We start from the raw sequence: 229363 nt of genomic DNA, 5'->3' as shown, positions 1-229363 counted from the left end.
ACGGGTCGCTCAGCGCGAACGTCGTGGACAGGTACTGCGTCAGGTTCTCCCGCAGCTCCTCCGCAGCCAGCGTCGGCTTCAAGTCTCAGCGCCTCCGGTGTCATCGGGACCTACGAGGGAGAGCAGTGGCGCCTGCCCGGCAGGCATCCGGCGCCCAGCCCTGTGCACCGTGAAGACCTGCAGCATTGCGCGACTCTACTGGGTTCATACGACTTTATGCCGCCGCAGCCGCTCACCCGTCCAGCCTCGGTCAGGAGCGTGAGGAGGTAGCGGGCGAGGATGGCGTCGCGGTAGGCCACGCGACGTTCAGCGTCTTGATCTATTTCGCGTCCGGTGGGTGAGGGCACGGGCGAGGAGGGAGGCCAGCACCAGGGCACTGGCCGCCGCACCGGCCTGCAGTGCGCGGGTGCGGTGAGAACGGGAATGTTCAGGTGCGGGAGGCACCGGGGCCTGGTCGTACTCCTCGTCGAGGATCTGGTGGAAGAGGCGTGCCCGCTTCGTCTCCGAGGTGCTCAAACGCACCTGCCGGGCTTCGCGCCAGTAGGCGCGCCCAGGGTGGGCGCTGAACATCTCTCGGGAAATGGCGCGCAGGCGCATCTCCGGAAGTGCCTTCGTCTCGAATGACATCTGCCATTCAGAGATGATCATGTTGATGTCTACGAACGATAGATCAGACGGCCGGCGCGGGCAGCGGCGCCACTTCCCGCCGGAAGAAGTCGAGCAAGGGCTCGCCCTTGGCGAAGAGTTCGGTGATCTCGGCCCCGGCCATCCGGATCACCTTGGGTGTACTGATGCGTTTGGCCCCGCAAGGCGTCCAGTCGGCCAGATAGCGGACCTCATAGAGGACGCGGTCGTCGATGATCACCACCTCGGGCAGCCGGCCGCGGGCTTCCAGCGACGCGAGTTCACCCGCCGGGAGGACGCTCAGCTCGAAGCCCTCTTCCGCGAGCATCCGCAGTGCGTGGAGCTCCCATTGGAGGTAGGGGGTCAGGGGATGCTCGACGACGCGAACGCGCCTGATCTTCAAGCCTTGCCGCCTGTTGCGGCGAGCCTCGGCATGGACCGCTTCCCGATCTTGCTCCAGCAGGTCCAGAGCGCGCCGCCATTTCCCGGAGGCGAAGGCGTGCCAGCTGGGATCATCCGGCTCCCGGAAAGTCTGAGAGCGTTCGAGCTTCCAGATCACGCCCTTGAGACCTGCGGTATGACGGGCGAAATCACCGTGGTAGCCGGCGTGGTCGAGCTCGTCACCCGAGATCTCGCGGATCCGGTCAAGCATCTCGGATATCCGGCTTGGCCGCAGCGAGCAGGCGACCCGAGATGATCACGATGCCTTCGTCGGAGCCGACGCTCACGCCCGGCGGAAGCCGATCATGGTACGCACCGGTGGCATCCCGCCCGATCACGGCGATGTCGCCGTTGTCCAGCTCCCAGATCTCCGGGCAGTCCTGGGTCGTGCGGCTGTCTCCCACCTCGGCGGCCGTCTTCCCCAGCCGTCGCAGGAATCTCGCATCGTGATCGGCTTCCCACGGCCTGGACATGGCATCGCTCACTTCCAGTCGTCGACATCATCGGCAATTTTCCCGCAGCCACGGCGAGGCGACAAGACTTGTCCAAAATGTCTATTGGGTGACAGATCGACCCTATGGGGACAAAATGAGCACCTGCCAATTGCGTGAGGGCGCGCGACAACGATCAACACTTTCACTGGTGAGGCGCCTATCGTCTACAACTGACGTCTCTACCGGGTGCGGAACGGCCGGTTTCGCCGAACCGAAACCCGGGTGCGGGTTGTGGCGGGACTGGCGCATGTCGGCGTCGGGGGTCGTGCGCGCGGCGTCCGGCAGGTGCTCGGCTCGATGCCTCCCGACGGAACCGCCGAGGCCCTGCGCGGCGCAGCTACCTTGCTGGGCTCAGCGTCCGAGGGCCTCTTCGACGGTGCGTGCGGCCATGGTTTCTGGGATGTGCCAGTAGGGGCGGGCTGCGTTGAGCTTGGCGGTCAGGGAATCGACGAGCTGGTGCTCCGGGTAGGGGTAGGGGCCGTTGTTCTTGAAGAGCTGGGAGTAGCGGACGGAGTCGACGATCGCCGACTTGATGCGTTCGTGAGCGAGGTAGGCATCAAGGTCCGGCTGCCAGCCGGTGGTGTAGTCGGACGGCATGGCATCGTGCCAGCGGGTGATCAAGGTGTCCTGCTCCCCCGGCAGGTAGCCCATTTTGTGGATGTGGACGGCAAGGTCGTAGACGGGGTCGCCCCAGAGGGCGAGTTCCCAGTCGAGGAACGTGGTCGCGCCCCGGTCGACGATCATGTTGCGGCGGTGGACGTCGGCGTGGACGCAGGTGAAGGGGCGCGGGGTGAGGCCGCGCCACCGGTCGTCCACCGGCGCGAGGGGGGCGGCGGGAATCTCCAGGGCGGTGAAGAGGTCGGCGTACTCGGCGCTGAAGGTGTCGTACACGCGCTGTGTCAGATCGGACAGGCGGCGCGCGAAGGCGGTCGTGTCGGGGCCGGCGGGCCAGGAGGCCGGGACGTCGGGGAGCTGGGGGACGCGGGTGAGCTGCGTGAACAACCGCACGATGTCGTCCAGCACGTGGGGCGGGACGGGGGTGCCGCGCGGCGCCACGTCGTTGAGGAGGTCGCCGGGGATGAACTCGTGGACCTGGAACGGCGGGTCGGCCGAGGCGTGGAGCAGCCGCGGGGCGTCGCGGACGTGGGGGGCGATGGCGGCGAGAACCCGGTCCTCACGCCATGGCCGCAGGTCCATGATGTCGGCGCCGTGGATCGGTATCCGGACGATGACCGTCCCGTCAGGGGTGTCGATCCGGATGTTGTCGTTGTAGTACCCGGCCGCCGGGTCGTGGTGTGCGCGTGCGCGCTCGTAGAGGTCCTGCCAGTTCATCCGTCCTCCAGCATGGCCGTCACGAGCGCCCGTGCCTGGTCGTCCAAGAATGGCAGCAGGCTCGGCGGGCTGATCTGGGCGCGTGCCCGGTCCGTCACGGTCGTGGTGTGCTCGTCGGCGGCATCGAAGGTGTCCAGCAGGTGACCGGCGACCATGAGCAAGGTCGGGTAGACCTCGGCGGCGACGAGTTCGGCGATGGCCCAGCGGGCGGAGGCCACGGCATCGGCGGCACGTCCCGTCCGGGCGTGGAGGAAGGCGCGGAACAGTTCCGCGCGTGCCCGGCCGGACCGGTAGCGCGCCCGCTCCAGGGCTTCGGCGGCCGTCTGGAACGAGGCCGCCGCCGGAACGTGCTGGCCGAGGCGGGTCTGCGCGATGGCGAGGGCGGTGAACGCCTTGCCCATCTCGTGGTGGGCGCCGAGGTCGGTCTGCGCGTCGATGGCGTCGGCGGCGGCGTCGAGAGCGCGTGACGGGTCGGTCCAGGCGAGCAGCTCGGCGCGGTTGGTCTTGATGTCGGCCTGGCCGATGATGGCGCCCGCCCGCGCGTAGAGTTCCGCGGCCGTGTCCAGGGACCGGGCGGACGAGTCGAGGTCGAACCCGAACCGGTAGCCGAGATGCTGGAGGCGGACCACGTCGCCGCGCAGCACGAGGTCCTCGTCCGGGGCATCGGCGAGTATCTGCTGTGTGATGGACAAGGCGTCGCCGAACCGTCCCTGGCACATGTCCAGGTCCGCCATGCAGAAACCCGCCCGCAACCGGACGGGACCGGAGTGGTGGTTCCACACCTGGTGGAAGAGGCGTTGTGCTTCGCCAGTGGCTCCGGCGATGCGGCGGCCGTGCGCGCCCGCCAGGGCGAGGCGTGCGCCAGGCTCACCGTCCAGCGGCCAGTCGATGGACGGGGTCAGCCGCGTGGCGGCCGCCGCGTCCCCGAGGAGAACCGCCGACTCGGCTTCCAGGCAGCGGGCAGTCTGGGCGAGCTCCGGATCGCCGGACCCCGCGTCCAGGTGGTCTCGGAGGTCTTGGGCCACGCCGTCGACGGCCTGCTTGCCCCCGTGCGTCATCGCCCGGTCGGCGTACATCAGGATGTCCGCGCCGTCGAGGATGCCCGCGTGCAGGCCGCAGTACGCGGCCTCGCGGACGGCACGGGCCCGGATGGCGACGCCGTCCTCGGCGGTGTGGTCGCCGTCGGCGCGGGAGTCCCAGACATCCCGGAGGAGTGCGTGGACGTCCCGGACCGTGTCATGGGACAGCCGGTCGTGCAGCGCCGCGCGCATGAGCTGGTGCAGGCGCCGGCCGTGCGCGCCGGCCGGGTACACGAACGAGTAGGCGGTCAGCGACTCCCAGGCCATCCGGTGCCGGGGCAGGTCGAACTCGTCCGCCACCGCCTGGAAGATCTCATAGTCGAAGATCCGGGCGACGCTCAGCAGTTCGAGCGTGCGGATCTCGTCGGGGGCGACATGGGCCAGGAACCGTTGCAGAATCTCCTCGGACGAGACCGCCGCCGCCTGCCGGGCCGTCGTGCGCGTGTCCACGGCCAGGTGAAGGTAGAAGGGGAGACCCTGGCTGGCGGTCGCGATGGCCTGGCGCGCATCGTGGTCGGTGATGCCGCCGTCCGCGAGGAGCTCCAGCCGGGCCACCATGGGAAGACCGTCCACGCGCTGGTGGTGGATCACCTCCGCCCAGCCGGGCTCGTGGGCCGCCCAGGGCAGCGGTTCACGGCTGGCCAGGACGACCACTCCCCCGTCGAGCTGGGCGATCAAGTCGCGGAGCCAGACGTCCTGGGCCAGCGCCCGGCCGGACCGCGCCGCTGCGGGGGCCAGCGCCTCGTAGGCGTCGACGAAGATGACGTAGGGGCGGTCGGAGCCATCGCGCAGATCCTCGGCGAACAGGTACGTGACCGCGTCGGCGAGTTCGGCGTTGCTGAGGTCGTCCAACTGGCTGAGCGTGTCGTCGGACTTGATCCGGTGCCGCTGCCGCATCCCACTCGTGGCCTTGCCGAGCAGACGCAGCAACCCCACGCCGGTGCCGAACACCGGGACGCCGGCCGCGCCGTCGAGGACCTGGGAGAGGGCTTCGCTCTCGTCCACGAACGGGAGTTCCTTGCTGGAGAGCCGCAGATGCGGGTGGAGCCGCTGCCAGAGGACGGCGTAGGCGATGTCGAAGCGGTCGAACCGCACACCCTGGCGACCGAGTTCGACGCGCAGCACCGCCAGGGCGTCTTCCTGCTGCCGCATCGCGGGCACCTGGAGGTCGACCGTCGCGGCCCGGTGCGTCGCGGCGGTGCGCTGCCTGAGTTCCTGTAAGAGCCGGGACTTGCCGATGCCGCCCACCCCGACCACGTTGAACACGCACGGCGAGCCCTGCCGTGTCCGTTGAACCTCGGCGAACGCGGCCAGCACCGACTCCCGGTTCACGAACGGACGGTGCAGGGCCGCGACCCGCCGAAATCGAGGTTCAAGGGGCATGAACGTCTCCCGGGGAGTCCTGGTGGTTCTCTCCGCCCACTGCGTTGAGGACGGCGAACGGTTCCGCCCCGACGATAACGGGGCCCGGCTGCCGCGTCAGACCCCGCCGAACCTCGTGGCGCGGCTACCTGGCGCACGAGGAACGAACCCATGGGGGTTGGCGGGGTGGTGGTGCCGGGTGGTCAGTGGGTGTTACCGGGGTGGTGCACCTATTCGGAGAGTGCAGTATTCCTCAACTGAGGGGGGACTCCCGTTTCCATACGACGACGACGCCGGCTTTGGGGAGAATCCAGTCGTCAACGCTGATGCTGACGACGCGGGTGTGGTCCATGTCGGGGGTGTAGTCGATGGAGGCGGGTTTGGTGGCGCCGAAGTAGTCGAGGGCTCGGATGCGTTGGATGTCCGGGGCGCCGATGCTGATGGAGTAGGTCGCGCCGAAGGTGGGCTTGGGGACTTCGAAGCTGAGCAGGTTGCCGTCCGCGAGGATCTTGGCGGTGAAGGAGTACTGGACCCATATGCGGGCGGTGTCCTCGAAATCTTCGGTGGGGATGTGCCCCACGAATTCGCGTTCGACGTCGCTGCGGACGAATTCCACGGGTCTGCCGCCGAAGGACAGGGCGTTGAGGGTGAAGGCGTCGTTCCAAGTGTCGTCGTCGAACTCTCCGGTGGAGGGCAGCCGCCACACTGCGCCAACGTCTTCGGCGCGCAGGGCTTCGTCGTAGTCGCCGAAGCGCAGCACGCGGAAGGCGAAGCGGGAGCGGCGGACGTTGGTGGTGTAGTAGGCGAATTGGAAGTAGAGGTTGTAGTAGTCGTGCAAGCGGCCGTGGTCGGTAGCGCGTTCCAGTTCCAGGATCTCGGCGCGGACGACGAGGTTGCGCCAGATCTCGTTGGATTCGAACACTCCGGTGCGAAGTTTACGGGCGATGACTTTGCCGAGTTCGGCGTCGCCCGAGCGTAGCCGGGAGGCGTTCTCGATGACGTGGTCGAGTTCGGCGGGCGAGAGCCGCAGATCGTTGATGCGGGTTCCAGCTGCCATGGATTTCACGACGGCGTAGGTGACGTCGTCCTGCTGTTCGTCGAGGATCTGGCGGACGTGTTCGACGAAGCGGTCTTCGGCGATCTGGTTGAGCAGGACCTGGAAGATGGTCAGGGTGATGCCGACCTGGAACACCGCAGCGCCGATGTCGGCGATCCGGAACTTGGCCCACAGGCTTTGGGCACCGTCGTTCACGACCAGCCGTCCGCCCTCGACGGTGACCTGGGCCGTCTCGGAGGGGGCCAGCACGATCAGCAGGAACCCGGCCAGTGTGGCGACCAGGCCGAGTAGCAGGCCGCGGCTGCGGTACAGATCGCCGAGGGTCCCCACCAAGCTGCGGGACGGCCGCCGCCCGCTGGTGGCGCTCATGCGTCTGCGACCATCGGATCTGGCGGCAGGTAACGGATGACCATCACCTCCGCTGCGGTTTCGAGTCGCAGGTACCGGTCGACGTTGGAATAGCCGATGCGGTCACCGTCCTGGACGAACAGCGCCGACTCGGCGCCCAGGCGCTCGAGGACGAGCGCGCCGACTTCGCAGGCCACGCCGGCCTCGGCGCAGATGTCCTTGACGGTGCGTCCTTGCCGGGCGTACAGGGCCAGCAGGCATTCCAGAGGTGTGAACACGTGCGAGGGCAGATAGGCGCTACAGGTGAAGTCCACCAGGCCGGTGGTGTGTTCGTCCCACCCGCCCCGCGCCAGTGGGAGTTCTCGGTGGCGGCCGGCCATGATGGCCTGTTCGGCGTCGTGGATGGCAGCCCGTCCGCTTCTGACCAGGGTGACGAGCCCGTCGATGCCGAACTCGCGGTAGAGGAGTGCGGCTTGACGGGTGTGATCGAGATAGACCGACCAGAGTTTGTCGCGCTGGGCGCCGTGCCGGCCGTGGACGATGATGTTGCGCAGCGTCGCTCGGTTCAGTACGGCGAGGGCGCCGTAGCAGGTGCCGAGGATCTCGGCGATGCCTTCTTCCAGGCCCATCGCGTAGATCTCGGGATCGACCCGGCCCGTCACGGTGTGCACGACCTCGTGGGCGAACAGGGCCTCGGAGTACAGCGGCCGCAGCCGGTCGCGGCGGAAGTAGACGCCGGGCTCGATGCCGAAGTTCTCCTGGTCTTCGCGGTCGGGCGCGAACGCCGACCATGCGAAGCGGTGGAATGGCTCAGGGAAGACGTCCACGATACTCAGGGAGGTGTCCTGCACGGGCAGCCCGGCCGCCTGGAGCCGTCGCTGGATCGCGGGCCCGCGACGGTCCAGACGCGCGGTCACCGTGTCGTCGGCGACGATGTCGGTGTAATCGGCGGCGGTGATACGGCGTAGGTCGGCGGCGACGAGCCGTGCCGCGGCGCCCTGGTCGGTGCCGATCTCGCCGGAGGGATCCATGCGATCGGCGATTGCGCGCAGGTCGGCGGCGAAGGCCTCCGGCGCCGTACTCTGGTCGTACCGCGCTGACAGTTCGTCGTCGGCGGCGACGGCGGCGACGGCGGCGACGAAACGCTCGATGTTGGCGAAGCGGCAGGGCCGCTGGTAGAGACCGCCGTACAACAGGTCAGAGAAGGTCGTCATGCGCTTCGATCCGGCTTCCTGTGCTCCGGTGGGTGTGGACAGGGAAATCAGGGCTCACCCAACGCTTGGGGCGTGCGTCGGCGCGCCCGTACGGCGTTGGGTGAACCGTGCGTTCCCCGTATCAGCCGCCACCGCCGTTACCGTCGATCCACACGGCTCCTCCTCTCCGATACTCAACTGATGGTTGCGGTCAGTCTGCGAACTTCTTCACTGACCTCGGATTTCAATGCCGGGTCCTGGCCCGGATCGGAGTCTGCCGCGACCCGTTCCCAGCACTTCAGGGCATGACTCGACAGCGCCTCGCAGATATCGGCGGCGTGCTCCCTCAACCGGCGGCTGCTCTCGCCCTGCCCGTGGGTCACCGCTTGGAACAGGGCCGCCTGGCAGGCTCGTTCAACGCGGATATAAGGCTTTAGCACCTCCATAAAGGCTCGGCGCAGTAAGGTCACCGCCGGATCGCTGAACTCGTACTCGATCCGATATCCCTCTTCCCTCAACTCCACGCCCTTTCGCTGGAAGTACCTGGTCAGCGGCGCAGCGGGATAGAGCTCCAGTCTGTTCACCAGTTGCCGGTGAGCGGCCACCCGATGCCGGTGCAGGAACGTGAGGTTCTCTCCGATCGCGTCGAGTGACGACAGCGGCTGGAACATGATGAACCCAAGAGAGAAATCGATGTCGAGACTGCGCAGGGACGAGATGGCGCGTGCCGCCTGGGCATTGGTGGTCTTCTTGGCGAACAGTGCCAGATCGGCTTCGTTGGCCGCCTCGATACCGATGAGAACCCTGCGCAATCCAGCTGCACGCAGCGCCTGGAAGAGGGGTTCGTCGAGTTCGTTGATCCGGCACTCGATCGAGAAGTGAATCCCGCCCGGCAGGGTGTGCAGGAGCCGCGCGAGTTCGTAGGCTCGTTCGTTGCCCTGACCGTCGCCGCCAAAGAAGTCGTCATCGACGAAGCTGACCGCGGTGATCTGGTGCTCCCGGATCAGATTGGTGAGTTCTGCCGCTATATTCGCCGCCGACCGGGCCCGCCATTTAGGAAGGCGGTGATACCGGTTTCCGTAGTTCCCCGACTGACAGAAGGTGCAATGCGCCATGCAACCGCGGCTTGTGCTCACGGTGGCGAGCCCGCTCGGGTAGGGCCCGGGCTCTCGATGGGGGAACGGAAGGGCGTCCAGGTCGGTGACCGGCGGTCGGGGCTCTGCGATCACCGTCCCGCCCCGCCTGTGCGCGAGTCCCTTGATGGTGCCGAAGGACTTCCTCTCCCGCAGGGCATGCCAGAGCTCACCTACAGTTTGTTCGCCCTCATAAAGACACACCGAGTCGAGGGCCGGACAGTCCTGCAGAACACGCTGCCAGAGAAACTGCACCCCCTGACCACCGAGGACGATATGAGCCGCAGGAGCAACACTCCGGAGTGAAGCGGTCAACTCCAGCGCCGCAGGTATCTGGCGCGTGAAGAGCACCCCGATACCGATCAATCGTGCGCCCCAAGCCCATTCGTTGACCGGACTTGGCGCCTCGGGCGGGCATTGCTCAACGATCCGGACGTCAGCCCCTTCCACGGCGAGCGCGGCGGCGACCGATCGGAGCCCCAGACTTTCTGCGGAAGTGTACACAGAGGCGTCATAGGCAGGCGAAATGAGGAGCGCGCGATCTTGCATGAGGCTTGAAACCTCTCCTCCATCGCAGCCCTGTCACCAACAGGTAAGCAGTCATCTTACCTGTTCATGCACGCCAGAGCGAGAATTGAGGAAGACCGGGCACAAGCGAATTTCGGTCTGCCCGTTTTTGCCTACTATGCTCGCGTGTGGGCCTTTCTCATACTCCAGCGGTAAGTCGTCAGACGGCCACCGCGTGATCATAGATGTTTGTGAGGGCAACCGAAGGTTGTGCAGCTGTCGGCGCCCTGGACGTCATGCGGGACCTACCGCCTACGCCGGCCAGCCGCCCGACCCGCGCATCATGGAACTGCCCGGCAAGGAACGCATATGGCTTTCGGCCGACTGGTGCGGCCTCGTCCTGCGCGAAGGCATGGCCCTCATCGGCACCCTCCTCGCCCGAGGACGCCAAGACCCCAGGGGGATTTCAAGGTCGCCTGTCTGGGGTGAGCATGCCCTGATGTCCGGATCGACTTTCGTTACGCAGGGTGACATTGAAACGAAGATGACCTTCTGTTCGGGATCATGGGAGTTGTCGAAGCTTCCATCACCCGAACAAGAAGGTCATCGGTGCCAGTCTCGCATGCCCGCTCGGTCCCGTCTCTGGTTACAACCGGCTCACCAGAGACGACGAGAGCCGCAACATCAACAACGCCGTCGTCCTGTTCACCTTACTCACCGTCCCGGCCGGCATCGCCCTGGCGCTCCTCCAAGCGCTCGGCTCCAAGGACCCGTGGCTCTTCGGCACCGTGCTCGCGATATTCGCCGTCCTGACGGGCCTCCTCATGCTCACCCGCCCGGCCCGCCTGGTCCTCCGCAGCATCCGCCACCGCCTGACCACTTGACCCGCACACCCGTCTTTCCACGTTCAACACCCGTCCAACGACGGGACAGCCCCGAGACGAGCCGTCGAAGTCTCCCCTCGGAGCCGGTGCATCTTGCTACGGCCGGTCGAGTGATCCCGCCTTGACCCGCTGAATCAGCCGACTGAACTGGTCACCAGTCACGATCAGCCGCCCACCCTCCGGGTCCTTGGAGTCCCTGACCCCAACTCCCCCGGGCAACGCGGCCAACTCGACACACGCCTCATCGGTCGCGCTTCCGCTGCGGGTGCTCTTGCGCCAGTGGGTCCTCATGAGAAACCTTCCAATGATCTCAACGATCAGGGTCCGGGACGCGTCCTCGCTCGGGGCTCTCGGGGGATACGCGTGGCCGGGTTCGACCTGCTGTCAGGGCAGGTCGTGCGCTCCACGCTTGATGTCGGCAGCCAGCCGGCGGAAGCGCTCGACCTGAAGCGTGATGCGGGGGCCGCTCGGGTCCTTGCTGTCACGCACGCCGACTGCCCGAGGGGAGCGCGCCAGTTCGACACAATCGGAGGTCGCACTGCCGCCGCTGTGGCTCGACTTGCGCCAATTCGTCATCGATGGTTCTCCAGTTCGGCCGCCAGCAGTGCCCGGGACGGGCCGACCGGGGCAGCTATGTCGCTAATACGGTCATACCTTATGGCCACCTCTTCCACATCATGAGGGTCTGTCAGGAAACGCCCCCTCGTCACCGCTTCGGTGTAGGCCAGGTCGCGACCGTCCGCGCTGACGATCTTGAAGGGTCCGTCCAGCCCCGGGTGTGCCCTGTCCTGTCGTTCCACGATCCGGATGCTCACGGACGGATGCTCGCTCAACTCGATGAGGCGAGCGAGTTGTTCGCGCATGAGTTCCGGCGGGCCGATGGGTTGCGCTAGGACCGTCCAATTGAGAATCGCCGTGAGATGCGGAGCGCTGGGCTTGTCGAACACGGCGGCCTGACGGCTGAGCCGCCGGTTCAGGGCGGCCTGCGGGTCCGCTACCGCGTTGCCGGTGAACGTGGCGAGTGCATATTCCGGCGTCTGGAACAGGCCGGGAACGTACAGCGTCTCCCACATGCGAATGCGACTCGCCCGTCCCTCGTACTCCGTGAGCCCGGTGAACCAGTCTCCTTCGTCGCTTGCTCCTGCGAGTGTGACCAGCGACGCGAACATGCCCCGGGTCTGCCACTCCCGATCAATGATCTCCGCGTGCTTTCGAGTGAGCTTGAGCAGGCCGGACTCATATCTGGAAACAGTGGAACGATCGCAGTCCAAAATGTCCGCAAGAGCCTGTCCGCTGAGGCTGTGTGCCTCACGGTATCGGCGCAGGTGCACTGCGATGAAGTGCCAAAGCGAGCGATCCGGGTTCAGTGCGTCGCGCAGAGACATTCATGATCTCTTTCGTTGCGGTTGATTCCGGAACGTAGCGAGCTTAGCTCCATGCAGGCACTCTTGGCATCCGAAGCAACGAACGGTTCAAAGGTCGTAGAGATGTCCTCACTTACCTCCGAAATCCCGACAATCTTCCTAGACCCCGATGATCGCGCGCCGGCGTTGGCGAGAGACTTCGTCGCGGCGCACTTTCGGGAATGGGGCTCCACGGACGACTTCATGGCGCGCTTGGTCGTGTGTGAGCTGGTGACCAACGCGTGGCGGCACGGCGAGGGCCAGATCATCCTTCGTGTCTTCCGCGACGTCCGCGAGGACTTGGCGGTGATCGAGGTATGGGACCAGGGGGACGGACTGCCGGTGGTCGGCCCGGAGGAATTCGAGGCGACCTCGGGGCGCGGCCTGCTGCTGATGTCGCAAGTCGTGCACGACTGGGGAACCCGACCGATCGCGGAAGGCGGGAAGATCGTATGGGCACGGTGCGCCCTGTGAGCGTCCAGGTCGAGCGGCACATCCTGCGGTGGCGGACGTACCGGGGCCGGGCCACGGCGGAAACGTTCCTGAGCCTGCTGGCCGTGGCGCTGGAGCCTCGGGGCTGGCGCCCCATCCGGCTCTATCGCGCGCAGGGGTTCCCGGTGCCCCTGCTGTGGATCTACGCCGGCGGCCCCGACGCTCACGTCGGAAGGAATCATCGTGATGGCCGTTCCGGGCGGCACCTGGGGATACCACGTCGCCGAACGCGGCCGACGCGGCTACCTAGGCCCCTGCGGCGACGCCAAAGCCGCCGCCGAACAGGTCGAAGACCTTCTGAAACACCGCATGTTCCCCGGCACCTGGTAGGCCACACGAGGGACGAACCCATGCGGCGGGCCCAAGGATCGTCCCTCATTGTCGACGGTAACGCGCGGCCCTAGCTGGGGAGTTCGGGCCATCACGTCACCGTCCGCCCCGCCTCTCTGCTTCCCCCCGGGGCAGAGAGGCGGGGCCACTGAGTACACCGCCTGGATGCACCCTGTTGACGGCCAGCGAGGGCGGACCGTCCTCCTGCTGACGCGCGTGGCCCTGCGGACGCCCGTCCAGGCCGCCATCGAGACGCACTGACCACCCGGCAGCAACTGCCCCGTCGCACCGATTCGTTAGGTCCTGGCGAGCCGTCCCGTCACTCTTCGGCACTGACGGCTCGCCACAATCAACTGTGGGCCCCGTGCACTCGGGTTCAGCTTCGTCGGCAACGATCCCGCAGTTCAGCGATGACTGCCTTTTCCTGCGTGTTGAGATCCTCATCGACGGCAGCGACCTGTTCGGCGGCGTAGACAACATCGTCGAGATCACCGGGCTCGGCGTCGACGCGGCGCCATACCTCATCGGGGTCGATGTCGACGACGTTGGCGAGTTGCTCGTCGTCGACCTCATGGTGTTCCCGGGCAAGTCGCGTCAGCCACTGGAACAGCAGGCGCTCGTCCTCAGTGATCTTGCCGTCCGCGTCGATGACGAGCCACGCAACCCATAGCATTAGCCGTGGGTGCTCGGTGCGTCGGATCAGAGTTTCGGCGAGTTCGATCACTCGAGCCTCATTACGGAATACAGACCGAGCGTGGCGCCCCGCGATCATAGTCGTGTAGCGGTTCACAAGAATGGTGAGAGGGATTCCGACGCCAGGAACAGCGAACTTGATGATGTTACGCTGCAAGAGGTGTCGCCCCACAAACGGAAGACTTTTCGCAGCGGCAAGAACCGAACCAGAATAATACTTCTTGAGTACCTGCCGGACCAGGCCGGGTACGAATTTTATCAACCCGCCTCGAGTGGCCTCTCCAGCTTTTATTCCGAATGCTACCCGGATGAGTTTCCACATGTCTTCGGGATCGCTCACGTCGAGGGGTATCCGGTACATCACGGCGATGTCGTGAGCTAGGCGCATTTGCAGTTGGGTGATGTAAGTCAGGTCGACCATAAACGTGATAACACCGGCCGGGACAGTGGCCGGACTGGCGCCGCCCAGGGACCCGATGGTCGCGCTGACCGCCCCGGTGTAGAGGCTGGAACTGATCCCGCCTTCGACCATGGCGTACTTTGCTGCCAGCTGAATCTGCTGCTCGACGATACCGTCCGCAGGCATACCCCTGTACTTCTCCTGGAAGTACTCCCAGGTAGCTTTCTCGGTGTACGATCGCAACCCCTGCGCGCAGAGTTTCGCGAACCAAGCACCCGACTTGATGTCGTCCCCGCTCAGCCCTCTGACAAACTCCTTCAGTTTGGCGCGCTCCTGCTCGACAGCTTCGCGGTGGGCATCGTCATCGCCGGTGTTGGTGATGCCGGAGAGCGCTTTGGCCATAACGGGGTCCTTCCAGATGGTTCAGCGGCCTGCAAGGTCGCCGGATATGGCTGGTCGACGGAAAGAGCGAAGGGATCTCTCGATGCCTTCCCCTATAGATGCACCGGTGGGGCGGCAATAACTTCGGGGCGTGATGTCGCTGATCCATCGCGCGACAGCGCCGATGCGGGCTCGGATACTCACCAGTTCTTCTGCAGCCGGCACCGGCTCAAGACTCAATGCTCACGGCATCGTCCGACGGAATAGGCCCATCCCAGCCAGACGCACGGAGCCGCTCAGCGAACACCGCATGCGCCTGCCGGTACTCGGCTTCCCGATCGGCCTTGTAGAAGGGCGCCTCATATCCGTCTGGTACAGGTGTGTTCTCGGGATCTTCTTGGTACGCCTCGAACTGCACCCAGGTTTGCTTGGTCTGACGCTGGCCAATTGTGCGAGCGTAGCTGGCCAACTTCCAGCCGCCCGCGTCGAACCAAGAAGCCGCCTCGAACTTTTGAAGGACGGGGAAGCGTCCTCGATAAGCAGCAATCAGAGCTTCGGCATCCATGCCCAGCCACACTGCCACCAAGGCATCGATCTCCACTAGCACCGAGCGTCGGGCGCGTTCCGTCCTTAGTGGCGTATCAACGCACCAGTCAGATGACTCATTGTGGAGCGGCTCGAGGCCAGGCCATTCGCAAGCCCAGGTCTCGGACATCCACGCGGGATCGTACAGCTTCGCCCACAACTCAGCGTAGGCGCTAGTGAGGCAGTTCAGACGCAAAGTCCGCAGCAACAGGGCCGAGGCCAAGGGATGCTCGACTTCAGGCGCAGGGATGGCGCGGGCGGCCGTGGAGCCCAGGTTGGTACGGCCAGTTGCTCGGAGGAAGTAGTCGATCGGGACAGCGGAACAGAATCCCACGACCAGTGCTGTAGTTACGTCATCTGCCATTGCAAGACTATGCACGCCGTCTATATGGGCAACACCAGGAGGAACGAGTGCCGCATATAGAGCACGCTCACTATTCTGAGATATCATTTTGCGCCACGCCATCCGCGTGAACTCTGTGTACGGTCGCCGGGGCAGACCGTCACCCATTGCAGCCTGTCGCCCCACGGCGCCGTAATCAATCCACTGGTCCTGAGCCGCTACATACCCTGATTCATTGCCCTTCGCCGGCAAGTATGCAGTGTCAGGGACAGCATCAGCATCCAACTCGACCAGGTCGATTCCATAGGGGTCATTACTGTTCGCATCATGACGCTTGAACACTGGAGTAGAGACCCCAATCTGAGTTCCCTTCAATATCACCTCCTTCCACGAAGAAGGCTGATATGATTGACGGTTATACTCAATAAGATTGGCCTTTTTAGACTCACTCTCGTGGTAGCCGAGGGATATCTGCGGGTTTAGCTGCCCTAGCCGCACAGGATAGTTAGCGAGGGCTGCGATCGCTGCTGCTTCTGCGATCGTTACCGGAAACAGAAGCCGTGCTTGTTCGACCGGAACATCATGATCTCCTAGAAGCCGCCGCCATACAGCGAGCAACTCTTCGTCTACTCTGATGACCCGTGACTTGTGCGGACGCACGTCAAACTCAGCGTTGCGATACCGGACCCCCGGCGTGTCACCAGATCCATCATGATTATGCGAGTTCACGAAGGCGTCAGTTGACACCAGCCAAGAGAGATGATCAAAACATATTTTTTTGGATTTGCCATATACATGCACTCCAAAGTGAGTAGCATGCCCGACCGGCTCAGGAAAGAACCTCTGCCCCGCATTGACAAAGTCACCGTGCATTCGAAGGCGACGATAGGCCGCAGCGCGCAGGGAACTAGATTTGTCGCCAGTAAGATGCGAATCAGAATGCAAAAGCCCACAAACACCATTCAGAGAGGTATGGGTCCACACTTGGCACATGAACGCCCGATACAGGTCGGGTTGCGTCTTAACAAGCAACGGGTAAGTCGCACCAGACCCCAGGAATTCCCCGGCGCCCGCATTGGCAGAAATCTCACCAATTACATAAGACCACACGGTTTTGGCGTCTAGAAGCTTCGCCTTCCTCTCTCGCCATTCCTCTACGGTCGGCTTATCAACGAGCTTGAACCAAGGCTCTACTTCGGCCAGGACAGCTCCCTCCTGCCAAGTTGGCTGAACCCACGGGGGATTGCCTACCTGAAGGTCGAAGCCGCCTTCCTTGAAGACCTGGACGAACTGGAGTTCCCAGTGGAAGAAGCCCTGGTCCTCGATGACCTCCTCCACTACGTCGAGCCAGGGAAAGCGTTGGCTGAGGCGGAGGTCACTATCCATCCCCGTCCAACTCGGAAGTTGGTTCTCGTACTCCTCCAGTTCCGCGAGACCACTGAAGTGGTGGGCAAGGGAGTCTTTCGGGACGTCCGCGCGGCCGAGGACGGCTTCAGCGAAGTCGAGCCAGTCGTCCAGGTTGGCCAGAGGGATAACGCGGCGAACCTCGTCCAGGCTGGGCTTGCGTCCCTTCGTCTTCTTCCACTTGGCACCGCCGCCGGTGGCGACCTTGGCTTCGGTGACGGCGCCTGCGAGGTCAAGTTGCTCGGGCTGCGTACCGAAGAGTGAGTCGGTCACGTAGACCTGGGAGAGCCCAGTGTTCTCAGGCTGGGCCGCAGCGCGGTCCTCATCTTCCGAAATGATGTGGACGGGCTCCAGTATGTCCGTCGTGGTGCCGTAGACGTCGGCGGTGCCGTCCAATAGACCGGCCTTGTCGAGGGGCCAGAACCAGAGAGCGCACCAGGCGTCCATGACCGTCTTCAACCGCCAGTACGGCGTACCGGGTGCGGTGAGGTCCGCGTAGACCTTCTCCTTGGGGATGGCGTGTTCCGGCTGGTCGATCCAGTCGGCGCCCCACACGTCGATCGCGCGGCTGATCTCGCGTTCGGAGATGGTGAGGCGCTGGATGACCAGTTCCCACAGGTACTCGGCACGCTTGGACAACGCCTGGAGGCGCTTGAGCTGGGAGGTCTTGCGGCCCTTGTCGGAGACCTTCGCCCTCATCTTCCTGCGCCAGGCGGCGAGTTGCTTGGCCTGCTCAGGCGCGAGGTTCTTGGCCTCCTTCGCCCCGGCCACGGCGCCCCAGCCTTCGGCAGGCACCAGGAAGTGGTGGACCTTGCCGGACGGGATCTCACCTTCCCGAAACGGGATCTCCTCCGGGGCTTCCTTCAGCCACGTGCCCTTGGTGAGCTGCGCCGCGTCGTACACCTTGCGGCCTGCGCCGATCAACGAGTTGCCGCGCCGCAGGTGCAGGCCGAACCACGGGGCCTGGAGGCCGGGGTGCATGACGTTCAGCCACAGCGACACCTCGGCCAGCTCGATAGCCGTGTCGTTGAGGTCGACACCGTACGAGTTGTGCAGCGCGATGTACGCCTTGGCCCGCTGCAACTCCTCCTCGTACTTCTCCGGGTCGATGTCCTGGCCGAGTTCCTTCTGACGACGCTTCAGGTACTCGGCGGCGACCTGGTTGATGGCCTCGTTGAGGAACGCGCCCGACCCAAGTGCAGGCTCGCAGATCTTCCAGCCGAGGATCTCGCGGGCCGTCGTGGTCGTCCCGTCCTGGTCGAGTCGATGCTTCAACGCGAGCTGGACCGTGACCTGTGTCAGCGACTCGGGCGTGTAGTACGACGCCGACGTCTCGCGGTCGCGGCCGGCGAGGCGATAGACGAACGAACCCTTCTCATACCGGAGGAACTCTTCCTCGCCGTGAAGGTGGTCGTCGTCGCTGCGGCGCACGAAGACGTCCTGCGGGTAGTCGTCGCCCTTGGAGGCGGGGATCATCCACGAGCCGTCCTTCGGATCGCCGTTCTTCGCGACCTCGTACAGGTCCTCGCTCGCGATGAACCCTGTGTACGACATCAGCCCCTCGTACACCGCGCCCAGCTGGTTGATGCCGAGCTGCGCGTACGAGATGAACCCGCCGCGCTCCTTGCGCCGTCCCTTGGTGAGCATGAGGCGGCGCAGCACCCGGTGCAGCGTCTCGTTGCGGAGGCGCGTGTCGATGGCGCGCTCGTCCTCGTCGTCGTCCACGGAGATGGAGCCGATGAGCTTCACCGAGTCCGGCTCGAACAGGTCGGAGCGGAGGGGCTCGAAGCGCAGGCCCTCGCCGTCCGGGCCTTCCTCGGTGCGGGTGGTGCGGGGTCGGTACCCCTTGTTGACCATCCGGAACAGCAGGTCGAGCGACTCGTACAGGTGGAACGAGTTGCGGGCCTGCTCGCCAGTGAGGTCGCGCACCACCAGGTCGCCGAGGCGGGCGAGTCCATACCCCTTCACGTAGTCCTGGTCGTTGGTGGGGAGGATGCCGAGTTCGGGACGGGCCTCCGCGTACAGCAGGAACAGGATCCGGTACAGGTACCGCAGCGACTCGCGGCCGAGCTGGGCGGCCAGCTCGCGCGACTCCATGACGTCCTCGGGGTCGACGCCCTGCTCGCGGATGCGGTTGAGGACCTCGTTGGCGATGAGCTCGACGGATTCCTTGAGCCCGTCCCGCAGCTCCTTCGAGACGCCGACCGCGTGGTTGCGGGAGCTGGTGAGGAGTTCGGCGAGCGGCTCGTCCCCGCCCTCGGCCGGGGGCAGCAGCGAGTCGGCGCCGAAGAGGGCGGCGATGACTTCCAGCTCGGCGTTGTCGTTGCGGCCGAGTGCGACGTCCAGGCTGACGGCGATGTACCGGCCCTCGCCCCAGCTCGCGCGGTCGGCCAGGACCATCACGCCGCCGGCGAGGATCAGCACGTAGCGGGGCGGCTCGTCGGTGGCGAACAGCCAGGCCGCGAGCTTCGCCGCGTCCTCGATCCGCTCGTTGGGGGCGAGCTGCAGCGGGTGGAGCAGGGTGGTGTCCATCGCGGCGTCCACGTCGGTCGCCCAGCCGCATTCGATGGCGATGAGGTGCGCGTCGGCGTAGGCGACCTGGACCGTGTGCTCCTCGTCCGTCCGCCGGACGGTCAGTGCGCGCGGCTCCGCCTCGTACCCGAGGGCGCGCAGGATCGTGCCGTGCAGCTCGCCGAGCTTCTTCCGCCATTCCGGCAGGTCGTCCGGGACGAACTCCTCCGCGCGGAGTTGCTCGTCGAAGTCGGCGAAGTACTTGCGGTCGGCGAAGTACGGCTTGCCGAGGGCGCGCAGCCCGCGGCGCGGGGTGACGCGGCCGTCCTTCTCCTCGTCCGTCCAGCGGGCGTGGAGTCCTCGTTTGACGTCCTTCGGCAGCACCTCGGCGAGGTAGTGCGCCGAGAAGTAGTCGCCGCGGTTGACCAGCGAGTCGGGCCTCACTGCGTGGCCTCCTGGGGGACGAGGACGGCGAGGACCCGCAGCAGCGGCTCCCCGGTGGTCTGCAGGGAATCGAGCAGGCGCTGCTGCCGGTCGACGGTGTCGCCCACGCGCTCCTCCTGCTTCTTGCGCTGGGTGGCGTGGGTGCCGTCGAGGGTGAGTTGCCGCCACGACTCCAGGTGGTCGCGGTAGTCGTTGAGCGGCGCGACGATCTCGGCGTCGTGGCGGGCGCGTTCTTCTTCAAGGTGGCGGCGCGCGGTGGCGACGGCGTCCGGGACGCGGGCGGTGAGCGGGGCGAGGTCGATGGGGCGGCCCGTGTTCGTCATGTCGGGTCCGACGCCGGCGGCCGCCAGGAAGTCGGGCATCTTGCCGGGCAGCACCCGGCCGGACGCGACCGCCATCCACTCCACGACGGTCGGCTGGCCGAAGTGGTTCGAGTACACGCCCTGCACGAGGTACGTCGGCTCGTCCACCTTCGCCACGATGACGGGCGCGGTCTGGCGGCCGAGCTGGACCAGCACCTTGTCCGTCACCCAGTCCACGAGGGGATGCAAGTCGGAAAGGTAGGCGATGTCGGGCCACAGGGTCTTCTTGTCGCGGGCCTCGGCGAGCTTCCGCTTGGCGAGGTCCACGTCGAACGTGACCTTCATGCGCTTCTTGACGTCGTGCGTCCGCAGGTAGTCGGCGGGAAGCGCGGACAGCCGGTGCACGAGGTCCTTCGGCGGGGCGAAGGCGAGTAGGGCGCCGTCGTCCTCCAGGCCGGGCAGCAGGTTCAAAGTGTCGACGGCCTCGCCGACGAACTCGCGCGTGTCCGCGAACAGGCGGGGGACGTCCGCGCGGGCCGGGGCGCCCTCGCTGACCTGGCCCTCGACAGGGCCGAGCAGGTCGCCGAGCAGGTCGTCGATGGGGACGTCCGGGACCGACTCCTCGACGGTCTTGCCGTTGAGGAGGTCCTGGATGAGCCGCCGCTCCTCGGCCTCCGGCCGGTACTCGCCGGTGATGGCCTCGGCGGTGCCGAAGGCGCGGTGCGCGGTCTCCTCCTTCTCCAGCAGCTTCGCCGAGACCGTCCGGTCGTCCTTGGCGCCGTCGACGCGGGAGGTCAGGAGGAGCGCGGAGAACTGGGGCTGGTGCTTCTGCCCATAGCGGTCGATGCGTCCGTTGCGCTGCTCGATCCGGATGAGGCTCCACGGCACGTCGTAGTGGATCAGGTGGTGGCACTGGCGGTGCAGGTTGACGCCCTCGGACGTGACATCGGTCGTGATCAGCAGCCGGACGTCGCTGCCGCTCAGCCCGAACCGCTCGATGATGTCCATCTGCTGCTGGTCGGTCATGCCGCTGCCGAGCATCTTGTCGACGGCCTTGGCGGGCAGCTTCAACCGCTTCGGCAGGACGTCCGCGAGCCAGTTCACCGTCTCGACGCTCTCGGAGAACACCACGACGCGGTTGCCGTCCCGGACGCCGATCTTCTCCAGTTCGGTGACGAGCGCGTCCAGCTTGGACGAGTCCTTGTCGGTGATCTGGTCGGCCAGGTCCTTCAGGGTGGTGAGGGCCCTTATCTCTCGTTCTTCCTTGGCGTTGCGCAGGCGGTTCGCGACCGTGCTCTGCAGCGCGCGGTGCGACGACAGGAACGCCTTCAGCAGCGTGTACGGGAACAGGCGGTTGCGGGAGTCGACGACCAGGCCGCCGGTGCGTTCGTCCCCCGCCAGCCAGACCTGGGTCAGCTCCTCGAAGACCTTCTCCTCCGCATCGCCGGCCCGGCAGGTGATCGGGACGGACGGCCCGCGGTCCGGCCACTTGGCGCCCATCTGGTCCCGGACCTCCGGGCTGATCTTCGTGCGCCTGATGTAGAGGTGGTCGATCTGCTTCGCCTCGTACTGCTCCTCGTCCACGATCGCGGCGGGGTCGAGCATCTGGATCAGCTCGGCGAACGACTTGGCCTTGCCGTTGTGCGGGGTGGCGCTGGCGAGGAGCAGCGCGTCCGTCCGGCGGGCCAGCAGCTTCGCCAGCCGGTTGCGGAGCGTGCTCTCCCCGATCAGGTTGTGCGACTCGTCGATGACGACCGCGTCCCAGTGCATGTGCTCCAGGTGCTGGCCGTACTTGCCCTCGTTCTTCAGCGTGTCGACCGACACGATGATGCGCTTGTAGTGCGTGAACGGGTTGCGTCCGGCGGGAAGCTCCTGCTGGATGCGCTCGATGCCGACCGAGTCGAGGCGGATCAGCGGGATCGCGAACCGCGTCCACAGCTCCCGCTGGAACTGCTCCAGGACCTGCTGCGGGGTGACGACCAGGATCCGCTCGCCGCGCCCGCGCCGGATCAGCTCCGCCAGGATGAGGCCGATCTCCAGGGTCTTGCCGAGGCCCACCACGTCCGCGATGAGCAGCCGGGGCCGGACGCCGCGCAACGCCAGTTCGGCGGGACGTTGCTGGTAGACGAGCGGGTCCAGGAGGAAGCGGTCGGGCAGTGCCAGGCCGCGATCCGTCTGGGGCAGGGGCGTGCGGCGCAGGACCGCTTCGAGGAAGAGGCGGCTCTTGGCGAACCGCGGCGTGCCGTCCTGCTCCAGGACGGTCTCCTCCGGGCGGAGCAGGCTCACCTTCTCCAGGTCGGTGAAGAACACCGCCTCCTCGTCCCGGACGAACTCCGACGCGCCCACCGCCGTGATCTTGTGCCCGTCCGCCACGGGCACGCAGGTGCGGACGATCCACTCCGCGTCCCGAACCTCGATGCGGGCGCCGGGCGGGTAGGAGGTGTCGGTCACTGTGTCTCTCTCAGAAGGGGGCGGTCACGGCGTAGGCGGTGCGGAGGCGGTCGGCGAGGCGCGCCACCACCGAGCCCGGCGGCGCGACCTGCGACAGGTCGACGGGGCGCGGCCGGGGCGGCGGGACGTCCTCGGGGTCGGACTCGCGCTCCACATAGGTTGCCAGCGTCAGCGCCCGGATCGCCGCCGGCAGCACCCCGCCGCACAGCGCCTCCAGCGCCTCCCGCGCCTTCGCCACCGTGGGCCTGGCGTGCGGGTCGTGGGCCAGCATCGCGGCGACCGGGCCGGTGAACGCGTCCGGCAGCCCGGTGATGTCGGGCGGAGCGTCCGCGGAGATGATCTTCGCCATGAGCGCCACGACGGTGTCGCCCTTGTAGGGGTAGTGGCCGGTAAGCGCGTAGAGGAGGGTCGCGCCGAGCGAGTGCACGTCCGCCGCCGCAGTGATCTGCTTGGGCGTGACGGCCTGCTCCGGCGCCATGCACGCCGGCGTGCCGAGCGTCGCCGCGGACGTCGTCAGGTCGGTGGGGCCCTCTGCGAACGCGACGAGGCCCAGGTCGATGACCATCGGGCCGTCGCGTCCGAGGATGACGTTGGCGGGCTTCAGGTCGCGGTGCAGCAGCCCGGCCGCGTGGACGTCGCGCAGCGCGTCCGCCAGCAGGACGCCGAAGGCCGCCGCGTGCTCGACGCTCAGCGGGCCGCGCTCGCTCACGAACTCCTTGAGCGTGAGGCCCCGCACGAACTCCATCGCCAGCCACGGCTGCTCGTCGTCGGCGTCGGACGCGTCGACCAGGGAGGCGATGTGCGCACCCTGGACGGTGCGGAGCGCCTCCGTCTCGCGGGCGAAACGCTCGCGGACCTCGTCCCGGTCGATGAGATCCGCGCGGATCACCTTCACCGCGACCTGCTCGCGGTCGTCGGTGACGCCGTAGTAGACGCGCCCCATGCCGCCGAAGCCGAGCCGCCCGCGCAGCGTGATGCGGCCGCCGATCCGCGTGGGATCAGACCGGTCCAACGCCTCCACGCTCACCCGCCCCGTCATCGCCGCTCGCCGTCCACGTCGGCGTTCGTCCGGGCAGGTTAGCCCGTGAAGCGACGTGATCGGCAGACACCATCAAGATCACTTTAGAACCGGGCACACCCGGCATTGCGCTGTGCGTCGATGTATACAGTAGCTTGTCTGTTGACTCAATACACACGGCCGGAAGTGGACGTCGACGAGCCTGTCGACGGCGACACCGCCCCTGCCAGGTAGACGGCCAAGGAGGCCCACCCGTTGACGCACCGCCCCCGTCCGTCCCGCAGATCCGCTGGGATCGCCTTGACAGCATCGCGAAGCAGCTGCACACGCAGGTGCGGATCAACTCGGCGGACCCTGGCACGGGTACCTTCGTCACCGTGCCCGGCGCGGTTCGGGGACGCTGTGGGTTCCGGTCACCGCGATCGCGAAGTGGGCGAATCGGCTGACGCGATGCTCTAGCACTTCGTTGATGCCGCGCGCTGGGCGGCGTCGTCGGGGATGGGGGCGCGGAGAACACGCTGGCCATCGCGCACCAGATGGCCGCGCACCGTGGTCAGAGGCACCTCCGGACCGGGCACCTGCCTTTCGCGTTGATCGCCGGGAGGTGCCGCGCCGTCGTCGTCAGCGCAGGGCAGGTGCTATCCCCATGGCCAGGCCTGCACCTTCTGCGGCTGCACCGATCCGGGCCGTCCCATAGTTGCCGGGCCTTGCGTGTGGATCTGTGACCAGTGCGTCACCACCGGCATCCTTGCCACCGGTGACCGCGCCCTGCGGCCCCGCTGAGAGGGCCGCCCCCTGCGGAGACCCTGGGCTCAGGCCGCGGGTTTGGTGGCTTGGACGATCGCCGAGTGCATCCCGTCGGCGAGCTGGTGGGTGGGGGTGATGGTGATGTCGGTGAACCCGGCGGCGGTTAGGTGGTCTCGGTATTCGGCGAAGGTGAGGGCTCCGGCGATGCAGGCGACGTGGTTGCCACGGGTCGCGCGGTCGGCGGGGGTCAGGTGGTTCTCGGCGACGACGTCCGTGATGCCGAGCCGTCCGCCGGGCCGCAGGACCCGATGGGTTTCGGCGAACACCGCGGCCTTGTCGGTGGACAGGTTGACCACGCAGTTGGAGATGACCACGTTGACGTGGTCGTCTGGGAGCGGGATCTGTTCCATGTGTCCTTTGAGGAACTCCACGTTGGTGGCGCCGGCTTCGCGCGCGTTGCGCCTGGCGAGGTCGAGCATCTCCTCGGTCATGTCCAGGCCGTAGACCTTGCCGCCTGGGCCGACGCGGCGGGCTGACAACAGGACGTCGATGCCGCCGCCCGATCCCAGGTCCAAGACGGTGTCGCCGGCGTCCAGCGCGGCGACGGCCAAGGGGTTGCCGCAGCCGAGGCTGGCGGTGACCGCGTCGGCGGGCAGATGCGAGCGGTCGTGGTCGGTGTACCTGGCGGCTCCGAAACCGGCCGCGTCCAAGGTGATTGGGGCGGCGCAGCAGTCGCCGTCCTGGGGTGAGGTCGAGCAGCAACCGGTGCCGGTGCGAGCGGTGACCGCTCGGGCGGCTGCGGCGTAGTGGGCTCGAACCTGGTCGCGTACCCGGCTGTTGTCCTTGGTGTCGGAAGCAGCGGCCGTGTTGGTGGTGTCGGGATCGGTCATGGGACGGTCTCCTCACAGGAAGCGGTTCGGGGTCTGGACGGTGCAGGATGGCGGTGCAGCGCCCGCAGCAGCGGCGGCAGGCCGACCGCGGCGGGCAGGAACCAGAAGGTGATCGGCGGCAGCAGCTTCCACAGCGGCAGCCGCGGCCCGTTGTCGACGTAGAACGCGGTCAGCAGGGTGATGTAGGACAGCGCCATCGCGGTGATGTGGTGGCGCAGCCACCCGTGCCATCGCCTCCGGCGGGCCGCGAACCCGATACCGGCGGCGGCGAGCGACAGGCCGCCGAGGACCAGCAGGTAGGCGGTGTGCGGCCGGGCGATGGCGATGCCGGACGCGGTGACTGTGACCACGGCCAGGGCACCCAGGTAGATGTGGCCGCGGCGGGGGTGGCGGCCGGGCCGTTTCGGGACGCGCATCGCGTCGATGCCGCTGAGGACGGCGGTCAGCCCGGCCGCGATGTGCAGGATGATCAGAACGTCCAGCAGCATGGTCATCCCCCTTCGGCCGGCCGGGTGTGCGCGGTGAGGAATCCGGCCAGGAGGTCGGCGACCTGGTCCGGCTGTTCTTCCATGAGCAGGTGGCCGGTGGCGGGCAGGATCACCAGGCGGTCGGGCTTCCGTTGGGTGCCGGGGATGTCGCGGTGCAGCCGCTCGGCCCATTCGGCGGGGAAATGCACGTCCTCGGCGCCCCAGAGGATCAGCGTCGGCGCCTCGAACCGCTGGAGGCCCCCGAGCGCGGCGGCGGTATGGGCCTGGTTGGCGGGATCGAGCTGCGCGGCGAGGAACCGCCGGGTCTTGCCACGCCGGTGGGCGCTGCCGAGGTTGGCGGCGATGTACCCGTCGACCAGCTCATCGGTGAGCGCGGACCGGTCATGCACGGCCTTCCCCGAGGCCAGCGCCCACCGGAACAGCGGCCGCCGCGACCACGCCCACAGCACCACGCGGCCCAGGACCGGCAGCTGGGTGGCGCGGACGAACGGCAACTCCTCCGCAGAGGGCCAGTTGTCGTACGCCTCCGCATCGGCCAGGACCAAGGCGGTGATCCGGCCGGGATGGTCGGCGGCCAGCAGCTGGGCGATCGCGCCACCCTGGTCATGGCCGACCACGGCCACCTCGCCCAAGCCCAGTTCGTCCAGCAATCCCAGCACCGCGTCGGCCTGGGCGGGCAGCCGCCAGTCGGCATCCGGCGGGGACTCGGTGTCCCCCAAGCCGAGCAGATCCGGCGCCACGCACCGGAACCGCGACCCCAGTCCGGCGATGACCCGCCGCCACACGAAGGACGAGAACGGACAACCGTGCAGTAACAGCACCGGCAGCCCGTCTCCTACATCGACATAGGCGATGCGAGCCGCACCGACCTGGACATGCCGTTTGGTCAGGCCGCGTTGATCATGCTCTGTCATCATCGGCCACCGCCGTTTCCTCGGTCAGGCACAACGCCAGGTCCAGTACCGCGGGAATGCACGGATCTGCGATGGAGTAGAAGATCCGGTTGCCGTCCCGGCGGGCGGCCACGATGCCCCGGTCCGTCAGCCGCTGCAGCTGGTTGGAGACCGCCTGCGGCCGCATCCCCACCTGCTCGGCCAACTCCCCCACCGGCACTTCGCCATCGCGGTGCAGCGCATGCAGCAACCGCAGGCGCGTGTCGTTCCCCAGCACCTTGAACAACACCACCAGCTGTGACGCCTGAGGTTGGGTGAGCAGGGGCCGCTCGGCCAGCGGCGGCTTACCCGCCATCTGCGGCGGCGTCAGCGCCGACGCAGATTCTGTGAAGCAGCACTCCAGAGCCTCGTTCTCCATAAGGCCACTATTACACGACCTCGTGGAATTGTGTAGCCACTCTGGGCGGCCGTGGCGGCGCCGATCACCGGGCCGTCGGGTCGCCGCCTGTCGCGCGGGCCCGGGCGTGGGAAGCGCGTTCGAATCCGTTAGGGTCGTGGCTTGGTAAGCCGGGAAGTCTGGTCAGCACTGCTGTCGCCGACCCCGGAAAGACTCAGATGACGAATCTGCTGCTCGCCTTCTCCGCCTTGTTGCTGCTCGCGGTGCTGGTGTCGAACCTGGCGCACCGGACCGTGCTGTCGACGGCGGCACTGTTCCTGGTCGGCGGGTTCCTGCTCGGCGACGGCGTCACCGACCTGGTCTCGCTGCAGCCCGGAGACGCCATCGTGTCCCGGCTGGCGGAACTGGCGCTGTTCGCGGTGCTGTTCACCGACGGCATGCACGCCGGCTGGCAGGACCTCCGCAGCGCCTGGCGGCTGCCCGGACGTGCCCTGGGCTGGGGCCTGCCGCTGACCTTGGGGATCACGGCCCTGTTCGCGCACTACCTCGTAGGGCTCGGCTGGGTGGAGGCGCTGCTGATCGCGGCCGTCCTCACCCCGACCGACCCCGTGTTCGCCGCCGCGCTCGTCGGCAACGAGAAGGTGCCGCCGCGGCTGCGCCACCTGCTGAACGGAACGTCCGAGATCGCGCTGGACGGGGACGTGGAAATGCTCAACTGGCTGGAGTTCGGCCCCAAGTCCGTCCCGCTCCGCCTGTCGGGTTGACCCGCGGAGTGCACGGTGGCGCCGTGACGAGCGGGATGGTTCAGCGCCGGGTTTCATCTGTTTCACGCGCGTCACCAGCACTTTTCATGGCGCTTGCACATCGTTCTGGGCAGTCGCGCGTGTTGCAGGTATATACGTCACATGCACGAATGCGTCATACCTGCATGCCGCCGATGAGTGCCACGCAGCGCCCATTCCGGCGGAGGAGAAGTGGCCGACCATCGAGACGGCCGGTGGATCATCACCGCGTATGACGGGCTCCCACCAGGGCTCGGTCGGAGGCGCCGCCCTGGCATTCATCGACGCCTCATACGGAAAGGACGGGTCATGTCCGATCATCCGCGGGTCGACAGCCGCTGGCGAGCGGTGATCGCCGCCATCGCCGTCGCCTGTCTCGCCGCCGCCGGCCTGGTCCTCGGCGGCCAGGCGAGCGCCGGCACGCTGTCCGGCACCCTCTACCGCGATCCGGACTCGCAGGTCGTCCGATGGGTCGCGGCCAACCCGAACGACGCACGGACGCCGGTCATCCGCGACCGGATCGCCAGCCAGCCGCAGGCGCGCTGGATGGCGGTGTTCAAGCCGGACACCGTGACATCAGAGGTCTCCTCGTTCGTCAACGCGGCGAGCGCGGTGAACCAGACCCCCGTACTCTCGGTGTACGAGATCACCAACCGCGACTGCGGCGGCGCCAGCGCCGGCGGCGCCCCCGACCTCGGCCAGTACCAGCAGTGGATCTCCAGGTTCGCGCAGGGTCTGAGCGGCCGCACGGTCATCGTCATTCTGGAGACCGACTCGCTCGCGCTGCAGACCTGCCTGGACGGCTCCGCGCTCGCGGCGCGCAACCAGGCGCTCACCCAGGCGGTACAGACGATCAAGAGCGCCGACCCGAACGCGAAGGTCTATCTCGACGGCGGCCACTCGGCCTGGAACTCCGCCACCGAGCAGGGCAGCCGGCTGAAGGCCGCCGGTGTCCAGTACGCCGACGGCTTCTTCACCAACGTGTCGAACTACCAGCCGCTGTCGAACGAGGCGGCGTACGGCCGGTCGATCATCTCCTACCTGCAGTCCCAGGGCATATCCGGCAAACACCAGGTCATCGACACCAGCCGCAACGGCGGGGCCGTCGGCGCCCAGGGCGACTGGTGCGGCGACGACAACACCGACCACCGCATCGGCACCTACCCGACCCTCGACACCGGCGACCAGAACATCGACGGCTACCTGTGGGTCAAGCTGCCGGGTGAGGCGGACGGCTGCGCCTACTCGGCCGGAACCTTCGTCCCCGACATCGCCTACAACCTCGCGCGCAACGCGCCCGATCCGCCTGCCTCGTCCAGCCCCACCCCACCCACGACCCCCCCGCCGGGCGACGGCGCCTGCACGGCGACCTACGTGACGGTGAACTCCTGGGGAGGCGGCTTCCAAGGTCAGGTCACCGTCACCGCCGGAACCTCGGCGATCAACGGCTGGAAGCTGGCCCTCTCGCTGCCCAGCGGCGTCTCGATCAACCAGCTCTGGAACGGCACGCTGACCACCAGCGGATCCACCGCCACCGTCACCAACACGTCGTGGAACGGCGCACTCGCCCCCGGCGCGTCCGTCCAGGTCGGCTTCACCGCCACCGGTACGGCCTCATCGCTCAGCCCCACCTGCACCTCATCGTGAACGGCACACTGAGTCTCACGGTGTGACGGCCCAGGCGCCCCGGCCTGGTTAGGCGTCTACCAGACCGGGGCGCTCCGGTCTCATCGACGACCGCCTGTGGGCACCGACAACGGCAGCGGCGCGGCCCGCCCACCGTGCCGCCGGAGGGCTCCGTTAGGGTCGTGGCTTGGTGAGCCGGGAAGTCTGGTCGGCACTGCTGTCGCCGACCCCGGAAAGACTCAGATGACGAATCTGCTGCTCGCCTTCTCCGCCTTGTTGCTGCTCGCGGTGCTGGTGTCGAACCTGGCGCACCGGACCGTGCTGTCGACGGCGGCACTGTTCCTGGTCGGCGGGTTCCTGCTCGGCGACGGCGTCACCGACCTGGTCTCGCTGCAGCCCGGGGACGCCATCGTGTCCCGGCTGGCGGAGCTGGCGCTGTTCGCCGTCCTGTTCACCGACGGCATGCACGCCGGCTGGCAGGACCTCCGCAGCGCCTGGCGGCTGCCCGGACGTGCCCTGGGCTGGGGCCTGCCGCTGACCTTGGGGATCACGGCCCTGTTCGCGCACTACCTCGTAGGGCTCGGCTGGGTGGAGGCGCTGCTGATCGCGGCCGTCCTCACCCCGACCGACCCGGTGTTCGCCGCCGCACTCGTCGGCAACGAGAAGGTGCCGCCGCGGCTGCGCCACCTGCTGAACGTCGAATCCGGGGTCAACGACGGGCTCATCCTGCCGTTCGTGGTGGTGTTCCTGGCCATCGCCCAAGGGGAAGAGAGCCTGCACCTCGGTGAGCTGGCGGGCGAGCTGGCGGGCGGGCTGGCCATCGGGGTGGCGATCCCGTGGGCCGCGATCATGCTGGTGCGGACCCGGTGGTTCGCGATCTCGCCCAAGTACGAGCCGTTGAACGCCGTCGCGATCGGGCTGCTGGTGCTCGCGACCGCGCAGGCCACGCACGGCAACCTGTTCCTGGCCGCGTTCGCCGCCGGCGTCACCGTCGCCACGGTCGGGCACCGCCACCGGGAGGCGTTCGAGGAGTTCGGGGAGCTGGTCGCCGAACTGCTCAAGCTGGCCGCGCTGCTGGTGTTCGGCGCGCTGCTGTCCCCCGCGTTCCTCGGCGACGTCGGCTGGACGGGCTGGGCCTTCGCCGTCCTCGCTCTCGTGGTCGCGCGGCCGGTCGCGATCTGGGTGTCGTTCCTGCGCTCCCGGCTGACCATGCGGGAGCAGGCCGCGGTGATGTGGTTCGGTCCCAAGGGCTTCGCCTCGGTCGTCTACGGCCTGCTGGTGCTGGAATCGGGGATCGCGGCCGGCGACCACATCTTCCACCTCGTGGGTGCCACCATCGCGCTGTCGATCCTCGCGCACTCCTCCACCGACATCCTCGTCGCACGCAGCTTCGACGACGAACGCGAAGTGCCGGCGTGGCACGGCAGGGCCCGGGCACGCATCCAGCGTTCCCGCCGCACAGCACCGGCTGATTCGCCGGCGGACTCCGGCGACGCCGGAGACGGCCCGTCAACGTAGAGCGGGCATTGAGCAGATAGTCTGGAATTCAGGTGTGCCGGGAAGTCTGGTCGGCGGTCCATTCGACGACCCCGCAGACGGGAGTACCGTGCACCCGACCTCGTCCGACCAGTCGCGCCGCAATGATGACCGCGGCCCGACCACGACCCTCGGCGATTTCCTCCGCCAGGAGACGACCGGCGGACGGCTGCTGCTCCTCGCCACAGCAGTGGCTCTGATCTGGGCGAACGCGGCCCCCGGCGGCTACGAGCAGGTCTGGGGCGCGAAGGTCGGATTCGGTCCGGACTGGCTGCACCTGCACTTGACGCTGGCGCACTGGGCGTCGGACGCCCTGCTGGCGATCTTCTTCTTCGTCGCCGGGGTCGAGGTCAAGCGCGAGTTGACGGTCGGGGAGCTGTCCGGGTGGCGGGCGGCCGCGCTGCCGCTGTTCGCGGCGGGCGGCGGAATGATCGTGCCCGCCGCCGTCGCCCTGGCCGTGTCGCGCGGAGCCGCCGCCGAGGGCGGCGCCTGGGCCATCCCGGTCGCCACCGACATCGCGTTCGCGCTCGGCGTCCTGGCCCTCGCGGGCGCCGGCCTGCCCACCGGCGTCCGCGTACTGCTGCTGTCGATGGCCGTCATCGACGACCTGGGCGCCATCGCGCTCATCGCGCTTCTGTTCACCTCCGGCGTCAACCTGGTCTACCTGCTCCTCGCGGTGCTGCTCTGCGCCCTGTACTGGTGGCTGCACCGCCGCCGCATCACCACGCCATGGATCATGGTGCCGCTGGCCGTCGCGGTCTGGGTCTGCGTCCACGGCACCGGCGTCCACGCCACCGTCGCGGGCATCGTCCTCGGCCTGCTCACTCCCGTCGCCCCGATCGGCGGCGAGAAGGAGAGCGCGGGTTCGCGGCTGGAACACCGGCTGCACCCGCTCTCGGCCGGGCTGGTCGTCCCGCTGTTCGCGCTCGCGGCGGCGGGCATCTCGATCGGCGCGTTCGGCGACGCCCTGACCGACCCGCTCGCCCAGGGCGTCTTCTTCGGCCTGCTGGCCGGCAAGTTCCTCGGCGTCTTCGGCGGCACCTGGCTGGTCGTGCGACTGGGCATCGGCACGCTGCCGAACGGGGTCGGCTGGGGGGACGTGGTCCCGGTCGCGATGCTGGGCGCGATCGGCTACACGGTCAGCCTCCTGGTCTCCCAGCTCGCCACCGCCGACACGGCCACCGCCGAGGTCGCCTCCACCGCCGTCCTGGCCGCCTCACTGCTGGCCTCGGTGATCGCGGTCGTCCTGCTGCGCCGCCGCGGCCGCGTCCATCATCCAGGCCGCTGACGGATCTGTCCCGCACGCCCCTCCGCGTTCTCGCCGAGGGCGGACGGACTCACGTTGCATAATGCAATAGTTAGCCTGGCGAATCGGCAAGGGGGCATGGGTGGGCGGCACGTCGGAAGGCGACCCCATACCGGTCGAGACGGGCGCGCGCGGCCTGGTGACCAAGGTCCGCGAGACCCAGTGGGGACTGGCCGTGCTGGCTCTGCTGGTCGGGGGCGGGGCCGGGTTGGGCGCCGTGGTCTTCCGTGAGCTCATCACGCTGTTCACCCACCTGTTCACCGGGCACGCTGACTACTCTGCGGCCGGGCGCGCGGCCAATCCGCATCTGCCGTGGCTCGGGCCGTTCTTCGTGCTGGCGGTGCCGGTGGTCGCGGGGCTGGTGTACGGGCCGCTGGTGCACCGGTTCGCGCCCGAGGCGCGCGGCCACGGCGTCCCGGAGGTGATGCTGGCCGTCTCGCAGCGCGGCGGGCGTATCGGTGCGCAGGTCGCGGTGGTCAAGTCGCTGGCCTCGGCGCTGACCATCGGTTCGGGCGGCTCGGTCGGACGTGAGGGCCCGATCGTGCAGATCGGCGCGGCCCTCGGCTCGACGCTGGGACGTATCGCGCGGGTCGCCGAGAGCCGGCTGCGCATCCTGGTCGCGTGCGGTGCGGCCGGCGGTATCGCCGCGACCTTCAATGCGCCGCTGGCCGGGGTCTTCTTCGCGATGGAGCTGATCCTGCGCGACTTCACCGCCGAGTCGTTCGGTGTGGTGGTGCTGGCCAGCGTGACGGCCAGCGTGATCGGCCGGGCCGTGTTCGGATCGGCGTCGTTCATGTCACCGCCGGACTTCCACGTCTCGCACCCCGTCGAGTACATCCTGTTCGCCGTGCTGGGATTGCTGGGCGCGTTCGCCGGGGTGGGTTTCACTCGCGTCCTGTACGGGGTGGAGGACCTGTGCGACCGCGTCTGGCGCGGGCCCGAGTGGCTGCGCCCGGCCGCCGGCGGGCTGCTGCTGGGCGGGCTGCTGCTGGCCGTGCCGCAGATGTACGGCGTGGGATACCCCGTCCTGCAGAACGCCGTGAACGGCAAGTACGTGATCGGGTTCCTCCTCGTGCTGCTCGTCGCCAAGATGGCCGCCACCAGCCTGACCATCGGCATCGGCGGCTCCGGCGGGGTGTTCGCGCCGAGCCTGTTCATGGGCGCGATGCTCGGCAGCGCGTTCGGCGCGGCGGTCCGCCAGCTCGTCCCCTCGGTCACCACCTCACCGGGCGCGTACGGGCTCGTCGGCATGGGAGCGGTGTTCGCCGGCGCCGCCCGCGCCCCGATCACCGCCGTGGTGATCTTGTTCGAGCTGACCGGCGAGTACTCCATCATCCTGCCGATGATGACCGCGATCGTGGTGGCGGCCCTGGTCAGCCGCCGCCTGTCGGACGCCACCGTCTACAGCCTCAAGCTCCGCCGCCGCGGCATCGACCTGGACGTCTCGCCCGCCGACCCGCGCCTGACCCGCCGTGTCGCCGGCGTGATGGAGCCCGTCCCCGAGCCGCTGCCGAGCACGCTCTCCCTGGCGGACGCATCACGATGGCTCGCCCTCTCCGAGCACGGCGCGCTGCCGGTGCTCGATGACCACGGCACCTACCAGGGCGTCGTCACCGCACGCGCGGCGGCCGAGGCCCTCGCCGACGCCGAGTCGCAGACCGACGCGGCCCATCACCCGCCGACCGCCGGTGCGCTGGCGCAGATGCCCACGCCGCTCACCACCGGCATGCCGCTGGCCGACGCGCTCCACATCCTGACCACCACCGACGGCACCGGCCTGCCGGTCCTGGACGACGAACGCACCCTTCTCACCGGCTGGATCACCCATCAAGCCGTCCTCCGCGCTCTTCACGCCCCTGCCGACGCCACCGCGGACGCCCGGGTGTCAGCGGATCAGAAACAGCTCGCCGTCCCGGGTCAGGGAGTTGCACCGCCAGCCACTGACCCGGACGAGTGCCGGTCAGCGACTTCCGGCTAGTTCGCCCGGCAGGGTGCCGTGCATGTGGGCGCTGTGCTCGTTGAGGCCGACGATCTCGACGGTCTTGCCCCCGGCGTTCGTACCTGGCGGTAAGGCACCGGTAGCGGAGCCGGACGTCGTCGCGCGCGCTCGTGCCAGCAGTCTCCGGTTACGAGAGGGTATATTGCAGGCGGCGCTGTAAAGGGGCCGCTGAGTCTTCTGTCTCAACAGACCAGAACCGCTCCCGGTGGGCATCCTGTGCGCAGACACCGAGCTGCGATGACCCCGGTCGAAACGCGAGGATCCTAACTTCATGGGCGCACTGTTCGAAGAGCTCGACTGGCGTCCGACGCCGATGGGCGCCGTGAGTCTGAGAAGGCGGCGGGACCCCGTTCTCAGCGCCGACGTCTACGAGATCAAGCTCGATGACGATTTCCTGATGTCCAGCCTGTGGACGGCCGGGGAGATCGAACTCGCCCGCCTCGGCCTGGACGCCGCGCCGGGTGAGGCTCTCGACGTGGTCGTCGGAGGGCTCGGGCTCGGCTACACCGCCCACACCGCGTTGGACGATCCCCGCGTGCGCTCACTCGTCGTGGTGGAAGCCCTCGGCGAGGTGATCGGATGGCATCGGGCGCGGCTCGTGCCGCTCGGGGAACGGCTGACGACCGATGAGCGCTGCCGGCTGGAGCAGGGCGACTTCTTCGCGATGGCCTCATCGCAGGACGGGCTGGACCCGCGGCGGCCGGGAGCCCGCTTCCATGCGGTCCTGCTCGACATCGACCATTCGCCGCGCCACGTCCTGAATCCACAGCACGCTTCCTTCTACCTGCCCGGGCCGCTGGGCCGACTGGCCGCGCAGCTGCATCCCGGCGGTGTCTTCGCCCTCTGGTCGAACGATCCGCCCGACGACGGTTTCACCGCCGTGCTCGGTGACGTCTTCGCGGACGTGACGGCTCACGTCGTGGAGTTCCCCAATCCCGTCCAGGGGAGCACGGCGGCCAACACCGTCTACGTCGCACGCACTCCGATCCACGGGCCCGGCAGGTAGGTGCGCAGCAGCGCCTGCTCGGAGCCGGTGACCACGCTCGCGCAGTCCACTTCGCGCCCGGCGCGGGCGTGCTCGGCTTCACCGCCCCCTGCGAGTGCGCGGACTGAGTCGGCGGCCGGTCAACGACGCCGGCACCTGATCCGTCTTGTGCGAGGTCGTGGTGTGGTGGTCGGTGATCCAGCGGGCGGCGAGGAGGCCGGAGCCGGCGGTGAGGACGGCGGCGGCGATGACGGTGGAGTTCAGGCCGAGGGTGTCGCCGAGGATGCCGGCGATCAGCGCGCCGGCGGCGTAGCCGATGTCGCGCCAGAACCGGTAGGTGCCCAGGGCGTTGGCGCGCCAGGTTGGGTGGGCGTGGTCGGAGACGGCGGCGATCAACGCGGGGTAGACCATGGCGGTACCGATGCCGAGCGCGACGGCCGACAGGATCCCCGCGAGCAGCGGCCAGTTCAGGAGGGCGAGGGCGAGGACGAATCCGGCGGCCTGGACGAGCATGCCGGTCACGATGAGGGGTTTGCGGCCGATGCGGTCGGCCAGGTGGCCGGTGGGGATCTGCCCGAGGCCCCACAGGATCGGATAGAGGCCCTTGATCAGGCCGACGGCGGCCAGGCCCAGGCCGTGGTCGGTGAACAGCAGGGGGAAGACGCCCCAGGTGAGGCCGTCGTTGAGGTTGTTGACCAGTCCGGCCTGGCTGGCGCCGCGCAGCGAGCGGTCGCGCCAGGACGTGAGCGCGAACGCCGTGGCCAGCCCGGTCGGCTCCGTGGCCGGCCCGGTCGGCTCCGCGGCCGGCGCGGGTTTGGGGTGCTGAGCGAGTTCGAGGGCGAGGTGTGCGGCGGTGTCACGCACGACCAGCGACAGTCCCAGACCGGCGACCACGAACACCACGCCGATGAGTTCGGGCGCGGGTCTCAGGCCGTGGGCGGTGGCCAGGTAGCCGGTGGCGAGCGCGGTGGCGCCGACGGCGACGTATCCGGCGGCCTCGTTCAGCCCGGTGGCGAGCCCGCGGCGGGCGGGGCCGACCAGGTCGATCTTCATGTTGACCGTCATCGACCAGGTCAGGCCCTGGTTGACGCCGAGCAGCACGTTCGCGGCGATGATCCAGCCCCAGGACGGCGCCCAGGCCAGGACGAACGGCACGGGGATGCCGAGGAGCCAGCCGGCGAGCAGGAGTTGCTTGCGGCGGAACCGGGCCGTCAGCGCACCGGCGGCCAGGTTGGTCAACGCCTTGGTGACGCCGAAGGCGATGATGAAGGAGAACACCACCAGGTCGCTGGTCAGCCCGAAGATCTCGCTGCCGATCAGCGGGACGGTGGTGCGCTCCAGCCCGACCAGGCCGCCGACGGCGATGTTGACGATCACCAGCAGCGTGAACTGCGGCCAGTTCTCGCGCAGCCCCAGCCGCACCGGCCTGCCGGCCTCTGGGGTTCGGGCGGGAGTGCTCACGTCGTGTCCTTTTGAGGCCCGTGGTCCGGGAGGCCGGCGGCGGTCATGGCTCGTCGGCATCGGCGCAGCCCATGGGGTCCTCCAGGGTTCAGGGTCGGACAGAGGCGGCTTGCGGTCACCGCACTCACCATCAACTACACTATTCTATGGATATATGGAGGATGTCATGGCGGAGAGCACCACCGCGCGCTCCAAGGCGCAGTTGTACGAGGCGTTCGCGGTCGGCGGGAAGGCGCTGGCCAGCGGAAAGCGCCTGGAGCTGCTGGATCTGCTGGCTCAGGGCGAGCGGACCGTGGAGGCGCTGGCCACGGCGGCCGGGCTGAATCTGACGACGGCGTCGGCGAACCTGCAGACGCTCAAGCAGGCCGGATTCGTCACCGCACGCCGCGAGGGGGTGCGCATCCACTACCGGCTGGCAGGCGACGACGTCGCGCAGTTGCTGGCACTGCTGCGCAAGGTCACCGACGCCCACCAGCCCGCCGTCCCGGCCGCCCGGGACGCCTATCTGGGCGAGGACGGCGGCCCGGAGATCGGCCGCGAGGAGTTGCGCGCCCGCGCCGGGGACGTGGTGGTGCTGGACGTGCGGCCGGTGACCGAATACCTGGCCGGGCACATACCGGGTGCAGTCAGCATCCCGGTCGGGGAACTGGCCGACCGGATCGACGAACTGCCCGCCGACACCGAGATCGTGGTGTACTGCCGCGGCGAGTACTGCGTGCTGGCCTACGACGCGGTCCGGCTGCTGACCGACCGCGGCCGGCGCGCGATCCGCCTTGACGACGGCATGCTGGAGTGGCGTCTGGCCGAGATGCCCGTCGATGCCGGGGACCTGGCGTGACCGATTCCGCACCGGCCGCGCATCAGGGGCTCGCGGCGGGCCGAGGGGCATTCCGGCGGGTCATCCGGTGGGCCGGACTCCGTTGAACGACAGGTCGAGAAGCAGCGCCAGGTGTTCGGCCGCGTCCGACGCCCGGTCCTCGGCCCAGTCGCGCATGGCGGCCTCGAAGGTGCGGGCGATCTGCGCGGTGATGAGAGTGGGCGGGATGTCGGTCCGTACGGCGCCGGCGGCGGCGCCGCGCTCGATGAGCCGTTCCACCTGCTCCATGACGGGAGGGCGGGCGCCTTCGCCGAGCAGCGCGGCGTGCCGGATCGGGAGTGTGTAGACGAACCTGGCCAGTTGTTCGTCGGCCACCATCCGGCCCGCGGTGGTGGTGAGGAGTTCGCGGACGCGGCGCAGCGCCTCGGCGTCCGTGCCCGGCGGCGTCGGCACGGGCCGGTCCTTGACCAGCCGGGCGAACAGTTCGGCCAGGATCTCCTCGCGTTCGGCGAAGTGCTTGTAGAAGGTGGCGCGCGAGACACCGGCCTCCTTGGCGATGTCCTCGACGCGCACGCCGACGTAGCCGTGCTCGGCGAACAGGCGCAGCGCCGTGTCGAGCAACTGGGAGCGGACGCGCTCGCGTCCGTCCTGGCGGGCCCGGCCGAAGCCGGGTGACCGGACGGTCATCTAGGTCCTCCGGCGGTCGTCGGGTTCGTGCGCGTCGGCACGTCGGCTGACACGAATCTACCGTCACCGCGGCGGACCCCCCGCCGGACGACCGGAACACACGTCTTCAGGAGGTAGCCGCTGCCGCCGGGATCACCGCCCGGGTGGTCGACTCACCCGGGCGCCTGCCGATGCGGGCCATCGGAAGCTCCCTTCCCGCCGGCACCGGCCGACGGGGCCGGCGCCTACGGCCTCTGCTAGTAAAGAGACGTGTCGGCACACCCGGATGTCCCGCACGGACGCAGCGACGTCCGGCGCAACCGCTGGGCACTGCTGGAGGCCGCCGCGGCGGCGCTGGCGCAGAACCATGTTCGTCTAGGAGCACCCATGGACATCACCGAAGACCGGCTCGCCGGCATCCCCGCCAACGACGGCGAGGGCCGGAACTCGGGAAGGCCGGACGGCGTCTTCTGCCACGTCCGGACGGCCGCGTGAGCGGGGGCCCATCCGCCTCTCACGAGGCCGAAGGCGGGGAGAGCGAACCGGAGCGTCCGTCCGAAAGCGAGCCGGACGCGCGGTTCACCTGGGCCAACGAACGGACGTTCCTGGCGTGGAACCGCACGGCGCTCGCCCTGGTCATCGGCGGGCTGGCCGTCGGGCAGCTGCTGCCGCCGTTCCCCGGGCTGCCCTGGGGCCGGCACCTGCTGGCCGTGCCGCTGATCGTCTTCGGCGCCGTCCTGTCCATCGGCGGCCTCGTCGAGTGGGACCGCAACCAGCATGCGCTGCGCCGCGGGGAACCCCTGCCGCGCTCGCCGCTCCCCCGCATCCTCGCGATCACCATCGCCGCGGTCGCGGTGGCGGCCGCGGTGCTCGTCCTGCTGTCGGAGGCCCTCGATTGATCCCCGAGGACGTCGAAGACCTCGATCCCGGCCTGGCCCGGGAACGCACCGAGCTGGCCTGGTTCCGCACCGCCGTCTCCTTCGCGGCCGTCGGCGGCGCCATGCTCAAGACCGCACCCGTGGTCGGCGGGCTCGTCCTGGGCATGAGCGCGCTGGTCTACCTGCTGGGCCGCGTGTCGCGTCCGGCCGGACGCGTGGCCGAGCACGCGCGGCGCCGCGCCCTGCTGCTCATCACCGTCGCCGTGACCGTGGTGTCCGCGGTCGCGCTCGCGACGGTCTTCCTCGCGTCCGGCAGCCTGTTCCCGCTGCCCTGACCGCTTGCCGGGATCCGCGCGGGACGCCAGCGGTCCCGGCAGGTCGTTCGGCGGCGTCAGGCCAGCGTGAGGAACAGTCTCTCCAGCTGGGCCCGGTCGGTCTCGGCCTGCTCCGTCCCCGCGTCGCCCTCACGTGCCGCGCACTGTTCCAGGCCGGTTGCGATGATCTTGAAACCGGCGCGGTCGAGAGCGCGCGAGGCGGCGGCGAGCTGGTTGATCAGGTCGGCGCAGTCGCGGCCCTCCTCGATCATCTTGATGACGCCGCCGATCTGCCCCTGGGCGCGCCGGAGCCGCACGACGACCTCGGCCAGGGATCCCTCGTCCAACTCCATCTTCGCCGTCTCCTTCTCAGGCGCTGCGCCGCTGCTCGGCGGCGCGCCGGCGCACATCGTCCATGTCCACGGCCCGCGCCTCCTCGATCAGCTTCTCCAGGTCCGGCTCGCGCAGCGCGCCGGGCTGGGCGTACAGCACGACCCGGTCACGGATGATCACGAGGGTGGGGATGGAGGAGATCTGGAAGGCACCGGCCAGTTCCTCCTGGGCTTCGGTGTCGACCTTGCCGAACACGATGTCGGCGTGCTTCTCCGAGACCCGCTCGTACACGGGTGCGAAGAAGCGGCAGGGCCCGCACCAGCCGGCCCAGAAGTCGATCAGGATCATGTCGTTGCCGCCGAGGACGTCCTCGAAGTTCTCGCGCGTCAGTTCGGTCGTGGCCATCGCCGCCTCCATTGCGGTTTGGATACCCGTACGGGTATGAGAACAAGCACGCTGCCCCTTTGATTCCTTCATCCTTCATACCCGTAGGGGTATTGTGGAAGCCACCAGGGGGTGTGCATCACCGGCCATCCCGACACGTGCACAGAGCCTGCCCGGGCAGAACCGATCCTGGGGTACCCGCCCCGGGCTGTTGAGAACGAACGAGGGGAGAGTTCGATGAACTACGGCATGACCGTCCGGCTGCACCGGCCGTTCACCGAGACCGTCGAGCAGGTCAGGGCGGCGCTGAAGGAGCAGGGATTCGGCGTGCTCACCGAGATCGACGTGCGCGCCACGCTGGACGAGAAGCTCGGCGAGACGATGGAGGACTACCTGATCCTCGGCGCCTGCAACCCGCCGCTCGCCCACCGGGCGCTGGAGGTCGATCGGCGGATCGGTCTCCTGCTGCCCTGCAACGTCGTCGTCCGGTCCGAGGGTGACGACACCATCGTCGAGGCACTGGACCCGCAGGTCATGGCCACGGTGAGCGAGCAGCCGGGCCTCGCGCCGGTCGCCGACGATGCGGCCGGCAGGCTCACCGCGGCACTGGAATCCCTGCCCCGCTGAGCCCGCCGGTCATCGCCGCACCCGAGCCGGCGGGGCCGCGTGTTCCGCGTCCCCGCCGGTGAGCGGCCTCTGGTCCGGCCGGCCGTGATCCAGGCGGTCGGATCGGTCCGGGACTCAGGCTGCGGACGCGACGACCGGGAGGCCGGCGCGGACGCCGGCGTCGTACTCGTCGTCGATGGCGACCACGCGCCGCCCGGCGGCGGCCAGGAACGAGGCGGCCACGGCGGCGCGGTAGCCGCCCTGGCAGTGGACCCACACTTCGCCGCCGGGGACCTCGTCCACGCGCCGCGGCAGGTCCTGCAGCGGGATGTGCACGGCGCCGCCGATGTGCGACTCGTCCCACTCCAGGGCACGGCGCACGTCCAGCACCACGACCGGCCGGTGGTGCCGGACGGCGGCCAGCTCGTCGAACGACGCCCTCGGGAAGGAGGCCAGGCGCTCCCCGCCCGCCCAGCGCTCCGGGCCGCCGGTGGCCGACGCGGCCGGGCGGTCGATGCCGATGCGGACCAGCTCGCGCTGCGCGGCGGCCACGTCCTCGGGCGTCTCCCCCAGGAGGGTCAGCGGCCTACCCCACGGGACGAGCCAGCCGAGGTAGGTCGCGAAGCTTCCGTCCAGCCCGAAGTTGAGCGTCCCCGCCATGTGCCCGGCCGCGAACGCCGTGCGGGTCCGCAGATCGACGACCCACTCCCCGGCCTCGATGCGGCGGCGCAGCTCGGCGGCGTCCGCGCGACGCGGTTCCGACAGGTCGGCGGCCCCGGGGCCCGCGCTGTTGGCCGGTCCCATCTGGGCGTAGTAGGCCGGCCAGGCGTCCAGCCCGGCCAGCAGGCTCTCCACGTACTCCTCCTCGTCCAGGGTGAGCGCGGGATTGGTGCGCTTCTCCTGCCCGATCGTGGACGCCTCGGCCGCCGACTGGGTGGCCGAGCAGAAGCTGCCGAACCCGTGGGTGGGGAAGACCTCGGCGTCGTCGGGAAGCTCGCGCGCCAGGCGGTTCGCCGAGCCGTACTGGGCGGTCACGAGGTCGTGGGTGTGGGCCGGCCCGAGGAGATCCGGCCGTCCGGTGGATCCGTACAGCAGCGAACCGCCGGTGAACGCCGCGGGCGCCCTTCCCGGAGCCTCCAGGACGTAGGCCAGATGCGTGAAGGTGTGGCCCGGGGTCGCCAGGACGCGCACGCGCATCCACGCGCCGACGTCGACGACGTCGCCGTCGGCCACCGCGTGATGCTCGAAGGCCACCGGATCAGCGGCATTGACGTGGTAGGCGGCCCCGGTCGCCCGGGCCAGCGCGAGCCCGCCGGTCACGTAGTCGTTGTGGATGTGCGTCTCGAAGACATCGAGGATCACCACGTGCCGTTGCTCGGCCAAGGCCAGCACCCGGTCGATGTCGCGCTGCGGGTCGACCACGAAAGCGACCTCGCCGTCGGTGACGAGGTAGCTGCGGTCCCCCAGCGTGGGCGTGTCGATCGCAATGATCTCGATCATTGGACTGCCTCTCTCTCCAGCTCGTCAGGCGGCGTTGTCGCGGAGCCCGTGCACCACCGGACCGCCGGCCCGGATCCACGCGGCGGTGCCGCCGGCCACCGACCGGGCGTCGATGCCGGCCGCCGCCATCCACCGGGCGGCGAGCAGGCTGCGGTTGCCCGACGCGCAGATCACGTACACGCGACGGTGTCCCCTGAACTCGGCCAGCCGCGCACGGACCTCGCCCATCGGCATCAGCAGGGCGCCCGGGACATGGCCGCCCGCGTACTCGTGCCTCTCCCTGACGTCCACCACCACCGCGCCGTCGGCGTGTGCGGCGGCGAACGCCCGGACATCGACCTCACTGCCCATCTCTCTCCTCTCATATACCCCTGGGGGTATCTGACGAACAGCGTATCCGAAGGCCGGGACGATGTGCAAATACCCCAAGGGGTATCCGGTGCGTGCGGAGCGGACTCGGTGGCCGGCCCCCGTCCGGCCGGCCGGTCAGCGGGCGCCTTATACCCTGGCGGGCATGAGGAGGGCGACGTGAAATTCGAGGCGGACTCGCTGGCCGACGTCCTCGCACGCTTGCGGCGTGCGCAGGGGCAGCTCGGCGGCGTCATCCAGATGATCGAGAACGAGCGGGACTGCAAGGACGTGATCACCCAGCTGGCGGCGGTCTCGCGGGCGCTGGACCGGGCCGGATTCAAAATCATCGCAACGGGCCTGGAGAAGTGCGTCCTGGAGGGCACGGACCCCGACCAGGTCCGGCTCGACCGTGCCCAGTTGGAGAAGCTCTTCCTGAGCCTCGCCTAACCCGGCCGCGCCGGCGCTGCGGCCCAGCGGCCTGCGGAGGACCGCAGCCTGCGGCATGTGCGGGGACGGGTTCGCCGCCCGTCCAGCCGGGGGGCGGGCGGCGGTGCGGCCGCTGTTCGCGGTGTTCAGTTCCCCCACGACTGGAAGGCGGACAGGTGCCGCTGCGAGGTGGCGATCAGCCGGTCGTAGACCTGCTTGACGTCCGCCGCCTTGACACCCTGCGCAGACTGCTTCAGCGTGGCGATCTGCGCCTTCTCCTCGGCGGCGCCGGCTTGGAGGGCGGCCCGCTCGTTCGCCGACCCCTGGGCCAGCAGCCGGTCGTACTCGGCCTTGACGTCCGCCGAGGCGAACTGCCCGGCGCTCTTGCCCTCGGTGGGATCGCTGATCCCGTACCGGTCGAGCAGCGTGCGGACCGCGCTCAGGTGGTTGCTCTCGGCCTTGGCGATCTGGTCGAAGACGCGCGCGTCGTACCGGGCGGCGAACGCCGTGTACAGGTCGTGCGTGAGCTTCTCCTCCTCCGCCTGCGCGGCCAGAGCCGTCTTCTGCGCGGCGGTCACGGTACCGCTGGGCGCCGTGAGATTCATGCAGGCCCTGTCACCGGGTCCGCGCTGGAACTGCCCCATGCCGTGGTGGAGGCCCTGTCCCGCCCCGCCGCCGGCTCCCGGCGGGCGCGGCTCGGCGGTCTGGCTCGCCGCGGGCGGTCCGCCGGGTCCGCCCGGTCCGGCCCCGGCCAGGACGGGCGCCGCGACGGCGATCCCGCCCAGCGCCAGCGCGCCGCCGGTGGTGAGCGCGATGGCCGTCTTTCCGATGCGCTTCATGACCGTTCTCCCCTCTTCTTCCCAGTCCCTTTCGCTGTCACCTTCAAGGTGCCCCTGCGCTCTGCAGCCCGGATGTGGAGCATGTGGAGGCCGTATGGAGCTTCGGGAACAGCCTTTGGTCCCTGCCGGGCGGCGGCTGCCGCCGCGTACCCAGGAGGTATGGAAGGAGCACGGCAAAACGGCGGCACGTTGGGCCGGCGGCTGTTCGCCGCTTTCCTCCTGGTGGCGCTGGCCTCGCTCGCCGTCCTGACGGCGGCGGCCCTGATCGGCACCGACCGGGGGCTCGGCGCCGCCCGCCAGTCCGATCGCGAGCGGACGGCCGGACGGGTCGCCGCCGCCGCGGCGGCCTCCTACACGGCGGCGAGCGGCTGGGCCGGCGCCGACCTGCGGGAGGCGCGCGCGATCGCGGCGGGCGCCGGCGCCGACCTGGTCGTCCGGGACGCCGAGGGGGACGTCGTCGCCTCCCCGGCGGACCCGGGGCACGCCGGACGGCCCGGTGGAGGGCCGGGCGACGGCCACGGTCCCGGCATGGGCGCCGGCCAGGGCACGGTGGCCAAGCCCGTTCAGGCCGCCGGGAGGACGGTCGGTTCGGTGCGGCTGGCGTTCGGCTCCCCCGCGGCCTCGTCCGGGCGGGACGTCGCCTGGGCATGGATCCTGCCGGCCGCCGCGGCGGCGGTGGCGGCCGCGGCGGCGACGAGCTGGTACGTGAGCCGCCGGCTCACCCGGCCGCTGGTGCGGCTCGCGGCCGCCGCGCGGGCGCTCGCCGCGGGCGACCGCTCGGCGCGCGCCGGGGTGAGCGCGCCCGGCGAGCTGGGCGAGCTGGTCACGGCCTTCGACGGCATGGCCGAGGAGCTGAACCGGGCCGAACTCGGCCGCCGGCGGCTGGCCGCCGACGTCGCCCACGAGCTGCGCACCCCCCTGGCGGGCCTGCAGGCGGGGCTGGAGGAGCTCCGGGACGGGTTCGCCGAACCGGACCCGGCGCGCCTGGCCGCCCTGCACGACCAGACCCTGCGGCTCGGCCGGATCGTCGGCGACCTCGCCGAGCTGTCCGCGGCGGAGTCGGCCGCCCTGTCACTGCGCCCGGCCGACGTCGACGCCGGCGCCATGGCGCGCGAGGCGGTCACCGCGCACCGCGCCCAGCTGGACGCGGCGGGACTCACCGTCCATACCGACATCGCCGGCGGCGTCGTGGTCCGCGCGGACACCGACCGCCTCCACCAGGCCCTCGGCAACCTGCTGTCCAACGCGGCGCGCTACTGCCGTCCCGGCGACTCGGTGACGGTGCGGGTGCGCGCCCAGCGGGACGAGGCCGTCATCGAGGTGGCCGACACCGGCCCGGGCATCCCCGCCGACGAGCGCGCCCACGTCTTCGAGCGCCTCTGGCGCGGGACGTCCGGGCGCCGGGTCGGCGGCTCGGGCATCGGCCTGGCCGTGGTGCGCGAGCTGGTCACCGCGCACGGCGGCACCGTCACCGCCTCCTCACCGGACGGGGGCGGCGCGACGTTCACCATCCGCCTGCCTCTGCGGCGGTGAGCCGTTCCCCCATGCCACGCCATGCCACGCCGGGCCGGCTACACGTCGCGCGGGAGCGCGAGGCGGTAGCCGACACCCAGCACCGTCTCGACGACGCCGGCTCCGGCCGGGCCGAGCTTGCGGCGCAGGTTCTTCACGTGCGAGTCGATGGTCCGCTCGTAGCCGGCGAACTCGTATCCGCGGACACGGTTGACCAGCTCGTACCGCGAGTACACCCGCCCCGGGACCGCCGCCAGCGCGGTGAGCAGGCTCCACTCGGTCGGGGTGAGGTCGAGCGCCGTCCCGTCCAGGGCGGCCTCGTGCCGCTCCTCGTCCAGCCGCAGCCGCCCGCCACCGTAGCTCGCGGCCCCCGGTGCGGCGGCGCCCCGGGCCGCGCGGTTCAGCACCGCCTGGACCCGCAGCACCACCTCGGTGGGGCTGAACGGCTTGGTCACGTAGTCGTCCGCGCCCGACTCCAGCCCCCGGATGCGGTCCTCGACGGCGCTGCGCGCGGTCAGCACGACCACCGGGACCTCTCCGTCCGCGCGGGCCGCGCGCAGCACGTCCAGGCCGTCGACGTCCGGCAGCCCGAGGTCGAGCACCATCAGCCGGACGGAGCGCTCGGACACCAGCCGTATCGCCTCCGCACCCGACCCGGTCGTCATCACCGCGTAGCCGGCGCGTTCCAGATACCGGCGCAGGAGGTCACGGATCTCCCTCTCGTCCTCCACGACGAGCACGCTGGCGGTCATACACCCTGTCTATCCCCGCCCCGCCGGTTCCCCGAGAGGCGAACGGCCCGCTCCGGACGGGACGTTCGCCCCCAGGCCACGGCAGGACGGCATCGGCTCCGGTGACGTTGGCCCCCTGCCGCACGTGGCTCCACGGCGGACGATGGAGTCATGAAGGATGCGACTGACCGCCCGAAGGGCCTGACACGGACCGAGTGCCTTCGCCTGATGGCCACGGCGAGGATCGGCAGGGTCGTCTTCACCGAGCAGGCACTGCCGGCGGTGATGCCGGTCGCGTTCGTCATCGACGGCGGGGACGTGGTCCTCTGCGCACCGCCCCGCACGAACCTGGCCGCCGCCACCCGCGGTGCGATCGTGGCGTTCGAGGTCGACGACGTGGACGGCGTCCGCCCCGCCGGCTGGGCGGTCACGGTCATCGGACGGGCCCGGATCGACCGGGATCCGGGAGACCGCGTCCGCCGGGCTCTCCAGGCGTGGGCCACCGGGCCCGGCACGGAGTTCATCCGCATCTCGTGCGAGCGCCTCACGGGCCGGCGGGGGCGGAGATGACGGGCTCGCGATCCGCCGATCGGCCGACGCTCTGGATACGGTGCCGCGCAGACCCGGCCGGCGGCGTGAACGCGGGCCCGATTTCGGCCGTGGGACGCGACTCATGCAGTCCCAGCTGCACTTTCCACATCGCCTTGGCCAAGGCGTGGAACTGGTAGAGCAGGCGTCGCAGCACGGGCAGGTCGCCGGCGTCCGCCGTCGCGGCGGCATGGTCGGCGACGACCGCGAGCCGGTTGACACGGCAGGCCAGGAAATGCGCGAGGGCATCGCTGCGGACGCCGCCCGAAAGGGCGTCGAGCAGAATCGACTCGGCGGCGCCCAATTCGTCCATGACCTCGGCGGTGGCCGCTCGCACGTCGATGTCCGTCTCCCAGCCGTCCTTCGCCAGAATCCTGAGCCGGCCCAACGCCGGCAGGCAGCGCCGGTGATGCTCGCGCAGCCGGTCCTCCAGGGCCGCCGCCTCCACCGTGCCAGCACCTGTGCCGGTCATGTCCCCTCCAGGTCCCGTGGCGGCGCGCCCATCGTCGCGCCGCGAGCGTCCGGCCCGTCAAGGCCGTCGCTCACGTCCACCATCGCGACCGGAGACGGCACGCGGGTAGGGAGGGAGGTCCCGGCTCAGGGGACGAAGGGCCCCCAATTCGGAGGCTGAACGGCGGGGCTGAGGTGCCGCCCGAAGGGCTCAGACCTCCGCGGGTGCCGGCACGGCAGGGTCGGGCCCTCTGAGCGGCACCCGCCAGGTGAGCACGGTCCCGCCATCCGAGCGGGGGGCGGTGACGAATGAGCCGAACAGCTTCTCGGCCCGTCCGGCCATGTTGCGCAGGCCGCTGCGGCGGCCCTCCGCGGGTATGCCGACGCCGTTGTCCTCCACCCGCAGGAGCAGTTCGTCGTTGACGTCGATGGCCACGGTGGCCTGGGACGCGTGGGCGTGCCGGGCGACGTTGGACAGGGCCTCGCGGACGACGGCCTGCAGATGCTCGCCGGTGTCGTCGTCGACCGCGGTGTCCAGCAGGCCGTCCAGCCGCACCGACGGGGCGAACCCCAGCTGTTCGGCCGCGGCGTCCACAAGGGCGTGCACCCGGCTGCGCAGCGACTCGGCGTCCACCGGCGCCTGCAACGCGAAGATCGTCGAGCGGATCTGGCGCATGGTGTCGTCCAGGTCGTCCACCGCCCGCTGGATCCGGACCGCCACCTCCCGCTTCTGCGTGATCTTGATGGCCGCCATCAGCGTCATCGCCGTCGCGAACAGCCGCTGGATGACGGTGTCGTGCAGGTCCTTGGCGATCCGGTCACGATCCTCCAGCAGCGCCAGCCGTTCGGTGTCACGGCGCCGGTGGGCGAGCTCCAACGCGACCGCCGCCTGCCCCGCGAACGCCTCCAGCAGCCGCTGCGACCCGTCGGAGAAGACCGGCCCGCCCGGCGCATTGATCACCGACAGCACACCCCGCGCCGACGAACCGAGCCCCAGCGGGACCACCAGCAGCGGCCCGACCGGCACCCGGGACGGCACCAGCGCCTTCCGCACGGCCTCGCTCCCATCGGCCAGCCGCTGCGCGACCCCCTCCCGGAACACCTTCCCGGCCACCGGATGGTCTCGCGGCACGCGCAGCCCCGCGACCCGTTCGGCGCCCTCACCATGCGCGACCTCCACCACGAACTCCGTGCCGCCCTCGTCCAGCAGCGCCACCGTCGCCAGCCCGGCATCGGTGATCTCACGGGCACGCTGGACCATCAGCTCGGTCACCTCGTGCGGGTCGGTACCCGACAGCAGCGCCGTGGAGATCTCCGTGGACGCCTCCAGCCAGCGTTCGCGGCGCCGGGTCTCCTGGTACAGCCGGGCGTTCTCGATCGCCACGCCCGCGGCCGTGGCCAGCGCGGTCACCACCACCTCGTCGTCGTCCTCGAACTCCCCGCCACCGGCCTTCTCGGTCAGGTACAGGTTCCCGAACACCTCGTCCCGCACCCGGATCGGCACCCCCAGGAACGTCCGCATCGGCGGATGGTCCGCCGGGAACCCCACCGAGTCGGGATGCCCGCCCAGGTCCGGAAGCCGGATGCCGCGCGGCTCCCGGATCACCAGGCCCAGGATGCCGTGCCCGTGCGGCCAGTTTCCGATCGCCTCGATCTCGTCGTCGCCCACGCCCACGGTGACGAACTGGACGAGCCGCTCACCCTCCTCCGCGATCACGCCGAGGGCGCCGTACCTGGCGTCGACCAGGGTCGTCGCCGCCTCGGTGATCCGCCGCAGCACCGACTCCAGATCCAGTTCACTGCCGATCGAGACCACGGCCTCCAGCAGAGCGTGCACGCGGTCACGGGTCGCCCGCGCGGCCTCCAGGCGCGTCTGCAGCTCGGTCAGCAGGTCGTCCAGCTGAAGCTGCGGGAGCACGAGTTTGGCCCTGTCTTCGCCGCCGTTGGGCTCATCCGTCATATGCCCCAGTATCCCCATCGACATCCGCGAATGTCAGCTTCGCGACCATGGCACCCGCTCAGGGTTCTTCGATCATGACCTCCTCGACGGGGCGGCGGACCGACCCCAGGTCCGCACCCACGGCCCGGCCGAGCCTCAGCAGCATCTGCGGGTACGAACCACCGCAGAACCGATCACGGATGAACCCGCGCAGTTCCGGCACTTCGAGCGCCTGGGTGTGGAAGACCGCCGACAGGTCGCTCTCCGTGGCCCTCAGCAGCGCGCGCTGGAGCGCCTGCCCCGCACGCAGCCAATCGGCGGGCGCGTCGCTGCCGGAGACCAGCAGCAACGTCACCCCGGCCTGCGCCTCCCCCTCGTCCTGCGTGCTCTGCTTACCCCACCCGTGGCCACGGGCGAAGTCCCGCGCCGGGAAATGCGGCGTGGTCTGCGGGGGCTGCTGCGGGTAGGCGCGTTCCTGGACGCCGTCCGCCCGGGACGTCCGCGGCGGAGGCGCCCAGCGGGCGATCTCCGCGGCGTAGGCAGGCGTGCGCTCCTGGACGTGCTCGGCCGCGTCGGTCAGGGCCGCCAAAGCCCCCTTGACGTGTACGTCCACGGCCTCGATCAGCTGAGCGCCCTCCCCTTCGGCGTCCTGCCGCATGGCCGGCAGGACGCCCGTGGGAAGCGGGCCGGCGCGGAATCCGCCCCGGTGGGTGCGGCGCCGCCGGATCTGCGCGCGCTCGCGCAGGGCCGGCTCATCCGGGCTCTCCCCCGGTTCGAGGTTCACGTCGGCCAGCAAGTGCGGGCGGTCGGGATCGGGAAGCAACCGCACATCCGGGGTGTATCCGAGCGCGCGCAACGAGCTTCTCAGGTTGTAGAGCGCGGCGCCGCAGCCGATCAGCATCTCGCGGCCGTCCGGGTCTGCCACGTCGAGGCGGCGGTCTATGTCCGCGCTCAGGCTGATCCGCGCCCCGCGCACGCCGAACCGCCATGGCTGGGTGTTGTGCACCGAAGGTGCCCACACCGCGTCCTCGACGGCCTCCCGGACATCCGCCGACACCTGTTCGGACGGACCTACCGCATCGCCGTATTGCATGGTCGCTCCCTCCCAGGTCTGCTCTCTCCGGTTCAGTACCCGAAAACCGGGTGACGTGCAGGCGGAGGTCCGCCACGGCCGGGACCCCGCCGAAGGTCCCGGGCCGGGCGGGCCGTCCGGCACTACCCGCCCCGGCCGACCGGTGAGAACGTGGCGGTGCCGGGAATGCCCTGCGGACGGCCTTGGACGACGACACGGGGAGACACCCATGGACCGGTGGACCCTGTCCTATGACGACTACGTTCCCGATGCCGAAGGGCTGCGGGAGGCCTTGTGCACTCTTGGCAACGGCCACTTCGCCACCCGGGGAGCGGCTCCCGAGTCGTCCGCTGACGGCGTCCACTACCCGGGGACCTACGTCGCGGGATGCTACGACCGGCTGCGGGTGGAGATGGACGGGCGGCACGCCGACAACGCCGACCTGGTCAACATGCCGAACTGGCTGCCGCTGACCTTCCGCGCCGCCGGCGGCGAATGGTTCGACCCCGACCGCGCCGGGCGTGAGGGGCGCCTGCTGTCCTACCGCCAGGAGCTCGATCTGCGGCGCGGCGTCCTGACCCGCCTGGTCCGCGTGCGCGACGCGCAGGGACGGACGACGCGGGTGGCCCAGCGCCGGATCGTGTCCATGGACGACCCCCACCTCGCCGCGCTGGAGACCACCATCGTGGCCGAGGACTGGAGCGGCGCGGCCGAAATCGTGTCGGCGGTCGACGGACGCGTCGTCAACGCCGGCGTCGAGCGGTACCGGAACCTGCCGCAGGCGCACCTGGCCCATGGGGAGAGCCCGCGTCCGCGTGATCCGGACATGCTTCTGCTGCGGGCGTCGACGCTCTCCTCGAAGATCGGGATCGCGGTGGCGGCCCGTACCCGGGTGTCGGTCGCGGTCAAGCGCACCCACCGCACCGAGGCCGGCTGGACGGGCCAGAACCTGACCGTGGAGCTCCAGGCGGGCGAGGCGGTCACGATCGAGAAGGTCGCCGCCGTGTTCACCTCGCGCGACCGCGCCATCGAAGAGCACGGCCAGGCGGCCCTGGCGGCCGCCGCCCGGGCCGGCGGCTTCGACCTGCTACTGGAGAGGCACACGCTGGCATGGTCGCGGCTGTGGCGGCGCTGCCAGCTGAGCGTCGACCACGTCGAGGTGCAGCGCGTCCTCAACCTGCACATCTTCCATCTGCTGCAGACCGTGTCGGAGCACAGCGTCGACCTGGACGTCGGCGTCCCCGCCCGCGGCCTGCACGGCGAGGCCTACCGCGGCCACGTCTTCTGGGACGAGCTGTTCATCCTGCCGTTCCTGACCATGCGGTTCCCCGGGATCGCCCGCGCGCTGCTGATGTACCGGTGGCGGCGCCTGCCCGAGGCGCGCGCCGCAGCGGCCGACGTCGGGCACCGCGGCGCGATGTACCCGTGGCAGAGCGCGGCCGACGGACGCGAGGAGACCCAGCGCGTCCACCTCAACCCGCGGTCGGGCCGGTGGCTGCCCGACCACTCGCACCTGCAGCGCCACGTCGGGCTCACCATCGCCCACAACGTCTGGCGCTACTACGAGGCGACCGGGGACGCCGAGTTCCTCGCCGAGCACGGCACCGAGATCATGCTGGAGATCGCCCGGTTCTTCGCCGACCTGGCCGCCTACGACCGCTCCACCGACCGGTACGAGATCCACGGCGTCATGGGCCCCGACGAGTACCACGACGCCCACCCCGGACGGGACGAGCCGGGTCTGGACGACAACGCCTACACCAACGTCCTCACCGTCTGGGTGCTGCGCCGGGCCCTGGACGCCCTCGCCCTGCTGCCCGAGGACCGCCGCGCTGAACTGCGGGAACGGCTCGCCCTGACCCGCGAGGAGATCACCCGCTTCGAGGACGTCGCACAAAAGATGTACGTCCCGTTCCACGACGGCGTGATCAGCCAGTTCGACGGCTACGCCGACCTGGAGGAACTCGACTGGGCCGGCTACCGGGAGCGATACGGCGACATCCGCAGACTGGACCGCATCCTCGAAGCCGAGGACGACTCCACCAACCGCTACAAGGCGTCCAAACAGGCCGATGTCCTGATGCTCTTCTACGTCCTGTCCCCCGGCGAACTCGACGGCATCCTGCGGCAGCTCGGCTACGAGCACGGCCCCGCCCTGGCCGCCAGGACCATCGCCTACTACCTGCCGCGCACCTGCGACGGCTCCACGCTCAGCTCACTGGTCCACGCCTGGATCCTCGCCCACACCGACGGGGACACCGCCTGGGGGATCTTCCTGGACTCACTGTTCAGCGACATCACCGACGCCCAGCGCGGCACCACCCCCGAAGGCGTCCACCTGGGCGCCATGGCGGGCACCGTCGACCTCGTCCAGCGCTGCCACGCCGGGATCACCACCCACGGCGGCACCCTCCACCTGGAGCCGCGCCTGCCCTCCGCGATCGGCGAACTCCGCCTCGGGCTCCGCTACCGGGGCCACTGGGGCATCGACCTGACCTGCCGGCAGGACCTGCTCCGCGTGACACTCCGGCCCAGCGCCGCCTCCCCCATCCACATCTGCTACGCGTCCGAAACCGTCGAAATCCAGCCCGGTGCATCATGGGAGAGCCCGCTCCAGCACGGCAGGACGATCCCGTCCGCCGAGTGACCCGGCAGGCACCGCGGACGGGCTCACGCGGACGGGCTCAGTCGTGGTTGGGGACGACGACCACCGGGCACCGCGCATGGTGCAGCACCGTGTGATTGACCCGGCCCAGCGCCATCCCGGCCAGCGGCGCGCGCCGGCGGCGGGCACCGACGACCACCAGGGCCGCGTCCGCCGACGCCTCCACCAGCGCCTGGGCGGGAGTCCGGTCGGAGACCAGCCGCTCGACCGCGACGTCGGGGTACCGCTCCAGGTATCCGGCCAGGGACTCCGACAGCTCCAGGTTCTCGATCACCCGGCGGCGCGGGGAGAACTCCCCGCCCACCGCGTGCAACGCCACGACCTTCCCACCCCGCACGGCGGCCTCCCGGAACGCCCACTCGATGAAGGCGCGCTCATCGTCCAGCCCCTCGACACCGACCACGACCTTCGCCGGCGCGTCGGACGGGTACGGGGCCGAACGCGACACCACCAGCACCGGGCACCGGGCGTGCGCGGCGGTGTACAGGCCCACCGAGCCGAACAGCAGCCCCTCGAAACCGCCCTGGCCGCGCGATCCCACCGTCACCAGATCGGCGTCCTCGCTCTCCTCCACCAGCGCCCGCCCCGGATCGGCCGGCACCAGCCGCACCTGGACGTCGAGCTCGGGGTGCAGCTTCAACGCGTACTGCCGGGCCTCGCCCAGCAGATCCTCGCGTTCGGCGACCAATCGGCGCAGTGCGTCCGGGGGGATCGTCCCCTCGTCCAGGAGGGCACGCGAACCGTGCACCAGCACCAGCGGCAGCCGGTGGCGGACAGCGCGGTCCGCCGCCCAGTCCAGCGCCCGCCACGCGTGCGCCGAGCCATCGATTCCCACGACGATCGGAGCTGACATCGGTCATCCTTCCGGAGTCATCGTTCACGTTCATCTCCGACGCTAGGGCGGAGCCCTCCCGCTTTCTGCGGCCGAAGGTCCCAGCCTCGGAGGACGACGGTCACCGGCTCCCGTCCGCCGATGCCGGCGGGTCGGGGCGGATCACCGCGACGGGGCAGTGCGCGCGGTGCAGCATCGCGTGGCCGACCGACCCCAGCAGGAGCCCGGTGAAGCCGCCGCGCCCGCGCGAGCCGACCACCAGCAGGTCCGCGTGCACGGACGCCTCGGCCAGGGCGCGCACCGCCCGGCCGCGGACGGCCTCGGGCACGACCTCCACGTCGGGGTACTTGGCGCGCCAGCCGGCGAGCGACTCGGCCAGGACGCGCTTCTCCTCCGCCTCGACGATGTCCCGGTCGTAGACGAGCGGCTGCATGTCGCCGGGGCCGGTGGAGGCCGGATGCGACCAGGCCAGCAGCGCCCGCAGCCGCGCGCCCCGCAGCGAAGCCTCCTCGAAGGCGAACCCGACCGCGGCCTCGTTGGCCCGCGACCCGTCCACGCCGACGACGATCTCGCCGTACGCCGTCCGCCCGTTCGCGCGCACGACCACGGCCGGGCAGGGCGCGTGGGAGGCGGTCTGCATCGCCACCGAGCCCAGGGCCAGGCCGGTCAGCCCGCCCTTTCCGCGCGATCCAGTCACCAGCAGGACCGCGCCGGCGGCCCTCTCGATGAGGGCTCGCGCGGGCTGGCCGCCGGCCTGCTCGCCCGTCACCTCGAGGCCGGGCACGCGGGCGCGGGCGCGGGCCACGCCGGTGTCGACGATCTCCCGGCCGCCGTCCAGGATCCGCTTGCGCATCTCGGCGGCGTCCGGATCGTCCGGGACGTCGAGCAGCCAGGGCGGGACGGCGTGCACGAGGTGCAGCGGCGCGTCCCGGCGGGCGGCCTCGGCGGCGGCCCAGTCCACGGCGAGCAGGCTCGGCTCCGAACCGTCCACCCCGACGATGATCGTGTTCATGCGGTGGCCTTCTCCAGTTCACGGGCGATCCCGGCGGCCCACTCGGCGATCTGGTCGCGGTCGCGGTAGTCGCCGCCGGACTGCTGCGCGATCTTGGCGGCGAGGAGGCCCTTGGCATCGGCGTCCAGGCGTCCGCCGAACGTGGCGTGACCGCGGGCGTCCACCCGCCGGGCGAGCTTCGCGACGCCGCGGACGGGGTCGATCTCCCCCTTCTCGGCGGTGCGGTCCAGCGGGCCGCTGCTGAACAGCCACACCGGCAGGCGCGCCAGCGCGGCGGCGTGCCGCCGGACGAAGTGCCGGGCGTCCCGGTGCCACCGTCCCATGTACAGGGCGCCGCCCACGATGACGGCGTCGTATCCGTCCAGGGCGGTCACCTCCGCGGCCGGGCGCACGTCCGCCTCGGCGCCCATCCGGCGCAGCGTGGTACCCGCCCATCCGGCGATCTCCGCGGTTCCGCCCCGCTCGGAGGCGTACGCCACCAGCACTCGCGTCATGACCGCTCCTTCCCTCCGGACTCGTCCCCGGTTCCGAGTCTCGCCGCGCGGCCGGCGGGCGGGCAGGGGCATGGGTCCGCCGATGCCCGGGACCTTCGGCCCTGCCCGTTCCTCAGATACCCTGGGGGGTAAACGCCAAGGGGGACGCATGGAACTGGACAGGGATTCGCTGGCCGACGTCGTCGTGCGGCTGAAGCGCGCGCAGGGGCAACTCGGCGGCGTGATCCAGATGATCGAGAACGAGCGCGACTGCAAGGACGTGATCACCCAGCTCGCCGCGGTGTCGCGCGCCCTCGACCGGGCCGGATTCAAGATCATCGCCACCGGGCTGGAGCAGTGCCTCGTCCAGGGCGACGACCCGGAGCAGACCGCGGTGGACCGGGCCCAGCTGGAGAAGCTGTTCCTCACCCTGGCCTGAGTCGCCCCCCGCGCGGCTCCCGCCCACGTCATCCGGCCCACGTCATCCCGCGCCCTCACCGGCGCCCTCCGCCGACGGGAGCACGCGGGGAGCGACGGCGGCGGCCAGGGTCGCCGCGGCCGCCGAGACGGTGACGACCGTCCAGGCGCCGGGCCCCAGCGGAGTGCAGCCGAAGAACTGGCTGATCCCGGGCGTCTCGACGATCGCGAAGAGGACGGCGGCCGAGACGGCGCAGGTGGCCAGCAGCAGGGGGCTGTGCCAGCGGGCGATGAGGGTCTGGCCGAGCTGGGCGCCGACCAGCGCGGCGAGCCCCATCGTCGACGCCCGGCGGCGGCCTCCCGGGACGAGCCGGGTGAGCCGGCCGAGGTGCCAGGAGGCCAGCGCGGCGGCCGCGGTCGCGGTGCCGCGCACGGCCAGCACGCGCCCCATGTCCTGGCCGGTGAAGCCGCGGACGGGGGCCGCGCCGAGCGGCGCCGTGGCGTCCGGCCCGTCACCGGCCGGAGTGATCGCCACGGCGAGCGACGGCAGCATGTCGGTCAGCATGTTCACCACCAGGAGCTGGCGCGTGCTCAGCGGGGCGTTCCCGCCGAGCGCCGTTCCGATGACGGTGAAGGCCACCTCGCCCGCGTTGCCGCCGACGAGGATCGCGGCGGCGTCCCGCACGCTGTGCCACAGGGCCCGGCCCTCCCGCAGCGCGTCCAGGATCAGCGCGGTGTCGGGCGCCGTGAGGACGAGGTCGGCCGCATTCCGGGCCGCGCTGGAACTGCGTCCGGCCACCGCGATGCCGACGTCGGCCCGGCGGATGGCGGCGGCGTCGTTGGCGCCGTCGCCGGTCATCGCGACCACCCGTCCCGCCTTGCGCAGGTCCTTCACGATGCGGACCTTGTGGGCCGGCGAGACCCGGGCGAAGACCGCCGCCCGCTGGACGGCCTGAAGCCGTTCGGCGACCGGCATGGCGTCGAGTTCGGCGCCGGTGACGACCCGGGCGGCGCCGGGGATGCCGAGTTCGGCGGCGACGGCCGCGGCGGTGTCCGGGTGGTCACCGGTGATCATGGTGACCCGCACGCCCGCCTCGTGCAGCCGGTGCACCGCCTCCTCGGCGGTGGGGCGCGGCGGGTCGGCGATGCCGACGAAGCCCAGCAGGGTGAGGTCCTCGACGTGGTCGGCGACCTCGCCGCGCGCCCCGGCGACGTCGGGGACGGCGCGCTCCGCGATGGCGAGGACGCGCAGGCCCTGCCCGGCCAGCCGCCGGACCGTCGCGGCGGCGGCGCGGCGCCGGACGGCGGTGAGCGGCGCGTCCCGTCGCCGGCCGCGCTCGGAGCCGCGGACCCGGGCGCACTTGGCCAGCAGGACCTCGGGTGCGCCCTTGACCGCGATGACTCCCCGGTCGCCGTCGTACCCGAGCGAGGCGGAGAAGCCGCGGGTGGCCTCGAAGGGCAGCTCCTCCGCCAGCCGCCAGCGGCCGTCGGGGGGCAGGTTCTCCGCCCGGTCGAGCACGGCCCGGTCGGTGGCGTGCGGGGCCTTCCCGCCGCCGGGCGGCGGGCACGCCCGCGTCGCGACCCGCAGGATGCGCCGGCCGTCGTCGCCGGTGAGCGGCAGCGGACGGGCCGGGCCGGACGCGCGCACCAGCCGGAGCCTGCCCTCGGTGAGCGTGCCGGTCTTGTCGAAGCACAGGGTGTCCACCCGGCCGAGCGCCTCCAGGGCGCCGGTGGAGCGGACGAGCACGCCGAGGCGGGACAGCCGCCGGGCCGCGGCGAGCTGCGAGACGGTGGCGACCAGCGGCAGCCCCTCCGGGACGGCGGCGACGGCGACCGCGACGCCGGACCCGAGCGCGCGGCGCAGCGGCAGGCCGCGCAGCATGCCGAGGACGGTGACGGCCGCCCCGCCGAGCGCGGTCGCGGGAAGGGCCTGGCGGGTGAGCTCCGCCAGCCGCGTCTGCATGCTGGCGGAGGTGTCGGCGGCGCCGGCCAGCGCGGCGGCCCGGCCGGTCTCGGTGGCGTCGGCGGTGGCGACCACGAGGGCGACCGCGTCGCCCGCGACGACCGTGGTGCCCTCGTAGACCATGCAGTGCCGGTCGGCCGGGTCGGCGCCGGGCGACGGCTCGACGCTCTTGTCGACGGGGACGGATTCGCCGGTCAGCGTGGCCTCATCCACCTCCAGCGACTCGGCCCACAGCAGGCGTGCGTCCGCCGGGACGACGTCCTCCGAGCGCAGCAGGATCACGTCGCCGGTGCACAGGCGGTCGGCCGTCACCCGGTCGCTGTCCGCCGTCCGGAGCCGCGCGAAGCTCTTCGGCCCGGCGGACTCCGGCGGAGCGTTCAGGCGGCGGGCATGGATCCGCTGGGTCAGCATCAGCTCCCCGAGGGCGCTCTCGGCCCGCATCCGCTGGGCGGCGCCGATGAGGGCGTTGCCGGTCATGACCCCGGCGACCAGGGCGGCGTCCACGCTGGAGCCGACCACCGCCGAGGCCGCCGCGCCGAGCGCGAGGACGGGCGTCAGCGGGTCGTCGAGCTCCTTGCGGACGGCGGCGGCGAGGCGCAGCACCGCCCCGGCGGGTCCGGGCGCCTTCCGGCGCGGCGGCGCCGCCTCCGCGCCCGCCGCGGCGGGGACGAGCCGCCGGTAGGCCTCCGCCGCGGTGAAGGCGTGCCAGGAGTCCCGCACGACGGACGGCGGCGGCGGGCGGTGGTCCAGCCGCCGGGCGCTCACCGCGTTGGCCAGCATCGCCGACAGCGAGGCCGCGTGCACCGGCGGGACGTCCTGCCAGGACCCGGTGACGCGGCGCAGCGGGCCCCGCCGGACGCGGCGCCGCGGCCGTCCCGCGATCAGCAGCGCGCCGAGCGCCGACGCGCTCAGCGCCAGCTGCGCCGCGCGATCGCTGGCGCGCCGGGCGGGCGGGACCGCCATCAGCAGCCGCCACACCTCGGCCAGCCCCGGCCCGCAGACGAGATCGGCGCGCCAGTCGGCCAGCCCCTGCCCGCGCAGGACGCTGACGCCCACGTCGGCCGCGTCGAGCGCATGGTCCTGCCCGCACGAGACGGTGAGGACGACATGGCCGTCGTTCTGCAGTTCCCGCACCGACTCCGCCATGTCCGCCACGGCCACCGGGGAGTCGTCGCCCCAGGCGAGCAGTTCCCTGGTGCTGGCGTGCTCGGTCAGGACGACCACGTCGGCGGCCTGGTGCGCCGCCGACAGCAGCGCCTCGGCCAGGCGGTCCAGCGAGGAGCCCGCGCGGACCCGGCCGCACCTGTCCCCGCGGTCGTCGAGCAGGTCGAGCGTGACGCCGCCCGGGTCGGCGGGGCCGCCGGACGGTGCGTCCGCCGCCCGTTCGAGCCGCCATCCCGCCGTCCCCCCGCCGGGCCCCGCCGGCCACGGGCCCGGTCCGGCCAGGTCGTCGCGGCCGTACCCGGCCAGCACGGCACCGGCCGCCTGCCACACGTCCGCGTCGTCCAGCGCGTCGCTCATGGAGACCGCGGACAGCAGCCGCAGCTCCCCGTCGCACAGGACCGCGGAGTCGATGACCACCGCGCTGACCCGGTCGAGCCGCCGCAACGCCCCCGGATCCAGCACCACCACGCCGCGGCGCCCCAGATCGTGGCCCAGCACCGCCGCGAAGGCCTCCCGGCCGTGCCGCGCCGCCTTCGGCACGGTCGCCAGCAGCGTCTCGGCGGCGGCCGACGGGTCGCGCGTGCTCAGCAGGACGCCGGCGGATCCGAGCAGGTCGGCCAGCTCCGTGCGGTTCATCGCCCGCTCCACCGGCCCGTCCGGGAGCGGGCACGGCCGCTCGGCCGGGGTACCGCACTCCGCCGGCTGGGACCCCGCCGCCGCCAGCTGCGGCTCGCGGCGCCGCCACGTGTCGCGGCGCGCCCGGATCTCGTAGAGCTGGAAGACGCGGTGCGCGGCGTCGGTGGCCACCGGCGCGATCCCCTGCCCGGCCCCCTGGACGACCGCGTTGGCCACGCCCAGCAGCGCGTCGGCGCGCACCCGGCCCAGCCGCCGTTCCAGCGCCGTCCGCAGCTGCGGGACCGTGTCGGCCAGCGACACTGCCGCGCGCACCGGGCTGGGCACCGGCGGGAGGGCCAGCAGCCGCCCCGCCACGGCTCCCACGGCCCCCGCGCAGTCCGAGACCAGCGCCGTCGCCGCGCCCGTCCACGCCATGTCGTCGTCGGGCCGCCGGGCGTGCGCGGACTCGTCGAAGCCGCCGGCCTCGTGCGCCTGCTCCACGTCCTCGACGACCCCGACCAGCGTGTCCAGATCCACCGCATCCTGCGTGTAGGAGACGAGGACATGGCCGGCGACCGCGTTGACCTCCGCCCAGTCGACACCGTCCAGGCGCCGGAGCGCCTCCGTCAGCGTCCGCGCGTACCGCCGGTGCCGCTGCCCGTCACCCGACAGGCCGCTCGCCTGGATGTGCGCGCGGCCGCCGTGCACCCACACCCTCCGCCCGGGGCCTCCGGCGGCGAGGTTCGCCACCGAACCGACCGTCCGGCGCACGCCGCCGCCCGCCGCCTTCCCGGCGGCGGACACGGTCCGCACTCCCGCCACGGTGGTCCGCGCGCCCATCGCCGCGCCCTGGACGGCCAGCCTCGACGCCGCGTCCGGCACGGCGAGCACCGTCCTGGCCAGGGACATCCCCGGAATCCCCACCGCCCGTTCCTCCCGCCTGCCTACACCGAGAACCGGCCAGGCACGGCGAGTACCCAGGTCAAGGCCCCGCAAACGGCCGGGCGCACCGCACGCCGGCACCGGGGCGGGACGTGCGCCCGGGGTGCGGGGGCCGGTTTGCGGGTGGCGGCGGCGCCGCTGACCGACGCGGGGCTCACGCCGTACCACGCCGTCCGGCGGTCGTGGGCGAAGCTGACGCCGGGCGCGAGCGCCGTCGTGATCGGGACGGGCGGGCTCGGGCATGTGGCGGTGCAGATCCTCAAGGCCACCACCGCGGCGCGGGTCATCGCCGTGGACACGCGGGAGGAGGCCCGCCGGCGCGCGGTCGAGCACGGCGCCGACCTGGCCCTGCCGTCCGGCGACGGGACCGCGGGCGCCGTCCGGGAGGCGACCGGCGGGCGCGGCGCGGACGTCGTGCTCGACTTCGTCGGCGCGGACGCGACCCTCGCCATGGCCGCGGCCTCGGCGCGGATGCTCGGCGACGTGACCATCGTGGGTATCGGGGGCGGCACGCTGCCGGTGTCGTTCTTCTCCGTCCCGTACGAGGTGTCGCTGCAGACGACCTACTGGGGGACGCGCCCGGAACTGGCGGAGGTGCTCGATCTGGCGGCGCGGGGGCTGCTGCGGCCCGACGTCACCGAGTTCCCGCTGGACCGGGCGATGGACGCCTACCGCGAGATGGAGGCCGGGCGGCTCACCGGACGCGCCGTGATCGTGCCCGGCTGACGCGTCAGGGCTGCGGGGCGGGCTCCGGGCGCGCGTCCGCGAGGAGCTGTATCTGGGCGGCCTGCAGCCGGTCGACGACGAGTTCGGTGAACCGGCGGGTCAGCTCGTAGCCGAGCGCGGGGTCGACCGCGCAGAGGGTGCGGATCAGCCGGCCGTCGAACTCGACGGCGCGGACGTCCGTGCACGCGGTCGCGCCGAAGCGCCACTGGTACGGGCGGAACAGCCAGGACCAGCCGAGGGCCGAGCCGGGCCCGAACATGTCGACGACGACCGTGCCGCGCTCGGGGGTGTGGAGGTCGAGGGCCACCGTCCCCTCGCGGATCAGCCAGAAGCGCTCCGCCGGCTCGGACTGGGCGATGATCCGCCGGCCCGCCGGGAACCCGGCGACGCGGGCGGTGGTCGCCAGCCTCGCCAGGTCGGCGCTCCGCATTCCGTGCAGGAACGGCTCGCGCGCCAGGTCGGCTGCGGTAATGGTGTTCACCGGGTTCGCCCCCGATCGTGTGCCGGAACGTTCTTCGCGCATCTTCCATCTCACCGGCAAAGTGATCGCCGACACAGGGCCGAAGGGCCCTTGGCGGCGGGACCTCTGCCGGGACGGACGGGTCCCCCGGCTCTGATATCCGGCCGTCTTCCCGGGGAGGGTGGGGGTAACCGAGCCGAGGACGTGAGGGATCGATGGCCGACGCCGCAGTCAGCGAAACGCACATCGGCGTGGTGTTCTTCGCCGGTGACCGCGCCTACAAGCTGAAGAAGCCGGTGGATCTGGGCTTCCTGGACTTCAGCACCCGGGAGCTGCGCGAGCGCGCCTGCCGGGAGGAGGTCCGGCTCAACCGGCGGTTCGCCCCGGACGTCTACCTCGGGGTCGGCGACGTGCACGGGCCGGACGGCGAGCTCTGCGACCACCTGGTCGTCATGCGGCGGATGCCGGCCGAACGGCGGCTGTCCCGGCTGGTGCAGGACGGCGCGCCGGTCGAGGACGCGCTGCACGACGTCGCCCGGATCCTCGCCGCCTGGCACGCCCGCGCGCCCCGCGGCCCCCGCGTCACCGCCCACGGGACGCGCGACGCCCTGCAGGGCCGCTGGCGCGACAGCTTCGACCAGGTGCGGCCCTTCCACGGCGGCGTGCTCGACGAGGCCGCGGCGGTCGAGACCGAGGAGCTCGTCACCGCGTTCCTCGCCGGCCGCGAGCCGCTGTTCGACGCGCGCATCGCCGACGGGCGCGTCGTCGACGGGCACGGCGACCTGCTGGCCGGGGACGTGTTCTGCCTGGACGACGGCCCGCGCATCCTCGACTGCCTGGAGTTCGACGAGGCGCTGCGCTCGCTGGACGGGCTCGACGACGCGTCCTTCCTGGCCATGGACCTCGAACGCCTCGGCGCCCCGGACCTGGCCGGGCGCTTCCTCGGCTGGTACGCCGGGTTCGCCGCCGACCCGGCGCCGTCCTCGCTGCGCCACCACTACGTCGCGTACCGGGCGTTCGTCCGCGCCAAGGTCGCCTGCCTGCGCCACGAGCAGGGCGGTGCGGACGCCGCCGCCGAGGCGCGCTCCTACGCCGACCTCGCGCTGCGGCACCTGCGCGCGGGGCAGGTCGGGCTGATCCTGGTGGGCGGGCTGCCCGGCACCGGCAAGACGACGCTCGCCGGCGCGCTGGCCGACCGGCTCGGCTGCACGCTGCTCAGCAGCGACCGCGTCCGCAAGGAAATCGCCGGGCTCGCGCCGCTCGACTCGGCCGCCGCGCCCTACGGGACGGGCCTGTACTCCCCCGAGCAGACCCTGCGCACCTACCAGGAGCTGGCGGACCGCGCGGCGACGCTGCTCCAGCACGGCGAAACGGTCGTCCTGGACGCGTCCTGGACGTCGCAGGAGGCGCGGACCCTGCTCGCCGGCGTCGCCCAACGCGTGCACGCGCCCCTGTACTCGCTGCGCTGCGACGCCCCGGAGAGCGTCACCGCCGAGCGGATGCGCGCCCGCCCGCAGGGCCTCTCGGACGCCGACGCGGACATCGCCGCCGCCATGCGGGCGAACGCGGCGCCCTGGCCGGAGGCCGCCGGCATCGACACCGGCGGCGCACCGGAGAAGTCCCTGGAGCAGGCCCTCGCGACCGTCCGCCCGCACGACGCCGGGCGCGTGTGGCCGCGCCGCCCGTTCCTCGCCCCCGGCTAGCCGGATGCCGGGTTCGGGACCTTGGTCCTTCCGGCGGCGGGACGTCCGATGAGTGTGACGCCGCGCGGCTAGCGGGTAACGTCCATCTCGATCAGTGACGAAGCGAAGGACGATGCACCATGAGCGGCGACGCTGCCAAGACGATCCGCGTGTTCCTGCTGGACGACCACGAGGTCGTGCGCCGCGGCGTGGCGGCGCTGCTGTCGGCCGAGGACGACATCGAGATCGTCGGGGAGGCGGGCACCGCCGAGCACGCGCTCGCCCGCATCCCCGCCGCACGCCCCGACGTGGCGGTGCTGGACGTCCGGCTTCCCGACGGCGACGGCGTCAGCGTGTGCCGCGAGATCCGCTCCCAGATGCCCGACCTGGCCTGCCTGATGCTGACCTCCTTCGACGACGAGGACGCCCTGTTCGAAGCCGTCATGGCGGGCGCGGCCGGGTACGTCCTCAAGCAGATCCACGGCTCGGACCTGGTCGGCGCCGTCCGCACCGTCGCCACCGGCCAGTCCCTGCTCGACCCGCGCTCCACCGCCCGGATGCTGCAGCGGCTGCGCGACCGGCAGGAGAAGCAGGACCCCCTCAAGAACCTGACCGAGCAGGAACGCCACATCTTCGACCTCATCGGCGAGGGCCTGACCAACCGGCAGATCGGTGAGCGCCTCTTCCTGGCCGAGAAGACCGTCAAGAACTACATCTCCAACATCTTCGCCAAGCTCGGCATGAGCCGCCGCACCCAGGCCGCCGCCCTCGCCGCCCAGCTCAAGGCCGGCCGCAAGGACTCCCGCCCCTAGCGGGCGGGTAAGCGGATGACGACGGCTCCCGCGCCCTACCGCAGGCCCGCCGAGGACGTGGTCCGCGATCTCGGCGGCGACGCGTCCCTGGGGCTGGCCTCGGCCGAGGCCGCCGCCCGGCTGGAGCGGGACGGGCCGAACGCGCTGCCCGCCGCGCCGGGGCGCGGCCCGCTGCTGCGGTTCCTGCTCCAGTTCAACAGCCCGCTGATCTACGTCCTGCTGGCGGCGGCGCTGATCACGGCGCTGCTCGGCGAGCACGTGGACGCGCTCGTGATCCTCGGCGTGGTGATCGTGAACGCGATCGTGGGGTTCGTCCAGGAGTCGCGGGCGGAGAAGGCGCTGACCGCGCTCGCCGCCATGGCGCGGACGACGGCGGTGGCCGTCCGGGACGGCGTCCGGGTCGGCGTCCCGGCGGCCGACCTGGTGCGCGGCGACCTGGTCGCGCTGGAGGCCGGCGACAAGGTCCCGGCCGACCTGCGGCTGCTGCGCACCGACGAGCTGGCCGTGGACGAGTCGGCGCTGACCGGCGAGTCGGTGCCCGTCGCCAAGGACCCGGCGGCGCTGCCCGAGGTCGCGCTCGCCGACCGCACCGCCATGGCGTTCTCCGGGACGCTCGTGACCGCCGGCGCGGCCACCGGGCTGGTCGTGGCGACCGGCACGGACACCGAGCTCGGCGGCATCGACCGGCTCGTGCACACCACGACGGCCGTGCAGACGCCGCTCACCCGCAAGATCGCCCAGTTCAGCAAGATCGTGACGGTCGCGATCCTGGTGCTCGCCGCGCTCACCTTCGTGATCGGGATCCTGCGCGGCCGGGACGCGACCGAGATGCTGACCGCGGCGGTGGCGCTCGCGGTCGGCGCGATCCCCGAGGGCCTGCCCGCCGTGGTGACGATCACCCTCGCGCTCGGCGTCGCCCGGATGGTGCGGCGCGGCGCGATCGTCCGGCACCTGCCCGCCGTGGAGACGCTCGGCGGTACGACCGTCATCTGCACCGACAAGACCGGCACGCTCACGCAGAACCAGATGACGGTCACCGCGATCACCGCGGGCGGGCGCGACTACACCGTCACCGGCACCGGCTACGCCCCGGACGGCGCGATCGAGCGGGACGGCCGGGCGGTCGATCTCGCGGAGCACCCCGTCCTCCGGGAGACGCTGCTGACCGGGCTGGGCTGCAACGACGCGCGGCTCGCCGAGAAGGACGGCGGCTGGGGGCTCACCGGCGACCCGACCGAGGGCGCCCTGGTGGCCAGCGCCGCGAAGGCCGGGCTCGGCGACGTCCCGGCGCGCACCGCCACGCAGCCGTTCAGCTCCGAGCGCCGCTACATGGCGACCCTCCACGAGGACGGCACCGTCTACGTCAAGGGCCCGGTCGAGCGGATCTTGGAGCTGTGCGACGACGCCGCCGGGCCGGACGGCGCTCCCGTCCCCCTGGATCCGGCGGCCGTCACCGCCCGCGCCGAGGCCTACGGCGCCGACGCCCTGCGCGTGCTGGCCTTCGCCGAGGGGCGCGCCGAGGGCCACGCCGACACGCTGGACGAGCTGCCCCGGCTGACGTTCCTCGGCCTGCAGGCCATGCTGGACCCGCCGCGCCCGGACGCCGCGCAGGCCGTCCGGACCTGCCACGACGCCGGCATCCAGGTCAAGATGATCACCGGTGACCACGCCGCGACGGCCGCCGCCATCGGCACCCGCATCGGGCTGGAGGGCGACGTCATGACCGGCGCGGACCTCACCGGCGACCTCTCCCCCGAGCGCCTGCGCACCACCGCCGTCTTCGCGCGCGTCTCGCCCGAGCAGAAGCTCCGCCTCGTCCAGGCGCTGCAGCGCTCGGGGCACGTCATCGCGATGACCGGCGACGGCGTCAACGACGCGCCCGCGCTCAAGCAGGCCGACATCGGCGTCGCGATGGGCCGCACCGGCACCGACGCCGCCAAGGAGTCGGCCGACATGGTGCTCACCGCCGACGACTTCACCTCCATCGAGCGGGCCGTGGAGGAGGGACGCGGCGTCTTCGACAACCTGGTGAAGTTCATCGTGTGGGCGCTGCCGTCCAACATCGGGCTCGGCCTGGTCCTCGTCGCCGCGATCGTCGCCGGGACGGCGCTGCCGATCCTGCCGCTGCAGGTGCTGTGGCTGAACATGACCGCGGTGCTCGTGCTCGGGCTGCCGTTCGCGGTCGAGCCGAAGGACGAGCACATCATGAGCCGCCCGCCACGCGACCCGGGGCTGCCGCTGCTCACCCGCGCGATGACCACCCGGCTCCTGCTGGTCTCGGGGATCCTGCTCGCCGGCTCCTTCGGCCTGCAGCACTGGGAGCGGGGGCACGGCGCGTCCCCCGAGGTGGCGCAGACGATCGTGGTCAACGTGTTCGCGCTGACGCTGCTGACGTACATGTTCAACTGCCTGTCGCTGGACCGGCCGCTGCTGTGGGGCGGCGTCCGCCGCAACCCGTGGGTCGCGGTCAGCGCCATCGCCCTCGGCGCGCTCCAGATGCTCTACACCTACGCGCCCTTCATGAACGACGTGTTCGGCTCGGCGCCGCTCGACGCGGCCGCCTGGGCGCGGATCGCGGTCATCGCCGTCGCGTCCTACCTCGTGGTCGAGGGGCTGAAGCTCGTCCAGCGGGCCCGCTGAGCCGGACGGGGGCCCAATGGTCCGGCAGCCCGGGACCAAGGTCCCCGGCCGCGGCGGACGCTCCTGCGCAAGGCTCTGATCACGCCGGCCGGTCGCCCCGCGACCCGGGCCGACCGGCCGTTCCCGTGACCCTGGGAGGAGCCGACATGACCCTGGCCGAGCCATACCGGATCAAGAGCGTGGAGCCGCTGCCGGTGCCGACGCGAGCCGAACGTGAGGAGGCGATCGAGCGCGCCGGGCACAACACGTTCCTGCTGCGCTCCGACGACGTCTACATCGACCTGCTCACCGACAGCGGCACGAGCGCGATGAGCGACCGGCAGTGGGCCGCGCTGATGCGCGGCGACGAGGCGTACTCGGGCTCCCGCTCCTTCTACCGGCTGGAGGAGGCGGTCCGCGAGGTGTACGGATTCACGTACACGGTGCCGACGCACCAGGGCCGCGGCGCCGAGCACATCCTCGCCCAGATCGCCATCAAGGACGGGCAGTACGTGCCGGGGAACATGTACTTCACCACCACCCGCGCCCACCAGGAACTCGCCGGCGGCATCTTCACGGACGTGGTCATCGACGAGGCCCACGACCCGACGGCCCAGCACCCCTTCAAGGGGAACGTCGACCTGGGCAAGCTGGCCGCCCTCATCGACCGCGAGGGCGCGGCGAACATCGCGTACGTCAACGTGGCCGTCACGGTGAACATGGCGGGCGGGCAGCCGGTCTCCATAGCGAACCTGCGCGCCGTCCGGGACCTGTGCGCCCGGCACGGGATCCTGCTGTGGAGCGATGCGACCCGCTGCGTCGAGAACGCCTACTTCATCAAGGAGCGCGAGGAGGGCTACGCGGACCGTCCGGTGGCCTCGATCCTGCTGGAGATGATGTCGTACTTCGACGGATGCACGATGTCCGGCAAGAAGGACGCCCTCGTCAACATCGGCGGCTTCCTCGCACTGAACGACGAGTCGCTGCTGCAGCGGGCCCGGGAGCTGGTCGTCCTGTACGAGGGCATGCCCACGTACGGGGGGCTCGCCGGACGCGACATGGAGGCCATGGCCCAGGGCATCTACGAGATGGTCGACGACGCCTACATCGCGCACCGCATCCACCAGGTCCGCTACCTCGGCGAGCGGCTGCGCGTGGCGGGCGTCCCGATCGTCGAGCCGATCGGCGGGCACGCCGTGTTCGTCGACGCGGCCCGCTTCCTCCCGCACCTCGACCAGGAGCAGTTCCCCGCCCAGGCGCTCGCCGCCGCGCTGTACGCCGACAGCGGCGTGCGCTCGATGGAGCGCGGCATCGTCTCGGCGGGCCGCGACCCGAAGACGTCCCGCAACCGCAGGCCGCGCCTGGAACTGGTCAGGCTCACGGTGCCGCGCCGCGTCTACACCGACCGTCACCTGGACGTCGTGGCCGACTCCGTGCAGCGCCTGTACGCGCACCGGGACTCCGTCGGCGGCCTCCGCATGACCTACGAGCCGCCGGCGCTGCGCTTCTTCACGGCCCGCTTCGAACCGCTCAGCCGTCCACCGGCTTGATCTCCGCCTCGACGCGCTCGATGAGCTCGTCGAGGACCTCCGCGGCCTGGGCGGGGTCGAAGTCCTCGCCCAGGCGCTTGCGGACGCCCGCGTCGCTGAGCCGGTGGTGGACGTCGGGCGCCACGTCGTGCCGGGCGAGGCAGCTGCGGGCGCACTCCAGCGCGCATCCGTCGATCGCGATGATCGGGCGTCCGCTGGTCGCCTTGCGGACCAGGCTCCGCACGTCGCCGCCGACGCCCGCGATGCAGGACATCTCGGCGACGCCGCGGCGGTCGAGCTGGATCGCCAGCCAGTTCGTCATCTGGGCGGCGCTGGAGCAGCCCGAGCACGAGTAGACGAGCGGGCGTTCACGGCGGTCGTTCATGAGTTCTCCCCTATGTTCTGGGCAGGGCGGTATGTACTGGGGCAGGGCGGTGGCGAGCGGCGGGCCGGAACCGGACCACTGACCACCAGGTCACTTGGTCACCTTGAGGATGCCGTGGGCGCCGGATTCGCCGTGGCGCATGTCGTGGTCGACGAAGGGGTAGTGGCCGGGTCCGGGGACGACGGTTTCGACGAAGCCGCCCTGGCCGGGGGCCAGGTCCAGGATCTGGGCGCCGCCGGGGTCACCCTTGCGCAGCAGGTAGGCGCCCTCCTTGTAGAGGGTGTCGAACTGGGCACCGACAATATGGAAGGCCGTACTGGACGACGGGCCGGCGTCCACCACCCACACCCGGACCCGGTCACCGGACCGGGCGGTCAAAGGCGCATGGTCATAGCCGGCGGCGGTGCCGTTGAACATCCACGCGTCCGGGCGGCCGTCGCGCATCTTGGCCACCTGCTGCGCGGCGCCGGGCTGCCCCAGGTACAGCTCGCCCTGCACCAGGACGTACTCGCGGTCGACCGAGGGCAGGCCGGGCGGATCGATGACGACCGCGCCGTACATGCCGTTGGCGATGTGCTGCAGCATCGGCATGGTCGAGCAGTGATACAGCCACGCCCCCGCATGCTCGGCCTTGAACCGGTAGGTCAGCCGCTCCCCCGGCCCGATGGTGCGCATCGGCACATCGGGGGCCAGGGTGCTGGCGTGGAAGTCGATGCCATGGCCCATGGCGGTGTCGTTGACCAGGGTGATGACGAAGACATCACCGATCTTGCCGCGCAGCACCGGCGCCGGGACGCTGCCGCCGAACGTCCACATCGTCTGCCGCACCCCCGGCGCCACCTCCAACTCCCGGTCGGTGGCGTGCAACTCCAGCCGGTGCTCCTTCGCACCGGGCGCCGGCTTGAGGGCCGCGTCATACGGCTTCCACCCCGGGGACGGGTGCGCCGCCATGTCGAGCTGCCCGGTCCCCATCGCCTGATGATCCATGGACGGGCCCGCAGACGGGGCTGTGGAGGGGGCGTGCATCGCGTGCGCGCCCGAGGCCGTCTTGATCTGCATGGTCATCCCCGCCGCGCGGTGACCGGGAACGGTGCACCAGCCATCGATCGTCCCCTTCACCGACGGCACCGTCAGCGTCGCCGACTCCCCCGGATCCAGCAACGGCGTCGCCTGCCCCGACGCCAAACGCAGATCATGCTGCATCCCGTCCTTGTTGGTGACGCGCAAAACGACGCGACTACCGGGGGCTGCCTCGATCGTTCCGGGGCTGATGCGCATGTTGACCAGCGTCACGTCCACCACGCGGGTGCCCGCCGCGGCGACCGTCCGCACGGGCGCCTCGGTCTGGACGCTCGTCGCGAAGACCACCGCCAGTGCGGTCAGCACGCCGCCGACGGCGACGCCGGCGACGGGCGGGGACAGCCGCAGGCCCAGCGACCGGACGTAGGCGGTCACGGCGAGCAGCACGAAGGCGGCCAGCGCGATGAGCAGCAGGGCCCAGCCGGTGCGCGTCAGCCACGCGGGGACGGGCAGGGCGAGCAGCGGCACCGCGACGTTGATCATGGCGAGGCGGATCGTCCAGCCCCGTTCCGGCATCGCCGGGAGCAGGAAGGTGAGGGCGCCGAGGAGGGTCTGGCCGACGAACCCGGCGAGGATGAACGGCATCAGCGGCTCGATGCCCTGCGCGACCTCGGCCGGCGGGCGGGTGGCGACGACGGCCAGGTCGGCGGCGAGCGCCACGAGGAACCAGCCGGTCCCGGCGGCGAGCATCCAGGCGGCGGGCGTGCGCGGGCACCGCCCGGACGCGCCCCGCCGGAGGGTCCGGGCGAACGGGACGAGCGCCAGGGCGGCCCCCGCCGTGTAGAGCAGCAGGCCGGCCAGCGCGATCCAGCGCGCGTTCGCGGCGAGGGCGCCCACGGCGATGGCGAGGCCCGGCGCGGCCAGGCGCAGGGACAGCCGGGCGATCGCGGGCGTGTGCTCGCGGACCCGGGTGCGCAGCACCGCGGGCCACAGGGTGAACAAGGTGCCGAGGACGGCCAGGCCGACCCAGCCGAGGAGGTTCGCGTGGATGTGCGCGGCCTCCAGCCGCAGGTGCCACATGGCCGGGGCGCGCCCCGACGCCATCCAGCCGCCGAGCGTGCCGCCGACGATCAGGGCGAGGCCGGAGCAGGCGTACCAGGGCACGACGTGCCCGAACCGGCCCGGCAGCGCCCGCCGCCACCGCACGATCAGCACCGCCACATGGGCGCACACGACGCCGACGACGACCGCGGCACCGGCCGTCGCCAGCTCCGGATGCCCGTTGGTGGCGCCGCGCAGCACGGCGGCGACCCCGGCGTTGAGGGCGGCGAGCCGGACCACCGGCCACCACCCCGCCGGCCACCACCCCACCGGCCGCCGCCGGGCCGGGGCGGGCGGCCGCAGCCGCGCGGTCGCGAAGTGGTCCGTCCAGGTCACGACGGCGTTGGTCACCGCGCCCAGCAGGAACACGTGGATGAGCAGCCACTGCGGGGCGGGCAGGTGGTCGCGGGCGAGCACGGCCAGCCCGGTCAGCACGAGCCAGCCGAGCACGACGGCATTCGCGGCGGCGTGCCAGGACGCCCGCGGACGGTGAGCGGTCACCAGCCCAGGGTTCCGGCCGCGCGCACGCCGCCAGGAGGGCCCAAAGTCCCATCGTTGGTCCTCGCCGCGCGGGACCTTCGGCCCTGTGGCGGCCGCACCGGCGGCCGGGAGCCTGTGGAGGCACAGCGGCAGCACGTGGAGGTGCGCCATGCCCCATCCGTTCGCGACGCACGTCGGAGTCCGGCGCCTGATGACCGCGGCCATCGCGGCACCGTCGGTGCACAACACCCAGCCCTGGTTCTTCCGGCTGGACGAGGACGCGGCGGTCCTGGAACTGCACGCCGACACCGACCGCGGCCTGCCCGTCATCGACCCGCGCGGCCGGGCCCTGCACATCAGCTGCGGCGCCGCGCTGTTCAACCTGCGGCTGGCGATCCGGGTGACCGGGCACCGGCCGCTGATCGAGCCGTTCCCGGACGCCGCGCGGCGGCCGGCGCTGCTCGCGGCCGTCCGGGCCGCGGACGCGCCGATGCCGTCGCCGACCCAGTCGGAGCTGTACGCGACGATCCCGCACCGGCGCACCAACCGCAGGCCGTTCGGCAAGCGGCGGGTGCCGCAGGCCGTCCGGGACGAGCTGACGGCCGCGGCCCGGGAGGAGGGGGCGGTGCTCAGCCTGCCCGGCCCGCAGACCACGGCGTACCTGCTCAGCCTGATCGCCGCGGCGGACGCCAGGCTCGTCGCCGACCCCGCCTACCTCGCCGAGCTGGCCCGCTGGACACCGGACCGCACCCGCGGCGACGGCGTCCCCTGGTACGCGTTCGGGCCGCGGCCGACCGGCCGGGGCCTGCCGCTGCGCGACTTCGGCCCGGCCGGCCCGGCCGGGCAGGCCGGCGGTCGGGAGATCGACGACTTCGCCTCCCGCCCGCAGCTCGGCGTCCTGCTCACCCGGGGCGACGGGCCGCAGGACTGGCTGCGGGCCGGGCAGGCGCTGCAGCGGGTCCTGCTGACCGCCGCGCGGCGCGGCGTGTCGAGCTCACTGCTGTCGCAGCTGCTGGACGCGCACGGGTCCGGGCCGGCCGAGCCGCAGCCGCACGGCCACATCCAGTCGATCATCCGGTTCGGGTACGGGCCGCTCGTACCGGGCACGCCCCGCCGCCCGTTCCCCGAAGTCCTCGAACGCGTCTGACCCACTGCGAAGAAAGGCGAACGATGCCCGCACTCGTCCAAGAGTTCACCGACGTGTTCCGCACGGAGCACCGCGGTGTCCGCGATCTCCTCCTCGACCTGGTGGAGGCGTTCCGGGTCCGCGACACCGAGCGGATCCGCGAGCTCGTCGCGGCCGTCGACACCGCCACCGGGCCGCACTTCCGGTACGAGGAGGAGTCGATGTATCCCGAGCTCGTCGCCATCTTCGGCGACGAGTACGTGGCCAAGCTGCTCGCCGACCACGACGGCGCGATCCGCAACGTCCGGCGGCTCTACGCGCTCGCCGAGCACGACCGGCTGACGCCCCGGCTGGCCGAGCACGGGATCGAGCTGACCCGGCAGATCCTCCCGCACGTCAGCGACTGCGACGGGCTGTCCATCATGGTGGAGACGCTCCCCGAGGAAACGGTCGAGTCCATCCTGGCGACGCGGCGGGACGCGCGGGCCGCCGGCCTGAACCTGCTGGCGTGGGCGGCGACGGCGCGGGGGCGGGATGTCTGAGCCGGATCAGCCCCGCATCGTCCAGGGCGGCATGGGGGCGGGCGTCTCCGGGTGGCGGCTGGCGAGCGCCGTCGCGTGGACGGGGCAGCTCGGCGTCGTCTCCGGGGTCGCGCTGGACGCCCTGCTCGCCCGCGGCCTCCAGGCCGGGGACGAGGGCGGCCACCTGCGCCGCGCGCTCGCGCACCTGCCGCTGCCGGGGGTGGCCGAGCGGATCCTGGAGCGCTACTACATCCCCGGCGGGGTCGAGCCGGGACAGCGGTTCCGGCCGGTGCCGAAGCTCGGGCTGCGGGCGAACAGGACCCGCGACGAGCTGACCGTCGCCGGGAACTTCGCCGAGGTGTGGCTGGCCAAGGAAGGGCACGGCGGCCTCGTCGGGATCAACTACATGGAGAAGATCCAGCTCGCCACCCCGCCCGCCGCCTACGGGGCGATGCTGGCCGGCGTCGACTACGTCCTGATGGGCGCGGGGATCCCCACCGAGATCCCCGCGCTGCTGGACGCGCTGGCCGCCGGGTCCCCCGGCCGCGTGACCGTGACGGTCGCGGGCGCCGACGAGGGCCGCCCGTTCTCGTTCGACCCGGCGTCGCTGTCCGGCGTCACGACGCGGCGGCCGCGGTTCCTGGCGATCGTGTCGTCGTCCGTCCTCGCCATGTACCTGAACCGGTCGCCGGTGACCCGCCCGGACGGGTTCGTGCTGGAGACGGCGGTCGCGGGCGGGCACAGCGCCCCGCCGCGCGGCCGGCTCCGCCTGGACGACGACGGCGAGCCGGTCTACGGGCAGCGCGACCGGATCGACCCGGCGAAGGTCGCCGCGCTCGGCCTGCCGTTCTGGGTGGCGGGCGGCTACGCCCGGCCCGGCACGCTCGCCGCGGCGCGCGCGGACGGCGCCGCCGGCATCCAGGCCGGCAGCGTCTTCGCGCTGTGCCGCGAATCGGGCCTCGAACCCGGCCTCCGCAAGGAGCTCATCGAGCGGGCGCTGGACGGCACGCTCCAGGTGCGCAACGACCCGCGCGCCTCGCCGACCGGGTTCCCGTTCAAGGTCGCCGCGCTGCCGGACACGCTCTCCGAGCCGGACGTCTACGCCCGGCGCCCCCGGCTGTGCGACCTGAGCTACCTGCGGACCCCCTACCTGAAGGAGAACGGAACGGTCGGCTACCGCTGCCCCGCCGAGCCCGTGGACGCCTACGTCCGCAAGGGGGGTTCCGCCGAGGAGACGGAGGATCGCCGCTGCCTGTGCAACGCGCTCGTCGCGAACATCGGCCACGGCCAGCACCGGCCGGACGGCTACGTCGAGCCGCCGCTGCTGACCCTCGGCCAGGACCTCGGCTTCCTGCCCGACCTCGTCCGCGCGACCGGAGGCGACTACTCCGCCGCCGACGCCATCGACTACCTGATGCGCGCATGAGACCCGCCGCAGCCATGAAGCAGATCCGCGTACCCCGCCACGACACCGCCGACCGGCCGTTCATCGTCATCTGGGAGGCGACGCAGGCGTGCCCGCTCGCCTGCCGGCACTGCCGTGCCGAGGCCAGGCCCGACCGGGACCCCGGCGAGCTGAGCACCGCCGAGGCGTTCGGCCTGATGGAGCAGGTCGCGGCGTTCGGCAGCCCGCCCCCCGTGTTCGTCATCACCGGCGGCGACCCGTTCCAGCGCCCCGACCTGCTCGCCCTCGTCCGGCACGGCACCCGGATCGGCCTGCCGGTCGCGGTGTCGCCGTCCGGCACGCCGACGCTCACCGAGACCGGCCTCACCGGTCTGCGGGACGCGGGCGCGCGGGCCGTCTCGCTGAGCCTGGACGGGTCGGACGCGCGGATCCACGACGACTTCCGCGCCACACCCGGCGTCTACGACTGGACGCTCGACGCCTGGCGCGCCGCCCGGGAACTCGGGCTGAAGGTGCAGATCAACACCACGGTCACCGGCCACAACCTGACCGACCTGCCGGAGATCGTGCGGATCGTCCACGAGATGGGCGCGCTCACCTGGAGCGCGTTCCTGCTCGTCCCGACCGGCCGCGGCAAGCTGCTGCCGGGTCTCGACGCGCACCAGGTCGAGGACGTCCTGAACTTCGTGTACGACGCGGGGGCGCACGTCCCCGCCCGGACGACGGAGGCGCACCACTTCCGGCGGATCGTCGTCCAGCGGGAGATCCTGCGGCGGCACGGCGCCGACCACGTCGCCGAGCTCGGCCTGGGCCCGCTCTACGAGGACCTGCGGCAGCGGCTGGCCGAGCTGGACCTGCCGGTGCGGCGTGCCCGGCGCGCGCCCATGGACGTCAGCTCGGCACGCGGGTTCGTGTTCATCTCGCACCGGGGCAGCGTCCACCCCAGCGGCTTCCTGCCGACGCCCGCCGGCAACATCCGCGACGGGCAGCTGCCCGACATCTACCGGACGTCGCCGCTGTTCACCGGCCTGCGCGACCCCGCCAACCTCAGCGGGAAATGCGGCGCCTGCGAGTTCCGGACGATCTGCGGCGGCTCGCGCTCGCGGGCCCTGGCCACGTCCGGCGACCCGTACGCGGCCGAACCCTGGTGTTCCTACGAGCCCGGCTCCTTCCCGTACCAGGACGAACTCGCCGCTTTCGGTGCCGTCGCGAACCTCTGAGGACGGACGCCGCCGACGCCGGGACGAAGGTCCCTACGCCCGCGGCGGGCGCGAAGCGAACCCTGGAAGGGAGACACGAGCCTAAGGAGCTTCGCGATGGCCAGACAGATCATCACCGGCGCCGCCCCGTCCGTACCGGCGCTGGAGCACCGCATCGCGGTCCTGGAACGGCAGGTCGCGGAGCTCACCGAGACGACCCGTGCGCTGGTGGCCGCGGTGGAGCGCGCGTCGCTGAACATCTCCGACGACGCGCCCGGCCTCGTCGCGGTGCCCGCGTCCGCCCGCTGACCCGAATCCCGGAACCCGCCCCGGACATATCCGCCACGAGCTGGGTAGATGACGCCTGAGAAGGCTTTCCGACCCAACGGCTGGACGAGGGACATGTTCGAGATCGAGGACATCCGGGAGTGGCGCGGGCGGACGGTGATCGACGAGGACGGCGGCAAGATCGGTGAGCTGGAGGCCGTCTACGTCGACACCCTGACCGATCAGCCCATCTTCGCCACCGTGAAGACCGGCATGCCGATGCGGCAGCGGCTGGTCTTCGCACCGCTCGGCGGGGCGACGGTCGCGCCGGAGCACCTCCGGGTCGCGTACCCGAAGAAGCAGATCAAGAGCGCGCCCTCGATCGACACGGACGGAGAGCTTCTCGCCGGCGACGAGGGCGCCGTCTTCGCGCACTACGACCTGGCCTACGAGGCCGCACCGGACGAGCGCCGGCTCGCGCGCCGCTGACCACGGCCGTCGTCCAGGAGGATCGTCATGGCCCTGTTCCTGTTCATCCTGCTCATCGCGGTGGCACTCGGCATCGTCGGCGTCGTCGTGAAGGGCCTGTTCTACCTGCTGATCATCGGTGTGGTGCTGTTCCTCATCGATCTTGTGCTGAGCGGCATACGGATGGGCCGCCGCGGCCACTCCCGCCCCGCCCGGTAGGGCGGGCCGCCCGTCAGGCGTCGCGCACGAAGCCGTAGCGGGCCAGCAGCTCGGCGAGCTGCCGGCCGGCGGCGGTCAGCTCCCTCCCCATGCCCCCGCAGGCCGCGCAGGTGTCCTCCTCGGGCTCGGCCGGCCGCGCCGCCATGTGGTCGTCGATGGCGCGGTCCACCGCGGCCACGATGCCGGGTTCGCCGGGCGCGCTCCGCGCACCGCCGGAAGCGGGCCCCGGCGCGACCGCGCGCAGCTCGTGGGCGCGGCGCGCCGCCTGGGCGACCGCGACCAGCTCGGCCGCCCGCCGGTGCCACGCCAGCCACCGCGGGTTCGGCGTCCGGCCGGTTCCGCCGCACGCCGCGCAGTCGTCCTCCAGCGCCGCCAGCAGCCGCGCCCACCGGTCACCGCTGCCGCTCGGGTCGCTCACCATGGACCACCCCTGCAGCTCGTACGCACGCTGACCTCGCCGGGTTCGGGCGCCGGGCGGGGCTTAACGCGGACGCCGCCGGGTAGCCCGTAGCGCGACGGCCGGACGCGCCGGCGAGCCAGTCGACAGATCGGGGGCATAGATGACCACGCCTGAGGAGAACGCGCCGAAGACCGACGACACCGATCAGGTCGTCATGAAGCCGGGCGGCGCCCCGGACCGGGAGGCCCGGGACCGCCCGGACACGCGCACCGAGCTCGGCGCCGAGCTCGAAGACAAGATGGCGGAGAAGGGGCTGTCGCGGGACGACTTCACCGAGTGAGGGGAGAGCCGCCTGCGGCTGCGCAAGGTCATCACCGCGGAGGAGGCCGGGAAGCTGGCCGGGCCCGGCCCGCCCGTGAGGTCACGGTTGTGGTGCGTCGCACAAATGCCTCTTGACATGGCAGTGTGACCGGTAACAGTGTATCCGGGGACACCGGCACCACCCCCGAGGTGAGACGTGAAGCGTAGGAAGTTCGTCAGCCTGGCGCTGGGCTGCGGCCTCGCGTTCGGCATGACCGCGTGCGGCTCGACGGAGAAGACCGCCGACAAGGAGAAGGCCGAGAAGAAGCCGGCGGCGGGCGCGCTCGTCGGCGTCACGATGCCCACCCGCTCGTCCGAGCGCTGGATCCACGACGGCGACAACCTCAAGAAGCAGCTGGAGCAGCTCGGCTACAAGGTCGACCTCCAGTACGCCGAGAACGACATCCCGACCCAGGCCAACCAGATCGACAACCAGATCACCAAGGGCGCCCGGCTCCTGGTGATCGCGTCCATCGACGGCACCGCGCTGACGACCCAGCTGCAGAAGGCCGCCGACAAGGGCGTCCCGGTCATCTCCTACGACCGGCTGATCCGCAACTCCCCGAACGTCGACTACTACGCCACCTTCGACAACTACAAGGTCGGCGTGCAGCAGGCGACGTCCCTGCTCACCGGGCTCGGCCTGAAGAAGGCGGACGGCTCGGAGGGCACGGCGAAGGGCCCGTTCAACATCGAGGTGTTCGCCGGCTCCCCCGACGACAACAACTCGACGTTCTTCTACAACGGCGCGATGGACACCCTGAAGCCGTACCTGGACAAGAAGACCCTCGTCGTCAAGAGCGGCCAGACCGACTTCAAGACGATCGCGACGCTGCGCTGGGAGCCGGAGCGCGCGCAGAAGCGCATGGAAGACCTCCTCACCCGCTCCTACGGCGGCGGGACGAAGATCCAGGGCGTCCTGTCCCCCTACGACGGCCTGTCGATCGGGATCCTGTCGGCGCTGAAGTCCAACGGCTACGGGACGCCCGGCCAGCCGTACCCGGTCGTCACCGGGCAGGACGCCGAGGTCGCGTCGGTCAAGTCGATCATCGCGGGCGAGCAGTACTCGACCATCTACAAGGACACCCGGCAGCTCGCCGCCGTCACGGTGAAGATGGCGGACGCCGTCCTGAAGGGCCAGAAGCCCGAGGTCAACAACACCAAGGACTACGACAACGGCGAGAAGGTCGTCCCGTCCTACCTGCTCAACCCGGTGATCGTGAACAAGGACAACTACAAGAAGGAACTCGTCGACACCGGCTACTACACCGAGGCCCAGCTGAAGTGAAGCCTCGGGCGGGGCGGCCCCCGGGCACCTCCCCCCGGCGGGCCGCCCCGTCCGTCCCCGCAAGGAGCACCATGACCGACGCGATACTGCGGATGCGCGGCATCACCAAGACCTTCCCTGCGGTCAAGGCCCTCCAGGACGTGAACCTGGAGGTGCGGCGGGGCGAGATCCACGCGATCTGCGGCGAGAACGGGGCCGGCAAGTCGACGCTGATGAAAGTGCTGTCCGGCGTCTACCCGCACGGCGACTACAGCGGCGACATCGAGTTCGAGGGCGAGCCGTGCCGGTTCTCCGGCATCCGCGACAGCGAGCAGCGCGGGATCGTCATCATCCACCAGGAGCTGGCGCTCAGCCCCTACCTGTCGATCGCGGAGAACATCTACCTCGGCAACGAACGCCGGGGACGGTTCGGGCTCATCGACTGGAACCGGACGAACGCCGACGCTGCGGCGCTGCTGGAGCGGGTCGGGCTGCGGGAGAACCCGGTGACGCCCGCGATGGACCTCGGCGTCGGCAAGCAGCAGCTCGTGGAGATCGCGAAGGCGCTGTCGAAGCGGGTGCGGCTGCTCATCCTGGACGAGCCGACCGCCGCGCTCAACGACGCCGACTCCGCGCACCTGCTCGACCTGCTGCGCGGGCTCCGCGACGAGGGCATCACCTGCGTGATCATCTCGCACAAGCTGAACGAGATCCGCGCGATCGCCGACTCGACCACGATCCTGCGCGACGGCCGGACGATCGAGACGCTCGACATGGCCGCCGACGTGTCGGAGGACCGCATCATCTCCGGCATGGTCGGCCGCGACCTCGACCACCGGTTCCCCGACCGCGTCCCCGAGATCGGCGACGAGGTGCTGCGGATCGAGGACTGGACCGTCCGCTCCCCCACCCAGCACGGCCGGATCGTCGTGGACCGCGCCGCGCTCAGGCTGCGCCGCGGCGAGATCGTCGGGCTCGCGGGCCTGATGGGCGCGGGCCGGACGGAGCTGGCGATGAGCGTGTTCGGCCGCAGCTACGGCACCGGGATCACCGGCCGGATCTACAAGGACGGCAAGGAGATCACGGTCCGGACGGTCACCGACGCGATCCGGCACGGGCTCGCGTACGCGACCGAGGACCGCAAGACCTACGGGCTGAACCTCATCGAGGACGTCAAGCGCAACGTCTCCGCGGCCGGGCTGCGCGGCCTCGCCACGGCGGGCTGGGTGGACGACAACCGCGAGTACGAGGTCGCCGAGCGGTTCCGCAAGGAGATGAACATCAAGACGCCGAGCGTGCTGACCCCCGCGGGGCAGCTGAGCGGCGGCAACCAGCAGAAGGTCGTCCTGTCGAAGTGGATCTTCACGGACGCGGACGTGCTGATCCTGGACGAGCCGACGCGCGGCATCGACGTCGGCGCCAAGTACGAGATCTACTCGATCATCAACCGGATGGCCGACCAGGGCCGCGCGGTGCTGGTGATCTCGTCCGAGCTGCCGGAGCTGATCGGGATCTGCGACCGCCTGTACGCGATGGCGGAGGGCCGCATCACCGGCGAGGTGAGCCGCGCGGACGCGACGCCGGAGCGCCTCATGCAGTACATGACACAGACCGAGGAGACCAGAGCATGAGCAGCGTCGCGTCGGCCGACCAGGCCGTGACACCGCCGCCGGCGGAGCGGCCGAAGCCGGGCCGGACCCTGCCGGTCAACCTGCGGCAGAGCGGGATCTACATCGCGTTCGGGCTGATCGTGGCGCTGTTCGCGGTGCTCACCGGCGGCCAGTTGCTGTCCCCGCAGAACATCTCCAACATCATCGTCCAGAACTCCTACATCCTGATCCTGTCCATCGGGATGATCCTGATCATCATCGGCGGGCACATCGACCTGTCGGTGGGGTCGGTGGTCGCGGTGACGGGCGCCATCGCGGCCGTGCTGATGGTCGAGCACAGCGTCCCGTGGCCGCTCGCGGTGCTGCTGACGATCCTCGCCGGCGCCGCGATCGGCGCCTGGCAGGGGTACTGGATCGCCTACTTCGAGATCCCGGCGTTCATCGTGACGCTGGCCGGGATGCTGGTGTTCCGGGCGCTGACGCTGACCGTCCTCGGCAACCAGGGCATCGGCCCGTTCCCGGACGAGGTGCGGACGATCGCGAACGGCTTCCTGTCCGGCTACCTCGGCAACATCGGGCTCGGGCCGCTCGGCGGCGCCGACCTGTTCACGCTGCTGGTCGCGCTGGCCCTCGTCGGCGGCTACGTCGGCTTCGGCTGGCGGAACCGGCAGGGACGCATCCGCTACGGGCAGAAGGTCGAACCGCTCACCGTGTTCGTGCTGAGGTACGCCCTCGGCGTCGTGGTCGTCATGTTCATGGCCGTGCAGCTCGCCCGGTTCAAGAACATGCCGTGGGTGCTCGTCCTGCTGGGCGCGCTCGTCCTCGGCTCCACGCTGGTGATGAACCGGGCCGTGTTCGGCCGGCACGTCTACGCGCTCGGCGGCAACCCGCTGGCCGCGCGGCTGTCCGGCATCAAGGTGAAGTCGGTGTCGTTCTGGCTGTTCGTCAACATGGGCGTGCTGTCGGCCATCGCCGGCATCGTGTTCGCCGGGCGGCTCAACCAGGCCGGCCCGACGGCCGGGAACATGTTCGAGCTGGACGCGATCGCGGCGGCGTTCATCGGCGGCGCGGCCGTGCAGGGCGGCGTCGGCAAGGTCGTCGGCGCGATCACCGGCGGCCTCATCATGGGCGTGATCAACAACGGCATGTCGCTGCTCGGCGCGCCGAGCGAGCGGGTCATGCTGATCAAGGGCCTGGTCCTGCTCGCGGCGGTCGCCTTCGACATCTGGGCGAAGCGCCGCGCCGGGACGTCCCGCTGACCGGGCGGCCCGGGGGCGGCGGACCCGGTATGTTCCGAGGTGACATGACCTCCACACCACCCGCCAGACCCGGGCTCCGCGACGTCGCCCGGCTCGCAGGGGTCTCGCACCAGACCGTGTCGCGGGTGTTCAAGAACCATCCGATGGTCAGCCCGAAGACCCGCGACCGGGTGCTGGCGGCCGCCGCGCAGCTGGACTTCCGGCCGAACGCGGCGGCCCGGGCCCTCGCCACCGGCCGGTCCCGGACGCTCGGCGTCGTCAGCTTCGACACCGCCCTGTTCGGCCCCGCGTCGATCATCGCGGCGATCGAGCGGAACGCCCGCGCCGCCGACTTCTTCACCAGCGTCGCGAGCCTGGAGTCGCCGGGGCACGGCGCGGTCGCGGGGGCGGTCGACCGGTTCCGCGACCAGGGCGTGGACGGCATCATCATGATCCCCGGGCACGTCCCGCCGGACGAGGCGCTGCGGCACCTGCCCCGCGACCTGCCGACCGTCCTGCTGGGGCCGGAGGCCGCCGTCCCGACCGTCTCCGCCGACCACTACCTGGCGCCGCGCGAGGCGACCCGGTACCTGCTGGAACTCGGGCACCGGACCGTCCACCACCTGCCGGGCCCGGACGACTGGTCGGAGGCGACGGAGCGGACGCGCGGCTGGCGGGACGCGCTCGTCGAGGCGGGCGCGGACGTCCCCGAGTGCGCGCCCGGCGACTGGAGCGCCCGGTCCGGCTATGAGCGCGGCCGGCTGCTGGCGGCCGACGGCGAGGTGACCGCGGTGTTCGCGGCGAACGACCAGATCGCGCTCGGGCTGCTGTGGGCGATCCACGAGAGCGGCCGCCGCGTGCCGGACGACGTCAGCGTCATCGGGTTCGACGACATCCCGGAGGCTGCGTTCCTCACCCCGCCGCTCAGCACCGTCCGGCAGGACTTCACCGCCCTCGGCCGGCACTGCGTCGAACTGCTGATCGCGCAGCTCACCGGGGCCGGCGCCGAGCCGGGCGAGCCGAAGCTCGTGCCGAGCCAGCTGATCGTCCGGCGCAGCACCGGGCCCGCCTCCTAGCGCAGCGCGCGGAGGCGGTGCATGATCGCGCCGTCCGCGAAGTGGTCGTGCAGGGAGCGGTAGATCCCGTAGAGGTCGTCGTAGGCGTCGGCGCGGGCCCGGTCGGGGACGTAGGCGGACGGCACGCGGCGGCCCATCGCGGCGGCGGCCGAGGTGATGTCGGGATGCGCGCCGGCGGCGACGGCGGCGTGGATCGCCGAGCCGAGGGCCGGGCCCTGGGACGACCCGATCACCGAGAGCGGGCGGCGCAGGACGTCGGCGTAGACCTGCATGAGGAAGGCGTTCTTCAGCAGGCCGCCCGCGACGACGAACTCCTCGACGGGGACGCCGGACGCCTCGAACGTCTCCACGATCATCCGGGTGCCGAACGCGGTCGCCTCGATCAGCGCCCGGTAGACGTCCTCGGGCTTCGTCGCGAGCGTCTGGCCGACGATCAGGCCGGACAGGTCGTGGTCGACGAGGACCGAGCGGTTGCCGTTGTGCCAGTCGAGCGCGACGAGGCCGTGCCGTCCGACCGGCTGCGCCTCCGCGAGCGCGGTGAGGTGCTCGTGGACGGTCCGCCCCTCGGCCGCGGCGACCTGGTTGTAGTAGGCGGGGACGCAGTTGTCGACGAACCAGCCGAAGATGTCGCCGACGCCGGACTGGCCGGCCTCGTAGCCCCACAGGCCGGGCACGATGCCGTCGGCGACGACGCCGCACATGCCGGGGACCTCGGCGAGCGAGTCCGCCGACATGACGTGGCAGGTGGAGGTGCCCATGATCGCGACCATCTGGCCGGGCCGGACGGCGTCCGCGGCCGCCGCGGTGACGTGCGCGTCGACGTTGCCGACCGCGACCGCGATGCCCTCGGGCAGGCCCGTCCATCCGGCGGCCCGCGCGGTCAGCGTCCCGGCGAGGCCGCCGAGCGGCGCGAGGTCATGGCCCAGCTTGGCCGGGAACTCGGCGAAATCGGGGTGGAGTGCGGCGAGGAACTCGCGGGACGGGTACCGGCCGTCCTGGTAGATGCCCTTGTAGCCGGCCGTGCAGACGTTGCGGGATTCGGTGCCGGTGAGCCGCCAGATGATCCAGTCGGCGGCCTCGATCCAGCGCTCGGCCTCGGCGTACAGTCCCGGGTCCTCTTCGAGGAGTTGCAGGCCCTTCGCGAACTCCCACTCCGAGGAGATCTTCCCGCCGTAGCGGCGCAGCCACGGCTCGCCGCGCTCGGCGGCCAGCGCGTTGATCCGGTCGGCCTGCGGCTGCGCCGCGTGGTGCTTCCACAGCTTCGGCCAGGCGTGCGGGCGGTCCGGGTAGCGCTCGCAGAGCGGCGTGCCGTCCGCCGTCGCGGGAAGGATCGTGCAGGCGGTGAAGTCCGTCCCGATGCCGATGACCCGGGACGCCGGGACGCCCGCGACGGCCAGCGCCTTCGGAACGGCGAAGCGCAGCACGTCCACCCAGTCCTGCGGCGACTGGAGTGCCCAGTCGGGGGCGAGGCGGGCCCCGGTGGGCAGCTCCTCGTCGATCACTCCGTGGCCGTACTCGTGGACGCCGTCGCCGAGTTCGGCGCCGTCCCGCACACGGACGACGACCGCCCGCCCCGACAGCGTGCCGAAGTCGATCCCGACGACGTACCGATCGTCCCCGCCCATAGGGCTCCTCTCATAGGCCCTGCTCATGACAGGCCGCGGGCCAGGCGATGGTACGCCTGGTTCCAGCGGATCTCCTTGGTGAACTGCCGCAGCGTGGTTCCGGCGTCGATGGTGAGCAGCTCGACCCCGGCCATCTCGGCGAGGTCGTCCAACTCCTCCGTGCCGAGCGCCGCGGACAGGACGGTGTGGTGCGGCGCCCCGGCGGTCAGCCACGCCTCGGTGGACGTGCGCAGGTCCGGCAGGGGGCGCCACACCGCGCGGGCGACCGGCAGCATCGGCAGCGGCTCCGGCGGCGCGACGACCTCGATCTCGTTCGCGACGAGGCGGAACCGGTCCCCCATGTCAGCGAGGCCGGCCACCACGGCCGGTCCGGGCTCGGCGTCGAACACGAGCCGCACCGGGTCCTCGCGCCCGCCGATGCCGAGCGGGTGGATCTCCAGTGACGGCCGCCCGGACGCGATGGACGGGCAGACCTCCAGCATGTGCGCGCCGAGGATCAGCTCGTTGCCGGGCTCCAGGTGGTAGGTGTAGTCCTCCATGAACGACGTGCCGCCGGGCAGCCCGGCCGCCGCGGCCTTCAGCGTGCGCAGCAGCGTCGCCGTCTTCCAGTCGCCCTCGCCGCCGAACCCGTAGCCGTCCGCCATCAGCCGCTGCACGGCGAGGCCGGGCAGCTGCCGCAGCCCGCCGAGGTCCTCGAAGTTCGTCGTGAACGCCTTGAAGCCGCCCCCGTCGAGGAACGTCCGCAGCCCCAGCTCGATCCGCGCGCCGTAGCGGAGCGACGGGTGCCGTTCGCCGCCCGCGCGCAGTTCCGGGACGACGTCGTAGACGTCCTCGTACTCCTTGACCAGCTCGCTGATGTCGTCGTCCGGGACGGCGTCCACGACGTCCACCAGGTCGTTCACGCCGTAGGTGTTGACGGAGACGCCGAAGCGGAGCTGCGCCTCGACCTTGTCGCCCTCGGTGACGGCGACGTCCCGCATGTTGTCGCCGAACCGGGCCAGCTTCAGCGTGCGCAGCTCGTGGTGCCCGGCCGCCGCCCGCGCCCACCCGGCGATGCGGGAGCCCACCGACGGGTCGGTGACGTGCCCGGCGACGGTCTTGCGGGCGACGCCGATCCGCGACTGGATGTAGCCGAACTCCCGGTCGCCGTGCGCGGCCTGGTTCAGGTTCATGAAGTCCATGTCGATCGAGTGCCAGGGCAGCTCGACGTTCGCCTGCGTGTGCAGGTGCAGGAGCGGCTTGGTCAGCACGTCGAGCCCGGCGATCCACATCTTGGCCGGGGAGAAGGTGTGCATCCACGCGATCACGCCGATGCAGGAGTCGTCGGCGCTCGCGTCGAGGCAGACCCGGCGGATCGCGTCCGCGTCGGTCAGCACCGGCGTCCAGCGCAGCGCGACCGGCAGCGCCTCCCCGAGCCGTGCGGCGATCGCGCCGGACTGGTCGGCGACCTGGCGGAGGGTGTCGGCGCCGTACAGGCCCTGGCTGCCGGTGAGGAACCAGATCTCGCGGTTCGGAAAGCTCATGGTCAGCCCCTCTGCCCGTAAACGTTCTGGTAGCGGTCGTACAACCGGTCGATGTCGCCCGCGTCCATCGGCAGCGGGTCGCCGAGCTGGCGGGACAGGTGGACGGTGCGGGCGACGTCCTCGCACATCACGGCGGCCTTCACCGCGGCGCGCGCGTCGGCGCCGATCGTGAAGACGCCGTGGTTGCGCATGAGGACGGCGGGGCTGCGGTGCCCGTCGAGCGTCTCGACGATGCCGCGGCCGATGTCGTCGCCGCCGATGAGCGCGAACGGGCCGACGGGGATCTCGCCGCCGAACTCGTCCGCCATGGCCGTCAGCACGCAGGGGATCGGCTCGTCGCGCGCCGCCCACGCCGTCGCGTAGGCGGAGTGGGTGTGCACGACGCCCCCGACGTCCGAACGGTGCCGGTACACGTACGCATGGGCGAACACGTCGCTGGACGGCTTGAGCGCCTGGTCGCCGACCGGCTTGCCCTCCAGGTCGCACAGCACCATCGCGTCGGGCCCGAGGTCCGCGTAGGGGACGCCGCTCGGCTTGATCAGGAAGGTGTCGCCGCTCACCCGGGCGGACACGTTCCCGGCCGTCCACACGACCAGCCCGCCCTCGACGAGGAGCTGATGGAGGACGGCGAGTTCCGTGCGGAGCGCGGCGGTCTCCTGGGGTGTCATGTCCGCTCCTTTGTTAGCGCTAACATCAACGGGCTGGCTGAACCGCTCTCCGGTTCCGGACGGGGGGTCAGGTGCGGCGGCACACCCCGGTGCTCTCCCGGACGACGAGCTCGGGCTCCACGACGCGACGGGTGCCGGCCGGCTCGGGAACCGGCCGGGAGGCTCCCTCGATCCGGTCCAGGAGCAGGCGGAACGCGCGCCGCCCCACCTCGCCGAAGTTCTGCCGGACGGTCGTCAGCGGCGGCGGGAAGTAGGCGGCCTCGGGCACGTCGTCGAAGCCGACGACGCTCACGTCGCCGGGCACGTGCCGGCCGGCCTCGCGCAGCGCGCGCAGCAGCCCGAGCGCCATCGCGTCGTTGGCCGCGAACACGGCGCTGACCTCGGGGTCCGCGGCGATCTGCCGGCCGTGCTCGTAGCCGGAGCGGGCGCTCCAGTCGCCCGCCGGCGCGGCCGGGACGTCCCGGCCCGCGGCCTCCAGCGCGGCCCGCCAGCCGTCCGCGCGGCCGCTCGCGTCCACCCAGTCGGCGGGCCCGGAGAGGTGCACGACGGTCTCGTGCCCGAGGCTGAGCAGGTGCCGGACGGCGCGCTCGGCGCCGGCCCGGTGGTCGACCGCCACCGCCGGGAACGGCACGTCGCCGCCCGCGCCGACCGCGACCAGCGGGGTGTCGGACGGCAGCTCCTTCAGCCCGTCGGCGGCCGACTCGTGCGGGGCCACGACCATGATCCCGTCCGCGGACTGGGCGCGCAGCCGCTCCACGCCCTCCCCGATCGAGCGCCGGTTCAGCGAGCTGAGGCTGACGATGCTGACGTTGTAACCGTGCTCGCGGGCGGCCTGCTCGATGCTGAACACGGTGGACGCGGGCCCGTACAGGGTGGTGTCGAAGCTGACCACGCCGAGCACGCCGGACCGCCCGGTGGCGAGCACCCGGGCGGCGGAGTTCGGCCGGTAGTCGAGGGCCTGCACCGCCGCCATCACGCGGGCGCGGGTCTGCGGCCGGACCTTCTCGGGCGTGTTCAGCACGCGCGACACGGTCATCGCCGAGACGCCGGCCATCGCGGCCACGTCCTCCATCACCGCCAGCCGCCGGCCGTCGGGCGCCTCCGGTGATTCGGCGGCCACATCGCCTCCCCGAGCCGAGCCATCGCTACGCCCCGAATGTTTGCGCTAACTCCCCCGAATGTCAACAGGCGGGCGCCCCGCCCCGCCAGGGCGCTCAGGCCGTCTCGCGCCGCCGCGCGGCAAGCGCGAAGACGGCGGCCGGCAGCGCGAAGACCGCGCTCGTCGCCCGGCTGCGCACCGGGCCGCCGCGGACCGGGCCGCCGTGCACCGTCGCGCCGTGACGCCCCGAGCCTCTATCGTGGGGTACCGCCCGCGACCGTACCGCCCGATCACGGTCGGTGCACGACGGTGATGCCGCCAGGGGCGCGGCGGCGCCCCCCGGCAGCGGGCAGTCCGGTAGTGGGCCGTCGAAGGGGACCCCGTGCGAAAGGCCGAGGTGTGAGTCAGCGACGACCGCGGCCGTCCGGCAGCGAGCCGGCCGACGACGGGACGGGCGGCGTCCCGGAGGACGTCACGGTCGCCGTAGAACGCGTGCTGAGCACCACGGCGCTGCTGTGGAGCCGCTCGGAGCAGGGCCTGGAACCCGCCGTCTCGCCGATCCAGTTGCGGGCCGTGGAGGCGATCTCGCGGTTCGGGCGGCTGAACCTCGGCGGGCTGGCCGAGGAGCTCGGCGCCATCCCCTCGTCCACGAGCCGGCTGTGCGACCGGCTGGAGGCCGCCGGGCTGATCGTGCGCGAGCCCGCCCGCGCGGACCGGCGGGAGATCATCGTCCGGCTCACCGACCAGGGCGAGGAGCTGTACGCGCAGCTGGTCCGGCGGCGGCGCGCGGCCGTGCGGGACGTGCTGGCGCAGATGTCGCCCGGGTCCCGGGCCCGGCTGATCGACGCGCTGACGGAGTTCGGCCAGGCGTGCGAGCGGCGCGCGCCCGGCGGCCCGCAGGCGGTCGGCTCCCGCACCGCCTGACCGCGCGTCTACAACTCGACGTCAAGTATTTGCCACAGGGCAAACTCTTTGGCAGTCTTCCCCTGCGGTCCTCCGTCCGCGGCCGCACGGGAACGGGGCACGGCCGCGTCCGGTGTCGGCAGGCAGCGAGGAGATGGGGTCGCGATGAGCACGCAGGGCCGCCCGGCGGGGGCTGGGCAGGGCCGTCCCGCAGCGGGCGAACCGGGGGACGGGCACGGCCGCCCGGCCGGGATCGAGCGGGCGCTGCGGGCCGCCCCCGCGCACGCGGTGCCGGAGGCGCTGGCCGGCGCGCTCCGCCGGGAGTACCCGCGGATCTCCGCCGTCCGCCTGCTGGTGAGCGACTACCACACGCGCGTCCTGCTGCCGGTCGAGCCGGCCGGGACCCCGGCCGGCCCCGAGGCGGAGCCGGCCGCCGAACCGCTCGCCATCCGGCGGAGCACCGCCGGCCGGGCGTTCGTCTCGCGGCGCGTGGCGGTCTCCACGTCCGAGGACGGCGGCGGGCCGCGCGACACGACGACCTATATACCGGTCACCGCGCGGGGCGAGCGGCTCGGCGTCCTCGAAGTGGCCTCGGCGGAGCCCTGGGGCGCCCCGGACGTCCTGGCGGAGATCGGCGAGCTGCTCGGCATCGCCCTGAAGGTCGCCTGGAACTGGACCGACCGGTACGAGCGGGCGAGGCGCCGGCAGCGCCTCACGCTCGCCGCCGAGCTGCAGTGGCAGCTGCTCCCCGGGCACGCGTGCTCGGACCGGGGGTTCAGCCTCGCCGGCCACCTGGAGCCGGCGTACTCGATCGGCGGGGACAACTTCGACTGGTCCGCCGAGCACGACCATCTGGCGCTGACCGTCACCAACGGCGCGGGCAACGGCATCAGCGCGGCCCTGCTGACCTCGCTGACCGTCGGCGCGCTGCGCAACGCGCGCCGCTCCGGCGCCGACCTCGGCGAGCAGGCGAGCCTGGCCAACGACATGGTGCACGCCCGCTACGGCGGCCGGGAGTTCACCGAGACCCTCGTGATGCGGATCGACGTCGCCGACGGGACCGTGCACGTCATCGACGCGGGATCGCCGCGGATCCTGCTGCTGCGCGGCACCGAGGTGACGCGCGTCCCGCTGGAGCAGCAGCTGCCGCTCGGCATGTTCCCCGACACCGAGTACCGCCCCCAGCAGTTCGGCCTCGAACCGGGCGACCGGCTGGTCATTGTCAGCGACGGCGTCTTCGCCGCGACGACCGGGCGCGGCGAGTTCGGCACGCAGGCGCTGGAGCAGGCGACGCGGCGCAGCCGGCTGCAGGACGCGGCGGAGGTGCCGCTGACCGTCATCAACGAGCTGATCGAGTACCACGACGGCGCGAACCTCGCGGACGACGCCGTCGTGGTCTGCCTCGACTGGCACGGCACCGGGGACGAGAGGTAACCTCCCGCTTACATCGCCCCGGAGCCGAGGAGCCCCCATGCCGGAACTGACCGCCGCCGAGACCGTGCGGGCCGCGGACGCCATCGTCCACGACATCGGCTCGAAGTGGATGCTGGACCCGGCGGTCTCCGAACACGGGACGGAACTCGGGTACGGCAACCCGTTCGCGTTCTACTTCGCCGGGCGCGGCGGCGTGCTGGGCGACGTCGACGGCAGCGTGGTATGGGCGGCGCTGGGGTTCTTCGAGCCGGGGGTCGTCCAGGCCATGTGGGACGAGGGCGTCGCGATCGCCGGGGCCCGGGAGGCGGCCCGCCGGTACGCGAAGGCGTTCACGGCCTGGGGCGAGAAGCACCTCCCCGACGACCCGCGCCTGTGCGAGCTGGCCGGGCGGGTCGCGGACGCGGCCGACGGGTCGGGGCTGCCGCTGTTCTGCGGCTGGCGCGCCGAGCCGCTGCCGGAGAGCGGGCCGGGCCGGCTGGTGCAGGTGCTCCAGGTCCTCCGCGAACTGCGCGGCGGGCTGCACCTGGTCGCGACCACGTCCGTCGGCCTGTCGCCGCTGGAGTCGGTCCTGGTCCACGAGGGCGAGGGGAAGGCCCGGTTCTGCGGCTGGCAGGGCGACCTCCCCGACTGCGCGCACCTCAAGCCGCGGCGCGCGGAGGCCGAGGAGATCACCGACCGTCTCTCGGCCAAGGTCTACGAGCGTGCGCTGTCGCCGTCCGAGCGCGCCGAATTCGCGGCGCTGGTGGAGAAGGCGGGATCGGCCGTCCTCTGACCGGCCCGGCCCGGCGGTTTGTCGGCCGCGGACAAGAGCCGCCCGGAGATTGTGCAAATGGACGACTGTCGTCAAAAGAACGACAGGTTCATTGTTGCCCCATCACCGATCACTCCGAGAGGAGTACGCGATGGGGCGACCCACCCTGTCCACCGCGGGGGGACGATCCCCTGCACCCCCCGGTTCGCTTCGCTCGTTCGTGCCCCTGACGGTCCTCGCCGCGTCCGCCCTGGTCATCGGCGCGATCGCCGGGCCGGTGAGCGCGCGCGAGGCCGGCCGGTCCGAGACTCCCGTCCCGTCCGGTTCGCCCGTCACCGACGTCAGCGAGTCGGCGGTGCGGGTCAAGGTGCCGCTGCCGGCCTCCGCCGGCCCGCACCCGGAAGCCTGTGACTGGCTGTCCTACCTGCGGTTCCGGCACAAGGACGGACCGGCGGACCCGGCCCGGGCCGACAAGGTCCTCGTCGCGCAGCCCGGCATCCTGGAGGGCGCGGGCGCGTTCGACAGCGTCGCGCGGAACACGGTGTCGGCGGCGGCGAAGAGCGGGCGGCACATCGAGTTCTGGGCGCTCGACCGGCGGTCCAACTGCCTTGAGGACCGCACCGGGCTCCAGGCGGGGCTCGCGGCGAAGGACGTCCATCTCGCCGTCGACTACTACTACCGGCAGAAAGCGGTGGACGGGCGGACATTCGCCGGTTACCAGTCGAACGACCAGGTGACATGGCTGCAGAACGTCGGCCTCGAACAGACCGTCCGCGACCAGTACGACCTGATGGCCCATGAGCTTCCGGACCAGGCGGCGCGCAAGCAGAAGATGCTGTGCGGCGGCCATTCCCTCGGCGGCGTACTGACCGCGTTCTTCGCCGAATGGGATTTCGACGGGAACCACGCCACCACCGGCGACGCGGGCTACAACCAGTGCTCCGGCTACTTCGCGCTCGACACCCGCATCGCGAAGGGGCTGCCCGGGATGGGCGGCGAGGTCCCGGCGGACTGGGTTCCGCTCATCAAGTTCGGCGCGGGCGCCGTCCAGGCCGGGCTGGAGACAGGGGTCATCCCGCGCGCGCTGTCGGCCCCGGCCGTCGTCAACACCGAGACGATGAACCTGCTGGGCATCGCCGGCCTCGCCGCCAACCTCGACCCGGGCGGCCTCTCCGACCTCGCGGCCTACGTCCCGTCCGGGTTCAACCAGGACATGACGTACCGGCTGCTGTTCTCCAAGGACTACCCGACGTTCCTCAAGGGCTCCCCCACGGTGAAGGACTTCAGGTTCACCAACGCCGCCGCGCTCGGCGGGCTGCTGGACGACAACTCCCAGCCGCTCGCGTTCATGCAGGCCAGCGTCGGTTTCTGGGAGGGCGGCAAGATCGTCGACAAGGAGTTCCCGGCGCCGAGCAACCTGGACGAGCTCGGGCTCGGCGGCCTGTCCCAGCTGCTCGGCAAGGACAAGAAGGCGATCCCGGACGAGCCGGACGGCCCGCTCTACTCGTGGCGCAACTACGACCGCGTCGGCGCGCCCGACGACCCGGTCTACACGTCCAAGGACGGCACCCCGTTCACGTCCGCCGGCAAGGAGGTCACCGACATCGCCGAGCTGGCGCGCAGCCTGTCGGAGCACCCGCTCGACTTCACGGAGCACTACTTCCCCACGAAGATGGTCACCGACATCGCGCTGGCGGGCGCGCCCGGCATCGCGGACGACGCGGTCCACGAGGGCGGCATCGCGGCGAACCCGATCCTCAACCTGGAGGCCGGTGACGGCCTCGGGTCCAGCGACCCGCAGCCCGGCGACGTCATCGCGCCCGGCTACCAGCACATCGACGTGCTGACCGCGTCCGCCGTCCAGAACGACGGCGAGCCGGAGCCGGTCTCCACGAACCTGGCCGCCTTCGCGACGCGCTGACGCGCCTTCCGCCGCCCGTCCGGGAAGCCGCCGACGGCTTTGTTTTGCGGGGCGGGCGGCGGGTAGGTGGACGTCGCGCCAAGGTGACGAGGTGGTGTGACGTGGGCGTTCGTACATGGATCGGGTCATGGCCCGTCTACCGCCAGTTCACCGGCGACGATCCGCTCGGCCGCGGTGCCGCGGCGAAGAGCGCGGGGACCGAGCGGATCAAGGCGCGGGTGAGCACCGCCGACCAGGTCGTGAAGTCGGTCTGCCCGTACTGCGCGGTCGGCTGCGGGCAGGACGTGTACGTCAAGGACGGCAAGGTCACCCAGATCGAGGGCGACCCGGACTCACCGGTCAGCCGGGGGCGGCTGTGCCCGAAGGGCTCGGCCAGCCTCCAGCTGACCACCGGGTCCGCCCGCGAGCAGCGGGTGCTCTACCGGCGGCCCGGCGGCACGGACTGGGAGAGCCTCGACCTCGGCACGGCGATGGACATGATCGCCGACCGGGTGATCGAGGCGCGCCGGGACGGCTGGCAGTGGGAGCAGGACGGCCTGCGGGTGCGGCGCACCCTCGGCCTCGCGAGCCTCGGCGGCGCCACGCTCGACAACGAGGAGAACTACCTGATCAAGAAGCTGTTCACCGCGCTCGGCGCGGTACAGATCGAGAATCAGGCGCGCGTTTGACACTCCTCCACCGTTCCCAGTCTGGGAACCTCGTTCGGCCGCGGCGGCGCGACCACCTTCCAGCAGGACCTGCAGAACTCGGACTGCATCGTCATCCAGGGCTCGAACATGGCCGAGTGCCATCCGGTCGGGTTCCAGTGGGTGATGGAGGCGAAGGCGCGCGGCGCGAAGGTGATCCACGTGGACCCGCGGTTCACCCGGACCAGCGCGCTCGCGGACGCGCACGTCCCGCTCCGCGCGGGCAGTGACATCGCGTTCCTCGGCGGGATCGTCAACTACGTCCTGGAGAACGACAAGTACTTCCGCGACTACGTGGTGGCCTACACCAACGCGCCCGTGATCCTCACGGAGGACTTCCGCGACACCGAGGACCTCGACGGCGTGTTCTCCGGCCTGGACCCGGAGAAGCGCAGCTACGACCACACGACGTGGCAGTACGAAGGCATGGAGGTCCAGTCCGCCGCAGGCCAGCGGGACATGGAGTACAACGACCGCGTCGCGGAGGCGGGACGCGGTGAGGCGCACGGCTCGGGCGGCGCGGCGATCGGCGAGGGCCACCCGGAACGGGACCCGACGCTGGAGAACCCGCGGTGCGTGTTCCAGGTGCTCAAGCGCCACTTCGCGCGGTACACGCCGGAGATGGTGGAGCGGATCTGCGGCGTCCCCCGGGACCAGTTCCTCCAGGTGTGCGAGATGCTCACCGAGAACTCGGGCCGCGACCGGACGTCAGCGTTCGTGTACGCGGTCGGCTGGACGCAGCACACGGTCGGCGTCCAGTACATCCGGACGGCGGCGATCCTGCAGAGCCTGCTCGGCAACATCGGCCGCCCCGGCGGCGGCATCATGGCGCTGCGCGGCCACGCGTCCATCCAGGGGTCGACGGACATCCCGACGCTGTTCAACCTGCTGCCCGGCTACATCCCGATGCCGCACGCCCACACCAACGAGGACCTGGACGCGTTCGTCCAGGGCGAGTCGGCGAAGAAGGGCTTCTGGGGCAACATGCGGGCGTACACCGTGAGCCTGCTGAAGTCGTACTGGGGCGACGCGGCGACCGGGGACAACGACTACTGCTTCGACTACCTGCCGCGGCTGACCGGCTCGCACAGCACGTACGAGACGGCGATGGCGCAGATCGACGGCGTGTGCAAGGGCTACTTCCTGATGGGCGAGAACCCGGCCGTCGGGTCCGCGAACGCCAAGATCCAGCGGCTCGGGATGGCGAACCTGGACTGGCTCGTCGTCCGCGACTTCTCGCTCATCGAGTCGGCGACGTGGTGGAAGGACGGCCCGGAGATCGAGTCGGGCGAGATGCGCACCGAGGACATCGGCACCGAGGTGTTCTTCCTGCCCGCCGCCGCGCACACCGAGAAGGACGGCAGCTTCACCAACACCCAGCGCATGCTGCAGTGGCACCACCGGGCGGTCGAGCCCGCCGGGGACCAGCGCAGCGACCTGTGGTTCATGTTCCACCTGGGCCGGATCATCCGGGAGAAGCTCGCCGGGTCCACCGACGAGATGGACCGCCCGGTCCTCGACCTGACGTGGGACTACCCGACGCACGGCCGGCTGGAGGAGCCGAGCGCGGAGGCGGTGCTCGCCGAGGTCAACGGCTTCGACGCCGACGGGAACCCGCTGTCGTCCTACACGCAGCTGAAGGACGACGGGTCGACCAGGTGCGGCTGCTGGATCTACTGCGGCTGCTACGCGGACGGCGTCAACCAGACCGCCCGCCGCAAGCCCGGCAAGGACCAGCACTGGGTGGCGCCCGAGTGGGGCTGGGCGTGGCCGTCGAACCGGCGCATCATCTACAACCGGGCGTCCGCCGACAAGGACGGCAACCCGTGGAGCGAGCGCAAGGCCTACGTCTGGTGGGACGCCGACGAGGGCAGGTGGACGGGCCACGACGTGCCCGACTTCATCGCCGACCGCCCGCCGGACTACAAGCCGCCCAGCGACGCGACCGGCCCGGACGCGCTCGCCGGCGACGACCCGTTCATCATGCAGGCGGACGGGAAGGCGTGGCTGTTCGTCCCGGCCGGCCTGACGGACGGCCCGCTCCCGACGCACTACGAGCCGCAGGAGTCGCCGTTCGCGAACCCGCTGTACGGGCAGCAGCGCAACCCCGTCCGGCATCTGCTGCCGCCGCACCCCGACAACCGGTACGCGCCGAGCGGCGCGGCGCCGGGCGCGGACGTGTACCCGTTCGTGACGACGACCTACCGGCTCACCGAGCACCACACGGCGGGCGGCATGTCGCGCTGGCAGCCGTACCTGGCCGAGCTGCAGCCGGAGTTCTTCTGCGAGGTGTCCCCGGAGCTCGCGGCCTTGCGGAGCCTGGAGCACGGCGGCTGGGCGACGATCGTCAGCCCGCGCGCGGCCATCGAGGCCCGCGTCCTGGTCACCGACCGGATGCAGCCGCTGACCGTGGACGGCCGGACGATCCACCAGATCGGCCTGCCGTACCACTGGGGCCCGAACGGCTACAGCACCGGTGACGCCGCGAACGAGCTGCTGCACCTCTCGCTGGACCCGAACACCCACATCCAGGAGGCGAAGGCCGTCTCGTGCGACATCCGCCCCGGCCGCCGGCCGCGCGGCGCCGCCGCCGGCGACCTGGTCCGCCGCTACCAGGAGCGGGCCGGCGTCACCGAGGACACGGGCACCGAAGTGTAGGGGGAGCAGCGGGAGCAGGGGTCTAGCGGATGACGAGGGGGCGCTCCCCGGCGGGGACGAGCTCGCCGATGACCGGCTCGCCGGGGATCTCGCCCGCGACGAGGAGGCCGCCGGACGTCTGCGCGTCGGCGAGCAGCAGCCGGTCCTCCTCGGGCGTGCCGCCGAAGTCGGTGTGCGGCGCGACCCAGTCGAGGTTGCGGCGGGTGCCGCCGCTGACGTATCCGGCGCGCAGCGACTCGCGGGCGCCGTCCAGGTAGGGGACGGCGGCGGCGTCGACGACGGCGGTCACTCCGGACGCGCGGGCCATCTTGTAGAGGTGCCCGAGGAGCCCGAAGCCGGTCACGTCCGTGGCGCAGACGGCGCCGGCCTCCAGCGCGGCGGCGGAGGCGTCGCGGTTCAGCGCCACCATGGCGGCGACCGCGTGCGGGAAGACCTCGCCGGTCGCCTTGTGCCGGTTGTTCAGGACCCCGAGGCCGAGCGGCTTGGTCAGGGTGAGCGGCACGCCCGGCTTGCCGGTGTCGTTGCGGAGCAGGGCGGCCGGGTCGGCGACGCCGGTGACGGCCATGCCGTACTTGGGTTCGGGGTCGTCCACGCTGTGGCCGCCGCCGACATGGCAGCCCGCCTCGCCGGCGACGTCCAGGCCGCCGCGCAGCACCTCGCGCGCCAGCTCGAACGGCAGCACGTCGCGCGGCCACGCGAGCAGGTTGACCGCGACGAGGGGGCGGCCGCCGACGGCGTAGACGTCCGACAGCGCGTTCGCGGCGGCGATCCGTCCCCAGTCGTAGGGGTCGTCGACGACCGGGGTGAAGAAGTCGGCGGTGGCGACGGCGGCGAGCCCGCCCCGGGAGCCCGGCAGGCGGACGACGGCCGCGTCGTCGCCGGTGTCGAGGCCGACGATCAGTTCGGTGTTGGGCGCCGCCGGGGCGGTGTTCAGGCCGGCGACGACGTCCTCCAGCTCGCCTGGCGGGATCTTGCAGGCGCAGCCCCCGCCGTGCGCGTACTGCGTCAGCCTCTTCTTCATCCGGCCTCCTCGGTGCAGCGCCGCCGGAGGTCGTCCACCCTGACCGTGTAGCCCCGCTCGTCCAGGTGCTCCAGGAGCGGGACGGCGACGCGGCGGGTGGTGCCGAGCGCGCGGCGCGCCTCGCTCAGCGTGAACGGGCCGCCGAGGCCCGCGAGGAGTGCGGCGGCGCGCGTGTCGTCGCCGGGCAGCAGCACGATGCCGTCGCCGACCTTCAGCAGCGCGCCGGCCGCCGCGGCGGCGGCGACCATCTTCGGGGTCAGCCCGAGCGCGGCGAGCCGTCCCGCGTCCGGCGCCTGGAACGGCGCGGCGGCCAGGTCGCTGCGCACCGCGTCGACGGCCTGCCGGACGGGCGGCGGCAGCTCGGGCGCGGTCGCCCGCCCGTAGACGCGGCCGTCGCGCTGGTGCAGGCCGGCGGCGAGGGCCTCGACGAGGGCGCGGTCGGGCAGGCCGAGGGCGCGGCGGGCGGCGTCGGCGGGCAGGCCGGGGTCGGTCGGATGGGCGGCGGCGTGCTCCTCGACGGCCGCGACGAGGCGGGCGCGGAGGTCCTCCCAGTGGCCGGGGTCGGCCAGCCAGTCCCCCGCCACCGGCTCGGACGGGGCGGGCACGCCCATCGCGGCCAGCTCCGTCCGCGTGATCAGCCCGCGGCGGCGGAGCTCGCCGGCGCCGTCGGGGCGCCCGCTGATCGAGGCGAGTGCGCGGGCCCGCGCCGCCGCCGCGCCGCGCCGCCTGAACGGCTCGGGGCGGACGTCCAGCACCGTGACCCCGGCCGGGACGCGGTGGGCGCCGGGGTCGCGCAGCAGCGCGACGTCGCCGACGCGCAGCGGCAGCGGCCGGCGCAGCGCCAGCCGCGCGGTGTCGTCGCCGAGCGGGCGCACATGGACGGGGACCGCCGCCGACCCGACGTGCAGGGTCAGCTCGCGCGACAGGTCGTGGGCCGGTTCGCCGCGCAGCCGCACGTCGACGACGTCCGCGGTGAGCCAGCGGCCGGGGGTGAGCAGGGCGTCGCCCCGTCTCAGCCCGCCCGCGCCTCCGTGCAGGTTGACGGCGACGCGGGCGACGGCGCGAACCCGCTCGCGGTCCTCCTTGAGGCTCTGCAGGCCGCGCACGCGCACGAGGTCGCCGCCGATGGCGAGGCGGTCGCCGACGCCGATCGTCCCGGCGCCGAGCGTCCCGGTCACGACGGTGCCCCTTCCCCGGACGGTGAAGATCCGGTCGATCCACAGCCGCACGTCGGCGTCCGCGTCGGGGCCGGGCAGGGACGCGGTCAGCCGCTCCAGTGCGGCGCGCAGCTCGCCGAGCCCCGCACCGGTCGTGCCGCTGACCATGACCGGCTCGACCTCGCCGAACGAGGTGGCCGCGATGTGGGCGAGCGCCTCCTCCCGCGCGAGATCCGCCAGGTCGGGGTCGGCGAGGTCGCAGCGGGTCACGGCGAGGAGGCCGTGCCGGACGCCGAGCGCGTCCAGCACCGCGAGGTGCTCCTCCGACTGCCGCTGCCAGCCCTGGTCGGCGGCCACGACGAACATGACCGCCGGGACGGGCCCGACGCCGGCGAGCATCGTGCTGACGAGCCGCTCGTGCCCGGGGACGTCCACGAAGGCGAGGCGGCCGCCGCCGGGCAGGGTCGTCCAGGCGAAGCCCAGCTCGATCGTCAGGCCGCGCCGCCGCTCCTCCTCCAGCCGGTCGGGCTCCATTCCGGTGAGGGCGCGGACGAGGGTGGACTTGCCGTGGTCCACGTGCCCGGCCGTCGCGACGACGTGCATCATCGCGCCGCCGCCCGGACCGCCCCGGCCAGGTCGCCGTCCCGGCCGGGCGGCACGGACCGCAGGTCGAGCAGGCACCGCCCGTCCTCAACCCGTCCCATCACGGCCGGGGCGCCCCGCCGCAGCCGGGCCGCGTACGGCCCGGGCACCGACACGGCCGCGCTCGGCAGGACGACGCCGGGCGCGCCGCCGCCCCCGACCGCCGCCTCGCCGTCCACGGCGACGGCGTCGATTCCCGCGTCCCGCAGCCGCGCGGCGATGAGTCCGGCCCGTTCGCGGAGGACCGCCACGTCGGCGCGCAGGGCTTCCTCCGTCGGGGTGCGCGGCCCCCGGACGGTCGCCTCCAGCGCGGCCAAGGTCAGCTTGTCGACCCGCAGCGCCCGCGCGAGCGGGTGCCGCGCCAGCCGCCGCACCAGATCCTCCCGTCCGAGGACGAGCCCGCACTGCGGCCCGCCGAGGAGCTTGTCGCCGCTGGCCGTGACGAGATGCGCGCCCGCCTTGAGCATGGAGGCGGCGTCGGGCTCGTCCGGCAGGAGCGGTTCGGGCGCGAGCAGCCCGGACCCGATGTCGGCGACGACCGGCACCCCCAGCCCGGCCAGTTCCGCCACGTCCGCGCCCCGCGTGAACCCTTCGATCCGGAAGTTCGAGGGATGCACTTTGAGGATGAACCCGGTCTCCTCACCGACCGCGGCGGCGTAGTCGTCCGGCGTGGTCCGGTTGGTCGTCCCGACCTCCCGGAGCCGCGCGCCCGTCGCCGCGAGCAGTTCGGGGATCCGGAACCCGTCCCCGATCTCCACCATCTCGCCGCGGCTGATGACGATCTCCCGGCCGGGCGCGAGCGTGGTCGCGGCCAGCACGAGCGCCGCCGCGCCGTTGTTGACGACGTGCGCCGCCTCCGCCTGCGGCACCCGCTCCACCAGGGCCGCGAGCACGGAGCGCCCTCGCTTGGCCCGCCGCCCGGTCTCCAGGTCCAGTTCCACGTCGGTCGCGCCGGAGGCCACGGCGACGGCCTCCCGCGCCGCGTCCGACAGCGGCGCCCGCCCGAGGTTCGTGTGCAGCAGCACACCGGTCGCATTGATCACGGGCCGCAGTCCCGAAGCGGTCGCCGGAAGCGAGCCGGCCGCGACGTCCGCCACCGCGTCCGGCGCTATCTCCCCCGCCCGCGCTCTCCGCTGCGCCGCCACGACCGCCGCCTTCACCACCCCGCGCCCGAGCCGCCCGATCGCCTCGGCGAGCCTCGGGTCGGCGAGCAGCACGTCCGTGCGGGCGATCCGCCGCCGCCCGTCCCCCTCCGCGGCAGGCAGGGAAGGGAGGGAGTCAAGTTCCATCAGGCGACCTCCGACAACCAGCGCTACCCACCAGCATCGCACCGAAACGAGGACCGCGTTTAGGCTGCTCACCGTCGCCCAGGGATAAACGGCAGGGCGATTTGTCTGATTCTGCGGGGAAGATTCGCTGCGTGTGACAAGGAAGGCGGTGGTGTTGTCACCGATGTGAGTGTCGCGTGTGACCCCGGTTACTTAGCCTGGCGGCCCGGGCCCGGGGGCTCGCTGACGGAGGTGACACTTTGACGGAGCTGTACGAGAGATCCGCCGAGACCGATGATCTGTCTGGTGAACCCTGGCGTGACGTGCCGCGCGAAGAGGCGCAGTGGATCCGCCCGCACCTCACGGCCCTGGCCGACACCATGGTGGAGGGGGTGCTGCGGCACGTCCCCGAGTACGCCCGGCCCGACGACCCGGTCTACGTCGAGGTCATGCGCGGCGCGGTGACGCGCGGCATGGGCCACTTCGTCCAGATGATCGCCGACCCGGACGCGTCCTGGAAGGAGGTCCACCAGGTCTTCTTCGACATCGGGTACGGCGAGGCGATGGAGGGGCGCTCCCTGGAGCACCTCCAGAACGCGCTGCGGGTCGCGTCCCGGACGGCGTGGCGGTACCTGTCGCGGGAGGCCGACCGGCTGCAGAAGCCGCGCGAGCTGGCGATCGCGCTGACCGAGGTGAACTTCGCCTACCTGGACCTGCTGGCGTCCGCCGCCGCCCAGGGCTACGCGCGGGCGCGGGAGAAGGCGGCGGGCGAGCGGGAGCAGCGGCGCAGCCGGCTGCTCAGCCTGCTGCTGTCGGATCCGGCGGCGCCGAAGGAGGTCGTCGCCGAGCAGGCGAACCTGGCCGGCTGGACGCTGCCCGATCGGCTCGCGGTGATCGTCCTCAGCCCGCGTCGCGGCAGCGGCGGCGAGGGGCCGGCGGGGCTGCCGCCGTTCCTGCTCAGCGGGCTCGACCGGGGCCGCCCGTGCCTGGTGATGCCCGACCCGGACCGTCCCGGCGGGCACGGCCGCCTCCTCGGGCCCCTCGCCGGCTGGACCGGCGCGGTCGGCCCGTCGGTGCCGGCGGAGCAGGCCGGCGTGTCGCTGCACTGGGCGCACCGGACGCTCGACCTGCTGGCGGCCGGGCGGCTCGGCCGGACCGGGCCCGGCCTCGTGCACGCCGACCGGCACCTGCCGGAGCTGCTGCTGCAGGAGGGGTGGACGCTGGCCGAGGCGGCGGCGCGGCGGCGGCTGGCGCCGCTCACCGCGCTCGGCGCGCACCGCGGGTCCCGGCTCGCGGCCACGCTGCTGGAGTGCCTCAAGCACGGCTTCAACGCGACGGACGCGGCCGAGGCGCTGTGCGTCCACCCGCAGACCGTCCGGTACCGGCTCGCGCAACTGCACGAGCTGTTCGACTACGACATCGAGGACCCCGCGATCCGGCTGGAGCTCATGCTGCTGCTCCCCGTCTGGCTGCGGGACAACGCCGACGGGGAGCAGGTGTGAGCGTCACTCGCTCCTGGCGGTGACCTCCGTGACCGGCAGCGTCCCGTCGAGGTGGGCCTGCCGGCAGGCGGACCGGGCGATCTTCCCGCTGCTGGTGCGGAGCAGGCCGCCCGGCTCGATCAGCACGAACTCGTGGACGCGGAGGTCGTGCGCCTGCTTCACGGCCGTCCGCACCGCCTGCGCCACCTCGTCGAGGTCGAGGAGCGCGATCGGCACCCGCCGGTTCCGCTCGGCGATCACGACGAGGCCCTCCGTGTCGCCCGCGTCGCCCGTGTCGACCGACACGGCGCACGCGTACTCGCGGCGGATCCCCTTGTGCGCGCCGGACACGGTGAACTCGATGTCCTGCGGGTAGTGGTTGCGGCCGTCCACGATGACCAGGTCCTTGATCCGGCCGGTGACGAACAGCTCGCCGCCGTGCAGGACGCCGAGGTCCCCGGTGCGCAGCCACGGCCCGCGCGGCAGGTCGCCGATCGTGCCGGACAGCTCCGCCTCGAAGGTCTCCTTGGTCGCCTCCGGGCGCCCCCAGTAGCCGGCGGCGACGTTCGGGCCGTGCACCCAGATCTCGCCGACCTTCCCGTCCGGGAGCCGGACCCCGGTCTCGGGGTCGGCGACGACGACGTGCTGGCCGTAGGACGTCCCGCACGCGATCAGCTGGATCGCGCCGGGCTCGGCCGCGTCGCACGGCTCGGCGGTGCCCCGCCTGAGCCGCTCGTGGTCGAACGCGACGCGGGTCGGCGTCCGGAACCGGGACGAGGCCGACACGTAGACGGTCGCCTCGGCCAGGCCGTAGGCGCACACCTGCGCCTCGGGCCGCAGCCCGCAGTCCTTGAACGCCTCGTAGAAGCCGGTGAGCGTGCTCTCCCGGATCGGCTCCGCGCCGTTCATGAACACCTGCACGCCGCTCAGGTCGAGCTTCGCCTTCTCCTCCTCGGTGACCTGGGCGGTGAGGTACTCGTAGGCGAAGTTGGGGCCGCCGGTGAACGCGTGCTTCTGCTCGCTCAGCAGCTCCAGCCAGCGGACGGGGCGCATGATGAACGCCACCGGGTCCATGATCACGCCCGGGTTGCCGTAGACGAGCGGCAGCGCGACCGTCGTGACGAGGCCCATGTCGTGGAACACCGGCAGCCAGTTCACCCCGGACGACTCGCGCGGGATGCCGTCGAACGTCCGCCACAGCTGCTCGGCGTTCGTCGCGAAGTTGCCGTGCGTGATGATCACGCCGGCCGGGGTGCGGGTCGAGCCGGACGTGTACTGCAGGTAGGCGATGTCGTCGGGGTCGATCGGCTCGGGCGCCCAGTCGAGCGCCGGGTCCACCTCGTCCGCGACGATGACCTCCGCCGGCGGGCGCACGAACTCGCCGCTCAGGAACGACTCGACGGCGGGCAGCGACGCGCGCGTGGTGATGACGACGCCGGGCGCGGCGTCCTGGTAGACGGCGAGCAGCCGGTCGCCGTGGCCGGGCAGGTCCGGCGAGAACAGCGGGACGCCGATGACGCGGGCGTACATCGCGCCGAGGAACCCGGTGACGTAGTGCAGGTCCTGCGGGCCGAGCAGCGCGACCCGCTGCCCGGGCTCGGTCGCGCGGCGGATCGCGGCGGCGATGGAACGGGCGCGCCGGTCCAGCTCGCCCCAGGTGACGTGCGTGGCGACGCCGCCGGGGTCCGTCATGTAGTCCATGAACGTGTACGCGCGGTCGCCGGGGAAGTCCTTGGCGAACCGGGCGAGCCGCTCGATCAGCGGGGTCCGGTCGAGTGCGGGGAGGTCCTTCATGCTGCTTCTCCGGGAGAGGTGACGCGCCTGGAGGCGAGGCGCTCGTGGTCGGGCCAGCGGACGTCCCAGACCCAGCCGAGCTTCTCGAAGATCCAGATGACGCGGGCGCTGATGTCGATCTGGCCCTTGAGGACGCCGTGCCGCGCGCAGGTCGGGTCGGCGTGGTGCAGGTTGTGCCAGGACTCCCCGAACGACGGGATGGCCAGCCACCACACGTTGCGGGCCTTGTCGCGGGTCTTGAAGTCCTCCTTGCCGAACACGTGGCAGATCGAGTTGATCGAGAACGTGACGTGCTCGCCGGCGAAGACGCGCATCAGGCCGCCCCAGAACAGCGCGGTGAGGGCGCCGTGCCAGGAGAACGTGAGCAGCGCGCCCAGCCCCATCGGGACGAGGAACGTCGAGAGCACGATCACCGCGTACACCGGGTCGAGGGACAGGAACCGGATGTCCCTGTCCTTGAGCAGGTCCGGCGCGTACTTGCTGCGGGACGTGCGGTCCTTGCTGAACAGCCAGCCCACGTGCGCGTGGTACAGGCCCTTGGTGAGCCCCCACACGCCCGGCCCGTAGGCCCACGGCGAGTGGGGGTCGCCCTCCTGGTCGGAGTACTTGTGGTGGCGGCGGTGGTCGGCGACCCACCGGACCACCGACCCCTGCATCGCCTGCCCGCCGAGGATGGCGAGCGCGATCCGCAGCCACCGCTTGGCCTTGAAGCCGCCGTGCGTGAAGTGCCGGTGGTAGCCGACCGTGATGCCGATGGCGTTGAGCGGATAGAGGAAGGCGAAGATGGCCACGTCCGTCCAGCCGATCCCCCAGCCCCACAGGAAGGGGACGGCCGCCAGCAGTCCGAGGATCGGCGCGACCACGAACACTACGACCGCGATGCGCTCGGGCAGCGGGACGGTTCCGGAGATGTCCGGCTGCGGTGTTCGTTCGCCGACGTCGGCGACACCCGCTGTCATGTCCTAGGTCTCCTTAACTCAGCAGTTGCCCTGGACGGGCTTGCCCTCGAAGCGGTCGCCGAGGAAGTTCGTCACGTCCCCGGCGGCGCCCCAGTCCGTCGACAGGTGCTCGGTGGGGTAGGTGTTCTTCCACGTCGTGTTGATGCCGGCCGCGCAGTACGCCTGCCGGGTGCCGTCCTCGGTCTCGTGCGGGATGATCTCCTCCAGCCAGCCGCGGTACTGGAACACCGGGAAGCCGATCTTGTACTTGGCGGCCGAGGCGGGGGGGCCGACGCCGACGCCGAGCTTCTGCCGGTCGACGATCTCGCTCCACGTGACGCCGCCCGGGCCCTTGAGCGCGTAGAGCTGCTCCAGGGTGAGCCCGTCCTTGGAGAAGTTCTCGACGCGGGCGCCGAGGAACACCGCGAGCGTCCCGAACAGGCAGTTGGACCGCACGTCCTTGATGGCCTGCGTGCCCCTGTCGTTCATCAGCTCGGTGAACGGCATCTCCGGGTAGGCGGCGTTCAGGCCGACGAGCGCGTCGGCGAGGAAGCCCGCGAAGAAGCTGCCGTTCAGCTGCTTGGCCGTCAGCTTCAGGTCGCCGGGCACGCCGCCCGCCGCCGCGCCGGCCACGTCCAGCTCCGGCGCGTAGGAGGAGGCGAGCTGCGCGCCCCACAGCGAGGCGGCGCCGCCCTCGGAGTAGCCGGAGATCCCGACCTTGCCGTCCGCCGTGAGCGTCCCGCCGGGGATCTGGCGGGACGTCCGGACGATGTCGAGCAGCGCGTGCCCCGCATTAGCGCCGATCATGTACGTGTGGACCTGCCCGTCGAGGAACCCGGCCCCGTCGGTCGCGGCGACCGCGAACCCGGCCTTGAGGAACAGCTGCAGGTTCCCGCCCTCGTACATGTCGACGTACTGGCCGGCGAGCTGCCTGGAGAACGCGCACTGCGGGCCGGAGCCGAGCGTCCCGGGGTTGAACGCGACGGTCGGGCGGGAGCCGGTCTTCGCCCAGGCCGCGTCCGGGATCGCGACCGTCCCCGTGACCACGTTCTTCCGGCCCTTGGCGTCCGTCGAGACGTACCGGACCTTCCACGCCTTCATCGGGACGTCGCCGGGGATGTTCGTCAGCTTCGCCGGGCGGCAGGCGAGCAGGTCGCCCGGCTTCCCCGCGACGGTCGCCGGCGGCGCCGCGTAGATGTCGGCGTCGGTGGCGTCGCAGCCCGGCGGCGCGGCTCCGTCCAAAGCCGCCAGGGCAGGGGGTGCCGTGACGGGTACGGCGAGGGCCGCACCGAGCACGGCGGTGCTGAAGAGGGCACGGAGGCGCATTCTCGCTCCAGAGGAGGACTGGAAACCGAATGCTGACGACTGTGCCGATCACGTCCCGCGCGCGGAATGAAGTCTTCTCACATGGTCGGACGGCTTTCTTAGCAACGAACTCAACAACCGGGTTGTCCGGGACGTCATTTAATGTCGCCGTCATGAGCAAGTCACTGCGGGACGCCGAACGAGCGGCCGGGCCACGTCCGCGCCTGGTCACCCGGCCGCTGGCACTGGTGTTCGCGGCGACCGTCACCAGCCTGACGGGCGTCTTCCTGCTGCTGTCGGTCGTCCCGATGTACGCGGTCGACGGCGGGGCGGGGCGCGCCGGCGCGGGCCTCGCGACGGGCGCGCTGATGCTGACGACCGTGCTCGCCGAACTCGCCCTCCCCCGCCTGCTGACCCGGTTCGGGTACCGGACGGTCCTCGCGGCGGGGACGCTGCTGCTCGCCCTGCCGCCGCTCGCGCTGCCGTTCTCGTCCGGCACGGCGATGATCGTCCTGGCGAGCCTGGTGCGCGGCCTCGGCTTCGGCGTCGCCGTGGTGCTGCCGAACGCGCTGGTGGCGGCGCTCGCGCCGACGGGGCGGCGCGGCGAGGCGCTCGGCCTGTTCGGCATCACCTCCGGGGCGCCGGCGGTGCTGGCGCTGCCGCTCGGCGTGTGGCTCGCCGACCGGGTCGGCTACCCGCCGGTGTTCCTCGCGAGCGCGGCGATCGCGCTCGCCACCCTCGCGGTGCTGCCCGGCATCCCGAACCGGCTCCCGCAGCCGTCCCCGACTTCGGCCCCGGCTCCGGCCCCGGCCCCGGCCCCGACCCCGGCCCGGGAACGGCCGCTGGGGATGGTCGCCGGGCTGCGGTCGCCGGCGCTGCTCCGCCCCGCGGCCGCGTTCGCCTCGACCGCGATGGCGGCGGGCATCCTGATCACCTTCCTACCGGAGGCGGTGCCGGCCGGGGGCGTCGCGGCGGCGGCGCTGTTCGTCCAGCCCGCCGCGACCACGGCCGCCCGCTGGTGGGCGGGCCGCGCCGCCGACCGGCACGGCGCCGCGCGGCTGCTGCTGCCCGCCCTCGCGCTGGCCGCGGCCGGGATCGCGCTGCTGTTCCTCGCCCCGCATCCGGCGGCGGTGTTCGGCTCGATGGTGCTGTTCGGCGCGGGCTTCGGCGTCACCCAGAACGCGAGCCTGTCGATGATGTACGAGCGGGCGCCCGCGTCCGCGTACGGGACGGTCAGCGCGCTCTGGAACATCGGCTACGACGGCGGCATGGGCGTGGGCGGCGCCGCGTTCGGCGTGACCGCCACCCATACCGGCTACCCGGTCGCGTTCGCGCTGACCGGCGCCGTGATCCTGCTCGCCCTGCCGCTGGCGCGCCGCTCCTGAGCGGCGCGGTTCAGCCCTGGGCCGGGCGCGGGCGGTCCGGCGGCGTGGACGGGCGGTCCTGCGGCGTGGACGGGCGGGCCGGTTCGGGACGGGCCGATTCCGTGCGGCGCGGGACGGCGTCCGCGTCCGGGGAGAGCCGGGACCGCTCCGCGGGACGGTCCGGTCCGGGATCGGCGGGCAGCAGCCCGGAGGTCTCCAGGTAGTGGCGGCCCCGGGGCGTGAGGTCCCAGGCGTTGTGCCGCCATTCCTTGCGCCGCCACACGACGCCCGCGGACAGCAGCTTGCGGCCGACCCGGCTGATCTCGGTCTCGTCGGTGCCGAGCTCGGTGGCGAGCTGCTGGTTGGACAGGCCCTCCCGGAGGGCCACGGCGACGAGGAAGCGCGCCGCGTACCCGTCGGGCTGCAGCGCGAGCTGGAGACCGGACGGGAGCCGCTTCAGCGCCCAGTGCACGACGTCGATCAGCCCGAGGATGCGGCCGCGCTGCTCGCGCTGCGCGCCGTCGAGGGCCCCGACGTCGAGGTAGTGGCGGTGCAGCCACTGGAGCCCGTCCTGGCACTCGGTCAGGGCCGGCTCGTCGGCGCTCAGCGAGGCGTCGGTGATCAGCATGCCGAGCGCCGAGAAGTGCCCGTCGCCGATGATCTTGGCGTGCTCCATCGCGTCGATGAGGCGCCGGATCTCGGTCCTCCGGTCGCGCGGGTCGGGGGCGGTGTCGCTGGATGGGTTCACGGCTGACTCCTGGGTCGACGAGCAGCGCCGGACATATCCAGAGTGCGCCCGTGCCAAGTGAATGTCAAGTGATGCTCGCTCTGTTGCGGACGACACGGTGCCCGGGCCCCGCGAGCGTTAGCATCGAGGCACCGGCCGTGACCGTGCCTTGTCGACCCCCGGGGGCGCCTATGAAGGATCAGTTGGCTGCAGCCGTGTACCCGGCCGAACCAGCTGATCTCTTCGTCCGGCTCTACGACGCGATGCCGGACGACGTCTTCCGCGGCTGGACGGCCACCCGCTGGTACGAGGACGAGCACGTGCGGCGCCGCGCGAACGAGATCGGCGAGATCGTGCTGGAGCACGGCGTCCTCGACCCGGCGATCACCGAGGAGATGGTCGCCGAGTACGGGGACCGCGGCCGGTTCATGATCCTGCTCGGGCTCGACACCGCGCTCGCGCACGCCAGCCCGTACGGCCCCTACCACGGCGCGCCCGCGCTGGCCGGGGTGCTGGTCACCTACCTGACCGAGGGCAGGCTCAACGGGCCGGGGACGACCGGCGCGCTGCTGCCCCGCTGCGCGTTCCCGGGCCGGCCTCGCGGGCTGCGGTCCAAGGCGGAGTTCTTCGGCGTCCACCGCGTCCCGCAGGCCGAGTGGGACATGATCGACCACCAGGTTCTGCCGTCCGTGCACGACCCGCACTTCAGCCGGGACGAGCCGGTCGCCGTCGGCTGCGCGCCGGTGCTGGAGACCTACGACGACGTGGAGATCGAGTTCGCCGAGCGGGACGGCGCGACCGTGTACCGGCTGCGCCCGATGGACTCCTCCGGGCTGCGCTCCCGGATCAAGGCGATCGTCCGGCGGCTGGACGAGTCCGGCGCGCAGCTCGCCGTGATGCCGGAGGCGTCGCTGTCGGACGCGCTGCTGGAGCACTGGAAGGAGGTCGCGTTCGACACGGCCGGGCGCGACCGGGCCCGCCGCCCGCTGCGGTTCATCCTGCTCGGCACCGGCCCGCTCGGCGGCGGCGACCCGCCGCCGAACCGCGCCGTCCTGCTCGACCGCTGGACGGGGCGCGAGCTCCTCGTCCAGGACAAGCTGTCCGGCTTCACGCTGGACGCCGCGCAGATGCGGTTGTGGCGGCTGCCGGACGCGCCGGACGCGGGCACCGCCGCCGAGCACATCCGGCCCGGCCGCAGGATCAGCGTGCTCGACTCCTCACTGGGCCGGCTCGCCGTGCTGATCTGCGAGGACCTCGGCCGGTCGATCCGCTGGGACCGCGAGCTGCTGGCGTGCGGGGTGTCGCACCTGCTCGTCCCGATCTTCTCCAAGCCGATCCTGGAGTACCGCTGGGAGGAGCAGGGCGCCGAGCGGCAGGTCGCGGAGCTGGGCGCCTGGGTGACGGTGTCCAACAGCCTCGCGGTCGGCGCCGCGATCCCGGACGGCGAGCTGCCGGGCCCACGCCACACCTGCCTGGTCACCGGGCCGCAGAGCCTGGCCCGCACCGCCTACACCGGCGACCGGCAGTTCGGCGTCGCGCGGACGGGCGCCGAGCTGGGGCGGCTGCCGACGTCCGAGCTGCCGCGCGTGTTCCCCGGCGCCGCCTACGACGCCTGGCACGACCACTGGCGGGACGCTAAGTAGGCGGTTCGACGACGAACGGCTCCGGGCTCGCCACCGTGCCCGTCGGGGTGCTCACCACGGGCGGCGCCGAGGTGGCTCCTTCCGGGACGACCGTCCGGATGAGCGTGTCCGTCACGTCGGCGGCCGGCGACCGGGCCGCGCCGAACAGGACGATCGTCGCGGACGCCAGGCCGGTGCCCGTGATCGTGACCCGCGTGCCGGGCGGCCCGCCGGCCGGCTCGATCGCATTGATCCGCGGTGTGAGGGCGTGGTCGCGGCCCCGCGGCGCGGGTGCCAGCAGGGTCGAGAAGACGCTGCGGAGCTTCTCGGCGGTCTCGCGCGAGAACTGGCCGACGAGCGCCGCGATGGCCGTGATCCCGTACGGGTTGATGTCGGCCGCGCCGCCGGTGGGCGAGGTCAGGCCGCCGCGCACGACCAGGTAGACGATGAGCCCGAAGAGCGCGCCGACGACCGGGAGCAGCAGGTACATCAGCAGCCAGCTCCGGCGCAGCGCCCGGTTCCCGGCGTACCAGTAGAACGACCGCAGGACGTGCGCGATGCCGCCGAGCGCGCCGGCGGCCATGACGATCACGAACAGGCTCGTCTCCCGCGCCATCGTCGGCGACCACCCCGGGAAGTGGACGGTCCTGGCGGCCGGGGTGATCTCGGTGCGCCCGTCCGGGCCGATCTGCGGGCCGGCCGGCCACGCCTGGATCAGGACGATCACCAGTACCGCCGTGGCGATCAGCAGGACGGCGAACACGGCGACGATGTCGCGGGTGCGGGCGTACTTCTCGCCGGGCGACTCGGTTTCGGGGGATGGTTCGGTCACGGCCCTCCTCGGGGGTTTCGGTGCGGGCCTCTCCAGCCGTTCATCCAAGCGGCGCCGGACGGCGTTTCGCAAAGGGCGGGCCGAGCGGCGCCCTGGATTGCGACAATCCGTTGCAAATTGGTGGAGTCTTCATTAACGGTTCGCCGACCCGCCGATGCCGCGCCCTACTCTCCGGCCATGCGCCGAACAGCAGCAGCACTCGCGACCGTCCTGACCGCCGGCCTCGCCGCCGGCGTGCAGCAGGCGGCCGCGGCGGAGCCGCCCACCTGCGGCACCCCCGCCGACCATCAGATCGCCGACGTCCAGGGCAGCGGGGACGCGAGTCCCTTGGCCGGGCAGACCGTCCGGGTCGAGGGCGTCGTCACCGCGGACTTCCAGCGGTCCGACCAGCTCAAGGGCTTCTTCGTCCAGGACCCGACACCCGACCGGGACCCGCGCACCTCCGACGGGCTCTTCGTCTACTCGACCCGGGAGGTCGCGGTCGGTGACCGGGTCCTCGTGACCGGCAAGGCCGTCGAGTACAACGGGCTCACCGAACTGTCGCCCGTCTCGGCCGTGGACGTGTGCGGCACGGGCCGGGTCGCGCCGGCGGGCGTCCGGCTCCCGCTGCGCGGCGGCGCCGCGCTGGAGCGGTACGAGGGCATGCTGCTGCGGTTCGGACAGCGGCTCACCGCGACCGAGGTCTACCAGCTCGGCCGGTACGGCGAGGTCACCGTCTCCGCCGGCGGCCGGCTCTTCCAGCCGACGGACGGGCACGGCTCCACGCAGGCGGGGAACGACGCGCGCAAGCTGCTCGTCGACGACGGGTCGAACGTCCAGAACCCGGACACGATCCCGTACACCGACCCGCGCGTCCTGCGGATCGGCGACTCGACGGCCGGGCTCACCGGCGTCCTCCACTACGGGTTCGGCGAGTACCGGCTCGAACCGACCCGGACGGCGCACTTCGCCGCCACGAACCCGGCGCGGACGAAGCCGCGGCACGTCGGCGGCGGCGTCCGCGTGGCGAGTTTCAACACGCTGAACTGGTTCACGACGCTGAACGAGCGCGGCGCCGACACGGCCGGGGAACAGGAGCGGCAGCTCGCCAAGCTGACCGCCGCGCTCAACGGCCTGAACGCCGACATCGTCGGGCTCATGGAGGTCGAGAACAACGGCGACACCGCCGTGGGCGCCCTCGTCGACCGCCTGAACCAGGAGGCCGGCGCCGGGACGTACGCGTGGGTGCGGCACCCGTACCCGGGGACGGACGAGATCCACGTCGCGCTCATCTACAAGCCGGCGAAGGTCACGCCGGTCGGCGCGGCGCGCTCGTCGCAGGACCCGGTCTTCGACCGGCCGCCGCTGGTGCAGACGTTCCGGCCCGCGTCCGGCGGGGCGGCGGTCACGATGATCGTGAACCACTTCAAGTCGAAGGGCTGCGGCGACGCCACCGGCCCCGACGAGGACCAGGGCGACGGCCAGGGCTGCTACAACGCCCGCCGCGTCAAGCAGGCCGAGGCGATCCGCGCGATCGCGGACGGCGCGGAGAACCCGCTCGTCGTCGGCGACCTCAACGCCTACACGGCCGAGGACCCGGTGGAGGTGCTCACCCGCGCCGGGCTGGTCTCGCAGACGCAGCGGTTCGTTCGGCCGGGCGACCGGTACAGCTACGTCTTCGACGGGCAGTCCGGCGAACTCGACCACGCCCTCGCCGGGAAGGGCCTGTCGCGGCGCGTGACGGGCGCGACGATCTGGCACATCAACAGCGACGAGCCGGTGTTCCTCGACTACAACACCGAGTACAACCCGCCGGAGTTCTACAAGCCGGACGCGTTCCGCTCGTCCGACCACGACCCCGTCCTGCTGGGGCTGAACCTGCGCTGACGCCCGTCGGGCCGGCCGCCGGAAAAGGGGCGGCCGGCCCTCTCGCGCGCGAAGGTCACGAAGCGTATGATCCGGGTCACATTTCTAGAGATCGGTGCGCTGCGATGACCGAAGCCGTCCCCGCCCCAGCCCCCTCACTCGCCTTCGGCATCGGCCCGGACGGGACCTACACCCGGCCCGGGCAGGCCGCCGCCTTCGTCCTCGGCCTCATCACGACGTTCGTGTTCGTGCCGCTGGTCGTGGTCGCCGCGCTCCTCTACACCCGCGCCGAGACCCGGTTCGCCGAGGACCCGGCGCGGGCCCGCGCGCTGGTGAACTGGTCGTGGCTCTGCATCACGATCCCCGTCCTGCTCGGCATCGCCGCGGTCAACGTCACCTGGTTCATGATGCGCTGACGGGAAGAGGAGCGGCTCCGGCCGGGTTGGCACACGGTATGAGCGTGCGCTTCTCCGTCCTCGACCTCGCCCCCGTCGTCAGCGGCTCCACGTCCGGCCAGGCCCTGCGCAACACCCTCGACCTGGCCCGGCACACCGAGCGCCTCGGCTACCACCGGTACTGGCTCGCCGAGCACCACACGATGCCCGGCATCGCCAGCTCGGCGACGGCCGTGCTGATCGGGCAGGTCGCGGCGGCCACGTCCCGGATGCGGGTCGGGTCCGGCGGGGTCATGCTGCCGAACCACGCGCCGATGGTGGTCGCCGAGCAGTTCGGGACGCTGGAGGCGCTGTATCCGGGCCGCATCGACCTCGGCCTCGGCCGCGCTCCCGGCACCGATCAGGCGACCGCGCGGGCGCTGCGCCGCTCCCCGGACGCGCTGTCGGTGGACGACTTCCCCGAGCAGGTCATCGAGCTGCGGAGCTACTTCGGCGCGGACAGCAAGGTGACGCCCGCCGCCGGGAACGAGCCGCCGATCTGGCTGCTCGGCTCCAGCGGCTACAGCGCCCGCCTCGCCGGGCTGCTCGGCCTGCCGTTCGCGTTCGCGCACCACTTCAGCGCCGAGAACACCGTGCCCGCGCTGGCCCTCTACCGCGACTCGTTCCGGCCGGGCGCGCTGGACGAGCCGTACTCGATGATCGGCGTCTCGGTGACGGCCGCCGGCACCGACGAGCGGGCGCGCGAGCTGGCGGCCCCGCAGGCGCTGGCGTTCCTGCGGCTGCGGCATGGGCGGCCCGGCCTGCTGCCGACGCCGGAGGAGACGGCGTCCCACCCGTACACGCCGCTGGAGCGGCAGATGATCGACGCGCGGCTCGCCGACCAGGTGATGGGCGGGCCCGAGACCGTCCGCAAGCAGCTGGACGCGCTGATCGACCGCACCGCCGTGGACGAGGTCATGGTCGTCACGCAGGTGTTCGACCACGCCGACCGGCTGGAGTCCTACGACATCCTCGCCGGCCTCTACGAGGACAGCTTCCCGGCCTAGGCACCGCGGCCGGGCACGCGCCGCCGGTTTCGCCGGACGGGTCAGCCCTCGAAGGCCTCCGCCAGGATGTCCAGGCCCTCGTTCAGCAGGTCCTCGGGGATGACGAGCGGCGGCAGGAAGCGCAGCACGTTCCCGTACGTGCCGGTCGTCAGGACGAGCAGCCCGCGCTCGTGGCAGCGGCGCGCGACCCGCGCGGTCAGCTCGGGGGCGGGCTCCTTCGTGCCCTCCCGCACCAGCTCGATCGCGATCATCGCGCCGCGCCCGCGGACGTCCCCGATCGCCGGGTACTTCCCGGCGAGGTCGCGCAGCCGCGGCAGCATGATCTCGCCGATGCGCCGGGCCCGCTCGGTGAGCTTGCCCTCCTCGATCTCCTCCAGGACGGCGATCGCCGCCGCGCAGGCCAGCGGGTTGCCGCCGTAGGTGCCGCCGAGACCGCCGCCGTGCACCTTGTCCATGATGTCGGCGCGCCCGGTGACGGCGGCCAGCGGCAGCCCGCCGGCGATGCCCTTCGCGGTCGCGACGAGGTCGGGGACGATGCCCTCGTGCTCGCAGGCGAACATGTCGCCGGTGCGGGCGAAACCGGTCTGCACCTCGTCCGCGATGAACAGGATGCCGTTGGTCCGGCAGAACCCGGCGAGCGCGGGCAGGAACCCGGGCGCGGGCTCGATGAAGCCGCCCTCGCCCTGGATCGGCTCGATCAGCACGGCCGCGACGTTGGTCGCGCCGATCTCCTTGGTGATCTTGTCGATGGCCTCGGCGGCCGCCTCCGGGCCGCAGTTGTCCGGGCCGGTCGGCCAGCGGAACGGGTACGCCAGCGGCATCCGGTACACCTCGGGCGCGTACGGGCCGAACCCGTGCTTGTACGGCATGTTCTTCGCCGTCAGCGTCATCGTCAGCAGCGTCCGGCCGTGGTAGCCGTGCTCGAACACCACGACCGCCTGCCGCCCCGTCGCGTACCGGGCGATCTTGACGGCGTTCTCCACGGCCTCCGCGCCGCTGTTGACCAGGAAGGACCGCTTCTCGTGGTCGCCTGGCGTGATCCGGTTGAGGTTCTCGCACACCTCCACGTACGACTCGTACGGCGCCACCATGAAGCAGGTGTGGGTGAACCGGTCGGCCTGCTCCTTCACCCGCGCGGCGACCCGCGGGTTCGCGTTGCCGACGTTCGTGACCGCGATGCCCGAGCCGAAGTCGATCAGTGAGTTGCCGTCCGCGTCGACGACCACGCCGCCGCCGGCGTCCGTCACGTACACCGGCAGGACGCTGCCGACGCCCGGTGGCACCGCCGCGGCGCGCCGTTCTTGCAGTTCCCGCGAGCGCGGGCCGGGGATCTCGGTCACGAGGCGGCGTTCCTGCGGCAGGCGGTCGGACGTGCTCGTCCCGAGGGCGGGGTCGTGGCTGGTCATGGCCTGAACATAAGCCGGGCGCCGCCTACGATGAACCGTACGGGACGGCGAAAACCGTCCATCGAGATGGACACTTTGCACAGGGATTGCGATGCCGCCCACCGTGGCCGCCGTGGCGGCCCTCCCCCAGCTCGGCCTGCGCCCGCTCACCGGCCCGCTGCCGGACGCGCCCGTCGTGTGGGTCGCGGTCAGCGAACTGGAGGACCCGACGCCGTTCCTGGAGGGCGGCGAACTCGTCCTCACCACCGGTATGCGGCTCACCTCGGCGAACGCCGCCGCGTACGTGTCGCGGCTGGTCGGGCGGGGCGTCGCCGGGCTCGGGTTCGCGGTCGGGGTCATCCACGAGGACGTCCTGCCGGAGCTGCTCGCGGCGGCGCGTGATCAGGGGCTCGTGCTGCTGGAGGTGCCGCGCCCGACGCCGTTCATCGCGATCGGCAAGGCGGTGTCGCGGATGCTCGCCGCCGAATGGTACGAGGACGTCACCCGCGCGTTCCAGGCGCAGCAGGAGCTGACCCGCGCCGCGCTCACCGGGCCCGGCCCGCTGGTCACCCGGCTGGCGCGGCTGCTCGGCGGGTGGGCGCTGCTGCTGGACCCGTCCGGGGACGTCCGGCACGCCGAGCCCGCGAGCGCCCGGGGCCGCGCCGGCGCGCTGGCGCCCGAGCTGGCCCGGCTGCGGCGCCGTCCCGCCGCGAGCGTCTCGCTGGCCTTCCCGGACGGCCACATCGTCGTGCAGCGGATCGGCCTCGGCGGACGGCCGCGCGGGTTCCTCGCCGTCGGGACGGACGCGCCGCTCCCGCACGCCGCGCACACCATCGTCGGCGCGGCCGTCGCGCTGCTGACGCTGCAGTCGGAGACGCCGCGCACGGGCCGCGGACTGCGGGCCTCGCTCGCGGCGCTGCTGCTCGGCCGCCCGGCCGCGGGACCGTCCGTGCCGCGCGGCCCGGTCCGGGTGCTGGCCTGCGCGGGCGGGGCAGCCGTGCTGGACGCGCTGGAGTCCGATCCCGCCGGGGCGCGCTGCCTCGCCCTGCCGCTGGACGGGCACAGCGCGGTGATCGTGCCGGCCGAGCTGAACGGCCAGATCGAGGCACTGCTCGCCGGAACCGGCCCGATGGGAGTGAGCGCCGCGTCGTCCACCGACCTGGCGACCGCGCTGAGGCAGGCCGAGGAGGCGCTCGCCGCCGCCGAGCGGACGAACCAGGACGTCCTCCACTACTCCGAACTTCCCGGGCAGGGAGTCCTCGGCCTGCTGGAACCCGGAATCGCACACGCCTTCGCCGACACACTTCTCGCACCGCTCCGTGAGCAGGACCTGGTCGGGACCGTCCGGGCGTACGTCGCGGCCAACGGGCAGGGGGAGGCGGCGGCGCGCGCGCTGGGCGTCCACCGGCACACCCTCCGCACGCGGATGCGCAAGGCGGCCGAGCTTCTGGGACGCGACCCCGACGACCCCGCCGTCCGCGCCGAACTGTGGATCGCGCTCGCCGTCACGTCCAGTCGCGCCGATCAGATTGGACATGGTGGAGACTCGAATTCCGACCCGCCGGGACTAGCGTGAACCTCATGAACGTGACCCCATTCTGGCTGGCCGGCCGGCCCGAGACCGGTGACGGCGAGCTGACCGTTACGCATCCCTACGACGGCCGCGTGGTCGGGACGGCGGCCGTCCCGACGCCCGCGCAGGTGGAGGAGGCGATCGCCGCCGCGGACGCGGTCCGCGGGCAGGCCGCCGCGCTGCCGCTGCACGCGCGGGCGGAGGCGCTCGCGCACGTGTCCGCGCGGATCGCCGAGCGGGCCGAGGAGATCGCCCGGCTGATCACCGCGGAGAACGGCAAGCCGCTGCTGTGGGCGCGCGGCGAGGTCACCCGCGCGGTCTCCACGTTCCGGTTCGCCGCCGAGGAGGCGCGCCGCTTCAGCGCCACCACCCAGCGGCTCGACACCGACCCGGCCGCCGAGGGCCGGATGGCCTACATCACCCGGGTGCCGAAGGGCCCGGTGCTCGGCATCTCGCCGTTCAACTTCCCGCTGAACCTCGCCGCGCACAAGATCGCCCCGGCGATCGCGGCGGGCACCCCGATCGTCCTCAAGCCCGCCCCGGCCACGCCGCTGTCGGCGCTGCTGCTCGGCGAGCTGCTCGCCGAGACCGACCTGCCCGCCGGGATGTTCTCCATCCTGCCGGTGCCGAACGACCGCGCGCCCGCCCTCGTGGACGACCCGCGCCTGCCGATCGTGTCGTTCACCGGCTCGGTCCCCGTCGGCTGGGCGATCAACGACCAGGCGCCGCGCAAGCACGTCACCCTCGAACTCGGCGGGAACGGCGCCGCCGTCGTCCTGCCGGACGCCGACCTCGACTGGGCCGCCAAGCGCATCGGGCTCTTCTCCAACTACCAGGCGGGGCAGAGCTGCATCGCCGTCCAGCGCGTCTACGTCGACCGCTCCGTCTACGACGAGTTCGTGCCGAAGCTGGTCGACACGGTCGCGTCCCTCGTCACCGGCGACCCGTGGGACGACAAGACGCAGGTCGGCCCGCTCGTCAGCCGGGAGGCCGCCGAGCGCGTCGAGTCCTGGGTGGACGAGACCGTCGAGGCGGGCGCGAAGGTGCTGACCGGCGGCACCCGCGAAGGCGCCGCCTACGCGCCCACCGTCCTGACCGACGTGCCCGCCGACGCCAAGATCTCCCGCGAGGAGGTCTTCGGGCCCGTCATGTTCGTCCAGCCCGTGGACGGCGTCGACGAGGCGTTCGCGCTCGTCAACGACTCCAAGTTCGGGCTCCAGGCGGGCGTGTTCACCCGGAACCTCGACATCGCGTTCCGCGCGCACCGCGAACTGGACGTCGGCGGTGTCGTGATCGGCGACGTCCCGTCCTACCGCGCCGACCAGATGCCGTACGGCGGCGTGAAGGACTCGGGCGTCGGCCGCGAGGGGCTCCAGTCGGCGATGGCCGACTACACCGAGGAGAAGGTCATGATCTTCACGGGCCTGCCCCTCTGACTTCGCGCTAGCGGGGCCTTGCGTACAGTCCGGTGCGCAGGGCCCCGGCGGCCTCCGACAGCGCCTCCTGGAACCGCCCGCCCAGCGACCACGTGTTCGCGAACCCGTGGATGAGGTCCTCCTGGCGCCGCAGCGCGACGCTCACCCCGGCCTTCTCCAGCCGCTTCGCGAACTCCTCGCCCTCGTCCCGCAGCGGATCGAAGCCCGCCGTGACGAGATAGGTCGGCGGGAACCCGGTCAGATCGTCGGCCAGCATCGGCGACGCCTTCACCTCGGCGCGACGCTCCTCCGGGCAGTAGTGGTCACTGAACCACGTCATGTCATCGTCGGTCAGGTAGAACCCTTCCGCGAACAGCTCCCGCGACCGGCGCCGGACCGACAGGTCGGTCGCCGGATAGAACAGCAGCGCGAAATCCGGCCTGCGCTCCGCCAGCACCCCGACGACCGCCGCGAGGTTGCCGCCCGCGCTGTCACCGCCGACCGCGATGGCGGAGGAGTCGGCGCCGAGGTCCGCGGCGTGCGCGACCGCGTACTCGTAGGCCGTGAGCGCGTCGTCCGGCCCCGCCGGATAAGGGTGTTCGGGGGCGAGCCGGTACTCCACCGACAGCACCCGCACCTCGGCGTGCACCGCCAGATACCGGCAGACGGTGTCGTGCGTGTCGATGTCGCCGATGACCCAGCCGCCGCCGTGGTAGAAGACGAGCAGCGGCGACCCCTCCGCGAGCCCCTCCGGCGTGTAGAGCCGCGCCGGCACCCCGCCCGCGTCGACCTCCCGCGTCGCGACCGGCCGCTTCGGCCTCCTCGTCAGATACACCTCTGACCTGGCGAGGCCCTGCCGCGCCTTCTCGACCGTGGCGCCACCCAGCCTCCGCTCGCCCTCCAGCCGCATCATCAGGAGCAGCAGCTGCGCGTCCACCGCCAGCTCCTGCCCGTCCCGGCGCACCGGCGCCCCGACGATCAGCCGCTTGACGGGCTCCGGCAGCGCGAACACGCCACGCAGCATCACGCCCGCCACCGAGGGCGGCACCATCTCGACCATCGACGCCATGCGATCCTCCAAGCCAGGGTTCCGCACACCGTACTCTCCGGTAGCGCCGGTGTCCCGTCCCGTGGAGCCGCGTGCGCAAAGGGGTTCTGGCGTCCGGCGGGGGCTGGTTAGGATCGTCACGGCCGGGTGGCGGTGCGTGACGGGAGCGGTGGATGCAGCGGTTCTGGCAGATGCTCGTGGCCTACGTCGACGTCTCCGTCGCCTTCGTCCTCGCGGTCGCCATCTTAGGGCTGGACATCGCCGGTATCGCCTCGACCAAGGTCGTGCAGAGCGCGACCATGGCCACGCTGGCCGTCGTCGCCATCGTGCTGCTCCGCGACCGGGCCCGCAGCGACACCCGCGGCGTCGAGGTGCAGGAGTCGATGGACGCGCTGCGGAAGCAGCTGGACGTCCGCATCATCAGCGGCACCGAGTGCAACCGCGTCCTGACCGACGCCCGCCGTGACACCGACCGCTGGGTCTTCCGGGGCGGGACGGGCGCCTACATCCGCGCGGTCACGCTGCCCGAGTGCGTGTCGGCGGCGCGCCCCGTCCGGCGCAAGCTGGACTTCCGGCTGGAGATCCTGGACCCCACCGACCCGGACCTGTGCCACCAGTTCGTCCGCCTCCACCAGCGGCTGGCGACCAGCCCGGACAGCCCGGAGCAGTCGTGGACGGCGGACGAGACGCGCCGCGAGCTGTTCGCGACGATCCTGGCGGCGTGCTGGTACCAGCAGCGCTACGAACTGCTCGACATCGACGTCCGGCTGTCGTCCGCGTACTCGCTGCTGCGGTACGAGCTGTCGAAGAGCTGCCTCATCTTCACCCAGCGCGGGCCGGAGTTCCCCGCACTGGTGATCAACAGCGGCACGCCGACCTACCTGTGCTGGGAGTCGGAGCTGCACGTCAGCTTCCAGCAGGCCAAGCGGCTGCCGTTGCAGTCGGTGAAGAGCATGCAGCTGAGCAGCGTGCCGTCCGCGGAAGAGATCCGCGACGTCTTCAGGGCCCTCACGATCGAACTGCCGGCCGACTACTCCGACGACGACCTCACCGAGATCCGGAAGCTGGCCCTGGAGTCGTCCGACCCCTACGCGTAGGCGCGGGCGACGAGCGGACGCGCCGCCGGAAGTACGCCACGGTCACGACGCCGAGCAGCGGCCCCCAGGCGACCAGCGGCGCATAGGCGACGACACCGAGCACGCCTTCCCAGCTGCCGAAGTGGATGGGGAATCCGTCCGGCAGCGGCCGCCCCTGAATCGTCTCCCGGAAGACCAGGCCGTTCACGATCGACACCGTCCACAACACGGTGAGGATCGCGGCCCCGACCGCTGCGGGAATCACCGCGGCCGTGATCGGCACCCGGCGACCCCGCACCCACGGCACCCAGCGGGGAAAGACCTCGCCCCACCGGGCGATGAGCCCGACCGCGGTGAAGGCCACCAGCTCCGAGAAGACCGACAGCAGCACCACGTAGACCTCCATGGGCAGCCATCCCGGCAGATCCCCCCGCCCGCCGCCCGGCCCGTCCCCCGGTCCCAGGTCATCCTCGGCAATGATCGGAAGATGGAGGGCGAAGACCGCGATCCGCCACAGACCGGACGGCAACACGGTGAACGGTACGGCCAGCGCCGCGACACGCGCCCACCGAGGCACCCCCTCCACCGCCTCGTGCGCGGCCCGCCACCCGGCGCGTACCCGCGCGAACGGCTCCGAGGATGTGGCCACGATGGTCATGATCGCCTCTCCCGATGGTGGTCGTCACCTACGGACCCCACGATCACAGCCCCGCCGCCCCGCCCCGATCACCCGTAAGCACCAAGCCCCTCCCCCGCACGGGTGAATCCCGCCCCGCGGACCGGCGAAGAGTCCCCGCTCAGGGCTTGCGGAGCAGCAGGTTGCCGGCCGGGGAGTGCTCGTTCTCGTTCGGGCGGCGCAGGAAGCGGGCCACCTCGGCCAGTCCCGCCCCGCGGGCGATGCCGGCGAGGCGGTCGACCGGCCAGCGGTGGGCGGGGACGACCTTGTGGTCGAACGGCTCCGGGACGTCCCCGTCGGTCGACTGGAAGGCCGCGAGCAGGTGGCCGCCGGGGGCCAGGACGCGGTGGAACTCGGCGAAGACGCCCGGGAGTTCCGCGGGGTCATGGTGGATGATCGAGTACCAGGAGAGGATGCCGGCCAGCGACTCGTCGGGGAACGCGAGCGCGTTCATCGTGCCCTCGGCGAAGCGCAGGTGCGGGTTGTCCGCGCGGGCCTGGGCGATCATGCCGGGCGACAGGTCGACGCCGGACGCGTCCAGGCCGAGGGAGTGCAGGAACGCCGTCAGGTGGCCGGGGCCGCAGCCCAGGTCGGCGACCGGGCCCCGGTCCCGGACGAGGTCCGCGAACGCGACGATCAGCGAGCGGTCGAGGGGCAGGTCGTCGAGGACGTCGCGGAACATGTCGGCGTACAGGACGGCGACGGCGTCATAGGCCGCTCGGGTGGCGGTTTCGGTCATGGGGCTCGACGTTAGCGCGGCCGGGAGACCCACGTGCGGCGGATCGGGCCCCATGATCGCGTCCGGCGCCCTCGGCGCGCGTCGAACCCTTCACCCCAGGTCGTGCGCGTCCAACCGATAGCGGGCCTGGCGGGCGGCGGGGCCGGTCGGCGCCAGCCCGGACAGGCCGGCCTCGATCGCGGCGGCGGCCCGGCGGCAGAACGCCTCCGGCTCGTCGGCGGCGTCCGGACGCTCGTCCACCAGGGCGTCCGCGATGCCGTAGCGGAGCAGGTCCGCCGACCGGACGCCCTGGGACGCCGCCATCTCGTCCGCGCGGGCCGGCGTCCGGTGGACGATCACCGACGCGCCCTCGGGCGGGAGCGGGGACAGCCAGGCGTGCCGGGCCGCGAGGACGCGGTCGGCGGGCAGCAGCGCGAGCGCCGCGCCTCCGGTGCCCTCGCCGAGGAGCAGGCAGAGCGTCGGCGCGGGCAGCGAGATCAGGTCGGCGAGGCAGCGGGCGATCTCGCCGGCCAGGCCGCCCTCCTCCGCCTCCGCCGACAGCACGGCGCCGGGCGTGTCGACCACGGTGACCAGCGGCAGGCCGAGCTGGGCGGCCAGCCGCATCCCGCGCCGGGCGACGCGCAGGCCGGCCGGGCCGAGCGGGTGGCCGCTGCGCTGGCTGTTCCGGTCCTGGCCGACCAGGACGCACGGTGCCGCGCCGAAACGGGCCAGGGCGAGCTCCAGGCCCGGATCGGCCTCGCCCTGGCCGGTGCCCGACAGCAGGGTCACGTCGGCGGCGCCGTGCCGGAGCAGTTCGCGGACGCCCGGACGGTCCGGGCGGCGGGAGCGTTCGATCGACTCCCACGCCGTCCCGTCCGGTACAGCCGCCGAGAGCAGGGCCGGCGGCGCCGAGGGCAGGGCCGCCGGCGCCGAAGGCGGGCGCCCGCACAGGACGCGCAACGCCCGCGACGCCACCCCGGCGAGGTCGTCGATGCCGACGACGGCGTCCAGCAGGCCCTTGGCCGCGAGGTTCTCCGCGACCTGCACGCCCGGCGGGAACGGCTCCCCGTACAGCCCCTCGTACACGCGCGGGCCGAGGAAGCCGATCAGCGCGCCCGGCTCGGCGGCCGTCACGTGGCCGAGCGACCCCCACGACGCGAACACCCCGCCGGTCGTGGGATGCCGCAGGTAGACCAGATACGGCAGCCCGGCGGCGCGGTGCGCGGCGACGGCCGCCGTGATGCGCGCCATCTGGACGAACGCCGCCGTCCCCTCCTGCATGCGGGTGCCGCCCGAGGCCGGCGCGGCGAGCAGCGGGAGGCCCTCGGCGGTGGCGCGCCCGACGGCCGCGACGATCCGGCCGGCGGTGGCGAGGCCGATCGAGCCGGCCAGGAAGCGGAACTCCGACACGACGAACGCGACGCGGCGGCCCGCCAGCCGGCCCTCGCCGGTGAGGACGGCCTCGTCGCATCCGCTGCGCTCCCGGGCCGCCGCCAGATCCCTGCCATAGGGGGACGAAGGCGAAGGCTCCCCCGAAGGGGGCTCGTCCCAGGACGTCCAGGCGCCGTCGTCCAGCACGCGGCGCAGCAGTTCCCGCGCCCCGACTCGTTCCGCCACTCGGCCCCTTCCCTCGGTCTTCCCAGCATGATGACCTCGGGACCGGGCCATCCGGCATCCGGGGGTGGACACTGGGGGTAACCCGGCAGAGGAGGAGCGCACGTGTCCGAGGAGATCTGTTTCGCGTCCGCCCGGGAGCTGGCCCGCCGGATCCGCGCCCGCGAGCTGTCGGCGCGGGAGGTCCTGCAGGCGCATCTCGACCAGATCGAGCGGACGAACCCGCAGGTCAACGCCATTGTCACGCTCGTCGCGGAGCGGGCGGCGCAGCAGGCGCGGGACGCCGACGAGCGGCTCGCCGCCGGGGAGCTGCCGGGCCCGCTGCACGGCCTGCCCGTCGCCCACAAGGACACGCACGCCACCGGGGGCGTCCGCACCACGTCCGGGTCGCCGATCTTCGCCGACCACGTCCCGGACGCGGACGAACTGGTCATCGAGCGGATGCGCGCCGCCGGCGTCATCACGCTCGGCAAGACGAACGTGCCGGAGTTCGCCGCCGGATCGCACACGTTCAACCCGGTCTTCGGCCTGACCCGCAACCCCTACGACCTCTCCCGGTCGGCGGGCGGCAGCAGCGGCGGCGCGGCGGCGGCGCTCGCGTGCGGGATGCATCCGCTCGCGGACGGCAGCGACATGGGCGGCTCGCTGCGCAACCCCGCGTCGTTCTGCAATGTCGTCGGGTTCCGGCCGTCGCCCGGGCGGGTGCCGTCCTGGCCGGTTCCGGCGGGCTGGGCGACGATGGGCGTGCAGGGCCCGATGGCCCGCGAGGTCGCGGACGTGGCGCTGCTGCTGTCGGTGCTCGCCGGCCCCGACCCGCGCAGCCCCATCGCGCTGGACACGCCGGGCTCGGCGTTCGCCGGGCCGCTCGACCGCGACCTCGGCGGGCTCCGCGTCGCATGGTCCCCCGACCTCGGCGGGACGATCCCCGTCGACCCGGCCGTCACCGGCGTCCTCGAACCCGCCGTGAAGGTGTTCCAGGAGCTGGGCTGCACGGTCCACGAGGCGTCCCCCGACCTGGCGGGCGCCGACGAGGTGTTCCGCACGCTGCGCGCCTGGCACTGGGACATCGCCCTCCGCCCCCTGCTGGACGAGCGCCGCGCCGACTTCAAGCCGTCCCTCGCCGAGAACATCGAGGCCGGCCGCTCCCTCACCGGCGCCGACCTCGGCCGGGCCGAGACGGCGCACACCGCCCTCTTCCACCGCGTCCGGGAGTTCTTCGAGCGGTACGACGCGCTGCTCCTGCCGGTCAGCCAGGTGCCGCCGTTCGACGCGGGCATCGAGTACCCGGACGAGGTCGCCGGCCGGCCGATGCCCGACTACCTGGAGTGGATGCGCTCCTGCTTCCTCGTCTCGGCGACCGGATGCCCGGCGCTGTCGGTCCCCGCCGGGTTCACCCCGGACGGCCTGCCGGTCGGCCTGCAGATCGTCGGCCCCCATCGCGCGGACTTCGCCGTCCTGCAGATCGGGCACGCGTTCGAGCAGGCCACCCGGCACGCGACGCGCCGCCCGCCGGGCGCCGCCGGCTAGGGCGGGTCGAGCGGGAGGCACAGGACGAACCGGGCGCCCCGGTCGCTGGGCGCGGCGACGAGGGTCCCGCCGTGCGCGCGGGCGATGTCGCGGGAGATGGTCAGGCCGAGGCCGGTGCCCGTGGCGTCCCGCGCCCGGCCCTCGCGAAGCCGCTGGAACCGCCAGAAGATCCGCTCCCGGTCCTCGGGCGCGATGCCCGGCCCGTCGTCGCGGACCTCCAGCACGGCCTCGGGCCCGTCCGCCGCCACCGTCACCCACACCCGCGACGCCGCGTGCCGCTCGGCGTTGTCCAGCAGGTTCGTCAGAACCCGCGCCAGATGGTGCGGGGTGGCCCGCACCGTGACGCCCGCCGCCGCGCTGACCTCGACCGGGACGCGCCGCTCCCGCCGCGACGCCTCCGCCCGCGCCAGCTCGCCGAGGTCGACGCGCTCCCGCTCGACGTGCACGCCGGCGCCCAGCTTCGCCAGGACGAGCAGATCGCTGACGATGCCCTGCAGCCGGTCGGCGTCGCCGAGCGCGGCGCGCGCGACCGCCGGCCAGTCCTCGTCCTCCGGATGCTCCAGCGCGACCTCCAGCTGGGCGCGCAGCCCGGTCAGCGGGCTGCGCAGCTCGTGCGACACGTCCGCCACGAACGCGCGCTGCCGGGCCATGACCTCCTGCAGCCGGTTCAGCGTCACGTTCACCGACTCGGCCAGATGAGACACCTCGTCGTTCGGGCCCGGGACGGTGACCCGCCGCTCGGACTCGCCGCCGGTGATGTCCGCCAGCTCGGCGCTCATCACCCGCACCGGCCGCAGCGCCCGCCGCACCGACAGCGACACGATCCAGCCGACCGCGGCGGTCGCGACGAGCGCCAGCGTCACGAGCAGGCCGATGAACGCGCCCTTGTAGCGCGTCAGCTCGTTGATGGGCGCGCCGGCGTACACGGTCCGGACGCCCTCGCGGGTCCGCAGCCGCTCCGAGGCGAGGTAGACGTCGGCCTTCCCCTGCACGCGCACGAGGCGGTACTCGGGCCTGCCCGTCACCTGCGGCTCCGGCACCTTCAGCGGCCCGCGCCCGGACAGCGACTCGCTCGCCGCCAGCACGTCGCCCTCGCCGTCGATGACCTGCAGCAGGGTGAAGTCGGGGTCCTGGACGTGCAGCGTCCCGCGCGGATCGGTCTCGCGGACGAGCGTGGCCAGATCCGTGAGGACCAGCGTCCCCCGATCGTGCAGCCCGTCGAACACCGTGTCCCGCACGACCTGGTAGAAGAGCACGACGCCGACCACGAGGAGCAGGCCGACGAGGGCGGTCGCGGCGGCGGTCACGCGGGTCCGCACCGACCAGCACGACGGCGACAGCAAGTCCCCGAAGATCCGCACCCCGGCGATCCTCCCCCTCTGCGCACGGCGCCGGGGGGATGACGCAGACCAGGTTGTTCCTGGCCACGGCCCCGCGAAACCTCCCGGGTAGGGCCGGCGTCCGCGCGGGCGGCCCTCCCACCCCTAGGGGGCCGCCCGCGCGGGCACACCCTCCACCCTGCACGCCTCCGGTGCACGCGGTGCTACATCGGGGTGACGAACACGTTTCCGCACTTCCTTCGAGAACCCGCCATAATCTTCCGCCGAACGGGGATGGACGGACGGGAGAGAACTGAGGGAGCCAGGAACACCGCATGGACGGAGACATCAGGCCGCTCGACCCGGCCGACCCGCGCCAGGTCGCCGGGCACACGCTGCTCGGCCGGCTCGGGTCGGGCGGCATGGGGACGGTCTACCTCGGCGCCGACCCCGTGTCCGGCGGGCGCGTCGCGGTGAAGACGATCCATCCGCACCTGGCCGGAGATCCCGTCTACCGCCGCCGGTTCAAGGACGAGGCGTACCTCGCGAGCCGGGTCGCGTCGTTCTGCACCGCGCGGGTCCTCGCGCACGGCGAGGAGAACGGGCGGCCCTACCTCGTCACCGACTACGTCGGCGGCATCTCGCTGCACAACCGGCTCGTCGCCGAGGGCCCGCTGCCGCCCGCAGACCTGCACGGCGTCGCCGTCGGCGTCGCGTCCGCGCTCGCCGCGATCCATGCCGCGGGGCTCGTGCACCGCGACCTGAAACCCGCCAACGTGATGCTCACGCTGTCCGGCTGCCGCGTCATCGACTTCGGCATCGCCAGCGGCCAGGACGACGCGTCCGGCGCCGACGCGTCCGGCAAGGTGCTCGGCACGCCCGGCTGGATGGCGCCGGAGGTGCTCGTCGGCGGGCCCGCGACCCCGGCCGCCGACATCTTCGCCTGGGGCTGCCTCATCGCCCACGCCGGGACGGGCCAGATGCCGATCGGCGGCGACCCCGCGACGCTCCGCACCGGGGACCCCGACCTGTCCCGGCTGCCGGAGCCGCTCGTGCCCGCCGTCCGCTCCGCGCTCGCGCCGGACCCCGCCGCCCGTCCCTCCGCGTGCGACCTGCTGCTCGCCCTCGTCGAGCAGCCGCAGTCCCGGCCGCACGTCGGCGGATGGCCGGAGGCGGACCCGGCGCCGCGGCCGCAGCGGCCCCCCGCGCCGCCGTCCGGCCGGCCCGGCTGGGAGGAGACCGAGACCAAGGCGTTCACACCGCCCGGCATGGGCGGCGCGGGGGGCGTCCGCGGCATGGGCGGCGCGCTGCCGTTCACCCGGACCCGGCTGCTGGCGAGCGTCGGAGCCGCCGCCGGCACCGTCCTGATCGGCGCCATCATCGCCGGGCTCACGCAGGGCAGGAGCGACGCGCCGCCGGCGCCGTCCACCACGGTGCCGTCGTCTCCGACGGCGTCGGCCACGCCGCCGAAGAGGGCGACCATCGTCAAACCGGGCCCGGCCAAGCGCCCGGTGGTGAAGACGCCCAAGCAGAAGCACAAACCAAAGCACAAGCAGAAGCACGGCAAGCAGAAGGGCAAGCACAAGCGGGGTTAGCCCGCGTCACGTGCGCCAGATCAGCACGAGGGCGCAGTCGTCGTCACGCGCCGCGGCCATCCTCTCGACCAGTTCCCGCGCGCCGCGGCCGAAGCCCTGCGGGACGAGCCGCTCCGCCTCCCCGAGCAGCCGGTCGATCCCGGCGTCCAGGTCGCTGCCCGGAGACTCCACCAGCCCGTCGGTGTAGAGGAGGAGAGCGTCGCCGGGGCGCAGCTTCCCCGTCTCCGGGACGCAGTTCAGGTCGGGCACCACGCCCAGCACCACGCCTTTCGCGGAGCTGACCTTCCATTCGCCGCTGCCCGCGTCGAACTGGACCGCCGGCGGATGCCCGGCCGACTCGACCGTGTACTCCCCCGACACCAGGTCGACGACGACGTGCACGGCCGTGACGAACCCCTCGTCCCACCGCTGGCGCTGCAGGTAGCCGTTGCAGGCGGGCAGGAAGCGGTCGGTCTGGATCGATCCAAGTAGCCCGCCGAACGCGCCCGACAGCATCAGCGCCCGGGTCCCCGCGTCGGTGCCCTTGCCGGAGACGTCGACGAGCGCGACCTCCAGCGTGCCGTCCTCGCAGTGCGACACCACGAAGTCGCCGCCGAACGACGACCCGCCGGCCTGCAGCATCACGACCTGCGAGCCCCAGCCGTCCGGCAGCGGGGGCATCTCGCCCTGCCGCCGCAGCCGGTCGCGCAGCTCCAGCAGCATGGAGTCGCCGCGCAGCCCCTGCACGCCGAGTTGCTGCCGCGTCCGGGCCAGGGTGAGCGCGAGCACCGCGGTGATGGTCAGCGTGGCGATCATGCCGGGGCCGATGGCGGCCACGTCCTGCGCGGCGTTGTAGGCCGCCATCGCGACGACGACGCCGAGCAGCGCGACCAGGCTGCGCACCTTCAGCAGCAGCCCGCCGCCGAGCACGATCAGCACCAGTGCGCCGGACGGGGCCAGTCCGCGGGAGTCGCCGGTGGTGGCGAGCCCGATCGCGATCGCGAGGATCGCGAGGGCCGCGAACACGTACCGTTCCCGGGTCAGCTTGCCCTGCCTGGCCCACCGGTACAGCGCCACGAGCAGCGGGATCCGGCGCAGCACGGCGCGCACCCGCGGCGGAAGGAGCTGCACCAGTCGTTGAAGCATGACTCCGGCACTGTATCGAGCAATCAACCCGGACGGTCGGTATCCGGGGACCCGGTGACTCTTTGCAACGGTCCAGCTCCGTTTTATATGGGTATGTGTCACCGGTGAGACACCTGGTTCCGCGGTGAGAGGAGACGGCGCATGGTCCAGCCCGGCATGCGGATCACGGTGGACGCGGCGATGCGCGCGCGGGACGTGTCGCGTCTCCGGCCCGAGGGCGAGGAACCGCCGGCCGCCGCGCCCGCCCCGGGCAAGCCCGCCGAACCCGCCAAGCGGACGAAGGCCGCGAAGAACGAACGGCGCCGCCAGGGCAAGCGCGGCGCCGCCGCCCGCAAACCCCCGCAGAACGGCCTCTGACCCCGGCCCTAGTGCGGGAGCGGGGGGAGTTCTCCGGTCTGCTCGTAGGCGCTGATCATCTCGATGCGGCGGGTGTGGCGCGGCTCCTTCGAGTACGGCGTCCCGAGGAACAGCTCGACGAACCGTGTCGCGGTGTCCAGGTCGTGCTGGCGGGCGCCCAGCGCGATGACGTTGGCGTCGTTGTGTTCGCGGGCGAGCTTCGCGGTGTCCTCGTTCCAGACCAGCGCGGCCCGCACCCCCTTGACCTTGTTGGCCGCGATCGCCTCGCCGTTGCCGGAACCGCCGACGACGATGCCGAGCGTCCCCGGCTCAGCGGCCGTCCGCTGGGCGGCCCGCAGGACGAACGGCGGGTAGTCGTCCACGGCGTCGTACTCCGGCGCGCCGCAGTCGACGGCCTCGTGCCCGTTCTCCTTCAGCCAGGAGACCAGGTGCTCCTTCAGCTCGAAGCCGGCATGGTCGGTTCCAAGAAACACGCGCATACGGAGATTCTCCCAGGCCGGCGGACGCCCCGTGCGCGGGGGTCGGGTCGCCGGGTCAGCCGTCCTCGCCGTCCCGCTTGCGGTCGACGATCGTCCGGTCGGCGAGGTCGAGGTCGTCGTCCTCCGGCGCGTCGGCGGGCGGGTCGGTAGGCGGGTCGTTGGGCGCGTCGGCGGGCGGGTCCTGCTTCGCCTCGGCCGGTGCCTCGGGGGCCGCCGGAGGCGCCTGCTCGGGCGGCGGCGCGGGCGGCTGCTGCGGGACGGACGGCTGCTGCACGGGTGCCGCACCGTACTGCTGCGGCACCCCCGGCTGCTGATGGGGGTACTGCTGCTGCATGGGCTGCTGGGGCACGCCGCCCCAAGGCTGCTGCGGCTGCCCCTGCGGCGGGACGTACGGGACGGCCTGCTGCTGCGCGTACTGGCCTGGCCGCTGCCCCATCGGCTGCCCGTAGGGCTGCTGCATGGGCATGCCCGGCTGCTGCGGCGCGTACTGACCGGGCTGCTGCGCCTGCGCGGTGGCACCGCGACGCGTGACGAGGTAGCCCAGCAGCATGCCGATCCCCGCGAGCCAGCCGTAGGCGAACCCGAACGCCGCCCCGTGGGAGACCGCGTTGAAGACGTACGGGCCGCGATCGCTGGACAGGTCCAGCACCCAGCTCAGCAGGACGCCCATCACGAAGCCGCCGATGCCGCCCGCGACGACCGTGGCCCACCAGCCGGTCACCACCGCGCCGAGCCCGCCGCGGCGCGGATCGAGGGCGCGGGCGCCCACCGCCGCGAACCCGATCAGCAGGAGGAAGAACAGCACCGTGCTGAAGTCCAGCGCCAGGACGAACTTCCAGGGGGCGGGGCCGGCCGACAGCCGCCATTTCGGGAACAGCAGCCAGTAGAGCGGCGGCGCGATCCCCTCATCCCAGTGCAACCCGGTGTCGTTGATCGCGTCGACCACCCACTGATTGCCGAAAAGGAGCGAGATGAGCGCGATGGGGACCACCGCACCGCCCGCCATGACCAGCATCCGCCGCATCGTCATGGCGGGCAGGGTAGTGGGGATCGCTCTCCGCCGGTAGGGCCGGGACTACCCGGCGTAGGCGGTGCCGGCGACGGGCGGGAAGCGGAAGTCCGGGTCGACCTGCGCCTCCAGGTCCTCCCCCGCCGCGCGGCTCGCCCAACTGCGCGCGTTCTTCACGTGGAACTCGACGGCCTGCGCCTGGAACCGGGCCCAGTCCTTGACGCTTGCGTCGACCTCGGCGCGCATGCGGTCGAGGGCGGCGGTGTTGCCGTCCTCCAGGGCGACGCCGCTCCGGCCCTGCTCCAGCGCCCGGACGGCGGCGGACTGCCCGAGCCACGTCAGCAGGTCGTCGCCGACGTGCTCGCGCAGGTAGGCGACGTCCTCCGCGCTCTGGACCTTGTTGCCGACGACCCGGATCGCGACGTCGTAGTCGCGGGCGTACTCGGTGTACTGCCGGTAGACGCCGACTCCCTTGCGGGTGGGCTCGGCGACCAGGAACATCAGGTCGAACCGCGTGAACAGCCCGGACGCGAACGTGTCGGCGCCGGCGGTCATGTCGACGACGACGTACTCCCCGGGACCGTCCACGAGATGGTTGAGGTAGAGCTCCACCGCGCCGGTCTTGGAGTGGTAGCAGGCCACGCCGAGGTCGTCGTCGTTGAACGGGCCGGTGGCGAGCAGCGTGACGCCGTCGACCTCCTGCCCCGCCTCGTGGAACGGGTCGTCGCCGCGGAACCGCAGCAGCCGCGACCCGGCGCCCGGCGGGGTCGTCTTGGCCATCGCGGCCGCCGACGAGATGCGCGGGTTCTCCCCGCGCAGGTGCTCCTTGATCTCGGTGAGCCGGTCGCCGAGCGCGGGGATCTTGGCGGCACGGGCCTCGTCCAGGCCGAGCGCCACGCCGAGGTGCTGGTTGATGTCGGCGTCGATGGCCACCACCGGCAGCCCGCGCCCGGCCAGGTGCCGGACGAACAGCGACGACAGGGTGGTCTTGCCGCTGCCGCCCTTGCCGACGAACGCAACCTTCACGAATGCCTCATTTCGGATATGAAAACCGTTACCAGTGTCGAGACATCCGAGTCTCGCGAAGGGCGGACGATGAGGCAAGCGGAACGGCCGAAGACACCGCGACCGGATCAGCGGGATCAGCGGGCGGCGGCGGCCGGGTCGAAGCCGAACGGGAGCTCCAGGCGGTGGGCGGCGAGGAGGCCGGCGTCCATGAGGAGGTCGCGGGTGGGCCGGTCCGCCGTGATGACGCCTCCGGAGAGGATGACCGAGCGCGGGCACAGCTCCGCCGCGTACGGGAGGTCGTGCGTGACCATCAGGACCGTCACGTCCAGGCTCAGCAGGATCTCGGCCAGCTCCCGGCGGCTCGCCGGATCCAGGTTGGAGGACGGCTCGTCCAGCACCAGGATCTCCGGCTCCATCGCCAGGACGGTGGCGACGGCGACGCGGCGGCGCTGCCCGAAGCTGAGGTGCTGCGGCGGGCGGTCGGCGACATGCGCCATGCCGACGCGGTCCAGGGCGTCCGCCACCCGGCGGTCCAGGTCGGGGCCGCGCATGCCGAGGTTGGCGGGACCGAACGCGACGTCCTCGCGGACGGTCGGCATGAACAGCTGGTCGTCGGGGTCCTGGAAGACGATGCCGACGCGCCGGCGGATCTCCCGCAGGGCCTTCTTGTCCTTCGGGTCGACCGCGAGGCCGCCGACCCTGACCTCGCCGAGGCCGCCGTGCAGGATGCCGTTCAGATGCAGGACGAGCGTCGTCTTCCCCGCGCCGTTCGGCCCGAGCAGCGCGACCCGCTCGCCGCGCCCGATCGTCAGGTCGACGCCGAAAAGGGCCTGCGTGCCGTCCGGATAGGCGTACGCGAGGCCCTTCACCTCAAGCGACGGGGTCATGGAACCATCCAAGCAGCCAGCGCGACGAGGGCGGCGGCCGCGGGCAGCGCGGCGGCGGCCGCCCACTGCACGGCCGTGGCGCCGACGTCGTGCATCAGCGGCATCCGGCCGTCGTAGCCGCGGCTCACCATGGCCAGATGGACGCGCTCGCCCCGCTCGTAGGAGCGCAGGAACAGCGCGCCGACCGACCTGGCGAGCACGCCCGTCGCGCGGATGTCGCGCGCCTCGAACCCGCGGGACGCGCGCGCCACCTTCATCCGCTGCAGCTCCGCCGCGACGACGTCGCCGTACCGCAGCATGAACGTCGCGATCTGCGTGATGAGCTGCGGCATCCGCAGCCGCTCGATGCCGAGCAGCAGCAGCCGCGGCTCGGTGGTCGCGGCCAGCAGGATCGACGCGACGACGCCGAGCGTGCCCTTGGCGAGGATGTTCCAGGCGCCCCACAGCCCGCTCTCGCTCAGCCGCAGGCCCAGCACCGCGATCCTCTCCCCTTCCGCGACGAACGGCAGGAGGAACGCGAACGCGACGAACGGGACCTCGATGACGACCCGCCGCGCCACCGTCCCGAACGGGATCCGGGCCGCCGCCGCGACGGCCGCGAGCAGCAGCGCGTAGACGCCGAACGCCCAGATCCGCTCGCGCGGCGTGGCGACGACCAGCAGCACGAACGCGAGGACGGCGACGAGCTTGCACTGCGGCGGCAGCCGGTGCACCGGCGACGCGCCGGGCACGTAGAGCCGGTGCGCGTGCCCGGCGCCCATCAGCCTTGGCTCGCCGGCTCGGACGGCGCCTTCTCGTCCTGGGGCGCCTCCTCGTCCTGGCCCGCGGCCTGGCCCTCACCGGCCGGGCCGCGCCGCCGGACGCCCCAGAACAGCCCGCCGCCGACGAGCAGGACGGCGCCCACGCCGATCACCCCGGACAGCCCGCCGGACAGCCGCGCGTTCTCGACGCCCTTGACCCCGTAGTCGCCGAACGGGGAGTCCTTGAGCGAGTGGTCCTTCTCCTTGGCGCTGATGCCCTTGTCCCCGGCGACCTTCTCCAGCCCGTCGGGGTCGCCGGACGCGTAGTAGCTGACGACGCCCGCGAGGACGAGCGAGACGAGCAGGAACCCGATGAAGAAGCGCTTCGTGGTCATGTGAGCTCCCCTCTCAGGCCCGCGACGGCTCGGCCGTGCCGCCCGCGTTCTGCCCGGCGGCGTTCTGCCCGGCGGCGTTCTGCCCGGCGGTGCGCAGCTTCAGCGGCTTCATCAGCCCGCGCGCCCCGTACACGAGGTCGGGACGGACGGCGAGCACGCTCGACACCGTCACGGCGGTGATCAGCGCCTCGCCGATCCCGATCAGCACGTGCACGCCGATCATCGCGGTGGCGACCTTGGCGATCGACACGTCCGCCGTCCCGCCGACCGCGTAGACGGCCGTGAACACGGCGGCCGCGGCCGGCACCGAGACGACGGCCGCCACGAACGACGCCCCCGAGACGGACGCCCGCGTCTTGGGCAGCACCCGCAGCAGCAGCCGGAACAGCCCGTACCCGACGACGACCGTGGCGAGCGCCATCGTGGTGATGTTCACGCCGAGCGCGGTGAGGCCGCCGTCCGCGAACAGGAGCGCCTGCAAGAGCAGGACGACCGAGACGCACAGGACGCCGGTGTACGGCCCGACGAGGATCGCGGCGAGCGTCCCGCCGAGCAGGTGCCCGCTCGTCCCGGCCGCGACCGGGAAGTTGAGCATCTGCGCGGCGAACACGAACGCGGCGGTCAGCCCGGCGAGCGGCGCGGTGCGGTCGTCCAGCTCCCGCCGCGCCCCCCGCAGGGCGATCCCGACTCCGGCCACCGCGACCGCGCCGGCCGCGAGGGACACCGGAGCGTCAATGAATCCGTCCGGTACGTGCACGTCTCCCACCGTCCTACCTGTCGCGAGCGATGGGCCCAGTCTGGCGGCACATGGCTAGTAGTTGCAACATGGTCGCAATAGCAAGCGGTATGTGGCCTGCGGGTGAGAGCGCGGAGCCCCGACCCCGGACGGGCGCGCGCTCAGTCGAAGATCGGGTCGACCGTCCGCGTGCGCTTGAGCTCGAAGAAGCCGGGCGTGCTCGCGACCGCGACGACGCCGTCGAACAGCTTGACGGCGGCCTCGCCGCGCGGGATGGGGGTGACGACGGGGCCGAAGAACGCGCTGCCCTCCACCTCGATGACCGGGGTGCCGACCTCCTGGCCGACGCGGTCGATGCCGTCCTTGTGGGACGCGCGCACGGCCTCGTCGTAGGAGGTGGAATCGGCGGCGCCGGCGAGCGCCGGGTCCAGGCCGGCCGCGGTCAGCGCGGCCTCGTAGTAGGCGTGGTCGAACGTCTGCTTCTCGTGGTGGCGGCGCGTGCCGAGTTCGGTGTAGAGCCGTCCGAGCACCTCGGGCCCGTACTTCTGCTCGGCGGCGATGCACACGCGCACCGGGCCCCAGGCGTCGGCGAGCATCCGCCGGTACTCGTCCGGGATGTCCTTGTCCTCGTTGAGGACCGCGAGGCTCATCACGTGCCAGCGCACCTCGATCGGGCGCAGCTTCTCCACTTCCAGGATCCAGCGGGACGTTATCCACGCCCACGGGCACAGGGGGTCGAACCAGAAGTCCACGGGGGTGGGTGCGGTCTCAGTCAACGTCGCCTCCAAGAGCGCGAAACGGGTGCCTGGAGGGACAACCGGGACGCGCCCGTTCCGATTCCCCGGACAGGGAGGCCGCCCAAGCCCGGTCTCTTCGGCCGTGGCGGACGATACGAACGGCGTCCGGTTGGTAGACATGACTTCAACAAGCGATTGAGCCGACCAAGGAGTACATGTGGCAGGCAACCTCACGCGCGACGAGGCGCGGGAACGGGCCCGGCTGCTCACCGTCGAGTCGTACGCGGTCGAGCTGGACCTCACCACGGGCGACCAGCGGTTCGGGTCCACGACCGTGGTCAGGTTCGGCAGCGCCGAGACGGGGGCGTCCACGTTCATCGACCTGCACGGCGCCGTCGTGCGGGAGGCGACGCTGAACGGGAAGGCCCTCGACCCCTCGTCCTATGACGCCGAGAAGGGCCGCGTCCCGCTGCCCGATCTGGCCGCGGAGAACGAACTGCGTGTCGTGGCCGACTGCGAGTACTCGCGTTCGGGTGAGGGCCTGCACCGGTTCGTGGACCCCGTGGACGACAGCGTGTACCTCTACTCGCAGTTCGAGACGGCCGACGCGCACCGCATGTACACCTGCTTCGACCAGCCCGACCTGAAGGCCACCTTCGAGTTCACCGTGAAGGCCCCGGAGAGCTGGGAGGTCGTCACCAACGAGCCGGCCGAGTCCGCCGAGGGCGGGACGTGGCACTTCCTGCCGACGCCGCAGATCTCCACCTACATCACCGCGCTCATCGCCGGGCCGTACCACGTCGTCCGGGACGAGTACCGCCGCGAGGACGGCACCGTCATCCCGCTCGGCGTGTACTGCCGCGCCTCGCTCGCCGACCACCTCGACACGCCCGCGATCGTGGACGTGACCCGCCAGGGGTTCGGCTACTTCGAGAAGGTCTTCGGCCGCCCGTACCCGTTCAGCAAGTACGACCAGCTGTTCGTCCCCGAGTTCAACGCGGGCGCGATGGAGAACGCGGGCGCCGTCACGTTCCTGGAGGACTACGTCTTCCGGTCGCGGGTCACCGACGCCGCCTACGAGCGCCGCGCCGAGACGATCCTGCACGAGATGGCGCACATGTGGTTCGGCGACCTCGTCACCATGCGCTGGTGGGACGACCTGTGGCTGAACGAGTCGTTCGCCACCTACATGAGCGTCCTGTGCCAGGCGGAGGCCACCAAGTGGACGGGCTCGTGGACGACGTTCGCGAACCTGGAGAAGGCGTGGGCGTACCGGCAGGACCAGCTGCCGTCCACACACCCGATCTCCGCCGACATCCCGGACATCCGCGCGGTCGAGGTGAACTTCGACGGGATCACCTACGCCAAGGGCGCGTCCGTCCTGAAGCAGCTCGTGGCCTACGTCGGCCTCGACAACTTCCTTGAGGGCGTCCGGCGCTACTTCGACCGGCACGCGTGGGGCAACACCGTCCTCACGGACCTGCTGGGCGCGCTGGAGGAGACGTCCGGCCGCGACCTGGCGTCGTGGTCGAAGGAGTGGCTGGAGACGGCCGGCGTCAACACGATGCGGCCCGAGTACGAGGTGGACGGCGACGGGAACTTCACGTCGTTCACCGTCCTGCAGGAGGCCAAGGCCGACTACCCGACGCTGCGCTCGCACCGCCTCGCCATCGGGTTGTACGACCTGACGGCGGACGGGCTCGTCCGGCGGGAGCGGGTCGAGCTGGACGTCGTCGGCGCCCGCACCGACGTTCCGCAGCTCGTCGGGCAGAAGCGGCCCGACCTCGTCCTCGTCAACGACGACGACCTCACCTACGCCAAGATCCGGCTGGACGAGCATTCCCAGAAGACGCTCATCGAGCACATCGGCGACATCAAGGACAGCCTGCCGCGCGCGCTGTGCTGGTCGTCGGCGTGGGACATGACCCGCGACGCCGAGATGGCGACCCGCGACTACGTCCGGCTCGTCGCGAAGGGCATCCGCGGCGTCACCGACATCTCGGTCACGCAGACGCTGCTGCGGCAGGCGCGCACCGCCGTCCAGCAGTACGCGGACCCGGCGTGGCGCGAGGAGGGCCTCGCCCTGCTCGCCGACACGCTGGCGGAACTGGCGCGCGAGGCCGAGCCCGGCTCGGACCTCCAGCTCGCCTACACGCAGGCGTTCACCGCGTCGGCCGTGTCCGACGAGCACCTGGCGTTCGTCCAGGGCCTGCTGGACGGCTCGCAGACGCTCGACGGCCTCACCGTCGACACCGACCTGCGCTGGACGCTGCTGCGGCGCCTCGTCGTCACCGGCCGCGCGGGCGAGGCGGAGATCGACGCCGAGCACGAGCGGGACCGCACCGCCGCCGGCGAGCGGCACGCCGCCGCCTGCAAGTCCGCGATCCCGACCGCGGCGGCGAAGGCGGCCGCGTGGGAGCGGGTCGTGTCCGGCGACCTGCCGAACGCCGTCTACCGGTCGACGCTCGGCGGTTTCGTGGAGCCCGACCAGGCCGAGCTGCTGCTCCCCTACGTCGACCGGTACTTCGCCGAGGTCGGCCGCGTGTGGAAGGAGTGGACGAGCGACATGTCGCAGACGTTCGCCGAGGTCGCCTACCCGTTCCTGGTGATCGAGCAGTCCACGATCGACCGCACCGAGTCCTACATCGCCGAGCAGCACCCGCCGGCGGCGCTGACCCGGCTGCTGTCGGAGGGCCGCGACGGCGTCGCCCGCGCGCTGCGCGCCCGCGCGAAGGACGCCGCGTCCGCCTGACGTCCCTGCCCCATGAATCCCGTCCCTGCCCGTGAATCCCGTCCCTGTCCATGAACCCCGTCCCTGTCCATGAACCCCGTCCCTGTCCATGAACCCCGTGGCCGTGCAACGATCGCATGGTCACGGGGAGGGGCGGCATGGAGACGGCGCAGGATGTGCTGACCGCGCTGGCGCGCCGGTACGCGTTCGGCGACCTGGAGGCGCTGATCACGCAGGGCACGCTGGCCGCGGACGGCGGCTCGGCGGCGATCGCGGCGCTGTGCGCGTTCGGGCAGCGCGTCCTCGACCTGGACGCCGAGGACTTCGGCATGCCGGAGGCGGTCGGCGAGGTCCCGCGCGACCTGCTCGACCGGGCGCGGGCCAGCCGGATGCCGCAGAAGGCGCGGGAACGCCCGCGCGGCGCGCTCGCCAGCCTGCGGCCCGCGTACTCGCTGCTGCTGGAGGTCATCGCGATCCGCTGGTACCGGCGCGACATGGCCGCGCTGGTCGCCGCCGTCCACATCGCCGGCGAGTACCTGCCGATGCTGGCCTGGGAGCCGGTCCTCGGCCACGCCGGCGACCCGGCCCTCATCGGCGCCTCGGTGAGCGGCGAGGGCAGCCGGTTCGGCGTGCCCGTCGAGCCGGGCTCGGCGCGGATGTGCGACCACACCCGCCCGGAACGTTCCGCCTGTGAACGGACGCTCCGCGTCGCCAAGGAGCCGGGGCCCGGCTGGCGCGCCTACCTGGACCGCCAGCACAGCCAGGTCGCGTCGGCCCTGGGCGACTGCGCCGCCCGCTGCCGTACGCCCTGCACGGTCATGACCCGCCTGGACGACCTGGTGCGCGCCGACCTCACCGACCGCTGCAAGCTCGCCGCCGACTTCACCGACAGCGCCCTCGTCAAGCTCCGCCACGCCGCGCCGGTCGGCCACGGGTTCGGCGTCCCGTCCCCGGAAGAGGTCCAGACGGCGTGGGCTCGCGCCCGCACCTCGCTCTCCCGCCACCCGCTCGGCCGCAACGCCCTGGCGGACAGCGGCGACTCCTACCCTCTCCCCGGCCTCCCCGCCCTGTTCTCCGCCATCGCCGCCGCCGACCTGCACCCGGACACGCTCCTCCACGACGTGACCAGGCGCATCACCACGACACTCGCCTGATCACGACGCTCGCCTGATCACGGCGTCCTGTCATCGGGAGGCGGGGCGCTGCCGCAGGACGGCGCGGCGGTCGACGGCGGCCGGAAGGTCGTCCAGGAGGACGGGCATGCCTTCGGCGTCGGCGAGGGGGACGCGCCAGTTGGGGTACTCGTCGGTGGTGCCCGGCTGGTTCTGCGTGCGGCGTTCGCCCACGGCGTCGGCGAGGGAGATCCCGGTCATGCGGGCCGGGGTGCGGTCCAGGAAGGCGTGCAGAGCCGCGACTATCCGCTCGTCATAGACGGTGGACCCTTCGGCCAGTGCCTTCATCACCTCGGCGGGCGCGGCGGGCAGCAGGTCCTTCTCGTGGAGGAGTTCCAGCCAGTCGCTCAACTGGCGGCGGTGGTCGGCCTCCTCGTCCGCGCGGGGACGGGTGAGCAGGCCCAGCCGGTCGCGGAGGGCGATGTGGTCGCCGTGGACGAACCCGGTGATCGGCGGCATGTCGTGCGTGCCGACCGTGGCCAGGGACAGTTCGCGCCACTGGGCCGGGGGCTTGGGACGTCCCTCGGCGTCGCGTTCGAACCACAGGAGGGACGTGCCGAGGATGCCGCGGCCGGACAGGCCGTCCCGGAACTCGGGTTCGACGGTGCCGAGGTCCTCGCCGACCACGACGGCGCCGGCGCGCTCGGCCTCCCAGGCGAGGCAGCCGAGGAGCGCGTCGCGGTCGTAGCGGACGTAGGTGCCGTCCGCCGGCGAACCGCCCTCGGGGACCCACCACAGGCGCGACACCTGCATGGCGTGGTCGAGGCGCAGCCCGCCGCCGTGCCGGAACGCGGTGGCGAGCATCTCCCGGACCGGGACGTAGGCGGCGGCAGCGAGGCGGTGCGGGTGCCAGGGCGGCTGGCCCCAGTCCTGGCCGCGCTGGTTGAACTCGTCCGGCGGCGCACCGACGCTCATGCCGGGCGCGAACAGGTCCCGGTAGATCCAGGCGTCGGCGCTGCCGTGCGCGACCCCGACCGCCAGGTCGTGGACGATCCCGACCGGCATCCCGGCGTCCCGCGCCGCCCGCTGCGCGGCCGTCAGCCGACCGTCCAGGCGCCATTGCAGCCAGGCGTGGAAGTCGACGCGGCCGGCGAGGCGCGCGGCCTCGGCGGCGACGGCGCGGCTTCCGGCGTCCTGGAGTTCGGCGGGCCAGCGGCGCCAGTCCGGGCCGTGCTTCTCGGTGAGCGCGCACCAGGTGGCGAACGCGGTGAGCGCCGTCCCCTCGCGGGCGCGGAACGCGTCGTAGTCGCGCTGCGCCCCGGTGCCGCGCGGGAGGCGGTGGAGGGCTTCGAGAGCCTGGAGCTTGGCCGTCCAGACCGCGTCCCGGTCGATGGTCCCGCCGGGGATGCGCAGCGGCTCGGCGAGGGCGGACAGGCGCTCGCGGTCCTCGGGCGGCAGTGCCGCGTACTCGGGAAGGTCCTCGACGCGCAGGTAGATCGGGGCGGCGAAGCGGCGGCTCATCGGCGAGTACGGGGACGGGCCGACCGGCGGGACGGGCTCGGCCGCGTGCAGGGGGTTGATCAGCGTGAACCCGGCGCCCAGCTCGCGCGCGCTCCAGGACGCGAGGTCGGCGAGGTCGCGCAGGTCGCCGATCCCCCACGACGCGCGGGAGCGCACCGAGTACAGCTGGACCGTGAATCCCCACAGGCGGTCCGGCGTGCTCAGCCGGCGCGGCGCGATCAGCAGCGGCGCGCTCTCGGAGCCGGCGCGCAGGCGGTGCCAGCCGAGCGGCAGCTCCGCCGTCACCGGGACGGTCTCGCCGGTCGCCAGTTCGACCCGCGCGTCCGGGACGGCCGGCAGGTCGTCGCCGCGGCGGACGACGACGACCGGCGGCAGCCTGCGGCCGGGTTCGCGGGCGCGTCGCAGCTCCGCCCCGACGGCGTCCGGCGTCGAGACGTCGACCCCGAGCGCCGTCAGGACGGCGGCGAGCGTGTCGGGCGAGACCGCCGCCTCCCGGCCGCGCCAGTCGGTGTACCGGGTCGCGACCCCGTGCCGCCCCGCCAGCGTGATCAGTTCGTCGTCGGCCACGCCTGCACCATGCCCGGTGCGGGCGGGCTCACGCCGTCCAGATCTCCGGCTTCCGGCCGATCCACGGGCGCGCCTCCTCCAGCTGCGCGGACAGCGAGATCAGCGTGCCCTCGCCGCCGAGCCGCCCGGCCAGCATGATCCCGATCGGCAGGCCCTCGTCGTTCCAGTGCAGCGGGACGTTCACCGCCGGCTGCCCGGAGATGTTGTACACGGCGGTGAACGGCGTGAACTCCGCCTGCCGCCGGAAGTTCTCCTCGGGCTCCTGGTCGTGGAAGTAGCCGACGGGGACGGGCGGCATGGCGAGCGTCGGGTGCAGGATCGCGTCGAACTCGTCCATGACCGGGAACGCCTTGCGCAGCTCGCCCTGGAGGACGGCGTGCGCCTGGAGCAGCTGCGGAGCCGAGGTGGCCTCGCCGAGGCCGCGCAGCCAGCGGGTCAGCGGCTGGAGCCGGTCCGCGGCCTCGTCCGGGACGGGCGTCATCGTCGCCATCGCGCCCCACAGCGTGACGAAGTGCGCGACGAGGTCGGCGCCGAGCACCGTCTGCGGCAGGTCCACGACCTCGTGGCCCAGCTCCTCCAGCAGCGCGGACGCGGCCTCGTAGGCGGCGACGCAGTCGGGGTGGACCTCGGCGCCCGGCACCGGCGGCTCCAGGCTGCGCGCGATCCGCAGCCGGCCCGGGGCGCGGTCGGCGTGGGCGAGGAACGAGCCCTCCGCCCGCGGCGCGCGGTACAGGTCGCCGGGCATGTGGCCGGACATGACGTCCAGCATGAGGGCCCCGTCGCGGACGGTCCGGGCGATCGGGCCGTTGGTCGCCAGCCCGAACAGGTCGGGGATGATCGGGCCCGAGGAGACCCGGCCGCGGGTCGGCTTGATGCCGAACAGCCCGCACGCGCTGCTCGGGATGCGGATCGAGCCGCCGCCGTCGCTGCCCTGCGCGATCGGCGCCAGCCCGGACGCGACCGCCGCCGCGGCGCCGCCGCTGGATCCGCCCGCCGACCTGGTGAGATCCCACGGCGTCCGGGCCGGGGGCGCGACGTCACCCTCCGTGTAGCAGGGCAGCCCGAACTCGGGAGTCGTCGTCTTGCCCAGCAGCACAGACCCGGCTTGCGCCAGCTTTGTCACCACATGGTCGTCCGCGAATCCGGTCATCTCGGAGTAGACCGCCGAGCCGAACGTCATCCGGACGCCGCTCACCATGTTCAGGTCCTTGATCGGGACCGGGACGCCGTGCAGCGGCGGCAGGTCCGCCGGATCCGCCGCGTCCAGCACCGCCTTCTCGGCCCGCCGCGCCTCCTCGCGGGCTCGTTCGGCGGTCACCGTCACATAGGCGCCGACCTGCTCGTTCAGCCGTTCGATGCGGGCCAGATAGTGGTCGGTGAGCTCGACCGGAGATACTTCCCTGGTGCGGACGGCCGCAGCCGTCCGGGTGGCGCTGAGGTCATGGGTTTGTGTCACAAAACGGAACGCTAGACGCCGTGTGCGCGGGCATCAAAGAGGGCAGGGACCCTACGGCGGCGAAAGGAGAAGAATATCGTCCTACCCGTCCGTCGCGTAAGTTACTCACTAACCCTACGGCGACAAAACTATTAACCCCGTATGACTAGTCGCCGACCGGCCGGATGATTACTCTGCGCACGGAGGATCATGCCCCCGATGGGAAAGGAATACGGAGCGTCACTTATGGCGATCATGGAGCGGGGCGACACGCAGGGAGCCCGGGGCCAGCCCCGGGCCGAATCCGAGGAGACACGGCCGCAGGAAGCACGGTCGGAGGAAGCGCGTGAGCACCATGACCAGGCTCCGGTGAAGGAGCGCCCCGACGAGCGCACCGCCGCGACGGTGCTCGACGACCCCCGCGTCCGCCGCTGGACGTGGCGGATCGGCGCGGCCGCCGTCGCCGGCGTCCTCGTCCTGGTCGTGTTCGGCTGGCGGTTCGGCGTCGCCGCGGCGATCCTCGTGGTCGTCGGCGACCTCGTCCGGAGTTCCCGCAGGAGCTCCTCCGTCGCCGCCTGGCAGAAGTCGTCGGCCGCCGAACGGCGCACCGAGCGGCAGCTGAAGGCCCTGGAGCGCAGCGGGTACCTCGTCCTGCACGCACGGGCCGTGCCGCGCGACGACGACGGTGTCAGCGACGGCCGCATCGACCACCTGGTGATCGGGCCGAGCGGCGTCTACGCCATCGACTCCGAGAAGTGGGACAAGCGCCTCCCCGTGCGCACCATGTCCCACATGAAGCTCTTCCACGGGCCCTTCAACAAGAAGGACCGGCTGGACGAGGCCCGGTGGGAGGCCCAGATGGCGAGCAGCATCCTCGCCGAGCGGGTCGGCTTCGAGGTGCCGGTGCAGCCCTCCGTGGCGATCTACGGCCCGTCCATCCCGTGGAAGGTCATGCGGGTGCGGGACGTCGACGTCTACGCGGGCAACCGGGCCCGCGCCTACCTGCGGCGCCGCCCGAAGATCCTCACCGACGGCGACGTGCAGCGCATCTTCTCGGCGGCCGAGAAGGCCCTGCCGCCGAAGTACCCCGACTAGACGCAGGGGGCGGCCTGCTTCCCCGGGCCGCCCGCCCCAAGGCTCGACGACGAGCCCCGCCGGGATGCCGCCTTGCCGGGTTCACACCAGCCGGGACGGCCGCGTCCCGGCTTTTCGCATGTCTCCCGCCGGTTGGTAGCATCGGTGACGTCACAGGCCGGCCCGCGCGCGACCTCCGCTGAGCCGGCCGCAGCGCCGCGATCCGCCGCTGCGGGCACGCTCCAGCACACGGCTCGGCACGTCACAGGTTTGGAGAGGTCTCTATGCCACCGCTCAGGTCACGCACGGTCACGCACGGCAGGAACATGGCGGGCGCCCGCGCCCTCATGCGGGCCAGCGGCGTCGAACGCGAGGACTTCGGCAAGCCGATCGTCGCGGTGGCCAACAGCTTCACCCAGTTCGTGCCCGGCCACGTCCACCTGGACGCAGTCGGCAAGGTCGTCGCGGGCGCGGTCCGCGAGGCCGGCGGCGTGCCCCGCGAGTTCAACACGATCGCCGTCGACGACGGCATCGCGATGGGCCACGACGGCATGCTGTACTCGCTGCCGTCCCGCGAGGTCATCGCGGACGCGATCGAGTACATGGTGAACGCGCACTGCGCCGACGCCCTCGTCTGCGTCTCCAACTGCGACAAGATCACCCCGGGCATGCTGCTGGCCGCGCTGCGGCTCAACATCCCGACCGTGTTCGTCTCCGGCGGCCCGATGGAGGCCGGCAAGCCGGTCGAGGGCGTCATGGGCGGCAACAAGCTCGACCTGATCGACCCGATCATCGCCTCCGCGGACGGCTCCGTCGCCGAGGACAAGCTCCTCGAGATGGAGGAGAGCGCCTGTCCGACCTGCGGGTCCTGCTCCGGCATGTTCACCGCCAACTCGATGAACTGCCTCACCGAGGCGATCGGGCTGGCGCTGCCCGGCAACGGCACCGTCCTCGCCACGCACACCGCCCGCCGCCACCTCTACCAGGACGCCGGCCGCACCGTCGTCGAGGTCGCGAAGCGGTACTACGACGGCGACGACGAGTCCGTCCTGCCGCTGAACATCGCCACCCGCGACGCGTTCGAGAACGCCATGGTGCTGGACGTCGCGATGGGCGGGTCCACCAACACGATCCTGCACCTGCTCGCCGCCGCGACCGAGGCCGGCGTCGACTTCGGCCTCGCCGAGATCGACGCCGTGTCCCGCCGCGTCCCGTGCGTCTGCAAGCTGGCCCCGGCGACCGGCAAGTACCACGTCGAGGACTGCCACCGCGCCGGCGGCATCCCCGCCCTGCTCGGCGAGCTGAACCGGGGCGGGCTGCTGAACAGCTCCGCCCACTCGATCCACTCCGCGTCCATGGACGAGCTCGTCGCCAAGTGGGACGTCCGCTCCCCCGACGTGCTGCCCGAGGCCGTCGAGATGTTCCACGCGGCGCCCGGCGGCGTCCGCAGCACCTCGGCGTTCTCGCAGAGCGCCCGCTGGGAGTCGCTCGACCTGGACCGCGAGAACGGCTGCATCCGCTCGGTGGAGCACGCCTACACCGCCGACGGCGGCCTCGCCGTCCTGCGCGGCAACATCGCTCCCGACGGCGCGATCGTGAAGACCGCCGGCGTCGAAGAGGAACTCTGGACGTTCACCGGCCCCGCCGTCGTCTTCGAGTCGCAGGACGACGCCGTCGACGGCATCCTCAGCGGGAAGATCAAGGCCGGGGACGTCGTCGTGATCCGCTACGAGGGCCCCAAGGGCGGCCCCGGCATGCAGGAGATGCTGTACCCGACGAGCTTCCTCAAGGGCCGCGGGCTCGGCAAGGCGTGCGCGCTGATCACCGACGGCCGGTTCTCCGGCGGGACGTCCGGCCTGTCCATCGGGCACGCCTCTCCCGAGGCGGCGGGCGGCGGCGTCATCGCCCTCGTCGAGGACGGCGACCGCGTCGTGATCGACATCCCGAACCGCGTCCTGGAACTCGACGTCCCGGCCGACGAGCTGGAGATCCGCCGCGAGAAGCTGCTCGCCGACCTCGGCGGCTACCGCCCCCGCGACCGGCACCGCCCGGTCAGCGCCGCGCTCCGCGCCTACGCCGCGATGGCGACGTCCGCCTCCACCGGCGCCGCCCGCGACGTGTCGCAGGTCGAACGCCTCAACGGCTGAGCATTACCCGGCGGGTAATCGGCTTCGTTCCCTTTCCGGGGAAGAGTGGTGGTCGTCAGGCGAACAGCCCGGCGACCACCACCGAAGGAGCTCGCGATGACCGCCTACGCCCTCGCCCACCTGCGTCCCCAGCCGCCCCTGCACGAGGACGTCTTCACCTACATCGAGCGCATCCAGGCCACCATGGACCCGTTCGGCGGCCGTTTCCTCGTCCACGGAACCGATCCCGACGTGATCGAGGGCCCGCTGGAGGGCGGCTACGTCCTCATCGAGTTCCCCGACATGGACAAGGCCCGCGGCTGGTACGAGTCGGACGCCTACCAGGCGATCCTCCGCATGCGCACCGACCACATCGAGGGCACCGCCGTCCTGCTGCGGGGCGTCCCGCCGAACTACGACGCCGCCGCCACCGGGAAGGCCATGCGCGCCGCCCAGAACGGCTAGGAGCAGCAGCCTCCGCCGCAGCAGCCGCCTCCGCCGGCGGGCTTCGGCGGCGGCGCGGTTCCCCGCGACGTGCCGGTCACGGCGACCGTGGACAGCAGCTTCACCGTGTCGTCGTGCCCCTCCGGGCACGGCGCCGGATCGGACGCATTGATCATCGGGCGGGAGACCTCGAAGGTCGACCCGCACGCGCGGCAGCGGTAGTCATAACGAGGCACGCCCCCAGGATAAGGGGTCGCCGGTCACGCCGCGGGTTCGGTGACATACGGGGCCCATTGCGGGTCGCCGTCGTGGACCAGTCCTATGAGGCGCCAGTGGGCTCCGCGGGGGACGGCCGGGGTGATGCTGAGCGTCCACCCCAGTTCGGACAGGAGGCGGTCGGCCTTGCGGTGGTTGCAGGTCATGCAGGAGGCGACGCAGTTCTCCCAGACGTGCTTGCCGCCGCGGCTGCGCGGGTGGACGTGGTCGATGGTCTCGGCGCGGCGGCCGCAGTAGACGCAGCGGAAGCTGTCGCGGCGCATCAGCGCGGCGCGCGTCAGCGGGACGCGGGTGCGGAACGGGATGCGCACGTAGCGGCGCAGCCGGATCACGGACGGCACCTCGACCGTCATCGCGGCCGAATGCAGCACCGCGCCCGAGGTGTCATGGTGGACGATCTCGGCCTTCTCCCGGAGCACGAGGCAGACCGCCCGCCGCAGCGGCAGCGTGGTGAGTGGTTCGTACGTCGCGTTCAGGAGGAGGACCTGCCGCATCAGACGGCCTCCACCGGGTTCTGCGCTTCACTGGCCTCGGCGGGCGCGGGCATCCGCGCCTCGAACCGAGGCCCGGTTATTGTTTCCGGTTCCTGCGCACTCGCCATGAGGACCTCCCCAGGGGCGACCCGACCTTCATCAGTGTGGCGTCTGACGGAGCCCGTCCGCTACCCCAATATTCCCCCCTCGGAGGCCGGATCGAACGCATGCGTGCGTTCGAGACGGTTCGGAGTGTGCGGGACGGGCAGCCCGGAACGGCCAATACAGTGCATTCATGACGCCGTATCCGCCCGCGCAGCGCCAGGACATCGTCGAGGACATCCACGGTCACCGGGTCGCGGACCCGTACCGGTGGCTGGAGGACGCCGGCAGCGACGACACCGGGGAGTGGCTCGCCGCGCAGGACCGGCTCTTCCACAAGGTCGTGGACGCGCTGCCGGGCCGGGACGCGCTGCGGAAGCGGCTCGGCGAACTGCTCGGCGCGGGCAGCGTCGGATCCCCCGTGTGGCGGGGCGAACGGCGGTTCTTCACCCGGCGCGCCGCCGACCAGGAGCACCCCGTCCTCTACACGGCCGGGCCGGACGGCGCCGAGCGCGTCCTCGTCGACCCCATCGCGCTCGACCCGGACGGGACGACGACGCTCGACGGGTGGCAGCCCGACAAGGAGGGCCGCCGGCTCGCGTACAAGATCTCGACCGGCGGGGACGAGGAGTCCCTGCTGTACGTGCTGGACGTCGCGACCGGCGAGCAGGTGGAGGGGCCGATCGACCGGGCGCGGTACTCGTCGGTGGCGTGGCTGCCGGGCGGGGAGGCGTACTACTACGCGCGGCGGCTGCCCGCGCGGGACGTCCCGGCGGGCGAGGAGCAGTACCACCGGCGCGTCTACCTGCACCGGGTCGGCACCGAACCCGACACCGACGACGTACTGATCTTCGGCGCGGGGATGGACAAGACCAACTACTACGGGGTCGGGGTCAGCCGGGACGGGCGCTGGCTGACGGTCTCGTCGTCGCAGGGCACGGCACCGCGCAACGACCTGTGGATCGCGGACCTGTCCGCGTCCTCCCCGGAGGCGCCGGCGCTGCGGGCCGTCCAGGAGGGCGTGGACGCCGGCACCGGCCTGCACGTCGGGCGCGACGGCCGCGCCTACATCTTCACCGACCGGGACGCGCCCCGCTCCCGCCTCTGCGTCGCCGACCCGTCCGATCCGTCCTACGAGCGGTGGCGGGACCTCGTCCCGGAGGACCCGGAGGCCGTCCTCACCGACTTCGCGATCCTCGACGACCTGGACCGGCCCGTCCTCCTCGCCGGGTGGACGCGGCATGCGATCAGCGAGATCACCGTCCACGACCTGGAGACGGGCGAGCGCACCGGGACCGTGCCGACGCCGGGCCTCGGCTCGATCGGCGGGCTCGTCGAGCGGCCCGAGGGCGGGCACGAGGCGTGGTTCGGCTACACCGACAACGTCACGCCGTCCGCGGTGATGCGCTACGACGCGCGCACCGGCGAGACGACGCCGTGGGCGTCGGCGCCGGGCTCGGTCGAGGTGCCGGAGATCGAGACGCGCCAGGTCGCCTACACGTCCCGGGACGGGACCGAGGTGCGGATGCTGGTCGCTTCCCGGCCCGGCCTCTCCGGCCCGCGCCCCACGATCCTCTACGGGTACGGCGGCTTCAACATCTCCCTGACACCGTCCTACTCGGCGAGCGTCCTGGCCTGGGTGGAGGCGGGCGGCGTCTACGCGGTCGCGAACCTGCGCGGCGGCTCCGAGGAGGGCGAGGAGTGGCACCGCGCGGGCATGCGGGACCGCAAGCAGAACGTGTTCGACGACTTCCACGCCGCCGCCGAGAAGCTGATCGCGGACGGCCTGACCACGCCGGCGCAGCTCGCGATCTCCGGCGGCTCCAACGGCGGCCTGCTCGTCGGCGCGGCCCTCACCCAGCGTCCCGACCTGTACCGGGCGGTGGTCTGCTCGGCGCCCCTCCTCGACATGGCGCGCTACGAGAGGTTCGGCCTGGGGCAGACCTGGAACGACGAGTACGGGACGGCGGACGACCCCGAGGAGTTCGGCTGGCTGATCGGCTACTCCCCGTACCACCACGTCCACGCCGGGACCGCCTACCCGGCCGTCCTGTTCACGACGTTCGGCAGCGATACCCGGGTGGACCCGCTGCACGCCCGCAAGCTGTGCGCCGCGCTGCAGCACGCCACCGCGTCCGACGCGCCGATCCTGCTGCGGAACGAGGCCGAGGTCGGCCACGCCGCCCGGTCGGTGAGCCGCTCGGCCGACCTGATGACCGACACCCTCGCGTTCATGGCCGCGCAGACCGGACTGGCCTTCCCGGGCCACGCCGAATTGACTCGTGGTCTAATAGCGGGGTGAGTGAGACGACGGTACAGACGACGATGGAGCGGGTCCTCGACCTGCTCCGCGAGCCGCCCGGGGCGCCCGACGCGTCGGCCGGGTACCTCGACCTGCTCGGAGCGCCCACGAAGCCGTCCCTCGCCCAGTCCGCCATGGAGTCGACGTTCCTGCCGCGGATCTACGAGAAGGTCTGGCGGCCCATCGGCTTCAACCTGGCCAAGGGCTGGCCCTTCGGCCCCGACACCGCGGCCGAGCACGCGCTGGCCCGCGGCTGGCTCGGCCTCACCGCCCACCGGCCCGCGACGGTGCTGGACGTGGCATGCGGCCCGGGGAACGTCACCCGCGCCCTCGCCGAGGGCGTCCCGCCGGACGGCCTCGTCGTCGGACTCGACGCCTCCGAGACCATGCTCGCCCGAGCCGTCAGCGACACCCCGCGACCCGGCGGCGGAGAGAACATCGGCTACGTCCGCGGCGACGCCGTCGACCTGCCGTTCCGCGACGGCGTGTTCGACGCCGTCTGCTGCTTCGGCGCCCTCTACCTGTTCGACGACCCGTGGACGGCCGTGGACGGCATGACCCGCGTCCTCAAACCCGGCGGCCGGCTCATCATCCTCACGTCCCGCCGCCCCACCCCGCTCCCCTCCGCCCGGATCGCCGGCGAACTGCTCCGCCGCACCACCGGATTCACCGTCTTCGGCGACCGAGAGGTCACCCGAGCGCTCACCGCACGGGGCTTCACCGACGTCCGCCGGCGCCGCTATCCCTTGATGCAGGTGGTCGGAGGCCGCCGCTCCTGAATCTTTCCTGGACCCCGCCTCTAGGACGCGGCCCGGTGCTCGCGCTACGCTCCCCCAAGAACACGCACGGGACACCGTGCGACAGATCGGCCCCCTCCTGGGGTTGGGAAGCCTCCAGGAGGGGGTCGTGCTTGTTCTTATTGGCTGGTGTGGTCACGAACCCTGGGTGGGGCCGGTCAGCGGAGGGGTTTTTCTAGGTAGATGTTGACTATGCCGCCTATGGTCTCGCGGCGGGTCTCCGTCCAGCCGAACGTGCGGTAGAGGGCCAGGGCCGGACCCTGGAGCTCGGTGGTGTCGGCGCGGAGGATGCGGTAGCCGTACTCGGCGGCGCGCTCCTCCAGGGCGCGGACGACGGCGGCGCCATAGCCGCGGCGCTGGACGGCGGGCAGGACGCGCAGGCGGACCATCTCGACGGCGTCCAGTTTCGGGGCGCCGGGGGCGTAGCCGCCGAACGCGCGGGCGTGTCCGCCGGGGATGAGGTCGGCGCGGCGCAGGCCGCCCATCGCGACGATGCCGTCGTCGAGTTCACCGACGAGGAACTCGCCGTCGTTGCGGAGATAGATGTCCTCCATGCGGAAGAAGTCGTGGTCGTAGTAGACGCCGTCGCCGGGGCGCAGGCCGACCTGGGCCAGGCCCTCGCGGTGCAGGGCCAGGACGGTGCCGTGGTCGGCCGGGTGGTAGCGGCGGATCCGCAGGTCGCCGAAACGCCAGACGGGAGGCTCGTCCTGGAGCCGGACGAGGTGGCCTTGCGAGAAGGTGCTGCTCATCCGAGGTCAGACCTGCCCCGCCGGCGGGACCGCGGGGCTCTTGACCGAGGTGCCGGCGAGCGCCTCGTAGAAGTCCTTCAACGCCGTGATCTCGCCGTACTTGGACGAGACGGCCGCGCCGATCTGGCGGGCGCGGTGCACGAGGATGTCGGAACGGTGGTCGGCCGGCAGGGCGTGGATGGCCTCCCGCCCGGCGGTCAGCGCGGCATCGGGATGGCCCGCGTGGAGTCTGCACATCGCGCGGTCGAGGCGCACCAGGGTCAGGTCGACGCGGTCGGTGGGCGAGTAGAGGGTGAGGGCGTGGCTGAGCACCTCGTCGCCGTGCTTGTGGTCGCCGAGGTTGGTGAACGTGTCGCCCTCGTAGAAGGCCATCTGCCGGTCGGTGAACCCGAACACGAGGTCACTGGTGTCGGTCTTGGACAACTGGTCGAACACCGAGCGCCCGCGCACGAGGGCGCGGCGGGCGCTGGGGGCGGCGTCGCCGCGTCCGCGCATGGCGAGCATGCCGAGGGCGCGGGCCTCCACGGCGGGGGCCATGGCGGCGGCGACGCCGGGGGTGCGGCCGGCGAGGTCCTGGGCCTTGCGGGCCAGGTGCAGGGCCTCCCGGGGGTCGCCGTAGTACATCGGCACGAGCGATTCGCGGACGGTCACCCAGGCGCGCAGCTGCCGGTCGCCGGTCTCGTCGGCGGCGGTGCGCGCGGTGCGGAAGAACGAGCGGGCCAGCCGGTGGTCGCCCAGGTTGATCATGATCAGCCCGGACAGCCCGGACAGCTGCGCCGCGATCCGGCACAGCCGTTCCTGCAGTTCGACCGGCTGCCGCTTGTCGCACATGCGCCGCACCTCGCTGAAGTCCAGCAGGACGTCGCAGAGCATCCGCAGCGAAGGGGTCGCCTGGTACTGCCGGCCGTAGCCGTAGGTCGTCTCCTCCCACTGGTCGAGCATCGTCGGTGAGACGGTCGCGCCCACGAGCGTGTCGTCCATCTTGCGCCGCAGGTTGTCGACGGCCCCAAGGAACTGCCCGTCGAGCGCCACGCCCGCTCCGGCCAGAAGCTGCAGAAGGGTCCTACGAAGCACGATGTCCTCCTCTCCCACATCAATGGTCAGGGGGGCTTCGGCGCGGTCGAGGCCCCGTAAGTCGTTGACGGTTGCCCAGGGACGCTCTTCGACCCTGGGGACGATCGCCCCGACGAGCGCGTCGGGGTCGGGCACCGCGCGCCGCTCCGGGGCGCGCGGCTGCGGGACGCCGGGGGCGCCCGTCCGGGCCGCGTGGCCGCGGCCGCAGATGCAGGGACTCTGGTAGTCGAGCGCGTCGGGCTCCACCCGGTACACGGCGCAGAGGTAGTGCAGGTACTCGGGACCGGGTCTCTTGTACCCGCTCTCGTAGGCCGACAGCAGCGTCTCCCCGAGCCGGGGCGGCGGCTTGCCGTCGATCTCGTAGAGGGCCCTGACCTGCGCCACGATGTCGGACAGCGCGACGCCGTGGGCAAGGCGGTGCGCCTTGATCCGGCTAGTGCCGAACAGCGGCCCGCACTGCTCGTGGATCTCCTGCGCGATCTGGACCGGGCCGTGACCTCGGGCCAGAGCGTGCGCGCGGATCCGGCGAGCCACTTCGGTCTCTTTCCGGGGGGGATCCGACATCGACTCCGACCTCCTCACCGTCGTGCCGGGACGCCGTTCCCCGGGGGGAGGGCGATCGTCCCTGCCACGGCGACCGGTCACTAGATGGCCACGACAGATAATCTCTCGCGCACGCAGCGTAACCCCCGCCAGAGGGGCCGCCAAGCGGTTTCGGAGAAGAGGGGGCGGCCAGGAGGTGCCCCGCCCCCCACCGGTAGAGATTCTTCCTCCGGGGGAGGAGACCCTTCCTCTGAGGTGGGGTAATCCGGTACTTCGGCGGACGGCCGGCCTCTTGACCCGCCAGTGTGAGAGTTGCAATTCTCGCCGGGAGTGACCGGACGGATCCATAGAGTCGATCATCTGTCCGGTTCGTCCATCGCCCGGTGCTCGCCCATGGAGGGGGTGTGAAGGTGGTCAGCGACAGACGCGTCGGCTACCTCGAGGAACTGGAGCACGAGCTCGACACGCAGGGGCTCGTCGCCCGCGTCGTCCGCACCCGCTCGGGGCCCGCCTTCCTGCGGGTCGTGAACCCGGAGGCGGCGAGCCTCGCGGAGGACGTCACCTGCGCGCCGGCTCCCGAGACCAAGGACCACTACTTCTGGTGGTCGTGGGGAGAGCGCATGCACCGCGTGGACGATGTGGGCGGCGCCGCCATGAAGCTGGCGCGCGTGCTCCAGCCGCTCCCCTGAGACCGGGCGTGTCCCGCGGACCGCGGCCGGAACGGCGCGGCAGCCGCGGACCCGCGGGACACGTCCGCCCGGGCGGCCCCTCCCCGGCCGGTCCCCGCCACCTCTCCCGGCTCCGTTCGAACCGGTCGTGTCCGTCCCCTACGATCAGGCTCGTACGGCGCCGCGGGTCCACGGTCGAGGTGGCAGGGCACCACAATGGCCGGGGAGGGTCTGCACCATGTCGCTCGCTGCGTCGTCCATCGCCGGATCGCCGCTCACCGCATCGTTCACCGCATCGTTCACCGGGCGCACCCCGGCGTTCGCGGGCCAGGCACTGCCCTGGGCCGACAAGGGGTCCCCGGAGCTGGCGTGCGGCGAGCCGAGGCCCACCACCGCGTGCCGGCTGGTGTGGAACGTCTCGCACGACACCGGCTTCACGAAGTTCTTCGCGACGTGGCTCGACCGCCCGCTGACCACGCTCCTGCTGGTCGTCATCACCTTCGTGGTCGCGCTGATCGTGAAGAACATCGCGCACCGCATGATCACCAAGGTCACGCTGCGGATGGCCGAGGGGACGATGTCGGAGCGGGCCCGCGAGCGGGCCCGGACGGTCTTCGAGGGCAGTCCCGCACTGCTGAACAAGCGGCGGGCCCAGCGCGCGCAGACGCTCGGCTCCGTGCTGCGCTCCATCGCGTCCGTCCTGATCATGGGGACGGCGCTGTTCAGCATCCTCGGCTCGCTCGGCCTCAACCTCGCGCCCATCCTCGCCAGCGCGAGCGTCATCGGCGTGGCGGTCGGCTTCGGCGCGCAGAACATCGTCAAGGACCTCCTCGCCGGGCTGTTCATGCTGCTGGAGGACCAGTACGGCGTCGGCGACTTCATCGACGTGGGCAGCGCGAAGGGGACGGTCGAGGCCGTCACGCTGCGGGTCACCCGGATGCGGGACGTCGACGGCGTCGTCTGGTACGTCCCGAACGGCGAGATCAAGAAGGTCGGGAACGAGTCGCAGAACTGGGGCCGGGCCGTCCTCGACATCCCCGTCGACATCCACGAGGACACCGAGAAGGTCAAGGAGCTCCTGCAGGTCACCGCGGACGAGATGGCCGCCGACGCCGCATGGAAGGACATCGTCCTCGAAGAGCCGTCGGTGTGGGGCGTGCAGGCCCTCGCCGGCGACGCCATCGTGATCAGGGTCGTGCTGAAGACCGCGCCGGGCAAGCAGGGCGACATCGCCCGCGAGCTCCGCGAACGCGTCAAGCGGTCGTTCGACGAGGCGGGCGTCACAGTGGCCACCCCGCCGGCGTAGGCGATCAAGGTGAGGATCAGGACGCATCTCACATATGGTGGGGAGCGCTATGGCTGAACAGGTGACTTTCTACGAGGCGGTCGGCGGTGCGGAGACCTTCCACCGGCTGGTGCACCGCTTCTACGAGGGCGTCGCGGAAGATCCCGACCTCCGCCCCATGTACCCGGAAGAGGATCTCGGCCCCGCCGAGGAGCGGCTGCGGCTGTTCCTGATCCAGTACTGGGGCGGCCCGAACACCTACAGTCAGCGGCGCGGCCATCCGCGGCTGCGGATGCGGCACGTGCCGTTCGTCATCGACGAGGCCCAGCACGACCGGTGGCTGAAGCACATGCGGGTCGCGGTGGAGGACCTGGACCTTCCCGAGCCGCTGGAGAAGCAGCTCTGGGACTACTTCACGATGGCGGCGCGGAGCCTGGTGAACGCGCCCGCGTGACACGCCCCTGCGATGCGGCCGGGCGACGCGCCCATGCGGCGCGCTCACGTGACCGGTCCGGCGTAATCGGGTAGATCGGGCTGTATGACGCGAATCCCGTGGTGGCGCAACGCCGTCGTGTACGAGGTCTATGTCCGCAGCTTCGCCGACTCCGACGGGAACGGCGAGGGCGACCTCCAGGGGATCCGGTCCCGGCTCGGCCACCTGCGCGACCTGGGCGTGGACGCGCTGTGGCTCACCCCCTTCTACACGTCCCCGCTGGCGGACGGCGGCTACGACGTGGCCGACTACCGCGACGTCGACCCCCGGTTCGGCACGCTGGACGACTTCGACGCGCTCGTCGCGGACGTCCACGCGCACGGGCTGCGGCTGATCGTCGACATCGTCCCGAACCACTCGTCCGACCGGCATCGCTGGTTCCGGGAGGCGCTCGCCGCGCCGCCCGGGTCACCCGAGCGGTCGCGCTACATTTTCCGTCCCGGCAAGCCAGGCGATGGTTCCGGCGAGGAGCAGCCGCCGAACGACTGGCCGTCCGCGTTCGGCGGACCGGCGTGGACGCGGCTGGACGACGGCGAGTGGTACCTGCACTTGTACGCGCGCGAGCAGCCGGACTTCAACTGGCGCAACCCGGAGGTCCGGCAGGAGTTCGAGGAGATCCTGCGGTTCTGGCTCGACCGCGGCGTGGACGGCTTCCGCATCGACGTGGCCGCTGGCCTGTTCAAGGACGGCTCCTTCCGCGACCTCGGCTCCGACGACCGCCGCGTCCTGAACGGCCCGATCTACAGCCGTCCCGAAGTCCACGACGTGTACCGCAGGTGGCGGCAGATCCTGGACGAGTACGACGGCGACCGCATGGCCATAGGCGAAGTGTGGACGAACGGCCCCGAAGACCTCGCCCTCTATCTGCGCCCGGACGAACTGCACCAGGTCTTCCAGTTCGACCTGCAGCTGGCTCCGTGGTCGGCGACGGCCTTCCGTGACGTGATAGTCGCCGCCTCGAAAGCCGTAGCGCCTACCGGCGCCGCGCCCACATGGGTGCTGTCCAGTCACGACTCCGTCCGCCACGTGACGCGCTACGAGCAGGCAGAGGGCTTCCCCGGGATGGGACGTGCCAGAGCCAGGGCGGCGCTACTGCTGCTCTTGGCGCTGCCGGGATCGGCCTACCTGTACCAAGGCGAGGAGCTCGGCCTTCCGGAGGTCACGGACCTCCCGGACGAGGCCCGGCAGGACCCCATCTTCGAGCGCACGAACGGGGAGCTCGCCGGCCGGGACGGCTGCCGCGTCCCGCTGCCCTGGTCGGGCGAGGCCGAGCCGTACGGGTTCTCTCCGGACGGCGTCCGGCCGTGGCTGCCGATGCCGGAGCAGTGGGCGTCCATGACCGCGGAGGCGCAGGCGTCCGACCCGTCCTCCATGCTGGCCTGGTACCGCGACGCGCTGGCGCTGCGCCGCCGCCTGGCGGCCGGCCTGCCCGAGGACCTGGAGTGGCTCGACTCCCCCGACACGGCCCTCTTCTTCCGCCGCGGCCCGCTGACCTGCGCGCTCAACTGCGGCGAGAACCCGGTGCGTCTCCCACCGGGCACCCCGCTCCTGACCAGCGCACCGCTCTACGGCGACCTGCTCCCCGGCAACACCGCCGCCTGGCTCCAGACGTCCTGAACGAGCGGCGCGGTGCGCCGGGACGCGCCAGGGGTCAAGGCGCGAACCGGCACACCGCGGGCTTTCGCTTGCGGCGGTCCCGCTACAGCGGCGGGCGCTGCAGCTGGAGCGGGTCGTCGGCGCGCGGGACCGACGTGAACGTCTGGACGCCGGCGTCGACGCCCGCCCAGCGCTTGACGTCCGCGATCGCCTCGGCCTGCTCGTCGGCGGGCAGCTTGGCGATGATGCGGCCGCTGTGGTTCATGCCGGGCGCGACGTAGACGGCCGAGTCACGGGCTCCCCTGCCGAGCGTGAACGGCTCGGCGCCCCACGGGTCGTTGGCGCCGTACAGGAACAGCATGTGCTCGGAGTCGTGGCGCACCCAGCGGTCGATGTCGCGCATGGCGCGGCCGTGGTCGAACCGCATCGGGATGTCGCGCGGGACGTAGGTGCGCGGCTGGTAGCTGCTCTCGTAGCGCAGCAGCCCCCGCAGGTGCTTGAACTTCGGCGACGGCCAGCCGAGCTGCGTGCCCGCCTGGTAGTAGTACGGGATGTACGGCGAGAGGCCCTGGTCGCTGTAGAACGACAGCCCGGAGATGGCGTCGAGGGTCTGGTAGATCTCGTCGTCGGAGGCGTCCAGCGCGGGGAGGGACGCGCAGTCGGACTGCAGGCTGTACTGCCAGAACGCCCACTCGTAGTCCATGACCGAGTTCTCGAAGGCGCGGTCCTGCGTGCGCAGGATGGTGAAGGTCAGGCCCTGCTCGTCGGCGGCGGCCTTGAAGCGCTTCAGCATCGCGGGACGGCGCTTGAGGAACTCGCGGGCGAGCCCCTTCACGTGCGCGCGGCATTCGGGGTCGTCGCCCACGGTCGTGAAGAACTTGTCGTAGGCGCGGTCGTCGTTGTTGTTGACGTCGTTCGGTGCGACGTACACGACACTGCCGTCGACGTCATGCGGGTAGAAGCGCTTGTGGTAGACGGCCGTCATGCCGCCCTTGCTCGCGCCCGTCGAGATCCACTTGCCCTTGTAGACGGTCTTCAGCGCGCGGATGAGCCGGTGCTCGTCGGTGGCGGCCTGCCAGATCGTGTCCTTCTTCCAGTCCGTCGGCTCGGGACGGGACGGGGTGAAGTAGCGGTACTCGACCGAGATCTGGTTGCCGCCGACCAGCGCCGTCGGCTCGGACGTGAACATCACTTCCGGCGTGTTGTAGCCGCTGGTGTAGAGCACCATGGGCTTGTCCGCCGACTTGTGCTGCAGCATGATGCGCTGCTCGAACCACTGCCCCCCGGGCTTCCGGTGGTCGACGGGCTGCCGGTACTCCAGCCAGAACCAGCGGTAGCCGGGAATCGTCGAGGCCTTCTCCGTCACCTGCATTCCGGGAATCGCCTTGAGCTGGGCGAGAATGTCGCCCGCCTGGGCCGTTCCGGCCTTGGCCGTACCCGCCTGCGCGGTGATCGCCGCCTGCGCCGCCGTGGCGCCCGCCCCGGTCATTCCCGCGGCGAGCAGCAGTGCCATCGCTCCTCGTGAGACGCGCCGCATTGTGCCCCTTTCACGTGGGTTCTCCACATTCGCGTCGCGACACTAGAGGGAGAAGAGGGCCTAAAACGGATTGCTGTATCGCTTGTTATCTATCCGTGACGCGCCGGTTGTCACCGGGCCGCGGGAGGAAGACCGCTCACACCGGCGGATTCAGCGCCACTCCGTCGTCCCACGGGGCCAGGCATTCGAAAAGGCGCTCGTCATGCCAGCGTCCGTCCAGGTGAATGTGGCGGCGAGCCGTTCCGACGGCCGCGAAACCGTTGTTCAGCAGGACGCGCTGGGACGCGAGGTTGTCCACCCTCGTGAACGCCTCGACACGGTGCAGACGCAGCGCGCCGAACGCCACGTCCAGCGCCTGCCTGAGCGCCTCTGTGGCGACACCATGGCCGGCGTGCGCGCGCGCCACCCAGTAGCCGACGAAGCAACTCTGGAGGGGGCCGCGCAGGACGTTGTTGAGCGTGATCCGTCCGGCGATCTCACCGTCGACGAGGACGGCGCCCGGCCACATCTCCTCCACCGCGTACGCCCCGATGAGGTCGTGCAGGTTGTCGCGCTGGCCGTCGACGGTGAAGTACGACTCGTCCCGTTCCGGTTCCCAGGGACGCAGGTACTCGCGGTTCTCCCGGTACAGCGCGGCGAACGCCTCCGCGTCCGCCATCTGGACGACGCGGAGCCGCACCCCGGGCTGGTGCCGGTCCAGTACGGGCGGCGGCGCGGCCGGCGCCGTCATGCCCCGGGCACCACGTAGCGTCCGATGAACTCCCGCTCCTCCGGCGTCCAGCGCCGCAGCCGGTTCGTCTCCACGTCGAACGCGACGAGCGTCGAAACCGCCTCCGCGTAGACGTTCTCGTCGTCCCGCACCTCGTAGGCGAGCTTGACCGAGGCGGCGCGGGCCTCCGTCACCCACGTCTCCACCCGGATCGGGTACACGGTCGGCAGCAGCGGCAGCCGGTAGTCGATCTCGTGCCGCGATATCACCATGCCGCGGACGGGCTGCTCCCCCTTGCGCACCGGGTCGCCGTGGAACATCTCCAGCCGCGCGTCCTCCAGGTAGCCGAGGAACTTGACGTTGTTCACGTGGCCCTGGGAGTCGATGTCACCGAACCGGATGTTGAACTCGTAGACGTGCCGGTACTCGGCCGGTGGCGTCCGCTGCATGTCCTCGCCTGGGGGTATGGGAAACCGGGTCGGCCCGATGTTACCCGCAGTAGGTTCAGTCCCTCACGAGGCAGGGTCGCTTACGGTCGAACGTCCAGCCGGGGACCAGGTACCGCATCGCCGCCGCGTCGTCGCGGTCGCCCAGCCCGTGCCGGTTGTAGAGCTCGTGCGCCTCCTCCAGCCGCTCCTCGTCGATGTCGACGCCGAGGCCGGGCTCGTCGGGCAGATCGATCTTCCCGTCCACGATCTGGAGCGGGTCCCTGGTGAGGCGCTGGCCGTCCTGCCAGATCCAGTGCGTGTCGATCGCGGTGATCCCGCCGGGCGCGGCGGCCGCGACATGGGTGAACATCGCCAGCGAGACGTCGAAGTGGTTGTTGGAGTGCGAGCCCCAGGTCAGGCCCCACGCCTCGCAGAGCTGCGCCACGCGGACCGAGCCGCGCATCGTCCAGAAGTGCGGGTCGGCGAGCGGGATGTCCACCGCGTCCAGCCGGATCGCGTGGCCCAGCTCGCGCCAATCGGTCGCGATCATGTTGGTGGCGGTGCGCAGGCCGGTCGCGCGGCGGAACTCCGCCATCGTCTCGCGTCCCGAATAGCCCAGTTCGGCGCCGCACGGGTCCTCCGCGTAGGCGAGGACGTCCTTGAGCGCGTTCCCGATGCGGACCGCCTCGTCCAGCGACCACGCGCCGTTCGGGTCGAGGTTGATCCGGGCGTCCGGGAACCGCTCGGCGAGCGCCCGCACCGCCTCGGCCTCCTCGTCGCCCCGGAGCACGCCGCCCTTCAGCTTGAAGTCGGCGAACCCGTACCGCTCCCGGGCGGCCTCCGCCTGCCGGACGATCGCGTCCGGCGTCATGGCCTCCTCGCGCCGGACCCGCAGCCAGCCGTCCTCGCCTTCCGGCGGCGCTTCGTACGGAAGGTCCGTCTTGTTCCGGTCGCCGATGTAGAAGAGGTAGCCGAGCATCGGGATCGTCCGGCGCTGGACGCCGTCGCCGAGCAGCGCCGCCACCGGCACGCCGAGGAACCGGCCCATCAGGTCGAGCAGCGCCGACTCGATCGCGGTCAGCGCGTGGACGGTGATCCGCGTGTCGTGCGTGAGGGGGCCGCGCCCGCCCGCGTCCAGGTGGCCGAACGCGGCCCGGACGGAGTTGAGGATCTCGTCCGACCGCCCGACGGGCCTGCCGACGATCAACTCCCGGGCGTCCTCAAGCGTCTTCCTGATGCCCTCGCCGCCCGGCACCTCCCCGACGCCCCTGCTACCGGACGAGTCGGTGAGAATCAGCAGGTTCCGCGTGAAGAACGGCCCGTGCGCACCGCCCAGGTTGAGCAGCATGCTGTCGTGGCCGGCGACCGGCACGACCCGCACCTCGGTGACGACCGGTGTGCTCATCGGGGAACCCCCTGGTAGGCGATCGGCCGCCGGAACCGCTCGATGGCCAGGCTCCCCACGGACGTCGTGCGCGGGTCGGACGTCGCGGGGAACGGCCCGCCGTGCACCATCGCGTGCCCGACCCGCACACCGGTGGGCCAGCCGTCCCAGACGATCCGGCCGGCCAGGCTCTCCAGGACGGGCAGCAGCCGCGCCGCGTCGTCCCCCCTGCCGTGGATCGTCGCGGTCAGCTGGCCTTCCAGCCCGCGCGCCGTCTCGATGACCTCGTCGAGGTCGTCGCAGCGGACGACCAGCGAGCAGGCGCCGAAGATCTCCTCCTGCAGGTCGGGGCCGAAGTGCGCGGCGTCCACGACCGCGAGGGCGGCCCTGCAGCCGGCCGCCGCGCCGGATTCCCGCCCGCGCGCGACGATCTCGACGTCCGGATGGTTCTCCAGCCGCGCGACGCCTCCGGCGTAGGCCTCGGCGATGCCGGGCGTGAGCATCGGCGCGCCCGGATCGGCTTCGATCGCTTTGGCCGCCGCGTCCAGGAACGCGGCGAGATGTTCGCCTCTGACCGCGAAGACGAGTCCGGGGTTGGTGCAGAACTGCCCGGCGCCGAGCGTCACCGAACCGGCGAACCCCTCGGCCAGCTCGCCGGCGCGCTCGGCCAGGGCGTCCGGCAGCAGGAACACCGGGTTGACGCTGCTCATCTCCGCATAGACCGGAATCGGACGCGGCCGGTCCGCCGCCGCCCGCGCGATCGCGAGCCCCGCCCTCCGGGACCCCGTGAACCCGACCGCCCGCACGCGCGGATCGGTGACGAGCGCGATGCCGAGCGTCGGGCCGTCCCCGTAGAGCATCGAGAACACGCCTTCGGGCAGGCCCTCCTCCCGGACGGCCTCCGAGACCGCCTGCCCGACCAGTTCGCACGTCCCGGGATGGGCGTCATGCGCCTTCACGACAACGGGGCACCCCGCCGCCAGCGCCGACGCCGTATCTCCCCCAGCGACGGAGAACGCGAACGGGAAGTTACTGGCGCCGAACACCGCGACCGGCCCCAGCGGCACCCGCCCCTGCCGGACCTCGGGCCCGCCCTCGTTCGCGGGGTCCACGCTCAGGATCGGCCGGCCGGCGTCGGACGCCCGGCCCTCCGCCGCGCCGGTCGTCAGCGAGCCGGTCGCGCCCTCGGCGCGCAGGTCTGCGGCGAACAGCCGTAGCTGCCCGGTGGTCCGCCCGACCTCACCGGTCAACCGCGCTTCGGGAAGCCCCGTCTCGGACACGGCCCGCTCGACGAGCTCATCCCGCCGGGCGTCGAGTTTTCCGGCGATCGCTTCGAGGAACGCGGCGCGCCGCTCGGCGCTCGTCGCGCGGTAGGCGTCGAACGCCTCGTCCGCCAGGGCGCAGGCGCGCTCCACATCGCCGTCGCCGCCATAGCGGTAGGCCGGATCGAGGCTTTCACCGGTGCGGGGATCGACGGCGGTGATCGCCCTCCCCGTGCCGGCGACACGGTCGAAGCCGATCACCATGCGTCCGGTGAGCTGCGCCAAGGGTCCGTCCTCCTCCGTATGGTCCGAAAGGGACGATAGGAGACGGGATCGATACCTGTCCAACACGAAAAACGCATTGTTCGATGCACTGCGAGCATCAATCGTAGGGATCGATCACTCCACCGGACGGCAGCGCGGCCGAGGCGCTCTTCAGAAGCGCGACGAACTCCGCCAGACACGTGACGCACCGCGCGGCGTGCCGGCTCAACTCCCGGATCCGCTCCTCGCTGAGCACCCCGTTCACCGACGCGAGGTCGCGGACGCGCGAACACGCGGCACGCTGCTGCGGCCCCTCCCGCCGGCACGAGTATCCGGCCAGCATCTCGTCGATCCGGTCGGCGGCCTCGGGATATCCCGCCGCGTAGGCCTCCGCGTACGCCTGCGCCGCCTCCGTGACCAGGTGCAGCTCCGCGCGGCCCTGGGCCCCGGCGAGCCGGTCGAGCGTCCGCCCCAGACGGAGCGCGGCATCCCCATGATCGTTGCCGGCTGCGACCCGGTACCACCGGACGGCTTCACCGAGATCCCCGTCCGCCTCATGGCGGCACGCCAGCTCGTAGGCGGCCCGGTCGAGTTCGAGCGACTCGACGAACGACGCATGCCGAGCCCGCGCCACGTCATCGCGCTGCCGCCGCCGGAACTCGTCCTCCACCTCTGCGAGCCCTACGGCGAACTCCGCCTCCGCCATGCCGGCGATGGCCGACGCCTCAGCCGCCAGGACACCGTCCAGGTCCGCCGCCGCCCAGGCACCGGCGTCACGATGCCGATTCACCGCACACCTCGCGAACCAGCCCCACCAGCCTCCGCCGCGCCCGTGCCACATGGACCGCGGCGGCGTCCTCACTCACATCGAGGATGGACGCGACGTCCGGCACCGGGAATTCCAGCAGGCAGTGCAGCGCGACGGCCTCCCGCTGCCGCCGGGGCAGACTCCGGACCGCCGCCATCACGTCCGTCCCGCCCCCGGCGTCGCACGCGACCATCTCGTCCAGCGACGTGCACTGCTCCCGCGCCTTCGCCTGCCACCGCCGCAACATGATCGTCGCCACCCGGAACAGCCAGACGCCCGGCCGCTCGCAAGTGACGAGCTCGTCCCAGCGACCCCGCGCCGCGAGCAGGCTCTCCCGCGCGATGTCCTCGACCCAGCGCCCGTCACCCGTCTGGGCCCGCAGGTACCCGGTGAGCCGCGGCGTCCAGTGCCGATGGAACGCGGGAAACGACGTCAGCAGCTCCCGCTCCCCGGCCTCCCCCGGCATCAACGACTCGACCACGAAAGCTCCTTGAGGAACGCGGGAACAACTTTCACCCCAGTCTTACGCATATAAGAGCCACCGGAGCTCACAATCTCCAACATCAACCTCAAAGATGCCCCGCACCACCCCTAGTGATCAACCTAAGCAATGACCACCAGGTCACCAAAGACCCTCACCGACCTGCCCTGATACTCCCAGTAAAGATCATTACCAAATTGGAAAACCACCACCAAACCGCCCATTCCACCAAGCCTGTCACGAACAAAGACCACGAGAACGGCCAGCCAGGGACGGGACGACCAAGCAGCCCTTCCACCACCCAGACAGTTCGACTGATCCAACGACCAACTACACGCCCTCGGGCAAAGGTGCGAGCGACCGCGAACGACCCACCAGCCTGAACGACGCCCTCGACGCAGCCGCCCCACAAGCCGCACAACGAAGGACACAAGCCAAGCAACCCGACACCGACCGGCGGCGCCAACCGCCGGCGGCGATGGAGCGGTGGCTGGTGTTCGCCGACCTGGGGCGGCAGGTAACCGGCGATCGTGCCGTTGTGCGGTTGTGGGAGAACGCCTGGGCTGGGTTCGTCCCGTTCCTTCAGTACGACCGCGAGATCCGCAGGTCGTGTGCTCCACCAACGCCATCGAGAGCGTCAACGCCCGCGTCCGCCGCGCGGTCAAAGCCTGCGGGCACTTCCCAACGAACAGGCCGCACTGATGTGCGTCTACCTGGCCGTGATGAGCCTGAACCCGACCGGCACCGGCCGCAAACGCTGGATCGCCCGCTGGAAGGCCGCTGCTGCGGGCGTGGCGAAGCGCGGCGGCCGCGTGGTCCTGGGGATCACGCGGCCGCCGGTGCGCGTCAGTCGCGGGTGAGCTTGCGGTGCGTCACGCGGTGGGGGCGGGCCGCGTCGGCGCCCAGGCGCTCGATCTTGTTCTTCTCGTAGTCGGCGAAGTTGCCCTCGAACCAGAACCAGTTCGAGCCCTCTTCCCACGCCAGGATGTGGGTGGCGATGCGGTCCAGGAACCACCGGTCGTGCGAGGTGATCACGGCGCAGCCGGGGAATTCGAGGAGCGCGTTCTCCAGGCTGGACAGGGTCTCGGTGTCCAGGTCGTTCGTCGGCTCGTCCAGCAGCAGGACGTTCCCGCCCAGCTTGAGGGTCAGCGCCAGGTTGAGGCGGTTGCGCTCGCCACCCGACAGGACGCCCGCGGGCTTCTGCTGGTCGGGGCCCTTGAACCCGAACGCCGCGACGTAGGCGCGGGAAGGCATCTCGACCAGGCCGACGTTGATGTGGTCGAGACCGTCCGAGACGACCTCCCACACCGTCTTCTTGGGGTCGATGCCGCCGCGGCCCTGGTCGACGTAGGAGACCTTGACGGTCTCGCCGACCCGCAGGTCGCCCGCGTCCGGCTGCTCCTCACCGACGATCATGCGGAAGAGCGTGGTCTTACCGACGCCGTTCGGGCCGATGACGCCGACGATGCCGTTCGGGGGGAGGTTGAACGACAGGTCGTCCATCAGGACGCGTTCGTCGAAGCCCTTCGTGAGCTTGTCCGCGACGATCACCGTGTTGCCCAGGCGCGGACCCGGCGGGATCTGGATCTCCTCGAAGTCCAGTTTGCGGGTCTTGGCGGCCTCGGCCGCCATCTCCTCGTACCGCTCCAGACGGGCCTTGCTCTTCGTCTGCCGCGCCTTCGGGTTGGACCGGACCCACTCCAACTCGTCCTCGAGGCGCTTCTTGCGCTTGGCGTCCTTGTTGCCCTCGACCTTCAGCCGGTCGGCCTTCTTCTCCAGGTAGACAGAGTAGTTGCCTTCGTAGGGGTAGCAGCGGCCCCGGTCGAGCTCAAGGATCCAGGTGGCGACATTGTCGAGGAAGTACCGGTCGTGGGTGACGGCCAGGACGGTGCCCTCGTACTTGGCGAGGAACTGCTCCAGCCACTGCACGCTCTCGGCGTCCAAGTGGTTGGTCGGCTCGTCCAGCAGCAGCAGGTCGGGCGCTTCGAGCAGGAGCTTGCACAGCGCGACGCGCCGGCGCTCGCCACCCGACAGCTTCGTCACGTCGGCGTCCGGCGGCGGGCAGCGCAGCGCGTCCATCGCCTGCTCGAGCTGGCTGTCGAGATCCCACGCGTTGCGGTGGTCGAGCTGCTCCTGGAGCTTGCCCATCTCCTCCATCAGCTCGTCGGAGTAGTCCGTCGCCATCTTCTCGGCGATCTCGTTGAACCGGTCGACCATCGCCTTGGTCTCGGCGACGCCCTCCTGCACGTTCCCGAGGACGGTCTTCTCCTCGTTCAGCGGGGGCTCCTGCTGCAGCATGCCGACGGTGAACCCCGGCATGAGGCGCGCGTCTCCGTTGGACGGCTGCTCCAGACCGGCCATCATGCGCAGCAGCGTCGACTTACCGGTGCCGTTCGGCCCCAGGACGCCGATCTTCGCGCCCGGAAGGAAATGCAGGGTAACGTCGTCAAGGACGACCTTGTCGCCATGTGCCTTGCGCACACGCTGCATCGTGTAGATGTACTCGGCCATATCGTCAAGACTAGGGGGTCCCGGGCACCGCTTCGTCGCCTCCGCCCGCCCCGAGCACCCCGCCCGGCCACCATCTACACCACCCTCGGATCACTTCGGGCGCCCAGCGGGGCGGTCGGGGGTGGGTGTCAGGTGCCGCCGGACGTTCGGGGGCCTTCAAGGGCGGGGAGGCAGACTCGGTCCCGGCCGGACGACTTGGCGCGGTAGAGGGCCAGGTCGGCTGCGGCCAGCAGCTCCAGCAGGTCCTGGCCGTGGGTGCGGAAAAGGGCGACGCCAACGGACACCGTGACCGTCACCGTGCCCTCCTCCGCCGGTACCGCGAGCCTGCGGACGCGGCCGCGGAGGCGTTCCGCGACGCGGCACGCCTCGACGGTGTCGGCGCCCGGCAGCAGGACCACGAACTCCTCCCCGCCGAACCGGCCCACCACGTCGTAGTCGCGCAACTGGTGGCAGAGCGTGCTGGCCACTCCCACGAGGACCTGGTCGCCTATCAAGTGGCCGTGGGTGTCGTTGACCCGCTTGAAGTGGTCGATGTCGATCAGCAGCAGCGCGACGGCGTCGTGGGTGCGCTGCGCTCTGGACAGCTCCGTGTCGGCCTCGCGCTGCCACGCCGCCGCGTTCAGCAGGCCGGTCTTGGCGTCGGTCCGGGCCGCGGCCTGCAACTGCTGGTGCATCAGGCTGCGCTGCAGCAGCATCACGGGGGGCAGCGCCAGGAGCAGCAGGCCCAGCGACAGGGCGCTGGTGATCGCCACGATAATGCCGACGCAGAGTTCCACCACGTCCAGCAGCAGGCTCTCGCGGGTCCACAGGACGTCCCTCCAGCGGCTCTCGGGGTTCGCCGCGTGCGCCGCGACCGCGACGATCGCCGCGTTCACCACGGTGAACAGCGCCGCGCACCCGACGGCGGCCGGGATGCCGGGATAGGCGTCGACGACCCACTGCGGCGCCCCCTCCAGCGGCTCGGGCACCACCAGATGGAACACCGCCGACGCGCACGCCCCCGCGATGCCGAGGGCCGCGGCGACCACCGCCCGCCGGTAGATCAGCGTCCGGCGCACCCGGAACTGGAGCAGCGCCTGCACCGGCACCGGGATCAGCAGCGCGTACACCGGTGGCAGCAGCAGCGCGACCGGCAGCCACCACGCCGACAGCAGGTCACGGGCGACACCGGCCGGCATGCCGAGCCGCCGGGTCGCCTCGATGCATACCGCCCCGGACGCCAGCAGAGCCGCGAACGTCATCAGGTCGTCGCCCCGGAAGGCGGTGTCCACCAGCCCTGCGACGGTCAGCCCGAGATGGACGGCGACGACCACCGGCACATAGACCATGAGCAGGGACGGACGCCCCAGTCGCGCCCGGCGCTCAGGCCCGCGGGCCAGCTCCCCATCACGGTCCTCGGCGGACGACTGCACTGCCGTCATCCTTCCCCCTTACGCGAATCACGTTGAGTAACACGATAGTTGCAACGTGTGCGGAAGGGGCGTGAAACAGGTACGTTCGGGAAGGCACATGCGGGTGACCGCTCCGGCCACCCGCATCAGGGCCCGCGGGATCGCGGTGCTCAGCACATCCTGAGGGGGATATCACCATGCGCGGCATCTCCTGGATCTGACCAGGCCGCAGAACCCCGACGGTTCGGGGGCGCCGACCGGCGACCACGCCGGCCACGCCCCCGCTCCCCCACCGCCTCAAGACCTCGCCGCCCAGCGCCCGTCCCCCCGCCGGGACGTCAGGACCCGTGGGGGTCGGGTTAGGCGGCTTTGGGTTCTTCTTCTGTGGTGGGTGTGAGGGCCCATTGGTCGGCGGCTTCGCGGGCCACTTGGCGGTCTTCGTCGGTCAGGGGGCCGCTGCGCTGGGCCGGGCGGAAGTCGACGGTGCCTCGGTTCAGGTCGGGGCCCACGGTGATGGCCTCGACCTCGGCGGAGAAGCGCCACTGGTCGTCGCGTTCGTACTGGCGGATGCGCAGGCGGCCCGTGAGAAGGACTGGGGTGCCTCGCTGGAGTTCGGACGCGTTGACGTTCTCGGCGAGGTTGCGCCAGCAGTTGACCGTCACGTAGAGGGGGTCGTCGTCCTGCCACTGGTTGGTCTGGCGGTCGAAGCGGCGGGGCGTGCAGCCCACTCTCAGGGAGAGGAAAGGGGTTCCGTTGGACGTGACGGCGTAGCGGGGCTCCGCGGCTACCCAGCCGGTGATGGTGACGTGTGCCTCGTTCACTGCGGCCTCCGTTTGTCTCGCGTTCGAGTCAACGGTGGCTCAGCGGCGGCCGGCCCGGCAGGAGGTCGTGGAATTGTGGATAACTCAGCCCAGGGCTACGTCGACGTCCTGGCGGAAGCGGGCGTAGATGTCCAGGTCGTCCTCGATGGGCTCGATGACCTTCTGGAAGGCGACGCGCTCGATGCCCAGGCGCATGTGGTGCTCCATCTTCTCGCCGTGTTTGGCGGACGACAGCGCTACCAGGTTGCGGCAGGCCGAGGCGGTCAGCCACCCCATCCCGAGTGTGCAGACGACCAGGACGGCCACGTACGGGATCAGGCCCGCCTGGCCGATGAGGCCGTCCGGGTCGTCGCCGCCGGCGCCGAGGAGGCCGAAGGCGACGAGGAAGCCGATCCACACGATGCTGAGGGCGGCGACCAGGACGAGGAAGTACTGCCAGGTCTTGACCAGCCACCACCAGCGCGGCACCGCGTTGAAGGTGGGCAGGGCCTCCTTGAGCGACTCGCCGAGCGCCTCGGGGATCTCCGTGGCGTGAGAGCGGGCCGCGGCGCGGACGGAACGTCCCCAGTGGGTCGGGAGCTCGGGGGTCAGGCCCTCGGTGACGCCCTGGAGCGCGTTGTCGACGTCGCCCTGCTGGGCGCCGATCGGGCCGGTGAAGGCGTTGCGGAGCTCTTCGCGCAGCTCGGTGAGGCGCATGCGGCGGAGCGGATCCGAGCGGAGCCGGGCGATCATGGCGGTGACCGGCCAGCCGACGAAGTCGGCGGCGCGCAGCTCGTAGGCGCTCTCCATGGCCTCGGCGACGGCCGGCGCGCCGGCGGCGTCGGTCAGGGTCTGGATCAGCTCGGCGCGGTGGCCGTCGTCGACGGTGGTGGGCGGCTCGGCGTCGAAGCGGTAGGCGGTGAACCGCTCGGCGACCCGGTCGACGTCGGCGGACAGCCGCTCGGTGCGGGCGCGGCGGGCGGCGACGGTGTCGACGAGGATGTCGCGGAAGCCGTGCACGCCGTCCTCGGCGACGGCGGAGGTGGTCACGATCCGCGGGTCGGCGAGGCCCTCGGCCTCCAGCAGGCGGCGCAGGTCGGCGACGCAGTCGTCGATCTCGTGCGGGGCGAGCCGGTCGACCTGGTTCAAGACGATCAGGGTGACGCCGGTGTGCCGGGCGAACGGGACGATGTAGTTGCGGTGCAGGGCGGCGTCGGCGTACTTCTGCGGGTCGACGACCCACACGAGGAGGTCGGCGATGGTGACGAACCGGTCGACCTCGGCGCGGTGCACGGCCTGGATGGAGTCGTGGTCGGGCAGGTCGATGAGGACGAGGCCCTGCAGTCCGGCGTCGGCGCGCTGCATGTCGAGGGCGCTGGCGCGGGCGTAGCGGTGCCGCTTGTCGACGTCGAGCCAGTCGAGCAGCGGCCCGGCGCCGTCCAGCCCCCAGACGCAGGAGTGGGCCTGGGACGTCATCGGGCGGCGCATCCCGGTCGGCGACAGTTCGAGCCCGCAGATGGCGTTGAACAGGGACGACTTGCCGCTGCCGGTGCCGCCGGCGAGGGTCACGACGGTGTGGTCGCCGGACAGCCGCAGCCGCTGGCCGGCCCGGTCGAGCAGCGCGCCGGCGTCGTCCAGGACGGGCTGCTCGAGCCGCCCGAAGCCGGTCTGGACGAGCCGGTCGAGGGCGTTGAGCCGGTCGACCAGCACGGGCGGGCCGGTGGGCACGGCGGCGGGCGCGGGCTCGCCGAGGGTCGGGAACCCGCCGGTTCCCGCCGGCGAGTTCGCGGGGATGGCCGAGGTGGTCATCGGGCAACCTCGAGGTTGTAGGTGGCCTGGTAGAGCTGGACGGGGACGGTCTCGTCCGGGATGCCCGCCGAGTCGAGCACCTGCCCGAACCGGATGGCCTCCTCGTCGAACAGCATCCCGATGCGGCTGCGCAGGTCGGCGCGGGCCTTGGCGCCCATGCCGCGCAGCGACTCGGCGCCGAACAGCGCCTTCAGCAGCCGCTGCGGGACGGCGCTGTTGCCGCCCTCGACGGCCACGTCGGACGTGCCGTAGCCGAGCAGGCCGATCATCAGGACGAGCGAGACCGCCTCGGTGTCGAACGACACCAGCTTTGCGACCGAGCGCTTGGTGACGCCCTCGGTGCGGATCAGCTCCTGCACGTGGTCCTGCCAGGAGCTGACGGCCCGGGTGACCCGGCGCGACAGCTCCGGGGAGACGTGCGCGAGGTCGGCGTCGGTCCCGGCGAGGACCTGCCGTCCGGCCGGGTGGTCGCGCCAGCGCGCGATGACCTGCTCCGCCCCGTGCTCGGCGGACGACATGATCAGTGATTCGAGCCCGCTGCGCAGCGCCGCCTTGAGCGCGCGCACCCGGGCGGGGCTGCGCCGGCCCGCGCGCCGGCCGGCGGCCCGGCCGCGCCGGGGCCGCTGGACGTGCAGGGACTTCAGCAGGTCGCCGGTGCCGGCGAAGTCCTGCCAGCGGGCGAGCACCTCGCCGCGCAGCAGGGAGCCGTTGCGGGTGGCCTCGTCCAGTTCGGCGAGCGCGGTGCCGTACCCGGCCTCGACCTCGCGGGCCAGCTCGCCGCGCTGCTCGACCTGCGCCTCGACCTGGCGGGCCAGCTCGGGCACGCGGGTGCGGAGGCTGTCCAGGACGGCGGCGAGGGTGTCGCTGATGACGATCTCGCGGTCCTCGGCGTCCTCGGCGACGCCGATCAGCCAGTCGCGGATGTCCTCGATGGTCTCCTCGGGGAGCCGGCTGTTCTCGACGCGGGTCTCGGGGATGGTGAAGCGCTGCGCGTCGCCGACCTCGTGCTCGTCCAGCATCTCGCCGAAGTGCTCGACGACCTCCTCGCCGGCGCCGTCCGGGACGCGGGAGAGGATGACGCCGATCGTGGCGCCGTTCTCCTTGGCGCGCTGCAGCATCTGCCACACCTGCGCGTCGGCGTACCGGGCGGCGGTGGTGACGCACAGCCACAGGTCGGCGGCGGCCATCAGCTTGGTCGCGAACTCGTAGTGGTCTTCGAAGACGGAGTCGAAGTCGGGGCTGTCGAGCAGCGCGAGGCCGGGCGGCAGGACGTCGCTGCCGATGATGACGAGCTGGTCGCCGGCGATGGCGTCGGGCGCGGGGCCGCGGACGCGTCCCATGCCGGGCAGCATGGGCCCGTCCATGAACCACTCGGTGTGGTCGGGGTGGCAGACCAGGATGGGGCTGCTGGTGGTGGGGCGCAGCACGCCGGTGGCGCTCACCCGCGCGCCGACGAGCGTGTTGACCAGCGTGGACTTGCCGGCGCCGGTCGACCCGCCGAGGACCACGAGCATGGGGGCGCCGGCGGCCTGGATGCGCGGGAGGACGTAGTCCTCCAGCTGGCCGCGCAGCTCGGCGCGGGCTTCGCGGGCCTCCTGGACGCCGGGGACGTCCAGCAGCAGGTCGAACGCGCCGAGCTGCTCGCGCAGCGCCGTCAGCGCCCGGATCAGCTCGCCCTGGCGGACGGTCCCGCCGCCGGACGGGGCGCCGGCCCGGGGGGCGCGCCGCCGGCCGCCCCTGGCCTTGGCGGACGGGGCGGGCTTCTCGGCGGCGTCAGGGGTCTCGGGAAGTTCAGGGGTCTCGGGAACTTCGGGGGTCTCGGAGACTTCGGGGGTGTCGGGGGCTTCAGAGGTCTCGGGGGCGTCCTTGTCAGGCACGGCGTCCTTCTCGGGCACGGCGCCGCGGCCGGGCGCCGCGGAGTCCTCGATCCCGCGTCCCTGGCCGGCGGCCTCCTCGTCATGGACCGCGCTTCGCTCTGCCGGGGGTGTCACGGATCCCGTCCCATGTCCGCTCGAATCATGTCGATCTCTCGTGCCACGTCGACCACGTCGCCGACGACCACGATCGCCGGGGGCCGGATTCCGGCGGCGGACATCTCCTCGGCCACCGTGCCAAGCGTCGCCGTCAGCGCGCGCTGGCCGGGGAGCGTGCCGTCCTGTACCACGGCCACCGGCGTGCCGGACGACCGACCATAGCGCATGAGGGCCGATGCGATGAGCGCCATCCGCTCCACCGCCATGAGCAGGACGATCGTGCCGTTCACGCGGCCCAGCGCCGCCCAGTCGACGGTCGAGCCTGGATGGCCCGGGGGGACGTGCGCGGAGACCACGTGGAACTCCTGCGACACGCCCCGGTGGGTGACCGGGATGCCCGCGGCCGATGGCACGGCGACAGCGCTGGTGATGCCGGGGACGACCGTGACCGGGACGCCGTGGCGGGCGCAGTACAGGGCCTCTTCGCCGCCGCGACCGAACACGAACGGGTCGCCGCCCTTGAGCCGGACGACGAACCGGCCCGCCTTGGCGTGCTCGACCAGGTACTCGTTGATGCGGTCCTGGGTGACCGTGCGCCCGTAGGGGATCTTGGCGGCGTCGATCACCTCGACGTCGGCGGCCAGCTCGTCCAGCAGGCCGCCGGGGGCGAGCCGGTCGGTGACGACGACGTCGGCCATGGCGAGCAGCTGCCGCCCGCGCACGGTGATCAGGCCGGGGTCGCCGGGGCCGCCGCCGACGAGCGCGACGCCGACGGGCTTGCGGCGGGAGTGCCGGGATTCCAGGCCGCCGTCGCGGAGGCCCTCCACCACGGCGTCCCGGATGCCGGCGGCGCGGCGCGGGTCGCCGCCGAGCAGGACGCCGACGGTCGCGTCACCCGCGTGCCCGCTCGCGGGCGTCCAGGCCGGGGACGACTCGGCGTCGTCGGCGCGGACCGCCCAGATGCGCGCGGCGTCGGCCTCCGCGACCACGTCCCCGTTGACCTTGGCGTCGTCGGTGACGGCCTGCACCAGCCAGGCGCCCGCGCAGTCGCCGCGCTTGTAGGGCCGCCGATGCCAGGTGATCCGGCCGTGGTCGGCGAGGCCCTCCAGGGTGGCGGTGACGTCGGGCGAGACGAGGACGACGTCGGCGCCCGCGTCCAGCAGCGCCGGGACGCGGCGCTGGGCGACCCGGCCTCCGCCGACGACGAGGACGCGTCGCCCGGCGAGTCGCAGGCCTAGCAGGTACGGGGGCACGTGGTGGTTCTCTCGACGACGGTGACCGGCAGGTCTCTTTGTGGAATAAAGGTACTCGGGATATGGAGTCCATGGAGAGGGGCTCCGCCCGTTCGATAGCCGAGCGTGACTCAACCCGTGATCACGTTGTTACGGGTGCCCGGCGTCCTTCTCGCTGACACCGGCCGAGTCGAACGTGGCGACCTCGTGCAGCACCCGCACCGCGCCCTGGACCAGCGGCAACGCCAGCAGCGCGCCGGTTCCCTCGCCGAGCCGGAGCTCCAGGTCGACGAGCGGCCGCAGGCCGAGCGCCTCGACGGCGGCGGCGTGGCCGGGCTCGGCGGAGCGGTGCCCGGCCACGCACCCGCCGAGCGCGTCCGGGCACAGCGCGGCCGCGGCGAGGGCGGCGGCGCCGGCGATCACCCCGTCCAGGACGACCGGGACGCGCAGCGCGGCCCCGCCGAGGACGAATCCGGCGATCGCGGCGTGCTCCAGCCCGCCGACCGCCGCGAGGACCTCCAGCGGCGCCCTATCCGCCATGGGGCCCTGCGTGAGGCCCGGCGTGAGCCCGTGCCGGGCGAGGGCCGTGCGGACGACCTCGACCTTGTGCGCGTGCGTGGCGTCGTCGATGCCGGTGCCCCGCCCGGTGACGGCCTCCGGCGGCAGGCCGGTGAACGCGGCGATCAGCGCGGCGGACGCGGTGGTGTTGGCGATCCCCATGTCCCCGGTGATCAGGCACCGGGCGCCGTGGTCCACCAGCTCGCGGGCCACCTCGATGCCGGTCTCGACGGCGCGGCGGACCTGGCCTGCGGTCATCGCGGGGCCGGCCGTCATGTCCGCGGTGCCGGGCGCGATCTTGCGCCGGAGCAGGCCGGGCGCGGCGTCCAGCTCGGCGGCGACGCCGACGTCGACCACGCTGACGCCGGCGCCGACCTGGGCGGCGAACGCGTTGACCACGGCGCCGCCGGCCAGGAAGTTGGCCACCATCTGCGCGGTGACCTCCTGCGGCCACGGGGTGACGCCCTGGGCGTGGACGCCGTGGTCGGCGGCGAACACGGCCACGGCGGCGGGCTCGGGCAGCGGCGGCGGGCACTGCCCGGCCAGCCCGGCGAGCCGGACCGACACCTCCTCCAGGACGCCGAGGGACCCGGGCGGCTTGGTGAGCCGCGCCTGGTGGTCGCGGGCGTCCCGCATGGCCGCCTCGTCCAGCGGGCCGATGGCGGCGATGGTCTCGTCGATCAGGTTCACAGCGTCCTTTCCGGGATCAGATTCCGAGCTCGCCGAGCACTTCCAGCAGCCGGTCGTTGGACGGACGGTCGCGCACGGCGATCCGCAGCCAGTCGGAGCCGAGCCCTGGGAAGGTGTCGCCGCGCCTTACGGCGTAACCACGCTGCCTCAGCAAGGCTCTGATGCCGAGGGCGTCGGGTACACACAGGCACAGGAACGATGCCCGCGCTTCGGGCACGACGTAGAGGCCACGTCCAGTCAACTCTGCGGCCAGCCGGTCCCGTTCTATGCCGATTTCCACGGCCCATGCCTCGGCCTCGGCGACGGCCTCCGGCGAGGAGCATGCTTCGACGGCGACGAGCGCGGGCGTGGACACCGCCCAGAGCGGCTGCGCTTCTGCGAGCCGTCCCACCAGATGGGGATCGGCCAGGATGTAGCCCGCGCGGAGCCCGGCGAGGCCCCAGGTCTTGGTGAGGGACCTGATGACCGCGATCCCGGTGGGCAGCCTGCTGGCGAGGGACTCGGGTTCGCCGGGGACGACGTCCATGAACGCCTCGTCCACGACGACCGTCCGGCCGGGCCTGGCGAGGGCCGCGACGGCCTCGGACGGGTGCAGCACCGAGGTGGGATTGGTCGGGTTGCCGACCACGACGAGGTCGGCGTCCTCCGGGACGAGCCCCGGGTCGAGCGTGAAGTCCTTGCTGAGGATCACCCGCTCCACCTCGTGCCCGGCGGCCCGCAGCGCGGCCTCCGGCTCGGTGAACTGCGGGTGCACCACCACCGCCCGGCGCGGCGCGAGGACCCGCGCGACCAGCACGAACGCCTCCGCGGCGCCGGCGGTCAGCAGCACCTCCTCGACGGACCTGCCGTGCCGGCGCGCGACCGCCCGGCGGGCCGGGCGCGGGTCGGGGTAGGCGGCGAGGTCGGCGACGGACGCCCGGATCCGCTCGGCCAGCCACTCCGGCGGCATGCCGGTCCGGACGTTGACGGCGAAGTCGGCGAGCCCGCCGCCGACCTCCGCGTCCCCGTGATGGCGCAGGTCGACGTTCATGGGCGGCCCGCCTCGTAGTAGAGGAGCGCGTTGACGGCCGCCGCCGCGACCGCGGAGCCGCCCTTCTCCGAGACGTTGCTGAGCTGCGGCAGCCCGCTGGCGCGCAGGGCCTCCTTGGCCTCGCGGGCGCCGACGAAGCCGACCGGCATGCCGACGACGAGGGCGGGGCTCACCCGGCGCTCGATGATCTCGAAGATCGCCTCGGGCGCGGAGCCGACCACCCAGACCGCGCCCGGCCCGACCTCGGAGTACGACAGCCGGACGGCCGCGGCGGACCGGGTGATGCCGGCGGCGCGCGCCATCCGGGCGGCGGCCGGGTCGGCGGCGTGGCAGACCGTCTCGCGGGCGCTGATGCCGGCGGCGACCATGCCCTCGTCGGTGACGATGGGCGCCCCGCCGCGCAGCGCGGCCCAGCCCCGGGTGAGGTGCTCCTCCCTGGTCAGCAGGTCCACCGCGTACTCCAGGTCGGCGGTGGCGTGGATCACCCGCTCGGCGACGGCGCGCCACAGCGGCGGCATCGGCGACAGGTCGACGCGGGACCGCAGGATCTCATACGACCGGACCTCGATCGGGTGGGGTTGACGGACGGTCAACTGCGCTCCTCCAGTGCTCCGGATCCTTGCCTCCGGACGGGTTACCAGGGTTTCACGCCTTGCGAGGGGATACGTCCGGGCCAGGAAGTACATCCGGCTCGCCGGGCGGCGCGGGGATCGTCTCGATTGGACGACTTGTCCGAGACGCCCGCTGTGCGGGGGTTCGAGCGTCCCGTTCGCCCCAGACGACGATCACCGGTTCCCCGGGCTGCTCGGGTGGGGTCAACCGGGTCGCCTGGAGCTGGACGGCGTCGGGGGTGAAGCCCTGCTCATCCAGGATGCCCAGTATGACCTGAGTGTCGGCGGGCGTCACGACGGCGACGATGCGGGCCGGCTTGAGCGCGGCGCAGACCCGGACGGCCTCCGGCCCGCCCTGCCCCAGGAACACCGCATCGGGCCTGGGCAGATGCTCCGCGGTCGACCGGACGTCCCCGGACGCCATCGCGACCTTGACCCCGTGCAGGCGCACGTTCTGCCGGACTCGCTCAGCGTGCGTGTAGTCGCGGTCGATGCTGACCACGGCCGCGCCGAAGCGCGCGCACTCGATGCCCACCGAGCCGTCGCCGGACTCCACGTCCCACACCATGTCGCCGATCCCGGGACCGAGCTTGGCCAGCACGAACGCCCGGACGTCCGGACGCAGGCCGGGGCCGTCGCCGAACGCGTCCGCGGGCAGCGCCCATCCGGCGGGAGCGCGCGGAGGCCCGGCGGCCCAGCCCGCTTCACCCAGCGCGTGACGGTTGTCCAGGACGAGCACCACATCAGGCTCGTTCCAAGGACGGGTGGTGGCCTCCGCCGGACGGACATACACGACCCGCTCCCTCGGCCCGCCCAAGTCCTCGCAGACCACGAACGAGCGCGGAGTGACGGGGAACAGCGCGCGCGCCAGTTCAGCAGGCCCCGCCCCAGGCCCGGTCAGGACCGCCACCTTCGGATGGGCGCGACACGCGTTCACGGCCCGCCGCAGATGCCCGTCCCTTGCGGAGACGACGAGAGCGTCCTCCCAGGGCAGCCCCGCCTGGGCGAAAGCCCGCGCCACCAGCGGCGCCGCAGGAACGGTCTCCGGCGCGTGCCCCTGCTCGAGCAGCTCCCGGACGATCCCGAAGTAACCGGGGTCGCCGTCCACGACGACCACGACGTCCTGCTCGGCGACATCGACGCCTTGCAGCGCCTCGACCAGCTCCGTGGCGGCGACCTGTCGCACGTCCGCCTGCCGCACGTCCGCCGGCAGGGAAAGGGCCTCCAGGAGCCGAGGCTCGACCATCACCAGCGCAGCGCCCTCCAGAGCCGCCCTGGCCGCCTCGGAAAGCGGCGAACCGTCGCAGCCGACGACCGTCAGCATCGCCCTGCCCCACCCTTTGCCTACCGTGCGGTCACCGGGACATCCGGCCGTACATGCCGATCATGCGGTCGCCGGGTGTGTCCAGCAGGACGACCTGGGCGGCGATGGGGCTCTGGGGGGCGCCGGCGGTCTCGGCGGCGAGGCGTTCCAGTTCACCGGCCGTCCGGCGGCACAGCTCCCGGCCGCACGGCCCGAGCTTGCCCGCCGCCTCCCACAGCGCGCGGGCGTCCTGGACGGTCGCCGCCCGCGACACCTCCCCGGCCAGCCCGACCCCGCAGTCCATGTCGAGCGTGATCGACTCCAGCAGGCCCGCCGCACCGCCCAGCACGACCGTCTGCTCCTCCATGCCCGCCACCAGAACGATCTGCGCGAGCCCGTCCTTGACCGCCTTCACGACCGCCTCGCGGACCGTCCCCGCCGGGACGAAGCTCGCGTCCGGCACCTTCGGCAGCATCCGGCGGGCGGCCTCACGCGCGCCCTCCCCGTACAGCACGAGCGTCCGATCCATGGCGGTCACTGGTTCCGTCCCTCCTCGTCGTCGGCGACGAGCCTCGCGGAGGCGCCGCCCGGATGCGGAAGCGGCGCGCCGGAAAGCGGCGGATCCGTCGCGATCCGGCTGAAGACGATCATGTCGCGGCTGGCGCCGTCCGCGTCGCGCTCGGCGCCGCGCGCGACGCCCTCGCGCAGGTAGCCGGCCTTCTCGGCGACGCGGACCGAGGCGTGGTTGGTGACCATCGCACGCAGTTCCACCCGGAACAGCCCGCAATCGTGCAGCGCCCAGTCGGAGACCAGGCGGAGCGCCTCGGTGGCGTAGCCGCGCCCGCGCGCGCCAGACCGCATTCCATACCCGACCTCGGACGTCAGATGCGACCAGTCCACCTTGAACAGCCCGATGGTGCCGATAAGGTCACCGGTGTAGCGCTCTGTCACCGCGAGATGGATGCCCAGGCCGAAATGCTGAACCTTGTGGACGCCCTCCTGCAGGAACCAGGCGATGGGCTCGGCCTCCAGGACCGTGGGGAAGTTGGGCGGCAGGAAGCCCTCGCCGGCGCGTATCACCTCGATCAGCGTGCCGGCGTCGTCCAGTCCGAACGGGCGCAGGACGAGCCGTTCGCCCACCAGGCGCACGGTCCCCTCGAAGGCGTTCACGCGCGCTCCCCTCACGCCGCCCGCACAGCGCGGGCCGCCCGCACAGAATAGGCTGTCGCGGTGAGCTACCAGCGCCTGTCCCCGGACGAACGGCGTGCCCAGATCCTGGACGTCGCCCGGCGGATGTTCACGGAGCTGCCGTACTCCGAGGTGTCCACGGCCGCGATCGCCCGCGAGACCGGCGTGCAGCGCGGCCTGATCCACTACTACTTCGGGACGAAGCGGGAGCTGTTCCTCAAGGTCGTCCACGGGCTGACGGCGTCCGCCGCGATGCAGGTCCCGCCGCCGGACGACCGGCTGACGCTGCCCGAGTCCGTCGAGCTGCTGGTCGACCTGTTCCTGGACACCGCCGACCAGAACGCCACGACCTGGTTCGCGGCGCTGGACGCCGAGGGCTTCGGGCAGGACCCGGAGCTCCTGCGGATCGTCAACCGGTTCAAGGACGAGGCGGTCAAGCACATGCTGGCCGTCCTGCGGGTACCGGAGCCGAGCGAGACGCTGCGGGCCGTCCTGCGCGTCTACACCGGGCTGGTGGACGCGGCGACGCGGCAGTGGCTGCAGGAGAAGACGCTCGACCGCGGGCAGGTGCACACACTGCTCGCCCGGTCGCTGCTGGCGCTGGTCAGCGACATCGGCCCGGCTCTGGAACAGGGCTAGCGCCCGGGGCCGCGGCGAGCGCCGGCGCTCAGGGCCGGGCGCCGGGGACGGCGAACCAGACGGCCTTGCCGCGGACGGGCGGGCCGAGCCGGGAGAGCGTGCGCCGCAGCCCCCAGGACCCGCCGGACAGCTCCCGGACGATGCTGAGCCCGCGCCCGCAGTCGCCGGACGTCCACGAGTAGCCGGGCAGCGCGGCGTCGGCGAACGCGTCGAAGACCGCGCAGCGGACCTCGCGGGCCGGCCCGTCGCCGCGGTAGAGCCACAGCTCGTGCGGGCCGTGCTCGCCCGCGTGCTGGTGGGCGTTGGTCGCCAGCTCGCTCACCATGAGCTGCGCGTCGGTGATCGCGTCCGGCGGCGCGCCGAGCGAGGCGAGCGCGTCGCGCAGGACGCGGCGGGCGTGGCCGGCGCAGCCGGGGCCGCCCGGCAGCGCCCACACCCATCCGGGCACGCCGTCGGCCTCGGGGAGGCCGGCGTCCCGTGCGGGCGGCACCTCCGCGCCGGACAGTACCTCCGCGCCGGACAGTACCTCCGCGCCGGACAGTACCTCCGCGCCGGACAGTACTTTCGCGTCGGACAGTACTTTCGCGTCGGACAGGGGGGCGGGGATGGTCAAGGCGTCGGACATGGTGTCCGCCGTGGTGTCGGCCGGCGTGCTCTTCACGGGTCCTCCCGCGGTCTACGTGCCCGGTCGCGACCGCCCACCCGTCACTGTGGGTCCTCAGACGGTCACGCATCCAAGACTCTCGTGAGATTCTCACGATCGCAACCGTCTTCGCGGAATTCCCCAGCCCTTCCTGCGGGGTTCGTCAATCTCGTTGTGACGCGCGTCAAGAGTCGCAAGACTCCACTCCCATGACCTACCGCCCCACCGTCCGTGGCCGCCGCCTAGCCCGGGAGCTCCGCAAACTGCGCGAGGAGCAGGGCCTGACCCTGCAGGAGGTGGCGGACCGGCTGGACTGGTCGCGAGCCACCGTCTCCCGCCTCGAGACCAGCCAGACCCGCCCGAAGCCCGGCGACATCGCCGACATCCTCGATCTCTACGGCGTCCCCAGCCCGGACCGCGACGCGCTCATCACCCTCGCCCGGCAGGCCGGCCAGCGCGGCTGGTGGACGGCCTACCAGGACGTCTTCGCCGGCAGCTACGTCGCGCTGGAGGACGAGGCGTCCCACATCCGCACCTGGGACCCCCAGCTCGTCCACGGGCTGCTGCAGACCGAGCCGTACTCCCGCGCCGTGATCACGGCGGGCCGGCTGCTGCCCGCCCAGGAGGACATCGAGCGGCGCATCGCCGCCCGGAAGATCAGGCAGGCGCTGCTGGACCGCACGGACGCGCCGCGGCTGCACGTCATCTTCGACGAGGCGGTGCTGCACCGCCCGATCGGCGGCGCGGACGTGATGCGCGGCCAACTGGAGGCCCTCGCGGACGCCGCGAGGAACCGCCCATCCGTAGCGATCCAGGTACTTCCATATACAGCAGCGGCGCATGCGGGCCTTGACGGACGTTTCACCATATTGTCGTATCCCGACCCCGCAGACCCCGATATCGCCTACGTAGAGGGCACCATGGGTGACGTTTACCTTGAGAGTGCAGAGGCAATAGCAAAACATAGGGACCGCTTCGATCGGATCGAGGCGGCCGCCCTGTCCCCCGAGGATTCCGCGCACCTCATCGCCGAGGCAGCAAGGAGCAGCCTGTGACCAACCTGCAGCGCGAACTCACCGGTGCCATATGGCGCAAGTCGTCCCGCAGCGGAAGCGGCGACCAGTGCGTCGAGGTGGCACCCCTGTCCAGCGACCTCCATGCGGTCCGCGACTCCAAGGACCCCGCCGGGCCGGCGCTGGTGCTGACGCCGTCCGCCTGGCAGGGCCTGCTGGACGCCATCAAGGAGAGTTAGCGGCGAGCGGGGGCCGCGGCGGACCACGCCGCGGCCCCCGGTCGTGCCCGGCCCGCCCCTTCCGGGAAACTAGAACGTGTTCTAGTATCGCCGTCGTCGACAACCGGAGGGTGCAACGTGACCGCGGAACTCAAGCTCGGCATCAACGTCGGCTACTGGCAGCGCGACCCCGACGACCAGACCGAGACGGTGCTGGCCGCCGAGCGCTGCGGCTACGACTCGGTGTTCACCGCCGAGGCGTACGGCTCGGACGCGTTCACCCCGCTGACCTGGTACGCCGCTCGCACGTCCCGGATCAAACTCGGCACCGCCGTCGTCCAGCTGTCGGCGCGCACCCCGGCGGCCACCGCCATGCACGCGCTCACCCTGGACGCGCTGTCCGGCGGGCGGGTGATCCTGGGGCTCGGCGCGTCCGGCCCCCAGGTCGTCGAGGGCTGGTACGGGCAGCCGTTCCCGAAGCCGCTCGCCCGCACCCGCGAGTACCTCGACATCGTCCGGCAGGTGTGGCGCCGCGAGGCCCCGGTGACCAGCGAGGGCCCGCACTACCCGCTCCCCTACCCCGGCGGGGCGGGCCTCGGCAAGCCGCTCAAGTCGATCGCCCACCCCGTCCGGCCCGACATCCCCGTCTACCTCGGCGCGGAGGGCCCGAAGAACGTCGCGCTGTCGACCGAGGTCGCGCAGGGCTGGCTGCCGCTGTTCGTCGACCCGGAGCAGATCGACCAGGTCTTCGGCGCATCGCTCGCGAACCGCCCGGACGGCTTCGAGATCGCCGCGACCGTCACCACGATCGTCACCGACGACCTCGCGTCCGCGCTGGAGTTCGCCAAGATCCCGCTCGCCTTCTACATCGGCGGGATGGGCGCCAAGGACCGCAACTTCCACCTCGACCTGATCGGCCGGCTCGGCTACGCGGAGCAGGCCGAGCGCGTCCAGGAGCTGTTCCTGTCCGGCCGCCGCGACGAAGCGATCAAGGCGGTCCCGGACGGGCTGGCCGACGCGATCTCCCTGCTCGGCCCGATCGGCCGGATCAAGGAGCGGCTCCAGCTGTGGCGCGACAGCCCCGTCACCACCCTGCTGATCGCCGGAGTGAGGGACGAACCGACCCTCCGCGCCATCAAGGATCTCGCCGACTCCTGAGAACCCCGCGGTTCATGGTCGGCCAACTGAGATCGACTCCACATCGCGGCGAGGAATCGGGGTACCGCTCCGGGTGCTGCACCAAAGGCACCCAGAGATACGCGACTGGAGATGGGACACACGATGTCCACGCAGCAAGACGCCGCCCGCCTGCTCGTCAGGACCCTTGAGGCGGAGGGCGTCGAGTACGTCTTCGGGATCCCGGGCGAGGAGAACATCCATTTCGTCCATGCCCTGAACGACTCCCCGATCCGCTACATCCTCGTCCGGCACGAGCAGGGCGCGGCGTTCATGGCCGAGATCTACGGCCGCCTCACCGGCCGCGCCGGCGTGGCGTCCGCGACGCTCGGCCCCGGCGCGATCAACCTGCAGCTCGGCGTCGCCGACGCCACCACCAACAGCACGCCCGTCGTCGCGATCTCCGCGCAGGTCGGCCTCGACCGCATCTACAAGGAGTCGCACCAGGTCATCGACCTCGTCTCGCTGTTCCGCCCGATCACCAAGTGGTCGGAGCTGGCGCCGCGCGCCGAGGCGCTGCCCGAGATGGTGCGCAAGGCGTTCAAGACCGCGCAGACCGAACGTCCCGGCGCCGTCTACCTGGCCATTCCGGAGGACGTCGAGTCGGCGAAGGTCTCCCCCGACCTCGCGCCGCTGCCGCTGAACATCGTCCGGACGCAGGAGCCGTCGCCGTCCCAGATCGCCCGCGCCGCCGACGTGCTCGCCCTCGCCCGGCGGCCGATCGTCCTCGCCGGGCACGGCGCGACCCGCGCGGGCGCGAGCGACGCGCTGATCTCCTTCTCCGAGCGGCTCGGCCTGCCGGTCGCGACCACGTTCAACGGCAAGGGCGTCTTCCCCGACGACCACCGCAACGCCCTCGGCGCCGTCGGCTTCATGCGGCACGACTACGTCAACTTCGGTTTCGACGAGGCGGACGTCCTGATCACCGTCGGGTACGAGCTGCAGGAGTTCGACCCCGTCAAGATCAACCCGGCGGCGGACAAGGAGATCATCCACATCCACCAGTTCCCCGCGGAGGTCGACGACCACTACCCGGTCGCGGTCGGCGTCCAGGGCGACATCTCGCGGACCCTGCAGGCGCTCGCGGGCTCCGTCCACCGCCGCTTCGACGTCGACGGAACCGACCGTCCTCCAGCCCCCACCCACCACCAATCAACGGACGAGCTCCGCCCGACGGGGCGCCGGATCCGCGAGATGCTGCGCGAGGAGCTCGCCGAGGGCGCCACCGAGGACGGGCATCCGCTCTCGCCTCGCCGCATCGTCGCCGACATCCGCGCCGCCATGGGGCGCAGCGACATCGTCCTCGCCGACACCGGCGCGGTGAAGATGTGGATGGCCCGCATGTATCCGACCTACGAGCCGAACACGCTGATCGTCTCCAACGGCCTGTCGTCCATGGGCTTCTCCGTGCCGGGCGCGATCGCCGCGAAGCTCGCGCGTCCCGACCGCGCCGTCCTCGCCGCGACGGGCGACGGCGCGTTCCTGATGAACAGCCAGGAACTGGAGACGGCCGTCCGCGAGAACATCCCGATCACCGTCCTGATCTGGGACGACTCCGCCTACGGCCTGATCGGGTGGAAGATGGACCTCGACCTCGGCGCGAGCTCCAACATCAGGTTCGGCAATCCCGACTTCGTGAAGTACGCGGAGAGCTTCGGCGCCCGCGGCTACCGCGTGGACAGCGCCGACGAGCTGCTCCCCACCCTCCGCAAGGCCCTGGCCGAGGACGCCGTCTCCGTCGTCACCGTCCCCGTCGACTACTCCCACAACCTGCGGCTGACCGACAAGCTGGGCGAACTGACCGACCCCTTCTAGCCGCGCGGTAAGTGGCCGCTTCCGGCCCCAGCCGATCTTGGTCTGTCATCGCGGGACCATCCGGGCGAAGCTGGGGACGGATCGTCGGCACGGCGGGGACCGGGCACGGCGGGACAGGGCAGGGACGCGGCAGGGAGGCCCGGCGGTGGGCGTGGAGTTCAATCCGTACGACTTCCATCAGGTCGACGCGGACCCGTACCCGGTGTACGCGCGGCTGCGGGACGAGGCGCCCGTCTACCGCAACGAGGAACTGGACTTCTGGGCCCTGTCGCGCCACGCCGACGTCGTGGCGGCCTTCCGCGACGCGGCCCGGTTCTCCAGCGCGAACGGGCCGCTGCTGGAGCGCCGCTCCTGGGGGCCGCAGGCGCAGGAGGCCCTGTCGTTCATCGCGATGGACCCGCCCCGGCATACGCGGATGCGCAGGCTGGTGTCGCGCGCGTTCACCCCCCGGCGGATCGCGGAGCTGGAGCCGCGCATCCGCGTGATCGCCCGGCAGCATGTCGAGGCGGCCCTGGAGCTCGGCGAGTTCGATCTCGTCACCGGGATCGCCGCACGCGTGCCCACCGACGTCATCGCCGAACTGGTAGGCGTCCCCGTCTCGGACCGCGCCGAGATCCGCCGCCTGGCGGACACCGCGCTGCACCGCGAACCGGGGACGCACGAGATCGGCCCGGAGGGCATCGCGGCCCTGCTGGAGCTGGTCGGGCACTTCGCGGAGATCGTCGCCGACCGGCGCCGCCGGCGGCGCGACGACCTCGCGTCCGCGCTGCTGGACGCCGCCGTGGACGAGGAGCCGCTGACCGACGACGAGATCATCGCGTTCCTGCACCTGCTGGCCGGCGCGGGCAACGAGACCACGACCAACCTCATCGGCAACGCCTGGTACTGGGCGTGGCGCCACCCCGCGCAGCGGGCCAAGGCGTTCGCGGGCCGGATCCCCGACTGGATCGAGGAGACGCTGCGCTACGACACCGCCGCCCCGCTCCAGCTGCGGACGCTCACCGAGGACATCGAACTGCACGGCGTCCCGCTGCCCGCCGGAGCCCGGATCGTCCTGCTCCCCGGCGCGGCCAACCGCGACCCGCGCGTCTTCGACCGCCCCGAGGAGTACGACCTCGACCGGGACACCTCCCAGATGGTCACGTTCGGCAGCGGCCCGCACTACTGCCTCGGCGCGTCCCTGGCCCGGCTGGAGGCGCGGGTCGTCCTGGAGGAGATGGTGGCCCGCCTCACCGGCTTCGACCTCGACCCGTCCGCGGCCCGCCGCCCGCACACGGCCTACGTCCGCGGCTTCACTTCACTCCCCATGACGGCCGGGGCGCGCTGATCAGGGCTTGCGGGCCACGGCCGCCAGCCACACGTCGCGCAGATCGTCCCGGATGAGGGACGGGCCCCGCGCCCGCCATTCCGAAATGCACACAATGCCCGGTTTGTGAATTTCCAGGCCGGTCAGGAAGCGGGCGATGTCGGCGCGGGTGCGGCAATGCATGGGGGCGTTGCTCCTCGCGAACACCTCCATGCCGGACTTGTTGTCGGACGGCCGCGACTCCCGCACGACTTCGTCCGTAATGTGAGAAATGGCCAGATAGCTTCCGGAGGGCAGCGCCTCGGCCAGAATCCCGAGTGACCGGAACGGGCCATCGGCGTCCGGGACGAAATGCAGAATACCGGTGACCAGAATGCCGAGCGGCGCGCTGAAATCGATCAGCCGCCGGGTGGCGGGGTGGGCGAGGATCCGCTCCGGGCGGCGCAGGTCCTCCTCGACCACAGCGACGGCCCCCGGATCGTCCGCCAGCAGCGCGCGGGCGTGCGCGCAGACGTTCGCGTCGTTGTCGACGTAGACCACGCGCGAGCCCGGCGCGTGCCGCTGGGCGATCTGGTGGACGTTGTCCATGGTGGGCAGGCCCGTGCCGATATCGAGGAACTGGCGTACGCCGTACCCGGCCATCAAGCGCACGGCCCGCCCGATGTACCGGCGGTGCTCCCGCGCGTACAGGGGCGAGAGCGGTTCCAGCTCGGTCAGCCGGTCGGCCGCCTCCCGGTCGGCGGCGAAATTGTCCTTGCCGCCGAGCATCGCGTCATAGATACGGGCGATGTTGGGTGCTGTCGTGTCGAAGGGCGATGGCACGGAATCTCCGCGGGCTAGGAAGGAACGCCACCTTAGCCATGGAATCGTCCCTCGTCAGGCGCGGCACAGGATTTCGCCGTGGGTCACCGAGTACCAGCCGTCTTCGGCGGCGGCCCACTCCTTCCAGCCCGCATAGATCTGCCGCAGTTCTTCGCGCGTCGCATGCCCGCCCGCCACGGCCTGGTCGGCGACGGATGATCTGATCAGGCGGCCGCCCCAGGACTCGCTCCACCATTCACGTTCCTCCGGGGTGGCGTAGCACCAGGCGGAGGCGGACGCGGCGACGTCGGTGAAGCCGGCGGCGCGGGCCCAGGAGACCAGGCGGCGGCCGGCGTCGGGCTCGCCGCCGTTGCCGCGGGCCACCCGGTAGTAGACCGGCAGCCAGGGGGCCATGGCGGGCGGCTCCGGATACCAGATCATGGTCCCGAAGTCGGCGTCGCGGGCGGCGACGATCCCGCCGGGCTTGGCGACGCGGCGCATCTCGCGCAGCGCCTGGACGGGGTCCGTGACGTGCTGCAGCACCTGGTGGGCGTGGACGACGTCGAAGGTGGCGTCGGGGAAGTCCAGGGCGTGGACGTCGGCGACGGCGAACTCGACGTTGTCCAGGGCGGCGGTGCTCTTGCGGGCCTCGTCCAGGACGGTCTCGGCGGAGTCGGCGGCGACGACCCGGCCCGGCGCGACGCGTCCGGCCAGGCCGGCGGTGATCGTGCCGGGGCCGCAGCCGACGTCCAGGACGGCGTGCCCCGGCCGCAGGTGCTCGATCAGGTAGGCGGCGGAGTTCTCGGCCGTCCGCCACTGGTGCGAACTCAGGACGGTCTCATGGTGGCCGTGGGTGTAGGCCGGCATCGGGATCACCTCTCTGCGTCGGTGATCCCACCGTACGACGGCTTCTCATACTTTGAGAACTATGTATCAATATATGAGACGCACGGGCATGAGAAAAGGGAATCGAGGCAGGACCCCGATCCCCTTCTCGCCGGTCTGTCAGGCTGCCACGGCGATGCGCCGGCGGGCGGGCCGCTGCCGCACGGGCAGGGCCTCGACCGGCGCCAGCGCGGGCGCGGTCTCGGCGTAGGCGTTCAGCGACGCGTGCGAAAGCCCGGTGAGCCACGGCTCCACGACGGTCCGCTCAGCGGGCCCGTCGAGCCGCGGGTGGGAGAGATGGAACGTGTCGGTCGCTGCGCTCATGCCAACACCCCTTCCTTTAACCCCGGTGGGCCGCTCCTGTGCGGGTGCCACCGGTTGTCACATACCCCAAGTACGTCATTACAAGCCACCAGGTTCGACGCCTGTTCCCAGGAGTCGCCCAAGTCACATGGACAACGCTAGGGGGCGCCTCTGACATTTTCGAATGTCCGTTCGACTAGTCGGGACGGGGTGCGGGGTCCGCGGTGACCGACCTGAGCAGCGGACGGCTGAGCGCGCTCGCCCCGAGAACGCCGCCGAAGCCGAGGACGACGAACGCGGCGAGCCCCGCCAGGCCGAAGAATCCGAAGCCCCGCGCGAACGGCAGGCCGAAGAGCAGCCCCGTGAGGAGCGAGCCGCCGCCCATGACGACGAGCGGTATCAGCGTCTCCTGCCTCCTGGCCCGGTCGAGGACGGACAGCGGAGCGCCGGCCAGCCGCAGCATCGCGTAGGTCTGCCGCCGGTCCAGGACGGCGGACGCGCCCGTGATGCCCGCACTGGTGACGGCGATCAGGAAGGAGACGGCGAGGACCGTGAGCGCACCGGTTCGCAGGTCCGTGACGAGCCTGCCGCCCATCACGTCGTCGTCCGCCGCGGTGGTGGCGACCTCGCCGGGGACGAGGCCGGTCAGCGCCGTGCGGGCGCGGTCGAGAGCGGCCGTCCCGCCGGAAACGGTGATCGTCACGATGCCGGTCGTGCCGGCGGGGTCGCCGGCGGCCGGTAGATCGTTCCTCGTCTCGACCTTTTCCACGGAGACACCGGCGTCCAAGCCGGCGAGGCGCCGCCTCGCCCGGTCGGCGACGGCCGCTGAGTTCGCGTACGGGACGCTCAGCCGCAGTTCGTCCGCGCGGCCGGACGTGGACGGCGACGCGTTCAGCAGGGCGAGGAAGCCGGCGACGAACCCGGTGAGCGCGATGCCGGCGACCGTCCGCCAGGCCGAGCGCGGATCGTCCACGAGGCGGCGTCCGGCCAGCAGCCGGGCCGGCCGGCGCGCGGCCGCGACGGTCAGGCGGCCGATCAGCGCCACCACCCACGGCCCGGCGAAGTTGATCGAGAGGAAGGCGAGCACCAGGAAGACCAGCAGGACGATCAGGCCCGTCCGGCCCATGTCGATCAGCCCGCCGCCGACCGCCGCGAACGCGATCACGACGGCGAGCAGCGCGGCGATCCGGACGGCCCGCAGGCCGGGCGGGGTCTCGCGGCGCGCGACGCCGAGCGGGCTGACGACGACCCGGCGCAGGCCCGCGACGGCGCTGCCGCCGACGAGGACGGGCACCGCGGCGAGGACGGCGGCAACCGCGGGGAAGCCCGGCCACAGGTCGGCGGCGAACCAGCCGCCGCCCGCGATCGTGATCCGGATGAGCATCGGGATCATCGCCGCGTACAGCAGCAGGCCCGCGACCGCGCCGGCGGCGGCCGTCAGCACCGCCTCCGCCGTGGTGATCGCGACGACCTGCCCCGGGGTCGCGCCGACCAGCCGGAGCGCGGCGAGCCGGCCGTCGCGGCGCGCCACGGTGAGGCGCGCCGCCGCGCCGCCGAACACCAGCAGCGGGATGGCCATCAGCACCGACGCCAGCCCGGCGAGCGCCAGGTAGATCCCCGCCGACCAGGACGCGCCGGTCTCGTACCGGGCGATGCGGGACGGCCCGCCGGTCGTCCCGAGGCGCTCGTCGCGGCCCCGGGGCGCGGTCATGACGGGATCGCCGGCGCCGCGCCCGACCACGGCGACGAGTTCGCCGGGGTGGACGAGGGCGGCCCGGCCCAGCGTGCCGGCGCGCGGCGGGAACCGCCGGGCGAGCCGGTCGGCGGGCAGGTCCTCCATGAGGCGGGCGAGCGCCGGCGACGTCCAGGTCTCGCCGGGCTTCGGGAAGCGCGGCATTCCCGGAGGTCTCGGGGCATCGCCGTTGAGCGCGGCCAACTCGACGACCGTGATCGGCCTGCCCTGCACGTAGTCGGTCGACATCGCCTCTATTGCCGCCGGGTTGGCGACCGGCGAACCTGGATGCCGCCACGCGTCGCCATGGGCGCGCTGCAGGAACGCGTGATCGGCGCCCACCGCGAACAGCAGCAGCCCGGTCGAGACGGCCACGGCGGCCAGGGTCAGGAGCGAGCCCAGCAGCGCACGCCGGCCGCCGCCGCGCAGCAGCCGCCAGGACAGCTCCACCGCCGTGCGCATCAGACCGTCCTCCGCAGGACGCGGCCGTCCCGGACCTCGGTGACCCGGTCGCACCAGGCCGCCACGGACGGGTCGTGCGTGACGACGACCAGCGAGGCGCCGTTGTGCCTAGTGGCGTCGGTGAGCAGCCGCATCGTCTCGTGGCCGGTCGCCTGGTCGAGCGCGCCGGTCGGCTCGTCCGCGAACACGACGGCGGGGCCGGTGACGAGCGCCCGGGCGATCGCGATCCGCTGCGCCTGGCCGCCGGACAGCTCGCCCGGACGCCGCTGCTCCAGCCCGTCCAGGCCGAGCGGCCGGAACCAGGTGCGCGCCGCCCGCACCGCCTCGCGGCGGGGCGTGCCGTTCAGCATCAGCGGCAGCGCGGCGTTCTCCACGGCGGGCAGCTCGGGGAGCAGCTGCCCGAACTGGAACACGAAGCCGAACCGGGTGCGGCGCAGCATGCTGCGGCGCCGTTCGCCGAGGGTGTCGATCCGCTGCCCGAGCAGGTGCGCCTCGCCCGCGTCCGGCTTCATGATCCCGGCGAGGCAGTGCAGCAGCGTCGACTTCCCCGAGCCGGACGGGCCCATGATCGCGACGGCCTCGGCGCGGCCCACGGCCAGGTCGACGCCGTCCAGCGCGACGGCCGCGCCGAACCGCTTCACCAGGCCGCGGCCGGTGAGGACCTCCTCCGTCACGCCGCCCGCCGCTCCTCGGCCGGGCGGAGCTCCACCACGTTGTCGGGCGCGCGGGAGCGGCGGCGGTCGCGCAGGGACTCGATGATCTCCATGGCCGGCATCACGAGGCCGCCGTAGACCACGAAGGCGGCGAACGCGGCGGCGAGGGGAACGTAGATCAGGTACATGCCTCCAGCCTGCGCCGCACGGCCGTCCCGCCACATCGGACGCGGGTCCGGTCCGGGCGGCGCGGGATCGGCCGAACGGTCGATCCGGCAGTCCGCCACTGGTCGTACGCTGCGTGAACGTGAGCGACCTAGGGGCACGGCTGGACCGCATCCACTCGGTGGGCGGCTGCGTGGTGCGCATCGCCTACGCGGGATTCGCCGGCCTGTACCTGCTGCTCTGCCTGGCCTACGCCCTCCACGACACGCCCGCCCTGTGGATGGTGGTCGTCGCGGCCGTCGCGAACGTCGCGGCGATCTCCGGGCGGCTCGTCCCGTGGGCCGTCGCGGCGGGGACGCTGTCGGCGTTCACGACCCTCTACCTCGGGACGGCGGTCCGGCCGGACTTCAGTACCCCGAGCGTGTTCGCGGAGATCGGCGGGCTGCTGATCGTCGTCGCGCGGGTCATGTGGAAGGCGCGCCGCGAGCAGCTCGTCCCGGCGGCGTTCCTGCTCGGCGCGGCGATCCTCGCGACGCCGCTGCGCTGGTCGGTGTTCACCGCGGCGCTGTTCACCGCGCCGCTCGGCGTCACCGTGTCGATCGCCCTCGGCACCGGCCTCTACCTGCGGGCGCTGGACGCGCGCCGGTCCCGGTCCCTCGCGGCGGCGCGCCGGGACGAGCGGCTGGAGCTGGCCCGCGACCTGCACGACTTCGTCGCCCACCATGTGACGGGCATCGTCGTCCAGGCGCAGGCGGCGCGGTTCGCGGCCCAGGCGGGAGCGGGGCAGTCGCCGGACGAGCTCGACGAGATGTTCGGCGGGATCGAGAAGGCCGGCACCGAGGCGCTGACCTCGATGCGCCGCATGGTCGGCCTGCTGCGGGACGCGCAGCACGTCAACGCCCCGGACGGCGAGGCCGTCGGCGACGGCGGCGCGACGACCCGTCCCGTCGGCGACCTCGCGCAGCTCCAGGATCTCGTCGCCGGGTTCACCCACCCGCCGGCGACGCTGACGCTCGCGCCCGACCTCGGCGCGCTCCCGCCCGAGGTGGCGGCGTCCGCGCACCGCGTCGTGCAGGAGGCGCTGACCAACATCCGCAAGCACGCCGCCGACGCCGCGACCGTCCGGGTCACGCTCGCGCGGGTCGGCCGCGACCTGGAGGTGGCGGTGCGGGACGACGGGCGGGGCCGCGGCCGGATGCTGCCGTCCGGCGGGTTCGGGCTGACCGGGCTGGCGGAGCGGGTCGGCGCGCTCGGCGGGCGGCTGCGCGCGGGCCCGCGCCCGGAGGGCGGCTGGGAGGTCGTCGCGCTGCTCCCGGGCGGGGAGCGGTGATCCCGAAATGCTGACAGAATCGGCCATGTGGCCATCCGCGTACTCGTCGCCGACGATCAGGAGATGGTCCGGACCGGGTTCCGGATGATCGTCGACTCGCAGCCCGACATGGAGGTCGTCGGGGAGGCCGCCGACGGCGCCGAGGCCGTCGCGCTGGCCCGCCGCCTCCGTCCCGACGTGTGCCTGTTCGACATCCGGATGCCGAAGATGGACGGCCTGGAGGCGACCCGCGCGCTGGCCGGCCCGGGTCTCCCCGACCCGCCCCGCATCGTGATCGTCACCACGTTCGACATGGACGAGTACGTGTACGGGGCGCTGCGCGGCGGCGCGGTCGGGTTCCTGCTCAAGGACAGCGGGCCCGCGCTGCTGGTCGAGGCGGTCCGTGCGGCGGCGAGCGGCGGGTCGCTGGTGTCGCCGTCCATCACCGTCCGGCTGCTGGAGCGGCTGGCGAGGCCGCGCCCGGTGGCCGCCGCGCCGCGCGAGCCGCTCACCGACCGGGAGGTGGACGTGGTCAGGCTCGTCGCGCGCGGCCGGACGAACGAGGAGATCGCCGGGGAGCTGTTCGTGTCGCTGTCCACGGTGAAGACGCATCTCGGGAGCGTCCACCGCAAGCTCTCTACCCGGAACCGGGTGGAGACGGCCGCGTGGGCGTGGGAGTCGGGCCTCATGACCTGACGCGGGGGCACGCATGGGAGAGGCACGCAGGGGAGCGGGCACGCAGGGGGCAGGGCGAGCACTCGGGGAAGGAACACGGCACTGGCACCGGAGTCACTGAACGGGCTGCCCGTGACCGTCCTGGTCGTCTGGACGCTGTGCGGGGTCGGCTGGGGCGTCGTCCTCGCGCGGCTGCGGGCCGGCCTGCGCGGCCCGGCGCGCGGCCCCGCGCTGTTCGCGCACACCGCGACCCTGGCCGGGATCGTCCTGCTCTTCTCCCTGATCGGCTTCGGGTCGCTGTACGCGACGGTCGCGCTCACCGCCGAATGGTGGGCGCTGCTCGCGGTGACCGGGTTCCGCCCCGAGCGGCTGCTGGCCACGGGCGGCCTCGGGCGGCTCGCCGCCTGGGCCGCCGGCACCGCCGCCGCGGCGAGCGCCGCCATGTGGTTCGTGTTCCACCTGTGACGTTTCCGGTAGCCCTCCGCGTGAACCAGCGGTGGGCCGGGCCGGTCAAACGTACGTAGTATCCAAAGCAAGCAACCGCAAAGGCCAAGGGAGGTGGATCATGCCGTGCGCCCTGTGCGGCGACATCATCCCGACCGAGGTCGACCGGTGCCCGGCCTGCGGCGCGTGGGCGCGGCGCCGCGACTTCCGGGCGGTCGGCGTGGCCGTGTTCATGCTGCTCGGCTTCAACGCGTTCGTCGCGCTCGGCGCCGGGATCAGCCTGCTCAAGTTCGCGCACCCGCTGCGCGGGGCCACGCACGACAGCTATGACGCGGTGGCCACGGGCCGGGCCCTCGCCCCCTACGCGGAAGTGTTCACGATCGGCACGATCATGGCCGCGGTCACCGGGCTGCTCTACCTGACCTGGCTGTGGCGGGCGTTCCGGCAGTCCCCCGGGCCGCACCGGCACCACCGCGCCTGGGTGCTGCTCGGCTGGTTCCTGCCCGTCGTCAACCTGTGGCTGCCGCCCCGGATGGTGTACGAGGTCTGGGTGAACAGTGGCCGGTACCGGACGGCCGAACGCCAGGCCGCCGGGCTCGTCGTGGCGGGCTGGTGGGTCTGCGCCCTGCTCGGGCTGCTCCTCGGCCACGCGTTCACGCACGGCAGCGTCGACACGCTCGCCGAGGCGCGCTTCGACGTCCACGTCGGCGTCGCCGCCGCCGCCTTCCAGGCCCTCGCCGCCGCCCTCTGCATGGCCACGGTCTTCCAGATAACCCGCCTCCAGCTCGTCCGGGAGAGCTAACCGGAGCTGCCGGGGCTGGTGTGCCAGAGGGCGGCTCTCGGCGGGCGCTTGATGGCGGGGCCGGCGTGGCCTATGTCGGAGTAGGGGGACATGGCGAAGCCCGTCGGCTGGACGATGCGGCGGCCGACCGGGCGGCCGTGCGGCGTCCGGCCCGCCATGGCGGCGCGGACGGCGTCCGGGCCGCCCCGGCGCCACTCCTCGTGCAGGACGTTCAGGTCCCAGCAGGCGTTCGCGGTGATCGAGACGGCGCGGTCCCCGGCATGGCGGACGCGGCCGCGGGCGAGGAGCAGCCAGGAGCCGAACACGGTGGCGGCGCACCGGTCCTGCACCGACTCGAAGAACGTGAGGTCGACGGGGCCGGTCGCGTCGTCCAGCGTGGCGAAGATGACGCGCTGCCCCGACCGGACCGCCGGGGTCTGCGTGGCGACCTTGACCCCGGCGACCAGGACTTCGCTCTTGTCGGGACGTCCCGGCAGGTCGGCGGCGCGGACGACGCCGAGCCCGGCGAGCAGCGCGTCGTAGAAGGTCAGGACGTGCCGGCTCACGTCCATGCCGAGGATGTCCAGCTCCGCCTCGACGATCTCGGCCGGCGTCATCGGGGGCAGCTCGCCGGGCGGGATGTCGTCGGCGAGGTCGATCTCCAGGCCCGCGTCGTCGGCGAGGGCGAGCTGGCCCTCGACCGGGGCGGGGCGGGCGGTGGCGCGGTCCAGGGCGCCGACGCGGCAGAGCAGGTCGCGGCGCGGGACCGCGTCGTGGACGGTGTCGAACGCCCCGGCCAGCACGAGCCGCTCGGCGGTCGGGCGGGACACCCGGGCGCGGCGCCAGAAGTCGGTCAGCGACCCGTACGGCCGCGCGTCGACGATCTTGCCGACCTCGGTCTCGGAGATGCCCTTGACCTCGCTCAGCGCGACCCGGATCCCGGTCGCCCCGCCGCCCGAGACCGGTTCGGCGTGCCAGGCGGCGGCCGAGTGGTTGACGTCCAGCGGCAGGATCGGGACGCCGAAATGGCGTGCGTCGTCCAGGATGACCCGCTTCGGATACATGCCGGGGTCGTGGGTGAGGACGCCCGCGTAGAACGCGGCCGTGTGGTGCCGTTTCAGCCAGGCCGACTGGTAGGTGGGCAGCGCGAACGACGCCGCGTGCGCCTTGCAGAAGCCGAACGCACCGAACGCGGTCAGCATCCGCCGGACGCGGTCGACGGTCGGCTCGTCGTAGCCGCGCGCCAGCGCCCGCTCCCGGAACCACGCGCCGACCGCGGCCTGGCCGCGCTCGTGGCCGAGGCTCCGCCGCGCCGCCTCCGCCTTCGACAGGCCGCATCCGGTCATGACGTCGATGACGCGGAGCACCTGCTCGTGGAACACGACCACGCCGAGGCTCTCCCGCAGCGCCGGTTCGAGATCGGGATGCGGGTAGGCGGGCTCCCGGGTTCCGGCCCGCGCCTCCAGGAACGGGTTCACCATGTCGGAGTTGACCGGGCCCGGCCGGAACAGCGAGATGTCGATGACCAGGTCGTCCAGGTCGCGCGGCTGGAGCCGGCCGACCAGGTCGCGCTGGCCGGGCGACTCGATCTGGAAGCAGCCGAGCGTCCGGGACGTGCGGATCAGCGCGAAGGTCGCGGGATCGTCGCGCGGGACGTCCTCCAGGACGACCTCCTCCCCCGACACCCGCGCGACCTCCGCCACCGCGTGCGCCATCGCCGACTGCATCCGGACGCCGAGGACGTCGAGCTTGAGCAGGCCCATCGCCTCGACGTCGTCCTTGTCGAACTGGCTCATCGGGAACCCGGCGGCGGCCCGCTCGATGGGCGTCCGGTCCCGCAGGGTCGGGTTCGACAGCAGGACGCCGCACGGGTGCATGGCGATGTGGCGGGGCAGGCCGTCCAGGCGCTCGGCAATGCGGAACAGCACCTCCAGGCGGCCCGCGGCCAGGTTGCTCTGCCGCAGCTCGGGCAGGTCGTCCAGCGCCGCGCGGATCTGGCTCGCCCGGATCCGCGGGAACGCCTTGGCGATCGCGTCGATCTCCGCCGGCGGGAGCCCGACGGCGTTGCCGACGTCGCGGAGCGCGCTGCGCGCCCGGTAGGTCTCCATCATCGACACGCACGCCGTGCTCTCGGCGCCGAACCGGTCGAACAGCGCCCGGTACGCCTCCGGCCGCCGCGCCGACTCCACGTCCAGGTCGATGTCGGGCAGCCCCTCGCGGCTGTCGGCGAGGAACCGCTCCATGAGCAGGTCGTGCCGCAGCGGGTCGAGGTCGCCGATGCCGAGCAGGTGGTTGACCAGGCTGCCCGCGCCCGAGCCGCGGATCGCGCAGCGGATGCCGCGCTCCCGGATCAGCGCGGCGGCGTCCGCGACCGTGAGGAAGTACGGCGCCAGCCCCTTCCGCGCGATGACGCCGAGTTCCTGGTCGAGGCGGGCGGCGGCCCCGCGCGATCCTTCGAGCCCGCGCCGGGCCATCCCGTCCGCGCACCGGGCGACGAGCCGCGCGTACGGGTCGCCTTCCACGGCCGGCAGATGGACGTCGTCCATGCCGAGGTCGCGGCCCGGCTCCAGGACGCAACGCCCGGAAAGCCTCCGGGTCGCCTCGAGCAGCGCGTCCGCCTCGTCGGGGCCGCAGCTCAGGTCCGCGACCCGCCGCATCTCCGGGATCGACTTCAGATAGGCGTGCCCGGTGTGGTCGTCCAGGTGGCGCCGGTCCAGCGGGACGAGCTTGCGCGTCACGTCCAGCACCTGCGCGACCGGGTGATCGGCGGGCTCCAGGTAGCGGACGGCGTTGCCGAGCACGGCGGGCACCCCGGCCTCGCGGGCGAGCGCCAGCATCCGGGCTGCCCGCGGCCCCCCGCCCCTGCCGTAGTGGTTCACGATCTCCAGCACCGTCTCGGCGGTCGCGCGCCAGTCGTCCAGCCGCGCCGCCGCGACGTCCGGACGCCGCCCGCCGATGGCCCGTCCCACGTCGGACGCCGGGCCGAGCAGCACGATGAGCCCCTCGGCGTGCGCGCCGACCATCTCCCGCGTCACCAGGGGGTTCCCGCGCTCGCCCGCCGCGTGCGCCGCCGACACCAGCCGGCACAGTGACCGCCACCCGGCGCGCCCCTCGGCGAGCACCACGACGCGCTCCTCCCCCGTGGACGCGACGCGCAGATCGGCGCCGACGATCGCGCCGAGCCCCGCCTCCGCGCATGACCGGACGTGCCGGACGGCGCCGTAGAGCCCGTCCCGGTCGGTCAGCGCGAGCGTCTCCATGCCCAGGCCCGCCGCGCGCTCGGCCAGCGCCGCCGGCGAGGCGACGCCGTACCGGAGCGAATAGCCCGAAGCGACATGAATGTGCACGTCAGTCCCATACCCGGGAGAGCAGCCAGCTGTCAGCGGCCACGTCGTAACGCAGCTCGTAGACGCCGATCTCCCTGTCCGGGGTCGCCTCGACCCGCCAGAACTCCCGCTCTCCGGTGGCCTCGCCGGCGGGCTGCTGCTCCCGCCACCAGTCACGGGTGGTGACCCAGTGCTCCAGCACCCGCCGGACGGCGTAGAGCCGGCCACGCCAGACGAACCGGACCGGACGGCCGTCGGTCACCCGGACGTCCACCGGATCGCCGAACACGCGTGTCATCTGCCTCCCCCTCGCGCTCACCGCACGGGGGAAGGAGCATGCGGCCGTTCGAACAGACGTTCGCATGCGAGTCTAGGGAAGCCGCCACCCGGGGGGCAAGGCGGATATCAGGTCAGAAGGCGGGTCAGTTCGTCGGCGGCGGCGGCGACGTCGGCCACGTCGGCGATACCGCCGTCCGGCCACAGGTAGGACCAGCCCTCGCCGGCCGGGGTCGCGACGACCATCAGCCGGCGTCCCGTCCGCGGGCCGTAGACGGCCAGCAGCGACTCACCGGGACCGGCGAACCTCCAGGCGAGGCCCCTGGCCTCCACCTCGCGCGCGAGCGCCGCGAGGTGGCGCCGGCGCGTCTCGGCGATCTCGCGCCCACCGACTACAGACACTTGGCTTCCCCATCACGGTCCGAACCGCCCCGCTGACCTTGAGCGATCATCCGGCGACGAACGGTGACCGGCTTTCAGCATGACCCGAAAACCGCGGCCGTGCGGGGAGAATCCGCAGAGTGGGACGGCTGTTTCCCGTTCCACCGGGGATGGTCTCCGGGGAGGGGCGCGACACGCCGGGCCCGCGTGCGCCAATCGGCGCGGCGAACGCCTTCCGGCGGCCTGAACCCGCCGTGCGAGCGGAGGATCCGCCCGTGATAGAAGCCTCTGTGAGACGGGCATGCCGTGCCCGCGTCAGGCAGAGAGAAGGAGCGAGCCGATGAGCGCCGTCCCCGCCGGCGACCCGTCAGGCCACCCGTCCGGCCACCCATCAGGCCCCGCGTCCGGCCCCGCTCCGGCGGAGGGGCGCGCGCTGGCCGGGCTCCGCGAGCGCAAGAAGCAGCGGACCCGGCTCGCGCTCGTCGACGCGGCCCTGGAGCTGTTCCTCGCCAAGGGCTACGAGGCCACGACGATCGACGAGATCGTCGCGGCGGTGGACGTGTCGCAGCGCACGTTCTTCCGCTACTTCGCCACCAAGGAGGACGTCGTCACGAGCTTCCTGACCGAGCACGACCAGGTGCTCGGGGAGGCGCTGGCGGCGCGCCCGCGCAGCGAGCGGCCCTTCACCGCGCTGTTCGAGTCGCTGCGCGTGGTGCTGCGGACGATCGCCGAGAGCGGCCCGGCCGAGGGCGCCCGGTTCCGCCGCGTCCGGCAGGTGATCGAGGCGACGCCGTCGCTGATGGCCGCGCAGATGGCGCGGTACTCGGCGTCGGCGGAGGCGCTCGCCGCCGAGATCGCGCGGCGCGAGGACGTCGACCTGGAGCACGACCTGCGGCCGCGGATCGTGGTCGCGTTCTACCTGGCGACCGTCAAGGTCGCGTTCGAGGAGTGCGCCCGCCGGGATATCTGGGACGCTGGGACGGTCGCGGCCCGGGTCGAGGAGGCCGTGGCGCTCGCGGGACGGACGATGCGCGACTGGGTCTGACCGTCCCACCGATGGAAGAGCCGCAGGAGGATCAGATGCGCGCGATCGTCGTCACCCGGAACGGCGGACCAGAGGTCCTGGAGCCCGCGGAGCGTCCCGCGCCGGAGCCCGGCCCCGGCGAGGTGCTGATCGACGTCGCGGCGGCCGGTGTCAACTTCATCGACGTGTACTACCGGAGGGGCGCCTACGCGCAGGAACTCCCGTACACGCCGGGTGTGGAGGCGGCGGGGACGGTCGCGGCGGTCGGCCCGGCCACCTCCGCACCGGGTGCGCCGGGCGTCCGCGAGTTCTCGGTGGGCGACCGTGTGGCCTGGGCCAACGTGCAGGGCGCGTACGCGGAGAAGGCCGTCGTCCCGGCGGACAAGGTCGTCCCGGTGCCGGACGGCGTCGACCTCGCGGACGCGGCGGCGTCCCTGCTGCAGGGCATGACGGCGCACTACCTGACCCGGTCGACGTATCCGATCCAGGCGGGCGACACCGTCCTCGTGCACGCGGCGGCGGGCGGGATGGGCCTGCTGCTCACCCAGGCGGCCAAGGCGCTCGGCGCGCGCGTCATCGGCACGGCGTCCACTCCGGAGAAGGAGAGGCTCGCCAAAGATGCCGGGGCCGACGTCACGCTGGCCTACGACGGTTTCGCCGACCGGGTCAGGGAGCTGACCGGCGGCGAGGGCGTCGCCGCGGTGTACGACGGCGTCGGGGCGCCCACGTTCGACGGGAGCCTGGCGAGCCTGCGGCGGCGCGGCACCCTGGCGCTGTACGGGGCGGCCGGGGGCGCGGTGCCGCCGTTCGATCCGCAGCGGCTCAACAAGGCGGGGTCGGTGTACCTGACGCGGCCCACGCTCGTCCACTACGTGGAGAAGCGCGAGGAACTGCTGGAGCGCGCCGCCGACGTCTACGGATGGGTGGCGTCCGGCGACGTGAAGGTGCATGTCGGGCGCCGTTACGAGCTCGCCGAGGCCGCCGCCGCGCACACCGATCTGGAGGCGCGGCGCAGCACCGGCAAGCTCCTGCTGATTCCCTGACCGCCCCTTGCCGCTCCCCTGACTCCCTTAGGCTGGACCGGAAAGTCGATCTTTCCGAGGAGCGCCGCCCCCCATGACGACGACCGCCGCCGGACCGCTGGAGCAGGACGAGCCCCGCGTCCTCGGCCCCTACCGCCTGCTCGGGCGGCTCGGCCGGGGCGGCATGGGCACCGTCTACCTGGGCGCCGAGCCGGACGGCCGGCGGGTCGCGGTGAAGGTCGTCAACCGGGACCTCGCCGGGGAGCCGGCGTTCCTCGAGCGGTTCCGCCGCGAGGTGACCGCGGCGCGGCGCGTCCACCGGTTCTGCACCGCGCCCGTCCTGGACGCCGAACTCGACCAGGACCCGCCCTACATCGTCACCGAGTACATCGACGGGCCGAGCCTGGAGAAGGCCGTCGCCGGGCGCGGCCCGCTGCCGGGCTCCGACCTGGAGGGCCTCGCCGTCGGCGTCGCCACCGCGCTCGCCGCGATCCACGGCGCGGGCATCGTCCACCGGGACCTGAAGCCCGCGAACGTGCTGCTGTCGTCCACCGGGCCGCGCGTCATCGACTTCGGCATCGCGCGGGCGCTCGACGCCCCCGACGGGCCGACCCGCACCGGCCAGTTCGTCGGAACCCCGTCCTCCAGCCCCCACCCGCCGCCAATCAATCGACGAGTTTCACTCGGCTCACCGTTCTGCATAGCGCCCGAGGTGCTGCGCGGCGAGCCGGTCGAGCAGGCGTCGGACGTGTTCTCCTGGGGCTGCGTCGTCGCCTACGCCGGGACGGGCCGTCCCCCTTTCCAGGGCGAGACGGTCGCGGAGACGTTCCACCGCATCGGCAACGAGGACCCCGACCTCGCCGGCCTCGACCCGCGGCTGCGCGAGATCGTCGCCGCCGCGCTCAGCAAGGACCCGGCGGCCCGCCCGACCGCGCGGCGGATCCTCACCCGGCTCGTCGGGCAGGAGAGGGCCGACCCGGCGCGCGCCGCCGAGACGATCTCGATGTCGTGGCCGGAGCCGGATCCGGCCCCCGCGCCGGCGCCCGAGCCGGCGCCGGCGCCCGGGCCCGTCCGGCAGGCGGAGGCTCCGCGGCCGCGTCCTGTCCCCGAACCCGCCCCCGCGCGGGAACCCGAGCCGGACGGCGAGCGGACCGTCACCGTCGACCTGCCGTATCCGGCCGCGTGGCGGGGCCCGCGCCGCTGGTTCACCCTGCTCAGGGGCCTGCTCGTCGTCCCGCACCTGGCCGTGATGCTGGCCATGTACGCGCTGCTGGTGATCGTGATGGTGCTCAGCTGGCTGGTGATCCCCTTCACCGGCCGCTACCCGCGCCCGCTCTACGGGCTGGTCGTCGGCTGCCAGCGCTGGTCCAGCCGCGTCGTCGCGTACGCGTTCGGGCTCACCGGTGAGAGACTCCCGCCGTTCCGCACTCTTCCCCGCGCCCGCCGAACCCGCTGACGCCTTCCGCCGCCCGATCGACGGCGGACCACTAAGGTTCTACGCAACGACTCCCCCGAATCCCCTTCAGGACCACGATCACTATGACCACGCACGCAGGAGAGAACGGCGAGGCCCTGCGCCCCGAGGACCCCGAGGAGCTCGGCCCCTACCGGCTGGTCGGGCGGCTCGGCCGGGGCGGCATGGGGACGGTCTACCTCGGCGAGGACGCGGCCGGGCGCCGCGTCGCGGTCAAGGTGATCAACCGGGAGCTGGCCGGGGAGGGCGCGTTCCGGGACCGGTTCCGCCGCGAGGTGACGGCGGCGCGGCAGGTCCGCCGGTTCTGCACCGCCCCCGTGATGGACGCCGAGCTCGACCGCGACCCGCTGTACGTCGTCACCGAGTACATCGAGGGCCCGAGCCTGGAGAGCGCCGTCGCCGAGCGCGGCCCGCTGCCCGGCTCCGACCTGGAGGGCCTCGCCGTCGGCGTCGCCACCGCGCTCGCCGCGATCCACGGCGCCGGGATCGTGCACCGCGACCTCAAGCCCGCGAACGTGCTGCTGTCGTCCACCGGGCCGCGCGTCATCGACTTCGGCATCGCGCGGGCGCTCGACGCCACCGACGGGCCGACCCGCACCGGCCAGTTCGTCGGGACGCCGAACTATCTGCCGCCCGAACTGCTGCGCGGCGAGCAGGTGACCCCCGCGTCCGACGTGTTCTCGTGGGGCTGCGTCGTCGCCTACGCGGGGACGGGGTCCGCGCCGTTCGCCGGCAACACCGTGCCGGAGATCTTCTACCGGGTCGTGCACGAGGAGCCGAAGCTGGACGGGCTCGACCCCGGCCTGCGCGACGTGGTCGCCGCCGCGCTCGACAAGGACCCGCGGCGCCGGCCGTCCGTCCAGGAGGTGCTCGGGCGGCTCGTCGGCAACGGGACGACGGACCCGGCGACGCTCGCCGAGACCGTCCAGGCGGGCTGGCACGGGGCCCCCGCCGGGGCGGCCGGCGGCGCTCCCGCCGGGCCTGCCGGCGGGGCGGCCGCGCAGGCAACCGCCGCGCCCACGGTCTTCCAGCACGGCGCCGACGCCACCCGCCGCGACGCGCGGCCCGGTTCCCGTCCGGGCGGCGGCCTTCCCCGCCGCACGCTGCTCATCGGAGGCGCGGCCGTCGCCGCGGTCGTGCTGCTCGCCGTCGCCGCGTTCACCGTCCTGCGCTCGGACGGCCCGCCCGACGACCTGGCGACCGCGTTCAGCGACGCGTTCTCCAACGCCGACTCCGGCTGGGGCGACATCTACGACAAGACCTACGGGTACACGGCGAACGGCACGTACCGGATGCAGACCAGCGGCACCATCGGCGCGGTCGCGCGCTGGGTGCCGAAGGACAAGGTGGAGGACTTCCCCGACCCGGTGCTCGCCACCGTCACGGTGTCGGTCGGGCAGAGCCCCGCCGACGGCGCGTTCGGCCTGCTCTGCCGGGGGAACGAGGACGGCAAGAAGCAGTACATGTTCCTCGTCCGCCACGACGGCAAGGGCGCGGTGCTCCGCAAGGTCAACGGGGACCTCGGCACGAAGGACCTCGCGAGCCCCGACTCCGTCCCCGGGTTCGACTCCAAGGGGCCGAACAAGGTGCAGGTCGCCTGCGCGGGTCAGGAGAAGGACGGCCCGAAGGTGCGGCTGCGGCTCTGGGTGAACGGCGAGAAGGTCATCGACGAGACCGACACCGACCAGCCGCTGCCGAACGGCTGGGTCGGGCTCCAGATCGAGCGGGGCGGCAACGCGGCCCAGCAGATCGTCGCCGACTTCGACGACTTCGACATGTCGAAGATCCGGAGTTAGGCCGCCGGCAGGTAGCCGTTCGTCCAGCGGGTCAGTTCCTCGAACACCCGCGTCCGGGCGGGCTCGGCGGACAGCACCAGGTCGTGCAGGCCGCCGTCGATCCGGACGAGCGTGACATTCCGTCCGATCCGGGGCGCGTACCGGGCCATGTGCTCGACGTCCAGGACGGCGTCGGCGCCCGTCACGTCGAGCACCCTGCGGGTCGGGCGGACGCTGCGCGTCGACGCCATCACGAGGACCGGCACGTCGACGTCCAGCCCCCGGTGCAGGCGGAGCTGCCCGCGGCGGACGGCCGCCAGCCACGCCGCCCGCACCGGGAACCCGAGGATCGGTTTCCAGGCGAGGTCGAAGTCCCATTCGCCCTCGTGCTCGCGGTGGATGCTGCGCGGGTACCGGTCGGACACGCCCGCCGGCAGCTTCGCCTTCGGGAACCGGGAGCGCAGCGCCCGCGCCAGCCCGGCCCCGGCTTTGCGCATGACGAGCGGCTCGGCGAGGTCGAAGAACGGGCTGTTGAGGAACAGGCCGTCCACCAGGCCCCTGCCCTTCACCCGGTCGGCCCAGAGCGCGGCGATCAGGCCGCCGGTGGAGTGGCCGTTCAGCAAGAGCGTGTCGTGGCCGTCCACGTCCCGGATGATCCGGACGGCCTCCCCGATCTCCGGGAAGTAGTCCGAGAGGCTCTCGATGTAGTTCGGCGTCTGGTGCGGCCGCAGTGAACGCCCGTATTTGCGGAGGTCCAGCGCGTAGAAGTCGAAACCGAGGTCCACGTAGAAGTCGGCCAGGTGCTTCTGGAAGAAGTAGTCGATGAAGCCGTGCAGGTACAGGACCGCCCGCCGCGACGGGTCGGGGCGGCGGCGCCGCACGAGCGTCGCCACGACCTCGCCCTCGGCGTCCCGGCCCATCGGCAGCTCGATCGCCTCGTAGCCGGGGCCGAGCACGTCGTCCGTCACGTCCACGTTTCCTCCCGAACCTGCCCGCCGTCTCCGGCGTCCAAGCGTACGGGCGCAGCGTCCAGACCGAACGGACACCCCTCCCGTGCGCCCGAAAACTGAACCGATGACCCCTCCGCTCCGAGAGAGACGCCATGCAGGCTCCGCTCCGTGACCGCGACCCGCGCCGGCTCGGCCCCTACCGGTTGACCGCGCGACTCGGCCGCGGCGGCATGGGCACCGTGTTCCTCGGCGAGGACGACACCGGACGGCGGGTCGCGGTCAAGGTCATCAACCCGGAACTGGCCGACGACGAGGCGTTCCACGACCGGTTCCGGCACGAGGTGACGGCCGCGCGGCAGGTCCGGCGGTTCTGCACCGCGGCGGTGCTGGACGCCCGGCTGGAAGGCGACCCGCTGTACGTGGTGACCGAGTACGTCACCGGGCCGTCTCTGGACGAGGCCGTCAAGCAGGGCGGGCCGCTGCGCGGCGGCGACCTGGAGGCCCTCGCCGTCAACATCGCCACCGCGCTGGGCGCGATCCACGGCGCCGGGATCGTGCACCGCGACCTCAAGCCGTCCAACGTGCTGCTGTCCCCGACGGGACCGCGCGTCATCGACTTCGGCATCGCGCGGGCGCTGGACGCCTCCGACGGGCCGACCAGAACCGGCCAGTTCGTCGGCACCCCCGCCTACATCGCGCCGGAACTGATGCGCGGCGAGGAGGTCACCCCGGCGGCGGACGTGTTCTCCTGGGGCTGCGTCGTCGCCTACGCGGGCACGGGACGCGCCCCGTTCGGCGGCGGCACGCTCCCGGAGACGATCAACCGGGTGACGTCCGCCGACCCCGACCTGTCCGGGCTCGACCCGGCCCTGCACGCCCTCGTGGCCGGCTCACTGGCGAAGGACCCGGCGGAGCGTCCGACGGTGAAGCAGCTGATCCAGGCGCTGACCGGCGAAGACACGCCACCCGAAACGCCGCCGGCCACGCCGCTCGCCACGCCGCCGCCCGCGGCACCGCCCGCGGAGAGGCCGACCGCAATACGGCTACCCGCGCCGGAGCAGCGGACCACCCTGGATCCCGTCCCGCCCACGCACCCGGCCGGCGTAGCACCGCCTCCGGCCCCGTCGCCCAAGGCGCGGCGACGCTCGCACCGCGACCACGGGCTTCTCATCGGCGCGATGGCGGCCGTCGTCGGCATCTCCGCCTTGATCGGGCTGAGCAATCTGCCGGACGGGGCCGGAAAACCGGACGACTCCAGCGGCACCACGGCCGCCGCGGACTTCGGCGAGCAGCCGCCGGACACCGATGACGAGGTCTTCGACGACAAGTTCAGCCACGAGGAGTCGGGCTGGCCGCGATCCGGCGACGGGACGTACCGCCACCGGAGTTACGCGATGCGGCTCGTCCCCTCGCTGAGCCACACAACAGTGGCGGCCCCAGTGCAGAACCTCCCGGACTCCCAGCTCATGGAGGTGAAGATCCGGCTCGGCGGCCCTGACGCCGAGGCCGGCGTGTTCTGCCGCAGCGACGAAGGGACCGGGTACGCGTTCCTGGTCCGCGGCACCGGCCAGGCCCGCATCGTCTGGATGGCGCCCGACAAGCTTGAGGAACTGCGGACGGGGTTCGCCGCGACCCTGCGCAAGGACTACGGCAACCGCGTCCAGGCCGCCTGCCTGCCCGACGACCCCGGTATGCGGCTGGGCCTGTGGGTGAACGGCGAGGCCGTGGCGAACACCACCGACCACGAGCACGCCGACGAGTTCGGGAAACCCGGCAAGAGCGGCCTGATCGTCGCCCGCGCCGGCGACCCGTCCGTGGAGCAGCGGGCGGCCTTCGACGACTTCTCCCTCTGCTCGGTCTGAGCCGGGGGCCCGAGCCGGCTCAGTCCTTGCGTCCGGTGGCGGCGACGGTGACGCCGAGGCCGATCATCATCAGGCCGCCGGTGCCGCCGATCGCCGCGAGCCGGCGCGGCGAACTCGCGAACCACTCGCGGGCCGTCCCGGCGGCGATCCCCCACACGCTGTCGCAGAGCAGCGCGATGAGCGCGAAGATCACCCCGAAGAGCATCATCTGCAGGGCCACATGCCCGTGCTCGCGGACGACGAACTGCGGCAGGACGGCCGCGAAGAACACCGTCGTCTTCGGGTTCGTGACTCCGACGACGAAGCCCTGCAGGAGCGCCCGTCCACCCGTCCGGCCCGGTTCGCCCGCGCCGATCGTCTCCTGGAGCGAACGCCGGTGCCGGATCGCCTGCACCCCGAGGTAGACGATGTAGACCGCGCCGACGATCTTCAGGACGGTGAAGACCATCACCGACCGCTCCACGATCGACCCGATGCCCACCGCGACGGCCGCGGTCAGCACCAGCGCGGCGAGCACCCCGCCCACGACGCCGGCGAGCGCGGTACGCCGCCCATGCGCCAACGCCCGCCCGACCACGAACAGCACGGACGGCCCGGGAATCACGATGATGACCAGCGCCATCGCGGAGAACGCCACCACTTGATGCAAGGAGACCATGGCCCGCACCCTACGCAGACACCCCCGATCCGCCCCACCGAATATTCACCCGATGGTGTCCGGGGCCGGACGGCGCGAAGATCGTGACTTAGGCCACAATCTCTGCCAAAGTCTGGATCATGTCCGCCCCCGCGTCCGAGGCGTCCGATCCGGTCGAGGCCGAGGTTCCGTCCGGTGCCCCGGAGGTGGCGTGGCGGCCGGTGCTGTTCCTGGCCGGGGCGCTGGGGGTGCTGCTGCTGGCGCTCAGCGCGCGGTACGGCTACCACCGCGACGAGCTGTACTTCCGGGTGGCGGGACGGCATCTGGCCTGGGGATACCCCGACCAGCCGCCGCTGCTGCCGCTGATCGCGCGGGCGGTCACGACGGTGTTCGGCGACTCGCTCGTCGCGCTGCGCGTCCCGGCCGCCCTGTTCTCCGCCGCCGGCGTGGTGGTCGCCGCGCTGACGGCGCGCGAGATGGGCGGCGGACGGCGGGCGCAGCTGCTGACGGCGGCGTCCTATGCGGTATGCCCGTTCGTCGTCGCGATCGGGCACACGTTCTACACGGCGACGCTCGACCTGCTGCTGTCGACGGCGATCGTGTGGCTGGTCGTCCGGTGGGTGCGGACCCGCGACCAGTGGCTGCTGCTCGCGGTCGGCGCCGTGTCCGCGCTGGCGCTGAACGTCAAGTACCTGGCCGCGTTCCTGCTGGTCGCGCTCGTGATCGGGTTGCTGGTGTCGGGGCCGCGCGAGTTCCTGCGGCGTCCGATGCCGGCCGCCGGGGTGCTCGTCGCCGCCCTCGCGGTCGTCCCCGGGCTGGTGTGGCAGGCGCGGCACGGCTGGCCGCAGATCGACATGGCGGAGGCCATCGCCGGCAAGGGGGACTTCGCCGGACGGCCCGGATTCATCCCGTTCCAGCTCATCCTGACCGGCGTGTTCCCGTCCTGGCTGTGGATCTACGGGCTGTGGCGGACGTACCGGTCGGACGGCCTGCGCGCGTTCCGGTTCCTCGGGCACGCGTACCTGCTGCTCAATGTCCTGTTCCTGATCACCGCCGGCAAGCCGTACTACCTGAGCGGGCTGTGGGCGGCGCTCTGGGCGGCCGGGGCCGTGGAGGTCGAGCGGAACGGCGCGCCGCGCGGCTTCGGGTGGCTGGCATCCGCCCCGATGTACGTCCTCACCGGGATCACGACCGTCCTGCTGACACTGCCGGTCTATCCGGTGAAGTGGCTCGCCGACACGCCGCAGCCCGTGGTCAACGCCGACGCGGCCGAGACGGTCGGCTGGCCGCGTTTCGCCGCGCAGGTCGCGGACGTCTACCGCGCGCTCCCGCCGGACGAGCGGTCCACGGCGACGATCGTCGTCGGCAACTACGGCGAGGCGGGCGCGCTCGACAAGTACGGGCCCGGGCTCGGCCTGCCCCGCGCCTACAGCGGGCACAACGGGTTCTGGTACTTCGGGCGCCCGCCGGACACGGGCGGCCCCACCATCGTCGTCGGCCCGGACACGGTCGCCGACGGCGCCCGGCTGCACCGGTTCTGGTCGGACGTGCGCCCGGTGGCGCGCATCGACAACGGGGTCGGCCTCGACAACCAGGAACAGGGCAAACCGGTCTGGGTCTGCCGCGGGCAGCGCGCCCCATGGACACGGCTGTGGCCGGAGATGAAGCAGCTGTCGTGACTCCTACGCGCCCAGGACGTCCCAGGTTCCTCCGCGGCGCACCATCAGGTCGTGCGTGAGCAGGCTCCCCGCCGGGACGTCCCAGCTGGGGTCGTCGTTGTCGCGGTCCTCGGCCCACACCTGCCCGACCGCCCAGCGCAGCTTGTCGACGCCGTCGGGATGACCGGTGCCGGACGCCACGAACACGTCCCGCGCGGGCGCCGCCACGACGAGGTCGCCCTCCACGTCCTGGGCCAGCTTCTCCAGGAACCCCTCGTCCAGCAGCAGACCCGACTCCAGGGTGCCGCGCCCGGGCGCCCCGCCGAGCGACACCGTCACGGCGCGGACGTCCGGGTACCAGCTGAGGCTCAGCTCCGGGCGCAGGTCGCGCAGGTTGATCACCGCGCGGCGGCGCAGCTCGCCGGGCGCCACGCCCAGCTCGGCGCAGTGCCGGCGCGCCACGTGCTCGTGGCGGCGGCCGGACGGGACGCCCTCGTCGGCGATCTCCAGCGCGTAGGTGGCGTAGAGGTCGCCGGCGAACGGGTCGCGGATCGGCTCCTCGTCCGCGGGCAGCGGGAACTCCAACTGGATCTCCGCAGGCACCCGCGCCTTCATCAGCGGGACGATCAGACTGGACCGCGGGTCGGTCACGGGACGTTCCTCCTGGCACCTGGTGCGGCCTGAATGGATCACCCTACCGCCGCGGCGGGCGGTTCCGGGGCGCCACCGGGAGGGACGACGGGCAGGCCGCCGGGCGCTCCCTTCTCGATGATCCGCCACACGGCATCGGTGTCCAGGTGCTCCTCGACGAGATCGCCGAGCGCGTCCAGGGTGGCTTCTCTCAACGCTGCGAATTTCATGTCGGGGGCGGGAGTGAAATCCCTTCGGGCGTGCTCGGCCACGTCTTTGAGGAACGCCCTCCTGAACCCGTCATTCTCCATGGCGCCATGCCAGGTCGTCCCCCAGACGGCGCCGTTTCGGCAACCGTCCAGGAAAGGTTCTCCCTGCGCGGTGACGACGCCGTGGTGAATCTCATAAGCGTCGACGTCCTCACCGTAGGCGCTGCCCGTGGGCCGCCCGAGGACTTTCTCTTCCCCGAATTCGACCCTCGCCGGAAGGAGACCGAGCCCCCGAGTCGTCCCCTTCTTGGACTCGATGTCGTCCACGATCTCCTCGGCGAGCATCTGGTAGCCGCCGCAGATACCGAGCACCGGCCGCCCTTCACGGGCCCGCTTTTCGATCTCCTCGGCCATTCCCCTGTCGCGGAGCCACTGCAGATCGTCGACCGTGGCCCTGGTACCCGGCAGGACGACGAGATCGGCCTCCGCCAGATCACCGACGCTCGCCGCATACCGGACGACGACACCGGGCTCGCACGCGAGGGCGTCCAGGTCCGTGAAATTGGAGATGCGCGGGAACCTGACGACGGCTATCCGAAGCGTCGCATTCCCGTACGGGCCCTTGGCATCGGGCCTCGGCGAATCCAGCGCCAAGGTGTCCTCAGAATCGAGATAAAGACCGAGCTTCCAGGGCAGCACACCCAGCGTCGGCCGCCCGGTGAGGAACTCCAACTGCTCCAGCCCCGGCCTCAGAAGCTCATAAGCACCCCGGAACTTATTGATGACGAACCCGGCGACGAGAGCCTGGTCCTTGTCTTCCAGCAGCGCGACCGTCCCGTACAGCGACGCGAAAACACCGCCCCGGTCGATGTCACCGACGACCACCACCGGCAGGTCGGCCGCCCGCGCCAACCCCATGTTCACGATGTCCCCGGCCCGCAGATTGATCTCGGCAGGGCTCCCCGCGCCCTCGCACACCACGACCTCGTACTCGGCCCGCAATTCTTCAAGGCTCTCAAGCACCACGCCCTTGAGCCACTCCTTATGGCGGCCATACTCCAGCGCGTCGACCTCCGCGACAGGCCGTCCCAGAACCACGACCTGGCTGCGCCGATCACTCCCCGGCTTCAGCAGCACCGGATTCATCACGGCCCTCGGCTCCACCCCCGCCGCATGAGCCTGCATGTACTGCGCCCGCCCGATCTCCGCCCCATCACTCGTCACCATCGAATTCAGCGACATGTTCTGGGCCTTGAAAGGCGCGACCTTCACCCCTTGCCTGGCCAGCCACCTGCACAGCCCCGCCGTGACGACGCTCTTTCCCGCGTCCGACGTCGTCCCCGCCACCAGCAGCCCGCTCACCGCAGCACCCCGATGACGACCGCCGCCGCGAACGTCGCAGCCGCCGAGAACCGAACGGCCCTCCGAATATCCCGCGCCTCGGGCGCCCTGCCCTCCCCCATCTCGGGCCGCCGCTCAACACGCCCCCCGTACGCGTTGACACCGCCCAGCCGCACACCGAGCGCGCCCGCGAACGCCGCCTCGACCCGCCCGGCATTGGGACTCGGATGCTTCCTCCCGTCCCTCCGCAGAACCCGCCAAGCCTCAGGCCCTCCGCACACCGCCACCAATCCCGCAGTCACCCTGGCCGGAACCCAATTGGCGACATCATCCAGCCTCGCCGCCGCCCACCCGAACCGCTCATACCGCGGACTCCGATACCCGACCATCGCATCAAGCGTGTTCACGGCCCGGTACATCAACAACCCAGGAATCCCCGCCACCGCCCCCCAAACCAATGGAGCCACCGAAGCATCAGACGTATTCTCGGCAACCGATTCCACCACCGCCCTGCTGATCCCCCGCGCATCCAATCCCTGAGGATCCCGCGCGCACAAATGAGGAAGCCGCTCCCTGGCCCCCGACAAATCCTCACGCTCCAACAGACGAGCCATGACGAGCCCTTCACGCCCCAATGACGTCCCGCCGAGCACAGCCCAGGTAACCCCGGCAGTAGCAAGCCCGTGCACCCCGAACCGCCGGCTCACCCGCTCAACCAAAACCCCGACCGCCCCCGCACTCCCGACAAGCCCCCCAGCATAGAAAACCCCGCGCCACCGAGAATCCCCATAAAGATGACCTTCGACGACCGAGGCGACACGCCCGAACCCTGCGACCGGATGCCACCGCTTCGGATCTCCCAGAAAGGCATCGAGCACGACACCGGCCACAAGCCCCTCAGCAGAGCCGCGCATCAAGCTCATCCCAGTGCCTCTCCAGCCAGTCCTGCGCCCGCCGGATCCGCGGCCCGGCACCGCCGTCCCAGATCCGCGCCCATCCCCCACCACGCTCCGCCCTCGCCCGCATCGCCCGATAAGACCGCTCGAACCTCACCCGCGCGGCCGGCAGCACGTCCCGCCGCAACTCACGCTCCAGCCCGTAAGCATCACAGAAGACCTTCAACCTCCACCCGACATCAGCCCCGTACAACAACGCATCCCGATCGGCCGGGTCCTCAATAGGCCCCCAGTGCCGCAACGCCGTGACAACATCGAACAACCGCGTCGTAGGCCGCGCCAGATCAAAATCGATCAAAGCCTTCGGCACACCACCCCGAAAAACAACATTCTCCGGTGTGACATCACAATGCCCGATGACTTCGGGCTCCCCGTCCAGGTTGGAGACGTCCCCATCCCAAGGAGCGTCCGGCACGCCATACGACGCGACAGCCTCGTGGTACCGCCTCAGCAGCCGCCCGACACTCCGAAGCGCGTCCTCCGAAACCACATACGCCGCCAGCGGCCGCTGCGGCACGTCCCCCGGCACCCAGCTCAGCACCTCCCGCCCCCGCTCATCCACCCCCAGCACCCGCGGCGCCCCGTCGAACCCCACCGCCTCCAGATGCCGCAAAACCCCGTGCACAGCCGGACTGTGCGCCCCCAGCGGCCTCCGCACCGTCTCCCCGACCCGCACCACGCCCTCCGACACGCCCCCACCGGAGAGCGGCACCTCAACATCCACTGCCACAGCACCCAAAGATAGATCCCCAAACACCCCTCACGGCCACTCACCCGTGGTAACGACGTTATAGATGTGGAGCTGGAGGACCCGCCCCCTTACACTATGTCCCGGCGTCCCGCCGGGCGCCGGGCGCCCGTAGCTCAGCTGGACAGAGCATCGGACTTCTAATCCGACGGTCGCGGGTTCGAATCCTGCCGGGCGCGCCATCATGACCAGCCGATCAAGGCCCTGACCTGCGAGGGTGTCTCTCACACCGATTCGTCCGGATGCAGCCAGACGCCACCGAAGGCAGCCGAGCGGCACCGTTCCCGGAATATACGCGGAATGAGACCGCCCACGTTTGCCCAGGTCAGCAAGCAAGACAAGAGAGGCCCCGGAACGCTCCGGAGCCTCTCCACCGCAGTCGCCGATCATGCCGCCAACGCGTCCTCGATGCGCTGGTTGGCGACGTCCCGTTGCCCGTCTATGCACTTGGCGTAAACGCGCAACATCACGTCCACGCCGTGACCAGCGCGTTCGGCCGCTTCGGGCGCATGGACGCCCGCGTTCAGCCAGAGCGACACCGCCGCATGCCGAAGGTCATACGGCCGAGCCGCCAACGGGGAGTCGACCTGATCGGGAGTCAGCGCCAGGGCGCGAGCCTGCTTCCAGACTTGCGCGTAGGCCGAGCCAGAGAACGACCGGCCACCACTGGTGACGAACAACCGCCCGTCCCTGGCCGTCCCGAAGGCATCGAGGTGCTTGTGGAGAATCGCCACCAGCTCAGGCGGGATGGGGACCGGCCGGACGAGGTCATCGTCCCGATGCTTGAGGCCCCGATCATCGAAGGTCTCCCCCGAGTCGGTGTAGCGCTTGTTCGTCTGCGGCCGGGTCTTCTTGAGTGTGATCAGGCCCCAGCCGGTTGCCGGAAGTTCGCAGTCCTGCCGCCGCAGGCCCGCAGCCTCAGCCGGACGAAGGCCAGCGAAGTACATGCACGCGAACATCGCCCGCAGCCGAGGGCCGCGTGACCGGCCAACGTAGGAAACCGCCGTCAGCAGCTCCCGAGCTTGGGCCGGGTTGACGACGACGCGGCGATCAACGGCGCCGTTCTGCTTCGGCGGACGCCACTTCACGCGATCAAGGGGCGGCGGCGCTTGGGCCGCTGCGCGGCCCCGCGCCAGGCCGCCCGGAGCGTGCGGCGTGGGCGCCGGTCACCGGACGGCCGCGCCGGGCCGCGCATCGCGACGCTCCCGCCCAGTCCGCCGGCGAACGGCTGTCACGGGGTCGCGCCGCCGCCCCGCCTCAGGTCATCACTTGCCGCAGTCGTGAAGCGAGCCGAACCCTCAGCTCTCGGGATGCCGGAGCCTTATCCGGGTTAGGTATCACCAGGTTGTCGCCGTCGAAGCGCGGGATGACGTGCACATGCAGGTGAGAGATCACCTGGTCTGGCGCGTCGTTGTTGTTGAGCACAGTGGTCCCTACGGCCCCGAAGGCCAAAGGGGCCGCGCGTGTGATGCGGGCAACCACGCTGAACACTGCCGCAAGTAGGGACGGCTCAACCGTGTGCAAGGCGGTCACGTGCTCGACCGGGCAGACCAGGACATGTCCAGGGTTGGCGCGTCGCTGCTTCCTGGCCAGTGAGACGAAGACCTGATCAGTCCGCAGGACGACCAAGTCGCGATCCATCTCACCCGACCCCGTCGCGCAGAAAGGGCACTCGTCAGTCATTCAGGCAGAGTCGCAGACACGCGCCCGAGCGGAGGAAATCCGGCTCAGGGATGTCGCAATCTGGTCTGGAAGGGTGCGGGGCTCCCCCGACCAGAAGCTTTGAGGATGGCGGCGGCCGGAACCTGTCAAGGGCGCCCTTCGGGCGTCACTACGTGATGGCTACGCCACCCTTGACAGAACCCGTCCGCCGCTAGGTACAGGTATCGACGGGTCGGGGGAAGGAAGGTGGGGAAGAACAGCGGCTACGCCGCTACCCCAGCCACAGGATGTCGATGATGCGCAGCGTCTCGGCCTCGTCGTCGACTAGCAGCGTGAGCATGCCCTCTCCGTTCGCGCCGAAGAAGGCGTGTCGGATGGCTGTTTGGCCTGGCCGTTCTGGCACCGCGTCCCACGGCGTTTCCAGGAGATCGAGGAGGCGCTCAAGTAGTGGGCCGTCGCGGACTTCGTTGGGGAGCCCGTTCAGCTCGTACAGCGCGCGTCCGTGGAAGCCGTCCCAGCGGTACGTCACACCCGGCCTTCCCAACCCGGAGGGGTGTAGCGGACGAAGCTGTCTTCCCTGCCCTGTAGGGCGTCCTGCACCGCCTCTTCGTAGCCGGGACGGTCGTAGGCGATGGCCCGCAGGCGCCACCGGCGCAGCAGGGCTTGGACCTGCTTGAACCGCGCCAGGTCGTGAGCCGCGTCGAGCGCCTCGTCATACTCGGCCCGGAACTGGTCACGATGCGCCGGCGGGAGCGCGTCGAAGATCGCGGCCGGATCCTCGCCGGGATCGCGCGGCGCGGTCGGTTCCTCGGGCTGAGCGGTCATGACGTCCAATCTACCTGTGGCGCCTGTCGGGCGTGGAGACTCCCGACAGGGCAGGCCCCAGCCTCACGAGCAAGATCCGGAGCATGTACGGAATGATCTTGCTTGCCCGGCGACATCGCAGGAGAGATCGCAGGAGAGTCCGCGCAGGTGAGCTAGGGTGCGGAGCCTCCGGAGATCCTCGGACTTCTAATCCGACGGTCGCGAATTCGAATCCTGCCGGGCGCGCCCCCGTCTGACCTGCAGTCTTACCACTGCCAAGATCCAGAATTCTGCCCGGTATGTCCCCATGTTTGCTCGATGTTTGCTCGGCTGTCGCGCCCCTGTCGCTGAGCCCTCCCCAACCTGGCTGATCACCGGTGTCGAGCGTCCTTGGCCAGTGCGTCGGCGCGTCTGCGAAAAGCCGCGGCTGTGCGGGACTTTGGGGCTCTGGCCGGCCGCCTGCCCTGCGACAGGTGCCGGTCAGCTTCTGCCGGTCATCGGTTCGACGTTTCCACCAGGTGGACGACGCGGCCCGCTGCTGTCGTTTCGTCCGGCTCGGGACCGGTGCGGGCGTTGAGGATGACGGCGGCGGCGTCTTCGGCGGATTGGCGGGCCAGGTCGGGCAGGACGCTGGTGTAGGTGTCGGAGGCGATGGTGATCGACGACAGCCCCAGGGGCTCTTGTACGACTTTCAGGTCGTGTCCGGCGCGCAGCAGGATGGTGGCGGCGCCGTGCCGCAGGTCGTGCAGCCGGACGGGTGGTAGCTCGGTCTCCATGGCCAGCAGCAGGAATTGTTCGGAGACGGCCATGGGCGCCAGCGGGCTGCCGTCGGGTTGGGTGAAGACGAATCCGGTGTCGTTCCAGGTGTCGCCTGCGGCCAGGCGTTCTTGGTTCTGGCGGGCGCGGTGGGCGGTCTACTGCTTGACCGTGTGCTGGTCGAGGGTGACCTGTCGTTCTCCGGCTTCGGATTTGGGGCGGCCTTGTTCAGTGCGGCCGCCGTTCTGGGTGATCTGCCATCGGACCCGGATGGTGCCTTCGTCCAGGTCGACATCCGCCCATCGCAGCCCGCACGCTTCGCCGCGCCGCAGCCCGCGGAAGGCGATCAGGTGATAGAGCGCATGCAGCCGGTGCAGGGCGGCACGGTCGAGGAACGTGCCGGTCTGTTCGGGTGTCCAGACCATGACCGGTGAGGGCCGTGGTGTGCTGACGTAGGCGTCCATCGGTTTGACACGCCCGCTGCGCACCTTCTCGCCTGGCCCGGCCGAGCGGACGCGGCTCTTGACCTCGATGAATGTCTCCCGGCCCCGACTCCATTCGCGGACGCGTTCGGGTGTCCACACCAGCGCCTTGGGGCGGCGGCCGGAGGGCAGTTCGATCAGGGAGGCGACGTTGAGGTCGATGCGCCGTTCCCGGATGGCCTGGTTGAGGGCGGCGCGCAGGGTGGCGCGGATGCGGTGCATGGTCGCGGGGCCGACCACCCGGGCCCCCTTCACCTGTGCCCGTGCTTCGTGGTCGCCGGACTCGCGGGCGCGGGTGATCGCCTCGTTGCGTTCGTCGATGGCGTCGAACACCGCTTGGACGTCGGAGACGCGGAGCCGGTCCAAGCGGATGTGGCCGACGACCGGGTTCAGGTGGGTGGTGATGTGGGTGCGGTAGCTGCGCAGTGTGCCGTTACGCAGGCCTTTACGTCCGGCGAGCCAGGTCTGCAGCCACTGCCCGACCGTGATGGCGACCTCCAGGTCGCAGATCCGTTCCTCGATCGCCTGCATCAACTCCTGGTGACCGATCGCCGAGAAACAATCGGCGATGTCGGTCTCGACCACCCACCTTCGTCCCCGCTGCTGCTCATCGATGAGCACCTGCAGGGCGTCATGCGCCGAGCGTTTCGGACGAAACCCGTAACTGCACGACGCGAAGTCCGCCTCGAAGACCGGCTCGAGCACGATCTTCACGGCGGTCTGCACGACGCGGTCACCGACAGCGGTAATCGACAACGGCCTGTACTGGTCTTTCAACCCTGGTTTGGGGATCAGGACCCGCCGTGTCGGCAGCGGCCGATACCGCTGCTCCCGCAGTCGATCGGCCAACTCCTCCAGGAGCCGGTCAACGCCGTACTCCTCGACCTGGGCCAGGGTGGTCTTGTCGATGCCCGGTGCGCCATTGTTGTTGCGCACCTGAACCCACGCGCGCTGCAGAACGTCTCTGCGGAAGACCTTGTCGAACAGCGCGGGTTGTGTTGTCCGGCCGGCTCAAGCGGTACTACGGCCGCCTCCGACGCCCACCCGGCTCGCCGCCCACTTCCCGGGTTCACCGGCTATAGAGCGCGATGCTCCGGCAACATCTGTCCGCAGGTTGCCGGGCCGGGGAGGGCCTCCCCAGTTCCCGCCGCCACTATCGATGCGTTCCGCGCCCCATACGCCGGGGAGTCCTTGGCGGCTGCGCTTCCAGGATCTACACCGCGTCCATGGCCTTCGCCCCGATTTCGAGAGGCTCGGCACTCCCTCGTCCCACCCCATCGGGCGGGCTGAGTAACGACGCCGCAGGCTTCGCTTCATGCTACGGACCGCACCGTCGCTCCCCCCTTGAAAGGGCCTTTGACACTGGGCTTCGAGCGGATTCACGAGTTCAGGGCATGTCTTCGACCTGCGGTTTCTTCCGTGCCTGGCATTGCCGTAGCGCTCGGCGCCCGGTTCTGACGGCAGCGGTGACGGCAACACGGGCGAACGATGCCTTCCGCGCCGCGCATTCGCTGACGGTTGGCGACCGTCGTGCCAGTTACCAGCGCAGGGTTATCCAACCGGTGCCGACGGGCGAACCCGGCACTACTGGCCGCACACTCCGGTCTGCATGCACCTTGCATGCTAAAATGCCTGCATGGGAGTCATACAGATCCGGGACGTCCCCGAAGAGACCGAGCAGACACTGAAGGCCCGAGCCGAGCACGAGGGCAAGTCGCTGACGGCCTATGTGCGAGATCTCCTGAACGAGGAGGCCGCCACCCCCACGCTGGACGAGGTGATGGCCAAGATCGCCACTGATGAGCCGGTGCCCTACGACCCCGACTTCGTCCGCGCGACCATGCGCGAGGGACGCCGGTGAGTCTGGTCGTCGACGCCTCGATCGTCTTCCGCCTGCTGGCCAACGTCAAAGGCGACGATCTCCTTCGGCAACGGCTCGCCCGCAAGCTGCACGCCCCAGCGTTGATCGACGTAGAGATCGCCTCAGTCGTGCGCGGGCATGCGATCACCAGCAAGCCGGAGGTACGCATCTCCGAAGCACGGGCCCAGATCATGCTCGAGCGTTACGCCCAACTCAAGATCGTCCGCCACCCCATGCTGCCCCTGCAGCGGCGTGTACTGGAGCTACGCAACAACCTCACCGCCTACGACGGCATGTACGTGGCCCTCGCCGAACTGCTCGGGGTGCCTCTGCTCACCGACGACGCCAAGTTCGCCGGGTCCGCAGGTCACCGAGCGGAGATCCACCGTTACCCACCACCCCAGGTGTGAAGTAGGGCCGTGCGGTGGGTACCCGGCCGAAACCAGTGCGAGGAGCGCTTGAGAGAACACTCGGTGCGAGCGGGAGCAGCGATGACTGATTTCCCCAAGTGGAGCGAGGTCCGCGCCGGCGTCGTCGCAGCGGCGGGCGGCGAGGAGGCCGTCGCCGAGGCCCGCAAGCGCAATCAGGCCTACATCGACGGCCACCGGCTGGCCGAACGCCGCAAGGCCGTCGGCCTTTGGTGCGCGGCAACCGCCCCTCGGGGGTGGGGCAGCCGCACGATTTGTAGGTCGTTCCGGCAGGCACGTGTCCTACTCGCTATCTGATGTGAGCTTTCCGGCGGTGTCGTTGAGGCCGAGCAGGGCGAGCAGTCCGGTGGTGGGGACCGTCATCACGTTCCTGTCCCGCTGCACGCCAAGGGCGTACAAACCGTCCGGGAGTGCCGGCACGCTTCGTCTCCGACCTCAGCGCGAACGACGAGCGGCTGCTGCGACATGCGGCCGACGTCACCGTCCGGCATCGACGCCCTCCGGGATCGGTGGCCGATCTGAGGAACATCACGTAGCGGCCGCGCGCGAGCTGGAGACCGGCGTCGCGCGGGTCGCCGCACCCGCCGGAGTTGACGGGGAGCCGGATCGACCGCACCCGGTCCGGATTGGCGGCCTCCAGCCGGGCGGCCGCCTTCGGGGTCGCGTCGATGCTCGCATCGTCGACGATGACGACCTCCACCCGGGCGAGCGACTGCTCCAGCGCCGAGCGGACGGCGCGGGCGAGCCGCCGCGCGTCGTTGTAGGCGATCACGATGACGGTCATGTCGGGTTCCGAGGGCAAACGGTTCCACCGCCTCATCCGCGTCCAATGATCTACTATCGCGATAGTAGAAGCTGGCGGGTCAGCGGAACATGAGCGCGGGCCGTGGCTAGCGGTGGGCGGGCGTCCAGACATCGGTGACGGGGCCGCGGGACGCACTCGCCCCCGCATGGGGAAGCCGGAAGGCGTCCTCGATCGTCCTCAGGACGCCGTAGTGGTCGATCTCCTCCGGATAACGGCCGGGCTTCACGAACGCCCCGGCGAACAGGGTGGCGATCTTGTTGCCGGATGAGCCGTCGTTCTCGTCGAAGGTGACGATGAGCAGGCTGTCGTGCGTCCTCGCCCACTGCGCGTAGCCGCCGAGACTCGCCCGCAGCCAGGAGTCTCCCGTCGCCACGGAACAGTCGTGCATGTCATGGCACAGGTCCGGGATGACGAACGCCACCGCGGGCAGCGTGGCGTAGTTCCGCGGGAAGTCGGTGAAAGGCCGGTTCACCGAAGCGGGCAAGCTTGGGAAGTCCGCCCAGGGAACGTGCTTGCGGGCGTAGTCGCCACTCTTGCAGACGCCTGAACCGACGTGCGGAAGACCTTCGGAGAAGCCGACGAAGGTGTGTCCGGCGGCGCGCAGTTCACCGGCGAGGTTCGCCGAGGTGAAGGAGTGCGGGCAGGAGTCGTCGGTCAGGCCCTGCGTCGACCCGGAGAAGAGCGCCAGGTAGTTCGGCTGACTCGGATGCCGGATGGCATAGGAGTTCACGAACAGGGCACCGGACCGCGCGAGCGAGGTCAGGTAGGGCGCCCGCTTGGCACCGATCACCTGCTCCACCGCCTTGTTCTCCAGGACGACCACCACGACGTGCCTGAACCGGGGCACCGATCCGGTCGTTGGATGCGGGCGGACGTGGTGCGTGGTCCCGCCTCCACAGCCGACGGCCAGGCACCCTGCCAGCAGCAGGGCTGCCCAGGCACGCGCGAACGTTCCCAACCGGAACTCCAATCGGCGGGCATCTGCCAGTGCGATACCCACTCAGGCTCGGCGATCTCAGCGGCGGCCTGGACCCCCCTCGCCGTCGCCGCCTCCGGTGTCGCGAAGCAGGCCGTGCAGCAACGCCTCATCGGCGGGGGCGAGTTCGGACACGAACCGGGCGAGCACCGCGGCGCGATCATTGCGGCGGCACAACAACTCGTTCATGGCGGCGGCGGTGTGACCGGCCTCGTCGACGTTCGCGGCGTACAGATATCCGCGCCCCTCCCGTACGCGCGACGCGAGCCCCTTGCGGGCCAGCCGCGCCAGCGTGGTCATCACGGTCGTGTAAGCGGGCGAGCCGTCGACGACGGCCTGGACCTCGGCGGGACTCATCGGCCGCGCGCCTTCCCAGAGGGCGGCCAGCACCGCGTCCTCCAGCATCCCGGCGGGCCGGCGGGCCCTCTCGTCCGCGTTCACCGTCCCCACCTCGCACGTCCGATTACTACGCCGATAGTAGATGGTGCCCGCTCTTGCCGTCCATCCCGCGATGCGCAGCGCGGGCGAGGGCGGTTCCGCGAGAAGCGACGGGGCCGCTCCGGACGAGACGTTCGCCTCCTGCGGGCCTGGCATCCCGCGGATATACCGCAGGGGGTATTTGTCGACCGCTCTCCCCGTCACCTACTGTGTGAATACCCCGGGGGGTACCCGGAGAAGGGAGCACCGCATGTCCGACACCTCGCAACGGCACCGCGTCCTCATCATCGGCGGCGGCACCGCCGGGATCACCGTCGCCGCAAGGCTGCGCCGCAAGGGCGTCAGCGGAGTCACAATCCTGGAGCCTTCCGACACGCACTGGTACCAGCCGCTGTGGACCCTGGTCGGCGGCGGCCAGGCGACCACCGAACTCTCCCGCAGGCCCGAGCGGTCGGTCATCCCGCCCGGCGTCGGGTGGATCCGCGACGCCGCGGCCGCCGTCGACCCCGACGCCCGGACGGTCACCACCGCGAGCGGCACCGATCTCCGCTACGAGTACCTGGTGCTCGCCCCCGGCCTCCAACTCGACTGGACGGCCGTCCCCGGGCTCGCCGAATCGGTCGGCCACGACGGCGTGTCCAGCAACTACGCCCCCGAATACGCCCCGAAGACGTGGGAGTTCATCCGGAACCTCACGTCCGGCACGGCCGTGTTCACCCACCCCGCCGGCCCGATCAAGTGCGGGGGCGCCCCGCAGAAGATCGCCTATCTGGCCGCCGACCACTGGCGCCGGGAGGGCAGGCTGGACGACATCCGCATCGTCTTGTCCCTGGCCGAACCGACGATGTTCAAGGTCGAGACCTACGCCCGCGAACTGGAGAAGGTCGCAGCGCGATACGGCATCGAAGTGCGTTTGCAGTCGGAACTCATCTCGCTCGACCCCGACAGCCGCGAACTGACCCTTGCCGACAACGCCACGGGCGACAAGGAGAGGATCTCCTACGACTTCCTCCACGCGACCCCACCGCAGAGCGCCCCGGACTGGGTGAAGAAGAGTTCTCTCGCCGCGCCGGCCGACCCCCGCGGCTTCGTCGAGGTCGACCCCCACACCCTGGTTCACCCGCGTTACCCGAACGTCTACGCCCTCGGCGACGTCGCCAACCTGCCGACGTCCAAGACGGGCGCGGCCGTCCGCAAGCAGGCTCCGGTCGTCGTCGAGAACCTCGTCGCCGGCATGGCGGGCCGCCCCGGGACCGGCAGCTACGACGGCTACACCTCATGCCCGCTCGTCACGGCCCGCGACAAGATGCTCCTCGCCGAATTCGACTACGACCTCGCGCTCACCCCGTCCTTCCCCTTCATCAACCTGAAGAAGGAGCGCCGTGACATGTGGTACCTCAAGCGATACGGACTGCCCGCTCTCTACTGGCACGCCATGCTCAAGGGCCGCCTTTGACCGGTGCCTCAACGCGCGAGCGGTGCGATCACCAGCAGGGTGAACCGCGGCCAGCGGTACAGGTCGGCTTTCCGTTCTCAACGGGTGGGTGGTCCGCAGGTCGTGTGGTGCTGGAGGGCCGACCATACGGCTTCGGGCGTCCGACCGGCCGCCGCCACATGCCGGTCGGGGCGCACGAGGACCACGCGCTCGGCGTCGTCCGGCCAGGGCTGCCCGTCGGCGAGGGACGTCCGGGTAACGGGCAGCACGGGCAGTCCGCGCCAGCGGGCATCGGCGGGATCGGGCAGTGGCTCGCCCGAGGCCACCCAGGCCACCCAGGTGTGGCCGAGCGCGCCGAGCCGCTGGTGGAGCCGGCCGCCATCGCGCAACTCGGGATTGGGCATCCGGCGGCCGGCGGCCGAGAGCACCCGGTTGCGGTAGGCGGTGTCCAGCATCCCGACCCGGCGTCCGAGCCTGGCCTGGACCGACGGCCGGCCGACCACGCGCGGGGCGAGGACGGCGCGCATCCGGTGGGCGAGCCCGAGGTCCGCGGTCATCACCTTGGTCATGCGGGCGGTGCCGTGCACCATGCCGCGGGCGATGGTCCGCCGTTCGGTCTCGTAGGTGTCCAGCAGCCGGCCGGCCGCCTCCTCGTCGAGCCCGTCGGCCGCCGCGATCTTCCACAGCAGGTTGTGGGCCTCCTGGACGCCGGTGTTGAGGCCCTGGCCGCCGACGGGGCTGTGCACGTGAGCGGCGTCCCCGGCGAGGAAGACCCGGCCGCGGCGGTAGCGGTCGGCGACGCCGTGGCCGAGGTTGAACCGGGACTGCCAGGTGAGGTCGTGCGCGCCGATGTCCAGGCCCGTCCGGCTGCGGATCATCGCGTCCAGGAAGGGCGTGTCGATGGCGGGCGGCACCGCCCCCGGCATGTGCGCGATGATGCGGCGGCGTCCGGGCTTGGGCATCGGGACGAGGAGAAGCAGCCCCTCGCGGCCGAGATGGACGTATCCCTCGTCCTGGACGAGCGGCGCCGTGGTCCGGATGTCGGCGAGGACGAAGGTGGCGCCGGCGTCCGAGCGCTTCAGCGTGAGCCCGGCCAGGTCGCGTACGGTGCTGCGGCCGCCGTCGCAGCCGATCAGCCAGCGTGAGCGGACCGTCTCGGTATGCCCGGAGTCATGGCGCAGCGTCGTCTCGACGTGGCCGCCGTGGTCGCGCAGGTGCTCCGCCCACACGTTCCATTCCACCTTCGCGCCGGCCGCGCCGAGGTGCGTTTCGATGATCTGCTCGGTGACGTATTGGGGGATCGACAGCCAGAACGGGTAGGACGTGTCGCCCCACGGGAGGCCGCGCATGTCGACTCGCACGGGACGGCCCCGGCCGGCCTGGATGTTCAGGGCGGCGAACGGGACGCCCGCCGCGAGGACGTCGCCGGCCAGCCCCATCGTCTCGAAGGCCTCCATCGTCCTGGCGTGCACGACCAGCGCCTTGGAGATGGACGCGCGGCCGGCCTTGCGGTCGATGATCCGGGCGGTCAGGCCGTGGCGGAGCGCCTCGTACGCGGCGGTCAGGCCGGTGGGGCCTGCACCGACGACCAGGACGTCCACGTCGGCGGGTCGGGTCTGCGTCATCGTGCCTCCTGCACTTCGGGTTCGTCGACTTCGGATGTGTCGCGGTCAGGCACGGCCCGGCGCCGCGCCGACGATCCCGGCAGCCACCAGGCGGCCCGGCCGAGGACGGCCAGCACCGCCGGGACCAGCACGAGCATCGCCAGCAGCGCGTACAGGGCGATCGCGGTGGCCAGCCCGAAGCCGAACAGGTTGACGACCCGCTGGTCGTTGAAGACGAACGAGGTGAAGACGACGACCATCACCGAGGCCGCCGCGAGGATCACCCGGGAGGTGGACGCCACCCCCTCGATCACCGCGCGCCTGGCGTCCCCGTCCCGGCGGAACTCCTCGTGGATCCGGCTGAACAGGAAGACCGCGTAGTCGGTGGACAGGCCGAACAGGACCGCGAACAGCATCACCGGGGCGAACGACTCCACCGGGCCGGGATGCGCGCCGATCAGGCTCGCCGGCCACCAGCCCCACTGGAACACCGCGACCACGGGCCCGTACGCCGCGCCCACGGCGAGCAGGTTCATCAGCACCGCGACGACGGGCACGGCGAGCGACCTGAACTCGACCAGGAGCAGCAGGAACGCCAGGCCGACGACGAGCAGCATGAACCAGCCCATCCTGGCGCCGAGCCGGTCGGCCAGGTCGATGCTGGTCGCGGTGGCCCCGCCGATGTGCGCCTCGGCGCCGGGCGCCGCGTCCGGCAGGACGTCCGAGCGCAGCGTGTGCACCAGGTTCTCGGTGGCCGCCGAGTCGGGCGCCCCTTCCGGGATCACCGTCAGCACGGCCGTGCGGCCCTGCGCGTCGGGCCGCGGCGGGAGCACGTTCTGCACCCCGTCGGTCTGCGCGACCGTGTTCCGCAGGGCCGCCGCCTGCTGCGGCGCCCGGCCGTCCTGCCCGTAGTCGACGGTGACCAGCAGCGGCCCCGTCCAGCCGGGCCCGAACGCCTCGTCGACCAGCTCGTACGCCTGCCGCTGTGTGGAGCCGGGCGGCTGCGAACCGCCGTCGGCGGTGCCGAGCCGCAGCGACCCGAGCGGCAGCGCCAGCAGCACGAACGCGCCGACGGCCAGCACGATCGCGGCCCACCGGAACCGGACGACCGCGCGGGCCGTGCCGGTCGCGGAGCCGTGCGACGGCTTGCGGCGGCCGATGCGCAGCCGGTCCAGATTGCGGCCGAACATGCCCAGCAGCGCGGGCAGCAGCGTCACCGACGCGAGCAGCGTGGCCGCGACCGTCACCGCGCTGGCCAGTCCGAGCGCCGAGACGAACGGGACGCCGATCACGTACAGGCTGAGGATGGCGACGATCACGGTGGTGCCGGCGACCAGCACCGACCGTCCCGCCGTGCCCATCGCAGCGGCGATCGCGTCCGCCGGGGCGAGGCCGCGCGACATCTCCTCGCGATGACGGGTGACGACCAGCAGGGCGTAGTCGATCCCCACGCCGAGGCCGATCATGGCCGCGACGACCGGCCCGGACGTCCCGATGGTCACCGCGCCGGACAGCATTGTGATCAGCGACAGCCCGACGCCCACGCCGGCCAGCGCGGTGACGATGGGCACCAGCATCGCCGCGAGCGAGCCGAACGCGATCAGCAGCACCAGGACCGCCGCGACCAGGCCGTAGACCTCCTGCCCGGACGGCCCCGTCTCGGCCTGCACCGCCGGGCCGCCGTAGGCGACCTCGACGCCGGGCCCGCGCACCGGGTCGAACGCCTCCTGCGCCTTCTGCACCGACTCCTGGGGGATGTCCTTGGCCCGCTGGGTGAACTGGACGCTCGCGATCGCGGTCCGGCCGTCCGCGGAGACCATGTGCCTGGCCTGCCCGAACGGCGACTGGGCGGACGCCACGCCGGGCTCGGCCCGGACGTCGGACACCGCCGCCTGCATCTTCTGCTGGACGTCGGGCGAGATCGCCCCCTGCTCGCTGTGGACCACGACCTGCATGCCGTCGCCGGCCATGTCGGGGTAACGGGCCCGGAGGGTGTCGTAGGCGGACTGCGAGTCGGTCCCCGACAGCGTGAGGTCGTTGTTGAACGACTCACCGGCGGTGCGGGCGCCCGCCACGACGCCGATGACCAGCAGAGCCCACGCGGCCAGCACCCACCAGCGGTGCCGGGCCGAGAAACGGCCGAGAGCGGAGAGCACGCCGCCACCTCCTTGACGATGAGAACATGTGTTTAGACGTATGTTACACAGACGTGTAGACACGTGTTCCAGCAAGTACGGCTGCATCGGCGTCCGGGTGGAGGACATCGCCCAGGAGGCCGGCGTCTCCCGTGCGACCGCCGCCCCGCTACGCCTCCGGCCGGGCCACCCGCATGGCGATCTCGGCCACCCGCCCGGCGGTCTCCTCGGCCGGCGCCACCGGCTGGACGATGTGGCTGATCGTGACCCGGACGACCGTCTCGATGGCCAGGCTCCGCGACAGCGGGTCGATCTCCGGCCACGCCTCGGACACGTGGCCGTCGAGCGCCTCCTGCGCCGTGCGCATCAGATGGTCGGACCGGACGGCGACGAGCGCGAGCAGTCCCTCGTTGCCGCCGCGCGCACTGGTGAGGACGCTCTTGAGCAGGTGGTTGTCGGCCGCCTCGCGGAGGGTGAAGCAGACCGCGGCGACGATCGCGGTGGCGAGATCTCCGCGGTGGGCGTCGAGCTGCTCCAGGATGCCGACCAGGAACTGCTCGACCTCGCGCATGACCAGCGCCTCGCCGATCGCGTCCTTGGTACCGAACTCGGTGTAGACGGTCTGCCTGCTCACTCCCGCGCGGGAGGCCAGGTGCGTCATCCGCATGCGGCCCCACCCGCCCGCGGCGACCAGTTCGTAGGCCGCGTCCAGCAGGCGGTCGCGAAGCAGCGAGCGGACGGTTTCTCGGTAGGGCGTCATCTCACCGACATGGTAGACGGCCCGTCCACTATGACCCGAATCACTCTTGACACTTAGTGGAATAGTGTCAAGCTTCTGGACAGAATTTCCCATACTGTAAGGCGGTGGTGGTCGTGGTAGCGACCGAACAGGCCGGCGGCGGGCGGGCTGCCCGGGCCGAGGAGCCGTGGCGGGACCCCAAGCGGTACTTCTGGCTGCTCGGCCTGCTGGTGCCCGCGATCCCCTTCAGCGCGTGGGGCCTGGTCAACCTCACCGGACTGGGCTTCTTCTGGTGGCTCGGGCCGGTGCTGATCTTCGCGATCTTCCCCGTCTTCGACCTTCTCTTCGGCGAGGACGCCACGAACCCGCCGGAGAGCGCGATGCCGCGGCTCGCCAAGGACCGCTTCTACATGTGGGCGAACGTCCTCTACATCCCGATCCAGTACGCATCGCTGATCGTGGGCTGCTCGATCCTGGTGCGGGAGTCGATGTCCCTGGTCGACCGCATCGGGTTCGCCACGACCATCGGCACGGTCGGCGGCATCGCCATCGCGGCCGCGCACGAGATGGGACACCGCAGGGAGCGGGTCGAGGTCTTCCTGGCCAAGGTCACGCTCGCGCAGACCGGCTACGGCCACTTCGTCGTCGAGCACAACCGCGGCCACCACGCCCGCGTCGCCACGCCCGAAGACCCGGCCACCTCCCGCATGGGCGAGTCGTTCTACCGCTTCCTGCCGCGGACGGTCCTCGGCGGCGTCCGGTCCTGCTGGCGGCTGGAGAAGGGACGCCTGGCCAGACAGGGCAAGAGCGCGCTGACCCCGCGCAACAACGTCATCCAGGGCTGGCTCACGACCGCCGCGCTGTTCGCCGCGCTGACCGCCGTGTTCGGGCTCGAACTGCTGCCCTACCTGTTCCTGCAGGCGGTCCTCGGCTTCACGATGCTGGAGGTCGTCAACTACCTGGAGCACTACGGCCTGCTCCGGCAGCAGACCGCCGACGGCCGCTACGTGCGCACGGCGCCCGAGCACAGCTGGAACAGCAACCGGGTCGCCTCCAACGTGCTGCTGTACAACCTGCAGCGGCACTCCGACCACCACGCCAACCCCGGCCGCCGCTACCAGTTGCTGCGGGACTTTCCGGAGGCGCCGCAACTGCCCGCCGGCTACGCCACCATGATCCTGCGCGCGCTCGTGCCGCCGTGGTGGTTCCGCATCATGGACAAGAAGCTGCTCGAGCACTACGACGGCGACATCAACCGCTGCAACATCGCCCCGGCCAAACGCGCGAAACTCCTCGCGCGGCACGGAGCCGCCGTCCGATGACCAGCACGAAGGGCCCGGAGGCAGCCAAGCCTCCGGGCCCTTCCGTCCAAACTGCGTTCCGCGAGGCAGGGAGATCGACGGTCGGCCGCGGCCCGACCTTTGTCCCCCCGGACGCCGAGTGAAATGGTCTGGGGCGGTAATACCGGAAGACACGCCCCCCGGAGGTGCGCATGGTCTGGCTCGGGCTCGTCTTCGTCATTGCGGGCACCGTGCCCGCACTCACCATGGACGGCGACCTCGGCGGTGTTGACGCCACAATGGTGGGAGCCGGCGTCATGGCCGTCGGCGCGGCGCTGCTGGTCGCAGGCATCCTACGGCTGCGGAAACGCCGCCGCGTCGGACCACCCGGCACGGCCGCGCAGGCCTACTACCGGACTTCCACCGGCAAGATCGCCGCGATGGTGATCGCGGTGATCTACATCGTCTCTCCGATCGACCTGATCCCGGACGTCTTCCTGCCGATCGGCATCGTCGACGACGCCACCGCTCTCACGTGGTTGCTCTTCGCGCTCGGCCAGGAGTACACACGGCGACACCGAAGGCAGCCGCACGGCACCGTCCTTGGCCGTCCCGAGGACTGAGGCCCCCGCAACGCGAAAAGCGGCCACCGGGCGTCGCGCGGTGGCGAGCGCCCGGTGGCCGGGTTGCGGGGTCAGACGGGTTTGGGGTGCGTGTGCGACGGCGATCAGGTCGGCCTGACGGCGTCAGGCGAACGCGTCCTCGCGTTGGCGTTCTTCGGGGGTGCGCTCGACCCTGGCCATGGCGGGTCGCAGGATCGGTGGCGCGAGGAGGGAGGTCACGATCGCTACGAGGACGATGATCGTGTAGGTGGCGGTGTTCAGGATGCCGAGCCGCAGCCCCGCCATGGCGACGATGATCTCCACGGCGCCGCGGGCGTTCATTCCGGCGCCCAGGGCGAGAGCCTCCCAGCGGTTCAGCCCGCTGAGGCGGGCGCCGAGGATCGCGCCGGTGAACTTGCCGGCGACCGCCACCAGCAGGACGACGAGCGCCGTCAGCAGGACGACCGGCCTGCCGAGCGCCGTGAGATCCATGCGCAGGCCCGCGGTCGCGAAGAAGACCGGCGCCAGGAACGCCAGGACGAGCATGCGCAGCGGCGCGAGTCCGGCCACGTCGACGTTGCCCGCCGCGGCGATGACCAGCCCGCAGAGGAACGCGCCGAAGAGCGGTTCGAGGCCGAGTGCCTGCGTGCCCGCCGCCGCCAGGAGGACCATGATCGTGACGGTGGAGACGGTGACGGCGGGCTCGTGGATCCGTCCGAGCACCAGGCGCGCGAGCGGGCGGGCGGCGGCGGCCAGCAGGAGGACGAGGACCACCTCCCCGACCGCGGTGGCGACCGTGCCGGTGCCGACGCCGACCGAGGTCATCGCCGACGCGATCGACAGCAGCAGCCAGCCGGCCGTGTTGTCGATCATGCCGGCGGTGAGCGTGAGCTGGCCGATGTTGCGGTGCAGCAGGTTCATGTCCATCAAGGTCTTCGCGATGACCGGGATGGCGCTCATGCACATCGCGATGCCGAGGAAGAGGGCTGCGGCCGTCCGGTCCGCGCCGGCGGCGAAGAGGGACGCCGGCAGCAGGAGGCCGCAGCAGATCCCGAGCCCCAGCGGGATGAGCAGGCCGGCGAGACCGATCCGTGCGGCGTCCAGTCCTCTGCGGCGTACCAGCCCGAGGTCCATCTGGATCCCGGCGATCGCCACGAGGAGCAGGACGCCGATCTCGCCGAACGCGTCGAGGAGATGGAACTGGCCCGGCTCCGCCGGGATCAGCCAGCCGGCCGCGTCCGGCGCCACCTGGCCGAACAGGGAGGGGCCGAGCAGGACGCCCGCGGCCAGTTCGCCGACGACGGCGGGCATCCCGACCCTGGTCGCCAGCCTGCCGAGGACGAGCGCCAGAGTCAGGAGCACGGCGACCTGGAGCAGGAAGATGAGCAGCCCGTGCGATGCGAGCGGCGCGACCGGACCCGTGGCGGGGGCAGCTCCCATGGGACCTCTCCTAGGGGTGATCAGAGACCACGGAGAGCAGGTGTCTCAGTTCTCGACGGGGGCGGCGGACGGCGTGGAGGCTCGTCCGGGCAGCTCTTCGGTCGTGATCTGCTCGAGCCGCTTGTGCCGGGTCTCGGGGCCGAACATGGCGAGGACCACGACCGCCAGCATCATCGGGATCGCGCCGACGGCGGCCGTCATCCGGATGGACGGCGCGGCGAACGCGACGACGGCCAGCGCCAGGATCAGCACGCCGCCGGCCTTGGTCGCCCCCGCCGACACGCCGCTGCCGCGGGCGCGGACGGCGGTCGGGTAGACCTCGGCCGTGTACGCCGCCAGTACCGCGTTCATGATGCCGACGCCCCACACCGGCACGATCAGGAGCACGTAGAGCAGGGGGCGGTTGGCTGCGGCCTGTCCGCCCAGCATGACGAAGCCGATGAGCGCGACGCCGATGATCCCCGAGACCAGCAGGGCGGTCTTCTTGCTGGACCACCGGTGGTAGAGCAGCGCTACGGGAAGGGTGAGCGGGAGCCCGATGACGGCGGCGTTGCGCATGATGCCGCTCGCGTCGGTCGAGGAGAGGCCGAGTCTCTCCAGGTTGGACGGCATCCATTGCTGGAATCCGTACTGGACGCCGCCGATGCTCAGCCCGAGAAGGACGATGCCTCCCGTCAGGCCGAGGAAGGGTCCTCGGAACAGGTCTCCCGATCCGTAGTCGCGTTCGCGTTCCGGTGCGGAGTCCGGCGGTCGCGCGACGAGGACGGCGCCGTAGCGTCGCATGACGGCGCGCGCCTCCTCGTCGCGGCCCTGCTGGAGCAGGTAGCGCGGGGACTCGGGAATCCAGTGGTTGAGCACGATCAGCAGTACGCCCGTGGGCAGGCCCACGAGCCACAGCATCCGCCAGCCGAAGTTGTCCGGTGACGCCAGGGTGGACGCCAGCCAGCTGACGGCGACGTAGGCGGTGGCGATATTGCTGCCGATCAAGAGCATCATCCAGCCCCGGTGCCGCCTCGGCACGGTTTCGGCCAGCAGCGAGAAGACGATGGGTATCATCCCTCCGGCGCCGAGGCCCATGATGAAGCAGCAGACCAGGTTCATCCAGTACTCGGGCATCGCACCGCACATCGAGCTTCCGATGAACAGCATCGCGGCCAGCAGAATGGACGCGCGCCGCCCTATGCGGTCGCCCAGCCATCCCCAGACGAATGAGCCGACCATCGTTCCGAGGATGCCGGACAGCGGGTACAGGCCGACGGGCAGGGCATCCGCGGCCGGGTGCTGCGGGCCTCGCAGCCCGTACTCCGCCTCGGCGCCGACCACGACGAATCCGAACGCCGCCGGTTTCATCCCGTCGATCACGACCGCGAACGCCGTGACGAACAG

The 229363-nt window shown here is 71.9% G+C and carries 206 protein-coding genes, 1 tRNA gene and 1 pseudogene (2 of these 208 only partly in view); 87 read left to right on the top strand and 121 right to left on the bottom strand.

Features of this window, described 5'->3' with window-relative positions:
* The 12 genes from AL2_RS17525 to AL2_RS17475 form a co-directional block, all read right to left on the bottom strand.
* Positions 1–82, bottom strand: partial view of a DEAD/DEAH box helicase gene (locus AL2_RS17525; RefSeq protein WP_067634906.1) — the 5' end (the start) only. 6431 nt of this gene lie to the left of the window's left edge; 82 of the gene's 6513 nt are visible here — the first part of the coding sequence; it begins with the start codon at positions 80–82; the stop codon falls past the left edge of the window.
* Positions 83–306: 224 nt separating this feature from the next.
* A complete protein-coding gene (locus tag AL2_RS17520; protein WP_067634905.1) occupies positions 307–648 on the bottom strand; it encodes a DUF6082 family protein in 342 nt (113 codons plus the stop codon).
* Positions 649–670: 22 nt separating this feature from the next.
* The gene (locus AL2_RS17515) at positions 671–1276 is read right to left on the bottom strand and encodes a DUF6879 family protein (RefSeq protein WP_067634904.1); all 606 of its coding nucleotides are present in this window, start codon (positions 1274–1276) and stop codon (positions 671–673) included.
* Complete coding sequence (locus tag AL2_RS17510) at positions 1269–1538, bottom strand: hypothetical protein (RefSeq protein ID WP_067634985.1); 270 nt, start codon at positions 1536–1538, stop codon at positions 1269–1271. Before AL2_RS17510 ends, AL2_RS17515 begins: the two co-directional genes overlap by 8 nt.
* Positions 1539–1910: 372 nt before the next feature.
* Positions 1911–2891, bottom strand: a complete 981-nt coding sequence (locus AL2_RS17505; RefSeq protein ID WP_067634903.1) for a phosphotransferase family protein — start codon at positions 2889–2891, stop codon at positions 1911–1913.
* The gene (locus AL2_RS17500; protein ID WP_157438206.1) at positions 2888–5353 is read right to left on the bottom strand and encodes an AAA family ATPase; all 2466 of its coding nucleotides are present in this window, start codon (positions 5351–5353) and stop codon (positions 2888–2890) included. Before AL2_RS17500 ends, AL2_RS17505 begins: the two co-directional genes overlap by 4 nt.
* Before the next feature lie 232 nt (positions 5354–5585).
* Positions 5586–6758 carry a hypothetical protein gene (locus tag AL2_RS17495; protein WP_067634901.1) on the bottom strand — a complete coding sequence of 391 codons (1173 nt, stop codon included), beginning with the start codon at positions 6756–6758 and terminating at the stop codon, positions 5586–5588.
* A complete protein-coding gene (locus tag AL2_RS17490; protein ID WP_067634900.1) occupies positions 6755–7951 on the bottom strand; it encodes a hypothetical protein in 1197 nt (398 codons plus the stop codon). The genes AL2_RS17495 and AL2_RS17490 overlap by 4 nt, the downstream gene beginning before the upstream one ends.
* Positions 7952–8124: 173 nt before the next feature.
* Positions 8125–9612, bottom strand: coding sequence for a B12-binding domain-containing radical SAM protein (locus AL2_RS17485; protein ID WP_083946615.1), 1488 nt, complete (start codon positions 9610–9612; stop codon positions 8125–8127).
* Positions 9613–10550: 938 nt separating this feature from the next.
* Positions 10551–10745, bottom strand: a complete 195-nt coding sequence (locus AL2_RS17480; RefSeq protein ID WP_067634898.1) for a DUF397 domain-containing protein — start codon at positions 10743–10745, stop codon at positions 10551–10553.
* A 93-nt stretch (positions 10746–10838) separates the two neighbouring features.
* Positions 10839–11030, bottom strand: coding sequence for a DUF397 domain-containing protein (locus AL2_RS36425; RefSeq protein WP_083946614.1), 192 nt, complete (start codon positions 11028–11030; stop codon positions 10839–10841).
* Positions 11027–11839 carry a helix-turn-helix domain-containing protein gene (locus AL2_RS17475; protein ID WP_067634897.1) on the bottom strand — a complete coding sequence of 271 codons (813 nt, stop codon included), beginning with the start codon at positions 11837–11839 and terminating at the stop codon, positions 11027–11029. The genes AL2_RS36425 and AL2_RS17475 overlap by 4 nt, the downstream gene beginning before the upstream one ends.
* 51 nt (positions 11840–11890) lie before the next feature.
* Between AL2_RS17475 and AL2_RS17470 the strand changes: the two genes are divergently transcribed.
* Positions 11891–12331 carry an ATP-binding protein gene (locus AL2_RS17470; protein WP_083946613.1) on the top strand — a complete coding sequence of 147 codons (441 nt, stop codon included), beginning with the start codon at positions 11891–11893 and terminating at the stop codon, positions 12329–12331.
* 201 nt (positions 12332–12532) lie between these two features.
* The gene (locus tag AL2_RS37525; RefSeq protein WP_157438205.1) at positions 12533–12679 is read left to right on the top strand and encodes a hypothetical protein; all 147 of its coding nucleotides are present in this window, start codon (positions 12533–12535) and stop codon (positions 12677–12679) included.
* A 376-nt stretch (positions 12680–13055) separates the two neighbouring features.
* Here the strand turns inward: AL2_RS37525 and AL2_RS17465 are convergent, their stop codons facing one another.
* The 8 genes from AL2_RS17465 to AL2_RS17430 all read right to left on the bottom strand — a co-directional run bounded on the left by AL2_RS17465 (position 13056) and on the right by AL2_RS17430 (position 26647).
* The gene (locus AL2_RS17465; protein WP_067634895.1) at positions 13056–14174 is read right to left on the bottom strand and encodes a TerB family tellurite resistance protein; all 1119 of its coding nucleotides are present in this window, start codon (positions 14172–14174) and stop codon (positions 13056–13058) included.
* A gap of 208 nt (positions 14175–14382) precedes the next feature.
* Positions 14383–19440, bottom strand: a complete 5058-nt coding sequence (locus tag AL2_RS17460; RefSeq protein WP_067634894.1) for a restriction endonuclease — start codon at positions 19438–19440, stop codon at positions 14383–14385.
* On the bottom strand, positions 19437–22193 hold the full coding sequence (locus AL2_RS17455) for a DEAD/DEAH box helicase (protein WP_067634893.1): 2757 nt from the start codon (positions 22191–22193) through the stop codon (positions 19437–19439). The genes AL2_RS17460 and AL2_RS17455 overlap by 4 nt, the downstream gene beginning before the upstream one ends.
* A 10-nt stretch (positions 22194–22203) precedes the next feature.
* On the bottom strand, positions 22204–23205 hold the full coding sequence (locus AL2_RS17450) for a serine/threonine-protein kinase (RefSeq protein WP_168444677.1): 1002 nt from the start codon (positions 23203–23205) through the stop codon (positions 22204–22206).
* A gap of 818 nt (positions 23206–24023) precedes the next feature.
* Positions 24024–24848, bottom strand: coding sequence for an arsenite methyltransferase (gene arsM / locus AL2_RS17445; RefSeq protein ID WP_067634891.1), 825 nt, complete (start codon positions 24846–24848; stop codon positions 24024–24026).
* A complete protein-coding gene (locus tag AL2_RS17440) occupies positions 24845–25336 on the bottom strand; it encodes a hypothetical protein (protein WP_067634890.1) in 492 nt (163 codons plus the stop codon). Before AL2_RS17440 ends, arsM begins: the two co-directional genes overlap by 4 nt.
* A 2-nt stretch (positions 25337–25338) precedes the next feature.
* Entirely contained in the window at positions 25339–26157 is an 819-nt protein-coding gene (locus tag AL2_RS17435) for an alpha/beta fold hydrolase (RefSeq protein WP_067634889.1), read from the bottom strand.
* Between the two features lie 79 nt (positions 26158–26236).
* On the bottom strand, positions 26237–26647 hold the full coding sequence (locus tag AL2_RS17430) for an ArsR/SmtB family transcription factor (protein WP_210748131.1): 411 nt from the start codon (positions 26645–26647) through the stop codon (positions 26237–26239).
* A 197-nt stretch (positions 26648–26844) separates the two neighbouring features.
* On the opposite strand from AL2_RS17430, the gene AL2_RS17425 reads away from it, so the two are divergent.
* From AL2_RS17425 to AL2_RS17400, 6 genes are all read left to right on the top strand, one after another.
* Positions 26845–27390 carry a cation:proton antiporter domain-containing protein gene (locus AL2_RS17425; RefSeq protein ID WP_083946611.1) on the top strand — a complete coding sequence of 182 codons (546 nt, stop codon included), beginning with the start codon at positions 26845–26847 and terminating at the stop codon, positions 27388–27390.
* 327 nt (positions 27391–27717) lie between these two features.
* Complete coding sequence (locus tag AL2_RS17420) at positions 27718–29055, top strand: glycoside hydrolase family 6 protein (RefSeq protein ID WP_067634888.1); 1338 nt, start codon at positions 27718–27720, stop codon at positions 29053–29055.
* A gap of 222 nt (positions 29056–29277) precedes the next feature.
* Positions 29278–30552, top strand: a complete 1275-nt coding sequence (locus AL2_RS17415; protein ID WP_067634887.1) for a cation:proton antiporter — start codon at positions 29278–29280, stop codon at positions 30550–30552.
* An 88-nt stretch (positions 30553–30640) separates the two neighbouring features.
* The gene (nhaA, locus tag AL2_RS17410) at positions 30641–31858 is read left to right on the top strand and encodes a Na+/H+ antiporter NhaA (RefSeq protein WP_067634886.1); all 1218 of its coding nucleotides are present in this window, start codon (positions 30641–30643) and stop codon (positions 31856–31858) included.
* 100 nt (positions 31859–31958) lie between these two features.
* Positions 31959–33854, top strand: coding sequence for a chloride channel protein (locus AL2_RS17405; RefSeq protein ID WP_083946609.1), 1896 nt, complete (start codon positions 31959–31961; stop codon positions 33852–33854).
* Positions 33855–34146: 292 nt separating this feature from the next.
* Positions 34147–34881, top strand: coding sequence for a spermidine synthase family protein (locus AL2_RS17400; RefSeq protein ID WP_067634885.1), 735 nt, complete (start codon positions 34147–34149; stop codon positions 34879–34881).
* 78 nt (positions 34882–34959) lie between these two features.
* Here AL2_RS17400 and AL2_RS17395 read toward each other — a convergent pair whose 3' ends face one another.
* Entirely contained in the window at positions 34960–36321 is a 1362-nt protein-coding gene (locus AL2_RS17395; RefSeq protein WP_245666701.1) for an MFS transporter, read from the bottom strand.
* Between the two features lie 166 nt (positions 36322–36487).
* Here AL2_RS17395 and AL2_RS17390 point away from each other — a divergent pair, with 166 nt between their 5' ends.
* Positions 36488–37159 (top strand): ArsR/SmtB family transcription factor, encoded by a 672-nt coding sequence (locus tag AL2_RS17390; RefSeq protein WP_067634884.1) that lies wholly within the window; start codon positions 36488–36490, stop codon positions 37157–37159.
* Between the two features lie 60 nt (positions 37160–37219).
* On the opposite strand, the gene AL2_RS17385 is transcribed toward AL2_RS17390, so the two are convergent.
* On the bottom strand, positions 37220–37825 hold the full coding sequence (locus tag AL2_RS17385) for a TetR/AcrR family transcriptional regulator (protein WP_067634883.1): 606 nt from the start codon (positions 37823–37825) through the stop codon (positions 37220–37222).
* 249 nt (positions 37826–38074) lie between these two features.
* Here AL2_RS17385 and AL2_RS39215 point away from each other — a divergent pair, with 249 nt between their 5' ends.
* Genes AL2_RS39215 through AL2_RS17375 form a run of 3 tightly spaced genes read left to right on the top strand, consistent with a single transcriptional unit; the run spans position 38075 to position 39017 of the window.
* Positions 38075–38299 (top strand): hypothetical protein, encoded by a 225-nt coding sequence (locus AL2_RS39215; protein ID WP_245666700.1) that lies wholly within the window; start codon positions 38075–38077, stop codon positions 38297–38299.
* Positions 38296–38703 (top strand): YidH family protein, encoded by a 408-nt coding sequence (locus AL2_RS39210; protein ID WP_067634882.1) that lies wholly within the window; start codon positions 38296–38298, stop codon positions 38701–38703. Before AL2_RS39215 ends, AL2_RS39210 begins: the two co-directional genes overlap by 4 nt.
* Positions 38700–39017: a DUF202 domain-containing protein gene (locus tag AL2_RS17375; protein ID WP_067634881.1), complete on the top strand. Its 318-nt coding sequence runs from the start codon at positions 38700–38702 to the stop codon at positions 39015–39017. Before AL2_RS39210 ends, AL2_RS17375 begins: the two co-directional genes overlap by 4 nt.
* Before the next feature lie 56 nt (positions 39018–39073).
* Here the strand turns inward: AL2_RS17375 and AL2_RS17370 are convergent, their stop codons facing one another.
* Together AL2_RS17370 and AL2_RS17365 are read right to left on the bottom strand one after the other, a co-directional pair.
* The gene (locus AL2_RS17370; RefSeq protein ID WP_067634983.1) at positions 39074–39349 is read right to left on the bottom strand and encodes a metal-sensitive transcriptional regulator; all 276 of its coding nucleotides are present in this window, start codon (positions 39347–39349) and stop codon (positions 39074–39076) included.
* A 16-nt stretch (positions 39350–39365) separates the two neighbouring features.
* A complete protein-coding gene (locus AL2_RS17365) occupies positions 39366–39734 on the bottom strand; it encodes a thioredoxin family protein (protein WP_067634880.1) in 369 nt (122 codons plus the stop codon).
* A 216-nt stretch (positions 39735–39950) separates the two neighbouring features.
* Here AL2_RS17365 and AL2_RS17360 point away from each other — a divergent pair, with 216 nt between their 5' ends.
* Complete coding sequence (locus AL2_RS17360) at positions 39951–40340, top strand: DUF302 domain-containing protein (protein ID WP_067634879.1); 390 nt, start codon at positions 39951–39953, stop codon at positions 40338–40340.
* A gap of 114 nt (positions 40341–40454) precedes the next feature.
* Here the strand turns inward: AL2_RS17360 and AL2_RS17355 are convergent, their stop codons facing one another.
* Positions 40455–41819 carry an MBL fold metallo-hydrolase gene (locus AL2_RS17355; RefSeq protein ID WP_067634878.1) on the bottom strand — a complete coding sequence of 455 codons (1365 nt, stop codon included), beginning with the start codon at positions 41817–41819 and terminating at the stop codon, positions 40455–40457.
* Between the two features lie 24 nt (positions 41820–41843).
* The gene (locus AL2_RS17350; protein WP_067634877.1) at positions 41844–42170 is read right to left on the bottom strand and encodes a rhodanese-like domain-containing protein; all 327 of its coding nucleotides are present in this window, start codon (positions 42168–42170) and stop codon (positions 41844–41846) included.
* Positions 42171–42347: 177 nt separating this feature from the next.
* Here AL2_RS17350 and AL2_RS39205 point away from each other — a divergent pair, with 177 nt between their 5' ends.
* Positions 42348–42617, top strand: a complete 270-nt coding sequence (locus AL2_RS39205) for a metal-sensitive transcriptional regulator (protein WP_067634876.1) — start codon at positions 42348–42350, stop codon at positions 42615–42617.
* A 125-nt stretch (positions 42618–42742) separates the two neighbouring features.
* Here the strand turns inward: AL2_RS39205 and AL2_RS17340 are convergent, their stop codons facing one another.
* Entirely contained in the window at positions 42743–43435 is a 693-nt protein-coding gene (locus AL2_RS17340) for a ferritin-like domain-containing protein (protein ID WP_067634875.1), read from the bottom strand.
* Between the two features lie 159 nt (positions 43436–43594).
* Here AL2_RS17340 and AL2_RS17335 point away from each other — a divergent pair, with 159 nt between their 5' ends.
* Positions 43595–44968, top strand: a complete 1374-nt coding sequence (locus AL2_RS17335) for a HAMP domain-containing sensor histidine kinase (RefSeq protein WP_067634874.1) — start codon at positions 43595–43597, stop codon at positions 44966–44968.
* A gap of 38 nt (positions 44969–45006) precedes the next feature.
* Here the strand turns inward: AL2_RS17335 and AL2_RS17330 are convergent, their stop codons facing one another.
* On the bottom strand, positions 45007–45699 hold the full coding sequence (locus AL2_RS17330; protein ID WP_067634873.1) for a response regulator transcription factor: 693 nt from the start codon (positions 45697–45699) through the stop codon (positions 45007–45009).
* A gap of 150 nt (positions 45700–45849) precedes the next feature.
* Between AL2_RS17330 and AL2_RS17325 the strand changes: the two genes are divergently transcribed.
* A complete protein-coding gene (locus AL2_RS17325) occupies positions 45850–46248 on the top strand; it encodes a pyridoxamine 5'-phosphate oxidase family protein (protein ID WP_067634872.1) in 399 nt (132 codons plus the stop codon).
* Here AL2_RS17325 and AL2_RS17320 read toward each other — a convergent pair.
* The 3 genes from AL2_RS17320 to AL2_RS17310 form a co-directional block, all read right to left on the bottom strand.
* Positions 46223–46738: a hypothetical protein gene (locus AL2_RS17320; protein ID WP_157438202.1), complete on the bottom strand. Its 516-nt coding sequence runs from the start codon at positions 46736–46738 to the stop codon at positions 46223–46225. The two genes, AL2_RS17325 and AL2_RS17320, sit on opposite strands and share 26 nt — an antisense overlap.
* A gap of 189 nt (positions 46739–46927) precedes the next feature.
* A complete protein-coding gene (locus tag AL2_RS17315; protein WP_067634870.1) occupies positions 46928–48676 on the bottom strand; it encodes a sensor histidine kinase in 1749 nt (582 codons plus the stop codon).
* Positions 48677–48734: 58 nt separating this feature from the next.
* Positions 48735–49748: an Acg family FMN-binding oxidoreductase gene (locus tag AL2_RS17310; RefSeq protein WP_067634869.1), complete on the bottom strand. Its 1014-nt coding sequence runs from the start codon at positions 49746–49748 to the stop codon at positions 48735–48737.
* A gap of 208 nt (positions 49749–49956) precedes the next feature.
* Between AL2_RS17310 and AL2_RS17305 the strand changes: the two genes are divergently transcribed.
* The gene (locus AL2_RS17305) at positions 49957–52374 is read left to right on the top strand and encodes a glycoside hydrolase family 65 protein (protein WP_067634868.1); all 2418 of its coding nucleotides are present in this window, start codon (positions 49957–49959) and stop codon (positions 52372–52374) included.
* A 37-nt stretch (positions 52375–52411) separates the two neighbouring features.
* On the opposite strand, the gene AL2_RS17300 is transcribed toward AL2_RS17305, so the two are convergent.
* From AL2_RS17300 to AL2_RS17290, 3 genes are all read right to left on the bottom strand, one after another.
* Positions 52412–53245, bottom strand: coding sequence for a universal stress protein (locus AL2_RS17300; protein WP_067634867.1), 834 nt, complete (start codon positions 53243–53245; stop codon positions 52412–52414).
* Positions 53246–53345: 100 nt separating this feature from the next.
* On the bottom strand, positions 53346–54236 hold the full coding sequence (locus AL2_RS17295; protein WP_067634866.1) for a universal stress protein: 891 nt from the start codon (positions 54234–54236) through the stop codon (positions 53346–53348).
* Positions 54233–54730: a flavodoxin domain-containing protein gene (locus AL2_RS17290; protein WP_067634865.1), complete on the bottom strand. Its 498-nt coding sequence runs from the start codon at positions 54728–54730 to the stop codon at positions 54233–54235. Before AL2_RS17290 ends, AL2_RS17295 begins: the two co-directional genes overlap by 4 nt.
* 148 nt (positions 54731–54878) lie before the next feature.
* Between AL2_RS17290 and AL2_RS17285 the strand changes: the two genes are divergently transcribed.
* Complete coding sequence (locus AL2_RS17285; protein WP_067634864.1) at positions 54879–55148, top strand: metal-sensitive transcriptional regulator; 270 nt, start codon at positions 54879–54881, stop codon at positions 55146–55148.
* A gap of 42 nt (positions 55149–55190) precedes the next feature.
* Here the strand turns inward: AL2_RS17285 and AL2_RS17280 are convergent, their stop codons facing one another.
* Positions 55191–59792, bottom strand: coding sequence for a cation-translocating P-type ATPase (locus AL2_RS17280; protein ID WP_245666699.1), 4602 nt, complete (start codon positions 59790–59792; stop codon positions 55191–55193).
* 141 nt (positions 59793–59933) lie between these two features.
* Here AL2_RS17280 and AL2_RS39200 point away from each other — a divergent pair, with 141 nt between their 5' ends.
* Positions 59934–60536, top strand: coding sequence for a zinc-binding dehydrogenase (locus AL2_RS39200; protein WP_245666705.1), 603 nt, complete (start codon positions 59934–59936; stop codon positions 60534–60536).
* 4 nt (positions 60537–60540) lie between these two features.
* On the opposite strand, the gene AL2_RS17270 is transcribed toward AL2_RS39200, so the two are convergent.
* Complete coding sequence (locus AL2_RS17270) at positions 60541–61017, bottom strand: cyclic nucleotide-binding domain-containing protein (RefSeq protein WP_210748508.1); 477 nt, start codon at positions 61015–61017, stop codon at positions 60541–60543.
* Between the two features lie 194 nt (positions 61018–61211).
* Between AL2_RS17270 and AL2_RS17265 the strand changes: the two genes are divergently transcribed.
* The 4 genes from AL2_RS17265 to AL2_RS17250 all read left to right on the top strand — a co-directional run bounded on the left by AL2_RS17265 (position 61212) and on the right by AL2_RS17250 (position 67659).
* Entirely contained in the window at positions 61212–62699 is a 1488-nt protein-coding gene (locus AL2_RS17265) for a bifunctional aminoglycoside phosphotransferase/ATP-binding protein (protein WP_067634862.1), read from the top strand.
* A 119-nt stretch (positions 62700–62818) separates the two neighbouring features.
* Positions 62819–63490 (top strand): response regulator transcription factor, encoded by a 672-nt coding sequence (locus tag AL2_RS17260; protein WP_067634861.1) that lies wholly within the window; start codon positions 62819–62821, stop codon positions 63488–63490.
* A gap of 15 nt (positions 63491–63505) precedes the next feature.
* The gene (locus tag AL2_RS17255; RefSeq protein WP_067634860.1) at positions 63506–66130 is read left to right on the top strand and encodes a cation-translocating P-type ATPase; all 2625 of its coding nucleotides are present in this window, start codon (positions 63506–63508) and stop codon (positions 66128–66130) included.
* Positions 66131–66276: 146 nt separating this feature from the next.
* On the top strand, positions 66277–67659 hold the full coding sequence (locus tag AL2_RS17250) for a tyrosine phenol-lyase (protein ID WP_067634859.1): 1383 nt from the start codon (positions 66277–66279) through the stop codon (positions 67657–67659).
* Here the strand turns inward: AL2_RS17250 and AL2_RS17245 are convergent.
* Both AL2_RS17245 and AL2_RS17240 read right to left on the bottom strand, forming a co-directional pair.
* A complete protein-coding gene (locus AL2_RS17245) occupies positions 67640–68023 on the bottom strand; it encodes a putative zinc-binding protein (protein ID WP_067634858.1) in 384 nt (127 codons plus the stop codon). The two genes, AL2_RS17250 and AL2_RS17245, sit on opposite strands and share 20 nt — an antisense overlap.
* A 90-nt stretch (positions 68024–68113) precedes the next feature.
* The gene (locus tag AL2_RS17240; protein ID WP_067634981.1) at positions 68114–70645 is read right to left on the bottom strand and encodes a multicopper oxidase domain-containing protein; all 2532 of its coding nucleotides are present in this window, start codon (positions 70643–70645) and stop codon (positions 68114–68116) included.
* Between the two features lie 148 nt (positions 70646–70793).
* Here AL2_RS17240 and AL2_RS17235 point away from each other — a divergent pair, with 148 nt between their 5' ends.
* The 7 genes from AL2_RS17235 (at position 70794) to AL2_RS38065 (ending at position 75829) form a co-directional block, all read left to right on the top strand.
* On the top strand, positions 70794–71771 hold the full coding sequence (locus AL2_RS17235) for an Acg family FMN-binding oxidoreductase (protein ID WP_067634857.1): 978 nt from the start codon (positions 70794–70796) through the stop codon (positions 71769–71771).
* A gap of 23 nt (positions 71772–71794) precedes the next feature.
* Complete coding sequence (locus AL2_RS17230; RefSeq protein WP_067634856.1) at positions 71795–72292, top strand: hemerythrin domain-containing protein; 498 nt, start codon at positions 71795–71797, stop codon at positions 72290–72292.
* Positions 72285–73697 (top strand): nitronate monooxygenase, encoded by a 1413-nt coding sequence (locus AL2_RS17225; protein WP_083946605.1) that lies wholly within the window; start codon positions 72285–72287, stop codon positions 73695–73697. Before AL2_RS17230 ends, AL2_RS17225 begins: the two co-directional genes overlap by 8 nt.
* Positions 73694–74896: a TIGR04053 family radical SAM/SPASM domain-containing protein gene (locus AL2_RS17220; protein WP_210748509.1), complete on the top strand. Its 1203-nt coding sequence runs from the start codon at positions 73694–73696 to the stop codon at positions 74894–74896. Before AL2_RS17225 ends, AL2_RS17220 begins: the two co-directional genes overlap by 4 nt.
* A 96-nt stretch (positions 74897–74992) precedes the next feature.
* Positions 74993–75184, top strand: coding sequence for a hypothetical protein (locus AL2_RS17215; protein ID WP_067634854.1), 192 nt, complete (start codon positions 74993–74995; stop codon positions 75182–75184).
* A 93-nt stretch (positions 75185–75277) separates the two neighbouring features.
* Positions 75278–75631 carry a PRC-barrel domain-containing protein gene (locus AL2_RS17210; RefSeq protein ID WP_067634853.1) on the top strand — a complete coding sequence of 118 codons (354 nt, stop codon included), beginning with the start codon at positions 75278–75280 and terminating at the stop codon, positions 75629–75631.
* Between the two features lie 27 nt (positions 75632–75658).
* Entirely contained in the window at positions 75659–75829 is a 171-nt protein-coding gene (locus AL2_RS38065) for a hypothetical protein (protein ID WP_168444756.1), read from the top strand.
* Positions 75830–75842: 13 nt separating this feature from the next.
* On the opposite strand, the gene AL2_RS17205 is transcribed toward AL2_RS38065, so the two are convergent.
* Positions 75843–76250 carry a hypothetical protein gene (locus AL2_RS17205; protein ID WP_067634852.1) on the bottom strand — a complete coding sequence of 136 codons (408 nt, stop codon included), beginning with the start codon at positions 76248–76250 and terminating at the stop codon, positions 75843–75845.
* A gap of 139 nt (positions 76251–76389) precedes the next feature.
* On the opposite strand from AL2_RS17205, the gene AL2_RS17200 reads away from it, so the two are divergent.
* The 5 genes from AL2_RS17200 (at position 76390) to AL2_RS17180 (ending at position 81780) form a co-directional block, all read left to right on the top strand.
* Complete coding sequence (locus AL2_RS17200; RefSeq protein WP_067634851.1) at positions 76390–76569, top strand: hypothetical protein; 180 nt, start codon at positions 76390–76392, stop codon at positions 76567–76569.
* A gap of 177 nt (positions 76570–76746) precedes the next feature.
* On the top strand, positions 76747–77877 hold the full coding sequence (gene chvE / locus AL2_RS17195; protein ID WP_067634850.1) for a multiple monosaccharide ABC transporter substrate-binding protein: 1131 nt from the start codon (positions 76747–76749) through the stop codon (positions 77875–77877).
* A 71-nt stretch (positions 77878–77948) separates the two neighbouring features.
* Positions 77949–79487 (top strand): multiple monosaccharide ABC transporter ATP-binding protein, encoded by a 1539-nt coding sequence (gene mmsA / locus AL2_RS17190; protein WP_067634849.1) that lies wholly within the window; start codon positions 77949–77951, stop codon positions 79485–79487.
* The gene (mmsB, locus tag AL2_RS17185) at positions 79484–80725 is read left to right on the top strand and encodes a multiple monosaccharide ABC transporter permease (protein WP_067634848.1); all 1242 of its coding nucleotides are present in this window, start codon (positions 79484–79486) and stop codon (positions 80723–80725) included. The genes mmsA and mmsB overlap by 4 nt, the downstream gene beginning before the upstream one ends.
* A 44-nt stretch (positions 80726–80769) precedes the next feature.
* Positions 80770–81780 carry a LacI family DNA-binding transcriptional regulator gene (locus tag AL2_RS17180; RefSeq protein ID WP_083946604.1) on the top strand — a complete coding sequence of 337 codons (1011 nt, stop codon included), beginning with the start codon at positions 80770–80772 and terminating at the stop codon, positions 81778–81780.
* On the opposite strand, the gene araB is transcribed toward AL2_RS17180, so the two are convergent.
* The 4 genes from araB to AL2_RS17160 form a co-directional block, all read right to left on the bottom strand.
* Entirely contained in the window at positions 81777–83405 is a 1629-nt protein-coding gene (gene araB / locus AL2_RS17175; RefSeq protein WP_083946603.1) for a ribulokinase, read from the bottom strand. The genes AL2_RS17180 and araB overlap by 4 nt on opposite strands.
* A gap of 23 nt (positions 83406–83428) precedes the next feature.
* On the bottom strand, positions 83429–84928 hold the full coding sequence (gene araA / locus AL2_RS17170) for an L-arabinose isomerase (protein ID WP_174550856.1): 1500 nt from the start codon (positions 84926–84928) through the stop codon (positions 83429–83431).
* A 2-nt stretch (positions 84929–84930) separates the two neighbouring features.
* A complete protein-coding gene (locus tag AL2_RS17165; protein WP_067634845.1) occupies positions 84931–85596 on the bottom strand; it encodes an L-ribulose-5-phosphate 4-epimerase in 666 nt (221 codons plus the stop codon).
* A 67-nt stretch (positions 85597–85663) separates the two neighbouring features.
* Positions 85664–86716 carry a LacI family DNA-binding transcriptional regulator gene (locus AL2_RS17160; RefSeq protein ID WP_312032898.1) on the bottom strand — a complete coding sequence of 351 codons (1053 nt, stop codon included), beginning with the start codon at positions 86714–86716 and terminating at the stop codon, positions 85664–85666.
* A gap of 378 nt (positions 86717–87094) precedes the next feature.
* Here AL2_RS17160 and AL2_RS38060 point away from each other — a divergent pair, with 378 nt between their 5' ends.
* From AL2_RS38060 to fdh, 5 genes are all read left to right on the top strand, one after another.
* Positions 87095–87619: a MarR family winged helix-turn-helix transcriptional regulator gene (locus tag AL2_RS38060; RefSeq protein WP_168444757.1), complete on the top strand. Its 525-nt coding sequence runs from the start codon at positions 87095–87097 to the stop codon at positions 87617–87619.
* Positions 87620–87763: 144 nt separating this feature from the next.
* Positions 87764–89032: a PP2C family protein-serine/threonine phosphatase gene (locus AL2_RS17150; protein WP_083946601.1), complete on the top strand. Its 1269-nt coding sequence runs from the start codon at positions 87764–87766 to the stop codon at positions 89030–89032.
* Positions 89033–89069: 37 nt separating this feature from the next.
* Positions 89070–89804 carry an SCO6745 family protein gene (locus tag AL2_RS17145; RefSeq protein ID WP_067634844.1) on the top strand — a complete coding sequence of 245 codons (735 nt, stop codon included), beginning with the start codon at positions 89070–89072 and terminating at the stop codon, positions 89802–89804.
* Between the two features lie 130 nt (positions 89805–89934).
* Positions 89935–91704: a hypothetical protein gene (locus tag AL2_RS17140; RefSeq protein ID WP_083946600.1), complete on the top strand. Its 1770-nt coding sequence runs from the start codon at positions 89935–89937 to the stop codon at positions 91702–91704.
* 101 nt (positions 91705–91805) lie between these two features.
* Positions 91806–95048, top strand: a complete 3243-nt coding sequence (gene fdh, locus AL2_RS17130; RefSeq protein WP_157438201.1) for a formate dehydrogenase — start codon at positions 91806–91808, stop codon at positions 95046–95048.
* 22 nt (positions 95049–95070) lie between these two features.
* Here fdh and selD read toward each other — a convergent pair whose 3' ends face one another.
* The 3 genes from selD to selA are packed head-to-tail and all read right to left on the bottom strand — an operon-like array spanning position 95071 to position 99157.
* Entirely contained in the window at positions 95071–96069 is a 999-nt protein-coding gene (gene selD / locus AL2_RS17125; RefSeq protein ID WP_067634841.1) for a selenide, water dikinase SelD, read from the bottom strand.
* The gene (gene selB / locus AL2_RS17120) at positions 96066–97832 is read right to left on the bottom strand and encodes a selenocysteine-specific translation elongation factor (RefSeq protein ID WP_245666698.1); all 1767 of its coding nucleotides are present in this window, start codon (positions 97830–97832) and stop codon (positions 96066–96068) included. The genes selD and selB overlap by 4 nt, the downstream gene beginning before the upstream one ends.
* Positions 97829–99157: an L-seryl-tRNA(Sec) selenium transferase gene (gene selA, locus AL2_RS17115; protein WP_067634840.1), complete on the bottom strand. Its 1329-nt coding sequence runs from the start codon at positions 99155–99157 to the stop codon at positions 97829–97831. Before selA ends, selB begins: the two co-directional genes overlap by 4 nt.
* Positions 99158–99459: 302 nt before the next feature.
* Between selA and AL2_RS17110 the strand changes: the two genes are divergently transcribed.
* Positions 99460–100638 carry a PucR family transcriptional regulator gene (locus AL2_RS17110; RefSeq protein ID WP_245666697.1) on the top strand — a complete coding sequence of 393 codons (1179 nt, stop codon included), beginning with the start codon at positions 99460–99462 and terminating at the stop codon, positions 100636–100638.
* 3 nt (positions 100639–100641) lie between these two features.
* On the opposite strand, the gene AL2_RS17105 is transcribed toward AL2_RS17110, so the two are convergent.
* From AL2_RS17105 to AL2_RS17095, 3 genes are read right to left on the bottom strand one after another with little or no spacing between them, the layout of a single operon-like run.
* On the bottom strand, positions 100642–102411 hold the full coding sequence (locus AL2_RS17105) for a fatty acyl-AMP ligase (RefSeq protein ID WP_067634838.1): 1770 nt from the start codon (positions 102409–102411) through the stop codon (positions 100642–100644).
* Positions 102408–103370 carry an acyl-CoA desaturase gene (locus tag AL2_RS17100; protein WP_067634837.1) on the bottom strand — a complete coding sequence of 321 codons (963 nt, stop codon included), beginning with the start codon at positions 103368–103370 and terminating at the stop codon, positions 102408–102410. Before AL2_RS17100 ends, AL2_RS17105 begins: the two co-directional genes overlap by 4 nt.
* Positions 103371–103388: 18 nt before the next feature.
* Positions 103389–104675 (bottom strand): lipase family protein, encoded by a 1287-nt coding sequence (locus AL2_RS17095; RefSeq protein ID WP_067634836.1) that lies wholly within the window; start codon positions 104673–104675, stop codon positions 103389–103391.
* Positions 104676–104827: 152 nt separating this feature from the next.
* Between AL2_RS17095 and AL2_RS17090 the strand changes: the two genes are divergently transcribed.
* Entirely contained in the window at positions 104828–106039 is a 1212-nt protein-coding gene (locus tag AL2_RS17090) for an MFS transporter (protein WP_067634835.1), read from the top strand.
* A 10-nt stretch (positions 106040–106049) separates the two neighbouring features.
* On the opposite strand, the gene AL2_RS17085 is transcribed toward AL2_RS17090, so the two are convergent.
* Positions 106050–106766, bottom strand: a complete 717-nt coding sequence (locus AL2_RS17085; RefSeq protein WP_067634834.1) for a hypothetical protein — start codon at positions 106764–106766, stop codon at positions 106050–106052.
* Positions 106767–106948: 182 nt separating this feature from the next.
* On the opposite strand from AL2_RS17085, the gene AL2_RS17080 reads away from it, so the two are divergent.
* A complete protein-coding gene (locus AL2_RS17080; protein ID WP_157438200.1) occupies positions 106949–108388 on the top strand; it encodes a carbon-nitrogen hydrolase family protein in 1440 nt (479 codons plus the stop codon).
* Here AL2_RS17080 and AL2_RS38555 read toward each other — a convergent pair.
* Positions 108381–109199, bottom strand: coding sequence for an IPT/TIG domain-containing protein (locus tag AL2_RS38555; protein ID WP_067634832.1), 819 nt, complete (start codon positions 109197–109199; stop codon positions 108381–108383). The genes AL2_RS17080 and AL2_RS38555 overlap by 8 nt on opposite strands.
* Positions 109200–109376: 177 nt before the next feature.
* Here AL2_RS38555 and AL2_RS17070 point away from each other — a divergent pair, with 177 nt between their 5' ends.
* From AL2_RS17070 to AL2_RS17060, 3 genes are all read left to right on the top strand, one after another.
* Complete coding sequence (locus tag AL2_RS17070) at positions 109377–111065, top strand: ExeM/NucH family extracellular endonuclease (RefSeq protein ID WP_067634831.1); 1689 nt, start codon at positions 109377–109379, stop codon at positions 111063–111065.
* A gap of 104 nt (positions 111066–111169) precedes the next feature.
* The gene (locus AL2_RS17065; RefSeq protein ID WP_067634830.1) at positions 111170–111460 is read left to right on the top strand and encodes a hypothetical protein; all 291 of its coding nucleotides are present in this window, start codon (positions 111170–111172) and stop codon (positions 111458–111460) included.
* 38 nt (positions 111461–111498) lie between these two features.
* Positions 111499–112485, top strand: coding sequence for an LLM class flavin-dependent oxidoreductase (locus AL2_RS17060; protein ID WP_067634829.1), 987 nt, complete (start codon positions 111499–111501; stop codon positions 112483–112485).
* Positions 112486–112526: 41 nt separating this feature from the next.
* On the opposite strand, the gene gabT is transcribed toward AL2_RS17060, so the two are convergent.
* Complete coding sequence (gabT, locus tag AL2_RS17055; protein ID WP_067634828.1) at positions 112527–113891, bottom strand: 4-aminobutyrate--2-oxoglutarate transaminase; 1365 nt, start codon at positions 113889–113891, stop codon at positions 112527–112529.
* Between the two features lie 91 nt (positions 113892–113982).
* Between gabT and AL2_RS17050 the strand changes: the two genes are divergently transcribed.
* Both AL2_RS17050 and AL2_RS17045 read left to right on the top strand, forming a co-directional pair.
* Positions 113983–115446: a PucR family transcriptional regulator gene (locus tag AL2_RS17050; protein ID WP_067634827.1), complete on the top strand. Its 1464-nt coding sequence runs from the start codon at positions 113983–113985 to the stop codon at positions 115444–115446.
* A gap of 5 nt (positions 115447–115451) precedes the next feature.
* Positions 115452–116879 (top strand): aldehyde dehydrogenase family protein, encoded by a 1428-nt coding sequence (locus AL2_RS17045; RefSeq protein ID WP_067634973.1) that lies wholly within the window; start codon positions 115452–115454, stop codon positions 116877–116879.
* A gap of 7 nt (positions 116880–116886) precedes the next feature.
* Here AL2_RS17045 and AL2_RS17040 read toward each other — a convergent pair whose 3' ends face one another.
* Entirely contained in the window at positions 116887–117927 is a 1041-nt protein-coding gene (locus AL2_RS17040; protein ID WP_174550855.1) for an alpha/beta hydrolase, read from the bottom strand.
* Positions 117928–118079: 152 nt separating this feature from the next.
* Between AL2_RS17040 and AL2_RS17035 the strand changes: the two genes are divergently transcribed.
* The gene (locus AL2_RS17035; protein WP_067634826.1) at positions 118080–119003 is read left to right on the top strand and encodes a hypothetical protein; all 924 of its coding nucleotides are present in this window, start codon (positions 118080–118082) and stop codon (positions 119001–119003) included.
* Here the strand turns inward: AL2_RS17035 and AL2_RS17030 are convergent.
* From AL2_RS17030 to AL2_RS17020, 3 genes are all read right to left on the bottom strand, one after another.
* A complete protein-coding gene (locus AL2_RS17030) occupies positions 118954–119631 on the bottom strand; it encodes a hypothetical protein (RefSeq protein ID WP_210747821.1) in 678 nt (225 codons plus the stop codon). The genes AL2_RS17035 and AL2_RS17030 overlap by 50 nt on opposite strands.
* A gap of 148 nt (positions 119632–119779) precedes the next feature.
* On the bottom strand, positions 119780–120397 hold the full coding sequence (locus AL2_RS17025) for a class I SAM-dependent methyltransferase (protein WP_067634825.1): 618 nt from the start codon (positions 120395–120397) through the stop codon (positions 119780–119782).
* Positions 120398–120487: 90 nt separating this feature from the next.
* Entirely contained in the window at positions 120488–122044 is a 1557-nt protein-coding gene (locus AL2_RS17020) for a carboxyl transferase domain-containing protein (protein ID WP_067634824.1), read from the bottom strand.
* Positions 122045–122095: 51 nt separating this feature from the next.
* Here AL2_RS17020 and AL2_RS17015 point away from each other — a divergent pair, with 51 nt between their 5' ends.
* Positions 122096–123517, top strand: a complete 1422-nt coding sequence (locus AL2_RS17015; protein WP_067634823.1) for an amidase — start codon at positions 122096–122098, stop codon at positions 123515–123517.
* Here AL2_RS17015 and AL2_RS17010 read toward each other — a convergent pair.
* Entirely contained in the window at positions 123514–124878 is a 1365-nt protein-coding gene (locus AL2_RS17010; RefSeq protein ID WP_083946598.1) for a sensor histidine kinase, read from the bottom strand. The genes AL2_RS17015 and AL2_RS17010 overlap by 4 nt on opposite strands.
* Before the next feature lie 293 nt (positions 124879–125171).
* Here AL2_RS17010 and AL2_RS17005 point away from each other — a divergent pair, with 293 nt between their 5' ends.
* On the top strand, positions 125172–126431 hold the full coding sequence (locus AL2_RS17005) for a serine/threonine-protein kinase (protein WP_067634822.1): 1260 nt from the start codon (positions 125172–125174) through the stop codon (positions 126429–126431).
* Between the two features lie 6 nt (positions 126432–126437).
* Here AL2_RS17005 and AL2_RS17000 read toward each other — a convergent pair whose 3' ends face one another.
* The gene (locus AL2_RS17000) at positions 126438–127556 is read right to left on the bottom strand and encodes a PP2C family protein-serine/threonine phosphatase (protein ID WP_083946596.1); all 1119 of its coding nucleotides are present in this window, start codon (positions 127554–127556) and stop codon (positions 126438–126440) included.
* A gap of 141 nt (positions 127557–127697) precedes the next feature.
* Here AL2_RS17000 and AL2_RS16995 point away from each other — a divergent pair, with 141 nt between their 5' ends.
* Positions 127698–127913, top strand: coding sequence for a hypothetical protein (locus tag AL2_RS16995; RefSeq protein ID WP_067634821.1), 216 nt, complete (start codon positions 127698–127700; stop codon positions 127911–127913).
* An 8-nt stretch (positions 127914–127921) separates the two neighbouring features.
* On the opposite strand, the gene AL2_RS16990 is transcribed toward AL2_RS16995, so the two are convergent.
* From AL2_RS16990 to AL2_RS16960, 8 genes are all read right to left on the bottom strand, one after another.
* Positions 127922–128392 carry a ribose-5-phosphate isomerase gene (locus AL2_RS16990; RefSeq protein ID WP_067634820.1) on the bottom strand — a complete coding sequence of 157 codons (471 nt, stop codon included), beginning with the start codon at positions 128390–128392 and terminating at the stop codon, positions 127922–127924.
* Positions 128393–128447: 55 nt separating this feature from the next.
* Complete coding sequence (locus AL2_RS16985; protein WP_067634819.1) at positions 128448–129422, bottom strand: hypothetical protein; 975 nt, start codon at positions 129420–129422, stop codon at positions 128448–128450.
* A gap of 45 nt (positions 129423–129467) precedes the next feature.
* Positions 129468–130427 (bottom strand): ATP-binding protein, encoded by a 960-nt coding sequence (locus AL2_RS16980; protein WP_067634818.1) that lies wholly within the window; start codon positions 130425–130427, stop codon positions 129468–129470.
* 116 nt (positions 130428–130543) lie between these two features.
* Entirely contained in the window at positions 130544–131296 is a 753-nt protein-coding gene (locus AL2_RS16975) for an energy-coupling factor ABC transporter ATP-binding protein (protein ID WP_067634817.1), read from the bottom strand.
* Positions 131293–132057 carry a cobalt ECF transporter T component CbiQ gene (cbiQ, locus tag AL2_RS16970; RefSeq protein WP_067634816.1) on the bottom strand — a complete coding sequence of 255 codons (765 nt, stop codon included), beginning with the start codon at positions 132055–132057 and terminating at the stop codon, positions 131293–131295. Before cbiQ ends, AL2_RS16975 begins: the two co-directional genes overlap by 4 nt.
* The gene (locus AL2_RS38055; protein ID WP_168444571.1) at positions 132057–132431 is read right to left on the bottom strand and encodes a PDGLE domain-containing protein; all 375 of its coding nucleotides are present in this window, start codon (positions 132429–132431) and stop codon (positions 132057–132059) included. The genes cbiQ and AL2_RS38055 overlap by 1 nt, the downstream gene beginning before the upstream one ends.
* A 13-nt stretch (positions 132432–132444) precedes the next feature.
* On the bottom strand, positions 132445–133188 hold the full coding sequence (locus AL2_RS16965) for an energy-coupling factor ABC transporter permease (RefSeq protein ID WP_168444572.1): 744 nt from the start codon (positions 133186–133188) through the stop codon (positions 132445–132447).
* A 140-nt stretch (positions 133189–133328) separates the two neighbouring features.
* Positions 133329–133943, bottom strand: coding sequence for a mycothiol-dependent nitroreductase Rv2466c family protein (locus AL2_RS16960; RefSeq protein ID WP_067634815.1), 615 nt, complete (start codon positions 133941–133943; stop codon positions 133329–133331).
* A gap of 178 nt (positions 133944–134121) precedes the next feature.
* On the opposite strand from AL2_RS16960, the gene pepN reads away from it, so the two are divergent.
* Both pepN and AL2_RS16950 read left to right on the top strand, forming a co-directional pair.
* Positions 134122–136656 carry an aminopeptidase N gene (gene pepN, locus AL2_RS16955; RefSeq protein ID WP_067634814.1) on the top strand — a complete coding sequence of 845 codons (2535 nt, stop codon included), beginning with the start codon at positions 134122–134124 and terminating at the stop codon, positions 136654–136656.
* Positions 136657–136793: 137 nt separating this feature from the next.
* Entirely contained in the window at positions 136794–137789 is a 996-nt protein-coding gene (locus AL2_RS16950) for a hypothetical protein (protein WP_067634813.1), read from the top strand.
* A gap of 30 nt (positions 137790–137819) precedes the next feature.
* On the opposite strand, the gene malQ is transcribed toward AL2_RS16950, so the two are convergent.
* Positions 137820–139835 (bottom strand): 4-alpha-glucanotransferase, encoded by a 2016-nt coding sequence (gene malQ, locus AL2_RS16945; protein ID WP_067634812.1) that lies wholly within the window; start codon positions 139833–139835, stop codon positions 137820–137822.
* A gap of 28 nt (positions 139836–139863) precedes the next feature.
* A complete protein-coding gene (locus AL2_RS16940; RefSeq protein ID WP_067634811.1) occupies positions 139864–141291 on the bottom strand; it encodes an amidase in 1428 nt (475 codons plus the stop codon).
* A 348-nt stretch (positions 141292–141639) separates the two neighbouring features.
* Here AL2_RS16940 and AL2_RS16935 point away from each other — a divergent pair, with 348 nt between their 5' ends.
* From AL2_RS16935 to AL2_RS16925, 3 genes are all read left to right on the top strand, one after another.
* Positions 141640–142365, top strand: a complete 726-nt coding sequence (locus tag AL2_RS16935) for a nuclease-related domain-containing protein (protein ID WP_245666695.1) — start codon at positions 141640–141642, stop codon at positions 142363–142365.
* Positions 142366–142628: 263 nt separating this feature from the next.
* On the top strand, positions 142629–144491 hold the full coding sequence (gene ilvD / locus AL2_RS16930) for a dihydroxy-acid dehydratase (protein WP_067634809.1): 1863 nt from the start codon (positions 142629–142631) through the stop codon (positions 144489–144491).
* A 96-nt stretch (positions 144492–144587) separates the two neighbouring features.
* Positions 144588–144935 carry a DUF1330 domain-containing protein gene (locus AL2_RS16925; protein ID WP_067634808.1) on the top strand — a complete coding sequence of 116 codons (348 nt, stop codon included), beginning with the start codon at positions 144588–144590 and terminating at the stop codon, positions 144933–144935.
* Here the strand turns inward: AL2_RS16925 and AL2_RS16920 are convergent.
* Together AL2_RS16920 and AL2_RS16915 are read right to left on the bottom strand one after the other, a co-directional pair.
* A complete protein-coding gene (locus tag AL2_RS16920; protein WP_030171066.1) occupies positions 144932–145150 on the bottom strand; it encodes an FmdB family zinc ribbon protein in 219 nt (72 codons plus the stop codon). The two genes, AL2_RS16925 and AL2_RS16920, sit on opposite strands and share 4 nt — an antisense overlap.
* 24 nt (positions 145151–145174) lie before the next feature.
* A complete protein-coding gene (locus AL2_RS16915) occupies positions 145175–145684 on the bottom strand; it encodes an HNH endonuclease (RefSeq protein ID WP_067634807.1) in 510 nt (169 codons plus the stop codon).
* A 274-nt stretch (positions 145685–145958) separates the two neighbouring features.
* Between AL2_RS16915 and AL2_RS16910 the strand changes: the two genes are divergently transcribed.
* The gene (locus tag AL2_RS16910; RefSeq protein ID WP_067634806.1) at positions 145959–148067 is read left to right on the top strand and encodes a prolyl oligopeptidase family serine peptidase; all 2109 of its coding nucleotides are present in this window, start codon (positions 145959–145961) and stop codon (positions 148065–148067) included.
* A complete protein-coding gene (locus AL2_RS16905) occupies positions 148064–148846 on the top strand; it encodes a class I SAM-dependent methyltransferase (protein WP_245666694.1) in 783 nt (260 codons plus the stop codon). The genes AL2_RS16910 and AL2_RS16905 overlap by 4 nt, the downstream gene beginning before the upstream one ends.
* A gap of 176 nt (positions 148847–149022) precedes the next feature.
* Here the strand turns inward: AL2_RS16905 and AL2_RS16900 are convergent, their stop codons facing one another.
* Both AL2_RS16900 and AL2_RS16895 read right to left on the bottom strand, forming a co-directional pair.
* On the bottom strand, positions 149023–149613 hold the full coding sequence (locus tag AL2_RS16900; RefSeq protein WP_083946595.1) for a GNAT family N-acetyltransferase: 591 nt from the start codon (positions 149611–149613) through the stop codon (positions 149023–149025).
* A 6-nt stretch (positions 149614–149619) separates the two neighbouring features.
* Positions 149620–151221, bottom strand: coding sequence for an NsdA family TPR-like regulatory protein (locus AL2_RS16895; RefSeq protein WP_245666693.1), 1602 nt, complete (start codon positions 151219–151221; stop codon positions 149620–149622).
* 413 nt (positions 151222–151634) lie between these two features.
* Here AL2_RS16895 and AL2_RS16890 point away from each other — a divergent pair, with 413 nt between their 5' ends.
* From AL2_RS16890 to AL2_RS16875, 4 genes are all read left to right on the top strand, one after another.
* Positions 151635–151919, top strand: coding sequence for a hypothetical protein (locus tag AL2_RS16890; protein WP_245666692.1), 285 nt, complete (start codon positions 151635–151637; stop codon positions 151917–151919).
* 217 nt (positions 151920–152136) lie between these two features.
* On the top strand, positions 152137–153204 hold the full coding sequence (locus AL2_RS16885) for a mechanosensitive ion channel family protein (RefSeq protein WP_083946594.1): 1068 nt from the start codon (positions 152137–152139) through the stop codon (positions 153202–153204).
* A 49-nt stretch (positions 153205–153253) separates the two neighbouring features.
* Positions 153254–153637, top strand: coding sequence for a globin (locus AL2_RS16880; RefSeq protein ID WP_067634803.1), 384 nt, complete (start codon positions 153254–153256; stop codon positions 153635–153637).
* A gap of 84 nt (positions 153638–153721) precedes the next feature.
* Positions 153722–155293: a glycoside hydrolase family 13 protein gene (locus tag AL2_RS16875; protein WP_067634802.1), complete on the top strand. Its 1572-nt coding sequence runs from the start codon at positions 153722–153724 to the stop codon at positions 155291–155293.
* A gap of 82 nt (positions 155294–155375) precedes the next feature.
* On the opposite strand, the gene AL2_RS16870 is transcribed toward AL2_RS16875, so the two are convergent.
* The 7 genes from AL2_RS16870 to AL2_RS16840 all read right to left on the bottom strand — a co-directional run bounded on the left by AL2_RS16870 (position 155376) and on the right by AL2_RS16840 (position 162145).
* On the bottom strand, positions 155376–156785 hold the full coding sequence (locus tag AL2_RS16870; protein ID WP_245666691.1) for a S28 family serine protease: 1410 nt from the start codon (positions 156783–156785) through the stop codon (positions 155376–155378).
* A 160-nt stretch (positions 156786–156945) separates the two neighbouring features.
* Positions 156946–157539, bottom strand: a complete 594-nt coding sequence (locus tag AL2_RS16865; RefSeq protein WP_067634800.1) for a GNAT family N-acetyltransferase — start codon at positions 157537–157539, stop codon at positions 156946–156948.
* The gene (locus AL2_RS16860; RefSeq protein WP_067634799.1) at positions 157536–157967 is read right to left on the bottom strand and encodes an acyl-CoA thioesterase; all 432 of its coding nucleotides are present in this window, start codon (positions 157965–157967) and stop codon (positions 157536–157538) included. The genes AL2_RS16865 and AL2_RS16860 overlap by 4 nt, the downstream gene beginning before the upstream one ends.
* Positions 157968–158022: 55 nt before the next feature.
* Positions 158023–159351, bottom strand: coding sequence for an enolase C-terminal domain-like protein (locus tag AL2_RS16855; RefSeq protein WP_067634798.1), 1329 nt, complete (start codon positions 159349–159351; stop codon positions 158023–158025).
* A complete protein-coding gene (locus AL2_RS16850; protein WP_067634797.1) occupies positions 159348–160877 on the bottom strand; it encodes an aldehyde dehydrogenase (NADP(+)) in 1530 nt (509 codons plus the stop codon). The genes AL2_RS16855 and AL2_RS16850 overlap by 4 nt, the downstream gene beginning before the upstream one ends.
* Positions 160878–160974: 97 nt before the next feature.
* On the bottom strand, positions 160975–161646 hold the full coding sequence (locus AL2_RS16845) for a hypothetical protein (protein ID WP_067634796.1): 672 nt from the start codon (positions 161644–161646) through the stop codon (positions 160975–160977).
* Positions 161630–162145 carry a sigma factor-like helix-turn-helix DNA-binding protein gene (locus AL2_RS16840; protein WP_067634795.1) on the bottom strand — a complete coding sequence of 172 codons (516 nt, stop codon included), beginning with the start codon at positions 162143–162145 and terminating at the stop codon, positions 161630–161632. The genes AL2_RS16845 and AL2_RS16840 overlap by 17 nt, the downstream gene beginning before the upstream one ends.
* A gap of 532 nt (positions 162146–162677) precedes the next feature.
* On the opposite strand from AL2_RS16840, the pseudogene AL2_RS39195 reads away from it, so the two are divergent.
* A pseudogene (locus tag AL2_RS39195) lies at positions 162678–163005 on the top strand (transposase); the annotation flags it as partial.
* Here the strand turns inward: AL2_RS39195 and ettA are convergent.
* The 12 genes from ettA to AL2_RS16780 form a co-directional block, all read right to left on the bottom strand.
* Positions 162992–164656 carry an energy-dependent translational throttle protein EttA gene (gene ettA, locus AL2_RS16835; protein WP_067634794.1) on the bottom strand — a complete coding sequence of 555 codons (1665 nt, stop codon included), beginning with the start codon at positions 164654–164656 and terminating at the stop codon, positions 162992–162994. The pseudogene AL2_RS39195 and the gene ettA overlap by 14 nt on opposite strands.
* A 128-nt stretch (positions 164657–164784) precedes the next feature.
* On the bottom strand, positions 164785–166077 hold the full coding sequence (locus AL2_RS16830) for a sensor domain-containing diguanylate cyclase (protein ID WP_067634793.1): 1293 nt from the start codon (positions 166075–166077) through the stop codon (positions 164785–164787).
* A 329-nt stretch (positions 166078–166406) separates the two neighbouring features.
* A complete protein-coding gene (locus AL2_RS16825) occupies positions 166407–166868 on the bottom strand; it encodes a single-stranded DNA-binding protein (protein ID WP_067634792.1) in 462 nt (153 codons plus the stop codon).
* Between the two features lie 84 nt (positions 166869–166952).
* The gene (locus tag AL2_RS16820; RefSeq protein ID WP_083946592.1) at positions 166953–168656 is read right to left on the bottom strand and encodes a GTPase family protein; all 1704 of its coding nucleotides are present in this window, start codon (positions 168654–168656) and stop codon (positions 166953–166955) included.
* Positions 168653–170647: a GTPase family protein gene (locus AL2_RS16815; RefSeq protein ID WP_245666690.1), complete on the bottom strand. Its 1995-nt coding sequence runs from the start codon at positions 170645–170647 to the stop codon at positions 168653–168655. The genes AL2_RS16820 and AL2_RS16815 overlap by 4 nt, the downstream gene beginning before the upstream one ends.
* Entirely contained in the window at positions 170644–171882 is a 1239-nt protein-coding gene (gene cobA / locus AL2_RS16810) for a uroporphyrinogen-III C-methyltransferase (RefSeq protein WP_067634791.1), read from the bottom strand. Before cobA ends, AL2_RS16815 begins: the two co-directional genes overlap by 4 nt.
* A 129-nt stretch (positions 171883–172011) precedes the next feature.
* On the bottom strand, positions 172012–173109 hold the full coding sequence (gene cobT, locus AL2_RS16805) for a nicotinate-nucleotide--dimethylbenzimidazole phosphoribosyltransferase (RefSeq protein ID WP_067634790.1): 1098 nt from the start codon (positions 173107–173109) through the stop codon (positions 172012–172014).
* Between the two features lie 16 nt (positions 173110–173125).
* Positions 173126–174139, bottom strand: coding sequence for an Rv2231c family histidinol phosphate aminotransferase CobC (cobC, locus tag AL2_RS16800; RefSeq protein ID WP_067634789.1), 1014 nt, complete (start codon positions 174137–174139; stop codon positions 173126–173128).
* Positions 174136–174732 (bottom strand): precorrin-8X methylmutase, encoded by a 597-nt coding sequence (locus tag AL2_RS16795; RefSeq protein ID WP_067634788.1) that lies wholly within the window; start codon positions 174730–174732, stop codon positions 174136–174138. Before AL2_RS16795 ends, cobC begins: the two co-directional genes overlap by 4 nt.
* Before the next feature lie 52 nt (positions 174733–174784).
* Positions 174785–176074, bottom strand: coding sequence for a bifunctional cobalt-precorrin-7 (C(5))-methyltransferase/cobalt-precorrin-6B (C(15))-methyltransferase (locus AL2_RS16790; protein WP_067634787.1), 1290 nt, complete (start codon positions 176072–176074; stop codon positions 174785–174787).
* A 31-nt stretch (positions 176075–176105) separates the two neighbouring features.
* Positions 176106–176591, bottom strand: a complete 486-nt coding sequence (locus AL2_RS16785; protein WP_067634786.1) for a hypothetical protein — start codon at positions 176589–176591, stop codon at positions 176106–176108.
* On the bottom strand, positions 176588–177223 hold the full coding sequence (locus AL2_RS16780; RefSeq protein ID WP_067634785.1) for a GNAT family N-acetyltransferase: 636 nt from the start codon (positions 177221–177223) through the stop codon (positions 176588–176590). The genes AL2_RS16785 and AL2_RS16780 overlap by 4 nt, the downstream gene beginning before the upstream one ends.
* A gap of 60 nt (positions 177224–177283) precedes the next feature.
* Here AL2_RS16780 and AL2_RS16775 point away from each other — a divergent pair, with 60 nt between their 5' ends.
* Complete coding sequence (locus tag AL2_RS16775) at positions 177284–177880, top strand: TetR/AcrR family transcriptional regulator (protein WP_067634784.1); 597 nt, start codon at positions 177284–177286, stop codon at positions 177878–177880.
* A 28-nt stretch (positions 177881–177908) separates the two neighbouring features.
* Here AL2_RS16775 and AL2_RS16770 read toward each other — a convergent pair whose 3' ends face one another.
* Positions 177909–178541 (bottom strand): ATP-binding protein, encoded by a 633-nt coding sequence (locus AL2_RS16770; RefSeq protein ID WP_067634783.1) that lies wholly within the window; start codon positions 178539–178541, stop codon positions 177909–177911.
* A 191-nt stretch (positions 178542–178732) separates the two neighbouring features.
* Here AL2_RS16770 and AL2_RS16765 point away from each other — a divergent pair, with 191 nt between their 5' ends.
* The 5 genes from AL2_RS16765 to AL2_RS16745 all read left to right on the top strand — a co-directional run bounded on the left by AL2_RS16765 (position 178733) and on the right by AL2_RS16745 (position 184072).
* On the top strand, positions 178733–179578 hold the full coding sequence (locus tag AL2_RS16765; protein ID WP_067634782.1) for a helix-turn-helix domain-containing protein: 846 nt from the start codon (positions 178733–178735) through the stop codon (positions 179576–179578).
* Complete coding sequence (locus tag AL2_RS16760) at positions 179575–179775, top strand: DUF397 domain-containing protein (protein ID WP_067634781.1); 201 nt, start codon at positions 179575–179577, stop codon at positions 179773–179775. The genes AL2_RS16765 and AL2_RS16760 overlap by 4 nt, the downstream gene beginning before the upstream one ends.
* Before the next feature lie 117 nt (positions 179776–179892).
* Positions 179893–180912, top strand: a complete 1020-nt coding sequence (locus tag AL2_RS16755; RefSeq protein WP_067634780.1) for an LLM class F420-dependent oxidoreductase — start codon at positions 179893–179895, stop codon at positions 180910–180912.
* Between the two features lie 123 nt (positions 180913–181035).
* Complete coding sequence (locus tag AL2_RS16750) at positions 181036–182745, top strand: acetolactate synthase large subunit (RefSeq protein ID WP_067634779.1); 1710 nt, start codon at positions 181036–181038, stop codon at positions 182743–182745.
* 151 nt (positions 182746–182896) lie between these two features.
* Positions 182897–184072 (top strand): cytochrome P450, encoded by a 1176-nt coding sequence (locus AL2_RS16745; RefSeq protein WP_245666689.1) that lies wholly within the window; start codon positions 182897–182899, stop codon positions 184070–184072.
* On the opposite strand, the gene AL2_RS16740 is transcribed toward AL2_RS16745, so the two are convergent.
* The 6 genes from AL2_RS16740 to AL2_RS37510 form a co-directional block, all read right to left on the bottom strand.
* On the bottom strand, positions 184073–184873 hold the full coding sequence (locus tag AL2_RS16740; RefSeq protein WP_067634777.1) for an SAM-dependent methyltransferase: 801 nt from the start codon (positions 184871–184873) through the stop codon (positions 184073–184075). It abuts the gene before it with no gap.
* A 54-nt stretch (positions 184874–184927) separates the two neighbouring features.
* Positions 184928–185719: a methyltransferase domain-containing protein gene (locus tag AL2_RS16735; protein WP_067634963.1), complete on the bottom strand. Its 792-nt coding sequence runs from the start codon at positions 185717–185719 to the stop codon at positions 184928–184930.
* A gap of 138 nt (positions 185720–185857) precedes the next feature.
* Positions 185858–186061: a hypothetical protein gene (locus tag AL2_RS16730; RefSeq protein ID WP_067634776.1), complete on the bottom strand. Its 204-nt coding sequence runs from the start codon at positions 186059–186061 to the stop codon at positions 185858–185860.
* 175 nt (positions 186062–186236) lie between these two features.
* Positions 186237–188234 carry an FtsX-like permease family protein gene (locus tag AL2_RS16725; RefSeq protein WP_067634775.1) on the bottom strand — a complete coding sequence of 666 codons (1998 nt, stop codon included), beginning with the start codon at positions 188232–188234 and terminating at the stop codon, positions 186237–186239.
* On the bottom strand, positions 188234–188908 hold the full coding sequence (locus AL2_RS16720) for an ABC transporter ATP-binding protein (protein WP_067634774.1): 675 nt from the start codon (positions 188906–188908) through the stop codon (positions 188234–188236). The genes AL2_RS16725 and AL2_RS16720 overlap by 1 nt, the downstream gene beginning before the upstream one ends.
* Entirely contained in the window at positions 188905–189075 is a 171-nt protein-coding gene (locus tag AL2_RS37510) for a hypothetical protein (protein ID WP_157438199.1), read from the bottom strand. The genes AL2_RS16720 and AL2_RS37510 overlap by 4 nt, the downstream gene beginning before the upstream one ends.
* Positions 189076–189194: 119 nt before the next feature.
* On the opposite strand from AL2_RS37510, the gene AL2_RS16715 reads away from it, so the two are divergent.
* From AL2_RS16715 to AL2_RS16700, 4 genes are all read left to right on the top strand, one after another.
* Entirely contained in the window at positions 189195–190382 is a 1188-nt protein-coding gene (locus tag AL2_RS16715) for a sensor histidine kinase (protein WP_067634962.1), read from the top strand.
* Positions 190383–190409: 27 nt separating this feature from the next.
* Positions 190410–191057 carry a response regulator gene (locus AL2_RS16710; RefSeq protein WP_083946589.1) on the top strand — a complete coding sequence of 216 codons (648 nt, stop codon included), beginning with the start codon at positions 190410–190412 and terminating at the stop codon, positions 191055–191057.
* 111 nt (positions 191058–191168) lie between these two features.
* Positions 191169–191501 carry a hypothetical protein gene (locus AL2_RS16705; RefSeq protein WP_245666688.1) on the top strand — a complete coding sequence of 111 codons (333 nt, stop codon included), beginning with the start codon at positions 191169–191171 and terminating at the stop codon, positions 191499–191501.
* Between the two features lie 100 nt (positions 191502–191601).
* The gene (locus AL2_RS16700) at positions 191602–192282 is read left to right on the top strand and encodes a DUF4328 domain-containing protein (RefSeq protein ID WP_067634772.1); all 681 of its coding nucleotides are present in this window, start codon (positions 191602–191604) and stop codon (positions 192280–192282) included.
* Here AL2_RS16700 and AL2_RS16695 read toward each other — a convergent pair.
* The 3 genes from AL2_RS16695 to AL2_RS16685 form a co-directional block, all read right to left on the bottom strand.
* The gene (locus tag AL2_RS16695; RefSeq protein WP_157438198.1) at positions 192279–195608 is read right to left on the bottom strand and encodes a DNA polymerase III subunit alpha; all 3330 of its coding nucleotides are present in this window, start codon (positions 195606–195608) and stop codon (positions 192279–192281) included. The two genes, AL2_RS16700 and AL2_RS16695, sit on opposite strands and share 4 nt — an antisense overlap.
* 1 nt (position 195609) lies before the next feature.
* Positions 195610–195885, bottom strand: coding sequence for a DUF6504 family protein (locus AL2_RS16690; protein ID WP_067634771.1), 276 nt, complete (start codon positions 195883–195885; stop codon positions 195610–195612).
* A gap of 107 nt (positions 195886–195992) precedes the next feature.
* Entirely contained in the window at positions 195993–196265 is a 273-nt protein-coding gene (locus tag AL2_RS16685) for a hypothetical protein (protein WP_210747826.1), read from the bottom strand.
* Positions 196266–196584: 319 nt separating this feature from the next.
* Here AL2_RS16685 and AL2_RS16680 point away from each other — a divergent pair, with 319 nt between their 5' ends.
* From AL2_RS16680 to AL2_RS38360, 4 genes are all read left to right on the top strand, one after another.
* Positions 196585–197289, top strand: coding sequence for a TetR family transcriptional regulator (locus AL2_RS16680; protein ID WP_083946588.1), 705 nt, complete (start codon positions 196585–196587; stop codon positions 197287–197289).
* A 35-nt stretch (positions 197290–197324) separates the two neighbouring features.
* The gene (locus AL2_RS16675) at positions 197325–198311 is read left to right on the top strand and encodes a quinone oxidoreductase family protein (protein WP_067634957.1); all 987 of its coding nucleotides are present in this window, start codon (positions 197325–197327) and stop codon (positions 198309–198311) included.
* A 73-nt stretch (positions 198312–198384) separates the two neighbouring features.
* Positions 198385–199746: a DUF4389 domain-containing protein gene (locus AL2_RS39765; protein WP_067634770.1), complete on the top strand. Its 1362-nt coding sequence runs from the start codon at positions 198385–198387 to the stop codon at positions 199744–199746.
* Positions 199747–199829: 83 nt separating this feature from the next.
* Positions 199830–201560, top strand: coding sequence for a serine/threonine-protein kinase (locus AL2_RS38360; protein WP_067634769.1), 1731 nt, complete (start codon positions 199830–199832; stop codon positions 201558–201560).
* Here the strand turns inward: AL2_RS38360 and AL2_RS16660 are convergent.
* Complete coding sequence (locus AL2_RS16660; protein WP_067634768.1) at positions 201557–202513, bottom strand: alpha/beta hydrolase; 957 nt, start codon at positions 202511–202513, stop codon at positions 201557–201559. The two genes, AL2_RS38360 and AL2_RS16660, sit on opposite strands and share 4 nt — an antisense overlap.
* 128 nt (positions 202514–202641) lie before the next feature.
* On the opposite strand from AL2_RS16660, the gene AL2_RS16655 reads away from it, so the two are divergent.
* Positions 202642–204351, top strand: a complete 1710-nt coding sequence (locus AL2_RS16655) for a serine/threonine-protein kinase (protein ID WP_067634767.1) — start codon at positions 202642–202644, stop codon at positions 204349–204351.
* 19 nt (positions 204352–204370) lie between these two features.
* Here AL2_RS16655 and AL2_RS16650 read toward each other — a convergent pair whose 3' ends face one another.
* The gene (locus AL2_RS16650; protein WP_067634766.1) at positions 204371–205009 is read right to left on the bottom strand and encodes a LysE family translocator; all 639 of its coding nucleotides are present in this window, start codon (positions 205007–205009) and stop codon (positions 204371–204373) included.
* Between the two features lie 119 nt (positions 205010–205128).
* Between AL2_RS16650 and AL2_RS16645 the strand changes: the two genes are divergently transcribed.
* Positions 205129–206667, top strand: a complete 1539-nt coding sequence (locus tag AL2_RS16645) for a glycosyltransferase family 39 protein (RefSeq protein ID WP_067634765.1) — start codon at positions 205129–205131, stop codon at positions 206665–206667.
* Positions 206668–206670: 3 nt separating this feature from the next.
* Here the strand turns inward: AL2_RS16645 and AL2_RS16640 are convergent, their stop codons facing one another.
* The 4 genes from AL2_RS16640 to AL2_RS16625 are packed head-to-tail and all read right to left on the bottom strand — an operon-like array spanning position 206671 to position 210512.
* A complete protein-coding gene (locus tag AL2_RS16640; RefSeq protein WP_245666687.1) occupies positions 206671–207297 on the bottom strand; it encodes a DUF1444 domain-containing protein in 627 nt (208 codons plus the stop codon).
* A gap of 38 nt (positions 207298–207335) precedes the next feature.
* Positions 207336–208847, bottom strand: coding sequence for a cobyric acid synthase (locus tag AL2_RS16635; RefSeq protein ID WP_067634764.1), 1512 nt, complete (start codon positions 208845–208847; stop codon positions 207336–207338).
* On the bottom strand, positions 208844–209740 hold the full coding sequence (locus AL2_RS16630; protein ID WP_067634955.1) for a cobalamin biosynthesis protein: 897 nt from the start codon (positions 209738–209740) through the stop codon (positions 208844–208846). The genes AL2_RS16635 and AL2_RS16630 overlap by 4 nt, the downstream gene beginning before the upstream one ends.
* Entirely contained in the window at positions 209724–210512 is a 789-nt protein-coding gene (locus AL2_RS16625; protein WP_245666686.1) for a phosphotransferase, read from the bottom strand. The genes AL2_RS16630 and AL2_RS16625 overlap by 17 nt, the downstream gene beginning before the upstream one ends.
* A 123-nt stretch (positions 210513–210635) precedes the next feature.
* Here AL2_RS16625 and AL2_RS16620 point away from each other — a divergent pair.
* Positions 210636–210712 (top strand) — tRNA-Arg (locus AL2_RS16620).
* Between the two features lie 204 nt (positions 210713–210916).
* Here AL2_RS16620 and AL2_RS16615 read toward each other — a convergent pair.
* The 6 genes from AL2_RS16615 to AL2_RS38540 form a co-directional block, all read right to left on the bottom strand.
* Complete coding sequence (locus AL2_RS16615; protein ID WP_281181594.1) at positions 210917–211618, bottom strand: tyrosine-type recombinase/integrase; 702 nt, start codon at positions 211616–211618, stop codon at positions 210917–210919.
* Positions 211619–211787: 169 nt separating this feature from the next.
* Positions 211788–212213: an HIT family protein gene (locus tag AL2_RS16610; RefSeq protein WP_067634763.1), complete on the bottom strand. Its 426-nt coding sequence runs from the start codon at positions 212211–212213 to the stop codon at positions 211788–211790.
* 250 nt (positions 212214–212463) lie between these two features.
* The gene (locus tag AL2_RS16605) at positions 212464–212721 is read right to left on the bottom strand and encodes a hypothetical protein (RefSeq protein WP_067634762.1); all 258 of its coding nucleotides are present in this window, start codon (positions 212719–212721) and stop codon (positions 212464–212466) included.
* The gene (locus AL2_RS16600; RefSeq protein WP_067634761.1) at positions 212718–213017 is read right to left on the bottom strand and encodes a DUF6247 family protein; all 300 of its coding nucleotides are present in this window, start codon (positions 213015–213017) and stop codon (positions 212718–212720) included. The genes AL2_RS16605 and AL2_RS16600 overlap by 4 nt, the downstream gene beginning before the upstream one ends.
* Before the next feature lie 473 nt (positions 213018–213490).
* Positions 213491–213877 carry a tyrosine-type recombinase/integrase gene (locus AL2_RS36385; RefSeq protein ID WP_083946586.1) on the bottom strand — a complete coding sequence of 129 codons (387 nt, stop codon included), beginning with the start codon at positions 213875–213877 and terminating at the stop codon, positions 213491–213493.
* A 33-nt stretch (positions 213878–213910) separates the two neighbouring features.
* Positions 213911–215170, bottom strand: a complete 1260-nt coding sequence (locus AL2_RS38540) for a reverse transcriptase domain-containing protein (protein ID WP_157438197.1) — start codon at positions 215168–215170, stop codon at positions 213911–213913.
* Positions 215171–215870: 700 nt separating this feature from the next.
* On the opposite strand from AL2_RS38540, the gene AL2_RS16590 reads away from it, so the two are divergent.
* The 3 genes from AL2_RS16590 (at position 215871) to AL2_RS38325 (ending at position 216820) form a co-directional block, all read left to right on the top strand.
* Positions 215871–216095: a FitA-like ribbon-helix-helix domain-containing protein gene (locus AL2_RS16590; RefSeq protein ID WP_067634760.1), complete on the top strand. Its 225-nt coding sequence runs from the start codon at positions 215871–215873 to the stop codon at positions 216093–216095.
* A complete protein-coding gene (locus tag AL2_RS16585) occupies positions 216092–216505 on the top strand; it encodes a type II toxin-antitoxin system VapC family toxin (protein ID WP_067634759.1) in 414 nt (137 codons plus the stop codon). The genes AL2_RS16590 and AL2_RS16585 overlap by 4 nt, the downstream gene beginning before the upstream one ends.
* A gap of 81 nt (positions 216506–216586) precedes the next feature.
* Positions 216587–216820, top strand: a complete 234-nt coding sequence (locus tag AL2_RS38325) for a hypothetical protein (RefSeq protein WP_174550852.1) — start codon at positions 216587–216589, stop codon at positions 216818–216820.
* Here the strand turns inward: AL2_RS38325 and AL2_RS36375 are convergent.
* The 3 genes from AL2_RS36375 to AL2_RS16570 form a co-directional block, all read right to left on the bottom strand.
* Positions 216813–217307, bottom strand: a complete 495-nt coding sequence (locus AL2_RS36375; protein ID WP_210747829.1) for a glycosyltransferase family 2 protein — start codon at positions 217305–217307, stop codon at positions 216813–216815. The genes AL2_RS38325 and AL2_RS36375 overlap by 8 nt on opposite strands.
* A gap of 106 nt (positions 217308–217413) precedes the next feature.
* Positions 217414–218175, bottom strand: coding sequence for an alkaline phosphatase family protein (locus AL2_RS16575; RefSeq protein ID WP_210747830.1), 762 nt, complete (start codon positions 218173–218175; stop codon positions 217414–217416).
* A 168-nt stretch (positions 218176–218343) separates the two neighbouring features.
* The gene (locus AL2_RS16570) at positions 218344–218745 is read right to left on the bottom strand and encodes a BlaI/MecI/CopY family transcriptional regulator (RefSeq protein WP_218003667.1); all 402 of its coding nucleotides are present in this window, start codon (positions 218743–218745) and stop codon (positions 218344–218346) included.
* Between the two features lie 247 nt (positions 218746–218992).
* Between AL2_RS16570 and AL2_RS16565 the strand changes: the two genes are divergently transcribed.
* Positions 218993–220198: an NAD(P)/FAD-dependent oxidoreductase gene (locus tag AL2_RS16565; RefSeq protein ID WP_067634758.1), complete on the top strand. Its 1206-nt coding sequence runs from the start codon at positions 218993–218995 to the stop codon at positions 220196–220198.
* Between the two features lie 77 nt (positions 220199–220275).
* Here the strand turns inward: AL2_RS16565 and AL2_RS16560 are convergent, their stop codons facing one another.
* The 3 genes from AL2_RS16560 to AL2_RS16550 form a co-directional block, all read right to left on the bottom strand.
* Positions 220276–221802 (bottom strand): FAD-dependent monooxygenase, encoded by a 1527-nt coding sequence (locus tag AL2_RS16560; protein WP_067634757.1) that lies wholly within the window; start codon positions 221800–221802, stop codon positions 220276–220278.
* Entirely contained in the window at positions 221799–223937 is a 2139-nt protein-coding gene (locus AL2_RS16555) for an MMPL family transporter (protein WP_067634756.1), read from the bottom strand. Before AL2_RS16555 ends, AL2_RS16560 begins: the two co-directional genes overlap by 4 nt.
* 148 nt (positions 223938–224085) lie before the next feature.
* On the bottom strand, positions 224086–224676 hold the full coding sequence (locus tag AL2_RS16550; protein WP_067634755.1) for a TetR/AcrR family transcriptional regulator: 591 nt from the start codon (positions 224674–224676) through the stop codon (positions 224086–224088).
* A gap of 104 nt (positions 224677–224780) precedes the next feature.
* Between AL2_RS16550 and AL2_RS16545 the strand changes: the two genes are divergently transcribed.
* Together AL2_RS16545 and AL2_RS16540 are read left to right on the top strand one after the other, a co-directional pair.
* On the top strand, positions 224781–225977 hold the full coding sequence (locus AL2_RS16545) for an alkane 1-monooxygenase (RefSeq protein ID WP_083946583.1): 1197 nt from the start codon (positions 224781–224783) through the stop codon (positions 225975–225977).
* A 170-nt stretch (positions 225978–226147) separates the two neighbouring features.
* On the top strand, positions 226148–226558 hold the full coding sequence (locus tag AL2_RS16540; RefSeq protein ID WP_067634754.1) for a YkvA family protein: 411 nt from the start codon (positions 226148–226150) through the stop codon (positions 226556–226558).
* 123 nt (positions 226559–226681) lie between these two features.
* Here AL2_RS16540 and AL2_RS16535 read toward each other — a convergent pair whose 3' ends face one another.
* Both AL2_RS16535 and AL2_RS16530 read right to left on the bottom strand, forming a co-directional pair.
* On the bottom strand, positions 226682–227977 hold the full coding sequence (locus AL2_RS16535; RefSeq protein WP_067634753.1) for a cation:proton antiporter: 1296 nt from the start codon (positions 227975–227977) through the stop codon (positions 226682–226684).
* A gap of 45 nt (positions 227978–228022) precedes the next feature.
* A protein-coding gene (locus AL2_RS16530) for an MFS transporter (protein ID WP_067634752.1) crosses the window boundary here: on the bottom strand, positions 228023–229363 show its 3' portion. Its footprint extends 246 nt past the window's final position; the window shows 1341 of its 1587 coding nt (coding positions 247–1587); its start codon lies beyond the right edge, outside the window — the gene reads right to left on this strand; its stop codon occupies positions 228023–228025.

This window comes from Actinomadura latina NBRC 106108 (assembly GCF_001552195.1).
Classification (GTDB): domain Bacteria; phylum Actinomycetota; class Actinomycetes; order Streptosporangiales; family Streptosporangiaceae; genus Spirillospora; species Spirillospora latina.
This window is presented reverse-complemented; position numbering and strand designations above follow the sequence as displayed.

What these genes read in the sequence shown, in the direction of transcription:
- AL2_RS17520 (WP_067634905.1), bottom strand. Translation starts at nt 648, where the DNA reads ATGATCATCTCTGAATGGCAGATGTCATTCGAGACGAAGGCACTTCCG.
- AL2_RS17515 (WP_067634904.1), bottom strand. Translation starts at nt 1,276, where the DNA reads ATGCTTGACCGGATCCGCGAGATCTCGGGTGACGAGCTCGACCACGCC.
- AL2_RS17510 (WP_067634985.1), bottom strand. Translation starts at nt 1,538, where the DNA reads ATGTCCAGGCCGTGGGAAGCCGATCACGATGCGAGATTCCTGCGACGG.
- AL2_RS17505 (WP_067634903.1), bottom strand. Translation starts at nt 2,891, where the DNA reads ATGAACTGGCAGGACCTCTACGAGCGCGCACGCGCACACCACGACCCG.
- AL2_RS17500 (WP_157438206.1), bottom strand. Translation starts at nt 5,353, where the DNA reads ATGCCCCTTGAACCTCGATTTCGGCGGGTCGCGGCCCTGCACCGTCCG.
- AL2_RS17495 (WP_067634901.1), bottom strand. Translation starts at nt 6,758, where the DNA reads ATGAGCGCCACCAGCGGGCGGCGGCCGTCCCGCAGCTTGGTGGGGACC.
- AL2_RS17490 (WP_067634900.1), bottom strand. Translation starts at nt 7,951, where the DNA reads ATGACGACCTTCTCTGACCTGTTGTACGGCGGTCTCTACCAGCGGCCC.
- AL2_RS17485 (WP_083946615.1), bottom strand. Translation starts at nt 9,612, where the DNA reads ATGCAAGATCGCGCGCTCCTCATTTCGCCTGCCTATGACGCCTCTGTG.
- AL2_RS17480 (WP_067634898.1), bottom strand. Translation starts at nt 10,745, where the DNA reads ATGAGGACCCACTGGCGCAAGAGCACCCGCAGCGGAAGCGCGACCGAT.
- AL2_RS36425 (WP_083946614.1), bottom strand. Translation starts at nt 11,030, where the DNA reads ATGACGAATTGGCGCAAGTCGAGCCACAGCGGCGGCAGTGCGACCTCC.
- AL2_RS17475 (WP_067634897.1), bottom strand. Translation starts at nt 11,839, where the DNA reads ATGTCTCTGCGCGACGCACTGAACCCGGATCGCTCGCTTTGGCACTTC.
- AL2_RS17470 (WP_083946613.1), top strand. Translation starts at nt 11,891, where the DNA reads ATGCAGGCACTCTTGGCATCCGAAGCAACGAACGGTTCAAAGGTCGTA.
- AL2_RS17465 (WP_067634895.1), bottom strand. Translation starts at nt 14,174, where the DNA reads ATGGCCAAAGCGCTCTCCGGCATCACCAACACCGGCGATGACGATGCC.
- arsM (WP_067634891.1), bottom strand. Translation starts at nt 24,848, where the DNA reads ATGACCGATCCCGACACCACCAACACGGCCGCTGCTTCCGACACCAAG.
- AL2_RS17440 (WP_067634890.1), bottom strand. Translation starts at nt 25,336, where the DNA reads ATGCTGCTGGACGTTCTGATCATCCTGCACATCGCGGCCGGGCTGACC.
- AL2_RS17430 (WP_210748131.1), bottom strand. Translation starts at nt 26,647, where the DNA reads ATGGAGAACGAGGCTCTGGAGTGCTGCTTCACAGAATCTGCGTCGGCG.
- AL2_RS17425 (WP_083946611.1), top strand. Translation starts at nt 26,845, where the DNA reads ATGACGAATCTGCTGCTCGCCTTCTCCGCCTTGTTGCTGCTCGCGGTG.
- AL2_RS17420 (WP_067634888.1), top strand. Translation starts at nt 27,718, where the DNA reads ATGTCCGATCATCCGCGGGTCGACAGCCGCTGGCGAGCGGTGATCGCC.
- AL2_RS17415 (WP_067634887.1), top strand. Translation starts at nt 29,278, where the DNA reads ATGACGAATCTGCTGCTCGCCTTCTCCGCCTTGTTGCTGCTCGCGGTG.
- AL2_RS17400 (WP_067634885.1), top strand. Translation starts at nt 34,147, where the DNA reads ATGGGCGCACTGTTCGAAGAGCTCGACTGGCGTCCGACGCCGATGGGC.
- AL2_RS17390 (WP_067634884.1), top strand. Translation starts at nt 36,488, where the DNA reads ATGGCGGAGAGCACCACCGCGCGCTCCAAGGCGCAGTTGTACGAGGCG.
- AL2_RS17385 (WP_067634883.1), bottom strand. Translation starts at nt 37,825, where the DNA reads ATGACCGTCCGGTCACCCGGCTTCGGCCGGGCCCGCCAGGACGGACGC.
- AL2_RS17370 (WP_067634983.1), bottom strand. Translation starts at nt 39,349, where the DNA reads ATGGAGTTGGACGAGGGATCCCTGGCCGAGGTCGTCGTGCGGCTCCGG.
- AL2_RS17365 (WP_067634880.1), bottom strand. Translation starts at nt 39,734, where the DNA reads ATGGCCACGACCGAACTGACGCGCGAGAACTTCGAGGACGTCCTCGGC.
- AL2_RS17360 (WP_067634879.1), top strand. Translation starts at nt 39,951, where the DNA reads ATGAACTACGGCATGACCGTCCGGCTGCACCGGCCGTTCACCGAGACC.
- AL2_RS17355 (WP_067634878.1), bottom strand. Translation starts at nt 41,819, where the DNA reads ATGATCGAGATCATTGCGATCGACACGCCCACGCTGGGGGACCGCAGC.
- AL2_RS17350 (WP_067634877.1), bottom strand. Translation starts at nt 42,170, where the DNA reads ATGGGCAGTGAGGTCGATGTCCGGGCGTTCGCCGCCGCACACGCCGAC.
- AL2_RS17340 (WP_067634875.1), bottom strand. Translation starts at nt 43,435, where the DNA reads ATGAAGCGCATCGGAAAGACGGCCATCGCGCTCACCACCGGCGGCGCG.
- AL2_RS17335 (WP_067634874.1), top strand. Translation starts at nt 43,595, where the DNA reads ATGGAAGGAGCACGGCAAAACGGCGGCACGTTGGGCCGGCGGCTGTTC.
- AL2_RS17330 (WP_067634873.1), bottom strand. Translation starts at nt 45,699, where the DNA reads ATGACCGCCAGCGTGCTCGTCGTGGAGGACGAGAGGGAGATCCGTGAC.
- AL2_RS17325 (WP_067634872.1), top strand. Translation starts at nt 45,850, where the DNA reads ATGAAGGATGCGACTGACCGCCCGAAGGGCCTGACACGGACCGAGTGC.
- AL2_RS17320 (WP_157438202.1), bottom strand. Translation starts at nt 46,738, where the DNA reads ATGACCGGCACAGGTGCTGGCACGGTGGAGGCGGCGGCCCTGGAGGAC.
- AL2_RS17315 (WP_067634870.1), bottom strand. Translation starts at nt 48,676, where the DNA reads ATGACGGATGAGCCCAACGGCGGCGAAGACAGGGCCAAACTCGTGCTC.
- AL2_RS17310 (WP_067634869.1), bottom strand. Translation starts at nt 49,748, where the DNA reads ATGCAATACGGCGATGCGGTAGGTCCGTCCGAACAGGTGTCGGCGGAT.
- AL2_RS17305 (WP_067634868.1), top strand. Translation starts at nt 49,957, where the DNA reads ATGGACCGGTGGACCCTGTCCTATGACGACTACGTTCCCGATGCCGAA.
- AL2_RS17300 (WP_067634867.1), bottom strand. Translation starts at nt 53,245, where the DNA reads ATGTCAGCTCCGATCGTCGTGGGAATCGATGGCTCGGCGCACGCGTGG.
- AL2_RS17295 (WP_067634866.1), bottom strand. Translation starts at nt 54,236, where the DNA reads ATGAACACGATCATCGTCGGGGTGGACGGTTCGGAGCCGAGCCTGCTC.
- AL2_RS17290 (WP_067634865.1), bottom strand. Translation starts at nt 54,730, where the DNA reads ATGACGCGAGTGCTGGTGGCGTACGCCTCCGAGCGGGGCGGAACCGCG.
- AL2_RS17285 (WP_067634864.1), top strand. Translation starts at nt 54,879, where the DNA reads ATGGAACTGGACAGGGATTCGCTGGCCGACGTCGTCGTGCGGCTGAAG.
- AL2_RS17265 (WP_067634862.1), top strand. Translation starts at nt 61,212, where the DNA reads ATGGCCGACGCCGCAGTCAGCGAAACGCACATCGGCGTGGTGTTCTTC.
- AL2_RS17260 (WP_067634861.1), top strand. Translation starts at nt 62,819, where the DNA reads ATGAGCGGCGACGCTGCCAAGACGATCCGCGTGTTCCTGCTGGACGAC.
- AL2_RS17255 (WP_067634860.1), top strand. Translation starts at nt 63,506, where the DNA reads ATGACGACGGCTCCCGCGCCCTACCGCAGGCCCGCCGAGGACGTGGTC.
- AL2_RS17250 (WP_067634859.1), top strand. Translation starts at nt 66,277, where the DNA reads ATGACCCTGGCCGAGCCATACCGGATCAAGAGCGTGGAGCCGCTGCCG.
- AL2_RS17245 (WP_067634858.1), bottom strand. Translation starts at nt 68,023, where the DNA reads ATGAACGACCGCCGTGAACGCCCGCTCGTCTACTCGTGCTCGGGCTGC.
- AL2_RS17235 (WP_067634857.1), top strand. Translation starts at nt 70,794, where the DNA reads ATGCCCCATCCGTTCGCGACGCACGTCGGAGTCCGGCGCCTGATGACC.
- AL2_RS17230 (WP_067634856.1), top strand. Translation starts at nt 71,795, where the DNA reads ATGCCCGCACTCGTCCAAGAGTTCACCGACGTGTTCCGCACGGAGCAC.
- AL2_RS17225 (WP_083946605.1), top strand. Translation starts at nt 72,285, where the DNA reads ATGTCTGAGCCGGATCAGCCCCGCATCGTCCAGGGCGGCATGGGGGCG.
- AL2_RS17220 (WP_210748509.1), top strand. Translation starts at nt 73,694, where the DNA reads ATGAGACCCGCCGCAGCCATGAAGCAGATCCGCGTACCCCGCCACGAC.
- AL2_RS17215 (WP_067634854.1), top strand. Translation starts at nt 74,993, where the DNA reads ATGGCCAGACAGATCATCACCGGCGCCGCCCCGTCCGTACCGGCGCTG.
- AL2_RS17210 (WP_067634853.1), top strand. Translation starts at nt 75,278, where the DNA reads ATGTTCGAGATCGAGGACATCCGGGAGTGGCGCGGGCGGACGGTGATC.
- AL2_RS38065 (WP_168444756.1), top strand. Translation starts at nt 75,659, where the DNA reads ATGGCCCTGTTCCTGTTCATCCTGCTCATCGCGGTGGCACTCGGCATC.
- AL2_RS17205 (WP_067634852.1), bottom strand. Translation starts at nt 76,250, where the DNA reads ATGGTGAGCGACCCGAGCGGCAGCGGTGACCGGTGGGCGCGGCTGCTG.
- AL2_RS17200 (WP_067634851.1), top strand. Translation starts at nt 76,390, where the DNA reads ATGACCACGCCTGAGGAGAACGCGCCGAAGACCGACGACACCGATCAG.
- mmsA (WP_067634849.1), top strand. Translation starts at nt 77,949, where the DNA reads ATGACCGACGCGATACTGCGGATGCGCGGCATCACCAAGACCTTCCCT.
- mmsB (WP_067634848.1), top strand. Translation starts at nt 79,484, where the DNA reads ATGAGCAGCGTCGCGTCGGCCGACCAGGCCGTGACACCGCCGCCGGCG.
- AL2_RS17180 (WP_083946604.1), top strand. Translation starts at nt 80,770, where the DNA reads ATGACCTCCACACCACCCGCCAGACCCGGGCTCCGCGACGTCGCCCGG.
- araB (WP_083946603.1), bottom strand. Translation starts at nt 83,405, where the DNA reads ATGGGCGGGGACGATCGGTACGTCGTCGGGATCGACTTCGGCACGCTG.
- araA (WP_174550856.1), bottom strand. Translation starts at nt 84,928, where the DNA reads ATGAGCTTTCCGAACCGCGAGATCTGGTTCCTCACCGGCAGCCAGGGC.
- AL2_RS17165 (WP_067634845.1), bottom strand. Translation starts at nt 85,596, where the DNA reads ATGACACCCCAGGAGACCGCCGCGCTCCGCACGGAACTCGCCGTCCTC.
- AL2_RS17150 (WP_083946601.1), top strand. Translation starts at nt 87,764, where the DNA reads ATGAGCACGCAGGGCCGCCCGGCGGGGGCTGGGCAGGGCCGTCCCGCA.
- AL2_RS17145 (WP_067634844.1), top strand. Translation starts at nt 89,070, where the DNA reads ATGCCGGAACTGACCGCCGCCGAGACCGTGCGGGCCGCGGACGCCATC.
- AL2_RS17140 (WP_083946600.1), top strand. Translation starts at nt 89,935, where the DNA reads ATGGGGCGACCCACCCTGTCCACCGCGGGGGGACGATCCCCTGCACCC.
- selD (WP_067634841.1), bottom strand. Translation starts at nt 96,069, where the DNA reads ATGAAGAAGAGGCTGACGCAGTACGCGCACGGCGGGGGCTGCGCCTGC.
- selB (WP_245666698.1), bottom strand. Translation starts at nt 97,832, where the DNA reads ATGATGCACGTCGTCGCGACGGCCGGGCACGTGGACCACGGCAAGTCC.
- selA (WP_067634840.1), bottom strand. Translation starts at nt 99,157, where the DNA reads ATGGAACTTGACTCCCTCCCTTCCCTGCCTGCCGCGGAGGGGGACGGG.
- AL2_RS17105 (WP_067634838.1), bottom strand. Translation starts at nt 102,411, where the DNA reads ATGAAGGACCTCCCCGCACTCGACCGGACCCCGCTGATCGAGCGGCTC.
- AL2_RS17100 (WP_067634837.1), bottom strand. Translation starts at nt 103,370, where the DNA reads ATGACAGCGGGTGTCGCCGACGTCGGCGAACGAACACCGCAGCCGGAC.
- AL2_RS17095 (WP_067634836.1), bottom strand. Translation starts at nt 104,675, where the DNA reads ATGCGCCTCCGTGCCCTCTTCAGCACCGCCGTGCTCGGTGCGGCCCTC.
- AL2_RS17090 (WP_067634835.1), top strand. Translation starts at nt 104,828, where the DNA reads ATGAGCAAGTCACTGCGGGACGCCGAACGAGCGGCCGGGCCACGTCCG.
- AL2_RS17070 (WP_067634831.1), top strand. Translation starts at nt 109,377, where the DNA reads ATGCGCCGAACAGCAGCAGCACTCGCGACCGTCCTGACCGCCGGCCTC.
- AL2_RS17065 (WP_067634830.1), top strand. Translation starts at nt 111,170, where the DNA reads ATGACCGAAGCCGTCCCCGCCCCAGCCCCCTCACTCGCCTTCGGCATC.
- AL2_RS17060 (WP_067634829.1), top strand. Translation starts at nt 111,499, where the DNA reads ATGAGCGTGCGCTTCTCCGTCCTCGACCTCGCCCCCGTCGTCAGCGGC.
- gabT (WP_067634828.1), bottom strand. Translation starts at nt 113,891, where the DNA reads ATGACCAGCCACGACCCCGCCCTCGGGACGAGCACGTCCGACCGCCTG.
- AL2_RS17050 (WP_067634827.1), top strand. Translation starts at nt 113,983, where the DNA reads ATGCCGCCCACCGTGGCCGCCGTGGCGGCCCTCCCCCAGCTCGGCCTG.
- AL2_RS17045 (WP_067634973.1), top strand. Translation starts at nt 115,452, where the DNA reads ATGAACGTGACCCCATTCTGGCTGGCCGGCCGGCCCGAGACCGGTGAC.
- AL2_RS17040 (WP_174550855.1), bottom strand. Translation starts at nt 117,927, where the DNA reads ATGGCGTCGATGGTCGAGATGGTGCCGCCCTCGGTGGCGGGCGTGATG.
- AL2_RS17035 (WP_067634826.1), top strand. Translation starts at nt 118,080, where the DNA reads ATGCAGCGGTTCTGGCAGATGCTCGTGGCCTACGTCGACGTCTCCGTC.
- AL2_RS17025 (WP_067634825.1), bottom strand. Translation starts at nt 120,397, where the DNA reads ATGACCGAAACCGCCACCCGAGCGGCCTATGACGCCGTCGCCGTCCTG.
- AL2_RS17020 (WP_067634824.1), bottom strand. Translation starts at nt 122,044, where the DNA reads ATGGCCCGGTCCCGAGGTCATCATGCTGGGAAGACCGAGGGAAGGGGC.
- AL2_RS17005 (WP_067634822.1), top strand. Translation starts at nt 125,172, where the DNA reads ATGGACGGAGACATCAGGCCGCTCGACCCGGCCGACCCGCGCCAGGTC.
- AL2_RS17000 (WP_083946596.1), bottom strand. Translation starts at nt 127,556, where the DNA reads ATGCTTCAACGACTGGTGCAGCTCCTTCCGCCGCGGGTGCGCGCCGTG.
- AL2_RS16995 (WP_067634821.1), top strand. Translation starts at nt 127,698, where the DNA reads ATGGTCCAGCCCGGCATGCGGATCACGGTGGACGCGGCGATGCGCGCG.
- AL2_RS16990 (WP_067634820.1), bottom strand. Translation starts at nt 128,392, where the DNA reads ATGCGCGTGTTTCTTGGAACCGACCATGCCGGCTTCGAGCTGAAGGAG.
- AL2_RS16985 (WP_067634819.1), bottom strand. Translation starts at nt 129,422, where the DNA reads ATGACGATGCGGCGGATGCTGGTCATGGCGGGCGGTGCGGTGGTCCCC.
- AL2_RS16975 (WP_067634817.1), bottom strand. Translation starts at nt 131,296, where the DNA reads ATGACCCCGTCGCTTGAGGTGAAGGGCCTCGCGTACGCCTATCCGGAC.
- cbiQ (WP_067634816.1), bottom strand. Translation starts at nt 132,057, where the DNA reads ATGGGCGCCGGGCACGCGCACCGGCTCTACGTGCCCGGCGCGTCGCCG.
- AL2_RS38055 (WP_168444571.1), bottom strand. Translation starts at nt 132,431, where the DNA reads ATGACCACGAAGCGCTTCTTCATCGGGTTCCTGCTCGTCTCGCTCGTC.
- AL2_RS16950 (WP_067634813.1), top strand. Translation starts at nt 136,794, where the DNA reads ATGGAGACGGCGCAGGATGTGCTGACCGCGCTGGCGCGCCGGTACGCG.
- ilvD (WP_067634809.1), top strand. Translation starts at nt 142,629, where the DNA reads ATGCCACCGCTCAGGTCACGCACGGTCACGCACGGCAGGAACATGGCG.
- AL2_RS16925 (WP_067634808.1), top strand. Translation starts at nt 144,588, where the DNA reads ATGACCGCCTACGCCCTCGCCCACCTGCGTCCCCAGCCGCCCCTGCAC.
- AL2_RS16915 (WP_067634807.1), bottom strand. Translation starts at nt 145,684, where the DNA reads ATGCGGCAGGTCCTCCTCCTGAACGCGACGTACGAACCACTCACCACG.
- AL2_RS16910 (WP_067634806.1), top strand. Translation starts at nt 145,959, where the DNA reads ATGACGCCGTATCCGCCCGCGCAGCGCCAGGACATCGTCGAGGACATC.
- AL2_RS16900 (WP_083946595.1), bottom strand. Translation starts at nt 149,613, where the DNA reads ATGAGCAGCACCTTCTCGCAAGGCCACCTCGTCCGGCTCCAGGACGAG.
- AL2_RS16885 (WP_083946594.1), top strand. Translation starts at nt 152,137, where the DNA reads ATGTCGCTCGCTGCGTCGTCCATCGCCGGATCGCCGCTCACCGCATCG.
- AL2_RS16880 (WP_067634803.1), top strand. Translation starts at nt 153,254, where the DNA reads ATGGCTGAACAGGTGACTTTCTACGAGGCGGTCGGCGGTGCGGAGACC.
- AL2_RS16875 (WP_067634802.1), top strand. Translation starts at nt 153,722, where the DNA reads ATGACGCGAATCCCGTGGTGGCGCAACGCCGTCGTGTACGAGGTCTAT.
- AL2_RS16870 (WP_245666691.1), bottom strand. Translation starts at nt 156,785, where the DNA reads ATGGCACTGCTGCTCGCCGCGGGAATGACCGGGGCGGGCGCCACGGCG.
- AL2_RS16865 (WP_067634800.1), bottom strand. Translation starts at nt 157,539, where the DNA reads ATGACGGCGCCGGCCGCGCCGCCGCCCGTACTGGACCGGCACCAGCCC.
- AL2_RS16860 (WP_067634799.1), bottom strand. Translation starts at nt 157,967, where the DNA reads ATGCAGCGGACGCCACCGGCCGAGTACCGGCACGTCTACGAGTTCAAC.
- AL2_RS16855 (WP_067634798.1), bottom strand. Translation starts at nt 159,351, where the DNA reads ATGAGCACACCGGTCGTCACCGAGGTGCGGGTCGTGCCGGTCGCCGGC.
- ettA (WP_067634794.1), bottom strand. Translation starts at nt 164,656, where the DNA reads ATGGCCGAGTACATCTACACGATGCAGCGTGTGCGCAAGGCACATGGC.
- AL2_RS16830 (WP_067634793.1), bottom strand. Translation starts at nt 166,077, where the DNA reads ATGACGGCAGTGCAGTCGTCCGCCGAGGACCGTGATGGGGAGCTGGCC.
- AL2_RS16820 (WP_083946592.1), bottom strand. Translation starts at nt 168,656, where the DNA reads ATGACCACCTCGGCCATCCCCGCGAACTCGCCGGCGGGAACCGGCGGG.
- cobC (WP_067634789.1), bottom strand. Translation starts at nt 174,139, where the DNA reads ATGAACGTCGACCTGCGCCATCACGGGGACGCGGAGGTCGGCGGCGGG.
- AL2_RS16790 (WP_067634787.1), bottom strand. Translation starts at nt 176,074, where the DNA reads ATGCTGACGGTCGTCGGCTGCGACGGTTCGCCGCTTTCCGAGGCGGCC.
- AL2_RS16765 (WP_067634782.1), top strand. Translation starts at nt 178,733, where the DNA reads ATGACCTACCGCCCCACCGTCCGTGGCCGCCGCCTAGCCCGGGAGCTC.
- AL2_RS16750 (WP_067634779.1), top strand. Translation starts at nt 181,036, where the DNA reads ATGTCCACGCAGCAAGACGCCGCCCGCCTGCTCGTCAGGACCCTTGAG.
- AL2_RS16735 (WP_067634963.1), bottom strand. Translation starts at nt 185,719, where the DNA reads ATGCCGGCCTACACCCACGGCCACCATGAGACCGTCCTGAGTTCGCAC.
- AL2_RS16730 (WP_067634776.1), bottom strand. Translation starts at nt 186,061, where the DNA reads ATGAGCGCAGCGACCGACACGTTCCATCTCTCCCACCCGCGGCTCGAC.
- AL2_RS16725 (WP_067634775.1), bottom strand. Translation starts at nt 188,234, where the DNA reads ATGCGCACGGCGGTGGAGCTGTCCTGGCGGCTGCTGCGCGGCGGCGGC.
- AL2_RS37510 (WP_157438199.1), bottom strand. Translation starts at nt 189,075, where the DNA reads ATGTACCTGATCTACGTTCCCCTCGCCGCCGCGTTCGCCGCCTTCGTG.
- AL2_RS16700 (WP_067634772.1), top strand. Translation starts at nt 191,602, where the DNA reads ATGCCGTGCGCCCTGTGCGGCGACATCATCCCGACCGAGGTCGACCGG.
- AL2_RS16690 (WP_067634771.1), bottom strand. Translation starts at nt 195,885, where the DNA reads ATGACACGCGTGTTCGGCGATCCGGTGGACGTCCGGGTGACCGACGGC.
- AL2_RS16680 (WP_083946588.1), top strand. Translation starts at nt 196,585, where the DNA reads ATGAGCGCCGTCCCCGCCGGCGACCCGTCAGGCCACCCGTCCGGCCAC.
- AL2_RS16675 (WP_067634957.1), top strand. Translation starts at nt 197,325, where the DNA reads ATGCGCGCGATCGTCGTCACCCGGAACGGCGGACCAGAGGTCCTGGAG.
- AL2_RS39765 (WP_067634770.1), top strand. Translation starts at nt 198,385, where the DNA reads ATGACGACGACCGCCGCCGGACCGCTGGAGCAGGACGAGCCCCGCGTC.
- AL2_RS38360 (WP_067634769.1), top strand. Translation starts at nt 199,830, where the DNA reads ATGACCACGCACGCAGGAGAGAACGGCGAGGCCCTGCGCCCCGAGGAC.
- AL2_RS16655 (WP_067634767.1), top strand. Translation starts at nt 202,642, where the DNA reads ATGCAGGCTCCGCTCCGTGACCGCGACCCGCGCCGGCTCGGCCCCTAC.
- AL2_RS16650 (WP_067634766.1), bottom strand. Translation starts at nt 205,009, where the DNA reads ATGGTCTCCTTGCATCAAGTGGTGGCGTTCTCCGCGATGGCGCTGGTC.
- AL2_RS16645 (WP_067634765.1), top strand. Translation starts at nt 205,129, where the DNA reads ATGTCCGCCCCCGCGTCCGAGGCGTCCGATCCGGTCGAGGCCGAGGTT.
- AL2_RS16630 (WP_067634955.1), bottom strand. Translation starts at nt 209,740, where the DNA reads ATGCGCGGCTCTGCTGAGGGGCTTGTGGCCGGTGTCGTGCTCGATGCC.
- AL2_RS16610 (WP_067634763.1), bottom strand. Translation starts at nt 212,213, where the DNA reads ATGACTGACGAGTGCCCTTTCTGCGCGACGGGGTCGGGTGAGATGGAT.
- AL2_RS16600 (WP_067634761.1), bottom strand. Translation starts at nt 213,017, where the DNA reads ATGACCGCTCAGCCCGAGGAACCGACCGCGCCGCGCGATCCCGGCGAG.
- AL2_RS16590 (WP_067634760.1), top strand. Translation starts at nt 215,871, where the DNA reads ATGGGAGTCATACAGATCCGGGACGTCCCCGAAGAGACCGAGCAGACA.
- AL2_RS38325 (WP_174550852.1), top strand. Translation starts at nt 216,587, where the DNA reads ATGACTGATTTCCCCAAGTGGAGCGAGGTCCGCGCCGGCGTCGTCGCA.
- AL2_RS36375 (WP_210747829.1), bottom strand. Translation starts at nt 217,307, where the DNA reads ATGACCGTCATCGTGATCGCCTACAACGACGCGCGGCGGCTCGCCCGC.
- AL2_RS16565 (WP_067634758.1), top strand. Translation starts at nt 218,993, where the DNA reads ATGTCCGACACCTCGCAACGGCACCGCGTCCTCATCATCGGCGGCGGC.
- AL2_RS16560 (WP_067634757.1), bottom strand. Translation starts at nt 221,802, where the DNA reads ATGACGCAGACCCGACCCGCCGACGTGGACGTCCTGGTCGTCGGTGCA.
- AL2_RS16550 (WP_067634755.1), bottom strand. Translation starts at nt 224,676, where the DNA reads ATGACGCCCTACCGAGAAACCGTCCGCTCGCTGCTTCGCGACCGCCTG.
- AL2_RS16540 (WP_067634754.1), top strand. Translation starts at nt 226,148, where the DNA reads ATGGTCTGGCTCGGGCTCGTCTTCGTCATTGCGGGCACCGTGCCCGCA.
- AL2_RS16535 (WP_067634753.1), bottom strand. Translation starts at nt 227,977, where the DNA reads ATGGGAGCTGCCCCCGCCACGGGTCCGGTCGCGCCGCTCGCATCGCAC.